Below are 230,686 nucleotides of genomic sequence, written 5' to 3'. Positions count from 1 at the left end.
GGCCATGACGTCGAACTTGGCCTCGGCGCGGCGCAGGTTGCGGGCGAAGCGGTCCGGGTCGGTGGAGTCGAGGTCGCGGAAGGGCTGGTAGAGGTCGATCGACAGGCCCAGGTCGGCGCAGCGGGCGGCCAGCTCGCCCGGTGACCACGGCGAGGCCACCAGGTCGGGCTCGAAGACCTCGATCCCGCCGAAGCCGGCGGCCGACGCCGCGTCCAGCTTGTCCTCGAGCGTCCCGGACAGGCAGACGGTGGCGACCGCCCGGCGCCCCCGTCCCGCGGCCCCCTGCAGGGGCCCGCCGCGAGCCTGCGAGGGGCGGGGGGCAGGGGGTCCTTCCTCAGCGGACACGGACGTCGGAGACCAGCGTGGTGAAGTGGGCCAGCATCCGGTCGGGGTCGGGCTCGACGCCGGTGAACAGCCGGAAGGAGTCGACGGCCTGGAACACCGCCATGCGGCCGCCGTCGAGCACCCGGCAGCCCAGGTCGCGGGCGGTGCGCACGAGCGCGGTCTCCAGCGGCCGGTAGACGATGTCGGCCACCCACAGCTGCGGGCGCAGCAGGCCCGCGTCCAGCGGCAGCCCGGGGTGGGCGGCCATGCCGGTGGGGGTGGCGTGCACCAGCCCGTCGGCGTCCGCCAGCACCGCGGGCAGCCTGCCGAGGTCCCCGCCCTCGGCGCGGTCGGCCCCGAAGCGCTCGCCCAGAGCGCGGGCCAGCTCCCCGGCCCGGGCGCCGTCGAGGTCGAGGACGGTCAGCCGCCCGGCACCGAGGGTGAGCAGCGCGTGCCCGACCGCGGCGCCGGCGCCTCCGGCCCCCAGCAGCACCACCTGCCCGAGGACGGCCTCGGGCAGGCCGCGGTCGAAGGCCCGGGCGAAGCCCGACCAGTCGGTGTTGTGCCCGACCGCCCGCCCGTCGCGGAGGACGACGGTGTTCACCGCGCCGAGCGCGGCGGCGTCGGGGGAGAGCTCGTCGAGGTGCGGGATCACCAGCTGCTTGCAGGGGTGGGTGACGTTGAGCCCGTCGTAGCCCGCCAGCCGGGCGGCGGCGAGGATCTCGCCGATGGCCGACGCCGGCCTCTCCAGCCGGTCGAGGTCCAGGCGGCGGTACAGGTAGCGCAGGCCCAGCTCGTCGGCCTCGCGCTCGTGCAGCGGTGGGGTCAGCGAGGGGCCGATGCCGCTGCCGACCAGACCGACCAGGAAACCCTGCGCGTCCGTCACGGGACCGCCCCTCTATGTACCAAGTGGTGAGTTGTGGTTCAGCACACCACGTCCGGCCGCTGGGCGCCAGCCTCCGCGAGCCGTCCGCGCCCGCTGAGGAGCGGGGCTTGTGCTCTGCGCCACGCTAATGTACCAAGTAGTTCATTGCAGTCGTGGTGCCGGTCACCACGGTCGCTCCGCACCGAGCACCGCCGTCCCCGCGCCCACCGGCGCACCCCCCGTCCCAGGAGGACCGATGCGCGACGCAGTGGCCGAGCCGGGCTCGCACGAGCCCCAGGAGTTCAAGAAGACGCCCAGGAAGGCCGCGGCCAGCGGCTGGATGGGCAGCGCGCTGGAGTACTACGACTTCTTCATCTACGCCCAGGCCGCCGCCCTGGTGTTCCCGACGATCTTCTTCCCGGAGTCCGACCCGCAGATCGGGATCATCGTCTCGCTGGCCACCTTCGGGGTGGGCTACGTCGCCCGGCCGATCGGGGCGTTCGTCCTCGGCCACTGGGGTGACACCCGCGGCCGCAAGAACGTGCTGGTGCTCTGCATGCTGCTGATGGGCGTGTCCACGTTCCTCGTCGCGCTGCTGCCCACCTACCAGCAGGTCGGCCTGCTGGCCCCGGCACTGTTGGTGGCGCTGCGACTGGTGCAGGGCTTCGCGGTGGGTGGGGAGATCTCCGGCGCCAGCGCGATGATCGTCGAGCACGCCCCCTTCGGCCGGCGCGGCTACTACGCCAGCTACACCCTGCAGGGTGTGCAGGCCGGGCAGATCCTCGCCGCTGCGGTGTTCCTGCCGCTGGCGGCGATCCTGCCCGAGGACGCGTTCGAGTCCTGGGGCTGGCGGATCCCGTTCCTGCTGTCCGCCCTCGTGGTGGTCGCCGGCGTCATCATCCGACGCCGGGTCGACGAGACGCCGGCCTTCCAGGAGGAGGCCGTGCACGGCACGGTGCCCAAGGCGCCGATCGTCCAGGCGGTGCGGGAGAGCGGCCCGGACATGCTCCGGGTGATCTGCATGGCGCTGATGAACGCCGTCCCGGTGGCGACCACCGTGTTCGGCGCCACCTACGCCACGCAGGAGGCATACGGCATCGAGTTCAGCCCCGCCACCTACCTGTGGATCTCCGTGGTGGGCAACGCGGTCGCCGTGCTGCTGATCCCCTTCGTCGGCAACCTGTCCGACCGCATCGGCCGACGGCCCTGCATCATCGTCGGCGCCCTGGGCTCGACGGCGCTGTCCTTCGCCTACCTCTACGCGATCAGCCAGGGGTCGGTGGCGTGGGCCTTCGTGTTCGCCATCCTGATGTGGGGCATCGTCTACCAGGGCTACAACGCGGTCTTCCCGGCCTTCTACCAGGAGCTCTTCCCCACCCGGACCCGCGTCACCGCCTTCGCGGTCTCGCAGAACCTGGGCACGCTGATCACCGCGTTCCTGCCCACCCTGTACGCGGTCATCGCCCCTGGTGACGCCAACGTGCCGTTGATCGTCGGCAGCATCACCCTCGGCATCGGGATCATCGCGGCGACGGCCGCCTGGTCGGCCCGGGAGACCCACCGGGTGCACATGGACGACCTGGGCCGCGACGACGCCCCGGTGGTGCCGCGCGAGGAGTACGAGCGCATCCGCGCCTCGCTCTGAGAAGGGGCCCCCTTCAGCTCCCGCCACTCAGAGGCTCGCGGCGGGAACTGGAGGGGGCCACCCCGGTGGCCGGGCCGACCTGACGTCGGCCCGGCCACCGGCCTCGTCCGCCAGGGAGGCAACGTGACCCGACGACCTGCCGTACGGATCGCCGTGGTCGGCCCCGGCACCATCGGGCGGCGGCACGCCGAGGAGATCGCCGCCAGCCCCGTCGCCCGGCTCGCCGCGGTCGCCGGCCCCGCCCCGCTCGCCGACGCGCTGGCCGACGAGCACGGTGCCGCGCGGTACCGGTCGCTGGCCGAGCTCCTCGAGCGGGACCGGCCCGACGGCGTCGTGCTGGCCACGCCGAACCGGCTGCACGTCGAGGGCGGCCTGGCGTGCGTCGCGGCCGGCGTGCCGGTGCTGGTGGAGAAGCCCCTCGCCGACACGGTCGAGGCCGCCACCCGGCTGGTCGAGGCGGCCGAGGCGGTCGGCGTCCCGCTGCTCGTGGGGCACCACCGCCGGCACAGCCCGGTCATGGCCCGCGCCCGGGAGGTCGTGCGCGGCGGTGCGCTCGGCCGGGTCGTCGCCGTCGTCGGGACGGCGCTGTTCGCCAAGCCCGACGGCTACTTCGAGGTCGGCGGGGGCTGGCGCCGGCAGGCCGGCGGCGGGCCGGTGCTGCTCAACCTGGCGCACGAGGTCGACGGCCTGCGGTGGCTGGTCGGCGACGTCGTCCGGGTGCAGGCCACGACGTCGCACGCCGTCCGCGGCTTCCCGGTGGAGGACACCGCCGCCGTGGTCCTCACCTTCGCCGACGGGGCGCTGGGCACCGTCCTGCTCTCCGACGCGGCCGCCTCCCCCCGCTCCTGGGAGCAGACCTCGGGGGAGGACGCGGCCTACCCGTCCCACCCGGACGAGGACTGCTACCACCTCGCCGGCACGGCCGGGTCGCTGTCGATCCCCACCATGCGGCTGCGGACCCAGGCCGGCCCTCCCTCGTGGTGGGAGCCGTTCGAGACCGCCACCGTCGCGGTCGGGCGCCGCGACCCGCTGGCGGCCCAGGTCGAGCACTTCGCCGCCGTCGTCCGCGGCGAGGCCGAGCCGGTCTGCGGCGGCCGGGACGGGCTGGCCACCCTGCGGGTGCTCGAGGCCGTCGTCGAGTCGGCCCGCACGGGCCGGCCGGTGGACGTGCCGGGGGACGGCCGCGCCCGTCCTAGGCTCGGGGTCAGTCCGCCGACGTGAAGGGGTCCGCACCGTGTCGACCGCCGCCCAGCCGCTGCCCGACGAGCCCGTCGGCCCGGTCGGGTCCACTCCCTCCGTGCAGTCCGTCCCCGGGCCGCCGAGGCAGCGGGACGCCGAGCGGACCCGCGCCGAGATCCTCGACGTGGCCACCAAGGAGTTCGCCGACCGGGGGTACGCCGGGGCGCGGGTCAACGAGATCGCCGCGAAGACGAGCACGACCAAGCGGATGATCTACTACTACTTCGGCGGCAAGGAGCAGCTCTACGTCGCCGTCCTCGAGCGGTCCTACGGCCGGATCCGCGGCCTCGAGCAGCGGCTCGACGTCGAGCACCTGGACCCGGTCGACGCCATCCGCGCGCTGGCCGGGCTGACCTTCGACCACCACGAGGCCCACCCGGACTTCATCCGGCTGGTCAGCATCGAGAACATCCACCGCGCCGAGCACATCGCCCGCTCCGAGCGGCTGTCCAACCTCAACACCCGCGCCCTGGACGTCCTCGGCCGCATCCTCGCCCGCGGGCGGGAGGCAGGCGTCTTCCGGGACGACGTCGAGGCGCTGGACGTGCACCAGGTGATCAGCGGCTTCTGCATCTACCGGACGGCGAACCGGTACACGTGGCGCGCCCTCTTCGGCCGGGACATGCTCGACCCGGAGCGTCGCGACCAGCAGCGCCGGATGCTCGGCGACCTCGTCGTCGCCTACCTCACCGCGCGCTGACCCGGCGGGGCGGCTGTGACCCGGGGACCCGGTCGGCTGCCCCCGGGCCGGAGGGGGAGCACACTCGGCGGGGTGACCGTGTCGCTGGGCGCCGCCGACTTCGCGGCCACGGTGCACGTGCCGGGCATCGTGCTGGTCGACTTCCGCTCGTCCCGGTCGGGGTCCAGCCGGGCGTTCGCCGCGGTGTTCGAGGCCGCGTCGGTGCGGCACCCCGACCTCGTCTTCGCCACCGTCGACACCGAGGCCGAGACCGGGCTGACCGCCGAGGTGGGCGTGCGCTCGGCGCCCACCCTCATGGTCTTCCGCGACGGCGTGCTGGTGTTCGCCGAGCCCGGCTGGCTGCCCGGCGACTCGCTCGACCTGCTGGTCGCCACGGTCCGCGAGCTGGACATGCCCGCGGTGCGCGCGGTGTTCCCCGAGCCGATCGACCGGCGCTGAGCCCGCGGCACCGCGCTCGTCCTCCCGCACCGCAGCGCGTCCTCCCCGATCGTGCACCGCCGGGGAGGACGCGCGACGATCAGGTCACCTGATCGTCGCGGCGCCTCAGCCGACGAGGACGACGACCAGCGTGCGCGGGCCGTGCACGCCCTCGACCCGCTCCAGCTCGATGTCGCTGGTGGCCGACGGCCCGCTGATCATCGTCAGCGGGCGCAGCGGGTCCAGCCGGGCCAGGCCCTCGGGCACCCCGCCGACCACCTGGTCGGCGGTCACCACGCACACCAGGCAGTCGGGCAGCAGCGACAGCGCCCGGCGTCCGCAGGCCGGCGTCCCGTCGAGGACCAGCGTGCCCGTCTCGGCGATCGCCACGGCGACGGCGGTGAGCGCGGCGGCGCGGTCGGCCAGCCGCACCGGCGGCCGGTCGTCGTCGGTGTCGAGGCCGCCGGGCCGCCACGCGTCGGGCAGCCCCGGCGCGGCCACGACCGACCCCGGCGCCCACCCGGCACCGAGGCCGGCGTCCAGCGCCGCGGACACGCTGGCGGCGACGTCGTCCGGACCGCAGCGCAGCACCGAGGCCTTGTAGTCCTCGAGCCGGTCGACGAGGACGTCGAGCAGGACGTCGGCCGGGCGGTCGTCGGTGGCGCGGTAGTCGCGCAGCACCTCCGGCACCGGCGCGCGGGTCTCCCCGAGCGCGGTGCGGATCCGGCCGAGCACCTCCTCGCGGGCGCTCACTTGCGGCCCCCGTGCTCGCGCGCCCACTGCGACGTGAAGGTCTCCGCCGGCGGGGTCGGCAGGTCGCGGCTGCGGGTCCACGCCGAGGCGGGGAACGGCAGCGCGTTCGGCATCGTCGGCTTCCCGCGGGACAGCAGCCGGCCCAGCGACGCCGCGCGCTGCGCCAGCCGCCACAGCCGCGGGTGCGACATCGCGGTGGCCAGCGCCCGGAAGGCCACCGACTCCGCCGTCGGCTTCTCCTGCGCCTCGACGTGCTCGGCGCGCAGGTGCACCAGGACCGAGGGGATGTCGATGGCCACCGGGCAGACGTCGTAGCAGGCGCCGCACAGGCTCGACGCGTACGGCAGCGACGCGTTGTCCTCGACGCCGGTCAGCTGCGGGGACAGGATCGCCCCGATCGGGCCGGGGTACACCGAGCCGTAGGAGTGCCCGCCGGTGCGCTCGTACACCGGGCAGACGTTGAGGCAGGCCGAGCAGCGGATGCAGTGCAGCGCCTGGCGGCCCACCTCGTCGGCGAGCACCGCCGTCCGGCCGTTGTCCAGCAGCACCAGGTGGAAGTCCTGGGGCCCGTCGCCGGGGGTCACGCCGGCCCACGTCGAGGTGTAGGGGTTCATCCGCTCGCCGGTGGAGGAGCGGGGCAGCAGCTGGAGGAACACCTCGAGGTCGCGCCAGGTGGGCACCAGCTTCTCGATGCCCATGACGGTGATCAGCGTCTCGGGCAGGGTCAGGCACATCCGGCCGTTGCCCTCGCTCTCGACGACGGCGAGGGTGCCGGTCTCGGCGACGGCGAAGTTGGCGCCGCTGATCGCCACCCGGGCGCGCAGGAACCGCTCGCGCAGGTGCGCGCGTGCGGCCATCGCCAGCCGGCGCGGCTCGTCGGGGAGGTCGCGGTCGGCGCCCTCGCCCTGGAACTGCGGCATGGTCCGCAGGAAGATCTCGCGGATCTCGGCGCGGTTCTTGTGGATCGCCGGCACCAGGATGTGCGACGGCTTGTCGTCGCCGAGCTGCACGATCAGCTCGGCGAGGTCGGTCTCGTGCGCGGTGATGCCCGCGGCCTCGAGCGCCTCGTTGAGGCCGATCTCCTGGGTGGCCATCGACTTGACCTTGACCACCTCGTCGCTGCCGGTGGCCTGCACCAGCTCGGTGACGATGCGGTTGGCCTCGGCGGCGTCGCGGGCCCAGTGCACGGTGCCGCCGCGGGCGGTCACCTGCCGCTCGAGCTCCTCGAGGTGCTCGTCGAGGCGGGCCATGGTGGCGGTCTTCAGCGCGCTGCCGGCGGCGCGCAGCTGCGCCCAGTCGGGCAGCTCGGCGACGACCCGGGCACGCTTGCCGCGGATCGTCGTCGTCGCGTGGCCGAGGTTGGCCCGCAGCTGCCCGTCGCGCAGCGCGTCGCGGGCGGCGTCGGGGAAGGAGCGGTCGCCGCGCAGGTGGCCGACGCCGCGGGGCGCCGTCGGCAGGCCGAGGAACGTCGTCCCCGACCGGGGCGCTCCCGGTGCCAGCGGCGTCTGGTCGGTGCGCAGGTCCTCCGGGGTCGTGGTCACGAGTCCTCCTCGCCGGCGCTCGTCGGGCTCGCGCCCAGTGGTGCCGTGCACGTGCGTGACCTCGCGAGCTCGGTCACGCGGTCACCGCCGGGCGGGTGGTCTGGTGCGGGGTCACGGCGTCCTCCGTCGAGGCGAGGATCTCGGCCAGGTGCACCGTCCGCGTGCCCGAGCGCAGCCGGGACAACCCGCCGCCGATGTGCATCAGGCAGGAGGCGTCGCCGGCGGTGCAGACCTCGGCGTGCGTGGACAGCACGTTGGCCATCTTGTCGGTGAGCATCGCGGTCGAGGTGTCGGCGTTCTTGACCGAGAAGGTGCCGCCGAAGCCGCAGCAGGACTCCGCGCCCGGCAGCTCCACCAGCTCCAGCCCGCGCACGGCACGCAGCAGCTGCAGCGGCCGGTCACCGACCTTGAGCAGCCGCAGCGAGTGGCAGGTCGGGTGGTAGGTCACCCGGTGCGGGTAGTAGGCGCCGACGTCGGTGACGCCCAGGACGTCGACCAGGAACTGCGACAGCTCGTAGGTGCGCGCGGCCAGCGCCTCGGCCTCGTCGGCCAGGGCGTGCTCGCCGGCCCGGCGCAGCACCATCGCCTGCTGGTGGTGGATCGAGGCGACGCAGGACCCGGACGGCGACACGATCGCCTCCGCGCCGGCGAAGGCGCGCAGGTGGTTGGCCACGATGGGCACCGCCTCGCGCCGGTAGCCGGTGTTGACGTGCATCTGACCGCAGCAGGCCTGCCCGGACGGCACGACCACCTCGTGGCCGAGCCGTTCCAGCAGCGCCGCCGTCGCCCGGGCGACCTGCGGCACCACCGTGTCCACCAGGCAGGTGGCGAAGAGCGCGACCCTCATGGAACTCCCTTCAGCGTCCGCCGCTGCGGCGGACCCGGCTGGACTCGCGGACGACGAGCGTCGGCTCGAAGACCTGCTGGACGTGCTCGTGCCCCTCGCCGCGGGCCTCGTCGAGCAGCAGCTGCGCCGCCCGCGACCCGAGCTCCTGGCGCGGCTTGCGCACCGAGGTGAGCGGGACGGCGGCGGCCGCGGCGAAGTCGATGTCGTCGTAGCCGACGATGGCGAACTCGTCGGGCACCCGCACACCCTGGCGCACCATCTCCTGCAGCACCCCGAGGGCCATGAGGTCGTTGGCGCAGACGGCGGCGGTCGGCCGGCGGGACGCGGGCATGCCGACGATGCGGGCGGCGGCCTCCCGGCCGGCCTCGACGGTGAGCGCCTCGGGGGAGAGGACCAGCAGCGCGTCGTCGCCCCCGGTGGCCTCCCGCACCGCGGCCTCGACGCCGGCGTGCCGCTCCTGCACCTGCGGCAGCCCCGACGCGCCGCCGATGAAGGCGATCCGCCGGTGCCCGCGCTCGAGCAGGTGCTCGGCCGCCAGTCGCCCACCGAGGACGTCGTCGACGGCGACGGAGCACTGGTCGCGCCCGGGCGCGCGCCGGTCGACCAGCACCACCGGGACGCCGCGGCGGCGCAGCGTCTGCAGGTGCGGGGTGAGCTCCGCGGTGGGGGTGATGAGGACGCCCTGCACCCGCTGCTCGGCGAGCACGTCGAGGTGGGCGGACTCCTTCTCCGGGCGGTCGTCGGAGTTGCAGAGGATCAGCGCCAGGCCAGCGCCGTTGACGACGTCCTCGACCCCGCGGGCGACGTCGGTGAAGAACGGGTTGGCGATGTCGAGCACGACCAGGCCGACGGTGCGGCTGTGCCCGGCGCGCAGGTGGCGGGCGGACTCGTTGCGGACGAACCCGAGCGCGGCGATGGCGCCGAGGACCCGGGCCCGGGTCGGCGCGCTGACCACGTCGGGCCGGTTGAGGACGTTGCTGACCGTGCCCACCGAGACGCCGGCGTGCTCGGCGACGTCGCGGATGCTCGCGGTCACGGCGCCTCCTCGCGCTGGCCGGGGGAGGCGCCCGGAGGGGCGCCGTGCGGCGATGGTCACCCTACGGCCTGAAACGTGTCAACCGCCGCGCCGCGGTCCCGGACACGGCCTGCGTGCAGGGACATCGGGGCGTTGACAGGCTCCGGCCGCGCCCCTATGGTCTGCGCCACACGTTGTCTGAATCGTTTCACAAGGAAGGGGGTCGGCGTGGACCACGCGTCACAGCCACCGGCGCCCGGCCGGCCCGGCGGTGCTGGGGACGGCGCCGTCGTCCTCGCCCTGGAGGACGTCGGCAAGAGCTTCGGCGCGGTCGCCGCCCTGCGCGGCGCGCGGCTCGAGCTGCGCGCGGGGGAGGCCCACGCGCTCGTCGGCGAGAACGGCGCGGGCAAGTCGACGCTGGTCAAGATCCTGGCCGGCGTGCACGGGCCGGACACCGGCCGCGTGCTCCTGGACGGGCAGCCGGTGACCCTGGCCGACCCCGCCGCCGCGCGGGCCGCCGGCATCGCGGTCATCTACCAGGAGCCGACGCTGTTCCCCGACCTGTCGGTCGCCGAGAACATCTTCATGGGCCGCCAGCCCCTCCTCGCCGGCCGCCGCATCGACCGCCGCGCGCTGGCCGCCCGCTGCCGCGAGCTGTTCGACCGGCTCGGCGTGGCACTGGACCCCGACCGCCCGGCGCGCGGGCTGTCGATCGCCGACCAGCAGATGGTCGAGATCGCCAAGGCGCTGTCCTTCGACGCCCGCGTGCTGGTGATGGACGAGCCGACGGCGGCGCTGTCCGGCGTCGAGGTGGAGCGGCTGTTCGCCGTCGCCCGGTCGCTGCGCGACGCCGGGGCCGCGGTGCTGTTCATCTCCCACCGCTTCGACGAGGTGTTCGACCTCTGCGACCGGATCACCGTCATGCGCGACGGGCAGTGGGTCTCCACCGACCGCGCCGCCGACCTCACCGTCGACCAGGTCGTGCGGCGGATGGTCGGCCGCGAGGTCGCCTCGCTGTTCCCGAAGATCGACGTCGAGCCCGGCGAGGTCGTGCTCGAGGTCCGCGGCCTGACCAGTCGGGGCGTGTTCTCCGACGTGTCCTTCGACGTGCGGGCCGGGGAGATCGTCGCGCTCGCCGGCCTGGTCGGGGCCGGCCGCAGCGAGATCGTCCGCGCCGTCTTCGGGGTCGACCGCTACGACGCCGGCACGGTGCGGGTGGCCGGGCAGGAGCTCAGGGGCGGCAGCCCGGCCGCGGCGATGGCCGCCGGCCTGGCGCTGGTCCCCGAGGACCGCCGCCAGCAGGGGCTGGTCATGGGGCTCTCCGTCGAGCGCAACGCCACGCTGACCCGGCGGTGGAAGCTGGCGCGGGGCGGGCTGCTCTCCTCCCGCGCCGAGCGCGCCTCGGCCGCCGAGTGGTCGAGGAAGATGCAGGTCAAGGCCGCCCGGCTCAGCGACCCCGTCGCCACCCTCTCGGGCGGCAACCAGCAGAAGGTCGTCCTGGCCAAGTGGCTGGCGACCGACCCGAAGGTGCTCGTCGTCGACGAGCCCACCCGCGGCATCGACGTCGGCACCAAGTCCGAGGTGCACCGGCTGCTGTCCCAGCTCGCCGCCGAGGGGATGGCCGTCGTCATGGTGTCCAGCGAGCTGCCGGAGGTGCTCGGCATGGCCGACCGCGTCCTCGTCGTCCACGAGGGCCGCCTCGTCGACGACATCCCCCGCGCCCGCGCCGACGAGGACAGCGTGATGCTGGCCGCGACCGGCCAGGTCGCCCGCGGCGCCGGGGTGGCCCCGTGAGCGCGCCGGTGACCCGGCCGGCCCCGCTGCCCGAGGAGCTGGCCGCCCCGGAGCGGACCGGCCGCCGTGGCGCGGCGCTGGTGCAGCGCCTCGTGGTGGTGCGCGAGCTCGGCATCCTCGCCGCGCTGGTGCTGCTCGTCGTCGTCACGGTCGTGGCCAACCCGCGCTTCCTGTCCGGGCAGAACGTGCGCGACCTGCTGCTGTCGGCGGCCATCCTCACCGTCCTGGCCGCGGGGCAGACGATGGTGATCGTCACCCGCAACGTGGACCTGTCGGTCGGCTCGGTGCTCGGCCTGTCGGCCTACGCCACCGGGACGCTGCTCGTCGTCGCGCCGGGGACGCCGGTGGTCCTGGCCGTGCTGGCCGGCATGGCGGTCGGCGCGGTGTGCGGCCTGCTCAACGGGCTGATCGTGGCCGCCGCCGGGGTGCCCTCCCTGGTGGTCACCCTCGGCACGCTCTACGCCTTCCGCGGGCTGGACTCGCTGTGGGCCTCCAGCGCCGACCGGCTGCAGATCAACGCCGCCGACCTGCCCGGCGGGTTCAAGTCCCTGGGCACCGCCCGGCTGCTCGGCGTGCCGGTGCTGTTCCTCGTCGCGGTCGTGGTCGTGCTGCTGGTCGGCTACTACCTGCGCACCTTCCGCAGCGGCCGCGAGCTCTACGGCATCGGCTCGGCGCCCGAGGCGGCGCGGCTCTCGGGCATCCCGGTCGGCCGGCGGGTGCTCACCGCCTTCGTCGTCAACGGCGCCCTCGCGGGGCTGGCCGGCGTCCTCTACGCCGCCCGCTTCCAGACCCTCGACACCACCGCCGGCACCGGGCAGGAGCTGTTCGTCGTGGCCGCCGCGGTGGTCGGCGGGGTGGCCATCTTCGGCGGCAGCGGCTCGGTCTACGGCGCCGCGCTCGGCGCGCTGCTGCTCACCACGATCGGCACCGCGCTGCCGCAGCTGGGGCTCGACCCGTTCTGGCGCGACGCCGCCGTCGGCGCGCTCATCCTCGCCGCGATCGCCCTCGACCGGGCGCTCACGCTGCGCCTGGCCGCCCGCCTCCGAGGGAGGAACGCCCGCCGTGACCGTTGAGACCGCGCCCGCCCCGGCCCCGTCCGGCGGCTCTGCCGCCGCCGGCGGGGCGCCCGCCCGCCGCGGGCGGACCCTGCCCTCGGGCAGCGTCATCACCACGTTCCTCGTGCTGTTCCTGGTCATCGCCGCGGTGTCGGTCGAGGGCTTCGCCAGCACCCGCAACGCCGGCTTCCTCCTGCTCGACGTCGTGGTCATCGCGCTCATCGCGTTGCCGCTGACGCTCGTGGTGGTCACCGGCGAGATCGACCTGTCGGTGGCCAGCACCGTCGGCCTGTCCAGCGCGGTGATGGGCAAGCTGTGGTTCGCCGGGCTGCCGCTCGAGGCGATCATCCCGCTGGTGTTGCTGCTCGGCGCCGCCCTCGGGGCAGTCAACGGCCTGCTGGTCACCCGGCTGGGGCTGCCGTCGCTGGCGGTCACCATCGGCACGCTGGCGCTCTACCGCGGGCTGGCCTTCGTCGTCCTGGGCGACCAGGCGGTGGCCGACTTCCCGCGGGCGTGGACGACCTGGGCGATCAGCTCGATCGGCTCCACCGGCATCCCGGTGGTCGTCGTCCCGCTGGTGGTGCTGGTCCTGGTCACCGGCGTCGTCCTGCACGCCACCCCGGTGGGCCGCTCGCTCTACGCGATGGGCAACAGCGAGGACGCCGCCCGCTTCAGCGGCATCGACGTCGGCCGCACCAAGCTGTGGCTGTTCGTCGTGACCGGCGTCGTCAGCGCGCTGGGCGGCGTCTACTGGACGCTCCGCTACGGCAGCGCCCGCGCCGACAACGCCACCGGCCTGGAGCTGCAGGTCATCGCGGCCATCCTGCTCGGTGGGGTGTCGATCTTCGGCGGCAGCGGCGGCCTGCTCGGTGTCGTCGCCGGCGCGCTGCTGCTGGGCTCGGTGCGCAACGCGCTGCAGCTGGTCAACGTCCCCTCCGACGTCCTCAACATCGTCACCGGCGTCCTGCTGATCACCGCCGTCGTCGCCCCGCAGGTCGCCGCCCGCGTCAAGGGCCGCCGGCGACGCCGGCCGGCGTCCTGACCGGCACCCCCCGCACTTCCCCGCACCGCCTCCCCGTGCCCAACCCCGGCACACCCCCTCAGAGAGGAACCCCGATGTCGCGATCCCTCCTCGGCCGTCACCTGCGCGGCGGCCTGACCGGCGTGGCGGTGGCCGCCCTGGTGCTCACCACCGCCGCCTGCGGCGGCACCACCCGCGGCGAGGACGAGGGCAGCAGCTCCGGCGGCTCGGCCGGTGCCTCGGCCGATCCGGACGCCGAGATCCCCGCCGACCTGGCGGTCGCCTTCCTGCCCAAGGCGCTCAACAACCCCTACTTCGACGTCGCCGCCACCGGCTCGGAGCGGGCCGTCGGCGAGATCGACGGCGAGTTCAGCCAAGTCGGGCCGACGGAGGCCAGCGCCTCCTCGCAGGTCAGCTACATCAACACGCTGACCCAGCAGGGCGCCGACGTCATCCTCACCTCGGCCAACGACCCCAACGCCATCTGCAGCGCGCTCGACCAGGCCCGCAGCGGCGGCGCCAGCGTGGTCACCTTCGACTCCGACACCGCGCCCGAGTGCCGCGACGTCTTCATCAACCAGGCCACTGCCGACGGCATCGCGCAGACCCAGGTCGACCTCATGGCCGAGCAGATCGGCGGCGCCGGTCAGGTCGCGATCCTCTCGGCGACGGCGAACGCCACGAACCAGAACGCCTGGATCGAGCTCATGCAGGAGTACGCCGCCTCGGAGCACCCCGACATGGAGATCGTGACGACGGTCTACGGCGACGACGAGGACGAGAAGTCCTTCCAGGAGACCCAGGGCCTGCTGCAGACCTACCCCGACCTCAAGGGCATCATCTCGCCGACCACCGTGGGCATCTCCGCCGCGGCGCGCTACCTGTCGGGCTCGGAGTACAAGGGCCGGGTCGCGCTCACCGGCCTGGGCACGCCCAACCAGATGCGCGAGTTCGTCCAGGACGGCACCGTCACCGCCTTCGCGCTGTGGAACCCCGAGGACCTCGGCTACCTCGCCGCCTACACCGGCGCCGCCCTGGCCGCCGGCCAGATCACCGGCGCCGAGGGCGAGACCTTCGAGGCCGGCGACCTCGGCGAGTACGAGATCGGCGCCGACGGCGTCGTCGTCCTCGGCGAGCCGACCGTGTTCAACGCCGAGAACATCGACGACTTCGACTTCTGAGTCGTCCCCGGTCCCGCCGCCGGCCGGCGGCGGGACCGGGACCCCCGAGAGGAACCGATCCCCGTGCCCCGCGCCTGCTTCACCCTCCAGGTCCGCCCCGACCGCCTGGCCGAGTACCGCGAGCGGCACGCCGCCGTCTGGCCGGAGATGCTGCGCGCCCTGCGCGACGCCGGCTGGCGCGACTACCAGCTCTTCCTGCGCGACGACGGCCTGCTGGTCGGCATCGTGGAGACCGACGACGGTGTCGGCGGCCTGGCCGCCGCGCAGGCCGCCGTGGACGCCACCGAGGTGAGCGCCCGGTGGGAGGAGTACATGGCCCCCTTCTTCGAGACCGGCGACGGCCGCGGCAAGGCCTCGCTCGACCTCGTCTTCGACCTCGACGCCCAGCTGGCACAGACCGCCACCGCACCCTCGGGAGACCCCTCGTGACCGACCTCCGCGCCCGTGCCCTCGCCGCGCTGGCCGACCAGACCATCGAGCTGCCCTCCTGGGCGTTCGGCAACTCCGGCACCCGCTTCAAGGTCTTCGGCCAGCCGGGTGTGGCCCGCGACCCGTTCGAGAAGATCGAGGACGCCGCGCAGGTGCACCGGTTCACCGGCGCCGCGCCGCGGGTGTCGCTGCACGTCCCGTGGGACCTCGTCGACGACTTCGGCAAGCTCGCCGCGCACGCCGCCGACCTCGGCGTCTCGATCGGCGCGATCAACTCCAACCTGTTCCAGGACGACGAGTACCGGCTCGGCTCGCTGACCCACCCCGACAAGGCGGTGCGGGACCGGGCGATCGCCCACCACGCGCAGTGCGTCGACGTCATGCGCGCCACCGGCTCGACCGACCTGAAGCTGTGGCTGCCCGACGGCACCAACTACGCCGGCCAGGACGACCTGCGCGCCCGCCAGGACCGCCTCGCCGACTCCCTGCAGCAGGTCTACGCGATGCTCGACCCGGGCATGCGGCTGCTGCTCGAGTACAAGTTCTACGAGCCCTACTTCTACGCGATGGACATCCCCGACTGGGGCACCTCGCTGCTGCACTGCCTGGCCCTCGGCGAGCAGGCGACCGTCGTCCTCGACACCGGCCACCACGCCCCCGGCACCAACATCGAGTTCATCGTCATGCAGCTGCTGCGGGTGGGCCGCCTCGGCGCGTTCGACTTCAACTCCCGCTACTACGGCGACGACGACCTGATCGTGGGCTCGGCCGACCCGTTCCAGCTGTTCCGGATCATGAACGAGATCGTCGCGGCCGACGCGCTCCTGGGCGCCGGCGTCAACTTCATGCTCGACCAGTGCCACAACATCGAGCCGAAGATCCCCGGCCAGATCCGCTCGGTCATGAACGTGCAGGAGGCCACGGCCAAGGCGCTGCTGGTCGACCGCGAGGCGCTGGCCGCGGCGCAGCGGTCCGGCGACGTGCTCGCCGCGCACGGCGCGCTGACCGACGCGTTCAGCACCGACGTCCGCCCGCTGCTGGCCGAGCTGCGCGAGTCCACGGGCCTCGACGCCGACCCCTACGCCGCCTACGCCCGCTCCGGTCACTCCGAGCGCATCGCTCGCGAGCGCGTCGGCGGTACCCAGGCCGGCTGGGGCGCCTGACGAAGGACCCCGTCCTCCCCGTGCACGTCCGCGGAAGTGCACCCCCTCCCCGGAAGGAACACGATCGTGACCAACCCCGTCGTCCGTGCGCTGCTCGAGCGCAGCAACCGGCTGGGCGCCGACCCGCGCAACACCAACTACGCCGGCGGCAACACCTCGGCCAAGGGCACCGGGACCGACCCGGTCACCGGCTCGCCGGTCGAGCTGCTGTGGGTCAAGGGCTCCGGCGGTGACCTCGGCACGCTGCAGGAGGCCGGCCTGGCCGTGCTGCGGCTGGACCGGCTGCGCTCGCTGGTCGACGTCTACCCGGGCGTCGAGCGCGAGGACGAGATGGTCGCCGCGTTCGACTTCTGCCTGCACGGCCGGGGTGGCGCGGCGCCCTCCATCGACACCGCCATGCACGGACTGGTCGAGGCGGCGCACGTCGACCACCTGCACCCCGACTCCGGCATCGCCCTGGCGACGGCGGCCGACGGCGAGGCGCTGACCCGCGAGTGCTTCGGCGACCGCGTCGTCTGGGTGCCGTGGCGGCGTCCGGGCTTTCAGCTGGGCCTCGACATCGCCGCGATCAAGGACAAGAACCCCCAGGCGATCGGCTGCATCCTCGGCGGCCACGGCGTCACGGCGTGGGGCGCGACCAGCGAGGAGTGCGAGGCCAACAGCCTCGACGTCATCCGCACCGCCGAGCGCTTCCTCGCCGAGCGCGGGGAGGCCGAGCCGTTCGGTGCCGTCGTGCCGGGCTTCGAGGCGCTGCCGCCGGCCGAGCGCCGGCACCGGGCCGCCGAGCTGGCGCCGGTGATCCGCGGGCTCGCCTCGACGGACCGGCCGCAGGTCGGCCACTTCACCGACAGCGACGTCGTCCTGGAGTTCCTCTCGCGGGAGAAGCTGGCGTCCCTCGCCGCGCTGGGCACGAGCTGCCCCGACCACTTCCTGCGCACCAAGGTCCGCCCGCTGGTCGTCGACCTGCCGGCCTCGGCGCCCACCGACGAGGTGGTGCAGCGGCTCAGGGAGCTGCACGAGGAGTACCGCGCCGAGTACGCGGCCTACTACGCCCGCCACGCCACCCCGGACAGCCCCGCGATGCGCGGTGCCGACCCGGCGATCGTGCTGGTGCCCGGCGTCGGCATGTTCAGCTTCGGCGCCAACAAGCAGACCGCCCGCGTGGCCGGCGAGTTCTACGTCAACGCCATCAACGTCATGCGCGGCGCCGAGTCGGTGTCCACCTACGCGCCGATCGACGAGAGCGAGAAGTTCCGCATCGAGTACTGGTCGCTCGAGGAGGCCAAGCTCCAGCGGATGCCGAAGCCCAAGCCGCTGGCCAGCCGGGTCGCGCTGGTGACCGGCGCGGCGAGCGGCATCGGCAAGGCCATCGCCGAGCGGCTGGCCCGCGAGGGCGCCTGCGTCGTCGTCGCCGACCTGGACCTGGCCAGGGCGCAGGACGCCGCGGCGGGGATCGGCACCAGCGACGTCGCGATCGGCGTGGCCGCCGACGTCAGCGACGCCGAGGCCGTGGCCGCCGCCTTCCGCGAGGCCGTGCTCGCCTTCGGCGGGGTCGACCTCGTGGTGAACAACGCCGGCCTGTCGATCTCCAAGCCGCTGCTGGAGACCACCGAGCAGGACTGGGACCTGCAGCACGACGTCATGGCCAAGGGCAGCTTCCTCGTCTCCCGCGAGGCCGCCCGGATCATGATCGCGCAGGGCATGGGCGGCGACGTCGTCTACATCTCCTCCAAGAACGCGGTCTTCGCCGGCCCGAGCAACATCGCCTACTCCTCGACCAAGGCCGACCAGGCGCACCAGGTGCGGCTGCTGGCCGCCGAGCTCGGAGAGCACCAGATCCGGGTCAACGGCATCAACCCCGACGGCGTCGTCCGCGGGTCGGGCATCTTCGCCGGCGGCTGGGGCGCCAAGCGCGCCGCGGTCTACGGGGTGCCGGAGGAGGAGCTGGGGCAGTTCTACGCCCAGCGCACCCTGCTCAAGCGCGAGGTGCTGCCCGACCACGTCGCCGACGCCGTCTTCGCGCTGACCGGCGGGGACCTCACCCGGACGACGGGGCTGCACGTGCCGGTGGACTCCGGCGTCGCGGCGGCGTTCCTGCGATGACCGAGCTGACCCTCGCCGCCGTCGACCTGGGGGCCTCCAGCGGCCGGGTGATGGCCGCGCGGGTCGGCCCCGGGCGGCTGGACCTCACCGAGGTGCACCGCTTCCCCAACCGGCCGGTGCGCACGGCGGGGACGCTGCACTGGGACGTCCTCGGCCTCCACGCCGGGATCCTCGACGGCCTGCGCGCCGCGGGCCGGGAGGCCGGGCGGGTGGACGGCGTCGGCATCGACAGCTGGGCCGTGGACGTCGGTCTGCTCGACGCCGACGGCGAGCTGCTGGGCAACCCGGTGCACTACCGCGACGCCCGGCACGCCACCGCGGTGCCGGCGGTGCACGCCGCCGTCCCGCCGGAGGAGCTCTACGCCGTCAGCGGCCTGCAGCACCTGCCGTTCAACACGGTGTTCCAGCTGGCCGCGGCGCGGGGGAGCGCGCGGTTCGCCGCTGCCCGCCGGGCGCTGCTGGTGCCGGACCTGCTGGCGTACTGGCTGACCGGTGCGGTGGGCGCGGAGGTCACCAACGCCTCCACCACCGGGCTGCTCGACGCGACGAGCCGGCAGTGGGCCGAGGACCTGATCGCCCGGCTCGGGCTGGACCGGGGGCTGTTCCCGCCGCTGCGCCAGCCCGGCGACCGGCTCGGCGAGCTCACCGCGGAGGTGCTGGAGGAGACCGGGCTGGCCGGGCCGGTGCCGGTGGTCGCGGTCGGCTCGCACGACACGGCGTCCGCCGTCGTCGGTGTCCCGGCGGCCACCGACCGGTTCGCCTACGTCTCCTGCGGCACCTGGTCGCTGTCCGGCGTGGAGCTGGACAAGCCGGTGCTCACCGAGGCCAGCCGCGCCGCCGGGTTCACCAACGAGCTCGGCGTCGACGGCACCGTGCGCTACCTGCGCAACGTCATGGGGCTGTGGCTGCTGCAGGAGTCCCAGCGGACGTGGGCCGCGCACGGGCTGCCGGCCGAGCTGCCCGACCTGCTCGCCGCCGCCGCGCAGGTGCCCGCGTTCACCGCCGTCATCGACCCCGACGACGCCCGCTTCCTGCCGCCCGGCGACGTGCCGGCGCGGATCGCCGCGTACTGCGCCGAGCGCGGGCAGACGCCGCCGCAGAGCCAGGCCGAGACGGTGCGCTGCATCCTCGACAGCCTGGCGCTGGCCTACCGGCGCACCGTCCGCGCGGCCGTGGAGCTGTCGGGCCGCGACGTCGAGATCGTGCACCTGGTCGGTGGGGGAGCACGCAACACGCTGCTGTGCCAGCTCACCGCCGACGCCTGCGGCCTGCCGGTGCTCGCCGGCCCGGTGGAGGCGGCCGCGCTGGGCAACGTGCTCGTGCAGGCCCGCGGGCTCGGCGTCCTGTCCGGAGGGCTGCCGGAGCTGCGCGCCCTGCTCACCCGCACCCAGGACGCCCAGCTGTACCTGCCGCGGGCGGGCACGGAGGCCGCCTGGGACGCCGCCGGGGCGCGGGTCGGGATCGCCGGCTGAGCCGGCACGGTCCTCCACCGTGGTGGAGGGCCGAGCGGCCGCCACGAGGGAGGCCGCGGCCAACCGTGCGCGGACGGTGACGCCCTGGTGATGCCCGTGGTGGTCGACTGCACCGGCGCGGTGCGCCGCCGCCGGGGCTGCGTCGTGTGCGTCCGGAAGGCGGCCGTCGCATGAGTGCCTCACCGGATCACGAGCAGCGCGCAGGCGCCGGCGGCGAGCGGTCGGCGTCGGCAGGCGCCGTCCCTGCGACGGTGACACCGCCCGGACCTCCCTTCCCACTGCCGGAGCTGACCAGCCGGGCCTGGCGCGAGGAGGCCCTCGCCCGCGCTGCGGAGATCCAGACCCTGTCGGACTGGATCACCGGCCTGCCGGCCGAGGACCGCCCGCGGGCCGAGCGCGGGAGGTCCGACGAGTGCCTCGCCAGGGACATCGCCCACCACGTGCAGGAGGCACACCGAGCCGCCAGGCGTGGCTGGCCGCTGCTGCGGGAAGGTGCCCGGCTGGCCAGGGCGGCCAGCAACCTGCACGCCGCGGAGGCCGACCTCCTCCGCCGCGCGCCCTGGTGGTACCTGCGAGGCGAGCTGCCGAACCTGGACGCGCACGTCCGCCGGCACCTGCCGGTGGACGACCCGCGCCGGCTGCGGGTGGAGGACCTCGCCCGCAGGGAGCGGGACGCGGAGCTCATACGGAGGGAGCGGGACGCGGAGCTCGCACGCAAGGGGGAGGTCGAGGACGAGGACGCGGGCTCGGCCGGTCCGTCGGACCGGGGCCTGCCCCGGCTCGACCGGGAGAGCCTCATCGCCGCGGTCCGGGCAGCCTGTTCGGCCGCGGAGCGCGAGCAGCAACGGGTCCGGAGTTTCCGCACCATCGTCGTGGCGGCGACGGCCATCCTCTTCGTGATCGCCCTGTTCGTCGGGTTCTGGGGAGCGCGGGAGCCCACGCTGGTTCCCATCTGCTTCGAGCCGCAGCAGGCGTCGGTCCTGGTCTGCCCCACCGCACAGAACCTCCTCACCGACAGGGACGGCGACGGGGTGACCGACTCGGGCCAGGCCCCAGCCGACTCGGGCCAGGCCGCGGCGGACGCGGCGGACGTGGGCTCGGCCACCTCCGGTCGGGCGCAGGTCGACGGGGATGTCGACGACGTCATCGAGGAGACCGCCCGTCCGTGGGACGTACCGCTGATCGAGGGCATCGGGATGGTGGCCGCCGGGGTGACGGGGGCGGTCTCCCTGCGGCGGCTGCGGGGCTCGTCGACGCCGTTCGCGGTGTCGGTGGCCCTCACCGTCCTCAAGCTGCCCACAGGGGCGCTGACCGCCTTCCTCGGTCTGCTGCTGATGCGCGGTGGCTTCATCCCCGGGCTGACCGCCCTGGACAGCACGCCGCAGATCATCGCCTGGGCCGTGGTCTTCGGCGCCAGCCAGCAGCTGGTCACCGGCCTCGTGGACCGGCAGGCGCAGACCGTCCTGGACTCGGTCGGTGGCAAGACCTACACCCCGACCGGCGGGTCGTGACCGTCCACGCTCGACGGCGGTGAGAAGGGGGGGACATGAGCAGGCAGCCGTCGGCGGGGCCACCGGCCACGACTCCGGTGCGGCCGAGGACCGTGCTCGTCTCGGCGAGTCGGACGCGCGGGACCGCGACACGGTGTTCGGCGACGCCGCGGCCCCGGACGCCTGGCCCCGGTTCCACGACGACGTCGTCCGGCAGGTGACCCCGCCCGGCCGGTGGAGGGAGCCGCGGGACTCCTGTGACGCGAGGTTCCGGAGGCTCGGCCGGGTCCACTGCCGACTGGAACGGATCGAGGAGGGGAGGTCGGTCCGGTTCACGGCCCGGACCAGCACCCTCGGGACCAGGTACGCCTTCACCCAGGTGTTCCTCGACGATCCCGCAGGGACCACGCTCCTGCTCCTGCGGCAGCGGCTCCCCCGTGGTCGCCGCGCGGTGGTCGCCGCCTGGCTCCGGGTCGTCGCGAGGAGGGCCGAGCCGTCCCCCGCGGTCGTCGTCGCGGGGGCCGTCGTCTTCGTGGTGTCCCTGCTCTGTGCGTGGCGGGGCGACCACGGGAAGCCCCTCTGGCCATCGGTCCCGTGGTCGGCACTGGCGGATCCGGTGGTGGTCAGCCTGGTCGGAGGCGCAGCGGCCGCGGTCGTCGCGCACCTGATCGACACTCCCGGGCGCCGGAGGGTCGACGGGCACGGGGTGCGGATCGTCCTCACCCTGGCCACTCTCGCCGCGGCGGCCGCGTGCACCTCCTGGGGCGTGGCGGGACTGGCGCACGAGCCCCACGCCGGACAGTGGCTCGGCCTCGTCGTGGGCCTGCTGCTGGCCGTGTCGAGCTCGGTGTCGTTCTGGTCCCTGCGGCGGGGCCGCACGTCCTGACCCGGGGCGCGGGAGCTCGGGCCGCGGGTCGGGATGCTGCGGCGCCGCTGGTGAGTCGGAGGCGGGCGCACGGGTAGGGGGCGCCCGTGCGCCTGCCCGGTCCCTCGGACCTCCTCGACCTGCCCTGGACGCTCGCGGAGTCCGTCCGCAGCCTCGGCGCGGCGCTCCCGCGCGTGGAGACGCTGCTGCCCCTCGCCGACGACGTCCTCCGCCGCACCCGCTCCCTGCTCGACGGCGCCGGTCCCGCGGTGGCCCGCGCGGCGGCGGTGGCCCCCGAGGCCGTCGAGGTCGCGGCCGACGTGGTGCAGCGTCTCGCCGCCACCATGACCCCCGAGCGGATCGCGACCGTGGGCGCGCTGGTCGACCGGCTCGGCGCCGCGCTGGCTCCGGACCGGGTCGATGCGGTGACCCGCACGGTCGACGCGCTGCGGTCGCGGGCGGACGTCGTCCCGCGGGTCCTCGACGCCGTCGACGGGCTGCTGTCCTCGGGCCGGCTGGACCGGCTCGCCGACGGGCTGGACCGCCTGCTGTCGACCGACCTGCTGACCCGGGTCGACCGGGTGCTGGACCACCTGGCCGACGAGCGCGTGGAGCGGGCCCTCGACCTGGCCGGGGACGACCGGGTCGGGCGGGCCCTCGACCTGGCCGCCGACGAGCGGGTCGGCCGGCTCCTCGACCTCGTCGGGGACGACCGGGTCGGGCGGGCCCTCGACGTCGTGATCGACGACCGGGTCGACCGGACCCTGGGCATCCTCACCGGCGGCCGGGTGCAGCAGGCTCTCGAGCTGGCGGCCGACCACCGTGTCCGCGCGCTGCTCGACCTGGCGGCTGACGAGCGGACCGGTCGGCTGCTCGGCCGGCTGGACGCCCTGCTCGCCGACGACCGCGTCCCGCGCGTCGTGGACCGCGCCGACGCGGTGCTGCACGACGACCGCGTGGCCCGGGTCGGCGGCCGGCTCGACCGGCTGCTGTCCGACGAGCACCTCGACCGCGCCGAGGACGTCCTCGGCGACGGGCAGGCGGTAGCTGCGCTGGACCTGCTCGCCCGGCTCGACCGCGAGCTCACCGACGACGCGTCGCGCGCGCTGGGCACGCTGCTGAGCCGCCTGCCCACACTCCTCACCGAGGACCGGACCGCCGCCCTGGCCGCCCTCGCCGACCAGGTGCCACGACTGCTCCGCGGCCTGGAGTCCGGCCACCTGCCCAGCACCGCCGATCTGGGACGCGTGCCGACGGACCTGCACGCGATGCTCGAGCTGATCGACGACCTGCACCGGGTGGCGTCGGGCGTCCCCGGGGCGGTGCGGGCCCGCGACCGCGGGGGCGACCCGCACCCGCAGGTCGAGGACCCGCAGCCGCAGGACGAGGACCCGCAGGCGGAGGTCGGGGAGCTGCGGTCGCAGGTCGGGGACCCGCAGGCGGAGGTCGGGGACCCGCGGCCCCAGGTCGGGGAGCCGCGGCCGGAGGTGTGATCCGCCGTCCTCCCCCACCGCAGCGCGTCCTCCCCGGCCGTGGCCGGGAGGGGAGGACGCGCCGGGATCAGGGCACCTGATCGTGGCCGGCCCGCCTCCGAGCCGGGCCAGCAGGCGTCCGCCGGGGGAGGATGCCGGGCATGCCCCTGTTCACCGGCGTCGGTGTCGCTCTGGTCACCCTCTTCTGCGAGGACGGGGCGTTGGACGCACCGGCCACCGCCGACCTGGCGGCGCAGTTGGTCGGCCTCGGCGTGCGGTGCGTGCTCGTCGCCGGGACGACGGGGGAGGCGGCCGCCCTGACCGCCGAGGAGCGGGACGCGCTCGTCGGCGCGGTGCGGGCGGCGGTGCCGGCGGAGGTGCCCGTGCTCGCCGGTACCGGCGCGCCCACCGGCCGGCAGGCGGCGGAGCTGACCGGGCGCGCCCTCGCCGTGGGCGCGGACGCCGTCCTGGTGCTCTCGCCGCCCGGGGTCCCCGACCCGCGGCCGTACTACGACGCGGTCGCGAAGGCGGCCCCCGGGCCGCTGCTGGCGTACCACTTCCCGGGTGCCTCCGCGCCCGGGATCCCCGTCGAGCTGCTGCCCGACCTGCCCGTGTCCGGGCTCAAGGACTCCTCGGGGGACGCCGCCCGGCTGCTGCACGAGCGCGACGTCTTCGCCGGCGACCTCTACACCGGGGCGACCAGCCTGGTCGGCCTGTGCGGCGCGATCGGGGCCGCCGGCGCGCTGGTGGCGGTGGCCAACCTCGCGCCCGAGGACGCGGTCGCGGCCTTCGCCGGCGACGCCGAGGCGCAGGTGCGGCTGGCCGCCCTGGACCGCACGGCGTCCACCGACTTCCCGGCGGGCTACAAGCGGGCGGCCGCGGAGCGCTTCGGCACGTCGGGAGTCACCCGGGTGGGCGGCTGACCGCGCTCAGTGCGACTCGCGGCTCACCGCCGACCCGCTCGAGCCGACGAGGAAGTCGAGGTCCGCGCCGGTGTCGGCCTGCAGCACGTGGTCGACGTAGAGCCGCTCCCAGCCGCGCCGGGGTGCGGCGAAGCCGGCCACGGTCGCCTGGCTCGGCCGGCGCCGGGCCAGTTCGTCGTCGGGGACCTCGACGTCGATCCGCCGGGCCGCGACGTCCAGCGTGATGACGTCGCCGGTGCGCACGAGGGCCAGCGGGCCGCCGGCGGCCGCCTCCGGCGCCACGTGCAGGACGACGGTGCCGTAGGCGGTGCCGCTCATCCGGCCGTCGCACACCCGCACCATGTCGCGCACCCCCTGCTCCAGCAGCTTCCTCGGCAGCGGCGTGTTCGAGACCTCGGGCATGCCGGGGTAGCCCCTCGGGCCGCAGCCGCGCAGGACCAGCACGGAGCCGGCGTCGACGTCGAGGTCGGGGTCGTCGATGCGGGCGTGGAGGTCCTCGATGGAGTCGAAGACCACCGCCCGGCCGCGGTGCCGCATGAGGTGCGGCGAGGCCGCGGCCGGTTTGATCACCGCGCCGGACGGCGCGAGGTTGCCGCGCAGGACGGCGATGCCCCCGTGCGCGACCAGCGGCTCCGCGCGCGGCCGGATCACCTGCGGGTCCCAGATCGGGGCGTCGTCGAGGGTGTCGACCAGCGGCCTGCCGGTGACGGTGAGCGCGGTCGGGTCGAGCAGGTCGCGGACCTGGGCCAGCACGGCGCGCAGGCCGCCGGCGCGGTGGAGGTCCTCCATGAGGAACCGCCCCGCCGGGAGCAGGTCGACGAGCACCGGCACGCCCGAGCCGATGCGGTCGAAGTCGTCGAGCGTCAGGTCGATCCCCAGCCGGCCGGCGATGGCCAGCAGGTGGACGACGGCGTTCGTCGACCCGCCGATGGCGGCCAGCGCCACGACGGCGTTGGCGAAGGACCCCGCGGTGAGGAACGTCGAGGGCCGGCGGTCGGCGGCCACCATCTCCACCGCCAGCCGGCCGGTCCCGTGCGCGGCCTCCAGGAGGCGGCTGTCCGCGGCGGGGGTGCCGGCGACCCCGGGCACGACGGTGCCCAGCGCCTCGGCGACGAGCGCCATGGTCGAGGCGGTGCCCATCGTGTTGCAGTGCCCGCGGCTGCGGATCATCGCCGACTCCGACCGAGTGAACTCCTCCGCTGACAGCGTGCCGGCGCGGACCTCCTCGGAGAGCCGGAACACGTCGGTGCCGCAGCCCAGCGGGACCCCGCGGAAGGTGCCGGTCAGCATGGGCCCGCCCGGGACGACGGCGGCGGGCAGGTCGACCGACGCGGCGGCCATGAGCAGCGACGGGATCGTCTTGTCGCACCCGCCGAGCAGCACCAGCCCGTCGACCGGGTTGGCGCGGAACATCTCCTCCATCTGCATCGCGGCCAGGTTGCGCCAGAGCATCGCCGTGGGCCGGACCTGCGTCTCGCCCAGACCGAGCACGGGCATCTCCAGCGGGGTGCCGCCCGCAGCGAGGATCCCGTCCCGGACGGCGGCCGCGACCTCGGTGAGGTGCCGGTTGCACGGCACGACGTCCGAGGCGGTGTTGGCGATGGCGATCTGCGGGCGGCCGAACGCGTCGTCCGGGACGCCGCGGCGCATCCACGCCCGGTGGATGTAGGCGTTCTTGACGTCGCCCGAGTACCAGGCCGCGCTGCGCAGGGTCACGCCCGCCATCCTGGCGCCGTGTCGAGGTCCATGCGTGCGGTCGTGCTCTCCGGTCCGGGCGTCTGCGCGGTCGAGGAGGTGCCCGCGCCGGTCGCCGCCCCGGGCGAGGTGGTCGTCGACGTCGAGCGGGTCGGCGTCTGCGGCACCGACGTCGAGCTCTTCACCGGCGAGCTGTCCTACCTGCAGACGGGGCACTCCTCGTACCCGCTCCGGCCGGGCCACGAGTGGTGCGGCCGGGTCACCGGGGTCGGCGACGGCGTCGACCCGGCCTGGCTCGGTCGTCGGGTCACGGGCGACACGATGCTCGGCGACCGGGTCTGCCGCCGGTGCCGGCGGGGGCGACAGCACGTGTGCGAGGAGCGTCAGGAGGTCGGCATCCGGGGCGGCCGGCACGGTGCGCTGGCCGAGCAGCTCGCCGTCCCGGTGTGGTCGCTGCACGAGCTGCCCGACTCCGTCGACGCGGCGCTCGGCGCCCTCGTCGAGCCCGGAGGCAACGCCTGGCGGGCGGCACGGGCAGCCGGGGTGGCCTCCGGCGACCGCGCGCTGGTGATCGGGCCCGGGACGATCGGTCTGCTGTCGGCGATGTTCCTCCGCGCGGTGGGCGCCGAGGTGCACCTGCTCGGCGTCACCGAGCCCTCGCTCGACTTCGCCCGCGGTCTCGGCTTCGCCGGTGCCTGGACCCGCGACACCCTCCCGGACCTGCCCTTCGACGCCGTCGTCGACGCCTCGACCGCCCCCGGGTCCCCGGCGCTGGCCCTGGACCTCGTCGAGCCCGCCGGCCGCATCGTCTGCATCGGCATCGCCGGCACGCCGAGCACGATCGACACCCGGACGCTGCTGCTCGAGGACGTCACGGCGGTCGGGATCCTCTCGGCGTCCCCGGGGCTGGCTCCCACCATCGCCGCCTACCGGACCGGTGCGGTCGACCCCCGGCCGCTGGTCGCCGCCACCGTCGGTCTCGCGCAGGTCGGTGCGGTGCTCGCCGGCGGGCGCCCGGAGGGCAGCGGCGCCGGACCCAAGGTCCACGTCGACCCGCGACTCCGCGACTGAGCGGTGTGGCACCGGCGTGCCGCTCGACGACGAGGCACTCGGTCCGATCCTCGCTCCGGTCGGCGGACGGGCCGGCCGGCCGGGGGACGGACACCGTCACCGCGTCGGCGCCGTGCTGCGAGCGCGTCCCCACGACGGTCGGGGCACAGTGACGGTCATGGCTCCCCGCACCCCGGCCGACGTCACCGCGCTGCCCCTCGAGACGAAGGCCGCGCTGCTCTCCGGCCAGGACTTCTGGTCCACCCCGCCGGTCGAGGAGGCCGGCCTGCCCTCGGTGGTGCTCACCGACGGCCCGCACGGAGTGCGCCGCCAGGAGGGGGACTTCGACCGGATCGGGCTGCTGCAGAGCCTCCCGGCCACCTGCTTCCCGCCGGCCGTCGCCGTCGGGTCGAGCTGGGACCCGGAGCTGGCCGAGCGGATCGGCGCGGCGGTCGGCGTGGAGGCTCGCGCCCTCGGCGTGCCGGTCGTCCTCGGCCCGGGCGTGAACATCAAGCGGTCCCCGCTGTGCGGGCGGAACTTCGAGTACTACTCCGAGGACCCGCTGCTGACCGGCGTGCTCGGTGCCGCGCACGTCCGCGGTCAGCAGGCGCAGGGCGTCGGCGCCTCGGTCAAGCACTTCGCGGCGAACAACCAGGAGACGCAGCGCATGCAGGTCAGCGCCGACGTCGACGAGCGGACCCTGCACGAGATCTACCTGCCCGCCTTCGAGCGGATCGTCACCGAGGCGCGGCCGGCCACGGTCATGTGCGCCTACAACCGGGTCAACGGCGTCTACGCGTCGCAGAACCACTGGCTGCTCACCGAGGTGCTCCGCGAGCAGTGGGGCTTCGCGGGCGTCGTCGTCTCCGACTGGGGCGCCGTCGACGACCGGGTCGCCGCGCTGGCGGCCGGCCTGGACCTGCAGATGCCCGGCGACTCCGGCGCCGGCAACCGGCTCGTCGTCGACGCCGTCCGCGCCGGGGAGCTCGACGAGGCCCTCGTCGACCGCAGCGTGCGGCGGGTGGCCGCGCTCGCCGACCTGGTGACCGAGCCGACCGCGGGCTTCGACGCCGACGCCCACCACGCGCTGGCCCGCGAGCTCGCGGCCGGCTGCGCGGTGCTGCTCAGGAACGACGGCGCCGTGCTGCCGCTGGCGCCGGGCACGCGGGTCGCCGTGGTCGGCGAGTTCGCCCGGGCGCCGCGCTACCAGGGCGGCGGCAGCTCGCACGTCAACGCCACCCGGGTCGACGACGCGCTGACCGCCCTGCGGGACCTGCACGACGGGGCCCTCGCCTTCGCCCCCGGCTTCACCCTCGACGGGTCCGGCGACGCCGTGGCGCTGCGCGAGGAGGCCCTCGCCGTGGCCCGCGACGCCGACGTCACCGTGGTCTTCGCCGGGCTGGCCGAGTCCGACGAGTCCGAGGGGTTCGACCGGACCACGATCGACCTGCCCGCCGCCCAGGTGGAGCTGATCCGGGCGGTGGCCGCGGCCGGCGCGCGGACGGTCGTCGTGCTGTCCTCCGGCGGCATCGTGTCCCTGGAGGGCTGGCACGACGACGTCGACGCCGTGCTCGCCGGGTTCCTGCTGGGGCAGGCCGGCGGCGGCGCGCTGGCCGACCTGCTCACCGGCGCCGTGAGCCCCTCCGGGCGCCTGGCCGAGACGATCCCGCTGCGCCTGGCGGACACCCCCAGCCACCTGAACTTCCCCGGCGAGCAGGGGCACGTCCGCTACGGCGAGGGCGTGATGGTCGGCTACCGGCACCACGTGACCGTCGACCGTCCCGTGCGCTACCCGTTCGGCCACGGGCTGGGCTACACGACCGTCGAGACCGGTGACCTGCGGGTGACGGCGACCGGCGACGACAGCGCCACCGTCTCGGTGACCGTGACCAACACCGGGAACCGGGCCGGGAAGCACGTCGTGCAGGTCTACGTCGCGACGACGGCCGGCCCTGTCCGCCGCCCGGCCCGGGAGCTGCGCGCCTTCACGAAGCTGTCGCTGGAGCCCGGGGAGTCCCGGACGGTGGACCTCGACCTGGACCGCCGCGCCTTCGCCTACTGGGACGTCCGGGAGCACGGCTGGGTCGTGCCGCCGGGCGAGTACACCGCGCAGGTCTGCGCCGACGCCGCCGAGGTCCTGGCCGAGGAGACGGTGACGCTGGCCGGCGACACGGTCGTCCCGGAGCTCACGCTCGGCTCGTCGGTGGCCGAGTGGTTCGGCCACCCGGTCGTCGGGACGCCGCTGCTGGAGGGCTTCCTGGCGTCCATGCCCGACGGCGCCGCCGAGGTGCACGAGGGCATGCTGCAGATGATCGGCTCGATGCCCATGCGCCGGTTCGCCGCCGACTTCGGCGCCGCCATCCCGCCGGCCGAGCTCGACCGGCTGGTCGCGGTGGCACGGGCCGCGCGCGCCGGCTGACGGCGCCCACCCCAGTGTGGTGCAGCGGGAGGCTGCACCCGGCGCGCACCTGCTCCGCCTGGGCCTTGCCGTCGACCGGCGGACCGGTGCCCTCGGCCGGCAGCAGGGTCTGGAAGGGGAAGACCCGGGTGGTGTCGCTGATGACCGGGACGACGGTCACCACGCCACGAGCCAGCCGACCGGCCACCGCGTTGGCGCGGTCGTTGCTGACGACCACCGCGGGTCGGCGCGTGCCGGCCTCGCTGCCGCGGACGGGCTCGAGGTCGACGAGGCGGATCTCACCGCGCAGCACCGTCGCGCCCGTCGCCCGCCGTCGTCTGCCAGTCGGCCGCCTCACCCGACGCCCGCCCACTCCTCCCACGCGGCTGCGTACTCCTCCTCCGGGTCCGGGTGGCGGAGGAGCCGGATGGCGTGGTGCAGAGCTGCCGACCGGGACCTCGGGCCGGCCGTCCCGGCGTGGTCGTCGAGGACCGCGGCGTCCTCCTCGGTCAGGCTGACGCTCAGCTCCACACCGCGGTGCCACTCCGGTAGCACCACCGGTGCCCTGGTCCCGGCGGGATGCCGACGTGTGCCGGGCGAGGTGCTGCCCGGCTGCGCCGGCGCAGCGCGGCCCTGTCGTCCGGACCGGCGGTCGTGCCAGGGTGGGGTGCGCCCACGGGGGACGGCAGCGCGGACGAGGAGGTCGGCCGATGACCGAGGACCTGACACCGCGGCACGCCGTCCGGGCGTCCGACGCCGAACGGGAGGCGGTGGTGACCCGGCTGCAGACCGCCATGGCGGAGGGGCGGATCACCGTCGACGAGTTCGGGGAGCGGGCCCAGGCCGCCTACGCGGCGACGGTCACCGACCAGCTCGCCCCGCTGCTCGCCGACCTGCCGGCCCGGGCGGCCGACGCGCAGGTCGAGATCGTGGGGAGCCGCCCGCCTGCGCGACGGTCCACCGTCGTGGGCGACGTCCGGCTCGACGCCCGCTCCCCGCTGCCGCAGCGGGTCAGGACCGGACTGGGCGACATCCGGGTCGACCTGCGGGCGCTGCGCACGGACGCCGGGGTGGTCGAGCTGGAGCTGACCACGGTGGTCGGCGACGTCGACGTGGTCGTCGCCGAGGGGGTGGACGCCGAGCTGGACGGCTGGACGGTCATCGGCGACCGGAAGGTCGACCTGGCGCCGGTGCCGCGGCTGGCGGGCACCCCGCGCATCGTCGTGCGGGCACACGCGCTGATCGGGGACCTGCGGCTGCGCAGCCTCGGTCCCGGCGAGTCGGCCAGCGGCTGGCGGGCGCTGCTCGACCGGCTCGCCCAGCGTCCGCGACCGACCGGGCCCTGACCCGGCCGCCCGCCTGCCGACCCCGGTGGAGCCCGGCGCCGGCCGGGTCGGTGGACGACGCTCGGGTCAGACGCGGACCGGGTCGTCGTCGAGGTCCTCGCGTCGGGACGTCCTCCCTCACCGCAGCGCGTCCTCCCTCACGTCCCACGGTCGGGGAGGACGCGCCACGATCAGGTCACCTGATCATCGCCGCCGACACCCCTCAGTCCCGGTCGCGCCGGCGCTCGATCGCGTCGAGCACCGTCTTGCGTCCCTTGCCGAGCTCCCGCTCCGCCTGCTCGGCGCGGTCGAGCTGGGAGTCGCCGTGCATCCGCGAGACCCGCCTGCGCGCCTCGGTGGCGTCGACGTCGACCAGCTCGGCGGCCCTGCGCGCCTCCTTGGCGGCGTCGGTGTCGGCGACGTGCTGCTCCTCGCCGTGCCGCTTGCGGGAGTCGGTGGCCCGCTTCTCCTCGTCGCTGAGCAGGTGCCAGGCGGCGTCGGGCAGGTAGCGCTTCGTCCCGTCGCTGCCGCGCGCCCGTTCGCCGCCCTCGGCGGTGTGCCAGTCCTGCTCGGTCCACTCCTGCAGGTGCCGCTGCGACGCGGTGCGCTCGCCCTCGTGCCGGTAGCCGCCGCCCTGCGCCTCGTACTCGTAGGCGAGCAGCTGGCTCTTCCGCGCGCTCCACTGGCCGGGCCGGCCGCCCCTGTCCCCGGTCTTGATCTCCTCCTTGAGCCGTGCGCGCAGCTCCGGGTCCGTGTAGTCCTCGGCGTAGTCCTCCGCCGACTTCCCGCTCATGGGTCCGCCGGTACCCGCGCGGCGGCGATCGCACCCGCGTGGTTGCCTGCACCGGTGACAGTGCCGACTGAGGGACGGTCGACGGAGGAGCGGTCCCGGGGGCCGCTGGCCGGGCTGCTGGTGGCCGACTTCTCGCGCGTCCTCGCCGGGCCCTACGCCACGATGCTGCTCGCCGACCTCGGCGCCGAGGTGGTCAAGGTCGAGGGCCCGGGGGGTGACGACACCCGCACCTGGGCGCCACCGCTGCGCGACGGCGTCTCGACGTACTACCTGGGGATCAACCGGAACAAGCGCTCGGTGGTCCTCGACCTCAGCGTCGACGACGACCTCGCCGCCGCGCGCGAGCTGGCCCGCCGCGCCGACGTGCTGGTCGAGAACCTCCGCCCCGGCGGGCTGGCGCGGTTCGGGCTGGGCTACGACGAGGTGGCGGCGACCAACCCCGGCGTCGTCTACGCCTCGATCAGCGGTTTCGGCAGCGGGCCGGAGGGCCGGTCGCTGCCCGGCTACGACCTCATCGTGCAGGCGGTGTCGGGGCTGATGAGCCTCACCGGTGACGCCGACGGCAGCCCGTACCGCGCCGGCGTCGCCGTGATCGACGTGGTCACCGGGCTGCACGCCGCCGTCGGGGTGCTCTCCGCGCTGCACGCGCGGGCCGGCACCGGCCGCGGGCAGCACGTCGAGGTGGACCTGCTGTCCTCGGCGCTGTCGGGGCTGGTCAACCAGACCTCGGCCGTCGTCGCCGGCGGCGTCGTCCCGTTCCGGATGGGCAACAGCCACCCGAGCCTCTTCCCCTACGAGCCGCTGCCGTGTGCCGACGGCGACCTGGTGGTGGCCGCGGGCAACGACGGCCAGTTCCGGAGGCTGGTCGGCGTCCTCGGGGTGCCGGAGCTCGCCGACGACCCGCGCTTCGCGCGCAACGAGGGCCGCGTGGCCAACCGCCGCGAGCTGCGCGCCCTGCTGGTCGAGCGGCTGCGCACCCGCGCCAAGGACGAGTGGTTCGCCGACATCACCGCCGCCGGGGTGCCGTGCGGGCCCATCAACACGGTGGACCAGGGCGTGGCCCTGGCGCAGCGGCTGGGCCTGGACCCGGTGGTCGCCGTCGGCGGCGTCCCGTCGGTGCGCCACCCGATCCGCCTGTCGGCCACCCCGGCGGGCTACTGGCTGCCGCCGCCCGGGCTCGACGAGCACGGCGCGGAGGTCCGCCGCTGGCTGGCTGCCCCCGAGGACTGATCAGCGGCCGGGAGGTGCGGCGCGCACGTGGATGCGCTCGCCCTGCGGGCCGTAGAGGGCGAGCAGCTCGGCGGGACGGTCGTCGGGGTTGCCGAGCCAGTGCGGGGTCCGGGTGTCGAACTCGGCCACCTCACCGGGCGTGAGCACGACGTCGGCGTCGCCGAGCAGCAGCCGCAGCCGCCCGGACAGCACGTAGACCCACTCCCAGCCCTCGTGCGACCGCTGCTCGCCCGGCTCCCCGCCCCAGTGCGGCGGGAGCACCTGCTTGTAGGCCTGCAGCCCACCGGGGCGCCGGGTGAGCGGGATGAACGTCGCGCCGTGCCGGGTGATCGGCTTCAGGCGCACGCGTGGGTCACCGGTCTCGGGGGCGTCGACCAGCTCGTCGAGCGGCACCTGGTGGGCACGGGCCAGCGGGAGCAGGAGCTCCAGCGTGGGGCGGCGCTGTCCGCTCTCCAGCCGCGACAGGGTGGACACCGAGATGCCGGTGTCCTCCGACAGCTGGGTCAGCGTCGCCCCGCGGCGGCGGCGCAGCTCGCGCAGCCGGGGGCCGACGGCGGTGAGCACGTCGTCGAGGTCGGGCACGTCGTCGGGCACGCCGCCGAGTTTGCCACTCCGGCAAGGGTTTTTGCCAAGTGGGTGCGGCCGGGTGCACCGTCTCCGGCATGGACGAGACGTACGACGTGGTGGTCATCGGCGGGGGAGCGGCGGGCCTGTCGGGGGCCCTGGCACTGGGACGGGCGCGGCGGTCGGTCGCGGTCGTCGACGACGGGACGCCGCGCAACGCGCCGGCGCACGAGATGCACAACTACCTCGGCCGCGACGGCACGCCGCCGGCCGAGCTGCGGTCGGCCGGCCGGGCCGAGGTCGCCGGCTACGGCGTCGCGCTGGTCGACGACCGGGTGACCGCGGTCGGCGGCTCGGCCGGCTCCTTCACCGTCGAGACGGCCGGCGGGCGGGTGCTCGGCGCGCGCCGGCTGCTGGTCACCACCGGCCTGGTCGACGAGCTGCCCGACGTCCCCGGCGTGCGGGAGCTGTGGGGGACCGACGTCCTGCACTGCCCGTACTGCCACGGCTGGGAGGTGCGCGACCAGCCGATCGGCGTGCTGGCCACCGGCCCCATGGCGGTGCACCAGGCGCTGCTGTGGCGCCAGCTGAGCGGCGACGTCGTCCTCTTCCGGCACGGGGCGGTCCTGTCCGGCGAGGAGGCCGAGCAGCTCGCCGCGCGGGGCGTGACCGTGCTCGAGGGCCCGGTCGCCACGCTGGAGACCGACGGCGGCCGGCTCTCCGGCGTCCGCCTGGCCGACGGCGAGGTGGTGCCCCGCGCGGCGGTGGTCGTCACGCCCCGGTTCACCGCCCGCTCGGCGGTGCTCGCCGGGCTGGGCCTGGAGGCGGTGCCCTTCGAGATGGGTCCGCACGTGGTCGGCAGCCGCATCCCGGCCGACCCGCGCGGCGCCACCGCGGTGCCCGGGGTGTGGGTCGCCGGCAACGTCGCCGACCCCGGCGCGCAGGTGATCGGCGCGGCGGCCGCGGGGCTGATGGCCGGCGCGCAGATCAACGCCGACCTGGTGGCGGAGGAGACCTGGGCCGCGGTGGAGGTCGTCCGCGCGCAGGCGGACCCGGAGTTCGGCGAGGCGTGGTGGGAGGAGCGCTACCGCTCGCACGGCTCCGGCGCGTGGAGCGGCCGGGTCAACGACGTCCTGGCCGCCGAGGCCGCCGAGCTGCCACCGGGCCGCGCGCTGGACGCCGGGGCCGGCGAGGGCGGGGACGCCGTCTGGCTGGCCCGGCGCGGCTGGGAGGTGACCGCCCTCGACCTGTCGAGGACCGCGCTCGACCGGGCCGCCGCGGCGGCGCGGTCCGCGGGGGTGCGGATCGAGACGCGGCACGCGGACGTCACCGCCTGGGAGCCCGGCGAGGAGCGCTGGGACCTGGTCACCGCGTCGTTCCTGCACCTCCTGCCCGACCGCCGCGACGACGTGCTGCGCCGGCTGGCCGCGGCGGTCGCGCCCGGCGGCACGCTGCTGGTGACCGCGCACGACGGCGGCGACTGCTCCCGCGGCGTGCAGCGGCCGGGGCTGCCCGGGTGGTACGCCACCGGCGAGCAGATGGCCGCCGTCCTCGACCCCGCCGACTGGGCGGTCGAGGCGGCCGAGACGCGCCCCCGGGACGCCCGCGGCCACGAGCACGGGTCGGTGCACGTGGCCGACACCGTCCTGCGGGCCCGGCGCCGTCAGTCCTCGTCGTCCCGGGTGTAGAGCAGCCGGAGCCGGGCCGGCGGGGTGAACGGCCGCCAGTCCTCGCGGGTCTGCGCCAGGCGGTCGGCCACCAGCCACAGCACCGCCGGGTCGTGCCCCATGCCGAGGTGGCTGGCGTGCACGCCGACGTTCTCCGCGCGCGGGCCGGGCTCCTGCCGGCAGGCGCGCCAGTCGACGACGCCGTCCCACGGGGAGTAGACGGCGGTGCTGGGCACGGGCAGGGAGCCGCCCAGGCCGCCGCGCGGCCGGCCCGAGACGGAGTGCAGGTGCCGGTAGCGGTCGTAGGCGCGGGCGCCGGGCGTCCCGTCGGCGGGCCGCCCGGCCAGGCCGAACGGGGAGCCGAGGCTGACCACCTGGCGGACCAGCCGCGGCACCCGGAGCGCCAGCCGCCGGGCGTAGATGCCGCCGAGGCTCTGCCCGACGACGCTGACCGGCCCGCCGTGCTGCTCGGCCAGCCGCGTGACCAGCTTCGGCAGCGCCTCGGTGATCTCCTTCGTCGGCCCGCGGTTGCGGCCGAGCTCCCACCCGACCACCGGGTACCCCAGCCCGCGCACCCAGCGGCGCAGGGTCACCGTCGAGGCGTCGGAGGCGAGCAGCCCCGGCAGCACGAGGACCGCGTGCGGCTCGCCGCGCGGGGCGCCGCGCAGCAGGGGGTAGGTCAGCGCGAGGGCGCCGGCGCTGGCCGCCGCCCGGACCGGCTCGGTCGCCGCGAGCAGGCCGGCTCGGCGGCGGTCGGCGGACCGGGCCCCAGCGGGTTCGGATCGGGTGGACATCGGGGCGCCTCCTGGCAGCGGTTCCCGGCGCCCATACCCGCCCGGACGCCTCCGACCCGCGGGCATGACGCGGGCCACACCCGGCCTCCCGCCCCGCCGCCCGGGGCGCGCGGGCATCGGCGCAGGTGGGCGCGACGGACGGGTCCTCGAGGGGACGGCGGCCGGCAGGGTCCCGCGTCATGCCGGGGGCCCCAGGGGGTCTTCACCCGTACAGCCCAGCGGCGACGGCGCCGCACCGGGCGACGGATGAGCAGGAGACCCCTCATGACCCGCACCCTCACGCGTTGCGCCTTCTGCCTCGCCGCGAGCGCCGCGCTCGTCACCGGCGTGGCCGGGACCGCCGGCGCCCAGCCGGTCCAGGACGGCCTGGTCAACGTGGCCGTCGGCGACGTCACGATCCTCGAGGACGTCAACGTGGCGCTGGCGGCCCAGGTCGCGGCCAACATCTGCGGCGTCAAGGTCGGGCCGGTGGCGGTCCTGGGGCGCGCCGTCGACCGCAGCGGCGAGACGTCCACGGTCTGCACCACCGACCAGGGTCCGGTCGACCTCGAGCAGAACTGACCGGACCGGGGTGCGGCCGGCCCGGCCGCACCCCTCGGACCCCTCGGCCGGGGACCGTGCCCCCCGTACCCGGCCGAGGGCCCCGCTCAGTGCCGGTGCAGCAGGCCGCGCTGGGCCATGTCGGCGGTCGCCAGCACCTCGATGAGGAACTCCGACGCCGCGCCGGCCACGGCGGGCACCTCCTCCGCCGGGGTCTCGCGCAGCACCTCGAGCAGGACCTCGTGGTGCACGCGGACCACCTCGAGGATGCTCAGCCCGTCGGTGACGGCGGCCCGTCCCAGCTCGTAGCCGCGGTGCAGCGCGGCCTCCGTGCGGCGCGGCAGGTAGGCCAGGAACGCCACCCGGTAGTCGCGGGTCAGCTGGCCGGTCGCCGTCATGCCGTCCGGCTGCCCGGCGTCGACCTGCTGCGCGACGTCGACCGGCCCGGGGCGACCAGCCGGTCGAGGACGTCGAGCCCCTCCTCCAGGTCGAGCGCGGTCCGCAGCGGTCCGGTGTCCATGCCGAGCGCCACCATGGCGAACGCGACGTCGGGCCGGATGCCGACGACGACCGTCACCGCACCGCGCAGCCGCGCCACCTCGGCGATGGTGCGCAGGGTCCGTGTGCCGAAGGAGTCGAGCACGTCGAGCGCGGCGACGTCGATGACCACCCCGCGCGACCGGTCCCGCCCGATCCGCTCGACGAGGTCGTGCTGGAAGTCGGTCATCTGGGTGTCGTCGAGGGCCGTGTGGATCGAGGCGATCAGGTAGGGCCCCTGCCGCAGGATCGAGACGAGCCTGGGTCCGGTCGTCGTCACGGTCCGCCCGTTCCGTCCTCCCGGGCGGCCGTGTAGCCGAGCAGCCGCTCGGCCTCCTCCAGACCGCCCTGCAGGTCCCCGATGGTGTCCATCTTGCTGAGGTCGACGCCGATGGTGACCAGCGTCTGGGCGATGAGCGGCGACAGCCCGGTGATGATCACGCTGGCGCCCATGAGGCGGGAGGCGTCGACCGTGCGCACCAGGTGGTCGGCGACGGACTCGTCGACCTCGGGGACGCCGGTGATGTCGATGACGACGACCCGCGCCCGGTGGGTGCGGATCCCGTTGAGCAGCTGGTCGGTGAGCTGGCGGGCCCGCTCGCTGTCGAGGACGCCGATGATCGGCAGGATCAGCAGCCGCTCGCGGACCGGCAGGACCGGCGTGGACAGCTCCCGGATCGAGTCCTGCTGCTGGCGGATGACCCGCTCCCGCTCCTCGACGAAGCTGACGGCGACCGTGTTGGCGATGCGGTTGGCCGCCGGCTCGTAGGCGTCGAGCACCCGGTTGAGCAGGGCGAAGTCGCGCTGGTACTTCTCGAACAGTGACCGGGCGAGCACGTCGCGGAGCAGCAGGACGATGCCCACCACCTCGTGCGTCTCCACGCCGCGCGGGATGATCCGCTCCGACAGGTCCCGCGCGTACCGCTGCAGCGCCTGCACGCTGCCGGTCTCGAGCACCTCGACGTAGTTGTCGTAGACCGAGGTCGTCTCCGCGGCCATCTCCTGCGGGGTCATCGCGTGCAGCAGGCCGGCCCCCTGGATGCGCTCGGCCCACTCGTGGCGCAGCCGGGTGCGGTGCTCGCGCAGGTGCGCCACCAGCTGGGGGAGCAGCTGGTCCTCCGCCGTCGCCATGAGACCCGCCTCGTCGATCCTGTCGGCCACGATCGCCCCCTGGTCCTGGGTCATCGGTCACCACACCATCTCGTCATCGTCACCGTCGTGCCGCGGCCGGGCTCGGACACGACCGCGAACTCGTCCATCAGCCGCCGGGCGCCGGGCAGTCCCATCCCCAGCCCGTGGTACGTGCTGTAGCCGTCCTGCATGGCGAGGCCGACGTCGGCGATCCCCGGGCCGGCGTCGCGGGCCACCACCTGCACGCCGCGGCGGGGCCGGTCGAGCAGCTCCACCACCACCTCGCCGGTGCCGGCGAAGCGCACGATGTTGCGCGCCATCTCCGACACCGCCGTCGCGATCAGCGTCAGGTCGGTGGGGGCGAAGCCCAGGCGGCCGGCGAGCTCACGGGCGGCCTGGCGGGCGGCGACGATGTCGGCGTCGCCGGAGATCGGGACCCGGACGGCGTCGTCCCGCTGCTGGCCGCGGTCGAGCAGGGGCCGGCTGAGCCGCGCGCAGAGGTCGCACTCGAGCAGGTGCTGCCCGGCCTCCACCTCGCGCTGGCGCCGGCGGTCCCCGCCGGAGAGGGCCAGCAGCACCGGCCGGCACCGGTCGGTCGGCGGTTCGGCGTGGTCGCGGGCGAGCAGGTACTCCACGCGCAGCCGGGCCCGCGCGCGGTTGAGCTGCGCCGCCACGGCGCCCGCGGTCGAGCCGGTCTCCGCGGCCAGCGAGCGGGTGTCGCGGCCCGACACCTCGTGCGCGAGCAGCGCCTCGCGGTCCCGGTCGGGGAGCCGGGCCAGCGCCTCGGCGACGGCCGTCCGCTCCTCGGCGGCCAGCAGTCCCTCGTCCGGCGCGTCCGGCAGCCGCAGGTCGACCACCCGGTGCTGGTTGCGGCGCTGCCGGTCCTGGTCGCGCCAGGAGGTGGCGACGACGTTGCGCGCCGTCGCGATGGCGTACGGCTCGAGCATCCCGGGCTCGACGCGGCCGGCGGCGGCCAGGACCCGCACGAGGGTCTCCTGGACCAGGTCCTCGACCGCGGTCGCGTCGGCCACCCGGGCCGCGACGACGCGGCGCACCATGGGGATGAGCGAGGCCACGTCGTCGTCGCGTCCGACGTCCGACGCCGGTCCGGCGGACTCCGCGGCCCCCATCCCGCGGACGCTACGCCCGGGCGGCCGTCCCGGCGTCCTCTCCGGGCACCGGAACGGTCGCGGTCCCGGGTCCTTGCTCAGTCGCCGGGCGGCAGGACGCGGGGGACGAAGACCTCGTCGATCGGGCGCGGGCCGACGTACTGCCGGCACGTGCACGGCACCCAGGTGTGTCCGGCCCAGCGGCCGCGCTTGTCGTAGGAGTCGCGGCGCAGCTCGGCGTAGCAGGTGTTGGTCCCGGTGTCGTGCTGGCTCAGCGTGTGCCCGCAGCCGCACAGGGGGGTCGGGTTCGGCGGCGGTCCCGCGGGACGGCGCCGCCCGACCCGGCCGGCCACGAAGCCGACGGCCAGCAGGGCCGCACCGATCACCAGGCTGACTGGTTCCACCGTCCGAGCTCCTCCCGCCGCGTTGCCTCCCGACGGTAACGCCGGGAGGGCGACGGCGGTGCCCCGCCGGTGTCTCCCGGGGCGTTCCGGACGACGGCGACCCCGGGGCCCGGCCCTCCCGGGGCGTTCTCCGGCCTCCCGGGGTGCTGCAGGACCCCGGGAGGCCGGGCGACACCCCGAGAGCGGGCCGCGGGCGCCGGGCTCAGGTGTCCTGCTTGCCCCGGCCGCTGACGGCGTCGCGGAGGTGGTCGACCAGCGCGGCGACCGGGCCGAGCGCCGTCCGGATGCCACCCTCGTTGGGCACCAGAGGGTGCGGCCGGGTCGGCGCGATCGCCTTGACCCGCTCGACCTGGCGCGCCATCTCCACCAGCTGCGCCCGGTCGAACGTCGCCTTGAGCTCGGTGAACATCCGGCTCTCCTCGTGCTCGACGTGCGTGCGGATCTCGTGGATCAGCGTCCGGATCTCCACGTCGTACTGCTCGTCGGCCGGGTCGAGGCGCTCCAGGCGCTTCATCGTCTCCTCGGCCAGGTCGTGCTCGTGCTTGGACCGCTCGGCCTCCTCGGCGTCCACCTCGTCCTGCACGCGCGGGTAGACCTGGGTCTCCTCGGCCACGGAGTGCTTGACCAGGCCGATGCTGACCTCGTCGACGAGGGCGCGCTTGCGGGCCAGCACGTCCTCGCCGGTCCGGCCCATGAGCCCCTCGAGCTCGGTGAAGACGCGGTCGAACTCGCGGTGGTCGGCGCTGAGCAGTTCCACCACGTCGCGTTCGGTCTCGGTCACGGGGTGCCTCCTGGTGGTCGGGGCCGGGGGAGTACCCCGGTCACCCGGTCGTGCACCGTTCCGCACGGTCCCGTGTCGCCCGATCGTGGGCGGTTGACCTGCTGTGACGCGGGGCACACCGGGATCGTGGAGTCCTACGCGGTCGGCTTCGCCCGGCCGGACCGGTGGTCGCGGGGGCGGCCGGCCGAAGACGGCCACCCGTGGCACGCCGTCGAGGCGCACCGTCCCGCCTCCGAGCTCGACGGGGAGGTGGAACTGGCGCTCTGCGGCGCGATCGTGCAGGTCTGGGGTTCCCAGCAGTGGGAGCGGGTGGGTGCGGGCCGCAGCGGCTGCCCCGAGTGCCGCCGCCTGTCCGGGCTGGCGCTGCGCGCGCCGCTCAGCCGGGCCGGCTGAGCAGCGCGATCCGGTGGGTCAGCGGCGCCGGCCGCTGATCGCCGACAGGCCGGTGATCTCCCGGCCGACGATGAGCGCCTGCACGTGGTCGGTGCCCTCGAAGGTGTAGATGGCCTCGATGTCGGCGTGGTGCCGCGCGACGTGGTGCTCGAGCAGGATGCCGTCGCCGCCGAGGAGGTCGCGGGCGTCGGCCACGATCCGCCGGGCGGTCGCCGCGCAGTGCCGCTTGGCCAGCGAGGCCATGGCGGGGGTCATCCGCCCGGCGTCGGCCAGGCTGGACAGCCGCCAGCACATGAGCTGCATGCCGGTGATGTCGGCGAGCATCGTGGCGAGCTTCTCCTGCACCAGCTGGTAGCCGGCGATGGGCTGGCCGAACTGCTCGCGCCGCAGCGTGTGCTGCAGGGCCAGCTCGTAGGAGCCGGTGGCCAGGCCGAGGGCGCGCCAGGCCACGGTGTAGCGGGTGCGGTCGAGGATGGTCGAGACGTCCTTGAAGCTGTGGCAGTTCTCCAGCCGGTTCTCCGCCGGCACCCGCACACCCTCCAGCGTCAGCTCGGCCTGCCACACCGCCCGCAGCGCCGTCTTGCCGGTCATCACCGTCGCGGTGAACCCCGGGGTGCCCTTCTCGACGACGTAGCCGCCGACCGCGCCGTCCTCACCGCGCGCCCACACGATGACGTGGTCGGCGATCGACCCGTTGCCGATCCACTTCTTCGCGCCGTCGAGGACGTATGAGTCGCCGTCGCGGCGGGCGCGGGTCTCCAGGGCGACGGCGTCCGAGCCGTGCCCGGGCTCGGTCAGGCCGAAGGCGCCGATCTCCTCCATGCGGGCCATCGGCGGCAGCCACCGCTCGCGCTGCTCCTCCGAGCCCAGCAGCGCGATCGACTGCATGGCCAGGAAGCTGTGCACGCCGTTGAACGTGCCGACGCTGCCGTCGGCGCGCGCCAGTTCCGCGGCGACCAGGCCGGCGGCGACGGCGCTCATGCCCGGCGAGCCGTAGCCCTGCACGGTGCCGCCGGCGATGCCCAGCTTCGCGAAGCCCGGCACCAGCTCGAAGGGGAACTCCGCGCGCTCCCAGTAGTCGTTGATCCGGGGCAGGACCTCCGTGTCGCACCACGCGCGCACCCGGTCGCGGACGTCGATCTCCTCGGGGGTGAGCAGGTCCTCGAGGGCGTAGAAGTCGGTGGTCGACGGCTCGGTCACGGTCCGACGCTACGCGCGGGTACGGCATGCTGCCGTGCGTGCGGATCGTGATCGCCCCCGACTCCTTCAAGGGCTCCCTGGCCGCCGCGGACGCCGCCGAGGCGGTCGCCCGCGGGCTGCTGCGCGAGCGTCCCGACGCCGAGGTGCTGCTGCGCCCGATGGCCGACGGCGGCGAGGGCACGGTGGCCGCCGCCCTCCGCGCCGGCTACACCCCGCGGACGGTCACGGTCACCGGCCCGGACGGCCGTCCGGTCGAGGCGGAGTTCGCCGTCGACGGGACGACGGCGGTGGTGGAGATGGCCACCGCGGCCGGCCTCGGGCTGCTCGACGAGCTCGCCCCGACCACCGCGACCACCCGCGGCGTCGGTGAGCTGCTGCTGGCCGCGCTCGACGCCGGCGCCACGCGCATCGTCATCGGCCTCGGCGGCAGCGCCACCACCGACGGCGGCGCCGGCCTGCTGCAGGCCCTGGGTGTCCGGCTGCTCGACGTCGACGGCTCCGACGTGCCGCCCGGCGGTGCGGGCCTGGCGCTCCTCGACCGCATCGACGCCGGCCTCCGCGACCCGCGGCTGGACGGCGTCCGCGTGGAGGTGGCCACCGACGTCGACAACCCGCTGACCGGGCCGACCGGCGCCGCCGCCGTCTACGGGCCGCAGAAGGGCGCCTCCCCCGAGCAGGTGGCCGAGCTCGACGCGGCGCTCGCCCGCTTCGCCGCCGTCGTCCGCCGCGACCTCGGGGTCGAGCTGGAGGGACCGCCGGCCATGGGCGCGGCCGGTGGCACGACGGCGGGCATCGCCGCCGTCCTCACCTCGTCGGTGACCTCCGGCGCGGAGCTGGTGGCCGACCTGGTCGGGCTGGACGACGCGCTGGCCGGCGCCGACCTCGCGGTGACGGGGGAGGGCAGCCTGGACTCCCAGACCCTGCGCGGCAAGGCGCCCGCGGTCGTGCTGGCGCGGGCCCGCGCGGCCGGGGTGCCGTGCGTCGGGCTGGCCGGGAGGGTGCAGCTGACCGAGGCCGAGCTGGCGGAGGCCGGGTTCATCGGCGCCGGTGCGCTCGTCGACGTCGAGCCCGACGTCGCCCGCTGCCTCGCCGAGCCCGCACCGGTGCTCGCCGACCTGGCGGCGCGGGTCCTGCCGGGCCACCTGCCTCAGGCGCCGAGCAGCCCCCGCACGTAGGCCGCCTGGCCGGCGTGCTGCAGGTCGTCGGAGAGCACGCTGACCAGCCGGACGCCGAGGGTCACCGGCGGGTCCCAGCGCTCGTCGACGACGCGGTCGAGGTCGTCGTCGGACAGGCCGCCGAGGAACTCCGTGCTGCGCGCCAGCACCGCGTCGGCGTACTCGAGCAGCAGGTCCGCCGAGGGCACCCGGACGGCGGCCACCTCGTCGCTGCTCATGCCGTAGCCGGTCGCGGCGTCGTCGACGGGGAGGGCGAACCGGCCCGCGAAGCCCTGCGCCGTCCACACCTGCTCGCTGCCGGCGACCTCGGCGAGGTGGTCGTCCTGCACGCGCAGCGCGTGCCAGGCCAGCCAGCCGATCGGGTTGGCGCCGGGGCCGGGCCGCTGCGCCAGCTGCCCGGGCGACAGGCCCTCGACGGCGGCGCGCAGGACCTCGCCGACCTGCGCGTAGGCGTGGGTGAGGAGGTCGCGGCTGCGCATGCCCGACCGCTACCCGTCCCGCTCGCGGGGGACGCCTCGGAACGGCGGGCGACGGTAGGTTGCGGTGTCCGCCCGGCCGTCGAGGGGTCCCCGCGTTGCCGTTCATCCTGCAGCGGGTGCTGCGCCTGGTCCGCCTGCGGCTGCCCGGCTGGCGGCTGCCCCTGGCCGTCGCGGTGCTGGTGTTCGTCACCAGCTGGGGCGCCATGGCCCTGGTCGAGCCGGCCGGCAGCGAGGTCGTCGCGCCCGCCAACTACTGGTGGTACTTCGTCGTCACCGCCGCCACCGTCGGCTACGGCGACTTCTTCCCGGTGTCGTTCGGCGGCCACGTGGTCGGCACCTACGTGATCGTCGGCGGCATCGTCACCCTGACCCTGCTGTTCACCGAGCTGGCCACCGCGCTGCAGACCGTGCGGGGCAAGCGGCTGAGAGGAGTGGTGGCCCTGGACCTGCGGGACCACGTCGTCGTCCTGGGCTACACGCCGGGGCGCACCGAGCGGATCGTCGCCGAGCTGACCGTCGAGCCGGGCACCCAGGTGGCGCTGTGCGCGTGGGACGAGGTGGCGGTCAACCCGATGCCCGAGCAGCCGGCGGTGTCCTTCGTCCGCGGCGACCTCACCCACGCCGACGTCATGCGGCGGGCCGGCGTCGACCGCGCGCGGACGGCGGTCGTCGACGGCCGCGACGACAACGAGACGCTGGCCATCGCGGTCGCCGTCGACCACGCCAACCCGCGGGTGCACATGGTGGCCGCCGTGCGCGACCTCGGCCGGCGCGACAGCCTGCGCTACGTCAACGCCGGCGTGCAGGTGGTGCAGTGGCACATGCCGTTCCTGCTGTCGGAGGAGGCGGCCGACCCAGGCCTGACCCAGGTCTACAACGAGCTGATGACCGCCGGCGGGCACGGCAACACCTACTCGGTGCGCGTGCCGCACGGCCTGCCGTACGCGACCTTCGGCGAGTGCCAGACCGCCTTCGGCCGCGACCACGGCGCCACGGTGCTGGCCCTGCGCACCGACGACGGCCTGCAGGTCAGCCCGCGGTGGGACACGCCCGTCCCGGAGGGCGCGACGCTGTACTACGTCGCCGACGAGCGGCTGGACCCCGCGCTGCTGACCGGCCGGCCCTGACCGGGCGGCGCCGACCTCTCAGAGCGCGCCGAACGCCGAGGCCAGCAGCGCGACCGCGCCGGCGACGGCGGCCAGCACGGCGAGCACGGCCAGCACCACCGGGACGACGACCCAGCGGCGCTTGAACCGCCACCGGCGCCGCGCCGGGCCCGCGGACCGGGGCGGCGACGTGGCCACGGGCGGCGGGGCCGGGGCCTGCCGGTGCGGACCACGCCCGAGGTGACCCTGCCGGCGCGGTGCCCGGCCGGGCGGGGCCTGCTCGACGGGGGCCTGGACGGGCGGGGCCTGTGGCGACGGGGCCTGCGGCGACGGGGCCTGTGAGGACGGTGTCCGCGGGGACGGCGCCGCTGACGCGGCCTGCCGGCGCTCCCTGCGCTCCTTGCGTTCCCGGCGCTTGTCGGCCAGGTAGCGCGCCTGCTCGCGCGCGTCCCGGGCCACCGTGCCGAGCACCGAGGCCAGCGCCCGCAGGTCGTCGGCGTCGAACCGCTCGACCCGCCCGCCCAGGGCGGCGCCGTCCCCGGCGGTGGGGGAGTCGTCGGACTCGTCGGTGTCCGGCGGCGTCCACGCGGTGTCGAGCCCGCTGCCGGAGAGGGCGCGCCGGAGCTCCCGGCGCGCCGCGGGCACGTCCATCCGCGCGGCGGGGTCCTTGGTGAGCAGCCCGCGCAGCACCGGCTCCAGCGCCCCGGCGCGCTCGGTCGGCGCGGGGTCGTCGGAGACGACGGCGAACAGGGTGGCCATCGGCTCGGCGCGCTGGAACGCGAGCCGGCCCTCGACGGCCGTGTACAGCGTGGCGCCGAGCGACCAGAGGTCGGTGGCGGGGCCGGCGTCCTCGCCGCGGGCGCGCTCGGGGGACATGAACGGCGGCGAGCCGATGACCGCCCCCGCCGTGGTGATCGACGGGTCGCCGGTGGCGACCGCGATGCCGAAGTCGGTGAGGTGGGCGGCGCAGTCGCGGCCGACCAGCACGTTGGCCGGCTTCACGTCGCGGTGCACGATGCCCACCGCGTGCGCGGCCTCCAGCGCGGCGAGCACGTCGAGCCCGATGCGGGCGACCGTGGTCCAGGGCAGGGGCCCGTGTCGCTGCACCACCTCCTGGAGGCTGCGCGAGTCGACGTGCTCCATGACCAGCCAGGGCCGGCCGTCCTCCTCCACGACGTCGTAGAGGGTGGTGACGTTCGGGTGCACCAGGCGGGCCGCGGTCCGGGCCTCGCGGAACGTCCGGCGGCGCAGGGCGTCGCGTTCCTCGTCGCTGAGGTGCGCGGGGAACGTGACCTCCTTGAGCGCGACCGGGCGGTTCAGCACCTGGTCGGTCGCCCGCCAGACGACGCCCATGCCACCGCGGCCGAGGACCCCGGTGACGGCGTAGCGCCCGGCGACCAACCGCCCGGTGCCGGTTTCGGCGGACATGGCCGCACGGTACGCCCGCGGCCGTCCCGACGCCCCCGTCCGAGTCGCCCTACGCCGGGTTGGTCGGCGCCTCGGGGTCGCTCTGTGCCTCCAGGTCGGCGGCGGTGCGCTCGTCCTCCATCTCCAGCGCGATGTCGCGCGGCTGCGGGGCAGCGGGGTCCGGCGTCTCGCGGTCGGGCGTCGTCATGACCGCGAGCCTGCCCCGGATCCGCCCGGTCCGCTGCCCGGTGCCGACCTAGACTGCGCGGCCGATGACGCTCACCCGGCTGCTGGTCGCCAACCGCGGCGACGTCGCCGTCCGCGTGCTGCGGACCGCCGCCGCCCTGGGCCTGCCCACCGTCGCGGTCGCCCCCGAGGACGACGCCGGCGCGCTGCACGTGCGCCGGGCCGACGCCTCGGTCCGGCTCCCCGGTGCCGGCCCGGCCGCCTACCTCGACGTGGCCGCGCTGGTGGGCGCCGCCGTGCGGGCCGGCGCCGACGGTCTGCACCCCGGCTGGGGCTTCCTCGCCGAGAGCCCGGAGCTCGCCCGCGCGTGCGCCGACGCCGGGGTGACCTTCGTCGGCCCGGACGCCGGCGCCCTCGCGCTGTTCGGCGACAAGACCCGCACCCGGGCGCGGGCCGCCGAGCTCGGCATCCCGGTGCTCGCGGCCACCCCGGGGGACACCGGCCTCGCGGAGGCCACCCGGTTCCTCGCCGGCCTCGGCGAGGGCGGCGCGGTCATGGTCAAGGCGCGGGCCGGCGGCGGCGGGCGGGGCGTCCGCCCGGTGCGCGACCCCGCGGAGCTGGCCGGGGCGCTGGAGCGGTGCCGGTCGGAGGCGCGGTCGGCCTTCGGCGACGCAGCGGTCTACGTCGAGCGGCTGCTGACCGGCGCCCGGCACGTCGAGGTCCAGGTGGCCGGCGACGGCACGGACGTCGTCGCCCTCGGGGACCGTGACTGCTCGCTGCAGCGGCGCCGGCAGAAGCTGGTCGAGGTCGCGCCCGCCCCGGGCCTCGACGACGGCGTCCGGACGCGGCTGGCCGGGGCAGCCGTCGCCCTCTGCGGCTCGGCCGGGTACCGCGGGCTGGCCACGGTGGAGTTCCTCGTCCGCGGCGACGAGGCCGTGCTGCTGGAGGTCAACCCGCGGCTGCAGGTCGAGCACACCGTCACCGAGGAGGTCACCGGCCTCGACCTGGTGGAGGTCGGCCTGCGGCTGGCCGAGGGCGCGACGCTGGCCGGCCTCGGCCTGACCGCACCGCCGCCCGCGCGCGGGGTCGCCGTCCAGGCGCGGGTCAACGCCGAGACGCTTCTGCCCGACGGCACCGTGCAGCCGGCGGCCGGGGTGCTCGAGCGGTTCGTGCCGCCGACCGGCCGCGGCGTGCGCGTGGACACCGCCGCGGTGCCCGGGGGCGAGGTCAGCCCGCGCTACGACTCGCTGCTCGCCAAGGTCGTCGTCGCCGACCGCGACCTGCCGCGCGCGCTGGCCGGCGCCGCCCGCGCGCTGGCCGAGCTCGACGTCGCCGGGGTCGCCACCAACCGCGACCTGCTCACCGCGCTGGTCGCCCTGCCCGAGATGGCCGCCGGCCGGGCGACGACCGACCTCGTCGACGGCCGCCTGGCCGAGTTCGTGCCCGACCGGCCGGCCGAGGCACCGGCCGCCGTCGATGGCGTCCTGCCGGTGATCGCGCCGCTGTCCGGTGCGGTGGTCGAGGTCGCCGCCGCCGAGGGGGACGCCGTGGCCGCCGGCGCGACGCTGGTGGTGCTCGAGGCGATGAAGATGGAGCACGTCGTGGCCGCGCCGGCCGGCGGCGTGCTGACCGGGCCGGCGGTGCGCGTGGGCGACGTCGTGACCGCCGGGACCGTGCTCGGCGGCGTCGTCCCGTCCGACGACGCGGCTGCAGACGCCGGCGGGCCGGACGACGCCGACCTCGACGCCGTCCGCCCCGAGCTGGCCGAGCTGCGGGCGCGGCGGGCCGCGACGCTCGACGACGCCCGGCCGGAGGTCGTGGCCCGCCGGCAGGCGGCCGGGCGGATGACCGCGCGGGAGGTGGTCGCCGCGCTGGTCGACGAGGGGACCTTCGTCGAGTACGGCCAGCTGGGGATCGCCGCGCAGCGCGCCCGCCGGTCGGTCGAGGAGCTGGTCGAGCGGACGCCGGCCGACGGCATGGTGACCGGCGTCGGCGAGGTCGACGGCGTGGCCTGCGCCGTCCTCGTCTACGACTACACGGTGCTGGCCGGCACGCAGGGCCGCACCAACCACCGCAAGACCGACCGGCTGCTCGAGGTCGCTGCGCAACGCCGGCTGCCCGTCGTATTGGTCGCCGAGGGCGGTGGCGGACGGCCCGGCGACACCGACGGCGGCGGCTTCTCCCGCCTCGACGTCCCGACGTTCACCACGATGGCGCGGCTGGCCGGGCGGGTGCCCACGGTGGCCGTCGTCTCCGGGTACTGCTTCGCCGGCAACGCCGCACTGGTCGGCTGCTGCGACGTCGTCGTCGCCACCGAGGACAGCAGCATCGGCATGGGCGGCCCGGCGATGATCGAGGCCGGGGGGCTCGGGGTGGTCGCGCCGGGCGACGTCGGGCCGACCGCGGTGCAGGCCGCCAACGGCGTCGTCGACGTGGTGGTGCCCGACGACGCGGCCGCCGTCGCCGCGGCCCGGCAGGCGCTCGGCCTGCTGGCCGGCCGGGTGCAGCCGGGGGCGGGCGCCGACCAGCGGCTGCTGCGGACGGCGCTGCCGGCCAACCGGGTGCGCAGCTACGACGTGCGGCCGGTGGTCACCACCCTGGCCGACGGCGGCAGCGTGCTGGAGCTGCGCCCGTCGTTCGGCCGCGGTGTGGTCACCGCGCTGGCCCGCCTCGACGGGCGGCCGGTGGGGTTCGTGGCCAACGACCCGCGGCACCTGGGCGGGGCCATCGACGGGGAGTCGGCGGACAAGGCGGCGGCGTTCCTGCGGCTGTGCTCGTCGGCCGGGCTGCCGGTGGTGTCGCTGGTCGACACCCCGGGGTTCATGGTCGGGCCGGAGTCCGAGCGCACCGGCACCGTGCGCCGCTTCGGCGGGCTCTACGTCGCCGGGGCGCAGCTGGACGTGCCGCTGCTGGCCGTGGTGCTGCGCAAGGCCTACGGGCTGGGCGCGATGGCGATGCTGGGCGGGGACCTGCGGGCGCCGCTGCTCACGCTGGCCTGGCCGACCGGGGAGTTCGGGCCGATGAGCCTGGAGGGGGCGATCCGGCTGGGGCACCGGCGGGAGCTGGCGGCGCTGCCTGACGACGCCGCCCGGCAGGCCCGCTTCGCCGAGCTGGTCGCCGAGTCCTACGCGCAGGGCACGGCGCTCAACGTGGCCTCGGCCTTCGAGGTCGACGACGTCGTCGACCCGGCCGACACCCGGGACGTGCTGGTCAGGGCGCTGGCCGGACTGGCCGGAGGCGCGGGCCGGGCCTGACGTCCGGTCGTGCCTCGGCACCGCGGTCCCTCCGACGTCGCCCGCCGGGGCTCGATCGCCCCCTGGGTCAGCCGCTCTCGCCCAGGTGGCGCAGCAGCACCTCGTGCTCGTGGCGCAGCACCACCTGGGTGACCAGCTCCCGCACGGCGGCCTCGGCCTGCCGGCCGACGAGCGGCGCGTCGACGCGGACGTCGCCGGTGACCGTGGCGCGGGTGCCGCCGCCGGCCGCGAGCAGCCGCCGCTCGCCGGTGACCAGCGCCGTGCGGCCCATGATCTCCGAGCGGACGTCGAGGGTGCCGCGGTGGCCGCCGTCGCCGTCGGGGGTCCAGGTGCGGACGTCGAGCACCGGCACCGTGCGGCCGACGAAGCGGGCGAAGACCGGCGGGATCCCCGTGGTGGGGGCGTCCAGCCGCACCGTCGTCGTCGTGCCCGCGCCGTCCCGGTGGCTGGAGACCTCCTCGACGCGCGCCTCCAGGGCCCGCGCCCACTCACGGAGGAACGCCTCGTCGGTGAGGACCGCGAGCACGCGGTCGGGGTCGGCGGCGTAGGTCTGCGTGACGTCGATGGGCACGCCCCATGGTGGGCGAGGGCGGCGATCCCCGCCCGGCGGCCGCACGCAGGGGGCAGGCGTGGGCACTGGGACGGGTGCGCCGGACCCGGTCCCGACCTCCCCGGTCCTGCACTCGTGCCCGCCTAGCGTCCGGACTCCGCGCCGGACACCCGCGACCGGCGCCTGCTCAGAGGAGACGACGCGTGCGCCGCTGCACCGCCCTCGCCGGGGCCCTCGCCGCCGGCCTGACCGTCCTGTTCTCCGGCTCGACCGCCCAGGCCGCCGACACCGGCGTCATCACGTGCCGGACGACTTCGTGCCCGCCCTCGGTGACACCCGGGACACCGGGGACTACGAGCTGCAGGGGACCGGCCTGCGCATCTGGACCCAGGGTGCGACGCGCACCGACAAGGTCGCCGAGTACGTGGCCACGGACACCCCGCTGGCCGAGGTGGGTGAGCCGTCGCTCCAGTTCACGAACACCACAGGTGGCGGCGTGCCGGGCTTCCAGCTCGTCGTCGACTTCGACGCCGACGGCACTGCTGACGGGATCCTCGTCGGTGAGGAGGTCTACGACGGCGACTGGTGGCTGAACGACGCGGCTGCTCAGTTCGTCAAGGACGGTGCTCCGTCACACACCGGCGGCTCGGGCAGCACCGACCACGGCACGCTCGACGAGTGGCGGGGTGCCTTCCCGGATGCCGAGGTACAGGCCTTCGGCTTCTCGCTCGGCTCCGGCGTCGAGGGCGACGGGGTCATCCAGTCGATCGACTTCGCCGGCACGACCCACAGGTTCGCCCGGCACGTCGAGCTCGCGAACAAGCAGCAGTGCAAGAACGGTGGCTGGGCAACCAGCACGAAGCCCGTGTTCCGCAACCAGGGTGAGTGCGTGAGCTCCTTCGCCAAGGCCGCCGAGCGCTGACATCAGGCACCCCCGCGAGGCCCTCCACCCCTGACGGGTGGAGGGCCTCCGTCGTCACGGGGCGGGAACGGGCTCCGCCGGCGGTGCCGGCTCCGGCGGGGGTGCAGGCGCCGCGGGCGCGCAGGGGTCGGGCGTGTCCGCGGTGACCACCGCGGCCTCCGTCGCGGGAGCCTCCGCCGGCACGGCGGGGTCGGCCGGCGGCGCGGCGGGCTCAGCCGGCGGGACGGCAGCGTCGGCAGGCGTGGCGGCGGGGTCGGGAGCCGGCACCGGCGGGCACGTCGGCTCGGCGGGCGTCGTCTCGGCCGGCGTCATCGTCTCGACGGGTGCCGTCTCGGCGGTGGGTGCCGCAGTGGGCTCCGGCGTGGGCTCGGGGGACGGCTCCGGTGTGGGCTCCGGCGTCGCCTCCGCGGGGGTGGGCTCCGCGGGGGTGGGCTCGGCGGGGGTGGGCTCGGCGGGGGTGGGCTCGGCGGGGGTGGGCTCGGCGGGGGTCGGCTTTGCGGGGGTCGGCTCTGCGGGGGCAGGCTCGGTCGAGGGCGGCGCCGGCTCCGGGACCGGCGGCACCTCGACCACCGGCGCCTCCTCCGGCGGTGCGTCGAGCGCCGGCTCGGCCGGGGACGGCTCCACCGTCGACGGCTCGACGGGGGCGGGCTCGACGGGGGCGGGCTCGGTCGGGGCGGGCTCGGTCGGGGCGGGCTCGGTCGGAGCCGGCTCGGTGGGAGAGGGCGCGGCAGGCGCGGGCTCGGTGGGCGCGGGCTCGGTGGGCGCGGGCTCCGCGGGAGAGGGCTCGGCCGGCGGCGGCTCCGCCGGCACCGTCTCGACGGGCGGCGTCTCCACCGGAGGCGCGTCGGCGGTGGGCGCCGGCGACGCCGGCGTCTCGGGTGCCTCCGGTGCCGGGAGCGGCGCCGCGGTGGGCTCGGCGGCGGTCGGCGGGCGGGGCGACGGGCGGGGCGAGGATGGCGGAGGTGGCGGGGCGGGCGCCCAACCCCCGTCGAAGCCGGGTGCGAGCACGCCGATGCTCGGGACCTCCAGCGGGCCGGCCGGCGTCGGCGCCTCGACGACCTCGGCCGTCGACGTCGTGCTGGCGGCGGGGGACGTGGCCGCCCCGTCGGCGCGGGCGGTGGGCGGGACCGACGTCGCGGCGAGTGCCGCCGTCACGCCCAGGGCGCACGCGCTCGCGCCCAGCACCGGGATGAGGCGCGCGGAGCGTCCGCGGCCGGCAGTCCTGCCCACGCGCTCTTCCCCCTGAGCTCTCGGACGACGACCGGCCCATCGTCGCCTGTCCGCCGGGTGCAGGCCAGGGGGGACGGCCACGGTCAGCCGAAGGAGTGCGCGGGCGCCAGGAACTCCTCGGTGAAGGCGCGGGTCACCACGTCGAGCGCGCGCCGGGCGTCGGCCGGGGGGAGGTGGTTGGGCGGGCCGTTGGGCGTCGGGTTGAGGTCGACGACGTAGGCGCGGCCGTCGCCCCGGTCGCGCAGCACGTCGAGCTCGGCGGTGTCGGCGCCGAGCAGCCGGCACAGGTGCAGCAGCCGTGCGGTCTCGTCGTCGCTGAGCACCGAGCCGGCGGGCACCACCTCCGCGCGGCTGTTGTCGTTGCTGAACCGGTCGGACACCGGCCGGTGCTTGCGGTACACGAGCGGGACCCGCGTCCCCACGACGACCACGCGGAGGTCCTCGACCTCGGTGCCGTCGGCGGTGACGTTGTCGACCACCCGTTGGTAGACGCGACCGGGCCGCACCCGGTCGGGCGGCACCGGCGTCCGCAGCTCCCGCCCGTCGTGCTCGGCGTTGGCGTCGGACTTCTCGACGCAGACGCCGGCCGACGCTGTCGGGTCCACCGCCAGGCCGTAGCCGAAGGCCTCCCGGTGCGCGGCCTCCACCGCCGTCTTGGAGATGTCGGTGCAGCCGGCGTTGAGGACCCGGCCGGGGTCCGCGGCCAGCTCGGCCGGCAGGGGACGGTGCGTGGCCAGGGAGAAGTGGACGGCGAGGTCGTGCGGCTGGTCCGGGCCGACCACCCGGGCCCCGGCGAGCGAGCAGACCTTGGCGGCGACGCTGAGCGGGTGCGGCCGCTCGGGCGCGAAGGCGACGGCGGGCGCCCGGCCGCCGTCGGCGAGCCGGCGCCGCAGGTACCGGAGCCGGAACGGGAGCCGGTAGGCCGCCCAGTACGCCGTCGAGACGCCGGGGGTGTTGCGTGCCCACTCGACCCACTGCACGGCACCGATCCGACCACGGCCGTCCGCGGTGCGCAGGTCAGCCGCGGTTGCGCCGGGCGATCTCCGCGCTGAGCGCGGCGGCGAAGGCGGTCCAGGCGGCGTAGGGGAGCAGCAGCCGGCCGGCGGTGGGGTCGAGCCGCGCGCTGCGCCGGGCGAGGTCGGCGGTGGACGCCGCGAGCACGACGGCCTCGGCTGCGGCGATCGGTGGCCGCCGCAGCCGGAAGAACGCCCGGGTCCAGCCGGCGTTCAGCACGAGGTTGGCGGCGTAGGCGCGGCCGTGGGACCGCCGCTCGCGCGGGCCGGCGGCGGCCAGCGCCCGGGCGCCCGCCGTCGCCAGCAGCACGTACAGCCCCGACCACGCGATCCCGAACACCGGTCCGGGCGGCTGCCACGGTGGCTTCTCCAGTCCCCGGTACCAGCGCGAGGTGACGTCGGTGCCGGCCGTGCCCACGAGCGCGGTGGCCGTGACCGCGGCCGAGGTGGCCAGCGCGGTGGGGGAGGGGCGCCTCACCCCGCGAGCGTGCGGGGTGCCACCGGATCCGACAACCGCGCAGCGGGGAGCCGGCGGCCGACCCCGTGCCGCCCCCGCACCGCCGCGGACATTGGACAGCCGGGCCCGCGAGGACCAGGCTGCTGGTCCAGAGAGCGCGACCGGGCCGGACGGGGACGGCGGACGGGACTCCGGAACACCTGCAGGAGGTCTTCCCGTGCAGCTCGTGGAGGGCACCGGGCACGCGCGGCCGCGTGCCCGGGACGCCGTCGGACTCGCGGACGATGGCGGCTGAGTCGCGGCGGCCCCGGGGGGCCGGGGGAGGCGGCGAGCCGGATCCGGCCGGTGCGCTGCGGATGGGGACGCCGCGGGGGCGCTGGGTGCTGCTCGCCACCGTGCTGGGCTCGAGCCTGGCGATGCTGGACGCCACGGTCGTCACCGTCGCCCTGGAGCGGATCGGCGCCGACCTCGGTGCCGGGTTCAGCGGGCTGCAGTGGACCGTCAACGCCTACACGCTCAGCCTGGCCTCGCTGATCCTGCTCGGCGGCTCGCTGAGCGACCGGCTGGGCCGCCGGCGCGTCTTCCTCGTCGGGGTGGTCTGGTTCGCCCTCGCGTCCCTGCTCTGCGGGCTCGCGCCCGACACCGGCACGCTCGTCGCCGCCCGGGCGCTGCAGGGGGTCGGGGGAGCGCTGCTGACCCCGGGGAGCCTGGCGATCATCTCGGCGTCCTTCTCCGGCGCCGACCGCGCCGCGGCGGTGGGTGCCTGGTCGGGCCTGGGCGGGGTGGCCGGTGCGATCGGCCCCTTCGTCGGCGGGTGGCTGGTCGAGTGGAGCTGGCGGGTGGTGTTCCTCGTGAACCTGCCGCTGGCCGCCGTCATCGTGGCCGTGGCGGTCCGGCACGTGCCCGAGACGCGCGACCCGGCAGCCGCGCCGGGCCTGGACTGGACGGGGACGGCGCTGGTCGTCCTGGGCCTGGGGTGCCTGACCTACGGGCTGACGGCGGCGGGCGGGCCCGGCCGCGGCACGCAGACCGCGCTCTGGGTGGCCGCCGGCCTGGTCGCGCTGGGAGCCCTCGTGTCCGTGCAGCGCCGCTCCCCGCACCCGCTCGTGCCGCCGGCGCTGTTCCGCAGCGCGCAGTTCACCGCCACCAACGTGGTGACGTTCCTGGTGTACGCGGCCCTCGGCGTGCTGTTCGTGCTGCTGTCCCTGCAGCTGCAGGTGGTCTCGGGCTACTCGCCGCTGGCCGCCGGGACCGCCCTGCTGCCGGTCACCGTGCTCATGCTGCTGTTCTCCGCCCGCGCCGCGGCCCTCGCCCAGCGGATCGGCCCGCGCCCGCCGCTCACCGGCGGTCCGCTGCTGGCCGCGGCCGGCCTGCTGCTCATGCTGCGGATCGGGCCGGAGGCGTCCTACGCGTTCGACGTCCTGCCCGGCGCCGTCGTGTTCGGCGCGGGGCTGACCCTGCTGGTCGCCCCGCTCACCGCGACCGTGCTCGACTCGGCCGACGACCGGTTCGCCGGGGTGGCCTCGGGGGTGAACAACGCCGTCGCCCGCGCGGCCGGGCTGCTCGCCGTGGCCGTGATCCCGGTCGCGGCCGGGATCGGCGGCGACGACTACACCGACCCCGGGGCGTTCGGCGACGGCTTCCGCACGGCCCTGTTCATCTGCACCGGGCTGCTGGTGGCCGGCGCGCTGGTCGCCGCCGTCTCCGTGCGGCGCCCGCTCGGCGGGGAGGGTGCCGGGCACCCGCCGGGGGCGGCGCGGCTGGACGTCGAGCAGTGCCTGCACTGCGGGGTCAGCGGCCCGCCGCTGCACCCGCGCCTGCCCGCCGGCGACACCGGGGACCCCGTCGGGCGGACCCGGTGACCGCGGGCGGCGCGCCGGACGTCCTCGGGCGGTCGACCGCGGGCGGCGGCAGCCTGCTCGCCCGCGTCGCGCCGCTGCGCCGCCGGCTGCGCACCGAGGCGGGGAGCGCGGGCCTGCTGCTGCTGGCCACGGTCGTCGCGCTGGTCTGGGCGAACTCCCCGCTCGGCGACAGCTACGCGGCCTTCTGGCACACCGAGCTCGCCGTGCGGGTGGGCGGCGCGGAGCTGTCGCTGGACCTGCAGCACTGGGTCAACGACGGGCTGATGGCGTTCTTCTTCTTCGTCGTCGGCCTGGAGATCAAGCGCGAGCTGGTCATGGGCGAGCTCACCGACCGGCACCGCGCCGCGGTCCCCGCGCTGGCCGCCCTGACCGGTCTGGTGGTGCCCGCCCTGGTCTACGTCGGGTTCAACCTGGGCAGCGACGCCGTCGGGGCCTGGGGCGTGGTCATCTCCACCGACACCGCGTTCCTCCTCGGGATCCTCGCGCTCGTCGGCCCCGCGTGCCCGGTGCAGCTGCGGCTCTTCCTGCTCACCCTGGCCATCGCCGACGACGTCGGGGCGCTCGGGGTGATCGCCGTCTTCTACACCGACGACCTGCGGCTGGTCCCGCTCGGCCTGGCCGTCCTGGGGCTGGCGCTGATGGTCGGGCTGCGCCGGCTCGACGTGTGGCGCGGCCCCGCCTACCTGGTGCTCGGCACCGGCGTGTGGGTCGCCACCTACCTCTCCGGCGTCCACCCGACCCTCGCCGGCGTGGTCATCGCCCTGGTCACCCCGGCCTACCCGGCCCGGCGGGAGGAGGTCGCCGACGCCGCCCGCCGCGCCCGGTCCTACCAGCAGTCACCCAACCCGGAGTTCGCCCGCGCCGCCCGGCTGTCGATCGACCGGTCGGTGTCGGCCAGCGAGCGCCTGCAGCAGCTGTGGCAGCCGTGGACGTCGTTCGTCATCGTCCCGGTGTTCGCCCTGGCCAACGCCGGCGTCGCGCTCACCGCCGAGACGCTGCGGGCCGCGGCGACCTCCCCGGTGACCCTCGGCGTCATCGCGGGCCTGGTCCTCGGCAAGGTGGCCGGCATCCTGCTGGGCACGGTGCTGGCGGTGCGGTTGCGCCTGGGCTCCCTCGCGCCGGGGCTGACCGGCGCGCAGCTGGCCGGCGGTGCCGCGCTGTCGGGCATCGGCTTCACCATCTCGCTGTTCATCGTCGACCTCGCCCTCGACGGGGACCCGGTGGCGGCGGACCAGGCGCGGGTCGGCGTCCTCGTCGCGTCGCTGCTGGCCGGGCTGCTGGGCTGGAGCCTGTTCCGGCTGGCCGACCGGCGCCGTCCGCCGGACTCCGGCGGCGGGCCGGTGTGGCTGGACCCGCCGGTCGACCCGGCCCGCGACCACGTCCGCGGACGGGCCGACGCGCCGCTCACCCTGGTCGAGTACGGCGACTTCGAGTGCCCGTTCTGCGGCCGGGCGACCGGCGTGGTCGACGAGCTGCGCGAGCGGTTCGGCACCCGGCTGCGCTACGTCTTCCGGCACGTCCCCTTGGTCGACGTGCACCCGCACGCCCGGCTGGCCGCCGAGGCGGCGGAGGCGGCCGCGGCGCAGGGCCGCTTCTGGGAGATGCACGACCGGCTGTTCGCCCACCAGGACGAGCTGACCCCGGTCGCGCTGCTGGAGCACGCCGCCGCCGTCGGCCTCGACGTGCCGCGCTTCGCCCGCGACCTGGGGGCGAGCCGCTTCGCGCGGCGCGTGGAGGAGGACGTCGAGTCGGCCGAGGCCAGCGGCGTCACGGGCACCCCGACGTTCTTCGTCGGCGGCCGCCGGCACCGCGGCCCCTACGACGCCGACACCCTCGCCGCCGCGCTGCTCGCGGGCGACGGTGGTCCCGGTGCGATCGCGGCACCGGCGCACCGTCCGGTCGACCCGCGGGTGCTCCCGGCGCTCGGCCCCCGCCGCGACGTCGACGGCACGGCCCCTGGAGCCGACGCGGGAGCCGTTCCGGAGCCCCTGCCGCCGGACCTGCCGGAGACCCCCGACCGGCTCGGCGCCTTCCCGCGCCTGACCGAGGCGCAGGTGAGCCTGCTCGACGGGTACGGGTCGCGCAGCCGGCGGCAGCCCGGCGAGACGCTGTTCGGCGAGGGTGATGCGGGCTACGACCTCCCGGTCGTGCTGTCGGGCGCGGTGGCCGTGGTCGAGGCCCTCGGCCGCGCCGGGCAGCGGGTGGTCTCCGTGCACGGGGAGCGCCGCTTCCTCGGGGAGCTCGACCTGTGGAGCGACCGCCCGGTGCTCCTGACCGCCGTCGTCCTGCGGCCGGCCGAGGTGCTCACCGTCCCGCGCGGGCGGGTGAAGGCGGCCTTCGCCGCCGACCGGGACCTCGCCGACGTCGTCCTGCGCGCGTTCCTCGCCCGCCGCTCGATGCTGCTGGAGATGGCCGCGGACCTGCGGGTGGTCGGCCGGGCGAGCTCACCGGACACCGACCGGCTGCGCCGCTTCGCCCTCGACCGCGGGCTCGTCGCCGCCGTCGTGGACGTCGACGGCGAGGACGACGCCGCCGGCCTCCTGGCCGAGCTGGGCGTCGCCGAGGAGGACCTGCCGGTGGTGGTGTGGCGCTCCGAGCGGGTGCTGCGCAACCCCGGCGACGCCGAGCTGGCCGCCCTGGACGGGGCGCCGCCGGGGACCGGCGACCGGCCGGCACGCTCCCGAGAGCTCCAGGAGGACACGTGAGCACGACCGCCGCGAGCACGGCCGGCACCGGCGGGCGGGCCCGGCCCGTGCTGCTGACCGTCGACGACGACCCCGGCGTCTCCCGGGCGGTGGCCCGCGACCTGCGCCGGCGCTACGGGGAGCGCTACCGCGTGGTGCGCGCGTCCTCCGGTGAGGAGGCACTCGCCGCGCTGCGCGAGCTCAAGCTGCGCGGGGACGCCGTCGTGGCGGTGCTGGCCGACTACCGGATGCCGCAGATGAACGGCATCGAGTTCCTCGAGCAGGCGATGGACCTCTTCCCGCGGGCCCGCCGGGCGCTGCTCACCGCCTACGCGGACACCGACGCGGCGATCCAGGCGATCAACCTCGTCGACGTCGACCACTACCTGCTCAAGCCGTGGGAGCCGCCGGAGGAGAAGCTCTACCCGGTCGTGGACGCCATGGTGGAGACCTGGCTGGCCAGCCCCGAGGCCGCCGTGCAGGACGTCCGGATCGTCGGGCACCACTGGTCGGCGCCGTCGTTCGCCGTCCGCGACTTCCTCGCCCGCAACGCCGTCCCCTACCGCTGGTACAGCGCGGAGGAGCCCGAGGGCCGCCGGCTGCTCGACGCGGCCGGCGCCGGGCCGGACGACGTCCCGGTCGTGCTGCCGCCCGGCGGGCAGCCGCTGGTCGCGCCCACCGAGGCGGAGCTGGCCGCCGCGGTCGGGCTCACCGTCGAGCCCAGCGCCGAGTTCTACGACCTGGTCGTGGTCGGCGGTGGCCCGGCCGGGCTGGGCGCGGCGGTGTACGGGGCGTCGGAGGGGCTGCGCACCGTGCTGGTCGAGCGGCAGGCCACCGGCGGGCAGGCCGGGCAGAGCAGCCGGATCGAGAACTACCTGGGCTTCCCCGACGGGGTGTCCGGAGGACAGCTGGCCGACCGGGCCCGCCGCCAGGCGGCCAAGTTCGGCGCCGAGGTGCTCACCGCCCGCAAGGTCGCTGCGCTCGACACCCAGGGACCGGCGCGGGTGGTGCGCTTCGCCGACGGCGGCTGCATCGCCGCGCACGCGGTCGTCCTCGCCACCGGGGTGTCCTACCGGAAGCTGGAGGCCGAGGGCGCCGACGGGTTCACCGGCCGCGGGGTCTACTACGGGTCGGCGATCACCGAGGCGGCGTCCTGCGCCGGCGAGGACGTCTACGTCGTGGGCGGCGCCAACTCCGCGGGGCAGTCGGCGGTGTTCTTCGCCCGGCACGCCCGGTCGGTCACCCTGGTGGTGCGCGGCCCGTCCCTGGAGGCGTCGATGTCGCACTACCTCGTGCAGCAGCTCGCCGCGATCCCGAACGTCGCCGTCCGCACCGGCACCACCGTGGTGGCCGCGCGGGGGAGCGACCACCTGGAGGAGCTCGACCTGCGCGACGCCACCGGCGCGGTGGAGACGGTGCCGTCGTCGCACCTGTTCGTCTTCATCGGCGCGGCGCCGCGGACGGAGTGGCTCGACGGCGTCGTGGCCCGGGACGGGCTCGGCTTCCTGCCGACCGGGCCGGACCTGCTCGTCGACGGCGCCCGCCCGCCGGGGTGGCGGCCGGATCGGGACCCCTACCTCCTGGAGTCCAGCGTCCCCGGGGTGTTCGTGGCCGGCGACGTCCGCGCGCAGTCGGTGAAGCGGGTCGCCTCCGCCGTCGGTGAGGGCGCGATGGCGGTCACGCTGGTGCACCGGTACCTGGGGGAGCGGTGAGCGCGGCCGGCGCGGACGCGCCCACCCGGCTCTCCCCGGACCGGCTGCGCGAGCTGTTCCTCTTCGCCGACCTCGACGACGCCCAGCTGGCCTGGGTGGCCGCGGCCGGCGACGTGGTCGCCCACCCCGCCGGCAGCGAGGTCTCCGTCGAGGGGGAGCCGGCCCGCTGCTTCCACGTGCTGCTGTCCGGGACGCTGAGCATGGTCCGCCGCGTCGGCCGCGACGACGTCGAGACCGTGCGGACGGACAGCCCGGGCGTCTACAGCGGCGCCGTCCAGTTCTACCTGGGCGACCAGATCGACCAGGTCTACCCGGCCACGGTGCGGGCGGTCACCGACTGCACCTTCCTCGCGCTGCCCGCCGGGGAGTTCGCCGCCGTCTTCCGCCGCTGGTACCCCATGGCGGTCCACCTGCTCCAGGGGTTGTTCGTGGGCGCGCGGAACTCCCAGGAGCTGGTCGGTCAGCGGGAGCGGCTGCTGGCCCTGGGGAAGCTGACCGCCGGGCTGACCCACGAGCTGAACAACCCCGCCGCCGCGGCCTCCCGGGCGACGTCGGCGCTGCGCGAGCGGGTGGCCGGGATGCGGCACAAGCTGGCCCTGCTGGCCGAGGGGCGGGTCGACGGCGCGCGGCTGCGCGAGCTGACCGACCTGCAGGAGCGCTTCGTCGCCCGCATCGGCACGACCGGGGAGCTCAGCGCGCTGGAGCGGTCGGACCGGGAGGACGAGCTCGGCGACTGGCTCGAGGACCACGACGTCGACCGGCCGTGGGAGCTCGCGGCGGTGTTCGTCCCGGCCGGGCTGGACGTCGAGTGCCTGCAGCAGGTCGCCGACGCCGTCGGGGAGGACTTCCTGGAGCCGGCGCTGCGCTGGCTGGCCTACACGGTGGAGACCGAGCTGCTGCTCGGCGAGATCGTCGAGAGCACCGCCCGGATCTCGCACCTGGTCGGTGCGGCCAAGCAGTACTCGCAGCTGGACCGCACCCCGCACCAGCCGACCGACCTGCACGCGGGTCTGGACGCCACGCTGGTCATGCTCAGCGCCAAGACCGGCCCCGGGATCCGGGTGGTGAAGGAGTACGACCGGAGCCTGCCGCCGGTGCCGGCGTACGCCGCGGAGCTCAACCAGGTGTGGACCAACCTGATCGACAACGCCCTCGACGCCATGGACGGCTCCGGCACGCTCACCCTGCGCACCGCGGTGGCCGGCGACTCCGCCGTCGTGGAGGTGGCCGATACCGGCCCGGGCATCCCCGAGGAGGTGCGCCGGCGGGTGTTCGAGCCGTTCTTCACCACCAAGGCGGTGGGTCAGGGCACCGGGCTCGGGCTCGACGTGGCCTGGCGCATCGTCACCGGCCGGCACGGCGGGGTGCTCGAGGTCCGCTCCGTCCCCGGCGACACCCGGTTCGTCGTGCGGCTGCCGCTGGCGGAGGTCGCGCCGCCCGCCTGACGCCGGTCAGGTGACCCGCGGGGGCTCCTCGGCGCGGAGCGGCCCGCAGGTCCCCGGCCGGCCCTCGGGCGTCGCGATCATGCGGTCGAGGACCTCGATCCACGCCCGCCGGACGCCGACGGGCTGGTCGTCGACCAGGGAGCTCAGGTGCGAGGGGTGCAGGCACCCGCCGTGGACGACGGAGTCGAAGGCGAGGCGCAACACGAGGCCGTGCACCTGATGGCGCGCCAGTCCGGCGTCGGTCAGTGGCTGCAGGATCCACCGTTGCTGTGTCGACAGCTCGCTCACGGAACTCCTTCGTGCGCAGGATGCGTTCCGGATGCGTCCGCGGCGGACGGTGCTCGACCCACCCGCACGGGTGTCCGTCGCCCGAGGTGTCGCCCCGGCTCCCTAGCCTCACCGCCATGACCGCCCCCGACGCGCAGGCATGGACCGGACCCCCGCTCGCAGGTGACGAGACCGCGACGCTGCTCGGCTCCCTGGAGCGGCAACGCGCCACGCTGGCGTGGAAGACCGGAGGGCTGGACGAGGCAGGCCTGCGCGCGACGGTCGGCGCGTCGTCGATCACCCTGGGTGGGCTGCTCAAGCACCTGGCCTTCGTCGAGGCGCTGACCTTCTCCACCAAGTTGCTCGGCCGCGGCCCGGGAGCCCCGTGGGAGACGGCCGACTGGGACGCCGATCCCGACTGGGTCTGGCACACGGCCGCTCAGGACCCGCCCGAGCAGCTCCGTGCCCTCTGGCAGGACGCGGTGGCGCGCTCCCGGGCCGTGGTCGCCGAGGCGCTGCACGACGGCGGCCTGGACCGGCCGGGTTCGGGGTGGCCCGACGGGGAGGTGGCCAGCCTGCGCCGCCTGCTCGTCGACCTGATCGAGGAGTACGCACGCCACGTCGGCCACGCCGACCTCATCCGCGAGTCGGTGGACGGCCTCGTCGGGGAGGACCCGCCGGTCGGACACCCCGCGCCGTGAGGGCTCCGGGCTGACCGACCGCCCCGGGATCGCCTCCGGGACCCGGTCGGGCGACGGTGACACCGGCAAGTCGGTGGCCGCGTGCCGTCCGCACCGACACGCTGCCGGGGACGGTCAGGACGCGGATGCACCCCGACGAGGTCGAGGCCGCCGCGGCTGGCGCCGCACCTGCCCCTGGCCGTCCCGCGGCCGGTGGCGTGGCGTCCGCTGGCCCGTCAGTTCCCGCACTGGGCCGACCTGCCGGTCACGCTCGTCCCCTCCTCCGGGACCGACCACGACGTCTACCGGCTCGGCGACCACCTCGTCGTCCGCCTGCCGCAGATCGGGTGGGTCGACGGGGAGGCGGCGAAGGACGACGGCTGCCCCTTTCACCTGGGCGGTGCACGAGTGGCTGCCCGGCGCCAACCCGAGCGGCCCCTCGCTCGACCGGGAGCAGGCCGCGGTCGACCTGGCCGGGTTCGTCGCGGCGCTGCCTGCCGTCGACACCGCCGGGGCGCCGCCGCGCCCACCCGGTGGCCGCGGACAACCCTGGCCGACCGCGACGACGGCGTCCGCGAGGCCGTCGCCGACCTCGGTGACCGCATCGACGGTGCGGCGGCGCTGCGCTCGTGGGAGCGTCGCCGGCCGCACCGGTCCGGGACGGCGCCGACATCCGGGTGCACGGTGACCTGCTGCCGGGCGACCTGCTGGCCGCCGGCGGGCGGCTGACGGCGGTCATCGACCTCGACGGCCTGGACGTGGGCGACCCGGCCTGCGACCTGCAGCCGGCCTGGAACCCGTTCGCCGGCAGCAGCCGCCGCACCTTCCTCGTCGAGTGCGGGCCGACGAGGCGATGCGACGCCGGGGCCGCGGCTGGGCGCTCTCCCAGGCGCTCGTCGCCCTGCCGTACTACTGGGACACCGACCCCGGCATCGTGACGCAGGCCCTGCGCGCCCTGGACCCCGTCCCCGCCGACGACCACGACTGACCGGCTCCGCCGGTGTGCGGCCGCCCCTGGAGCCGCCCGTGAGGGCGGTGGCGTGGCTGATCCGCTGGAGGTCCTCGTCGCTCGTCGGCAGTCCGACCGACCACTCGAGCAGGATGTCGTCCGCGTCCCGGAGCCGGCCCGGCGCGGAGGTCCCGCCGCTCGAGCCGTTGGCGTCGACGAACCGGTCGAGCTCCCAGCACGCGAGGACGCCGTCGACGGCGGACCGCGCGCGGGCCGACAGCGGGTGGGCGCGGACGGCGCCGCAGGAGCAGCCGTCCCGGACGGAGACGGTGACTGCTCGTGGGCGGCGTCGCGCCGTTGCGACGGTCCACCGCCGCGACGGTGACCCGTGGGCCGGTGGTTCACCCTGCGGAGCGTCCCGATGAGCTGCTGAGGCTCGAGTCGCTTCTCGAACGAGTGGTGGTCCTGCCAGGAGGAGGAACCCAGAAGGAGCGGGATGAGACGTGTATCAGGGAGCCGGTCCGGGCGCTCCTGCTGGCCGTACCGCACGGCGACCGGCGTCGCCGCAGCCCCACCAGTGGGCAGTGATGGGAAGGGGTGCCGTGTCCATCGTCCTGGTCGTGTTGATCCTGCTCCTGGCTGTCGCGGTGGGGCTCTCCCTGCTCGGCCGCTGGGGAGCTCACCGAGAGCGAGCAGACCGAGAGCGAGCACACCACGGGCCGGGGTCGCCCGGATCTCCCCGCGCTGCGCCCACTCCGATCACCGTGCCCAGCCCGACGTTCCGGGTGGTGGCGCTGGGGGGCTCGGGTGCAGGGAAGACGGTGTTCCTCTCGACCATGTTCCACGAGATGAACTTCCGGACGAGTCGTCGCTCGTACTACCTGGAGACGACGCCGGAGCAGGCGATAGCCCTGGGCAACATCTACGCACGCCTCACGGACACGACGCAACCGTGGCCGAAGGCCACCCTCGTCGCCGACAGTCACGAGTACGTCTTCGACTGCGTCGGACGTGATCCGCAGGGACATCGCCGCAAGGTCCTGACGCTCAGCTTCATCGACTACGCCGGTGGACTCCTGGAACGGCACATGGACGGCGCCAGTCAGGCATTCCATGACTTGCAGCAGAGGATCGACGGAGCCAACGCGCTCCTCGTGATGATCGACGGCATCCGCATCCGGCAACTGTTCGAGAACCACCCGGCCGCCCGCACCTACTTCCTCAGCACGATCCGCCCGATGCTCGAGTTCGCGCAGAGGGCGAATTGCCCTCTCCACTTCATCTTGACGAAGTGGGACCTCGTCTGCGAGGTCCCGACACTGCGCAGCCTCTCGGAAGGGGAGCGCCTCGGCAGGGTCGTTGCTGCGTTGATGCAGTTCGACTTCCTGAAGGCCCTCGTCTACGTGCACAGCAGCGGACAGGTCGTGCGCGTGATCCCGGTGAGCTCGGTGGGTGCGGGCTTCGCCGAGGTCGACAGCAACGGGTACGTCGTCAAACGGCCACACGGCACGGTGGCGCCGACGAACGTCGACGTCCCGCTCTCGGTGATCGTCCCGGACTACTTCAAACAGGTTCGTGCCTCACTCGACACCGCTACGAGGGACGCCGTCGAGGCCGCCGTGCGCAGCCGCCTGAACCTCAAGCCGCACGAGTGGCTCGGGGTGGCGGCCTCGATGCTCGGCAGGCCGGCGGGCCTGGTGGTCCGGACGGCGCTGAAGGGCACGCTCGGCGGCGATGTCGGCCAGGAGGTCTCCACGCTCTTCCTCCGCTGGCTCGCCGGCCCCTACAGCGCGAAGAGTGCAGCCATCGGCACCTTCCGCGATCAGGCCGAGCAGGAGATCGCGTCGGTCGAGGCCGTCCGGTCCGCCGTCCTCGACGACTTCACCAGGGTGGTCCACCGTTTCGAGGACAACTACCCGCAATCGTTGTTGAGGGCGCCATGAGCCGGGGATGGCCCTTCCTGGTGGCCCGCGGCCGGAGGACGGACTACCGGACGGTCCTCGTTCCTGACTTCCTGGCCGGCCAACGGCTGCAGTCGCTCCTGGCTGACTGCCTGCACGAGCCTGACGACGGAGCGCTGCACAACGTCGTCATAGGACACGCGGACACCGGTCCGCTGACTGTCAGCTATCGAGCGGAGGTACTCCGCCCGGCGGACATGCAAGCCGCTCGTGAGGACCACGACGCCCCGACGGGGGCCACCTACCTCTCCGACGAGCACGGGCGGCCACTCGAGTACCTCTACGGGCTCCTCCAGCGCGGCGACGGTCAGCCCCTCCCCGCAGACGTCGACATGGATCGGGCACGTGCCATCGCTCTGGGGAGCTACCGCACGTTCCTCCTGGACGAGGACGGCTTCGCCTTCGAGCGATCCGGTGCTCTCCCGCTCGAGGGCTCCGAACTCCTGGACCGCTCAGCCAGCGACGAGCGCCGGCTGCCGGTGGCTGCGCAGACCCGGACGCTCCACCCGCGGCAACCGGCGCCGAAGGCTCGCGGACCAGCGGTGGCCTGTGGTCTCCCTGCCCGCCCGAAGCCTGTTGAGAGCAGGCGTGGTCCCCACGGTGGCGTGGTCAGGTCAGCAGTGGTGGCGGGGGCGCTGGCCCTGGTCTTCCTGACCGTCGTCCTGGTGACGCTCGTCAGGCAACCGGCGCCGGTGGGGCGGGTGGTCGGAGTCGAGTTGCTGAGCGTCCGGCAGGATGCCGACTCGCCGTCGTGCAGTGCCCCCTTCCAAGCGGAGGTGACGGCTCGGGTCACGGTGGAGAACGCGCCGGTGGAGTTGGTTCTCCGCCTCCGGGAGGACGACGAGGACGGTGAGACACGGGAGGTCGCCATCGAACAGTCCGGCCCCACGGACATCCCGCTCCCGATCGATCTCGATGCCGACGAGGGGCAACTCTCACTCATCGTCGAGTCGCCAAACGAGCTGACGTCGGACCCGGTGGACTTCGACCTGGAGTGCGGGAGCCGCCCGCCGCGCAGCGAGGAGTGACAGGCGCCGCGAGTCGATGCCGTGACGTCGGCCCTCCTCGAGGGCTCCCCGGCCTTCCGGCACCGGTCCGTGTCCGCAGGTTCGGGAGCCGGGCCACCCCCACTATGCTGAACACACGCCGTGCTGATCCGCCGGGGGGAACGCGCATGGATGGCGACGCAGCGGAGCGTCCGGTCTCCGTGCTGGTTGCCGAAGCCCTCGCCGGAGACCATCGGTCGTGGAACGCCATCGTCGAGCGCTACACCCCACTCGTCCTGTCCGTGGTCCGCCGGCAGCGACTCTCGTCGGCCGATGCCGAGGACGTCGTGCAGGTCGTCTGGTTGCGCCTGGTCGAGCATCTCCGCGACGTGCGTGACCCGCGGGCCCTGCCTCGCTACATCGTGCAGACGGCGACGCACGAGTGCTACCGGCTGTTCGGCGCCCGGCGGCACGTCGTGCTCGTGGACCCGATGGGGCCGGGACTGCCCGAACGGGACGACGCTCCCGAGGTCGACTCGCGGATGCTCGCGACGGAACGCCAGGAGAAGCTGCTCGCTGCGCTGGCGGACCTGCCCGACCGGCAGCGTGCCCTGCTGCTGCTCTTCCTCGAGGACCCCCCGCCGTCGTACGAGGAGATCAGCCGGCGGCTGGACATGCCCATCGGCAGCATCGGCCCCACCCGCGCACGGGCGCTCGCCCGGTTGCGCGAGGTCGCCGACGTCCTGGCACTCCGGTGATCGCTCGTCCCTGATCAGCCCGCGCCGACGCAGACGAACGCAGCCCCGGTGGCGATGACGGCCGGGGCGTCCGGGTCGAGGCTCCGCTGAGCTGTCGCGAGCGCGGCGGCCGGTGAACGGCCCCTGCGCAGCGCCTCGTGATAGGCGCACATCAGAGTGACGGTGGCGGCGTCGGCCACCGGGACGAGGGGCGCCACGAGGGTGGCCGTGCCGCCGGCCAGCAGCGCAGTCCCGAAGCCGAGCAGCTCTTCACCGGCCACGACCTGCGGCCGGGCGGTGTCGCACGCCGCCAGCACCACGTGGTGCGGAGCCTGCTCGAGCCGCTCCAACTCGTACACGGTGAACGGGCCGTCAGCCAGTGTCACGGACGAGAACAGGGGGTTGTCCGAGCGGACGGTGCCGTGCGCCGCGAGGTGCAACATCGCGGCGCCGTCCATCGCCGAGGAGACGTCGCCGGCGGTGGCCGCCGCTCCCATCAGCAGCCGTGACCCTCGGTACAGCCGCGCCACCTCGCTCGCCTCGGCGGCCGCGCCCGGCAGACCCGGCCCGGCGACCACGACCACCGCGTCGTCCGTGGAGGGCTGCGACCGGCTGACCGCCTGGAACCACGTACGCACCGAGGGGGCCACGGTGACCGGGCGCCCGTGGCACGTCGGCAGGATCGACCAGGGCACCGACCGCAAGGTCCCGGTCGGGACGACGACCAGCGGTCGGTCGTCCACGGCCGCGCGCAGCGGCCGAAGGAGGTGGTCGTCGAGAACGCCGGCAGCACGGCGCAGCACCGCGACGGCGGCTGGACCGCCGTCCGGCGTTCCCGGATGAGGGCGGGTCAGGCGGCGCAGGGCGAAGCCGGCGTGGGCCAGCCACTGCCGGATCGGAGCCGACGGACCGAGTCGGTGGAGCCGGCAGCGGCCATCGGTGACGGTCACGACCTGGAGGTCACCGCCGACCTCCAGGTACGAGACCAGCACCGCCTCACGGAGCGGCGCCAGCATGTCGGCCAGTTCCGTGGAGCGCCCGTGCCCCGCCCCGGTGCTCCCGAGAGTGCGGCAGCGGTCACGGATGCGGCGTTCCAGCCGCACCTGTCGCTGGAGTAGCGAGTCATCGGGGCGGCCCTCGTCACGTGCCTCGTCGATCTCAGCCATCGTGGAGCGGAGATCAGCCAGGTCGCGGGCCAGCTGAGGGTCGTCGGGCGGCCGAGCCGGGCGGAACCACGGCGCGCTCGTCCGACCGCGTTCGGCCCACCAGAGCACCCGGCGGGCGGATCCGCTCTCCAGGGCCAGCCGGAGCCCCGAACGTGCCAGCTCCCCGCGGTGGACGCTCACGTGCGCCCGGAGCTCGGTGGCTCCCAAGGTCGCCTGGTGGTCCTCCACGATCCGCAGCCCGGCACGCAGCGCAGACAGGGCGGCGGCTCGGCGCCCGTTGGCCCGGCGCAGCAGCGCCTCCGCCAACCAGGCTCGAGCCCGGACGTCGGCCGGTCCGGCGTGCCGCGCGCGGCTGGCCAGCGCCAGGTGGCGCTGGGCCGTGCGGCGGTGCCCCTGCTCGAGCGCCATCCTCCCGGCGAGGATGCGCGCCTCGAGAGCGGGGACCTGCCAACCGGCCTCGGCCAGCCGGTCGGCCGCACGCGCCGCCTGCGCACAGCTCACGCGGCGTGCGTCCGCTGCCACGGAGGCCTGGATCCGGGCGTACTGCGCGAGCGACAGCGACTTGTCGCGGCCGACCCGGCGGAAGCCGTGGATCGCGGCAGCTGCGCTGGCGTCAGCAGTGACGGTGTCCCCCTGCAGCAGTGCCACCGTCGACAGCAGCAGGTGAGCTTCGGGCACGTGGACGTCTCGACGTTGTCGCTCGTAGGCGCGGACGGCGGCCTCTGCGGCCTCCCGTGCCTCCTCCAGGAGACGCACCGACAAGAGGACCTCGGCACGGTCGACGAGCAACGAGGCCTCCACCAGGCCGAACCGGTGGTAGCGCTCCTCTGCGTCGGCGAAGGACCGCAGCGCAGCCGGCACGTCACCGCGCTTGGCCTTGACACAACCCAGGTTCTGCTCGGCGTAGGCGGCGGGCAACTCGAGGTCGTGCTGCACGCACAGCTGCAGGGCGTCGCGGAGGTCGGTCTCAGCAGCACCGAACGAGCGGCGGCCGGTGTGGATGAGACTGCGGTTCGAGAGTGCGCGTACGGCCCACTCGACGTCCCCGGCTCGGCGGAGAACCGGCAGAGAACTCCGCAACTGCTCCAGGGCCGCGTCGTCGCGGCCCAGCTCCTGCAGGATCGCGGCGCGCTGCACGCCCGCCCGGGCCGCAGCCACGCCCTCGAGGTCGTGGAGAGCCGCCTCGATCTCCCGCGCTGCCTGCGTGGGGCGGCCGCTGAGCACGAGAGCCGAGGCCAGACTCATCCGCGCCTCGCCCTCGCGGCTGCGGCAGCGGCCACGCCGTCCCGCCATCACGGCCGCGCGCAGGTGGTCGAGGGCGGCATCGATGTCGTTGAGGTTCATCGCGGCGACACCGAGGGCCCGCTCGGCCGTGCTCACCACCGGCCAGTCACCCCGGGCCCGGGCCCGCTCGGACACCTCGACCGCCAGTGTGCGCGCCGCCCGTGGCTCGAGTGCCGCGCGCTGCAGCGCGCGCATGGCGGACACCTGCAGCTCGGCCGACGCTCCAGTCGGTTCCGCCACTGGAGCGTCACGGACCGAGCTCACGCACTGACGGTCCGCCCCCGCCGCTGGCGAGTCAATCGAGTTGTCGGTCGACGACCCTCTCTCGAGCCGCGGGAACCGTGATACTGCCGCGCACCACGAAGGGCCGTGCCGGAGGGGACCATGGCAGAGAACCCGCCCGCGAGGGAGTTGCAAGGTCCCCACGGCGACTACTACAACGCGGACATCGTCGTCGAGCTGCACCACCTGGGGCTGGTGAAGGCTCTGCTCGATGAGCGCGAGCACCGGGTGCCCACCCAGGTGGTGGACCGGAGCGACCTCCTGGGACTCGCGCTGCTCCGGTTGACGGACGAGGGGCACGCCGGCGAGAAATCCATCGAGGAGCACGCCGCGGACACGATCATCGGGTTGCTCGCGGACAAGGGGGAAGCCGATCGACCCGACCGGGACCTCGATCGCTTCCTCCGCGGGCTGCGAGCGTACTTCGCCGAGCACTACGCGGGCTGGACCCCGACCATCGGGAAGAACCGGTTGCTCGGTAGCGTGATCGGCGGAGGGAAGATCTCCCACGGAGGCGGGCACGAGCCCGTCCTGGCGGACGAACCGCGGGACCTGGCAGATCGCTCCGACGAGCCCGGACGCGGAGTCCGCGTCGGCGTGCTGGACACGCGTGTCGCGCACCATCCCTGGACCCAGGGAGGCTGGATCGCCCGTTCGCAGGACGTGCTCGCCGCCGACGGTGCCCTCCGAGCGGTGGCTGGCCATGCCACCTTCGTCACAGGTCTGGTGCTGCGGCAGGCGCCGGGATGCGTCGTGGAGGTGCGCAGCGTCCTCTCCGATGAGAACGGACGCGCCGACGCATGGTCGGTCGCCAAGGGCATCGTGGAGCTCGGCCGGTCGAGACCGGACGTCCTGAACCTCTCGCTGTTCTGCCGCACGGATGACGACCTCCCCTCGCTGCTCCTGGCGACGGCGGTCGAGCGACTGGACCGGGACACGATGGTCGTCGCCGCGGCCGGCAACCACGGCAGGGAGAGGGAGGCCGACGGGACCAGCAGGCCGACGTGGCCGGCAGCGCTGCCTCACGTCATCGCCGTGGGCTCCGCCAGGTCAGACAAGGAACCGGCGGATACCACGCCACAACGCGTGCCCTGGGTCGACGTCCACTCGACCGGCGAGGACGTGGTGAGCACCTTCCTCATCGGAGACGTCATGCCGTCGCTTCCCGAGGACGAGTGGCGGACCGGGAGGTACGACGAGGGCACGAGTCATTTCGACGGCTTCGCCCGGTGGAGCGGCAGTTCCTTCGCCGCAGCAAAGGTGACCGGGGCCATTGCGGCCAGGACCATCCCCGGGCGCGTGTCCGCGAGGGCCGCGTGGGCGAGTCTCCTGCCGGCGCACGTTGCGGGCCTGCCCGAGTCGAGGGACCCCTTGACGCCGTTCTTCCTCCCGCTCGAGGGGTTCGAACCGCCACGGCAGAAGGGCGGTTAGAGCTCCCCGAACGGTCGCCTGGCGAGAGTCGATGACTCGTGCTTGCCGCGGTCGAAGGTGCTCTCCGATGCGGACCGGGCTCGGCTGCGAGAGCTGCTACTCAGCTCAGACGCGGTGCGGGGAGGTCGCTCTCGAGATCGCCGGCCGCTGCCGCGGTGCCATCGAGCGGGCTCCAGCTGGTCGACGGCCCCGCGCGGTAGCGCACCTCACCACGAGGGACACGCCACCGTCCCCACGGCGCAGTCGTCCTCGCCTCGGTCCTGGTGTGCGTACGGGAATGAGGGATGCGGTCTGGTCAGCGGAGCACGCACCAGTCGGTGAGCAGTTCGTCCGCTCCGGTCCGGCAGCGCAGCCGGACCGGGCCGCTGAGCATGGGCGCGATGAAGAAGGCGCCGAGTTCGTCGATGGTGGCCGTCTCCAGCGCTGTGCCGTCCGGCCCCAGCACAGAGACCTGGCCGGGAGAGGCCGGGTGGAGCAGCCCGGCCCAGCCATCGTCACCCGCCTCGAGCTCGACGATGGCGGAGCCGGACGTGAATCGGAGGACCGCCGGATCAGAGCCGTTGGCGCGGGCGAGGACGTACTCGTCCGGGGACGAGCCACTCACGGGGTCGGGTGACGCCGCCGCGAGGTCGAGCCCGGCCAGCTCGGCATCCACCGTGCGCCAGGAGAACGCGCCCGCAGCGGCGGCGGTCATGGCGTCCGTCGGTTCCCCGGCTGCCCGCAGCGCTGCACGGAGCTCCTCCAGCAAACGGTCGTCGTCCTCACGACTGGACGTGGTCACGGGAGATCCGCTCCTTCCGCCACTGCTGGCCTGGCCCAGCATCGTCCTCTCCCGGGGGCCGGACCGCTACGGAGGCACGGGCTCCGCGGAGGAACGAGGGCCGGGTCGGGGAGGAGATGGGTGGGGAGTGCGGGATCACGCGTCGACGCGTCGGACCGTGACCGAGCGCCGACCGGTCGGCGGCCCGGAGCACGTTCTCGGCCAACGGCAGAACCTCGCCGCTGTGTGGTCCGTGCACGGGCGTGGTCGCGTCGATCAGGAGGTCCAGCCGGTGGACGTCGACCGCCGCGGTGTCCGGGACGTCACCCGTACGAGCAGGCCCACGAGCGGCTCGTCGGGCGGTGAGGACCCGGGCTCGGTGGACCAGCCCGACACACCTGACGCGACGGGGTCGGGTCCGATGCCGCACCAGGACGTGACCGCGGCGCGGGCCCCGTGCGCCGTCTCCCGCCACCGGTTCAGCCCGGCGGCCCACGGGACCACCACACGGCGTCGTGGGCCGCCACGGCCAGGACGACGCCGACCCAGCCGGCCCGCTCCACGAGGAGGTCCAGCGGTGTGGTGTCCGGATCGGATGGACGGCCGGCGGCGCGACCTCGCCACCAGGAGGGGTGAGGGTTTCGTGGCGCCCCGCGCGCAGCAGCTGCCCGGAGCCGGTCCTGGCGGCCGGTTCCGAGCTGTGTCGCCTCGATCGGGAGCGGTCTCCACCGACGTCCGCGGGCAGCCACGACTCCGCGCCCGCCGCCAGCCGCATCGGGTCGATGCCGTCTGAGTCGGCGGCTCCCCGTCGCGTGCCGGGGTCGTCCCGTCGGTCTGTCGGCGAGCTCAGGCTGTCGCCGACGACGACCGTGTCGTGTCGACGAACCGATGGAGCCCCGGACGTCGGGTCGCGCGTCGACAGCTGCCCGGAGAACTCGAGCCGCACGCTGCCGGTGGCCGTCAGCGGCATGCCGGAGGGGGCGAAGAGCGTGTACGTGGGGGTGGGGCCCGGGTGAGGGTCGACGGCGTCGTGCTGATCGGCCAGGGACTCCTTGCCATGGCCACAAGCGGGCGTCGGGTCGTACAGCCCCCTGACGGCGAGACGCATGCTGGAGGCGGGCACAGGCTCGGCCACGGGTCTGGGTCTCCTCGGTGTCGGCAGGTCGGTCGGCGACGCAGGCGGCGACGAGCCAGCGTGCGCCGTCCCGGTCGGGCCGCGACCGGAGCGTCTCCCTCCGACGTGGCCGCGGCCTCACCGAACGGCGGCTCAGCGGTCGACGCGGGCGCGGTCGGTCCATCGCCCCACAGGAGAGGCGGCAGGCTCCGGTGATACCGGCGCTGGTGCGGGCGGGCCGGAGCCGACCGGGGCAGCTGCGCACGAGACCGTGCACGGACGTGAGGACGACGACGGGTTCCCCGACCGGAACCGGTGTGGTGTGGCACCGCGGCGCCGCGGCGTTGATGATCACCGGTGTTCCTCATCTGGGGACGTCCACCGCAGTACGCTGCGGTTCCGTATACAGCTCCAACTGCACGGATGCACGTGGGCGAGCCGTGGTGCATACGTCCCGCACCTCTGAGGTCGTGCCGGCACCAGGTCGATCGGCCTCGGTGTCCCGTCAGCGGGGGAAGAGCGTGCTGAGTCCGAGCGGAGGCCGAAAGGGCTCCCAGGCGCCCTCGGCGATCCCCAGTCGGTCGGCCAGCACCCACAGGACCGCGGGGTTGACCGCGAGGCCGAGGTGGCTGCCGCGCACTTCCACGTTCTCCCGTCGAGGGCCCACCTCGTACCGGCACGAGGACCAGTGCACGATGCCGTCGGCTCGCGTGTAGACCGACGTGGCGGGCACGCGCAGGGAGCCGCGCTCGGCCCAGGGCCGGGGCAGCGCTGCTGCCTGGCGGAGGAGGCCGGTGCCGCCGTCGACGATGCCCGAGGCCGTGCGGACCCAGGGAGCCCATCGCACCACCGGCGTGCCCAGGGTGACCAGTCCGCGGACGCTGCCCGGCGCGGCTCTGGCCAGTTCGCGCGCGTACAGCCCGCCGAGACTCCAGCCGACCAGGCTGACCCGCCGTCCCGAGGTGCGGTGCAACCGCTCGAGTCGGTCGCGCAGCGTGTGGACGACGTGGCCCGTCGGTCCCCGGTTGAGGCCCAGACTCCAGCCGGACACGTCGTGGCCGAGGGCGCGCAGCGCGGTTCGCAGCACCAGGGTGGCGGGGTCGCCGGTCAGCAGGCCCGGCAGCACCAGTACCGGGTGGCCGTCTCCGCGGCGGGCGGTGGCGAGCAACGGCCAGGTGGTCGCGAGGGCGGCGAGGTCCAGTCCCGCCCGCGGCGGCTCGGTGAGGAGCGAGGCCCGTGAGGGGAGACGCGGGACGGCAGGCACCCGGACAGCATCCACGGCGCCGGACGGTCCGTCCGCAGGCCGTCCACAGCAGACCCGCCCGGGCGTGATCGCCATCTCGCAGGGGCACCTCGGGATTCCCGAAGCTGCTGTCGTGTCCCCGAGCGGCCGCCATGGGGCGCGTAACCCCAGCGCTGCGGGACGTTGGGCCAAGCCGCGAGCGACCCGTGGAGGCCACACTCCCGGCGGCGTGATGATCCGCGTGCTGCAGTGCCTGCTGGCACTGACCGCGGCAATCTGGCACAACGACCACACCGGCCAACCCGTGCGGCGATCCCTACTCGCCTACGACCACTGACCCTCGGAGTCAGTCATCTAGTTGTGGGGCGGTTGCCTGGTGGTGGGGCGGGTGGGGCTCGAACCCACGACCCAGGGATTATGAGCACAAATTCGCTGAACGCTGTGCTGACCAGGTTAAACGCAGGTCGTTGAGGACCGTCCGAGGACCAGTACCCGGCTGTTGACAGGCGGGGACCGGGCCGGGGTCAGAGCGGGCACATGTGACGGGTCGACTGACAGCTTCGGCCAAGCCGCTGTCCTGAGGACGCACGGAGGGGAGCGGCTCACCATCCACGTCCAGCGGCCTTCACAGGCCGAGAACCAGACGCAGAGCCGCGTCGACCTGCCGCAGTTCCTCGAAACTGAGATGTCCGGCCGAGTCTCCCAAGCGCTCCGGATCCACTGCGGCGGTCTGTTCGGCCAGCACCCGGGTGGGGCGCCCGTCGATGGAGACCTCCGGACGGAAGGTGGCGGCGCGGGCCGAAGTAGACGTGGGTGCAACCAACCAGGTGGACAGGGGAAGCAGGTCGGACTGGACGACGATGGCGTAGCGGACCCCCGCCTGCTCGTGGCCGCGTGTGCCGCGGGGAGAGCGCAGGCGGAAGACCTCACCACGCACGCAAGGTCTCCATGTCCCGAAGGACTTGAGCGGCCTCGGCACGGTCGGCTTCGTCGTCGACCAGCGCGGCGGCCTCCGCGCGGAGCCGGCCTTCCGCCGCAACCCTCGCGGCCTCGATCAGAGCTGCCCGCACGGCGGTGGAGACGGGGGTGCCGTCTTGCGTGAGCACGGCCAGGGCACGTCGGGCGTCCTCATCGGGACGGAAGGTGATCGTGTCAGCCACAGCTGGAGTGTCTCACGGATTGTAAGACATGGATAGGGCCAGCCTGACAGGTTCTCCGGCGCGCGCCTTGTGTACTGCCTGGTGGGGCGGGTGGGGCTCGAACCCACGACCCAGGGATTATGAGTCCCATGCTCTGACCGGCTGAGCTACCGCCCCTGACGAGCGGCGCCCAGCCTGCCAGACGTCGGGTCACCGGTGTGCAAAACGTCCAGGTGGCACACAGCCACCCCCCGCGGCTGTGCATCCGCGACGGCCGTCGCGGCACCCCCCTCGCGGAGCTCCACCGCCCGGAAGCCGGCTACTGGACGTGCGTACGCGGAGCAGGCGCCGCGGGGACCGCCGTGGCGGACTCGTAGACCGACGCCGACGTCCACGCGGCAGCGGCCCTCGTGCCGGTCGGCTGACGCCGGGTCAGCGCGGGCCGCGCCCGTCCCCCCAGCCGCGGTCGAAGCCGCCGGGCCCGCCGTCGAACAGGCCGTCCAGCACCAGCGAGCCCAGCAGGACCAGCACCAGCAGCGCGGCGACGGCAGTCAGGGCCAGTCGCACCCCCGCCGGGCCGCCGCCGCGCGCGCCGGCGACGGTGGCCCGGACCTGCTCCCAGGCCATGAGCCCCAGCGGCCGCCAGCCCGGCGCGGTGGCGTAGGCCGTGACGTGCTCCGGTGCGGGCGGCAGGTCGGCCGTCAGCGGCGGCAGGTCGCGCAGGTGCACCGCGGCGAAGGCGGCGGCCATCCGCTCGCTGCCCTCGTCGGGCGTGAGCAGCCCCCGGGCGACGGCGTCCTGCAGCCGGTGCACCGTGGCCGCCCGGTCGCTGTCGCCCGCCCGCATCGGCGGGACCTGCCTCGCGGTGACGTCGTCCATGTGGTTCCTCCCGCTGCGTGCCGTTCCGGCCGGCCAGGGTGCCCGCCGTTCCTGTGACGGACCTGTGAGCGACGGCACGCCGGACCCGGCCGCGACGGGCCAGGTGGGGCCGTTGTGGCGGAAGGTGCGGCACTCCACACGGTTCGTCATACCCGCAGCTCAGCTCGTTGAGGATGCAAACAGGCGCGCCGCGATCGTCACCTTTCCGTGACATTCGCCCGGGGTCGCGTAGTACGTTCGCCCGCGGCCCAGCCGGCTCCAGCTCCTCGCACCGAGGGCACCGGCCGGGTCCCGCCTGATCGTCCCGGCCCGCGTGCCGGGGGACCGGGGATCCCGTGGGGGTCCCCGGATCGGTCACGCCCGCGCACACCAGACGCGGGCAGCGGCGTGCCCTGCGGGGCGCCCGCGGACCCGGGAGGCGGCCGCGACGAACGGAGAAGCGCCCTCTTGGCGACCCTGCACCACCGGACCGCCCGGGGGACCCGCCCCGCCCTGCCCTCCCGCCTCGGCCGTGCCGTGCTCGCCACCGGCGTCGCCGTGGGACTCCTGCTGGCGACTCCTGCGGCCGCGCTGGCCGACCCCCAGGACGACGTCGCCGCCGCGGAGGCCGCCGAGCGCGACCTGGTCGCCGAGGTCGGCCGGATCCAGGGCGAGGTCACCGCCGCCGAGGAGCAGCTGCAGCGGATGACGGTGGAGGCCGAGGCGGCCGCGGACGCGGCCCTCGTCGCGCAGGCCGAGCTGGCCGCCGCCCAGCAGGCCGCCGCCGTCGCCGCCGCCGAGCTGCAGGCTGCCCGCGACGCCGTCGCCGCCGCCGAGGACGAGGTCGTCGAGCTCGGCCGCGAGGCCTACATGGGCAGCCAGGGGGACCTCAGCGGGGACGTCTCGGTGCTGCTGGACAGCGAGGGCCCCCGTGAGGTGCTCGAGCGGGCCGCCACCCTCGACATGCTCGGCACGCAGCGCGCGGAGACCCTCGAGGAGTTCGAGCTGCTCGAGACGCAGGAGGCCGAGGCCGAGGCCCTGGCCCGCGCGGCCGTGGACGAGCGCGACGCCGCCGCCCGTGCCGCCGCCGAGGCGCAGGCCGCCGCCGACGCCCGCCTGGCCTCCGCCCAGGCCGACTACGACGCCCTCGCCGTCCAGAAGGCCGCGCTCGACGAGCGGCTGCGCGTGGCCGAGACCGAGCTGCTGCGACTGCGCGGCATCGCCGACGCCGAGGCCGCCTGGGCCGCCCAGCAGCAGGCCGAGCAGCAGGCCGCGGTGACCGTGAGCGTGCAGTCCTCGGGCAGCGGCGCCGCCGCCCCGACCACCGGCCGCGTGACCTCCTGCTACGGCGCGCGGTGGGGGACCATGCACTACGGCGTCGACATCGCCGCCCCGATCGGCACGCCGGTCTTCGCCCCCACGGGCGGCGTCGTCCTGCAGGCGGGCCCGGCCAGCGGCTTCGGCCAGGCCGTCTACGTGCAGCACGACGACGGCCGGATCACCGTCTACGGCCACGTCAACCGGTTCTTCGTGTCGGCCGGGCAGGTGGTCGGTGCCGGCCAGCAGATCGCCGAGGTCGGCAACAAGGGCCAGTCCACCGGCCCGCACCTGCACTTCGAGGTGCACGAGGGCGGGCTCTACGCCAGCCGGGTCAACCCGGTCCCGTGGCTGAGCGCACGCGGCATCTCCCTGGGCGGCGGCTGCTAGATGACTGATTCCAAGGGGTCCGAGTTCGGCGAGCCTTGATGAGCTGATGGGCGAGGGTGCCCAGGCTCGGCGTTGCTGACCCAACGTCGAACCTCGGAGGTCCTCGTGGACGCCGATCTGGACACCCTCGCCACGGCACTCTATGTACGCACCGACGATCTGCTGAAGGCCTCGCCCGGTCGTGCCCCGGCTCGTCCGGCGGTCGGGATCGCACCGCGGATCACCGACGCCGAATTGGTCACCCTGGCGGTGATGCAGGCGCTGCTGGGGCGCACCAGCGAGGCTCGCTGGCTGCGGTTCGCCCACGCCCAGCTGCGGCACCTGTTTCCGTATCTGCCCCAGCAGCCGGGCTACAACAAGCGGCTGCGCGCCCTGGCCGACACGCTGCGCTGGCTGATCGCGGTGCTGGCCCGGGACACGCATCTGTGGTCTGACGACGTGTGGGTGGTCGACTCCACCCCGGTGGAGTGCGCCCGCTCCCGCGAGGCCGCGCACCGCTCGGCGCTGGCCGGCTGGGCCGAGTACGGCTACTGCGCCAGCCACTCCCGCTACTTCTGGGGACTACGGCTGCATCTGCTCTGCACGCTGCACGGACTACCGGTCGGCTTCGCGCTCTCCGGCGCCAAGGCCGACGAGCGCGAGGTGCTGCTGGGCATCCTCGACGCCGACCCCGCGCTGACTGCCAGCCGAGCCGGACAGACGGTGATCGCCGACCGGCACTACTACGGCCGCCAGTTCGAAGCCACGCTGCACGGCCACGGCATCGCGCTGCTGCGCCCCGCCCGCACCGGCGAGCCCAAACGGCCCGGAGCCCGCCTGTTCAAGCCGCTGCGGCAGGTGATCGAGTCGATCAACGACACCTTCAAAGGCCAGCTCGACCTCGAACACCACGGCGGGCACACCCCGCTCGGGGTCTGGGTCCGCGTCCTGCAACGCGTCCTGGCCCTCACCGTCGTCATCTGGCACAACGACCACATCGGCGCACCGACCCCACGATCACTGATCGCCTACGACCACTGACCCTTGGAATCAGTCATCTAGTCGCCGCCCGGGCGGGGAGGTCCCTCACCGGCGCCCGCGCAGCCGGCCGAGCAGGTCACCGGCCCCGCCGACGGTCCGCGCGGCCAGCGCCAGGATCGGCCCGCCGGGGATGCCCGGCGCGGACTCCACGATCGGCGCGAGCATCATCAGCTCCGGCAGGTCGCGCACCCGCAGTCGCCGGCGCACCAGCGCCGCGGCCGGGTTGACCCGCCCCGAGGCGGCCTCCAGCAGGACGTCGGCCGCCGCCTCCACGACGGCGCCCGGGGGCCGCTCGCCCGCGCCGAGCCGCCGGACCGTCCAGCCACCGCGGTCGGCCGCGAAGGCCCACCCGCCGTCCGGGGTGACCAGTCCGGCGCCGCCGCGGATGCCCGACGACGCGGCCAGCGCGCCGGTCACCTCGGCGAGCGCGGCCAGCCCGGCCTGCAGCACCTCCGGCGGCGGCGGGGGAGCACCCAGCGGCACGAGGTCCAGGCCGTGGACGGCGAGCTCGTAGGCCTGGCCGAGGACCACCGACAGCAGTGGCAGCCGGCCGACCGTGGAGACGGCGTACGCGGTGTCGAGCCCGCCCGGTTCCTCGGCGAGGTAGCGGGCGGTGGCCTCCCGGCTGCGGTGCAGCGCGGCGAGCACCTCCTCGCGCGGGGCGTCACGGTGCGCGGCGGTCACCCGGGCGTTGGTCCCGTCGACGTCGGGCGGCGTGCCCGTGCCACCGGCGCGGGCCGAGTCGACCAGGTCGGCCAGCGCGGCGTGGTCGGGCCAGCAGCCCAGGTGCACGCACACCTCGTGGGCACGCCAGCCGGGCAGGCGGGTCGGACGGTCCAGGTCGACGGCGGCAGCCTGCTGGAGGAAGACGTCCCAGGCGTGGAGGACCATGGGCCCCACCACGTCCCGGCCGGCCCCGGCCAGTCCCTGCCGCTGCGGTCGCCCGCCGCCGTCGTCGGTCGTCATGCCGGGCCCCCTACCCATCGCCGCCGGCGTCCTCGCGGGTGCGCGGGAGTGTGTCCGCCCACCCGGACGGAGGAGTGCCCGAGGTGTCGCGTCACGGGCGGGCGGCCGCTGGTCGAGGACGACGATCGGGTCGAGTACTGGGTGCGCCAGGTACGGGAGGCGCTGGCCACCACCGACCCGCTCACCGGCGTCCCCAACCGCCGGGCGTTCCTCGAGCGGCTCGAGGGGGCGGTGAGCCGGGCCGGACGGGGGCAGCGCTCGGTGGTCTGCATCGTCGACCTCGACGGCTCCGAGGCGGTCAACGACCTCGAGGGCCACGCGGCCGGCGACGCCGTCCTGCGCGCGGTGGCCGGGACCCTGACCGCGGCGGTGCGCGGGACCGACACGGTGGCCCGCCTCGGCGGTGACGAGTTCGCCGTCCTGGCCGATTCCCCGCTCCCGGCCGACGACGCGGCGCTGGCCGACCGGCTGCGGATCGCCGTCGCCGGGGTCGGTGCGGCGCACGGTGTCACCGGCAGCGTCGGCCGGGCCCTCGTCGGGCACGACGACGATGTCGCCGGGGTGATGCACCGGGCCGACGCGGCCGTGTACCGGGCCGAGGCGGCCGACGGGGACCGGGTGCACGATCTCGCACGGTGACGGCCAGGTCCGCGCGCCGGTGACCGACCGTGATGACGAGAAGGACCGGTCCTGCATGCGACACCGGGGGTGGCGACCCCCCGTGCCGGCACCCGGGGTGTACGGTCAGCGTCACTCCCGCCCGGGTTGGACGGCTGGGTCGTCATCGTGGTATGGCGCTGACCAGCAGTTCCGTGGCGCCCGGCGCTGCGTCCGTCACATCCGGCACAGCTGTCGCATCTGCACTGGCGCGCCGGGCACCTCATCGTGCACACTGTCCCCGGAGCCCCTGGTCCACCGCCACTGACCACAGCCTGTCACCGAATCGATCGTCCGTTGGGGAAGACGAGACCGATCGAGTCGATGGAGGTGCCTCGTGCAGCGACGGTCTACCCAGGGTGTCGTCTTCGTGCACTCCTGCCCGAAGGCGCTCTGCCAGCACGTCGAGTGGGCGCTCGAACGCGTCATCGGCGCGCCGGTCTCCCTGTCGTGGGCCGACCAGCCCGCGGCGCACGGTGCCTACCGTGCTGAGGTGGCCTGGACCGGTGCTCCCGGGACGGGCGCCAAGCTGGTCGCCGCGCTGCGCGCGTGGCCGATGCTGCGCTTCGAGGTGACCGAGGAAGCCAGCCACGGCAACGACGGCGAGCGCATGTCCTACGTGCCGGGGCACGGGGTGTACCGCGCGCCCACGAGTGCCAACGGCGACCTCGTCGTCACCGAGCAGCAGCTGCGCCACCTGGCCGCCACCGCCACGTCCATCGAGGCGTTCCGCCACGGTGTCGACGAGCTGCTCGGCGCGGCCTGGGACGCCGACCTCGAGGTGTACCGGCACGCCGGCGACGGCAGCCCGGTCACCTGGCTGCACCAGGTCGTCTGAGGCCGTCCGGGACGAAACACGCAGGTCACGATCCGGGCACACGAGATGAGGTCCCCCGGGAACTCGTCGTAGGCTCCTGGCCAGGTCGTCCGGACGCCGTCGGGGAAGCGGCGTCCGGACGACCTCACACCGAGAGGCCCGCCACTGCTGCAGCGGTGGCGGGCCTCTCGTCGTCGCGGTGGCCGTCCGGCCGGTGCGCGGTCCTGCGTCCCGATCGTGACGCGTCCTCCCTGACCATGACGCGTCCTCCCTGACCGTGGGACGTCGGGGAGGACGCGCGACGATCAGGTCACCTGATCGTCGCGCGCGCCGGCGCCGCTACAGCGGGATGTTGCCGTGCGCGCCGCGGCCGGCCGGCGCGCCGGCCAGGGCGGCCACCAGCCGCTGCCGCGTGCGGGCGGGCTCGACGACCTCGTCGACGACGCCGATCTCCAGCGCCCGGTTCACCCCGCCGGCGATCCGCTCGTGCTCGTTAGCCAGCCGCACGTGCAGCGCCTCCCGCTCGCCGGGGGGCACCGCGGCCAGCTGCTTGCGGTGCAGGATGCCCACGGCGGCCCTGGCGCCCATGACGGCCACCTCCGCGCCCGGCCAGGCGAAGACCGCCGTGGCGCCCAGCGAGCGGGCGTTCATGGCGATGTAGGCGCCGCCGTAGGCCTTGCGGGTCACCAGCGTCACCCGCGGGACGACGGCCTCGGCGAAGGCGTGCAGCAGCTTCGCGCCGCGCCGCACCACGCCGTCCCACTCCTGGCCGACGCCGGGCAGGTAGCCGGGGACGTCGACCAGCACGACCAGCGGCACGCCGAACGCGTCGCACATCCGCACGAAGCGCGCCGCCTTCTCCGCCGAGGCCAAGTCCAGGCAGCCGCCCAGCCGCAGCGGGTTGTTCGCGACGACGCCGACGGTCCGCCCGGCGAGCCGGCCGAGGGTGGTCACGACGTTCGGCGCCCACCGCGGGTGCAGCTCCAGGCCCGGTCCGTCGAGGAGGGCGGCGACGAGCGGCCTGACGTCGTAGGCGCGGTTGGCCCGCTGGGGCAGCAGGGCCCGCAGGTCGACGTCCGGCTCGTCCCGGGCCGGCGCGAGCCGGCCCTGCGCGGCCAGCAGGTCCACCGCCTGGCGGGCGGTCGCCAGCGCGGCGGCCTCGGAGTCGGTGACCACGTGGACGACGCCGCTGCGGCGGCCGTGCGTGTCGGGCCCGCCGAGGCTCTCCATGTCCACGTCCTCGCCGGTGACCGAGCGGACGACGTCGGGACCGGTGACGAAGACCCGTCCGGCCGGCCCCATGATCACCAGGTCGGTGAGCGCCGGTCCGTAGGCGGCGCCGCCGGCGGCCGGGCCGAGGACGACGGAGACCTGCGGGATCCGCCCGGAGGCGCGCACCATCGCGGCGAACACCTCGCCGACGGCGTGCAGCGCGGTGACGCCCTCGGCCAGCCGGGCGCCGCCGGAGTGCCAGATGCCCACGACCGGCAGCCGCTCGCGCACCGCGGTGTCGATCGCGTCGACGACGTGCCGGCACCCGTCGGCGCCCATCGCCCCACCCATCACCGTCGCGTCGGTGCAGTAGGCGATCGCCGGGGTGCCCGACACGGTGCCGCGCGCCGCCAGGACACCCGACGTGTCCCGCGGGGCCAGCAGGGACGTCGTGCCGGCGTCGAAGAAGCGCGCCAGCCGGTCGCCGGGGTCGCGCGGGTCCGGAGCGGTGGCGGCAGGAGCGGCGTGCAGCGTGGTCACGAGACCTCCACGGGCCGGGCGCGGGCGTGCGGGAACGGCCCGGGCGGGCACGCGACCGGCCCGGGCAGCGGGGTCCTTGCGTCAGACGGTGGTGAAGACCAGGGCCATGTTGTGGCCGCCGAAGCCGAAGGAGTCGTTGACCGCGGCGGTGAGCGTGGCCTTCCGCGGCTCGCGGCGGACGATGTCGAGGGCCTGCACCGCCGCGTCGTCGTCCGGGTCGTCGAGGTTCGCCGTCGCCGGCACCACCTGGTCGCGCAGCGCGAGGATGGTGAACACCGACTCCAGCGCCCCGGCCGCGCCGAGCAGGTGGCCGGTCTGGCTCTTGGTGGCGGTGACCAGCACGTGCTCGCCGATCGAGCCGCGGATGGCCGCGGCCTCGGCGGTGTCGCCGACCGGCGTCGAGGTGGCGTGGGCGTTGACGTGGCCGATGTCGGCCGGGGTCAGCCCGGCGTCGCGGATCGCGGCCGCGATCGCCCGCCCGGCCCCCTCGCCCTCCGGGTGCGGGGCGACCAGGTCGTAGCCGTCGGCGGTCCCGCCGGCGCCGGCCAGCCGGGCGTGCACCTGGGCACCGCGGGCCTTCGCCGAGTCGGCGCGCTCCAGCACGAGGGCGGCGGCGCCCTCGCCGAGGACGAAGCCGTCGCGGGCCTTGTCGAACGGGCGCGAGGCCCGCTCGGGCTCGTCGTTGCGGGTGCTCATGGCCCGCATGGAGGAGAACCCGGCCATGGGCAGCGGGTGGATGCAGGCCTCCGTGCCGCCGACGAGGACCACGTCCGCGCGGTCGAAGCGCAGCAGGTCCAGGCCCCAGCGGATCGCCTCCGCGCCGGAGGCGCAGGCGCTGACCGGGGCGTGCACCCCGCCCTTGGCGCCGACGGACAGCCCGACCGCGGCGGCCGGGCCGTTGGGCATGAGCATCGGGATGGTGAAGGGGGAGACCCGCTTGGGCCCCTTCTCCTCCAGGATGTCGTCCTGGCCGAGCAGGGTCAGCGCCCCGCCGATGCCGGTGCCGAAGACGACGGCGATGCGCAGCGGGTCGACGCCGGCGTCGCCGGCCCCCGACTGCCGCCAGGCCTCCTCGGCGGCGATGACCGCGACCTGCTGGCTGCGGTCGAGCCGCCGGGCGCGCACCCGGTCGAGCTGCTCGGCGGGCTCGGTGGCCAGCCGGGCGACGAGCTGGGCGGGGAAGTCCTTCACCCAGTCGTCGGTGATCCGGCTGACCCCCGACCGCCCGGCCAGCAGCGCGTCCCAGGTGCTGGTGACGTCGCCGCCCAGCGGCGTGGTCGCACCGAGTCCGGTGACGACGACATCGGTCATGACGGGTTCCTCCTGGGAGCGGGTGCGGCCGGGGGCCGGGGGTCCGGGACGGGCCGGGGCCCGGCTCAGCCCCGGTTCTTCTGGATGTAGCTCATGGCGTCGCCGACGGTCTTGATGTTGCCGAGCTCGTCGTCGGGGATGGCCACGCCGAACTTGTCCTCGACGGCCGTGGCGATCTCGACCATCGACAGCGAGTCGACGTCGAGGTCCTCGGTGAACGACTTCTCCGGGGTGGCGTCGGCGGGAGCGACCCCGGCGACCTCCTCCAGGATCTCTGCCAGACCTGCCTGGATGTCCTCGCTCACGCGGGGGTCCTCTCTCTCGGTGGAGGCGGGCGCTGCCCGCCGTCGGTCCCGGGTGGTCCGGGGGTCTGTGGTGGTGCTCAGGGCAGGGTGAGCACCTGGCCGGCGAAGGTCAGGCCCGCGCCGTACCCGAGGACGAGGGCGAGGTCCCCGCTCTTCGCCTCGCCGGACTCCAGCAGCGCGGTGAGCGCCAGCGGGACCGACGCCGCCGAGGTGTTCCCCGACTGCACGACGTCGCGGGCGACGACCGTGTCCGGCCTGAACCCGAGCTTCCTGGTCATCGACTCGATGATGCGCAGGTTGGCCTGGTGCGGGGCGAAGACGTCGACGTCGGCCGGGCCGATCCCGGCGGCCTCCATCGCCTCCTCGAGCGTCTCGGTGAGCCGGGTGGTGGCCCAGCGGTAGACCGCCTGGCCGGCCATGGTCATCGTCCCGGTGCCGGCGGCGATCTCGATCGCGTTGTGCTGGTCGCCGTCGCTGCCCCACACGACCGGGCCGATGCCCGGCTCCTCGGCCGCGCCCACCACCGCGGCACCGGCGCCGTCGGCGAAGATCACCGCGGTCGAGCGGTCGGCCAGGTCGGTGACGTCGGTGAGCCGCTCGACACCGACCACGAGGGCGTTGCGCGCCGAGCCGGCCCGGATGGCGTCGGAGACGACGCCCAGGGCGTAGCAGAAGCCGGCGCACCCGGCGTTGAGGTCGAAGGCCCCGGGCCGCGGGATGCCCAGGCGGTGGGCGACCTGCGGGCCGATGCCGGGGATGGGCTCCTTGAGGCTGGCGCTGGCCAGGACGACCAGGTCGACCTCGTCGGGCGCCAGACCGCTGGCGGCGAGGGCCTTGCCCCCGGCGGCGACGGCCATCTCGACGAGGGTCTCGTCCTTCTCGGCCCAGCGGCGCTCGGCGATGCCGACGCGGCTCTGGATCCACTCGTCGTTGGTGTCCATCACCTCGGCGAGCTCGTCGTTGGTCACCCGGCGGCGGGGCCGGTAGGCGCCCAGGCCGAGGATCCGGGCGCCCGCGGCGCCCTTCCTGAGGTGGATGGTCACGCGGAGACCTCCGGGTAGAGACGGGCCAGCGGGTCCCCCGCGTCGACCAGGTCGCCGTCCTGCACCAGCCACTCGGCGAGGACGCCGTCGTAGCCGGCCGTGACGTCGGCCTCGCCGCGCCGGCTGCGGACGCGCCCCAGCGGGGTGCCGGCCGGCAGGCGGGTGCCCTCGGCGACGTCGGCGGGGCTGACCGTGCCGCGGACGGGGGAGACGACGACCCGCCAGTCGGGCTGGTGGATGGCCTCGGGGCGGCCGCGGGCGGCGTCGATCAGCGCGCGGGCCCGGTCGAGGTCGGCGGGACCGGACAGCGCCAGCACCTCGACCCCGCCGTCCTTCGCCCACTCGCGCTTGGCCAGGCCGGCCAGCGCGCCGGCCGGCGGCAGCTCGAGCGCCGCGGTGACGCCCAGCTCGCGCAGGGTGGCCAGGCAGGCGTCGAAGTGGACGGGGCTGGTGACCTGGCTGACCAGGCGGGACAGCACCTCGGCGCCGGAGCCGACCGCGGCGCCGTCGGCGTTGGACAGCAGCAGGCGGCTGGGGTCGGCCGGGCGCAGGCCGCCGACGAGGCCCTCGAGCTCCTCGCGGGCGGGGGCCATGGAGGAGGTGTGGAAGGCGCCGGCCACCGACAGCGGCAGCACGCGCGCCTTGGCCGGCGGCTCGGCCTTGAGCGCGGCCAGGCCCTCGAGCGGCCCGGCGACGACGACCTGCCCGCCGCCGTTGAGGTTGGCCGCGCTCAGCCCGTGCCGCTGCAGTGCCGCGGCCAGCTCGTCGGGGTCACCGCCCAGGACGGCGGACATGCCGGTCGGGGTGAGCGCGCAGGCGCGGGCCATCGCCCGGCCGCGGACGGCGGTCAGCGCGATGGCCGCCTCGACGCTGAGCACCCCGGCCAGCGCGGCGGCGGTCAGCTCGCCGACGCTGTGCCCGGCGATGACGACGTCGCGCCCGTCCTGCGGCGTGTGCGCGACCGGGCCGGGCAGGCCGCCGAGCTCGCGGGCCACGAACAGGCTCATCGCGACGACCAGCGGCTGGGTGACCGCGGTGTCCTTGATGGCCTCGGCGTCGCCGGTGGTGCCGAGGGTCAGCAGGTCGGCGTCGGCGATGGCGCCGGCCCAGCGGAAGAAGGACTCGGCACCGGGGAGCTCCAGCCAGGGGGTGAGCATCCCGGGCTTCTGGGCACCCTGTCCGGGCGCGAGGACGGCGAGCACCTCCTCACCGTGCCAGGCGTCACGTCCCCCTGCGGTGGTGTCCGGAACGAAAGGTCACCGTTGCTCTTTGGAGGATGTCCACAATGTGGAGGCGCATCCGGGCCGTCGTCGCCCCGTTCCGTGGTGGAGACCACACGGACCGCCGTAGATCCGCCGAGCGGGGTCCCGCCGCGGGCGCGCGGGTGGCGGGGGGACCCGGGTCCTCCCTCAGTGCCAGAGGGAGCGGCCGCCGTCGAGGTCGGCGAGGGCGAGGGCGACCTGCAGGGTCCAGGCGCCGCGGGGGTCGGTGGCCACCTGCCCGGTCAGCTCGGCGGCCCGCTTGAGCCGGTACCGGACGGTGTTGGGGTGCACGAACAGCGCCCGGGCGCTCGCCTCCAGGTTGCCGCCGCCGGCGAGCACGGCGCGCACCGTCTCGAGCACGCCGCCGCCGGCGGTCCGCAGCGGTCGCACCACCCGCTCGGTCAGCGCCGCCCGGGCCAGCGGGTCGCCGTCGAGGGCGCGCTCGGGGAGGAGGGCGTCCGACCAGACCGGGCGCGGGGCGCCGGGCCAGGCCCGCGCCGCCCGCCAGCCGGCCAGCGCGGCGGCCGCCGACCCGCCGGCGGCGCTGAGCCGGTCGACCGCCGGGCCGCGCACCACCGGTCCGGGGCCGAACTCGTCGGCCACCCGGTCGGTCGCCGCGGCCACGTCGTCGGCGCCGCCGAGGACCACGACGAGCTGGTCGGCGTGCACCCCCACCAGCACCTCGCAGTGCTGCGAGCGGGCCGCCCGGCGGACCGTGGCGTGCGTGTCGCCGTCGGCCGGCGCCGCGCCGACCAGGACGACGACGGGACTGGTGTCCGCCCACCCGAGTGCGGCGGCCCGGCCGGGCAGCTCCTCGGAGTGCTCGCCGCGCACCAGCGCGTCGACGACCAGCGCCTCGAGGCGGGCGTCCCACGCCCCGCGGTTCTCGGCGAAGGTGGCGTAGACGTGCGCGGTGGCGAAGGCGACCTCGCGGCTGAACTGGAGCACCGCCATGCGCAGCACGTCGGCGTCACCGGGCTCGGCGACCGACTCGACGTGGTCGTCCATCACCTCGACGGTGACCTTGACCAGGTCGACCGTCTGCTTGAGCGGCACCGCCCGGACCAGGTCGCGCGGCGCGGCGCCGAACACCTCCCCGGTCAGCCGGGGCGGCCGGTCGGGAGAGCGGCACCACTCGACCAGCGAGGCGATGCCGGCCTGGGCGACGAGCACGACCCAGGAGCGCTGGTCGGCGGGCATGGTGCGGAACCAGGGGAAGTCCTCGTCCATGCGGGACACGGCCCGGGTGGCGATGGCGCCCGAGGCGCGCTCGAGCCGCCGCAGCGTCGCCGCCGACGGCGGGCGGTCGCTCACCCGGTGGGCCACAGCGTCAGCGTGTCACGGTCCGGGGGGTCGGGGAGAGTGGGGGAGTGGAGTCCGCCGCCCGACCCGCCACGTCGCCCGCCGCGCCGCCGTCCCCGCCCGTCCGGACCCGCCGCCGGGCCCTGGCCGCCGTCGGCACGGGCCTCACCGTCCTCGGCGTGCTGGGCGCCGGCGTCCTCACCGGCTTCGCGCCGCAGGTCCGCCTCGACGACGCGGTCAGCCGCGCGCTCTACGCCGGCGACGACCGCTCCGTGCTGGTCGGCGGCCTGCTCGAGGTGCTCACCACGCCGGGGGTGACCTGGTTCCGCGTGCTGGTGTTCCTGCCGGCCCTGGTCTGGCTGGCCCGCCGCCGCGTGTGGCGCACGCTGGCCTGGGTCGTCGTGGCCGTGCTCGGCATCGGCCCGCTGACCACCGGGCTCAAGGAACTGGTCGGCCGCGCGCGCCCGGCGTTCGAGAACGGCGGCCTGACCTACGAGTCGCTGAGCTACCCCAGCGGGCACTCCTCCGGCATCGCCACGCTGGTCACCGTCGGGCTCGTGCTGGCCTGGCCCCGGCTGTCCGCGCGCGGCCGGCGGGTCGCCGTCGTCGCCGGCGTCGCGCTGGCCGTCCTCGTCGGGCTGACCCGGATGTGGCTGGGCGTGCACTTCCTGTCCGACGTCGTCGGCGGGCTCTCCCTCGGCGTCGCCTGGTCGCTCACGGTCGCCCTGGTCGCCCGCGGGCTGCCGGGCGGGGCCGGGGCGCTGCCCTCGCGCGGTGCGGCGCGGTGACCGGGCTCGCCGGCCGCACCCTGCTCGAGCCCGGCGACGGCTCGCTGGGTCCGCTGCTGCGGGTCACCGACGACCGGCTGGCGCCCGGCACCGGCTACGGCCGGCACGAGCACCGGGCGGTCGACGTCGTCGCGGTGGTGCTGGCCGGCTCGCTCACCCACGCCTGGGGCGGCGGCGCCCCGATGGCCGCCGGGGACGTCGGCGTGCTGCGGGCCGGCACCGGGCTGGCGCACGACGAGGTCGCCGGACCCGACGGCGCGCGCGTCGTCCAGACGTACCTCCGGGCCGCCGACCCCGCCGCGCCGCCGTCGCACGCGGTGCACCGCGCCGTCCGCGGCTGGGTCGACCTCGACCGGCCCGACGCCCGGCTCTGGATCGGGCCGGCGGCCGAGGCCCCCGACGGCGTGGTGCTGGGCCTCGACGACGAACCGGCCCGCGTCGGCGGGGTGCCGAGCGGGCCGGTCGTCGTGTGGCAGGTGGACCCCAGCCGGCCCGACTGGGCCGGCTGACGGGCCCTTCCTCAGGTCGCCGGGCTCGGGTCCGACCGCTCCTCCGGCGGCGCCGCCTGCACGTCCCGCACCTGGTACTTCTCCACCGCCTGTCGGACGAGGTCCCGGTCGACCTCGCCGCGCTGGGCCAGCGAGGCGAGCACCCGGACGACGACCGACTCGGCGTCGACGTGGAAGTGCCGCCGCAGCGCCGGGCGGGTGTCGGACAGGCCGAACCCGTCGGTGCCCAGCGTCGCCATCCCGCCGGGGACGTACGGCGCGATGAGGTCGGGCACCGCGCGCATCCAGTCCGACACCGCCACGACCGGCCCGGGGGCGTCCTGCAGCTGCTGGGTGACGTACGGGACCTGCGGCTCGTCCTCCGGGTGGAGCAGGTTGTGCTCCTCGACCGCGTCGGCCTGCCGGCGCAGCTCGGTCCACGACGTCACCGACCACACGTCGGCCGCGACGCCCCAGTCGTTCGCCAGCAGCTCCTGCGCGCGCAGCGCCCACGGCACCGCGACGCCGGAGGCCAGGACCTGCGCCCGGGGGCCGTCGCCCTGGCCGGGTGCGTAGCGGTACATGCCCGCGAGCAGGCCCTGCAGGTCGAGGCCCTCGGGCTCGGCCGGCTGGTTGAACGGCTCGTTGTAGACCGTCAGGTAGTACATGACGTCGGGGGAGCGCGAGCCGCCCAGCGGGGCGCCCGGGTCCTCGCCGTACATGCGCAGCAGGGCGTCCCTGGTGATGTGCCCGACCTCGTAGGAGAACGCCGGGTCGTAGGAGACGACCGCCGGGTTGGTGTGGGCCATGAGCAGCGAGTGCCCGTCCTCGTGCTGCAGGCCCTCGCCGTTGAGCGTCGTCCGCCCGGCGGTGGCGCCGAGCAGGAAGCCGCGCGTCATCTGGTCGGCGGCCGCCCAGATCGAGTCGGCGGTCCGCTGGAACCCGAACATCGAGTAGAAGATGTAGATCGGGATCATCGGCTCGCCGTGCGTGGCGTACGAGGTCCCGACGGCGGTGAACGACGCCGTGGAGCCGGCCTCGTTGATGCCCTCGTGCAGGATCACGCCCTGCTCGGACTCCTTGTAGGTGAGCATCAGCTCGCGGTCGACCGAGGTGTACCGCTGGCCGGCCGGGTTGTAGATCTTCTGCGTCGGGAAGAGGCTGTCCATCCCGAAGGTCCGTGCCTCGTCGGGGATGATCGGCACGAACCGCGGGCCGAGCTCCTTGTCCTTCAGCAGCTCCTTGAGCAGGCGGACGAAGGCCATCGTCGTGGCCACCTCCTGCTTGCCCGAGCCGCGACGCAGGACGTCGAGCGCCTTGTCGTCGGGCGCCTTGAGCGTCTTGAACTCCGCCCGCCGCCGCGGCACCGCCCCGCCCAGCGCCCGGCGCCGGTCGAGCATGTACTGCATCTCGTCGGAGCCCGGGTCGGGCTTGTAGTAGGGCGGCAGGGTCTTGTCGAGCTGCTCGTCCGGGATGGGCAGGTAGAGCCGGTCGCGGAAGGCGGCGAGGTCCTCGGCGGTCAGCTTCTTCATCTGGTGCGTGGAGTTGCGGCCCTCGAAGTGGCTGCCCAGCGTCCAGCCCTTGATCGTCTTGGCGAGGATGACCGTCGGCTGGCCCTTGTGCTCCACGGCGGCCTTGAACGCCGCGTAGACCTTGCGGTAGTCGTGCCCGCCGCGGGAGAGGTTCCACACCTCCTGGTCGCTCATGTGCTCGACGAGCTTGCGGGTGCGCGGGTCGCGGCCGAAGAAGTGCTCGCGGACGAAGGCGCCGTCCTCGGCCTTGTAGGTCTGGTAGTCGCCGTCGGGCGTCTGGTTCATGAGGTTGACCAGCGCGCCGTCGCGGTCGGCGGCCAGCAGCGGGTCCCACTCCCGGCCCCAGATCACCTTGATGACGTTCCAGCCGGCGCCGCGGAAGAACGACTCCATCTCCTGGATGATCTTGCCGTTGCCGCGCACCGGGCCGTCGAGCCGCTGCAGGTTGCAGTTGATGACGAAGGTGAGGTTGTCCAGCTCCTCGCGGGCGGCCAGGCCGATCACGCCGAGCGACTCGGGCTCGTCCATCTCGCCGTCGCCGAGGAAGGCCCACACGTGCTGGTCGGAGGTGTCCTTGACCCCGCGCGCGTGCAGGTAGCGGTTGAACCGCGCCTGGTAGACCGCGTTCATCGGACCCAGGCCCATCGAGACGCTGGGGAACTCCCAGAAGTCCGGCATCAGCCGCGGGTGCGGGTAGGACGACAGCCCGCCGCCGGGGTGGCTGACCTCCTGGCGGAAGCCGTCGAGCTGCTGCTCGGTCAGCCGGCCCTCGAGGAAGGCGCGCGCGTAGATGCCGGGGGAGGCGTGACCCTGGAACCAGATCTGGTCCCCGCCGCCGGGGTGGTCCTTGCCGCGGAAGAAGTGGTTGAAGCCGACCTCGTAGAGGGAGGCCGAGGACGCGTAGGAGGAGATGTGGCCGCCGACGCCGATCCCCGGCCGCTGCGCCCGGTGGACCATGATCGCGGCGTTCCAGCGGATGTAGGCGCGGATGCGGCGCTCGGTGTCCTCGTCGCCGGGGAACCACGGCTCGCGCTCGGGCGGGATCGTGTTGATGTAGTCGGTGCTGCGGAGGGCGGGGACGCCGACCTGCTGCTCCCGGCTGCGCTGCAGCAGCTTGAGCATCAGGTAGCGGGCCCGGCCGCGGCCTGCGTGCTCGACGACGCTGTCGAGTGACTCCACCCACTCCTGGGTCTCGTCGGGATCGGTGTCGACCAGCTGGCTCGGGAGCCCGTCGGTGATGACCGCGCGGGGCTGGCCGGCGTCGCGGGTGGGGTCCCCACCCTGCTGCGGTGCGCTCATGCCCCCCATCGTCGCGCGTCCGGGCTGTCCGCGTCACGCCAGAGCCCGGGGTCGACGGCGTACCCCCTGGTACCGGGGTGGCGCGGCTCCCCGCGGAGCGCTTGCGCCTGACCAGGCATGCCCTACGCTCCTGCCCACGCGGACCGACGCCGTCGGCACCGTGCGTCCGGGCAGGAGAGGGGTGACATGACCAGGCAGCGGGACGACTCCCCGCCGGTCGTGTCCGCCGTCGGCCCCCGGCACCGCCACGCGCCCACGAGCCGGCGCGCCGTGCCCGCCGGCCCGGGGCCGGTGGCCATCGAGCCTCTGGAGGAACAGCAGGGATGAGCGTCGACTCGGGCAGCGCCAGCATGGCGGCCCGGCTGGGCATCAAGCCGGGCATGGTCGTGCAGGAGCTCGGCTGGGACGAGGACGCCGACGAGGACCTGCGCGACTCCATCGCCGAGGTCTCCGGGAGCGACATGGTCGACGAGGACACCGACGAGGTGGCCGACGTCGTCCTGCTGTGGTGGCGCGAGGACGACGGCGACCTGGTCGACGCCCTGGTCGACGCCATCGCCTCCCTGGCCGACGACGGCGTCGTCTGGCTGCTGGTGCCCAAGTCCGGCCGGCCCGGCCACGTCGCCCCCGGCGACGTCACCGAGGCCGCGCCCACCGCCGGCCTGGCCCAGACCAGCAGCATCTCGGCGGCCAAGGACTGGTCGGGGATCCGGCTGGTGACCCCGAAGACGGCGCGCACCCGCCGCTGACGAAGGACCCCCTCGCCCCCACGCCTCGATCCGCTCGGCGCGGGTCCCTGCGAGGGGGCCGTTCCAGTAGGTCACCGGGGGTGGGGCACGATCGGGGGCATGAGCCTCTCCGTCGGTGACGTCGCGCCCGAGTTCAGCCTCCCCGACCAGGACCGGCAGATCGTCTCCCTCGCCGACCTGCGGGGGACGCCGGTGCTGGTCGTCTTCTACCCGTTCGCCTTCTCCGGCATCTGCACCGGAGAGCTGTGCCAGCTGCGCGACGAGCTGGCCGCCTACACCGACGCCGGCGTCGAGGTCGTGGCGATCAGCACCGACCCGGTGTTCAGCCTCAAGGCGTTCAAGGCGCAGGAGGGCTTCGAGTTCCCGCTGCTGAGCGACTTCTGGCCGCACGGCGCCACCGCGCAGGCCTACGGCGTGTTCAACGACAAGGCCGGCATGGCGCTGCGCGGCACCTTCCTCGTCGACGCCGACGGCAAGGTCGCCTTCGCCGAGGTCAACCAGCCCGGCGACGCCCGCGAGCAGTCCGGCTGGAAGGACGCCGTCGGCAAGCTGGCCGCGTAGAGGAAGGACCTCCCACCCAGGAGCGGCCCCCTGCAGGGTCCCGCCGCGAGCGTGCGAGTGGCGGGGGGCAGGGGGTCCTTCTCCTACCCTGGGCGGGCGGGGCGCGTAGCTCAGCGGGAGAGCTCTCGCCTTACAAGCGAGCGGTCGCAGGTTCGATCCCTGCCGCGCCCACTCCTCGTCCGCCCTCCGGGGCGCCCCGGCGCGCCTCTGCGGCAGCGTCCGGGTCCCCGAGCGCGCGGGGCCCGCGGGTCAGAGACCGCTGCGGGGCTGCGGTACGCACCCGCGGGCAGCCGTCACGAGCGCGACCGTGAGCGCGGCCCGGGTGCTGATCCCCAGCTTGGTGTAGGCGTTCGCGAGGTGGGTCTCGACCGTGCGGACCGACAGCTGCAGCTTCTGCGCGATGTAGAGGTTGGTCATCCCCTCGGCGGCCAGCGCCGCCACCTGCCGTTCCCGTGCGGTGAGCGGGCGCACGCCCACGCGCTGCAGGGCGGGGGAGTGCGCCCCGCCTGCCGCGCGCGCGAGGGCACCGGCCCGCGCGGCGGACGTGGCCGCCCGGCGCCGCTGGCCGGAGGCCGTGTGCGCCTCGGCTGCCTGCGCGGCGGCGTCCGCGGCGAGGGCGTCGGCACCCATCGACGCGAACTCGGTGGCGACCTCGTCCAGCAGGTCCCCCTGCCCGCCGGCCAGCGCGCCGGCGTGTGCCGCGCAGGTGCGGACCAGCGGACCCTCGACGACCCCGGCCAGCTCCTGCAGCCGTCCGGCCGCCTCCGGGGTGCCGCCGAGACGGACGACGGCGTGCAGCGCACGGACCTCCACCGCCGGCTGTCCCGTGTCCGCCGCGGACGAGGCCGCCGCCAGTGCGGAGGCGAGCGCGTCCTCGGGGCGCCCGAGGGCTGCCGTCCAGGCACGGGCGAGGTGGGTGTCCGGCGCGAACACGGTGACGGCGGAGGGGCTCGGCTCCGCCAGCACCCGTCGGGCGCCGATCTCGTCCCCGGCGAGGGCGTGGGCCTGGGCCAGCCGTGCCCGGCACAGCGACAGCAGCCCGAGCGGGTCACGGTCGGCCAGCCCGGCGGCTGCCTCCGTCAGCCACCGGACCGCCGCGGCCGGCCGGCCCGCCGCCAGCGTCGCCGAGCCGATGCCGAGCGCGGACACCGCGTCGCCGGCCCCGGCGGACCGCGTCAGTGCGGTCCGGTGCAGCTCGCGGGCCCGCTGCACGGCCTGCCCGAACCGCCCGGACAGTTCCAGCGCGAGCACCTCACCGTGGGCCAGCGCGGCGCGAGCCGTGGACGACTCCACCGTCGTCGGGTGCTCGCCGAGCGCGGCCCATCCCCGGGCGGCGGTGGCGAGCGCCTCGTCCGTGCGGCCGAGGACGGCGAGGGCGCCGGTCCGGGCGGCGCACGCCCACAGCGGGGCGGCCGGGTCGCTGCCCCCGCTCCCGGTCAGGTCGAGCGCCTCCCGCGGTCGTCCGGCCGAGAACCGCAGCAGAGCCCGCACACCGGACAGCTGCTCCCCCCGCGTGTCGGGGGCGGCATCCGCCTCCTCGACCGACCCGAGACCGTAGAAGCGGTTGAGCGTCCGCGTGACGGCCAGCTGCTCCTCCTCGACGGCCGTGCGCGGCTCCGCCTCCCGCGCGGTGCGCTCGGCCTCGTCCGGGCGTCCCTGCCACCGGAGCGCCTCCGCCAGGGCGACCGCGGCCGCGGCGCCGGCGTCCCGCGTCAGTGCGACCCGTGCCAGCCGCTCGGCAGTGCGGTGGTCCCCCGATGCGCCGGCCTGCTGGGCGGCGCGGACCAGCACGTCGGCCGTGACCGCCGGGCCGTCGGTCCGGAGGTGGAGGTCCGCGGCGCGGACGGGGTCCTCCTCGGCCCACCGCCGCGCCGAGGCGCTCGCGGCCAGGCGCAGCCGGAGGTGCCGTGCGGTCGCGTGCGGCAGCTGGGCGCGCAGACCGATCGCGTGGAGGGGTTCGGTCAGCCGGGCGGTCGGCCCCTGTGGCGTCTGCTCCACGGTGACCGTCCCGCGGCGTTCCAGAGAGGCGACGACGTCGGAGGAGGTGAGCTCCACCAGGTCGGTCAGGTCCAGCGGTCCGCTGACGGCGAGCAGCTCCGCCGCTGCCCGCTCGTCGGGAGCGAGGTCTCCGGTGTCCGCCTGCAGCACGTCGAGCAGCCGCGGTGTCGGCTCGACGTCGCCCTCCCAGCGCCACACGCCACCCACCTCGCGGAGGCGGCCGGTCGTGGAGCCGGCCGCCACCAGCTCACGCAGGTGGGCCACGCTCCCGTGGCTGGTGCGCCAGAGGAACTCCGTCGTGCGGCTGTCCACCGTCCCCTGCACCACCGCGGCGAGCAGCCGGTCGACCTGGCCGCGGGACCACGGCGGGAGCTCGACCCGGGTGGCCAGCCCGTCCTTCCACAGCGCGGCCACGACGTCCGGCGGCTGGGCACCGCCGCGGACGGTGAGGACCACGCTGGCCTTCCGCGTGAGGACCAGCTGGTGCACCAGGGCGGCCGACAGGTCGTCGAGCAGGTGCGCGTCGTCGATCGCGACGACCACGCGCCCGTGCTCCTCCGTGCGGGCGTCGAGGGTGGCGGCCAGGGCCTGCCAGGCCGCCGTCGGGTCCGACGACGCGCCGCTGACCGGCACCAGGTGGGTCAGCGCCCCGAGCGGGATGGTCTCGGTGCTCCGGGTGCAGGTGACCCACTCCGTGCCGCGCCGGCGGGCGCGCAGGACCCGGATCGCCTCCTGGGCCAGCCGCGTCCGGCCGACCCCGCGCCGACCGGAGACCACCACGGCACCGGGCTCGGCGCCGTCGACGCCCTCGAGGAGCCCGCGAAGTTCGCCGCCCCGGTCGACGAAGACCCAGTCCCGCTCGGGGTGCGCCCTCGGCTCGAACGGGTGGTCGAGGAGGTCGACGTTCCCGGATCCAGCGTGGTGGTTCGGCCCGCCGTTCCGGTGAATTCGCGTCGTCTTCCCCACGGGGCCGTACCTTATGGGCCACTCGATCACCGGCAGGGATCTGTTGCAGCGGGGTCCCCGAGGCCGCACGCCGGTCCTGCGGCACGCGATGTGACATCCCGTTGCTGCTCCGGTCCGGAGCGCTGGTCGTCCGACGGCGGGCGGAACCGCAGGTCACTGCGTCGGTGCGGTGGTCCCGCCGCCGTGGGGTCACGCCCCGGACGGCGGGGAGCCGCACGCTGGTCGTGCCCGCGGACGACGGCGCGGCCGGCCGTCCGTGTCCCTCTCGTTTCCTCCGTGTTTACGAGACGGCCGCGTGGCGCGCGTGAGTACGTGACGGTAACCTCACGGTGAGTGATAGCTCCTGATGAGCACTACAGGACGCTGGCCGTGGGGCCGTCGTCGTGTAGCGTCGCCGGGCCTGTCGAGGCAGCGGAGCCGTGACCGACACGCCGCCCCCGAGCGCACTCACGGGCGGCCGCGTCATCCCCGTCCGGCCGATCGCCGACCCCGGTGTCAGTGGTGGTCCGGGTGAGTCTACGTAGTGCGAGCGGACATCTCAGTGGTGACCCATTTCGACATGGGTGCCCATTGTCGCCGACATCGGTATCGCGATTCTGACTATCTGTCATTCCCGGGTTGCGCCCCGCAGGCGCCGGGTGAAATGGTCGGCCCCGCCGAACCCGTGGTGAGCCGACGCCACGTGGGGATCGGTGACCGGTCGGGGCTGGGGGAACGTCGGGCGGGCCATTTCGTGTGCCGTTCTCCACGGTTTCTGGCCATTGTCTGACGACCGTCATCGCGGACGACCAGGAGGACCCATGTTCGAGGACCAGTACGTCGAGCTGCTGCCCGCACGCACCACCATGCAGGTCGTGGTCGACGTCGTGGGTACGGGTGGCGCCGGTGGCGCCGGTGGCGCCGGTGGCTTCGCCGCCGCGCTCTCGGCCGCGGCCAACGTCGTGTTCGCCGACCAGACCGCCGAAGCCTTCTCGCTGGACGGCGACGCCACCGCCGCGAACATCGCCGCCACCGGCAACGCCACCGCCGGTAACGCGACCGCCGACGGCGGCGACGGTGGCGCCGGTGGTGCCGGTGGCGCCGGCATCACCGCCGGCGACGACTGATCTCGAGCGGCTGGTCGGTGGAGCGCCTGGGAGTCGATGTGCCTGACGTCTCCCAGGCGCCCGCCGGCCGTCGCGGCACGACCGTGAACACCCACCACACGGACCACCCAGGAGGAACCATGTTCGAGGACCAGTACGTCGAGCTGCTGCCGGCACGCACCACCATGCAGGCCATCAGCGTCACCGGTGAAGGGGGTGCGGGCGGCGCCGGCGGCGCCGGCGGCTTCGCCGCCGCGCTCTCGGCCGCGGTGAACTTCGTGGACGCCAACCAGACGGCGGAGGCCTTCTCGGTGTTCGGCGACGCCACCGCCGCGAACGCTGCTGTGACCGGCGACGCCACCGCCGGAGACGCCGCCGCCGCCGGTGGCGCCGGTGGCGCTGGCGGCGCCGGTGGCGCCGGCATCAGCTGAGCTGATGCAACCGGCCGGGGAGCACCGGGCAGGTGACGCAGTGACGTCGTCCCGGTGTTCCCCTGGCCGTCCCGCACGACCGTGAACACCCATCACACAGATCACTCAGGAGGAACCGTGTTCGAGGACCAGTACGTCGAGCTGCTGCCGGCGCGCACCACCATGCAGACCGTCACCGTCATCGGTACGGGCGGGAACGGCGGCGCCGGCGGCGCCGGCGGCTTCGGCGCCGCCCTCTCGGCCGCGGCGAACGTCGTGTTCGCCCAGCAGTCGGCGAGCGCCGGCTCGGTGTTCGGTGACGCCACCGCCGCGAACATCGCCGCCACCGGCGACGCGACCGCTGGTGACGCCACCGCCACCGGCGGCGCGGGCGGTGCCGGCGGTGCCGGTGGCGCCGGCATCAGCGGCTGACCTCACACAGCCGGCCGGGGGAGCACCGGGCAGGTGACGCAGTGACGTCGTCCTGGTGCCCTCCGGCCGTCCCGGCACGACCGTAGGCACCACCCACACGGACCAACCAGGAGGACCCATGTTCGAGGACCAGTACGTCGAGCTGCTGCCGGCGCGCACCACCATGCAGACCGTCGACGTCGGGGGATTCGGCGGTGCGGGCGGCCAGGGCGGCGCCGGCGGCCCCGCCCTGGCGCTCTCGCTCGCGGCCAACGTGGCGGTGGTCACCCAGACCTCGACCGCCGTCTCGCTGTTCGGCGACGCCACCGCCATCAACGAGGTCGTCACGGGCAACGCCACCTCGGGTGCTGCCGAGGCCACCGGTGGCACCGGTGGCGATGGTGGCGGCGGCGGCGCCGGCATCGGCTGACCTGTACGCCTGAACGGCGGTCCCTGCCCACCGCCTGACGGGACGGGACCGCGCTGACGAGGAGGGGGGCGACCGGACACCGGTCGCCCCCCTCCTCGTCCGACACCGGCCGGTGACGCGCGAGCGCGCGGCCCGAGAGGGGACGAGAGCACCAGGTGACCCAGACAGTGCAACCGAGCAGCCTGGCCGACGAGCCGGCACCCCGGGTCGACCACCACGTCCGTCGCCTCGCCGAGGGCACCGAACTGCTCGGTGCCTACGCCGACTCCGGCTACCAGGAGCCGAGGTACCTGGTGTCCCGCGCCGACGGCCAGGTCATGCAGTTGCCCGAGCTGCTGTACCGGGTGGCGGAGTCCCTGGACGGCCACAGCGCCGGGGAGGTCGCCGCCGACCTGAGCGCACGGCTGGGCCGGGAGCTCACCGCCGAAGACGTGCTGTACCTCGTCGACGAGCGCCTCCGCCCGGTCGGGCTCGTCGCGCGGGAGGCCACCGAGGCGGGCGACGCGGACGCGGCTCCCCCTCCGGTGCGTGCCGACCCGCTGCTGGGGCTGCGCTACCGGGTGGACCTCGTCCCGGAACGGGTCGCCCGGCGCATCGCCGTGCTGTTCCGCCCGCTCTTCCTGCGTCCGGTGTGGATGGCGGCGATGGCCGCGTTCGTGGCCGTCGACGTCGCGGTCCTCGCCCAGGGCGACCTCGTCGGCCGGCTCGCGGCGAGCGTGACGCAGTTCGTCCACCACCCCGCTCTCACCCTCCTGCTGCTCGCGCTCGTCCTCCTCTCCGGGGGGTTCCACGAGTGCGGCCACACCGCTGCCTGCCGGTTCGGCGGCGCGCGCCCGGGCGCCATGGGGGTCGGGATCTACCTGGTCTGGCCGGCCTTCTACAGCACGGTCACCGACTCCTACCGCCTCAGCCGGGTCGGGCGCCTGCGCACCGACCTGGGCGGCGTCTACTTCAACGCCATCGTCATGACCGCGGTGGGCCTGGCCTACCTCGGCACCGGGCAGGCCTGGCTCCTGCTGGCGGTCTTCGCCATGCACCTGGAGACGACCCGGCAGTTCCTGCCCCTGCTCCGGTTCGACGGCTACTACATGCTCGCCGACCTGGTCGGGGTGCCGGACCTGTTCGGCTACGTCGGGCCGGTGCTCAAGAGCCTGGTGCCCGGGCGACCGGCGGACCCGCGGTTGAAGGCGCTGCGGCCCCGGGCGCGCTGGCTGATCGTCCTGTGGGTGGCGGTCGCCGTCCCGGTGCTCGCGTACTACCTGGTCGTGCTCCTCCTCGTCCTCCCCCGGGTGCTGCCGGTGGTGTGGCAGGCCGCGCTCGCGTACGGCGACGGGATGCAGGCCGCGCTGGAGCGGGGGGACCTCGCACAGCTCGTCCTGAGCGTCCTCCAGCTGGTCCTGTTCCTCGTGCCCTGGGTGGGCATGGTCCTGATCCTCGGCATGTTCTGGACACTCCTGCGCCGCATCGTCGTGTCGTGGGGGTGGACGTGGGCCGCACCCGGCCGGTGGACGGCGGCTCGCCGCTGGGCCGTGCCCGTGGGGCTCGGCCTGCTCGGGGCCGCGCTGGTCCTGCGGGTCACCGCGGTGGCCCTGTCGGCACCGCTGTCCTCCGCCGAGGCCCGGATCGGCGCGAGCGCGGCGGGCGTGCTGGACGTCGGGCGCGCGGCCGCTCCCGCCGTGGGTCCGGGGGAGGTGCTCGTGCGGGACCAGCTGGCCGCCTACGCCGGGCTGACCGGCGCCTTCGACCGGCACGCCGACGTCCTCAGCGGCGGCCGCGAGCTGGCCGTCCTGGCCGTCCTGGTCCTGGTCACCTGCCTGCTCCTGGTCTCCGTCGTGCACCGCTGGCGGCCCGTGGCCGTCGCCGTCCCGCTGGCGGCGGTGACCGCCATGGGCCCGGCCGTGTCCGCCCTGGCCACCCTGGGGCCGGCCGTGGTCGGGGCCGCCTGGGTGGCCGCTGGCGGCACCGCCCTGGCGCTGGCCGCTCGCGACCGCGGGGACGACGGCGACGGGCGGGTGCAGCTCCTGCACCGGCTCCTGGGCGGGGCGGGCGCCGTGGCGGTGGCGGTGGGCATCGCCACGGCGCCGCTGCTGGGCATCCCCCTGTCCGTGGCCGCCGTCCTGGTGGTGGTCCGCCGGGGAGCGGGTCCGGGGCCCGTGCGCTGGTGGACGCCGCTGGCCGTCGCGGCGTTCGGGGTCGCCGTCCTGACCGCACTGGTGGCCCCGGTGCTGCTGCGCACGCGCGCAGGGACCGTGCTCTCCGTCCCCGAGCAGCAGGTGCTCGTGGTCGCCGCGCTGCTCGTCGTCGCCGCGGTGGCGACCATGCGCGAGCTGCGGTGGGCGGCGGTGGTGCTGGGGTCGCTGGTCGTGGTGGCGCTGCTCCCCGCACCGGGTGCTGTCGCGGTGCTCCCGCTGGCCGTGTGCGCCGCGGCCGTGCTCGCCGCTCTGGCCGTCCACGCGCTGGTACGGCGGCGCGCGGCGGAGCGTCCGCACCCGCTGGTGCGGACGGCTCTCGTGGCGCCCGCCTTCCTGCTGGTGCTCGTCGGCGCGCTCTTCGTGCCCGCGGCGCTCCCACAGGCCGCGGAGCAGCACCTGACCAGCCGGTCGACGGCGACATCGGCTGCCGCGCCGGAGGTCCCGGTGCTGCGGGCGGAGGTGCTGGGCGAGGTGCCGCACGACCCGTCGGCGTTCACGCAGGGCCTGGAGCTGGACGGCGGCGTGCTCTACGAGGGCACGGGACTGGCCGGCCGGTCCGAGCTGCGCGAGCTCGACCCGGCGACGGGAGAGGTGCAGCGGGCCGTTCCGCTGCCCGGGCAGCTCTTCGGTGAGGGCATCGCGGTGACGGGGGACAGCGTCTGGCAGCTGACCTGGCGCGACGGGGTGGTGCTCGAGTGGGACCGCGCCACCCTGACGCTGCGGCAGCAGCTGCCGCTGGCCGGCGAGGGCTGGGGACTGTGCTCCGACGGCGCGCGGCTGGTGCGCAGCGACGGCAGCGACCGGCTGTACTTCCACGACCCGGGCACCTTCGCCGAGACGGGCAGCGTCGCCGTGACGCTGCGGGGGACCCCGGTCACCCGGCTCAACGAGCTCGAGTGCGTCGGCGGTGAGGTGTGGGCCAACGTGTGGCAGACCGACGAGCTGGTCCGCATCGACCCCGGCACCGGAGCGGTGACCGCGGTGGTCAACGCCGCCGCCCTGCTGGACCCGCAGCGACGGACGAACGCCGATGCCGTGCTCAACGGGATCACGGCTCTGGGGGACGACGAGTACCTGCTCACCGGCAAGCTGTGGCCGGTCTCCTTCCGGGTCCGGTTCACCCCGATGTGACCGTGGGACCGTCGCCCGACGCACTGGAGGTGGAGCGAGTGATCTCCGAGACCGGATCCCTGCCGTGTCGCCGGCGGCCGCGGGAACGCCGCGTCGCGCCGCCCTGTTCCGGCGCCCTCGCCGGGGTGCTGCTGCTCGTCCTGCTGACCGCCTGCTCGGGCTCCGCCGACTCCGGCAGCTCCCGGGCGTCCACCGGTGCGGCCGCCTCCGGCGGTTCCGGCGGAGCCGGCGGTTCCGGCGGTTCCGGCTCTCCCGGTTCTGCCGGCGCGTCCGGTTCCCCTGGCGCTCCGGGGTCCGCCGGCGCGTCCGGTTCCCCTGGCGCGCCGGGTTCGCCCGGCGCGAGCGCGTCGGCCACCGCGACCGTCTCCGCCGGGTCCTCCTCGGTGAGCCGCGTGTCCTGCTCCGGGAACACGTGCTCCGTGACGCTGGCGGGCGGCGGGTCGACGGCGACCGTCCTCGGGACGACGATCGCCTTCCGCGGGGTCCAGGACGGCCAGGCCGGCCTCCGGGTGGGGGAGCAGGACGTCTCCTGTGCGCCCGGGCAGCGCGTCCCGGCGGGTCCACTCGACCTGGAGTGCACCGCCGTCGGCGCCGACAGCGTGGAGTTCACCGCCTCCCTCCGGTGAGCGGAACGGCTCCGCGGCCGGTGCACGTCCGTGCGACGGCGTCAGCCGGTGAGGTCGAGGACGGTCAGCGTGCCGCTGTCGAGGTCGCTGACGTACCCCTTGCGGCCGTCGGGGAGCACGGTGACCGAGGTCGGCGACGTCCCGGTCGGGATGGTCGCGGTGACCGTGAAGTCCTCGGCGCTGAGGACCGACAGCGTGCTGTCGCGGACGTTGGTGACGTAGGCGAAGCGGCCGTCGGCCGACCAGCTGACGTCCTGCGGCCCCTCCCCGACCGGGACGGTGGCGACGACCTCGTCGCTGTCGGTGTCGATCACCGAGACCGAGGCCGCGTCGAAGTTGACGTTGACGACCAGCGGCCGGGACCGGTGCACCGCCACGCTGTGCGGGCTCGTCCCGACCGGCACCTCGTCGACCACGGTGTCGGTCGCGGTGTCCACGACCGCGACGACGTTCGAGTCGTGGTCGGCGACGTAGGCGCGCGTGCCGTCGGGGGTCAGCTCCACCCAGTGCGGGTTGGGCGGCACCTCGATCTCGGCGACCGGCGTCGCCGTGCGCGTGTCCACGACCGTGAGGACGTCGGAGTCGTGGTTGGGGACGTAGAGCCTCGTCCCGTCCGGGCTGACCGCGGACACGTAGGGACGGCTGAGCATCGGGACGGTGGCTCCGAACTCGCCGGTCGTCGTGTCCAGCACGCTGATCGCCGCGACGGTCCGGTCGTCGTCCCAGACGCTGACGTAGGCCCGCGTGCCGTCCGGTGAGAGGGTCAGGTACTGCGGCGGGCCGGACGGGACGTCGATGGTCGTGACCACCCGGTCGACCGCGGTGTCGACCACCGCGATGGTCCCGGCCGCGCGCTGGGCGACGTAGAGCCGGCGGCCGTCGGGCGAGGCGACGGCATAGCCCGGCGTCTCACCGACCGGGACGGTGCCGGTCGTCGACGGGACCGGCGCGCTCGCCGCCACCGGTGCGAATGCGGCCGGCTCCGGGAGCGTGTCCACCACCGCGCTCGAGGCGGCCGTGGGACCGGTCCCGGCCTCCGGGGTGCTCGGTGGGTCGATCCCCGCGGTCAGCACCGTCACCCCGACCAGGACGGCCAGCAGCAGGACCGCCACCGCCAGGAGGGCGGGCGGCCCCTTCGGCCCGTCGTCCGCGGGTCGCGCACCCCCCTCCGGGTCCGGCGGGGTGACCGGCCCCACCGTGGGGACGCCGGACGGCGGGGGGCCGGACGACGGGGTCCCGGGCGCCGACCCCACGGGTGCGGTCCCGACCGGCGCTGTCTCCGCCGGTGGACCCGGCTGCCCGGTCGGGGCGACGGCGGCCGGGGCGGCTCCCCGCACGTGCGGGGCGGGGACCCCGGTCCGCCGTTCCGCGCCGAGGATGGCGGCACCGAGGGCCACGGCGTGCTCCGGGTGGGCGTCGAGGACCGCGGGGCAGCCGAGCTCCCGGGACACCGTCTCGGCGATCAGCGGGATCTGCGACGACCCTCCGACCAGCAGCACCGACGAGAGCTCGCCCGGCGCCACACCCGCCGTCCGCAGCGTCCGGTCCAGCACGCGGAGCGTGGACTCCACGGGCACCCGGATCAGCTCCTGGAACTCCGGGCGGGTCAGCCGGACCTCCGTGTGCCGGCCGGGGAGGAACACCGGGATCGTCGTCTCCGTGTCGAAGGAGAGCGCCTCCTTCGCGGCGGTGCAGTCCTGGCGCAACCGGGCCAGCGCCACGACGGTCCGGGCGTCGCTGAGGTCGAGCCGGTGCAGGAACCCGCCCGCGGCGGCGTCCACGTGGGCGAGGACGGCGTCGTCGAGGTCGGTGCCGCCGAGGCGCTCGATGCCGTCCGGCACCCCCAGGACCTCGGTCCCGTCCGGAGTGCGGCGCAGGACGGTCGCGCCGAAGGTGCCGCCGCCGAGGTCGTAGACCGCGAAGACCTCGCCGGTCCCGAGGTGCCGGGTGGCTCCGTGGTAGGCCGCCGCGGCCTCGGGCTCGGTGACCGTCGAGTACCGGGTCAGGCCCGCGGCCCCGGCGACGTCGGCGAGTGCCCGGCACTGCACGGGTCCCCAGGTGGCCGGGTGGGTGAGCACGACGGTGTCGGGCTGACCGCCCGAGCTCCCGACGGCTCGGGTGAACGCGGTCTCCAGCAGGGAGCCCAGGAGCGTCGCCACCGGGTACGGCACACCGCCGAGCACCACCGGTGTGGGGTCCCCGAGACGGCGTTTGAGGTCCTGGGCCACCCGGTCCGGGTCGGTGACGGCCCGGCGGGCGGCGGCATCACCACCGGTGACCGAGCCGTCCGCACCGACGTGCACCGCGGCGTGCGCCACCGCCGACGTGTCTCCGAGGGGGACCATCTCGGCGCGGCGGTCGCGCGCGACGGCGGCGGCGACGGACGTCGTCCCGAGATCGATCCCGAGGCTGTGGCTCACCGGACTCCCTCCTGCAGGGGCACCGCACCCCCGGAAAGCGCCCAGACCCTAGCGAGTGACCTCGGCCCCTCGACGCCCGAGAACCGCTGACGGCCACGAGAACGCGCCGACAATGACGTCACGTGTCGACGTCGATGCATACCTGGGTATGAGATCGCGCCCTTCCTCCGAAGGCGTGCGGGAAATCGTCCCGCTTCATTTCGGAGCGGCAGGACATCGCACCACGACAGACCGGCCCGGGCTCCTCGACACGAGAGGTGCAGGTCCGACCCCGCACAGTGAGATGGAGGATACGGAGCCCGATCGGTCGAATAGGTGTCCTGGCGCACCGTCGGACCCCGGGGTCGCGCTGCGCACAGCGCCTGCCCACGTCTACACCCAAGCGTGACTTGCCGATCGTCGTACCGCCTGAGAATGTCAGTCCACCAAAGGCGGGGACGGGGGACGGAGAATGGCCGGAGGCCGCCCGACGTCCATTTCCGTCTCCCTTCCCGGGGCGTTTACCGCGCCCGCGACTTTCACCGGGACCGACCACCAGGAGGCACTCGTGTTCGAGGACCAGTACGCGGAACTGCTGCCCGCGCGCACCACCATGCAGGCCCTCGGCACCGGAGGGCCCGGCGGGGACGGTGGAGCGGGCGGGCAGGCGGTCGCCACCGCCATCTCGGGCACCGTGCTGGTCCTCAACAACTCCACCGTCGACACGCTGGTGATCGTCAACACCGGAACCGGCGCCGTGACGGCCGACGCATCCGGTGGGGACGGTGGCCTCGGGGGCGCCGGTGGCGCGGGCGTCGATGTCGGATCGGCCGTGGTGGACGCCGTCTCCGGTACGGAGGCGCTGCCGGTGGCTCCCGCGATGGAGCCGGTGCCGGTGGCTCCCGCGATGGAGCCGGTGCCGGTGGCTCCCGCGATGGAGCCGGTGCCGGTGGCTCCCGCGATGGAGCCGGTGCCGGTGGCTCCCGCGGCGGAGCCGGTGCCGGTGGCTCCCGCGGCGGAGCCGGTGCCGGTGGCTCCCGCGGCGGAGCCGGTGCCGGTGGCTCCCGCGGCGGAGCCGGTGCCGGTGGCTCCCGCGGCGGAGCCGGTGCCGGTGGCTCCCGCGGCGGAGGCCGTGCCGGACACCACCGGTGACACCGCTGGGTGGGGCTGGCAGGACCACGGTCACGCCGACGCCGACGCCGGCGGTCACGGGCACTGGGACGGCTCGGGGGCGCACGGCGCGGCCTGGGGCGGCTCCGGCTGGACCGTCTGCCACTGAGGGAGCCCGGTACCGGTGGGGCCGGGCACGTCCGCGGACGTGCCCGGCCCCGCGGACGTCGGCGACTCAGGCCGCGGCGGCCACGGGGAACGCGGGCTGCGGGACGTCCGGGCGGGGGAAGCACGGCCGCAGCGCCAGGGGAGCGCGGAACGGCCGCCAGGTGCCCTCGGGCTGGGCCAGCCGGTCGGCCACCGCGTAGATGACCGCCGGGTGGTGGCCCATCCCCAGGTGGCTGGCGTAGACGGCGATGTTCTCCGTCTGCGGCGAGAGCCGGTCCAGGCAGGCCTGCCAGGCGACGATGCCGTCGTGGTGGGAGTAGATCGAGGTGGCCGGGACCTGCAGCGGCGTGGACTCGCTCTGCAGCGGCAGCGTGCGCTGCTCCACGTGCAGGTGGGAGTACCGCTCGAAGGCCCGGTTGGCCCGCGTCTGGGTGTCGCGCTGCAGGGCGAAGGGGCTGCCGAGGGTGATCACCTGGCGCACCGAGTCCGGCGTCTTGCGGGCCAGGTCGCGGGCGAAGATGCCGCCCAGGCTCCAGCCGACCAGGCTGATCGGCCGGCCGTAGCGGTCGCTGAGGTCGTCGATGCGCCTGCTCATGCCCTCCACGCACTCGGCGGTCGGGCCTATGTTGCGGCCCAGGCGCCAGCCGTGCACGCGGTAGCCCAGCCGGCGCAGGGTGCGGCGCAGGACGCGGGTGGACACGTCGTCGGCCAGGAGGCCGGGGAGGACGAGCACGGGGTGGCCGTCGCCGACCGGCAGTCTCGGCATCAGCGGCCGCGCGGCGAGGTAGAGACCGTAGTCGGCACAGGCCCGGCTCACCTCGCTCAGGTAGAGCGGCAGGCTGGGCCCGTCGGTGTCCTGTCGCGCCACGTCGTCCTCCTCGCCCGGCGGTAGGTCCGCCATCGCTACCGGCGGGTACCACCGTGACGCCCCGCCCACACCTGTCCGAGTCGGCGCGCGGGTGTCCTGATACGCGATCTGTGGTCCACGCCACAGCCGTCGCACCGGCCCCACCGCGCGCGACCCGCGGGACGGCGTGGAACCGTACGCACGGCGCCGCACCGGCGCCGCCGGCACGGCAGGAGGAGCACGGAGTGGACGACGCGCAGGCGCCCGGGACGAGCAGGACGGTGGACCTCGGCGGTCCGGTGCACGTCGTCGACTACGGCGGCGCGGAGGACGGCCCACCCGTCGTCCTGGTGCACGGCCTGGGCGGCTCGCACGGCAACTGGGACCTGCTCGCGCCGCTGCTGACGCCGTCGGCCCGGGTGTGGGCGCTGGACCTGCCCGGCTTCGGCCGCAGCGAGCCCGGGCAGCGGCGCACCACGGTGCAGGCCAACGTCGGCGTGCTGCAGGACTTCCTGCGCGAGGTCGTCGGGGAGCCGGCCGTGCTGGTGGGCAACTCGATGGGCGGGATGGTCTCGCTGTTCACCGCGGCGGCCGCCCCCGACCTGGTCTCCGGGCTGGTCCTGCTCGACCCCGCGCTGCCGGGTGGGCGCCGCCGCCTCGACCGCGTGGTCGCGCTGACCTTCGCGCTCTACGCCGTCCCGGGGCTGGGGGAGCGGGTCCTGTCGCTTCGCCGGTCCCGGCAGACGCCGCTGACCCGGGTGCGCGAGATGCTCCGGCTGGTCGGCGTCGACCCCGACGAGCTGCCGGCGCCGGTGATCGACCGGGCCGTGACGCTGCTCGAGCAGCGCGAGGACGTCGCCGGCATGGACCGGGCGTTCCTGTCGGCGGCCCGCTCGCTGCTGCGCATCCTGCTCGACCCGCGCCGCTACCGGTCGGCGATGGCGCGGATCACCAGCCCGGTCCTGCTCGTGCAGGGCGACCGCGACCGGCTGGTGCCCGTGGACGCCGCCCGCGAGGTGGCCCGCCGGCACCCGGAGTGGCGCTACGAGGAGCTCGCCGGCGTCGGGCACGTCCCGCAGCTGCAGGTGCCCGACCGGCTGGCCGCGCTCGTCCTCGAGTGGGTGGGCGAGGCCGTCGTCACCGGCACCCGCGCCTGAGCCCCGGCCGCCTCCCGCCGGGACGGGAGGCGGCCGGGGAGGGGCGTCAGCGGGCGCGCAGCTCGGTCTTGAGCACCTTGCCGCTGGGGCCCTTGGGCAGCTCCTCGATGACGATCACCTCGCGCGGGTACTTGTAGGCCGCCAGCCGCTCCTTGCAGAACGCGATGACCTCGGTGGGCTCGGCCGAGGCGCCGGAGCGCAGGCTGACGTAGGCCACGACCTCCTCGCCGAGCCGCTCGTCGGGCTTGCCGATGACCGCGGCCTCGCGCACCGCCGGGTGGGCGTGCAGGACCTCCTCGATCTCGCGCGGGTAGACGTTGAACCCGCCGCGGATGACCAGGTCCTTCTTGCGGTCGACGATGTAGAAGAACTCGTCCTCGTCCATGTAGCCGATGTCACCGGTGTGGAACCAGCCGCCGCGCATGGCCTCGGCGGTGGCCTCGGGCCGGCCGAGGTAGCCCTTCATGATGTTGTGCCCGCGCAGCACGATCTCGCCGACGTTGTCCGCCCCGGGCGGCAGGGGACGGTCCTCGGCGTCGACGACGCGCACCTCGCAGCCCCACAGGCGCTTGCCGATCGACAGGACCCGGCGCTCCTCGGCGCTGCGGTTGAACGTGGCCACCGCGCAGGTCTCCGACAGCCCGTAGCCCTCGAGGATCGTCGCGTCGTAGGCGGCCTCGAAGCCCTTGATCACCTCGCCGGGGATCGACGCGCCGCCGGACACGCAGATCCGCAGCATCGACACGTCGCGGCCGGTGAGGTCGGCGTGCATGAGCGCCACGAACATCGTCGGGACGCCGCAGAAGACGGTGACGCGGTGCTGCTCCATCGCGTCGAGGACCGCGCCGACGTCGAAGCGCGGCACCAGCACCAGGGTCGCCCCCGCGCGGACGGCGCAGTTCATGACGCTGGACAGGCCGAAGACGTGGAACAGCGGCAGCACGGCCATGGCGACGTCGTCGTCGCGGTAGGCGAAGGTCTCCGCCGCGACCGAGGCCGCCATGTAGGCCTGGAAGTGGGTGAGCTCGGCGCCCTTGGGCCGGCCGGTCGTGCCGCTGGTGTAGATGACCACCGCGGTGTCCTCGGGGGACATCTGCTCGACGTCGGTGGGGTCGGCGCCCTGCCCGGCGGCCACCAGCGCGTCGAACGGCGTGGTGTCCGGCGGTGCCTCCGGGCCGCCGGGGGAGGACACCACGTACACCCGGACGTCGCCGGCGTCGGCCGCGCCCTTGACCGCCTCCTCGGCGAAGGCGTCGAAGGTGACGAGGACGCGGGCGCCGCTGTCGGACAGGTGGTAGGCCACCTCGGGCGCCTTGAGCAGCGGGTTGAGCGGCACGAGGGTCATGCCGGCCTTGAGCGCGCCGAAGTAGGCGAGCACGAACTGGGGCACGTTGGGCAGCTGCAGGGCGACGCTGTCGCCGCGCGCCAGCCCCGCCTCCCGCAGGCCGGCCGCCACCTGCCCCGACAGCTGGTCGACCTGGCCGTAGGTCAGGGTGAGCGTGCCGAGTCGCAGCATCGGCTTGTCCGGGTGCGCGGAGGCGGACTCCCGCAGGATGGTGGCGAGGTTGAAGCTCATGGCCGCTCCTGGGCTGTGACAGGGGTTACACCCCGGTCCAGTACCGCAGGAGGTGCCCGGTACACCTGCCGGTGCCGTCCCGTCGGGGACGGCACCGGCAGGTCGCGCTCAGCGCCCGAGTGCGACCACCTCGTCGAGGCCGGCCCGCAGGTCGGCCACCAGGCCCGCGGGGTCGGTCACGGCGGCCGCGTCGACGTTGACGCCGATGCAGCACTGCCCCTCGTGCGACAGCAGCGTGATCATCGCCGCGCAGCCGGGCAGCGGGCCGAACGGGTACATCCGCTCGATCCGCGAGCCGGCGATGTAGACGGGGTGGGTCACGCCCGGCACGTTGGAGATCTGGACGTCGTTGGCGCTGGTCAGCTGACCGGAGACGGCGCCGATCACCGGGGCGGGCAGCCAGCTGAGCGTCGGTGCCAGCAGGTCGTTGACCACGCTGGAGCCGCCGTCGCCGCGCACGGACAGGACGAACTCGCGGATGGTCCGGATCCGGACGGCGGGGTCGGCCTCGTCGAGGGGCGCGGGGAAGCGGGCGCCGGTGAACCGGTTGCCGCCCTCGGGGGCGTCCTGGGCCCGGAGGCTGATCGGGATCCCGACGGCGAGCGTGCCCAGCGGGGCCCCGTGCCGCTCGTGGTAGCGACGGAAGCCCCCGACCATCGCGGCGAGGAACCCGTCGTTGAGCGACCCGCCGGCCGCCTTGGCGCCTGCCTTGAGGTCGGCGAGCGGGACCTCGAGGACCTCCAGGTGCCAGCCGCCGCCGCGCGGGGTGAGCAGCGTCGAGCCCGGTCCCGGCGGGGCGAGCGTGCGGGTGGCCGACCTCGCCGAGTCCAGCGCGGACGCGACGGCGTCCCACGGGCGCGCGGCGCTCCCCAGCGCGCCGACGCCGCGGCGCAGCAGGGCCAGCGGTGCCGAGCGCGCCGTCCCGACCAGCTGCTCGGTGAGCAGGGCGGTGCGGGAGACGTCGTCGTCCGGCGTCGGCACGGGGGGCTCGGGGCGGGCGGGGTCGTGCTCGGCGGTGCGGCTGTGCAGCCGGCTCATCAGCTGGACCGCTCCGAGCCCGTCGGTGGTGCTGTGGTGGGTCTTGACCACGTAGCCGGCCCGGCCGTCGGACAGACCCTCGACCAGCATCGCCTGCCAGAGCGGGCGGCCGCGGTCGAGCGGGGCGGAGACGAACTCGCCGACGACGTCGAGCAGCTGCCGCATCGAGCCCGGCGCCTCCAGCCGGACGTGCTCGACGTGCGCGTCGAGGTCGAGCCCGGCCACGGTCGCCCACCGCGGGGTGCCGATGCCGAGCGCCGGCTCGACGACGCGCTGGCGCATCCGCGGCACCATCCGCGAGGCCCACTCGTGCGCGGCGCGCAGCCGCTCCCAGTCCGGTGCGGGGTCGAGCAGCTCCAGCAGCGCCACGTTGGCGCGCAGCCGCGGATCGGCGGCCTCGGCCCGCCACATCGCCGTCTCCAGCGGGTTCATCTCCGGCGCGCTGCCCCAGTCCAGCGGCGGGGCGGGCACCGGGGGGCCGGCGTCGGCGGTGGGCTCCTCGGACACGACGGGCTGCTCGCTGCGCCCCGACCAGTTGGCCAGCGTGCGCAGGTAGGAGTCGTGCACCTCGGCCACCCGCTCGCCGAGGTCCTCGGCGCTCCAGCCGTCGGTCGGGATCGGCGGCAGCACCCGCACCTGGACGACGCCGGGGTGGATCGTCGCCGCGCCCCGCCACATGAGCTCGCCGGTGTTGCGCAGCACGATCGGCACGATCGGGACGCCGGCCTGCATCGCGACGTGGAAGGCGCCCTTCTTGAACGCCCCCAGGGTCGGGGTGGCCGACCGGGTGCCCTCGGGGGCGATGACCAGCGAGATGCCCTCGCGCAGCCGCTCGACCGCGGGCTCCAGGGCCTTGCGCGCCTGCGCGGGGTCGCCGCGGTCGACGAAGGCGACGTCGGCCAGGCGGAACGCCAGCCCGAAGCCCGGCGTCCGCGCCAGCTCCTTCTTGGCCACGCCGGTGAAGCCGCCGCGCAGCAGCTTGGCCAGCACCAGGACGTCGAGCTGGCTCTGGTGGTTGAACAGGAAGACCGCCGGACGGGTGGCCAGGTGCTCGGCGCCCTGCACGTCGAGCCGGACGCCGGCCAGCGCGCTGCCGAGTTCACCCGCGAGGGTGATCCCGAGGTCGACCGCCTCGCGCCGCGAGCCGCTCAGCGCGCCGACGGCCAGGCCGGTGGCGAACCCGCCGAACAGGCCGCCGACCCCGGCCACGGTGCGCGCGAGGTCGACCGGGGAGGTGGTCCCCCGGCGCCGGAAGCGGGCCACCGGCCACGAGTAGTGCCGCGCCGCCGCGGTCAGGCCCCGGCCGGGGTTCAGCGCCCGCGGGCGGCCGACGGTGCGCAGGAAGGGGACGTCCTCGTCGCCGTTGGAGTAGGCGTAGCTCTGCAGCAGGTCGATGCCGTGCTCCTCGGCGAAGGAGCGCACCGCCGCGGCCTTGCCCTTGCGCCACAGCAGCGGCCCGCCGGGACGCCCGGTGCAGACGCCGTCGACGATCTCCACCGGCGAGACGAGCACGTGCTGCACGCCGAGGGCGCGGGCGGCCGGCTCGACCTGGAAGCGGGTGGCCGAGGAGGCCAGGACGACGGTGTGCCCGGCCTGCAGGTGGGCGGTGACCAGGCGCCACGCCTCGGGGAACAGCGAGCCGGCGATGCCCTGCACGAACAGCCGCTCGCCGAGCTCGACCAGCTCGTCCTCGCTGCGGCCGGCCCACGCGCGCATGCCCGCGACGGTGAAGCGCTCGAAGTCCTCCTCGGTGGTGACCCCGCGCAGGCCGTTGAGCAGCAGCTCGCCCATCGCCGCCGGCGTCACCTGCAGCGAGCGCAGGTGGTGCCGGGCGAAGGCGGCCAGCGAGTAGCCGTCGATCACCGTGCCGTCGAAGTCGAAGAAGGCACCGACCCGCGGGCCGCGCGGCGCGGCGTCGACGTCGGCGACGAGCTGCTCCTCGGTCCAGACGCCGGCCCGCGCCATCGCCGCGGCCTGCTGGCCCAGCCCGCCGCCGGTCGCCGCCTCCTGGTCGGCCGTCACGGCTCCACCCCCACGCTCTCCCGCCGCGCCGCGGCGTCCAACTCGTCGATCACTCCTACTCGGCCGACGACGTCGCGTACTTGAGCGGCCCACTCCTGCCGGCGGCGGGCCAGCTCCTCGCGGCCGGGGTCGACCAGGTCGAGGTTCGCGGCCAGCCGCAGGGCGCTGGCGAACAGCTCGCGGGACAGCGACTCGGGCCCGTGCAGCCGGCCCTGCAGCAGCATCTGCTGGCCGACGCCGCTGCACTCGGCGAGGAAGTCGCCCTCGACCACCGGCGTGCGCGGGTCGCGGGCGGCCAGCCGCTCGGCCACCACCAGCTGCGCGTCCACGAAGGAGCGCAGCACCCGGTGGGCCAGCAGCAGCGGCGCCCGGCACAGCACGTCGCGGCCGTCGGCGGTCTCCCACTGCGGGTCGAGCTGGGCGAGCTCGGTGGCCAGGCGCTCGCGGTAGGCGTCGCGCTCGGGGAAGAAGAACTCGAACTCCAGCAGCTTCCGCAGCCGGGAGGCCTCGTCCCAGCGGTCGACCGGGTCGCGCAGCAGCACCAGCTCGGCGATCGCGCGGTCGACGACGTGGTGGATGGCGCTGTTGCGGTAGAAGGCCGCGACCAGGTGCTGGCCGCGCTCGATGGCGTAGACCGGCTCCTCCCCGCCCTCGTACACGGTGACGACCCCCTGCTGGGCCAGCGCACCGAGCACCCGCCGGACGCCGAGGGCGGTGCGCAGGGCCGCGCCGGAGTGGGGGAGCCGCCGCTCGGTGAGGTAGGCCAGCAGCGGTTCGAGCACCCGCTGCACCTGGGCGAGGGTGAGGGCGCGGTCGCGGACGCCGAGGAGGGCGAGGGTGACCAGCGCCGTCGCCGTCGCCGGCGTGACCGAGTTGATGCCGACGGCGACCTGGAAGGCCACCTTCTGCAGGGTCAGCCGGCGGGCGTCGGGGTCGGCCGGGTCGGCGCCGCTGCACAGCGCGGCCGCCAGCGACAGCGGCTCGGCGAAACCGACGTGCACCGTGCCCAGGGGCGTGCGGACCTGCTCGCGGATGTAGGAGGCCATCCACGACAGCCCCTCCCCGCGCTTGGCCGCGCCACCCTGCTCGGCGGCCATGCCCGAGACCTCGCGCAGCTGGTCGTAGGTGATCGACACGGGGACGACGTAGGCGTCCTCGACCCGGCCGCCCTCGACGGCGTCGGCGACGAAGCGCAGCAGCCCGTGCCGGGGCGGGCGCAGCTTGCCGGTGCGCGAGCGGCCGCCCTCCATGTACCACTCGAGGTTGAACCGCTTGGCCAGCAGGAAGGCGAAGTACTCGCGGACGGCGAGCTTGTAGACCTGGTCGTCGCCGAAACTGCGCCGGATGAAGACCAGCCCGGCGCGCTTGGCCAGCGGCCCGACCGGCCAGAAGCGCAGGTTGTCCCCGCCGAGCACGTGGTTGCGCGGGAAGTCGTGCGCGGCGAGCACGTCGGCGAGCACCAGCGGGTCGACGTAGGAGCGGTGGCTGGGCAGGAACACCAGGGGGTGGCGCCGGTTGAGCTCGCGCAGCCCGTCGAGCCGGGCGGCGTCGACCTGCACGTTCCAGGCGCGGGAGTGCACCGGCCGCAGCAGGCCGGTGAACAGCTCGATCGCGACCGGGTCCATCGCCGCGACCAGGCCGTCGAGGTCCCGGACCGCCTCGGCGAGGACCTCCTCCTCCGGGCGCTCGAGCCGCTCGGCCAGCGCCGCGACCTCCCGGCGGAACTCGGGGCTGTACCGGATCGCCTCGGTGACGTGCCGCGGCACCTTGACCCGGTCGCCGACGACGCCCCGCTCGGCCCGGTCGAGGGCCAGCCGCGCCTGGTGGGCGACGAAGCCGGCCAGCGACCCGGTGCCGTCCCAGCGCCCGGACAGCTCGGCCACGGTGGCGGGCTCGGCGACGACCACCCGTGCGCGGCCGGGGTCCCGGCGCAGCACCGCGGCCTGCAGCGCCGCCGGGGGACGGCGCAGGAGCGACGGGGCGGCGGCCTGCAGCCGGCCGCGCCGGGTCCGGCTCCGCTGGCCGCCGCCCGCGCGGCGCGGCGCCCAGGCCACGCGCACCGCGGTCACCACCGTGTCGGGGGCGGCGGCCGACAGCGGGCCGGCCAGGGTGCCGTCCCGCAGCGGCAGGACGGTGAGCGTGCCGCCGTCGGCGGCGGGCAGGGCCTCGGCGACCAGGCGCCGCTCGACCTCGCTGTCCGCGTCGACCAGCACGATCAGCGGGACGTCGGTGTCCACCAGCGGGGTCATGCGCACCTCTCCTCGGGGCCCGTCTGCCCGGCCCGTCGTCCGCTCGCCACCACCGCGGCTCCGTGCGGGACGGCGGGCGGCCGTCCGGGCCGGTCGGGGTGGGGCCGAGCCTGCCGGGCCGGCGCCGTTCGCGGTAGTCCGGTCGGTCAGCCGGAGCGCAGCGTGGCCCGCAGCGCCTCCAGCCCGGTGTACCGCGGCTGCCAGCCGAGCTCCTCGCGGGCCTTGGTGGTGTCCATGATCGCCGGGTGGCTCGCCGCCTCCACCCACTCGGCGACCGGCGGCAGGAACGGCAGCCGGGACACCGCGCGGGCGGCGAGCTGGGCGGGCGCGGCCGGCAGCGGCACCGGGATCGCGCCGTACTCCCGGGCGACGTCGGCGGCGGTCAACACGCCGTCGCCGGCGATGTTGTAGGCACCGGGCGGGCCGGCCGCGACCACGCACTGCAGCAGCGCCGAGCCGACGTCGTCCTCGTGGACAAACTGCAGCGGCAGGGCGGGGACGAACGCGGGGACCGGCACCGGCAGCCGCCGGGTGCTCTGCTCGGCCAGCCGACGGCCCAGCGGGGCCAGCGGGCCGGGCAGCACGTCCTTGGCGCCGACGGTGTGCGGGCCGAGGACCACCGGCGGGCGCAGCATGTACAGCGACGTCTCCGGGTGCCGGGCCGCCTCGGCCTCCAGCAGCTGCTCGAGCTCGGCCTTCTCCTGCGCGTAGAACAGCTTCGCGGCCGGGCGCACCGGCCACTCCTCGGTCATGCCGACCGGGTTGTCCGGGTGGAAGCCGTAGGCGGCCACCGAGGAGGCGTAGACGAACCGGCGCGCCCCGGCCGCCGCGGCGGCGCGGAAGGCGTTGAGCGTGCCGTCGACGTTGATCGCCCGGGTGGTCTGCCGGGAGGAGTTGCCGGTGATGAGGAAGGCCAGGTGCACGACGACGTCGGCCCCGGCGAAGGCCTCGCGCAGGGCGTCGGCGTCGCGGACGTCGCCGCGCCGGTAGGTCATCTTCGTCCAGCCGCGGGCGGCCGGGTCGAAGGGGCGGCGGGCGATGCCCACGACCCGTCCGATCCGGTCGTCGGCCTGCAGCAGGGGGACGAGGCCCTCGCCGAAGGTGCCGGTGGGGCCGGTGACGGCGACGGTCAGGTCGGTCTCGGGAGCGGTCACCCGCGTTCCGCTACCCGGCGTCCTCCCGGGTGAACCAGGTCACCACGGGCGGACGCCGGGGGCGTCACCGGGCGGCGGTGGCCGACTCCCGCTGCGCCAACGCCACCAGCTCGTCGACGCCGCGGCGGATGCCCTCGGCGAGGACCTCCACGTCGGGGAAGGCGTCGAAGTCGGCGTTGATCCCGAACGTCATCGAGTTGAGGTAGCTGAAGATGCCGATCGAGATGCGGGTGCCCCCGGCGATGGGGACGTAGGGGTGCGCGGAGACCATCCGCCGGCCGAGCACGTACAGCGGCACCCGGGGGCCGGGCACGTTAGTGGTCACCGCCTGGCACCACATCTGGCCGGTCTGCATGGAGGCCCGGACGCCGAGGGCGAGCAGCGTCGGCGCGACGAAGTCGCCCATCGCGATGATCGAGCGGGCGTCGACGGCCTGCATCGTCCGCTTGTAGTCGTCCATCTGCCGGCGGATCGCGGTCAGCCGCGCGACCGGGTCGGGCTCGCCCACCGGCAGGTCCACGAAGACCGCCGTCACCCGGTTGTCCAGCGAGCCGCGCTCGCCCTCGCGGCGGACCGAGATCGGCACCATCGTGCGGACGACGGTGTCGGCGCCCAGCGCGCCGCGGCCCTTGAGCAGGTCGCGGAAGCCACGGGTGATCGCGGTCAGGACGACGTCGTTGACCGTCCCGCCGAGCGCGGTGCGCGCCGTCTTGAACTCGTCGAACTGCGCGTCGGCCCAGGCCCACCGCCGGTGCGGGCCGATCGGGCCGGTCAGCGTGCGGGCCATCGGGGTGAGCGCCTGCCGCGCCAGCGCGGGCAGGGTGGACGCCGCCGCCCGGACGCTGCCGACCAACCCCTTCGCGCCCTCGGTGACGGCGCTGGGGCCGTGGGTGAGCTGGCGCAGCGGGGCGGTGGCGGTCTCGGTGAGTGCACCGGCCACCATCTCCAGGCCCGAGGGGGTGCGCTGCGGGGACCAGTCGCGCGGCTGCGTGTGCTCGGCGTTCGGGTCGAGGTCGAACATGACCTGCATCAGGTCGGTCCCGGCGATGCCGTCGACCATGCAGTGGTGGACCTTGGAGATGATCGCCCACCGGTCGTCCTCCAGGCCCTCGACCAGCCACACCTCCCACAGCGGCTTGGCCATGTCGAGGCGCTGGCCGAGCACCCGCCCGGCCACGTTGCGCAGCTGCTCGGGTCCGCCCGGCTTCGGCACCGCGGTGTGCCGCACGTGGTAGAGGATCTGGAAGTGCGGGTCGTCGACCCACAGCGGCCGGCCCAGGTTCAGCGGCACCTCACGCACCCGCTGCCGGTACCGGGGCACCTGCGGCATCTTGCTCAGCAGCAGCCGCACGAGGTCGCCGTAGGACGGCGCCGGCCCCTCGAAGACGGCGACGGAGCCCACGTGCAGCGGCGCGTTCTCGCTCTCCGCGTAGTAGAAGCCGGCGTCGGTCGCGCTCAGGCGGTCCACGGTGGTCACTCCTCTGCTCGTCGTCCGGGGGCCGCCGTCGTCGCCCGCGGCTCCCCTCCCGCTCCTGTGGTGACGGCCACACTAGGCACGCACGGGGTCAGCCTGCCCGCCGGGCGGGACCCATGCCGGCCTCGACCCGGTCGAGCAGGTCGGTCAGCGCCCGGTCGACGACGGCGGTGCGGGTGAGGTTCACGCTGTGCCCGGCGCCCGGCACGACGACCAGCTCGGCGCTCGCGCCGATCTCCTCGGCCAGCCGGCGGCCGTGGGCGGCGGGGGTCAGCCGGTCGTACTGGGCGGCGACCACGGTGACCGGCACCCGCCCGAGCACCGGCAGGGACCGGGTCTCGTCGTGGTCGAGGAAGGTGCCGTAGAACGCCATCGTGATGGGCAGCGGCGTCTCCTCGAGCATGTCCTGCACCTGCCGGACCGCTTCCGGCGTCGCGTCGTCGCGGCCGAAGAGGTAGCGGCGCATGAAGTACCGGCCGGTCCGCGTGCCCCGCCGGCGGAAGCGCTCGAGCGTCGGCGCGAGCAGCCGCAGCCACCACAGGTACAGCGGCAGCAGGTGCAGCCGCCGCATGAGCCTCACGGCGGTACCGAGCAGGCCGTGCGCCACCAGGCCGCCGGCCGAGGTGGCTAACAGGAAGGCCCCGACGACGCGCGCGCCGAACAGCTCCGGCCGCCGACGGGCGAACGCCATGACCGTCATCCCGCCCATCGAGTGGCCGGCCAGCACGACCGGCCCGTCGGGGACGACGGCGTCGAGCACCTGGTCGAGGTCGCGGGCAGTGCGGTCGATCGTCGCGCTGCGGGGGTCGGCCCAGCCGGAGCGGCCGTGGCCGCGCTGGTCCCACAGCACCAGCCGGGCGCGGTCGCGGACCGCCTCCCGCTGCAGGTCCCACTCGCCGAGCCGGGCGGTGAACCCGTGGCAGAAGACGACGGTGAGCGGGGCGTCCGCCCGCCCGTCGACCTCGACGTGCAGGTCGACGCCGTCGTCGGTGCGCACGGTGCGCGACCCCGGCGGCGGGGGGCCCGGCTGGCGGGGAACGGGTGAGCTGGAGCCGGGCGCGGTGGGCATCTGTCCATGACAGGGCCGCGGCAGCCGCGCTGCAACCGCGGGCCGGGTGCCCGGCCGCCCGCGCCGCCGACCGGCCGGGCGCTCAGGCGCCCGGCACCGCCGTCTCCGGCCGGCGGCCCGGCGCGGCGTCGCGGACCAGCCGGCGGGCGGCGTCGACCTCGCGGGCCACCGGCGCCAGGACCCCCTCGGCGAGGATCTGCGCGTCGTCGGTGTCGGTGTCGTCGGGCGGCCGCGCCGCGCGGACGTCGTCCTCCAGGCCGCGGATGGCGCGGCGCAGCACCGACACCTGCGCCGGGTCGGGCGCCGGCTCGCCGCCGCGGACGGCGATGACTGCCTCGGTGACCGCGTCCGAGGTCCGCTCCAGCTGCACGATCACCGGCCACCACGCCGCGGCGCGGGTGCTGATCGGCGGCGGCTCGGCCAGCCGGCGCTGCAGCTGGGTGTGCAGCTCGGTCAGCGCCCGGTAGCTGCGCCGCCGGGCGCGCCGCCGCTCGGCGGGGTCGTCGGCGAAGGCGGCGCCGACGTAGCCGTCGAGGGCCCGGGCCGCCGCGCGCAGCGCCTCGTGCAGCGGCGCCCGCCAGGTCTGCGGCCACAGCAGGTAGCCGGCCACCAGGACGATCGCGCAGCCGATCAGCGTGTCGACCAGCCGGGCGCCGACCAGCCCGGGACCGCCGGGGGCGGCGAGGTCGAGCAGCAGGATGATCACCGGCGTCTGGAAGACCGAGAACAGGCCGAAGTTCGCCCCGCGCGCCCACGGCAGCAGCCCGGCGGCGACCGCCATGGCGGCCACCACCCAGGCGTCGCCGGGCAGCACCGACAGCAGCAGCGAGCCGATGAGGACGCCGAGCAGCGTGCCCGCGCCGCGCTGCACCGCCCGGGTGAACACCGACCCGAAGTCGGGCTTGAGCACGATCGCCACGGTGAGCAGCACCCAGTAGGGGCGCTCGATGGGCAGCAGCTGGCGGGCGATCTCGGCGATGGTCATGCACAGCGTCAGCCGGACGGCGAAGTCGCGGGTGTCGGGGCTGCCGAGGGTGCGGTCGGCGAGGTCGCGCAGCCGGTCGCGCCACGGCAGCCGCAGCGCCGGGACGGCGGCGCCGGCCCGCTCCTCGGGGTCACCGACGACGGCCCATGCCAGCCGCACCCCGTGCCGCACCGCGCGGCGGACCGCCGGACCCTCCTCCAGCGCGGGCGGTCGCTCGGCCGGGAGCTCGCGGGTGCCGGGAACGGCGGCGGCCAGGGCGTGCACCGCCGTCACGTCGTGCGGGTCGGCCGGCACCCCGGCGCGGACGGAGGCGACGGCGGCCTCCACCAGCGGCGCGGCCGCGTTGAGGACCCCGGCGAGCTCGGAGAGCTGCCGGTTGCGCCCGGCGGCGAGGCTGCGGGTGCGGATCACCCGGTCGTAGGCGGCGTTGAGCGCGGTGGTCAGCTCGCGGCGCGCGTCGTCGGTGCCCTCGGTGCCCACCGCGGTGAGCAGCGCGGCGATACGGGTGAAGACGGCGGCGACCGAGGCGCGGTCGGGGTCGCTGGGCTCGGTCGCGGCCTGCACCAGCGTGACGAGGGTGGCCCAGGCCGCGCCGGCGAAGAAGAAGGCCACCTCGGCCGCCGCCGGCAGGGAGGTGACCAGCCCGGAGGCCAGCGCCGTGTAGACGAGCAGCTGCAGCGCACCCAGCGACATCGCCGAGTTGACGGCGCTGATGACCGCGGCCGCCGCCGACAGCAGCGCGACGACGAGCACCGGCAGCCAGCCGCCACCGCTGGCGTACTGGCCGGCGAGCAGCCCCACGGCGCCGAAGCCGACCGCGGCGGCGGTGCGGCGCAGCCGGTCGCGCAGCGGCCCGGCCTGCGGGGCCAGGCTCGCGGCCAGGGCGCCGGTGGTGCCGAAGACCCCGGCGCCGAGCGCGGCGCCGCCGCCTACGACCAGCGCGAGCGCGAGCGGTGCGGGCACGGTGACGGCGAAGCGGACGACGTCGCGCCACGGCACCGGCGGGGGACTGGTGCGGACCAGCTCCTCCAGCCACGCCGGCGCGCGCAGCCCCCGTTCCGCCACGGGTGCGAGCTTTCCACCCCGGTCCCGGGAGGGCCCGCGACGATCAGGTGACCTGATCGTGGCGCGTCCTCCCTCACGGTGCACGGTCGGGGAGGACGCGCTGCGGTGAGGGAGGATGCCGCCCGGGCCGACGCCGCGGGTCGATGCCGCCGGGTGGACGCCGCCGGGTCGATGCCGCCGGGTCGACGCCGCGGCCCGCGCCGGGAGGCTCGGCTGCTCCGCGTGCGTCCGGCGCCCGCGGCAGCATGACGGTGTGGCCGAGGGGGTGCGGGACGCGGAGCCGACCGACCTCGTGCTGCTGCCGGAGGTCGAGGCCGCCGCGGACGCGCTCTTCGCGTCGCTCGGCGTCACCGGCCTGCCGCCGGCCGCGACGGCGGCGGAGCGGGCCGGCGCCTGGCGGGTCCTCGTGGCGGGGCGTCCGGTGGTCGGCTTCGCCGTCCTGGAGCGGGTCGACAGGGACGTGCACCTGGAGCAGCTGTCGGTGCGCCCCTCGGCCGGCCGCCGCGGTGTGGGGACGGCGCTGCTGGAGGCCGTCGTCGGCGTCGCCCGCGCGTGCGGGGCGCGGCGGGTCACGCTGACCACCTACGCCGACGTCCCGTGGAACGGGCCCTGGTACGCCGCCCGCGGCTTCACCGAGGTCCGCGACGCCGGCCCGGAGCTGGGGGCCCTGGTCGCCGCCGAGGCGGCCGCGGGGCTGCCGGAGCACGGCCGCCGCGTCGTGATGGCCCGCGCCGCCTGAGCTACGGTCCGGCTCCGTGACCGCCACCCTGGGCGAGGTCGTCGCCGCTCTCGAGGCCCGCTACGACCCGGCGCTCGCAGAGAGCTGGGACGCCGTCGGCCTGGTGTGCGGGGACCCGGCCGAGCCCGTCGAGCGGGTGCTGTTCGCCGTCGACCCGGTGGCCGCCGTCGTCGACGAGGCGGTCGAGACCGGCGCCGGCCTGCTGGTCACCCACCACCCGCTGTTCCTCACCGCGGTGCACGGCGTCCCGGCCGGCGACCCGAAGGGACGGCTGGTGCACCGGCTGGTCCGCGCCGGGTGCGGGCTGTTCGTGGCGCACACCAACGCCGACCGCGCCGCCGACGTCGGGGTGAACGACGCGCTGGCCGCCGTCCTCGGCCTGCGGGACACCCGCCCGCTGGAACCGGTCGCCCCCGGCTCGCGCCAGGGACTGGGCCGGGTCGGCCGGCTGGACGAGCCGACGACGCTGGCCGGCTTCGCCGCGCACGCCGCCGCCGTGCTGCCGGCCACGGCGGGCGGCGTCCGCGCGGCCGGGGACCCCGGGCGGCCGGTGCGGACCGTCGCGGTCTGCGGTGGCAGCGGGGGCTCCCTGCTGCCGGCCGCCACCGCCGCCGGCGCCGACGTCCTGCTCACCAGCGACCTGCGGCACCACCCGGTCTCCGAGGCGGGCGAGCAGCCCGGGCCGGCCTTGTGCGACGTGGCACACTTCGCGTCCGAGTGGCCCTGGGTGCCCGTGGCCGCCGAGGTGCTGGTCGCGGACCTGTCCGGCCGGGTCGAGGCGGCGCCGTCGCACCGCCGCACCGACCCGTGGACGGTGCGCGCCGGGGGGCGTGGGGAGCCGGCCGCGGGCGCGGCCGGCTGAGTCCCGGGAGCAGCCCGGGAGGAGGAGACGGCCGGCATGGCGAGCGCATCGAGACCACCGACGGGCGGGCCGGGAGGGACGGGCGCCGCGCCGGTGCGCAGCGACCGCAGCCCGTGGAACTGGCTGCTGCTCGTGCCGATCGTGGTGCCGCTGATCGTGCCGTTCTACAACCGCGTCGAGCCGACCCTCCTCGGCTGGCCTTTCTTCTACTGGGTGCAGCTGCTGTTCGTCGGGCTCGGTGTCCTCACCACCGTGCTCGTCTACCGGGCCACCCGGCGCAGCCCGGCCGACCGGGCCGCCGCCCGCGCCGCCGTCGCACGGGACGCCGGCGGCCGCGACGGGGGGCACTGAGCAGTGGACGGGGTCAACGTCGTCGAGCTGACGATCGTCGTCGTCCTGTTCCTCGTGGTCACGGTGATGGGGTTCGTCGCCTCGCGCTGGCGGCGTGCCGAGAGCCTGATGCACCTCGACGAGTGGGGGCTGGGCGGACGCAGCTTCGGCACCTGGGTCACCTGGTTCCTGCTCGGCGGCGACCTCTACACCGCCTACACGTTCGTCGCCGTCCCCGCGCTGATGTTCGGTGCCGGCGCGGCCGGGTTCTTCGCCGTCCCGTACACCGTCGTGATCTACCCGCTGGTGTTCCTCGTGGTGATCCGGCTGTGGTCGGTCAGCCACGTGCGCGGGTTCGTCACGCCGGCCGACTTCGTCCGGTCGCGCTTCGACTCCCCGGGCCTGGCGCTGCTCGTCGCCCTCACCGGGATCGTCGCGACGATGCCCTACATCGCCCTGCAGCTGGTGGGCATCGAGGCGATCCTCAAGGCGATGGGCGTCGAGGGCGAGCTGCCCCTGATCGTCGCGTTCGTGATCCTGGCGCTCTACACCTACAACTCCGGGCTGCGCGCGCCGGCGCTGATCGCCTTCGTCAAGGACACGCTGATCTACCTGACGATCATCGTCGCGGTCATCGTCATCCCGTCCAAGCTCGGCGGCTGGGACGCGATCTTCGGCGCGGCCGAGGAGAAGTTCTCCGCCGGGACCGGCGCCGGGGTGCTGCTCCCGGCGACCGGCCAGCTGGGCTACGCGACCCTGGCCCTGGGCTCGGCGCTCGCGCTGTTCCTCTACCCGCACTCGATCACCGGCATCCTGGCGGCCAGCAACCGCGACGTGCTCAAGCGCAACATGAGCGCGCTGCCGCTCTACAGCCTCGCCCTGGGCGCCATCGCGCTGCTCGGCTTCATGGCGATCGCCGCCGGCGTCACGCCGATCGGCGAGGACGGCAACACGATCGTCCCGGTGCTGTTCCAGGAGATGTTCCCGAGCTGGTTCGCCGGCATCGCCTTCGCCGCCATCGGCATCGGCGCGCTGGTGCCCGCGGCGATCATGTCGATCGCCGCGGCGAACCTGTTCACCCGCAACATCTACAAGGAGTTCCTCAAGAAGGACGCCACGCCCCGCCAGGAGGCCCAGGTCGCCAAGGTGACCTCGCTGGTGGTCAAGGTGGGCGCGGTCGCGGCCATCCTCTTCATCGACCCGCAGTTCTCCATCGACCTGCAGCTCATCGGCGGCGTGATCATCCTGCAGACGCTGCCGGCGGTCGCGCTCGGCCTCTACACCCGCTGGCTGCACCGCGGCGGGCTGATCGCCGGCTGGTCCGCCGGGATGGCCGCGGGCCTGCTGCTGCTCTACAACATCCCGCGGCTCGGCCCGGACGGCACGGTCGTCCGCGAGCACTTCGGCGGCTCGTCGTTCGCCCTGTCCGAGCTCGGCCTCGACGTGTCCTCCAGCGTCTACGCCGGCCTGCTCGCGCTGCTGGTCAACCTCGTCGTCGCCGTCCTGGTGACCGTGGCGCTGCGGGCGGCCGGGGTGTCCGCGGGCGTCGACGGCACGGCCGACACCGACTACACCGCCGAGCGGGAGGACCCGAGCTTCCGCGACCTGCCCGACCCGCTCGAGTCCGCCCCGCCCGGAGCCGCGGGGGAGGCTCGTGCCCGAGGGTGACGGGGGCCCGCGGGTGGTGGAAGGACCTCCGTGCCCCTGCCGCTCGCACGCTCGCGCCATGCCCCGTCCAGAGGCTCGCCGCGAGCCTGCGAGCGGTGAGGAGGACGGGGTCCTCCTGCCTGCACGGGGGCCGGGAGCCGGGGAAGGCACCGGTAGGTTGGCCGGGTGAAGGCCGACCACTTCGAGCAGCAGAAGCTGCTGGCCCTGGCCGACGAGGACGTCGCGCTGACCCGGCTGGCCCACCGGCGGCGCACGCTGCCCGAGGTCGCCGCGGTGGAGGCCGCCGCGGAGGCCGAGCGCCGCTTCGCCGAGGCCGAGGTCCGCGCGGAGACCGAGGTGCGCGACCTCGACCGCGAGCAGAAGCGGCTGGAGGCCGACGTCGACACCGTCCGGCAGCGGGCGACCCGCGACCAGTCACGGATCGACTCCGGCGCGGCGACGGCGAAGGAGATCACCTCCCTGCAGTCGGAGCTGCAGTCCCTGGCGCGGCGGCAGTCCGACCTCGAGGACCAGGTGCTCGAGTTCATGGAGCGCCGGGAGACCGCCGACGCCACGCTGGGCGCCGCCCAGGAGGGGCGGGCGAAGGCCGCCGCCGACCGGGAGCGCGCCGAGCAGCTGCGCGACGACGCCCTGGCCGACATCGCCGACTCCACCGCCCGGCACGAGGCCGCCCGCGCCGAGGTCGCGGCCGGGATCTCCGCACCCCTGCTGACGCTGTACGACCGCGTCAAGGCCCAGACCGGCGCCACCGGCGCGGCGCCGCTCAAGGCGCGCCAGTGCCAGGGCTGCCGGATCGAGCTCAACGGCCGCGAGCTGGCCGCGGTCCGCAACGCCGATCCGCACGAGGTGGTCCGCTGCGAGAACTGCGGCCGGATCCTGGTGCGCACCGCCGAGTCCGGGCTGTGAGCCGGCGGTTCGTCGTCGAGGCGGACGGGGGATCGCGGGGCAACCCGGGCCCGGCCGGTTACGGCGCGCTGGTGCGCGACGCCGACACCGGGCGGGTGCTCGCGGAGCGGGCCGCCTCGGTGGGCCGGGCGACCAACAACGTCGCCGAGTACGGCGGGCTGGTGGCCGGGCTGCAGGCGGCGCTGGACCTCGACGCCACCGCCGACGTCGAGGTCCGGATGGACTCCAAGCTCGTCGTCGAGCAGATGTCGGGGCGCTGGAAGGTCAAGCACCCCGACATGCAGAAGCTGGCGCTGCAGGCCCGTGACCTCGCCCGGCAGCTGGGCAGCGTCCGTTACACCTGGGTGCCGCGGGCGCAGAACGGCGCCGCCGACGCGCTGGCCAACAGCGCCATGGACGGCCGGCCGGTGCACCGCGACGTCGCCGCCGAGCCCACGGTCGTGGCCGACGACGTCCAGCCTTCCGCCGAGCCGGCGCCGGTCGTCACCACGGTCACCCACCTGCTGCGCCACGGCAGGACCGAGCACACGCCCGAGCGCCGCTACAGCGGCCGCAACGACCTGCCGCTGTCGGCCACCGGCCGCGCGGAGGCCGACGCCGCGGCCGTGCGCGCGCGGGACCTCGGCATCGAGGTGGTCGTCGCCTCGCCGCTGCGGCGCACCCGCGAGACCGCCGAGGTGGTGGCCGGCGCGCTCGGGCTGCCGGTCGAGCTCGACGAGGACCTGGTGGAGCTGGACTTCGGCGACCTCGAGGGGCTCACCGCCGCCGAGGCGCGGGAGCGGCACCCGCTGGCCGCCCGCCGGTTCGGCGCCGACGTCACGGTCGCCGCGCCCAACGGGGAGTCGGTCGCCGACGTCAGCCGGCGGGTCGCCCGGGCGCGCACGCGGCTGCTCGAGCGGTACGCCGGGAGGACGGTCCTGGTGGTCAGCCACGTCACGCCGATCAAGCTGCTCCTGGCCGCCGGCCTCGGGGTCGGCGACGAGGTCGTGCACCGGGTGTTCCTCGAGGCGGCGTCGCTGTGCACGGTCGCGTGGAGCTCCGACGGGCGCACGTCGGTGCGGCTGGTCAACGACACCGCCCACCTGCGCTGAGCGCCGTCAACCGATGAGTTGAGGACGCCGCGCCCGTCCCTCCTGGCGGACGGCTCCACCGGGGAGCCGGCAGCGAGGAGGTGTCCCATGGGCGCTGTGGTGGTGTTCGCGGCGGTGTCGCTGGACGGCTACGTCGCGCGGGACGACGACGTGCCCGGGCCGCTGTTCGACTGGTACGGGAACGGCGACGTCGAGATGTCGTTCAGCGACCGGAACCGGCCCTTCCACGTGACGCGGGAGACGGCCGAGTTCATGCGGCCGTTCGCCGAGCGGGCGGGCGTCATGGTCTGCGGGCGCCGGCTGTTCGACCTCACCAACGGCTGGGAGGGCGTGCCCCCGAACGGCGAGCACGTCGTCGTGGTGACCCACCGGGCGGCCGACGACTGGCCGCACCTGGGTACCGCACCGTTCAGCTTCGCGCCCGACGTGCGGTCCGGGATCGAGCGGGCCAGGGAGCTCGCCGGCGACCGGGACGTCACGGTGAGCGCCGGGGACGTCGGCGGGCAGGCGCTGCGGGAGGGCCTGGTCGACCGGGTGGTCCTCGCCCTGGTGCCGGTCGTCCTCGGCTCGGGGAAGCCCTACTTCGGCGCCGGGGGACCGCCGGAGATCACGTTCGAGGACCCGCAGGTCGTGCAGGGCAGCCGGGTGACCCACCTGGTCTACGACGTCCGGCGCTGAGCGCCGCGGCAGGCGGGCCGGCGCCCGGTCACCGCGACGCCCCGAGGGTCGAGAGCGCCCCGTCGAACTCGGTCAGGAAGCGCTCGGCGTCCCGGTGGCCGAAGACCAGCGGCGGCCGGACCTTGAGCACGTTGCCGTCCCGGCCGGACGCGCTGATCAGGACCCGTCGCCGCCGCAGCTCGTTGACCAGGAACGCGGCGGCGCCCGCGTCCGGCGTCCGGCCCGCCCGGTCCCGCACCAGCTCCACGGCGGCGAAGAGGCCGGCTCCGCGGACCTCACCGACCCGCTCGTCGTCCGCCGTGAGCCGCCGCAGCTCGTCGAGGAGGTGCCGGCCGACCTCGGCCGCGTGCGGGACCAGGGCCCGGTCCTCGATCTCGTCCAGCACGGCGGCGGCCGCCGCGGTGCAGACCGGGTTCCCGCCGAAGGTGTTGAAGTAGCGCACGTCCCGCCCGAAGCGGTCGAACAGGGCCGGCCGGCCGACCACGGCCGAGATCGGCAGGCCGTTGCCCATCGGCTTGCCGAGGACCACCAGGTCGGGGGCGACGTCGTGGCGGGGGAACCCCCACCACCCGGTGCCCAGCCGGCCGAACCCCGGCTGGACCTCGTCGGCGACGTACACGCCGCCGTGCCGGTGCACCACGTCGACGGCCGCGCGCAGCCAGCCGGCGGGGTCGAGCTGCAGACCGTCGCTGGACAGGCAGGAGTCGACCAGCAGCCCGGCCAGGGCCACGCCCCGCTGCCGCAGGGTCTCGACGCCCTCGGCGACCCGGGCGGCGAAGGCCTGCTCCACCTCCGCGGGGTCCTCCCGGAGCTGGTCGGGGGCGTCGACGAGGACGACGTCCCCGGAGATCGGGTTGTTCGGGCCGAGGCTGGGGGAGACGGCGGCCGCCGCCCGGGTCGTGCCGTGGTAGGCGTGGCGCGTCACGAGCCAGCCGGCGGCGCCGGTGCCGTACTCGGCGATCCGCATCGCCAGGTCGACCGCCTCGCTGCCGCTGCAGCAGAAGACGACCTGCTGCAGGTGCGGGGGGAACAGGGCGGTCAGGCGCTCGGCGTAGTCGACGACCTCGTGGGTCAGGTAGCGGGTGTGCGTGTTGAGCCGGCCGAGCTGGTCGGCCACCGCCCGCTGCACGCGCGGGTTGGAGTGCCCCACGGCCGGCACGTTGTTGTAGACGTCGAGGTGGTCGCGTCCCGCGGCGTCGAAGAGCAGCACGCCCTCGCCCCGCACCGCCTCCAGGGGCTCGTCGTAGAAGAGCCGGTAGGGCGCGCCGAGCACGCGCTCGCGTCGTTCCAGCAGCGCCGCGGCCGAGGGCGGGAGGGGACTCCGGGCGGCGGCGGGGTCGTAGCTGTTGGCCATGTGCATGCGCTGCGACGTCACGGTCCCTCCGGGATTGCGCCGGCCGGCGCGCCACGAGCAGGATCGGGCACCAGTGTGGGGGGCTCGACCGGCAGGGGGCCGTGGGCGTGGTCGTGGGCGAGCCCTCCCCGGAGCCGCCGGGCGGGCGGGTCCTCGACCTCGGCGTCGAGCAGGTGCGGGCCCTCGTCGCCGAGCGCTACGGGTGGCGGCCCCGGCGGATCGAGCCGGTCGAGGGGGAGCTGGCCACCATCTGCCGCCTGGAGGACGACGCCGGCCGCGGCTTCGCGGTCAAGGTCACCCGGGACGAGGCGGAGGAGCGCCCGGCGCTCGAGTGGCGCACCGCCGTGATGACCCGCCTGGCCGGCGAGGGGCAGCCCGTGCCCGGCGTCCTCCCCGACCGCAGCGGGTCGGCCGTGTCCGGAGCCGACGCCGGCGGGATCCCCGTCCTGGTGGTGGTGGAGGAGTGGCTGACCGGTCTCCCGCTGCACGCGGCCGAGGTGGACCGGGACCTGCTGCGCGCGGTCGGCGGGACCGCCGCCCGGCTCTCCGCGGCCCTCGCCACCGCGCCTCCGCCGCCACCGGGCCTGACCCACGTGTGGGAGGCCTCCCGCGGACGGCGGACCATCCTGCAGGCGCTGCCCGACGTCCGGGACCCGGTGGTCCGGGAGCTCGCCGCCGCGGCCGCCGAGGGGTTCGCCGCCGACGTGGCGCCGCACCTCGCCGGGCTGCCGCGCACCGTCGTGCACCAGGACCTGCACGACGCCAACCTCCTCGTCGGGCGGGTCGGCGGGCGCCCCCGGGTGATCGGGGTCCTCGACTTCGGCGACATGCTGCTGGGGCTGCGGGTGGCCGAGCTGGCGGTGGCAGCCGGCTACGCCGCCCGGCTCACCGCCGATCCGCTGCGGGGGCTGCTCGACGTGGTCGCCGGCTGGGGCCGGGAGGCGTCGCTGGACGACGCGGAGGCGCAGGTCCTCCTCCCGCTGGCCCGGACGCGGCTGGCGGTCAACGCCGCGGTGTGGGCCGCCCGCTCGTCGGGGACGCGGGCCGTCTACGCGGCCGCCCGGTCCGCGCGCTCGGTGCCCGCCCTCCGGGCACTGCTGGCCGCCGACCGGGACGCCGTGGCCGCCGAGGTGCGCCGGCTCACCCGCGGCTGACCCCGCCCGCCGGCCGGTCGGCGGGCAGGCGGGCGGGGCCATCAGAGCACCTTGCTGAGGAACGAGCGGGTGCGCTCGTGCTGCGGCCGGCCCAGCACGTCGGCGGGCGTGCCCTCCTCGACGACGACCCCGCCGTCCAGGAAGACGACCGTGTCCCCGACCTCGCGGGCGAAGCCGATCTCGTGCGTGACCACGACCATCGTCATCCCGCCGTCGGCCAGGCGGCGCATCACGTCGAGCACCTCGCCGACCAGCTCGGGGTCGAGGGCCGAGGTGGGCTCGTCGAAGAGCATGAGCTTGGGCTGCATGGCGAGTGCCCGGGCGATCGCGACCCGCTGCTGCTGGCCGCCGGACAGCTGGACGGGGTAGGCCTGGGCCTTGTCCGCCAGCCCGACCTGGGCCAGCAGCTCCCGCGCCCGTTCCCGGGCCTCGGCCCTCGGCTGTCCCAGCACCCGGGTGGGCGCCTCGATGACGTTCTGCACCACCGTCATGTGGGGGAAGAGGTTGAACCGCTGGAACACCATGCCGACGTTGCGGCGCTGCTGGGCCACCTCGCGCTTGGGCAGCTCGTAGACCTTGTCGCCCTTGACCCGGTAACCGACCAGCTCCCCGTCGATCCGGACGGTCCCGGCGTCGACCCGCTCGAGGTGGTTGAGGCAGCGCAGCAGGGTGGACTTGCCCGACCCGGAGGGGCCCAGCAGGCAGGTGACCTCGCCGGGGCGCACCCGCAGGTCGACGCCCCTGAGGACCTCCAGGGACCCGTAGGACTTGTGGATGCCCAGCGCCTCCACCACCAGCCGCTCACCTCCGGACACGGTGGCGGCCTCCGCGGCAGACCCGGTCGTCATCAGCGCGCGTCCCTCTCCTCGGACGGGGGCACCGGCGCGGGGACCGCGCCGGCCGCCTGGTTGCGTCCCGGCCGCAGGTCCGTCGCGATCCGCCGCAGCAGCGAGGACCGGCCGCGGGCGTGCGTGCTGCCCCGCAGGAAGCGGCGCTCGAGCAGCGCCTGGCCGGCGCTGGCGATCGTCGTGAGGACCAGGTACCAGATGCTGGCGACGATGAGCATCTCCAGGCGGGTGAAGTCGGTGGCGCCCACGGCCTGGGCCTGGGTGAGCAGGTCGCCGGCACCGATGACCGCGACCAGCGAGGTCGTCTTCAGCAGCGTCACCAGCTCGTTGCCCGTCGGCGGGATGATCACCTTCATCGCCTGCGGCAGGACGATCCGCCGCAGCACCAGGCCGCTGGTCATCCCGAGCGCCTCGGCGGCCTCCCGCTGGCCGCCGTCCACGGCGAGGATCCCGCCGCGGACGATCTCGGACATGTAGGCGGCCTCGTTGAGGGTCAGCGCCAGCAGCGCCGCCGTGAACGGGGTGATCAGGTCGTTGGTCGAGACGCTCGCGCTGCCGAACCCCAGCCGCGGGAAGAACAGCGCCAGGTTGAACCAGATGAGGATCTGCACGAGCACCGGGGTGCCGCGGAACAGCCACACGAAGGCGGCGCTGATGCTCCTCAGCAGCAGGTTGTCCGACAGCCGGAGCACCGCGACGAGCACGCCGCCGAGGACGCCCAGGACCATGCTGGCCACGGTGAGCCAGATCGTGGTCACCAGGCCGTCGAGGATGGCGTCGAAGAAGATCCGGGACCCGATGACGTCCCACTGGATCGTCTCGTTCGTCGCCACGGCGCGGACCAGCAGGACCAGCAGCCCCAGGCAGACGACGGCGGCCACCCACTGCCCGTAGTGGCGGACCGGGACGGCCTTCAGCGTGCCGGGGTCGGGAGGAGCCGCCGCGGTGCGCGACGGGGTGGACGCGGTCACTGCGTGCCGGCGTTGATCGTGGCCTCGTCGACCGCGCCGGACTCCAGCCCGTGGGACTCCAGGATCTCGGTGTAGGTCCCGTCCTCGATCAGGGACTGCAGCGCGGCCTGCCAGGCGTCGCGCAGCTCGGTGTCCTCCTTGTCGAAGACGTAGCCGAGCGGGCTCGGGAACAGGGTCTCGGAGTTGGCCACCTCGAAGGCGTTGCCGCCGGCGATCTGGGCGGCGTTGTAGCGGCCGACCGGCTCCTGGGTGAAGCTGGCCGTCGCCCGCCCGCTCTGCACCTGCAGCAGCGCGTCCTGGTCGGTCGGCAGGGACGTGATCTGGATCGGGTCGGCGGCGCACTGCTCGCCGTTGAACTGGTTGAGCAGGGACTCCTGCGCCGAGGACACCAGCACCGAGACCGGCTGGCCGCAGAGGTCCTCGACCGCCTCGATGCCCTCCGGGTTGCCCGAGGCGACCACGATCGCCTGGCCGGCCAGGAAGTAGTCGACGAAGTCGTAGTTCGCCTGCCGCTCGGTGGTGTCGGTGACCGCGGCGGCGACCACGTCGAACCGGTCGCCGTCCAGCGCCGGCAGCAGCCCGTCGAAGGCGGTGTTGGTGAGCGTGTACTCGACGCCCAGCCGGCCGGTGATCGCGTCGAGCAGGTCCGGGTCGAGCCCGATGATCGTCTGGCCGTCCTCGTCGAGGTACTCGTAGGGCGGGTACAGGGCCTCGGTGCCGACCTCGAGCGTGCCGGCGTCCCGGACGTCGGCCGGGAGCATGGCGTTGAGCTCCTGGTCGGCCTCCACCGCGGCCGCGGCCTCGCCGCCGGCCGTGGACGCGGCCGCCCCGGTCTCCTCGCCCTCCCCGTCGGACGCGCCGCCGCACGCGGCGGTGAGTGCCGCGACGGCCACGAGCAGGGCCGCACCGCGGACGGGGCGGGACGTCAGTGACTTGCGGCGCGCGGACATCGGATCTCCTGGGGTCGGGTTCGCTGGGGTGTGCTCTGGGGTGGATCCTGCGGACTCCCCGCCCGGAAGGGCAGGTCGCGCGGGGGAACGCGACAGGACCGTGACCTGGTCGCGGTCCCGGGCCGGCGGTCGGGTGGCCATCAGGGCGTCCCCGCCGCGGCGGCCAGCGCGCCGGCGTCGACCTCGACCACCGAGGGCCCGTCGGCGTCCAGGGCCCGCACCACCGCGGCGACCGCGTCCTCCACCGAGCGGGCGGACACGCCCCGCGCGCCCACGGCCCGGCCGACCGCGGCGAAGTCCGGGGTGTGCAGGTCCACGGCGAACGGGGGGATGCCGGCCCGGCGCATGCCGTCGCGGATCTCGGTGTAGCCGTGGTCGTTGACGACGACGACGGGCAGGGGCAGCCGCTGCTCGACCGCCGTGGCCAGCTCGGCGAGCGAGAACATCAGCGCGCCGTCCCCGACCAGGGCGACCACCGGCCGTCCCGGGGCACCGACCCCGGCCCCGATGGCCGCGGGCAGGCCGTAGCCGAGGGTCGCGTAGACGGTGGGGTAGAGCAGCTGCGCCGGCGCGGACACCGGCCAGAAGTGCGCCGTCCCGTAGTAGGTGACCTGGGAGCTGTCCCCGGCCACGATCGTCTCCGGCGGGAGGGCGGCGGCCAGCGCCCGGTTGAGCCCGGCCCAGGGTCCCGCCTCGGGCGCGGCGGCTCCCGCGCAGTCCTCGCGGGCCCGCTGCGCCCGCGCCGGACCGTCCCGGCGGGGCGGGGCGTCGGGAGCCAGCAGCTCGGCGAGGCGGGGGAGGACGGTCGCCGCGTCGCCGTGCAGGCCGACGGTGGGGGTCAGCCGCTTGGACAGCTGACCGGCCTCGACGTCCACCCGGATGGTCGTGCCCGGCAGGTCCGGCGCCCAGCCCCACACCTCGGCGTCGGACAGGGCCGTCCCGACGACGAGCACCACGTCGGCGTCGGTCAGCAGCCGCTGCGCGGGCGCCAGCCGCACCGAGGCCCCCACCGACAGGGGGTGCCGCTCGGGCAGTACGCCCTTGCCGTTCACGGTCGTGACCACCGGCGCGCCCAGCAGCTCCGCGAGCGCGCGGACGCCGTCCGCGGCGGCGACCGCGCCGCGGCCGACCAGCAGCGCGGGTCGCTCGGCCCCGGCCAGCCGGCCGGCGGCGAGGGCGAGGTCGCCGGCGTCGGGGCCGGGGTGCGCGGGGGCGGTCAGCGGTCCGGGGTCCTCGCCGTCCCAGGCTCCGGTGAGGACGTCGAGCGGGACCTCGAGGAAGTGCGGGCGCTGCCGGTGGGTGCGCCAGTGCGCGAAGCTCTCGTGGACGGCGGCGGCCGCCTCCTCCGGGCTGGAGGCGCGCACCGCCCGCTCGGCCACCGCGGCCATGTGTCCTCGCTGGTCGCGCATCTCGTGCAGCTCACCGACGTCGGCGCCCTCGAGACCGCGCGGGGGGCCGGGCGCGACCACCAGCAGCGGCACGGAGTCCGCGTGGGCGGTGCCCACCGGGGCGGCGACGTTGTTGACCGCCGGCCCGCTGGTGACGAGGCAGACGCCGGGCCGGCCGGTGGTGCGGGCGTAGCCGTCGGCGGCGTAGCCGGCGCCCTGCTCGGACCGCGTGGTGACGTGGCGCAGGCCGCGCGCGGCCAGCGCCCGGTACAGCTCGAGGCTGTGGGTGCCGGGGATGCCGAAGACGTCGGTGACCCCCTCGGAGACGAGGGCGTCGACGACGGCCGAGCCCCCGTTGCGCACCGCGGTCATGCCCGGACCGGCTCCGCCGGCGGCCGGCACGGTGCTGCGTCGACGGGGCCTCGCGACCGGTTCACGGGTGGACCTCCTGACGACGCGGACCGGCGCGCCGGCCGGTGTGTCGTGGGCGACACGGCTGGTGGCGGACAAGGTAGGTGCGGGGTGGGCCGGCGCCTAGTGCCGATCTGTACCGTCCGCGCCGCGCCGGTGGATTATCCGTCCACGACCGGTGGTCACGTCCCGGGCTGTGCCGGGCCGCCGGCCGTCCCGGACGCCGGCTCGTCCGGGAGGGGCGGGCGGATGACGAAGTCGTCGTGGACGTCGAGGTGCGGCGCCCCGGCCATCGCCTCGCAGGCCTCGTGCAGCTCGAGGACGGAGGCCGGGGTGAGGGGGAGGGGGTGCTCGTCGGGCTGGTGGGTCGTGCCCAGCGGGTAGAGCTCGCCCGGTGTCCTGGTCATCTCGACGTGGGCGCCGAGGACGACGGAGACCTCCTCCCGCCGGACGAGGTCCGCGAGCCGGGCGGCGCTGCGCCGGAAGGCCGGCCAGTCCCGCACGGTGAGCAGGCCTGGGTAGAGCGTGTCGCCGGTGAACAGGGCCCGGGTCCCGGAGTCGTGCACGGCGATGTGCGTCGGCTCGTGCCCCGGGATCGGCAGGACGGTCACCCGCCGCCCGCCGAGGTCGAGCGAGGCCTCCCCGTCCGGCCAGTCGGTGAGGCCGAAGAACCCGGTCACCGCCGGCAGCGTCGGCGCCACCACGGAGGTCCGCGGCCGCCCGGTGAACTGGTCGTCGCCGGACACGTGGTCGCCGTGGGCGTGGGTGTGGGCGACGACGAGGTCCGGCTCGGGGACGCCGCGCTCGGCCGACCAGCGGGTGAGGAGCTCGTCCACGGTGCGGCGCAGCGGCAGCGTCCGGTCGCGCGCGCCGGCGTCGGGCCGGGCACCGGTGTCCAGCAGGAGGGCCCGGTCACGGCCGAGCAGGAGGAAGAGGAAGTTGGCCTCGAAGCTGTAGCACTTGCTCAGCCGCAGGACGAACGTGTCGCGGTCCAGGCGGTGGACCTGGATCAGCGGGTCGCTCGTGTCCGAGCAGTCCGCCGCGCCGTGGATCCACGCGACGGACTCGAGCAGTGTGGTCACCTGACCCCCAGCGTTGCTCCGGCGTTGCCGGTGCATCCTCCCCGGCTGCCGCGGGCTCCGCGCCGCGAGTCGTGTCCGGCCTCGACGTCGGAGGTGTGCGCGGGGTCACAGCCACCGGGTCGCCGGCGGGGGCGGCGTCCGGAAGCGCCCCCGCCCGGGAGCTGTTGCACGGGACACCCGCCCCGGGCACCCCACGCTGCCGCTGCCGGACCCGGGCGGGGACCATGAGCGCCCGCGCCTGCCCACGAGGAGCCCCGTGACCGCGACCATCGCGCCCGCCACCTCTGCCGTCGTCGGCGACGAGCGCACCCTCTCGCCCGCCGAGTACGAGACGTGGGCGGCCGAGGTCCGCCGGCTGGCCGAGGAGCGCGGCGCGGTGATCCTGGCGCACAACTACCAGGTGCCCGAGATCCAGGACGTCGCCCACGTCACCGGGGACTCGCTGTACCTGTCGCGGGTCGCGGCGCAGACCGACGCCCGCGAGATCGTCTTCTGCGGCGTCCACTTCATGGCCGAGACGGCGAAGATCCTCTCGCCGGACAAGACCGTGCTGCTGCCCGACCACGCCGCCGGGTGCTCGCTGGCCGACTCGATCACCGCCGAGCAGCTGCGCGAGTGGAAGGCGCAGCACCCGGGCGCCGTCGTCGTCAGCTACGTCAACACCACCGCCGCGGTCAAGGCCGAGACCGACGTCTGCTGCACGTCGTCGAACGCCGCCGACGTCGTGCGGTCCATCCCGGCCGACCGGGAGATCCTCTTCTGCCCCGACCAGTTCCTGGGGGCGCACGTCAAGCGCGTGACCGGGCGCGAGGGCATCCACGTGTGGGCGGGGGAGTGCCACGTGCACGCCGGCATCAGCCCCGCCGACGTCCGCGCGCAGATGGCCGCGCACCCGGACGCGGAGATCCTCGTGCACCCCGAGTGCGGCTGCACCACCTCGGTGCTCGACCTGGTCAGCTACGGCGACCTGCCGGCCGACCGGACCCGCGTGCTGTCCACCGGCGGGATGGTCGAGGCCGCGGCGCGGACGTCGTCCGGTCAGGTGCTGGTGGCCACCGAGGTCGGCATCCTGCACCAGCTGCGGGCCCTCAACAGCGGGACGGCGTTCATCCCGATGAACGAGCGCGCCGCCTGCCGCTACATGAAGATGATCACCCCGGCCAAGCTGCTGCGGACGCTGCGCACCGGCGAGGGTGCCGTCGACGTCGACCCGCAGACCGCCGCCCGCGCCCGCCGGGCCGTCGAGGCGATGATCGCCATCGGCGAGCCCGGCCGCGGCGGCGAGTGAAGGACCCTCCTGCCCCCCACCACTCGCTCCGCTCGCGGCGGGCCCCTGCAGGCGGGCCGTTCCAGCACGTCACGACGCTGAGGGCGGGCCCTGGGGCCCGCCCTCAGCGCAGGACGTCGGCGGAGATGTCGGCGACGATCGCGCGGAACGTGCGGGTGTCCACCTCGTCGTCGGCGGTGACCCGGACGATGTCGGAGACCTGCTGCCGCGACGTGGGGCGCACGGCCGCGGCCCGCGCCGCGGCGATCAGGTGCAGCTGCTGGACCCGGGCGGTGTCGCTCGAGTCCCGGACCGGGGAGAGTCGCTCGCGCATGCCGCGACGCTAGGCAGCGACGCCGTCCGGCCGCGGCACGCGGGCGCGTGTCCGGGCCGGACGTGGACCCGTCCGTCACACCCGCCCCTCCAGGCGGTCAGGACACCGCCAGCGGCGCACCGGCGCGGTCGAGCCAGGTCTCCAGCCGGGCGGCCGGCAGCGGTGCGGAGTGCAGGTGGCCCTGGGTCTCGTCGCAGCCCAGCCCGGCCAGGTGGAGGAGGGTCGGCTCGTCCTCGACCCCCTCGGCGACCACCCGCAGCCCCAGCCGGTGCGCCAGCGTGATCGTGCTGGCCACGATGGCCTCCGTCCGGCCGTCGGTGCGCAGGTCGGCGGTGAAGGACCGGTCGAGCTTGAGCTCGGCGACCGGGAGGTCGCGCAGGTAGGACAGCGACGAGTAGCCGGTGCCGAAGTCGTCGATGCTCACGGTCACGCCCAGGTCGGCCAGCCGGCCGACCACGGCCAGGCTGCGCTCCGGGTCGCTGAGCAGCACGCTCTCGGTGATCTCCAGGACCAGCCGGTCGGCCGGCAGTTGCGCGTCGCGCAGCAGGTCGGCCACCCGCCAGGGCAGGTCCACGTCGAGCAGGTTGCTCGCCGACAGGTTCGCCGACATCCGCAGGTCCCGTCCGGCGCGGCGCCAGGCCGCCGCCTGGGTGACCGCCTGGCGCAGCACCTCGTCGGTGAGCGCGCGCATGAGGCCGTGCACCTCGGCCAGCGGGAGGAACTCGGCGGGGGACAGCAGTCCCCGCACGGGGTGCGCCCAGCGCACGAGCGCCTCCACCCCGACGGTCCGGCCCGTGGCGACGTCGACCTGCGGCTGGTGGTGCAGCACCAGCCGGCCGGTCCCGAGGCCGCTGCGCAGCTCCTCGACCAGCGCCAGCCTGCCGCGGTCGTCGCCGTGCTGGGCGGCGTCGTAGACCGCCGCCCCGCCGCCGGTGCGCTTGGCGGAGTACATCGCGGCGTCGGCCTGCCGCAGCAGCTCGGTGGTGGTCGTGCGCCCCGCCCCGTCCGGGCCGCCGTCGTCCGTGCCAGGCCGGAAGGCCACGCCGACGCTGGCGGCCGCGTGCACCGACATGCCGCCCACCTCGAACGGCTCGTCGAGCTGCCGGGCGAGGCGGCGGCCCAGGGCGGCGCAGTCCTCGGTGGTGGCGCCGGGGTCGAGCAGCGCGACGACGGCGAACTCGTCGCCGCCCAGCCGGCCCAGGACGTCGCCGGTGCGCAGCTGCGGGGTGAGCCGCCCGGCGACCAGCCGCAGCAGGTCGTCGCCGGCGGCGTGTCCCAGGCCGTCGTTGACCTCCTTGAACTTGTCCAGGTCCAGCAGGGCGAGGGCCACCGGCAGCTGCTCGCCGCCCAGTTCCTCGACCCGGCGCAGCACCGCACGGCGGTTGGCCAGCCCGGTGAGCTCGTCGGTGAGCGCCTCGCGCCGGCTGACCGCCAGCTGGGCGAGCTCGCGCACGTTCATCAGCAGCCGCACGCCGGCGCCGGTGACGGCCAGCGCCGCACAGCAGCCGGCGACGGTGGGGCCGCGCTCGAGGAGGAGGACCACCGTCGAGGCCGCGATCACGACGAAGGAACCGATCGTCGACGCCGCGGGGTCAGCGGGGCGCGGCGTGGCGCGGGTGGGCGAGAGCGCCGCCGCCAGGCCGACGAGGGCGGCGCCGGCGGGTTCGGCCGCCGTCGTCCAGCCGGCCGTCCCGCCGTCGGTGAGCAGCGTCCCCAGGTCCCCGGTCAGGGTCACGGTGACGGCGGCGGCGACCAGCCACGGCCGCGGGTCGTGCTGCAGGGAGGCGAGGGCCGTCACGGAGAGGACGGTGCCGAGCAGCACCACCCCGGTGGCCACCTGGGCCAGCAGCGCCTGCACCTCCCACCACGGCCCGGCGGTCAGCGGGGAGCCGGACCGGACGAGGACGACGTTCAGCACGGCCACCACGGCGAGCACCCCCGCGACGCCGTTGAGGACGTCGTTCGGGTCGGCCAGGTGACCGCTCGAGCGGTTCCACCGCACCAGCCCACTGTGGAGGAGCGGGAAGGCGAGGACCGGCGCCCAGGCGACCGGGACACCCGCGAGGGAGGCGGTCGCCCCGGACAGCCCCAGCACGGCCCCGGTCACCACCGCGACGGAGAAGACGACCGAGCCGAGGGCCAGCCGGCTCCAGACCACCCGCTCGTGCAGCTGCCGCCGGGCCCGCCACACGAGCAGCCCGCAGAAGGCGGCCTGCAGGCCCAGGCCGCCGAGCAGACCGGCCGCACCGGGGCCCGGCGCACCGGGGACGACGGAGCGCTGCACGACCACCGTGACGACGGCGGCCAGCGGCACGGGGAGGGCCACGAGGAGCACCCACCGCGGGAGGCCGGGCAGGAGCCGGGCGCGGGCAGGACCGGACATGCCAGGGGAATCGGACGCCGCCGTGCCGGTGTGGAGCCGACTCACTCCAAGGGGGCGGCTCAGATCCGGGTGAACAGGTAGACCGACACCGCGACGCCGAAGGTCACGATGAGGACCCGCAGCGGCGTCGCCGGGATGCGGGTGGCCACCCGTGCGCCGAGGAACCCGCCGACCAGGCTGGCCGGCGCGGCGACGGCGACGACCGTCCAGGCGACGGGGCCGAACAGGCCGAAGACGACGACGGTGACCGTCGCCGTGACCGCGGAGAACGCCGACTTCAGCGCGTTGGCCAGCGACAGCCGGTGCAGCGCGGTGCCGAGCACGCCGACGAGGATGACGCCCAGCGCCCCGCCGAAGTAGCCGCCGTAGACCGTGGCGAGGAAGAGCGCGAGGTAGAGCCACCAGGGGTCGCGGGCGGCGGTGTCCTCGCGGCCGCGCAGCCGGCGGGTGAGCAGCGGCTGCAGCGCCAGCAGCAGGCTGGCCAGCAGCACCAGCACGGGGACGACGACGTCGAAGGCCTCCGACGGCGTCGTCAGGAGCAGCACGCTGCCCGCGACGCCGCCGAGCACCGACACCACGCCGAGCCGGACCAGCCGCCCGCGCTGGCCGGCGTACTCGCGGCGGAAGCCGAGCATGCCGCCGAGGTAGCCCGGCCACTGCGCCACCGAGTTGGTCACGTTGGCCGGCACGGTGCCCAGCCCGAGCGCGACCAGCGTGGGGAAGAGGATCAGCGAGCCGCCGCCGGCGATGGAGTTGACCGCGCCGGCACCGAGGGCGACCGCGGCGGCGACGAGCAGGTCGGCGGCGGACACGAGCGGGCAGCCTACGGTGACCGCATGCGCCTCCCCGCCCCGGCGACCTGGCTGGCCACCGCCCTCGGCTCGTCCGGCGTGCTGCACCTGGTGCGGCCGCGGACCTTCCAGCCGCTGGTGCCCCCCGAGCTCGGCGACGCCCGCGCCTGGGTGCTCGACACCGGGGTGGCGGAGATCGTCACCGCCGCGCTGCTGGCCGCGCCGGCGACCCGGCGGGCCGGCGGCTGGTCGGCCGCCGGACTGCTCACGGGCTTCGTGCCGGCCCACCTGCAGCAGTTCCGGCTGGCGGGACGGCGGCCGGTGCCGCTGGCGATCGCCGCCGTCCGGCTGCCGCTGCAGGCGCCGCTGGTCGCCGCGGCGCTGCGGGTGGCCCGGGGACGCTGATGGCCGACGTCGTCCTGGTGCACGGCGCCTGGCACGGCTCGTGGAGCTGGCGCCGGGTCGTGCCGCTGCTGTGGGCGGCCGGGCACCGCGTCGTGACGGTGACCCTGACCGGCCTGGGCGAGCGGGCGCACCAGCTGTCCCCGGCGGTCACGCTCGGCACGCACGTCGACGACGTCGTCACCGCGGTGCGGGCCGAGGAGTGCCGGGGCGCGGTCCTGGTCGGGCACAGCTACGGCGGCGTGGTGGTCACCGGTGCCGCCGACCGGCTGGGCGAGGAGGTCGGTGCGCTGGTCTACGTCGACGGCGTCGTCCCGCTGCCGGGGGAGTCGTGGTCCACCCGCAACCCGCCGGAGGTGCAGGCGGCCCGGCGCGCGGCGATCGAGGACACCGGCGTCCTGCCGGCACCGCCGCCGGCCGCCTTCGGCCTCACCGGCGCGGACGCCGACTGGGTGGCGCGCCGGCAGACGCCGCAGCCGGGCGGGGTCTACGACGACCCGGTCTCCTTCGACCTCGAGCGGTGGCTCGCGCGCCCGCGCACCTACGTCGACTGCACCAGCCCGGCGCTGGCGACCGTCGGGCCGGCCAAGCAGCTGGTCGGCTCGCAGCCGGGGTGGGAGGTCGTGCGGCTGGAGACCGGGCACGACCCGATGGTCAGCGCGCCGGCCGAGCTGGCCGGGGTGCTGCTGCGGGTCGCCGCGCGCTGACCGGCGCGGGCAGACTCGGCGTCCATGACCGAGTCCGAGCAGCCCTACGAGCCCCTGCCCGACGACTGGCGGCGCGCCCTGGTGATCGCCGCGCACCCCGACGACATCGAGTACGGGCCCGCGGCGGCCGTCGCCGTGTGGACCGCCGCCGGCCGCGACGTCCGCTACGTGCTGGCCACCAGCGGGGAGGCCGGCATCGCCGGGCTGCCGCCGGAGGCCGCCGGGCCGGTGCGCGAGGAGGAGGAGCGGCGGTCGGCCGCCGCGGTGGGGGTGTCGGTGGTCGAGTTCCTCGGCCACCCCGACGGGCGGCTGAGCGAGGGGCTGGACCTGCGCCGCGCGCTGGCCGCGGCGATCCGGCGGCACCGGCCCGAGCTGGTCGTGACGATGTACTTCGGCGAGACGTGGACGCCGCCGGGCGCGGCGCCGGCCTACTGGAACAGCGCCGACCACCGGGCGCTGGGCCGCTCGGTCCTCGACGCCGTCGGCGACGCGGCCAACGAGTGGATCTTCCCCGAGCTGGCCGACCCGGAGCCGTGGCAGGGCGTGCGGTGGATCGCCGTCGCGACGCCGCTGGGGGTGACGCACGTCGTCGACGTGGAGGACGTCGTCGAGCAGGCGGTGGCCTCGCTGGTGGAGCACCGGCGCTACCTGGCCGCGCTGTCGGACGACTCGGTCGAGGAGCAGGCGCGCCGGCAGGTGGAGATGGCGACGGCGGCCTCGCCGCGCTCGGGCGGGCGGCGGGTGGCCGGCTTCGCGCTCTACGCCGGCTGAGCCGCGAGCCGCGGGGACGCGGCGCCGAAGGGGCTCGGCGCCGCGTCCCCGCGGCAGGGGCCGTCAGGGGTTGAAGCTGACGTGCACGTGGTCCATGTGGTTGGCCGTGGCCGACCCGCGGTCCTCCATCGCCTGCCACCCCGAGCCGCCGATCATGTAGATCCGCTGCTCCCAGATGACGTAGTCGACGTTGAACCGCGCGGCGTTGTCGATCACGTACTGGGCGACGGCGTCGCCCTTGCCGCTGTCGCTGTAGACCATGAAGTCGGCGGCGAGCTCCTGCGTGGGGGAGTGGCCGGGACGCGTGTAGACGGTGGACACCGAGTGGGTCTGCGCGACCTCGGCGACGACCGGGCGCACGTGCGGCGCCCAGGCGCTGTAGGCGGTCGAGGTGGAGGTCGGCGCGCCCGTGAGGTTGGTCGAGACGGCGGGTGCGGCGGCGGGGGCCGCCGCCGGTGCCGCCGCGGGGGCCGCCGCCGGTGCGGGGGCCGGCGCTTCAGCCGTGGCCGAGTTGCCGGACCAGCGGTCCGAGTCCCCCCGGCCCCAGCCCGGGTCGGCCTGGGCGACCGACTGGCCGGCGAAGGCGAACGCGACGGCGAAGGCGCCGACCGCCGCCGTCCGGCGGACGACCGTCCCTCGCGGACGGGAGGCGGGGACGATCTGCTGGTCGGGCGCGGTGTGGTGCTGGGTGTTCCAGAGCATGGCGAAGAGAACTCCTGACGACGGTTTTCGCCGGGTGCCGCCGTCTGCTCAGCGGGCACGCGTGGCACGGCACGGGGCCGGGGTGTGGACGGCCGGGACCACCGCCTGGCGCGGGCCCGCTGCACCGCGGGACGACGCGTTCAGGCCGGCTGGTCCCGGCTCGGCGCCTGCACGGCGCCGGAGGACAGGGGCACGCGGCGACTACGCCGACCCGAGTGCACGGGTGCCGGTCGGCGTCCCTGTCCGAGGGTGTGTGAGGGGCGCGGGGCGGGCCCGTGGGCGCACCCCGCGGCGGCTCTCCGTTCTCCCATGGCCGCCTACCGGGTCAGCTGACGGGTTCGGGCGGGGATTCGCCCTACCCGCTCCCGGGACGTGCCCGGGAGGCGGGACTCACCCCACTGGTGCGGTTGGGTCCCCGGTTCGCACCCACGCGGGGTGGGCTGCGACTCGGCGGCATCCGGTGCGGTTCCCCCGGGTGGGGGAGGTGACGGCCGTCCGGACGCAGCGACCGTAAGGGCGTTATGAACCTGTGACAACGTGGGACCGTCACACTCGGCGCGTTGGCCGGTTGCGGTGCGCGTGTCGTCACCCGGATCGGCGTGTCGCCCGGATGGGGGCCGTCTCGTGCGATCCGGAGGGCTCGGGGGTGGCAGTGCGCCGGCGCGGCCGCGGAGGTGCCTAGACTCCGGGTACGACGGACGAGTCGGCCGGGCGGTCGCGTCGGCGGGGGAGACCCCGTCGCCGAGGAACGTCCGGGCTCCACAGGGCAGGGTGGTCGCCAACAGCGACCCGGGGTGACCCGCGGGACAGTGCCACAGAGAACAGACCGCCAGCGGTCCGCCGTTGGTCAGGGTGAAACGGTGGTGTAAGAGACCACCAGCGCACCGGGTGACCGGTGCGGCTCGGTAAACCCCACCCGGAGCAAGGTCGAGAAGGGACGGCGGCCAGGCCGCCGTCCTGCGCAGGCGTTCGAGGGCTGCCCGCCCGAGCCTGCGGGTGGACCGCTCGAGCCCGCCGGCAACGGCGGGCCTAGATGGATGACCGCCCATCGGGAGGCCGCGAGGCGCCCGAGGACAGAACCCGGCGTACAGGCCGACTCGTCCGTCGTCCGCCCCTGACCTGCGCTTTCGCGCAGGCGGGGGCTCAGCTGTCCTCAATGAGTCCTCAGCAGTCCTCAGCACCGAGTCGACCGCGGCCCTCGTCCGGTCGTCCGAGTCGGGCCACAGGTGGCTGTAGGTGTCGAGCGTCTCGGCGGCGCTCGCGTGCCCCAGCCGCGCCTGCACGGTCTTCACCGACTCGCCGTGCCGGATGAGCAGGCTCGCGTAGAAGTGCCGCAGCGCGTGGAACGTGACCGTCTGCGGTAGTCCGGCGGCGTTCACCGCCGGTCGCCAGACGCGGGCGGAGAACGCGGTCCGGCGGATGGGCGCCCCGAGCTCGGTGGTGAACACCAGCGCCTCGGCGGGGTGGATGTTCAGGTGCGCGCCGAGGGCGTCGACAACGACCTGGGGGAGCGGGATCGTTCGGATCGAGGCCTGGGTTTTCGGCGCGGCCAGGTAGGGCGGCCGGCCGGGCAGGGTGATCAGCTGCCGGTCGACGGTCAGCTGTCGGCGCAGGAAGTCGATCCGGTTGATGCCGAGGCCGAAGGCCTCACCCTGCCGGAGTCCGGTGCCGGCGGCGAGGATCACCAGGGCGCGGTAGCGATCCGGCATCGCCTCGGTGAGGGTCTGGACCGCGTCGACGGACAGTGGCTCGATCCGCTCCCTCGGGTTCTTCGGCAGCTTCGTCCCGAGGCACGGAGAGGCGACGATGCGGCGATCGCGGACGGCGGCCTTGAAGACCGCGGCGAGGATCCGGTGGACGACGCCCACCGTGCTGGGCGCCAGGGCGCCGGACAGTCGCTTCACGAGGCTCTGGACATCGCTCGGGAGCACCGAGGCGAGCTGGCGGTCGCCGAGCACCGGATAGACGTGCAGCCGCAGCATCGTCTCGACGTGCGCGGCCGTGGTGGGCCGGTGGACTTGGCTCGTCCGCCACTGTTCGGCGTAGTCCCGGACCGTCTGGCGGCCGGCGTTCGGGTCCACGAACTGCCCGGTGACGAGTGCTGCGGTGACCTCGTCCAGCCAGCGCTGAGCGTCGACCTTGCGCGTGAAGGTCCGGGTCTTCTGCGCGCTGTTGGGAGCCGGCCGGTAGCGCGCCCGCCACGTCCCGTTGGGGCGCTTGTCGACGCTGGCCATCAGTGACCTCCGGTGCGCGTGCCGACACCACTGCGGTTCGGGAGTCCGCTCCCGGCGGCGGCGACCTTCGACTGCCACCAACGATCGCATTCGGCTTCGTCGTAGAGAACGCGACGGCCGACGCGGATGCCGGCGGGGCCGATGCCGAGGTGGCGCCAGTACCGGACGGTCGAGGGGCTGGTGCGGAAACGCTCGGCCACCTCCGAGGTGGTCAGCAAGCGGACGTTCATGGTTCCTCCTGTGGCAGCGGCGGTGGGGTACGGACAGCGGTCCGTCACCGTGAGAAGGCGCCAAGACGAGGCGATTGGTGACAGCCGGGGCGGGGTGACCTTGAAAGCCTCGTGGAGCCGTACGTCACCCCGGTGTCACCCCTACGGCCATCGAGGCGATGACCGCAGTCCGCCCCCGCGTCGGTGCACGGCGCGCATGGCGTCGTCCAGCGCCGCGGCGAGGGCGGCCAGGTGCCTGTCGTAGACCGTGCCCTGCTCGAGCTGGACGGTGAGCTGCCGCAGCAGGTCCACCCAGGCGACCTGGCGAGGCGTCGGATGTGCTGCTGGCGCCGCGGCCGCGACGGTCACCACGCGTTCGACGATCTCAACCGCGCTGCGTCCGGAAGCGGCGGCCCGGTGCTGCTCCCAGGCCCGGTGCCGGCAGGTGGCCGAGCACCACTTCGGGATCGGTCCCCGTGACCGCGGGGTGATGCTCCCGTGGCACCACCCGCAAGTCGTGGCCGCTGCCCGGCGCGCCGCAGGCTTTGAGTTGTCCTTGGCCGGTGCGCCGTCGAGCGCTTGTCGCTGCGGTGTGGACCGCTCCCGTGGCTGACGGCGCCGACGTTCGCGCTCACGCTGGAGCGCGCGGTAATCGCTGCTCCCCTTGCTGCCCATGGGTCTGAGGGTGCGAGGTGACGTTCGTGAACCTGTCACCACGAATTCCGTGGCGTCCGCGATGCACCAGGTGTGTGGCTCATGATCTTGGTCTGTCTCCAGTAGCGACCGGGAGCAGGATGGCCGGGTGGAGCAGAGCACCAGGATCGACGTCGAGGCCCCGGTCGAGCGGGTCTGGGAGGTGCTGCGCGAGGTCGAGCGGTGGCCGGAGTGGGCGCCGACGGTGACTTCGGTGCGACGCTTGGACGACGGGCCGCTGGCTGTCGGATCCCGAGTCCGGGTGGAGCAGCCCCGGATCCCTCCGACCGAGTACGTGGTGACAGAGCTCGAGCCGAGTCGCTCGTTCACCTGGGTGGCGACCGGCCCGGGCGTCCGTACCACCGCTCGGCACCTGCTCGAGGAACTCGCCGCGGGCAGTACGCGTGTGACGCTGGCTGTGGAGCAGGCCGGACCCGTGGGCGTGGTGATGGGACGGTTCTATCGCCGCCTGACTAATCACTACTTGACCGTCGAGGCCGAGGGGATCAAGGTCAGGAGCGAAAGACAGGTGTGAAGTCCGGCTAGGCGCGAGTTGGCCGCGAAGGCCTCGATGCCGGCCGGGATGAGCGCCGCTGGTGACACCGCCGGTGGGCGCTCCTTCAGCTGTCGCACCCGCTCGGCGAGCTCGGGGGCGCGGGCGAGCAGATCAGCGATTGGGCCGGGCAGCCCGCCAGCCACCTCGGGGCTGGCGAAGCCGGACTCGGACCACAGCAGCGGCGTGCCGTCGGCCGCTACCATCGCCCACCCGCGGGGTTCGGTGTCCCCGGGCCAGGACCCGTCGTCCTCGTCTGCGAGCGCGCCCAAGGGTACGCGGTCGATCAGCTCGGACAGTGCGATACGCCGCTATGTCCACGGCGTCGGCGGCAGCGGCGACGGCGCAAGCTCACCGCGCAACTCCTGCGCGGTCGCCGAGGTGATGAGCTCCTCCTCGCGGGCACGGTCGACGGCCTGTAGCAGCCGTTCACTCATCACCTGCCCGCGGCAGGCGCGCAGTGCCGCCAGCACCGTCATCGCCGAGATGCCCTCGATGTCGGTGACGTCCTCATCGGGCAGGTCGCGGAACAGCACCTGCACCCACGGCGCCGGAGCAGGAGGGGACGGGCGCCCGGGGACGACCACCCGCAGCCGCTGCGGTCGCGCCAGCGCGGTCAAGTCATGCAGCGCCAGCACCGCGTCTTCGGCGAGCACCGCACCGTGGCCGGCCAGCGCAACCGCCTCGGCGTACTCGGTCAACGAGGTTGGCCCGACGTCGACCAGCCGGTACACGTCACCGGCGACGTGCTCAAGCACTCCCTGCTGCACCAGGCCAGCCAGCTCGGCCGCGGACACACCGGCCGCGGCCGCGCGCGTGACGACGCCGTGGTGGTCGACGGCGTAGCGGCGCAACGCGTAGATCACCATGCCCAAGAACCTACGAGCAGCTACCGACAACACGGTGCCCGCGCCCTCGTTATCGGCGCCGTCCCCTCGGGTGGACCTGTTGGCCGGTGGCTCGCGCGTTCTCGGGTGGATGACGATCAGCCCGGGCGTCCGATCCCGTCCCGCTCGACGTCCAGGACGGCTTCGGCGCGGGCCTCGAGACCGCCGAAGAAGGCGTCGACGGCCAGCATCTCGCGGTGCACCGCGGCGACGTCGATGGCGGTCGAGGTGAAGGCCGCCCGCAGCCGGACGATGGCCCGCTCGGCGGCGCCGATGTCGGTCGCGGTGTCGGGCCACAGGTTCCACACCGTCCAGCTGAGTTCGGCCCACTTGGCGAAAACGTCGCCGGTGACGCTCTCCACGTCGGTGTCGGCCAGCGGTTGGAGGGCGGCGGCGAGCAGCGGCAGCGCGTGCCACAGGTACTCCTGCCACGCGTCGAGGAACCGGTAGACGATCGTCATCGCCCACGGGTAGCCCTCGGCCATCCGCGCGTAGGACAGGGCGGCGTTCTGCCGGGCGCCGTCGCGTTGGTCGAGCCGGCTCTGCGGTCCACTCCAGTGCAACCGCACCGGCCGGGCCTCCACCGGTGTGGGCACCACCAGCTCGGGATCGAGGGGCACGGTCGGACGGTAGGAGATGCCTCCGACAGCGGCCTAGACGAGTAAGTCCTATCGGCCGGGAAGGTCGAAGGGCGCTGTAGTCGCGGGCGGAGGGTGCTCACGCTCGGGTTGTGAGTACCGACCTTAACACCCTCCTGACCGCACTGTATTTCTGGATCGATGACCATCTGACTGGTTGTGTGCGCGCCGGACGCCGCCCGCGGTTGACCGACTCCGAGCTGCTCACCCTGGCCACCGCCCAGGTGCTGCTCGGATTGCACTCCGGGGCCCGCTGGCTGCGCCTGGTGCCCGCCGCGCTGCCCGGCGCTTTCCGCATCTGCCCGGGCAGTCGGGCTACAACAAGCGGCTGCACGCAGCGCTGCCGTTGCTGCAGCGCCTTTGAACCGCCCCGGGATTGATGGAGGCTTTCCAACCCCCCCGAAGGATGGAAGTCATGGCGGCACCGCGGAAGTACCCCGACGAGCTGCGTGAGCGGGCGATCCGCTTCGCGCTCGATCTGGTGCAGGGGCCGGAGAAGCTGAGCGTCAACGCTGCGTGCAAGCGGGTCGGTGAGCAGCTGGGGTCGTGCCGGACTCGCTGCGCAACTGGGTGCAGCAGGCGCGCATCGACGCCGGCAGCGCGCCGGGCCTGACGAGTGATGAGCGGGCGACTTCATGCGCAACGTCTTGGCCCGCGTTCCGAAGGGCAACGCCGAGATGGTCGCCGCGGCGATCCGCACGATCTTTGCCCAGCCCGACGCCGAGCACGTGCGCTCCCAGCTCGACGTCATCGCCGGCATGCTCGGCCGCCAGTTCCCGCAGGTCGAGGCCATGCTCCGGGACGCGTCTGAGGACCTGCTGGCCTTCACCGCCTTCCCCGTCGCGCACTGGAAGAAGATCTGGTCGACCAATTCGCTGGAGCGGCTGAATAAGGAGATCAATCGGCGCACCGACGTCGTCGGGGTCTTTCCCAACCCCGAAGCGCTGCTGCGGCTGGCCGGTGCCGTGCTGGTCGAGGCCCACGACGAATGGCAGGTCTCCGACCGCCGCTACCTCTCCGAAGGCTCCATGGCCCTGCTCAACCGACCTGACCCGACCAAGGAGGTGGCGCAGCCGGCACTAATCGCGTCATAGTCACCCCACCGCTGACCACACGGTGAGGACCACTTCCACCACTCAGCGGGACGTCACCCCGGTCGGCGGAGGTAGTGACGGGGCGGGTGTACTTCATCCGTCTGCAGCCCCTTCCTCGGCCAGAGTGCGGTCGGGCCGTTCGGCCTTGTCCTCGGGCAGGGCCGGTAGCGCCCGGTGGAGCGGGATGGGCGCCGAAGTCCGCGATCACCAGCGCGGCGATGCGGTTGAGCAGGACGCATGGGCGGCCGTGTCGATGAGGTGGGCGAGGGCACTCGAGGTGGCCGCCGGTGATTGCTGCACGAGGAACACGACCGGCTAGATCATGCGCGGCTAACGGCAGCGGGGCACCGAGCGACAGCGACCGGTCCACCTAGATCCCAGCTCAGGCCGGCATCAAGTGTCGGGGTTGCTGGCGCTGATCCTGGCGGCGGCCACGGCCAGCCAGGGATGGCTGGTGTCGAGCCCTTCGGCCTGAGCGGCGGCACGCAAGGTGGCGTGCGCGACGTCGGGCGGCTGCCCGGCCGCCCGGTCGCGCGCCAGGTCGTAGACCACGATCGCTTTGAGTCGCTGCTGCAGGGGGAGCTCGTCCAGCGCTAACTTCCAGTCGTCCGTCACCGGCGGGTCGTGCCCCGCGGTGTCATGGGGCATGCCACCGCGGACGGGTGGCGGACGCGGCAATCGTGTCCGAGGCTCTCGCAGCGTCGCCGAGGCGGCCGATGACGCACCAGCGGCGGCGTTGTTCCCTCGTCAGCTGAGCCGCCGCTGCAGCCAGGAGCAGCGCGCTCTCGTCGCCACCCTCAGGGCCGCGGACCTGCCACAACGATGGAGATTGCCCGACGATCGCGTTCAGGACGGCGCGGTGTCCACCGGAATGGCTGGCGCTGCTACTGGCCGTGGCCGCGCTGGTGGTCCTCGCCCGGCGCCGCTCGACAGCGCTTGGCCTCCCGGCCGAGCGGGGCGACCGGGTGCCGGACGGTGCGGATGTCACCGGGTCGAGGCGGTGAGGACCTCCTCCGGGACCGAACCGGCCGGGCGTGACCGGGGCCGGCGCTCGGCCGCCCAGCAGCACGCTGCCACGACGGCAAGCCCACTCACCACCGACCAGGGGTGGGCGATGACCGCGTCCTCCGCACCGGACAGCGGGTTGGCGAGTACGCCGAGGCGGTCCAGCGCCCATCCGGTGGCGGCGGCGAGGGCCACGGCGGCCCCTGCCAGGCGCAGCGCCGGGTAGTACCGGGTCCGGGACACCACGTACAGCGAGGGAAAGACCAGCGCCACGGTGAGCAGCTGGGCGAGCTCGACGCCGACGTTGAAGGCCAGCAGCGCCGGCACCGACGCCGAGCCGTCGAGGCCGAGGTCGGTGAGGATGCCGGCGAAGGCCAGCCCGTGCGCGAGGCCGAAGCCGCCGGCGATGAGCACCTCGCCGCGGCGCGCCAGCGGCCGCATGGCTTGGACCGCCGCCACCCCGACCGAGGCGGCGATGAGCACCTCGATGGGTGCTCCTGGCACGGCCACCCATCCCAGTGCCGAGGCGATGAGCGTGAGCGAGTGCCCGGCGGTGAACGCTGTGACGACGGCGAGCACCCGGCGCAGCGTCGACCCGAGCCCCTTGCGCCGCTGCCACCGGTCGGCGACCACGACCAGGGGCGCGACGAGCAGCAGGGTGAGCAGGAAGAGCAGGTGGTCGGCGCCTTCGAGGACGTGGTGCAGGCCGTACCCGACCATGTCGGTGAGGCCCGTGGAGACCGCGCCGGTGGTCGTCTCGCCGAGCTGCAGACTGCTGTCGGAGGCGGTGAGGACACCGGCCGTGAAGATGTCGCCGGCCGCGTCGGTGAGGACGACGACGGCCTCGTGGGCTGGGTCGGCGTCGATAATCCCGTCGTAGGTGAGCGTGAACGCCGAGGGGTCGGCGCTGCCGGGGTCGAGGGTGACCTCGACGCTGAGGGACTCGATGCCCTCGACCGACTCCCGCACGACATCGGTGTAGGTCTCGGTCCATGTCCTCCCGTCGGTGCCGGTCACGGTCAGGTGCTCGTCGAGGTAGGCGGTGACCGCGTCGGCGTAGGAGTCGACGTCCGTGGCGCTCGTGTAGTTGGTGCCCAGCGCCTCGTCGAGGGTCTCGAGCGCCACGCTCATGGTGGCGTCCACCGAGTCCTCGCCCACGCGCACCGACAGCGTGCTGCTGTCCAGGCTGTGCGCGTGGGCGACGGCGGGGGTGAGCATGACCAGGCCCGCGCTCAGGCCGCCGCTCAGGGTGGCGCTAGCGGCGAGCGTGCGGGAGCGGGGAAAGGTGGTCACGACGTCCGACCGTGACGGCCGTTGCTGGGAGGTCCCTGGGTGCGGGCTGGGAGCTTGCATCACTGTTCGCGACTGCTCAGTGTCACAGTGTGTTCACAGCCGACGTCCAGCGATGGTCGAGCGACGCCCTCCACCGTGGAGCTCGACCGACTCACCCCGATCTCCCGAGATGAGCCCACGATGAAGCTCCGCAAGACCGTCGCCGCCCTCCTCCTGACCGCCGTGGTCCCGATCGCCGCGGCATGTGGCACGACCGCCGAGGCCGCCTCCACCACCAGCAGCACCAGCAGCACGGCCGGCAGCAGCACCACCGACACCGGCTTCCCCGGCGACGGGCCGGGAGAGGGCGGTGGCCCGGGCGGCGTCGAAATCTCTTCGGTCACCACTGAGGACCAGCTGGTCGAGCTGATCCAGGAGGCCTACGGCGACGCCGGCCTCGACCTGCACCGCGGCCACCAGCCAGTGCAGGACGTCCTCGACGAGGTGCTGACCATCAGCCACGACGAGCTGCACGTCCGCATGGACGCCGGGCAGAACCTCGCCGCCGTCGCCGAGGACCTCGGCATCGACCCGCAGACGCTCATCGACGCACTCGTCGAGTCCTGGAGCCCGGTCATCGACGACCTGCTCGCCGCCGGCACCATCACCGAGGACGAGGCCGAGCAGTACCGTGCGGCGCTCGAGGAGGCCTGCACCTTCCGAGTCACCTGGGACGGCGAGGAGGCCACGCCCAGCTTCACCGGCCTCGACGCCTGATCCGGTCCCCCTCCGTCAGGACCTGTGAGTGCACGGCTGGGCCCGCGGTGAGCATCTGCGGGCCCGGCTGGAATTACCAGCGGATCCATGGAGGTTCTCCCGATCGGCGCACGACCGGTGGCCCGGACGCTGCCCGAGTTCAGGCTGGCATGCGACCAGTCCAGCCGGCCGCGCTCGCCGAGGCGGTCGAGGACGGCCTGGTGGAGGTGGTCGAAGACGCCGGCCCCGGCTCACTCGTGCATCCGGCGCCAGCAGGTCCAGCCCGACCCATAGCCCAGCTCGCGGGGCAGCTTGGTCCAGCCGATGCGGTGGTGAGCACGAAGGCGATGCCCTCGAGGACGTCCCGATCAGAGGTCCGTGGCCGGTCGGTCCGGCCATGGACCTCTGGAGCGCGAGGTGGGATCAGCGGCTCGACCGGCGCCCAGAGCTCGTCACTGATCGGCCGCGGCGGCGGGGAAGACGCCGGCAACGACATGCCCCGCACCCTGCGACAACGAGCGATGACCAGCCAGGGACCGAAGGCCTACTTCCGCAACGTCTTCTTACTCGGCCTCCCGTGTCGCATAACCCATGTAAGACACCGCCTTGCTTTTCGTCTGCCCGAAGTTGAGTTTGCGGCTCAGTTCCCCGTACGACACCTGTCCCCGTCGGGCTCGCATGAAGCCGAGGACGGCGCTCGCCGGGTTCTTGGCTCGTGGTCCCAATCCTACCGACTCGTGTAGGCCCAGACCGTGGCGAGCCATCGTGGTGCTGAGGTCCTTCGGCTTAATGAACATGTCGTACTCGTGCACTGGAGTGTCGAACGCGCGCGTCATGCGCCACTCCTGCATGACTTGATGGCCAGGAGCTTGCTGGCCCACGTGCGGTTGACCGTGTCGAACAGATGGATCCCGCCAGGCTTCAGCGCACGAGCGGTCTCGCGGATCACCTGGTTGAGGTCGGTGACGTGCTCGAGAACGTCGCAGCAATAGGCGAGGTCGAATTCACCGCCCTGCACTGGCAGGTCCTCCCCGGAGCCGACGCGGTAGTCGATCTCCAGCCCGGACTGTGCTGCATGACGGCGAGCGGTCTCAAGGGAGGGCACGGACGGATCGACGCCCACGACTCGACATTCCAGTCGCGCGAACTCCTCCGCGAGGAATCCACCTCCGCAGCCGATGTCGAGGGCGCGAAGCCCGGATGGGTCCCGCCCGAGCCTGTGCAAGACAGCGACGAAGTAGCCGAAGCGCGCCGGGGTGACGCTGCCGTGCAGCAGGTTGAGCGGTTCGTCCTCGTCCCACCACCCAGCGGCGTGCCTGTTGTAGACGTCGTTGTCGATCGGCATGGAAAACCTCCCTGTGATCCGGTGAGCGACACATGGGGTGTCATGCAGGGTCGGCGTCCCACGGGCCAGGCGTGCATGACGTCGTTCGGGGGATGGCCGATGCGGTCATCAGGGAATCCTGTCCCTGAGTTCGGCCCCCCGAGCCCAAGCGCGCAGTTCGCGCTGCAGGTACCAGGTCAACAGCGGGTGCATCATGCGTGGGAGCGCGCCGGCCAGCCGGTTCTGTGCCTGCACCTGCCAATGCCCGCTCACCCGGGTCCCTTTTGGGACGGGGTTCCAACGTCATGTGGAACTCGCCACCCAGTGGGAGGCCGAGAACGCGGTTGGCGGACCGGGTCGGGCGTTCGTGGATGAAATAGTCGGAGGTGCTTCGCTCGCGGAGCGGGCCGAGCTTGTTGACCATCCTGTAGAGGGGTGTTCCGTCCGGGCGCATCTCAAATCCTTCCACGGCTGCGACCGTCGGGGAGAACTGCACGATGTGGCTCAGTTGGTCGCCGAACAGGAAGTCCCAGGTCTCCTCAGGACTCAGCCGGAACACGGCGGACACGTCCACTGATCGCATGCTTCCCTCCTTCTCCTGCAACGCGTTCAGAAGCCGTCGGCGCGGGAACCTCGGGACGAGGGCCATTCCGATCCCCTGTCGGCGGACAACCACCCCCGGATACGCGAGGCGTCGGCGGGCGGGGGGTGGCCCGGCATGGATGCGACTGGGATCTCTGCACATGCTCGTCATGACGCTCTCCTGGCGAGACGCCAGCACGAGAGAGCAGTGTCCACCCAGGCGGCGCCGATGGGACGGACCCTTCACGTCCTCATCTGCGGGAACACATGCGGCCCATCGCTACTTCTGGTGCGGGCCCGACGTCTCATGAGCCATAACGCTTCGATCTTGACATCCTGATTACCGCTCTGAACCCTCGGCTCGTGGCTACCAGGACCGAGGTCGTACTGGTCGATGACCTGGACGGCGAGACGCCGGCCAGCACGACCGTGACGTTCGCCCTCGACAAGACCGACTACGAACTCGACCTGAGCGACGAGAACGCCGCGGCGATGCGTGAGGCGGTCTCCCGCTACGTGAAGGCCGCCCGGAAGGTCTCCTCGAGCGGAAGTCGTCGCGCCGCTGAGCCGACGAAGCCGGCCTACTCGGGTGTCGACCCGGCTGCTGTGCGCGCCTGGGCGGCGGGACAGGGCATCACGGTGTCTCCGCGTGGCAGGATGAAGGCCGACGTCGTCGAGCAGTACCGAGCCGCCGGCAACTGACGCCACCGCCTCACCGAGGTTTGTGACTCACGCGGCGCAAGACTGAGGCCGCAAGAGCTGACGCCTCTCTGGCCAGGCGTTCTTCGGTGAGCCTGCAGACGACGTCAGAGCCCCTGGCGCCTGGTGCGCCGACTTCGGTGATCGGCCTCAATCGGCACGGCGGCATCACCGCGCGGATCGCCCGCATCGGCCGGACTCCAGCGCCCGCCTGGGGCCGGCATCGCTGGGTGGCCGAACGAATCCCTGGAGTGGCTGCTGTCCTACAAGCGGCTGGCCCTGCGCTCGGACCGCAACGCCACGACCATCACCGCGCTGGCCCCGCCTGGCCGTCGTTCTCATCTGCGTCAGACGCCTACCGGCGAAGTGACACAACGTCATTTGGAGCCAGCCGATGTCGTTCTGCGGGCGCTTGGGCGCTGGTCGACGCCGTGCACCGTGCCGGGCTGTCGCCCGGCGTGCTGATGGGATGCTGCCGCGCCGTCGGTGACGTGCTGCCCTGTCCTCCTCGGCCGCCGCGTATCAGGAGGAGACGCCCGCTGCTCCTGAGTGTTGATCCCTCAGTCACATGATCGGAGCCGACTCGAGATGACATCCACTGCCAGGACAGCAGAACCGATGGTGGCCATGAGCATCGAGCCCGGTGAGGTCGTCCGCCGCGGCACGGTCATCTCGGTACGCGCCCGAGGCGGCATCGCGCCGGATGCGGTCGGTGGTGTCGTGGTGCCGGGGCAGCGGGTCACCGTGACGCCAGCCGGTGATGGCGCTGCCGCAGTGTCGACCGAAGGCCTTCCGCTGGGCGCGCACGTTCTGCGGATCGGCGAGGTGAATTCGGGCCGCGACGACGACGGCGACGGCGACGGGTACGAGGTGGTGACCGTCCCGTTCGTGCTGGTCGACACGCCCGCGCCGGTGCCGGACGACGTCGTCGTCCACCACGCCGTCCGGCTCCGGATCGGCGAGCTCGACGTCGAGCGCCTGCCGATGGCGCCCGGTGATGGCCCGTTCGTAGACGTGTTCAAGGCCGCGCGACGCGGCGGTGACGAGCCGGTGCAGCTCGCGTTCGACGATCGGGGGGAGCCGGTGGACATCGACCGCCTGCTGGCGGGGGTCGCCGCCCGCCGCGCCGAGCGGTTCGGCCGGGTGCACCCGCACCTCGACGCGCGGGTGCGGCGCCTCGGCGCCGATGATCCTGTGCCCGTCGCCGTGTGGCTGCACGCTTCAGACGCGGTGGAAGCGGGGAAGTCAGAGGACGAGCCGACGCTGCAGCCCACGCGCGCTGAGCAGGCGGCCCGAGAGGAATGGGTCCGGCTCGGGGAGCGGTTCGCCGCGGCGGCCGGGGAGGTGGACTTCGAGGCGGAACGGATCGATGACGCGGCGCCCGTGCTGTTCGGGTGGCTGCCGGCCAGTCGTGTCGCCGCGCTTGCAGACCGGCCCGAGGTCGCGGCGGTGTTCTTGCACGAGGTCGAGGGAATCGAGGATCTCGCCGACTCGATCGCCATCGCGAACGCTGACGACGCGCACGCTGCGGGGGCGACGGGCCGGGGCGTCAATGTCGCGGTCTTTGAGGACGGCCCGGACTCCACCACCGACCTCGTCATCGCCGCGCGGTTCCGCACTGACCCGGCCACGAGCGATCACAGTCGGCACACCCACGGGATCATCCGCAACAAGCGGCCAGGGGCGCCGCACGGCCACGCGCCGGACTGTTCCCTGCACTCCGCGAACAGCAAGGACCTCGCAGCGATCCGCTGGGCGGCGATCGAGCGGGGCTGCACCGTGATCAGTCAGAGCTTCCACCGCACGGCCGAACAGAGCTCATCCGAGCTGTCGTTCGACGACGTCTACAAAGACCACCTGGCACTGCACTGGCCGTACCCCACGATCTGTGAGGCGGCTGGCAACGGGCTCGACTCGGAGTTCGTCAATCACAAGGGGTTCAACCGGCTGACCGTCGGCAACCACGACGACCAGGCCTCGGCGATGTCCTCCACCTCGGTCTTCGGCAACCCGGTATCGATGCACGGCGACCGGGAGCTACCCGAGCTGGCCGCGAACGGTACAGCGGTGACCGCGGTCGGGCTCACGAAGAGCGGCACGAGCATGGCGGCCCCAGCCGTCGCGGGCGGTGCGGCCCTGATCCAGCAGACCGCGCCGCTGCTGCGCTCGTGGCCGGAAGGCTGCCGCGCGATCCTGCTGGCCAGCGCCTGGCGCAACCCATCCGGTGGCACGTGGCGTGCCGACCTCGTCGCGGGTATCGACGCCGCCGACGGTTCGGGCGCGCTCGACTCCAGTGCCGCCGTGCAGATCGCCCGACACCGGGAACGGCGCGGCGGGGACGGGTCCCGCCGCGGATGGGACGTCGGCACCATGTCCAGCGCGGACGTCGACCGCAACGGCTTCACCACGTCGACCTACCGAGTCACTGTGCCGCGGGTCGGGATCCTCCGCCCGCGCGTGAAGGTTGCGCTGGCCTGGAACTCGCACATCAGGGTCCTGCGCTTGTTGGGGCTCAGCATCCCGCTGTCCTCGCACCTCACGGTCGACCTCGACCTGCACGTGCGGGACTCCGCGGGCGCCACGGTTGCGACGAGCACCTCGTGGGACAACAGCTACGAGATTGCCGAGTTTGCTGCCCGGCCGGGGCAGACCTACGAGATCCGGATCCGCCGCTGGTCCGGTACGGAGGACGTCTGGTTCGGGATCGCGTGGACCGTCACTGGCCTGGACGTCCTCCTCGACCGCGTGCGGGCGACCGGCGTCGAGGGACTCAGCCGTCGATGAGTCCGGCCGCAGCTCCAGGTCGACCAGGAGATGGAGGAGCGGCGCTGGCCTAAGCATCAGCCAACCGGCGGCGGCCCAAGGTCAGCGGCGATCCGCGCCGACAGTGCACTGAACCGCCCCGGGTTCAGTGGAGATGGTGTGCCCCGCCTTCCGTGGAGTCGCTTTGTTGGACTTCATGCCACGGTGATTGACGGCTGGTTCTCGAACTTTATGGGTGTGAGCCAGCCGAGGGCGGAGTGCTGGCGGCGGCGGTTGTGGAAGGACCTCGAGGTAGTCGAACATCGCGTTCGCGAGCTCAAGACGGGTGCGCCAGCGTCGGCGGTCCAGGAGCTCGACTTGCATGCGGGACCAGCAGGACTCGATGACGGCTCGAAGCAGTCGCCGATGGACCCCATGGAGGGCACCAGCCCGGACCGCTGGGCCGCATGCTCACTCGCCATCCGCTCGGTGGACGCCACGCCGTGGGAGTGGCACGGGCGGCCGGGGCACGCAGGACCGGAGCGGGAGCGGCGCTGTCATGCTCGGAGGGTGAGCAGCGAGTCCGCGACGCCTGCGTCTCCGCCGACCCGTGAGGAGCCCCGGGTTCCGCCGGAGGTGCTGCGGCTGGCCCGCCGGCGCCTCGTGGCGGGGGAGCGCCTAGAGATGGGGGCGCTGGCGGCCGAGCTCGGCGTCAACCGGGTCACCCTCTACCGCTGGGTCGGCTCGCGGGAGCGGCTGCTGGTCGAGGTGCTGTGGTCGATGGCCGACGAGGCCCTGGGCTCGCTGCGGTGCGAGGTTCCACCCACCGCCGACCGGGCCGTCGCGGTCGTCGTCGGCTTCATCGAGTGCGTCCTGGCCAACCCCGGCATGCAGCACCTGCTCGCCGCCGACACTGACATGGTGATGCGGCTGCTCACCCAGCGGGCCGCCGGCTTCCAGCCGCGGCTGCTGCGGGCGGTGGAGGACCTGCTGCAGGAGGAGACGGCCGCTGGCCGCCTGGACGTCCCGATGCACCCGCACGAGCTCGCCTATGTCGTCGTGCGGGTCATCGAGTCCTACACCTACCTCGATGTGCTGCTCGGAGAGCAGTCGGAGGCGCGCCGCGCCGAGGCCGTGCTGCGCCTGTTGCTGGGCAGCCGCGCCACTTGATGCAACATTGAGGCCTCCATGTTGCATGGCGCAGGGGGCCGGGGCACGCTGCTGGTACCAGCGGGACGGTGCGCCGTTCCGGCCGTGGCGGCGGATGCGAGGACGCGCGTGACCGACGTGGGCACAGCCCTGGGAACGGACTTCGTCCGGATCGCCACCGAGTTCGGTGACGAGGAACGCGACTACCTGCAGCGGACGCGGGCGTTCGTCGACGACGAGGTCCTGCCGGTGATCAACGGATTCTGGGAGCGGGCGGAGTTCCCGGTCGACCTGGTGCGCCGGATGGGTGAGCTCGGGCTGGTCAGCGACGGCATCCACTACCCGGGGGTGCCGAGCATGACCGCGGCCAGTGCCGGGCTGGTGGCGATGGAGCTGTCTCGGGGCGACGGTAGCCTGGCGACCTTCGCCGGCGTGCAGGCCGGGCTGACGATGCGCTCGATCGACTCCTTCGGCTCCGAGGAGCAGAAGCGGCGGTGGCTGCCCGCGCTGGCCCGCTGCGAGGCCCTCGGGGCCTTCGCCCTCACCGAGCCCGACCACGGCTCGGACTCGCTGCTGCTGGAGACCAGCGCCGTCCGCGACGGGGACGCCTACGTCCTCGACGGCGCCAAGCGGTGGATCGGCAACGGCACCATCGCCGACGTCGTGGTGGTGTGGGCCCGCGGCGAGGACGGCCGCGTCGGCGGCTACCTGGTCGAGAAGGGCACGCCCGGCTACGAGGCCGCCGTGATCACCGGCAAGGGCTCGGTCCGCGCGGTCTGGCAGGCCGACATCGCGCTGCGCGACGTCCGCATCCCGGCGGAGAACAAGCTCCCCGGCGCCCGCACTTTCAAGGACACCGGCAAGGTGCTCGCCGGCACCCGCAGCCAGTGCGCGTTCAGCGCGCTCGGGCACGCCGTCGCCGCCTACGACGCGGCCCTCACTTACGCCTCGCAGCGCACCCAGTTCGGCAAGCGCCTGGTGGAGTTCCAGCTGGTCCAGGCCCGGCTGGTGCACATGCTGCAGGAGGTCGTCGGCATGCAGCTGTTCTGCATGCGCTTGGCGCAGCTGCACGCCAAGGGGGAGTTGAACGACACCGTCGCCTCGCTGGCGAAGCTGAACAACACCAGCAAGGCCCGCCAGATCTGCCTGGAGGCCCGCGACCTGCTCGGCGGCAACGGCATCCTGCTCGACAACCACGTCATGCGGCACCTGGCCGACGTCGAGGCCATCCACACCTACGAGGGCACCGAGACGATCCAGACCCTCCTGGTCGGTCGTGACATCACCGGCGTCGGCGCGTTCGCCTGAGCCCGACCCGCCGTCCCCACTCCCCGCACGAGGAGCCCCCATGCGCACCGACGAAGCCACTGCCGTCTCCCGCCTCGCAGGCCTCGTGCTGAGCGGCGGGACCACCCGGATCTCCGAGCTGCACGCCGGCATCGCCGCACGCGCGTTCGCCGGCGTCGGCCCGGCCGCCCGACCGGTCCAGGTCGTCCACGACACCGTGTCCTCGCTGACCTACCGCACCGTCGGAGCCGCCCTCGGCGCCGGCGCCTCCGCCGTGGGCATGCTCGCCTCGCGGCAGGTGAACGGCCGCCCCCTCGAGGACACCCCGGCCGCCCGCGTCGCGCTGGCCATCCTCAACGGCGCCCACGGCGACCTGCTCGACCGTGAGACCCCGGCTCTGGCCACCACGATGACCCTTAGGCAGGCCGGACGGGCCGTCCCCGTTGAGGCCGATGCGATCCGGGCCGCCTTCCTGGACCCGTCCGGCCGGCTCGCCGTGTTCCTGCACGGGCTGACCGAGACCGAGGGCGCCTGGTGCTACAAGTCCGAGCGCCACCACGGGCGGCCGGGTGTCACCTACGGGACCTTGCTCGAGCAGGATCACGGCCTCACTCCGGTGTTCTTGCGCTACAACACCGGCCTGCACGTCTCCGACAACGGCCGCCGGCTGGCCGACCTGCTCGACGCGCTGGTCGAGGCCTGGCCGGTCCCCGTGCAGGACCTCGTCCTCATCGGCCACTCGATGGGCGGCCTCGTCGCCCGCAGCGCTCTGCACCAGGCCGGCGGGGGCACCGGCGCCGCTCGCCCGTGGACCCGACTGGTGCGCGACTCGATCACCCTGGGCACCCCGCACCTCGGCGCGCCGCTGGAGCGCGGGGCCCACGCCCTCACCCACACCCTGGCCCGGCTGCCCGAGACTCGTCCCCTGGCCACGCTGCTGGCCGCCCGCAGTGTCGGCATCAAGGACCTGCGCCGCGGCACGCTGGTCGAGGACGACTGGTCCGGCCGGGACCTCGACGCCCGCACGCCCGGCCAGCACACGCACGTGCCGCTGCACGACGGCGCCCGGCACTTCGTCGTGCTGGGCACCCTGGCCGCCGACCCCGCGGCGCGGACGGCCGACCTGCTCGGCGACCTGCTCGTGCCGCCCCGCAGCGCCGCCGGCGACTCCGGCGACGACGACCGGCTCGCCTTTCCGCCCGACCACGTGCACCGGCTCGGCCGGCTGCACCACTTCGACTTGCTCAACCACCCGCAGGTCTACGACCGGATCCGCCACTGGCTGGAGACCCGACCGGAGGGCCCGCGCCCCTCGGCGCCCGCCGGCGCGTAATCGCCCGAGGAGGAGAGGACGGCCGGTGGGCTCAAGGTGGACGTCGCGCCGGACCTCGTGTACGGCGACGTGGACGAGGGCTACGGCGCGGTCGCCGACGCGTTCTGCCGCAACTTCGCCGAACGGGGCGAGATCGGCGCGGCCTGCGTCGTCCACCGGGACGGCCGGAAGGTCGTCGACCTGTGGGGCGGCTACCGGGACGGCGTCGCCCGGAAGCCCTGGGCGAGCGACACCGTCGTCACGATGTTCTCCACCTCCAAGGGCGTCGCGGCCGCGACGATGGCGGTGGCCCACGCCCGCGGCCTGCTCGACCACGACCGCGCGGTGGCCGACTACTGGCCCGAGTTCGCGCAGGCGGGCAAGGAGCACGTCACCGTCCGCCAGTTGCTGTCCCACCAGGCGGGCCTCGCCGTCATCGACCGCCCGCTCTCAGTGACGGATCTGGCCGACCGGGCCGTCATGGCCGACGCCCTCGCCGCGCAGACGCCCAACTGGGCGCCGGGGAGCCGGCACGGCTACCGCGGGATCTCCCTCGGCTGGTACGAGGGCGAACTGCTGCGCCGGATCGATTCCCGGCAGCGGACCCTCGGGCGGTTCTTCGCCGAGGAGATCGCCGGACCGCTGCAGCTGGACTTCTTCTTCGATCTCCCCGCCGACCTCGACCCCGACCGGCGCGCGGTCATCCACGGCTGGAAGCCGGCCGAGCTCGTCCTGCACCTGCGGCAGATGCCGCCGGCGTTCGTCCTCGGCTTCCTGAACCCGCGGAGCCTGACCGGGCGGGCGTTCACGAACCCCGCCGTCCTCGGGGTGATCGACAACTACAACCGGCCCGACGTGCTGACCCCGGAGATCCCGGCCGCCAACGGCACCGGGGAGGTCCGCGCGGTCTCGCGCCTCTACGGCGAGCTCGCGACCGGCGGAGCGGCGCTGGGGCTGGACCCGGCGTCCCTGGAGGCCCTGACCCGGCCCGCGGCGCCCCCCAGCGGCGGGACGAAGGACCTCGTCCTCGGGGTCGACACGCACTACTCCCTGGGTTACATCAAGCCGTTCCCGCAGTTTCGCTTCGGCTCCTCCGCCGAGCAGGCGTTCGGCACCATGGGAACCGGCGGCTCCTTCGGGTTCGCCGACCCCGACACCCGCATCGGGTTCGCCTACGCGATGAACCGGACCGGCTTCCGGCTCTGGGACGACCCCCGCGAGCTGGCCCTGCGCAACGCCCTCTACGTCGACGTCCTCGGTGAACGACCGCAACTGCCGGACTGAGGGGTGGGCCTTCCCGGCCGGGCGACCGGCGTTCGCGGCGTGGTCCTCGACGGCTCGGGCCAGCGCTTCTCGTGGCAGCGCTGCGTCGACGTCGCGGTCGGTTGCGCCTTGTGGAACCTGTTGCAGGACAACGCCGTCGAGCCTCGTGCCACACCCCGACCGAGCGTGACCGGAGAGGCGGACCTGGGCTGGTTCAGGCGGGCGTGACCCGGCTCCTGAGCCGGCGGTTCCACCAGCCGGGATGCTCCTGGGCCTGGACGAGGAGGCGGCCGAACTCCCGCCGCTGCTCACGGAGCAGCCACGGCACGGTCACCACCGGGACCAGCGCCCCCCACGCCCGGCCACGGCGGTTCTCGATCAGCCCTCTGATCGCGGCGGCGGCGGAGACGTGGAGGATCACGTTGGAGGGCGCGATGATCGCTCCGGTGAGCCCCTCGCACTCGGTCAGCCACGGCAGGCCCTTCCGCGTCGTCCTGGGCCGGCCCAGGAAGTGCGCGATCACGGCAGACAGGTAGAGGCCGGTGAGGGCGGCGAACACGTTGTCGCGTGCCTCCGGTTGTCGGGCGGCTTGGTGATAGGCGGTCATCGTGCTGCCCGCCCAGAACGTCGCCGCGGCTCGCGGACCCGCCCGGGAGGCGAGTGGCATCGCGACCCCGGACAGGAGCTCGTAGAAGACGTGTGCGGCGGCGCCCACGGTTCCCATCCGGGTCCACGGTCTGCAGCGTTCGGCACGTCGACGGATGACCGACGCCGCGCGCCGACCGGGCAGGGTGCCTGCACGGTCCTCGGTCCTCGTTGGTCTCCTGCTGGTGCCGCTGCCAGCCGCACCGATGGCGGACGGGGTACACGCCACGGCGGCCGCACCCGTCACTTCCTCCAGATGGACACCGGTGGCCTGCCCGCCGTAGAGGTCTTGAAGTCGATCGAACTGCTGGGCACCGAGGCCGCCCCACGCGTGCGCGCCGAACTGAGCCCGCAGAACCGAGCCTGCTGGTCATGGACTCGTCGTCGATCTGGGGTCACTCGAGGCCGGTGAAGGGTGCGGACCGGCCGTCGCCGTGAGGCTGCAGCGGCTCGGCTACGACGGGCGATCGCCCTCCAGGGCCGACCCGACGGAGGCTCTCGACGGATCCACAGGCGCCGTCGTTCTTCGGCCGGTGGCACCGGGCTCGAGTACCTGACCTGTAGCCGCGCTGGCCCGTGCGGCATCGAGCACCTCGAGGCTGGTGACGGCGTCCCAGGGGTCGACCGGGGGCGGTCCGTCCCCTCGGACGGCGCGGGCGAAACCGGTGTAGAAGGCGCTCCAGTCGCCTCGCTGCGAGGGCACGGGGACGGCGACGCCGCCGCGGTGGACAGCGCCCCACCGGCTCTCGGGGACCGTGCCCCACGCGGCTCCCTCCGTCTCGGGTGTCCGGCTGGCGGTCAACCGCGCGGTCTGCCCGTCGTCGTCGGGGACGATCAGGGTGGCGTGAGCGCCGTCGACCCGGAAGCGCGAGCCGACCTCGCCCTGCCGCGCCCAGTTGCCCGTCACGTGCGAGGTCACCCCGCCGTCGTGCCGCAGAGCCACGAAGAACCTCTCGTCGAACCCGTCTCCACCCGGCGCCATGCGGACCTCGGCGTAGACCGATCGGACCGGGCCGAAGAGGTGCATGGCCTGGTCCATCGCGTGGCTGCCCAGGTCCAGCAGCGCGCCGCCGCCGGTGACCGGGAGGCCCTCCGGCTGCGGCGGCTGCTCCATCCGGGACTCGAAGAGCAGCACCTCACCGAGCGCGCCGGCGGTGACGACCTGCTGGACGGTCCGGAAGTCCGCGTCCCACCGCCGGTTCTGGTAGACCGTCAGCAGGACACCGGCGTGCTCGGCGGCGAGCACGGTCTCCCGCGCCATCGTTGCGTCGGGGGCGAAGGGTTTGTCGCACACGACTGGCAGCCCGAGCTCCACCGCCTCGCGCACGAGCGGCAGGTGGGAGTCCAGCGGTGTGGTGACCACGACCGCGTCCACGCCGGTCTCGGCCAGCTCGGCAAGGGTGGCTGCGACCGGGACGTCGGGGAAGTCGGCAGCCAGGGCGGCGCGCCGTTCCGGCGACCGGACCACGATGCCGCCGAGCATGCAGCCCTGAGCGTGCCGGATGAGCGGAGCGTGGAAGAGGCGGCCACCCTTGCCGTAGCCGACCAGGCCGATCCGCACGGGTGGCGCGCTCATGCGACCTCCTCCGCCGTGCTCGCGCCGCTGCGGCCCATCACCACCACGTCAGCGGTGTCCTCCACGGCGCACTCCGTCCTGAGCGTCGTCCTGCTGAGCGCCTCCGCACTGTGCGCCGCACCTCAGCAGGTGTCAACTCTTTGTTAGGACAAACCGACCTCGACTTCGGTCTCGTGTGCCGACGCGCCGTCCTCCGTGGTCCCGTCGGGCTGCGTGACCGGGCGGGCGTTTCGCCTACCCGATGAACCCGAACGGCTTCCGGCTCCGCGACGACCCGCGGGAGCCGGCCCTGCGCCACGCCCTCTACGTCGACGTCCTCGGCGAACGGCCACAGCTGCCGGACTGACGGATCGAGGTCCGGGACCCCGGTCAGTGCAGCAGCGTCTTCAGCGCGACCAGCGCGCAACCGAAGGCCCCGCTGAGGACCGCGTACAGCGCCAGTTCGGCTCCGCGCATCCGACCGCGCCGACCGGCGACCACCGACCACAGGACCAGCACGGCGGTCGTCGCCCACAGCCCGGCCAGCACGCGGTGTTCGCCCGGAAGCCGAGCAGGTGCACGGCGCCCACGGCGATCAGGGGGCCGTATGAGGCGGCGACCAGCGACCACTCCTCGCGCAGCAACTCACGGACGTCGGCCCGGTGGGGACGGCGGCCGGTGCGGATGCGCTGGCCGACGAAGTCGGCGTAGACATGGGCCAGCCAGTACACCAGCTGGGTCACCAGGACCAGGACGAGCATCCGGGGGACGTCGACGGAGTCGCGGGCTCCCTCGGTGGCGATCAGCGACCCGGCCAGCACGGTGCCGTACACGGCGCTGGCGGGGTTGCGGCTGGGGCCCGACCCCACTCCGGCCGGTGGGCCCTCGTGCAGTGGGGACGTCGACCCGGATCCGGGGGCAGTCATCCTGGCGCTGCTCCGCTGGTCGTCTCGGTCGTCCGCCCGGGGGCTCGACCCGGACGAGACGGCCGCAGGCCGCCGCGTCGCGTGCCACCGTCCGGTCGTCCGTTCGAGGTCCCCGGGCGGGGCTCCCAGGTGGTGGACGCTGGGTGGCGGTCACACGAGGGCGCTGTGCCCGGGCAACGCACGGCCGACGAGTGGGATGGTCGATCTCCCGGGTGCCCTCGTGGGAGTGCAGGGCCTTGGCGTCGTTGAGTACCGGATGACGTCGCGGTCGAGCAGGATGCCGTTGCCGCCGAACAGGTCCCGCGCAGGCGACGGTCTCCCGGCCGCGACTGGTGACGAAGTTCTTGGCCAGGGCGGCGTGGTCGTCGTGGAGGCGGCTTCCCCCTGAGACCGGGCCACGCGCACGGCCATGCCGAGGCTGGCCGTGACGTTGCCGGCCATGCGGGCGATGAGGTCCTGGATCAACTGGAACCCGGCGATCGGCCGGCCGGTCTGCACCCGCTCCTCGGCGTAGGCCGGCGCGGCCTCCAAGGCGCCCATCTGGCAGCCGCCCGCGTTCCACGCGGCGCCGCTGCGGGTCCGGCTCGGCCACCATCCGGCCTTCTGCGGCCTCGACCGCGGTGCGGGTCTCCTCGACGGTCGGCCTCGGTCGCCATCGCCGTGCTGGCCTCCGGGATGTCCTCGCGGATGTCGAAGCCGATGATGTCGCCCTCTCCGTGGCGTCGACGGCGAACTGCCGGCCCCGCCCGCGGGCGACCCCGCTGATGACGGCGACCCGGGTTGCGACGCGGTCCGGGTGGAACGGCGGTCCGGCCATGTCCTCGGTCCGGTTCCTCGTTCGTCGGTGGACGGGTCGTCCGGGCGGGACGACCCGGCGGTCATCGGTGCGGGGGTTGGCCGCTGCCGGCCCGGAGCCCTCCGTCGACCGGGAGGACCACTCCGGTGACGAACCGGGCGTCCTGGCCGGCCAGGAAGGAGATGACGTCGGCGACCTCGGCGGGTTCGGCGGCTCGTCCCATGGGGATGCGCCGGAGGAACTCCGCGACGTCCTCGGCCGGGATGTCCGCGGTTGCGTCGGTCGAGGTCAGTGACGGGGCGACGGCGTTGACCCGCACCCCCCGCGCGGCGAGTTCGACCGCCAGTGACCGGGTCAGGTTGACCAGCGCACCCTTGGCCGCGTTGTAACCGGTCATGCCCGGGTCGCCGCCGAGGCCCGCGACCGACGCGACGTTGACGACGCTCCCGCCGCGCTCCAGGAGGAACGGCAGCGCGGCCTGGGTGACCAGCACGACCGACTCCACGTCGACGGCCATCACCTCACGCCAGGCGGTCAAGGTCACCCGGTCGAACGCCGAGGTGAGCGAGATCCCGGCGTTGTTCACCACGACGTCGATGCGCCCGAACGCGCGGTCGGTGGCGGCGACCATGGCGGTGACCGCACCGGCGTCGGTGACGTCGCAGACGGTGACCAGCGGGTCAGGGGTACCGATGAGGTCGGCGGTCTCCTCCAGCGCCGGCCGGCGGCGACCGACCAGGGTGACCCGGTACCCGTCCGCGGCCAGCCGCAGCGCGGTCGCCCGGCCGATCCCCGAACCGGCGCCGGTGACGACCGCGACGGGAGCCCCGTCGCGGTCCGCCCGCCCTGGCGTGGCCACCGGCGTCCTACACCTTGTCCGCGGCCGCCCGGAGGTTCTCGGCGGCGAGGGTGAGGCCGTCGAGGCGGTCGTAGGCGGCGTCCTCGTGCTCGATGTTCACCGCCATGTCCGGGTCGACCTCGGCGAGGGCGCGCAGGAACTCGGTCCAGTACCCGACGTCGTGGCCGACCCCCACGGCCACGAACCGCCACGCCGGGTCCTCCGGCCACGCGGCGCACCAGGAGCCGTAGCCGGTGGGGACCTTGTCCGGCGCGTCGGCCGGCACCCGGGTGAACGAGGTGTCGAGCACGCCCCGGATGTCGACCCCCGGGGTGATCGCGGCGTCCTTCGCCGCCGCGTGGAACACCAGCGGGCCGAGGTCGCGGATGCAGGCGACGACGTCCATGCCCTGCCACATCAGGTGCGAGGGGTCCATCTCGGCGCCGACGTTGGTCGCGTCGACGAGGTCGACCAGCCGGCGCATGGTCACCGGGGAGAACACCAGGTTGTGCGGGTGCATCTCGATGGCCACCCGGACGTCGTGGGCGCGGGCCAGGGCGTCGATCTCGGTCCAGAACTCCGCCGCGATGCCCCACTGGTAGTCCAGGACGTCCAGGTAGACGCCGTCCCAGGGGTTGACGACCCAGGACGGGTACCTGGCGTCGGGGTCCGAGCCGGGCGTGCCCGACATCGTCACGACGTTGCGCACCCCGAGCAGACCGGCGAGCTCGATGGTGCGCCGGAGGTCGTCGGCGTGCTTGGGGCCGACGCCGGGCAGCGGGTTGAGCGGGTTGCCGTTGCAGTTGAGCCCGGTCAGCTCCATCCCGCGGGAGGAGAACGTCTCCAGGTAGTCCCGCCGGGCCTGCTCGGAGGAGAGCAGCAGGTCGACGTGGCAGTGCGGGGAGGGGATGAAGCCGCCGGTGTTGACCTCGACGGAGGTCAGGCCGTTGGCCTGCAGCACGTCGAGGGCCTCGGTCAGCGGGCGGTCGTGCAGGCAGGCGGTGTAGGCACCCAGCTTCAGAACCATGGCGGTGGTGGCCTCTCCGGTGTGTGCTGCGCATCGGCGACAGGGACGATGGCCGCGCAGCCGTTGAGGAAGTTGGTGAAGGCCTCGACGTCCTCGAGGCCGCCTCCCACCTGCGGCGGGTAGACGTCGACGCCGCTGCGGCCCATGACCACCACGTCGCGTGCGTTCTGCACGGTGTGCCCCGTCCCTGTGCGTCGTCCTGCGCTGCCAGGGACTGTGCTCCGCGGCACAGATGCGCGTCAAGACTTTGTCAGGACATAAAGACAGCAGGGCATTGCCATGTGCGGATGCCCCGGTGAGCGACCGCTCACAGGGGCCCGCTCCGACCGTCCTCGGGAGCCTGTCTCGGCCGCCCCGACCTCCCGTCGGCCTGGGGGATCGCTTTCCCTCAACCGCGGAAACCAGCGTGTGCGGCATGGTCTGAGGTCGATCGAGCCGGCGCTCGTCTTGGCCGGCCCGCCGCTGCGTGAGGACGGCCACGGTGACTGTTCCAGACAATGGTCGCCTCGCGATGGCGTGTTGGTTCGCGGGACTCACGCCGTGACCGGCCCCGTCGAGCCGCGAAGGGTCAACGTGGGCGAGAGGACCAGTTCCCGCTCCCCGATCGATTGGGCCCCCAGTCGTGCGGCACTGCGTTCGATGGCCAGGCGGGTCATCTGGGCGGCGTCCTGACGGACAGTCGTGAGGTTGAGATGGGGAAGACGGGAGAGCGAGCTGTCGTCCCATCCGATGATGGAGACGTCGTGGGGGATGCGAACCCCAGCTCGGGAGAGCGTCTCGAGCAGGCCGGCGGCGACGTCGTCGTTGTAGGCGATCACGGCGCGCGGTAGCGACGGTTCGTCCAGCAGGAGGCGTGCGGCAGCAGAGCCGTCCTCCTGGTTGATGCCCCCGCCGACGACCCGCACGTGATCCAGGAGGCCGCGCCGGCGCATGGCGGCGCGGTATGCACGGCGACGAGAGTTCGAGACCGGCCCGACACCGCCGTCGACGTGCAGGATGCGACGGTGCCCGAGGTCGGCCAGGTGGTCGACCGCCAGCCGCATCCCCTCGGCATCGGACGTCCGGATCACGTCGACGGCCGAGTTGTCCACGTTCCAGCCGATCACGACGACGGGGAGACGACCGGCGAGGACAGGGGCGCCGACGCCGATCCCGACCAGGATGACCGCCTCGCATCGGAAGTCAAGGAGGGTCTCGACGGCTCGCCGTTCATCCCGGCTGGGGGTCAGGGCGCTCAGGATCAGCTCGTACCCGGCGCTTTCCGCGGCCGCGTACAGCCCGTCGAGCAACTCCAGGTGGAACCGGCCGGACATGCCGAAGACCACGCCCAGCAACCGGGAGTGGCCGCTCGCCAGGAGGCGCGCCCGGGCGTCGGGCCGGTAGTCGAGGTCGGCTGCGGCCTGCAGCACCCGCTGACGCGTCTCGGCGCTGGCGCCGGCCACCCCGCGCACCACGATCGAGACGAGGGCGCGGGACACGCCGGCGTGGGTGGCCACGTCCTCCAGGGTCGGCCGTCGTGCCGCTCGTTGACCTTGCACCCGGTCCACGCGACCTCCTCGCTGTCAGTATGTCAGGACAAAACCTTGACGCATGCCGTGGGGCACATCACACTCGTAACGGCGGATTCTAGAGCGCTCTAGTTCTGGTGCTTACCGCAGCGAGCACGAGCAAGCCAGGAGCAGGGGCATGGCAAGCCGCCATCCACCACGGCCGGGACCGCCCCGACAGAGGCCCGGCGCGACGAGAGGACAACGATGTTCGGTTCCTCGCCGAAGAGCAACGGCAGGCCGGCGACTGCATGAGGATCTGCGTCTCCCGAGCCTGCACACCTCATCTGGTCCTCGACCTCTGACGAAGACGGCCCCGCAGGTGGCTCCATGAGGCCTTGAGGGACACCCGCCATCGGACAGTCACCAGCGAGGCGGTGAGCACACCCGGACGACCAGTCCGGCGCTCAGCGCCTGACCAGACATGAGCACCTAGTGGAAGCCGCCGCAGACCACCTGGGCTCGCGGTGTCCGTCGTCGGTAACACGCGGGCGGACTGGTCCTTCGGGCTGGGCGGGGCCCAGTTCCTGGAGGGCGATCTCTGACCGCGCTCCTCGTCCCCGTCCCGCTCGCGTCCGTAAGGAGGCACGACGTGTCCGCTCGACACGAGGTCGTCGACAGCGACCCTGCCGTCCCGGACGGGACCCGTGCCGGGACCGGGCCGGAGTGCGCGCCGGTGGTGCCTCCGGGTGACGAGGTGACTGCCGGCCCCGCGCCGTCAGGACGGGCGGCGCCCCAGCAGCAACCGGTGGGCCGCCGGCAGGGCAGCGTGCGGGGGCTAGACCACAACGGCGACCTCCGACGGTTCCGGGCCGAGCTCGTCGAGCATGCGGTCGACGGTTGTGAGCAGTGCGGAGTTGAGCTCCCACAGCCCCGATCGGCTGCGGGGGTCACCGACGAGCAGGTCGGCCACCAGCGCCCGGCCGCTGGCCAGCGCCGCGCGGGACGCGGCCAGCCGGTCCTCCCCGGCGCGCCGGGCGTCCCCCGGCCCCGCCGTGAGGATCCGGCCGAACTCGCAGACCACGCTGCCCATGCGGTGCAGGAGGCTGGCGGTGGTGTGCTGGACGGTGGCGGCGTAGCCGGCGTCGTCCCGGACCCCGGTGCGCTCCCGGGTAGCGTCGTCCACCGCGCGGAACAGCGTGCGCAGGGAGACCGACGTGTACTCGAGGGCGTCCAACCCGGCACGCACGTCGGTGGTCGCCCAGCAGGACCGGAGTGCGCGCACGTTGAGCCGGCGGCTCTCCTCCGCGTGGGCGAGTGCCCGGTCCAGCCGGGGGACGTGCCGGTTGAGACGCCGGGCGTCCTGCAGCCAGCGCGTGGACTGCTCCGGGGTCACGGGCCCGGTGACGAGGGCCGCGGCCGCGTCATCGAGGAGCGCGGCGATCTCGTCGGCGAACCGCTCGACCGACCGGACCGCGTGCCGGGTCTGCACGGCCGGCGGGAACAGCACGTTGACGAGCATGCCCACCGCCGCGCCGATGAGCGTCTCCAGGACCCGGTCGCCACCGACGGACTCCGCGCCCACGGCGCCCACCCCGAGTACCAGCATCGCGCTGATCGGCACCTCTACCAGGTGCGGTCCCAGCCGGAGGAGCTGGCCGACGAGGATGGCGGCCGCGACGAGCGCACCGAGGCTCCACCAGGTGAGCCCCACCACGGCGACGAACACCGCCGCGAGCGCCACGCCGGCGACCACGCTCAGCACCCGCTGGACCCCGTTGACCAGGGTGCTGCTGAGCGTGGCCTGCACGACGAGCAGCGCGGTGAGCGCCGCGATGAGCGGTGGTGGCTCGTGCAACCCGGCGAGTTGGGCGACGAGGTAGGCGGCCACCGTCGCTGCGGTCATCCGCAGGGCACGGAAGAGCGCGGACCGGCCGCGCCTGCGCACCTGGCGCACGAGCCCGGTGGCGCGTCCGCGGACGGACGCCGGCCAGCTCCGACGCGCGGAATCCACGCCGTCATGCTCCGCGACGCCGACCGGAGGCGGCAGCCGGCTCGCCGCGCGGCGCGACCCGATCGCGCCTCATCCGTCCCCCTGTCCCGTCCCGCACCGGCCGGCAGCCGAGTCGTCCCGCCGCGGGCGCCCTTCCGTTGCGCTTGCTGTGGCCGGCCGCGCGGCCGGGACCCCCCTGCCGCGTCGAGCCGACCACCCGACGCGTCCCCGCGGACCAGCCGTCCGCCCGCCCGGTGTCCCCGCCCCGACGGGGGCCCGGATCGTCCCTCCGTTCCCCTGGCACCCACATCCGGGGCCATGACGGCCTCCTCCTCGAAAGAGCAGCCCATGTCGATCCACTCGTCCCGCGGGACGTCCACCGGAGTGCAGCGATCGCCCGCGCACAACAGGTTCCTGGTCAAGCTGACGGTGATCTCCACCCTCGGAGGTCTGCTGTTCGGCTACGACACCGGGGTCATCTCCGGCGCGTTGCTGTACATGCGCGACGACCTCGCCCTGACCCCCTTCACCGAGGCGGTCGTGGTCAGCTCCCTGCTGTTCCCCGGTGCCGCGTTCGGAGCGTTGCTCGGCGGGAAGCTGGCCGACGCGTTCGGCCGCAAGGGCAGCCTGCTCGTCTGTGCCGGGCTCTTCCTGACCGGAGCGCTGATCACGGCCGTGGCGCCGAACGTCGCGATCATGACCACCGGCCGGATCCTCCTCGGCTTCGGCGTGGGCGCCGCGGCGGTGACCTGCCCGCTGTACCTCGCGGAGATGGCGCCGGCCGATCGTCGCGGCCGCATGGTCACCATCAACGAGCTCATGATCGTGACCGGGCAGTTCCTGGCCTTCGCCATGAACGCGCTGCTGGACGCCGTGATCGAGGACGCCAACGTCTGGCGCTGGATGCTCGGTGTGGCCACGGTGCCGGCGGTCGCGTTGTTCGTGGGGATGTTCTTCCTGCCGGACTCGCCGCGCTGGTACGCCGTGCGGGGGCGGCTCCCCGAGACCCGGCGCGTCCTGGGCCTGAGCCGGGACCCGGCCGAGGCGGCCGAGGAGTACAACGTCATCGCCGAGCACGCCAAGCGTGACGTCAACGAGGACAAGGGCGCAGCCCTGCGGGACCTGCGCGCCTTCCCGTGGATGCGCCGGATCCTGTGGATCGGCTGCGGCCTGGCGACGGTGCAGCAGGCCACCGGCATCAACACGGTGAACTACTACGCACCGACCATCCTCGAGTCCACCGGGCTGGGCGCGAGCGCGTCGCTGATCCTGACCATCACGGTCGGCGTCGTGGGCATCATCGGCACGATCCTGGGGATCGTGCTCATCGGCCGCATCAACCGCCGGCCGCTGTTGCTCACCGGGTTCACCGGGGTTGCCGCCGGCCACGGGGTCCTGGCGCTGTCCTTCCTGCTGCCGGGGTCGGGGTTCCGGAGCTACCTGATCCTCGCCGCGATGCTGTTCGTCGTCTTCTTCGTGCAGACGTTCATCGGCACGCTGGTGTGGCTGCTGCTCTCGGAGATCTTCCCCATGACCATCCGCGGCTTCGCGATGGGCATCGCCGTCTTCGTCCTGTGGACGGTGAACGCGGCCATCTCGTTCGCCTTCCCGCCGCTGGTGGCGACCCTGGGTGCGAGCCTGACCTTCGGGTTGTTCGCGCTGGTGAACGTCGGCTCGCTCACCTTCGTCATGAAGTTCGCGCCGGAGACCCGGGGCCGCTCGCTCGAGGAGCTCGAGGACGACTTCCGGACCCACCACCCGGCCGAGGTCCGCGAGGCCCCGGTCGGCGTCCACGGCGGCTGACCGCTCCGCCACTGACGGTGCCCACCACCCCCTTCGCCGGGGTGGCGGGCACCGCCGTCGTCGGGGTCAGAGGAGCCGCGGAAGTGGGCGGACGACGAGCCGCTCCTCGACCGAGCGGCCGTCGAGGACCAGGCGCGCCCGCCAGACGCCCGACGTCCGCAGCGGAGTGATCGGGTCCCCCCGCACCAGCCGAGTGAAGGTGTCCCGGGCCTCCTCGGGCGTCGGGTAGGCCTCCCACCGCGGGGCCCGCTGCAGCGGCCCCAGTGCCTCGATGCGGTGCGGCTCCCGGGCGTCGTCGGGTGGCGGACCGGAACCCTCCTGGATGACGGCGGACAGCCGCGGCCGGCCCAGCACGTACTTGCCGTTGCGCCGGACGCCGAGCCAGTCGTAGTTGCCCGTGGCCAGCTTCGCCCACAGGATCTCCGGCTTCCGGCACTGCTCGAGCACCGCGTACAGCTGCTGGCCGAGCGCGGCCTGGGCGTGTGAGCGGTCAGGCATCACGCCGATCGTAGGGGCCTCGGCGGTCCTCGGCCCCGCCGGTCGACCGGATCACGGGCACGTCGAGACCGGCGGCAGGCCTGACCCGAGGCCGGGGGCGCCCGGTCCGCCCCTGGCGTGGACGTCGATGCCGGTGACCGCGAGGGGGCCAGGGGAGCACCCATCGATCTGGCGTGGCCTGTCGGGCGAGAGGGTCGGGTCCTAGGAGCACGGAGCGGTGGTGTCCGCAGCCACCCGGGCCGTCGATGCCAACGGCAGGCGTCCAACGGAATGCCCACTCCGGATCCACCGACTCGCCCAGGCCGAGAGGTACAGCAGCGTGAGCACCTTCGGCGCGGGTACGACGCCGACGACGGAGGCCGAGCTCGACGACGTGTGATCGTCGGTCGGACGGCGAATGTGCCAAGTGCACCTTGGGTGGCGCTCGTGTTGCGCCAGACCGCCTTCCGGCGCCAGCCAGGATCGGAGGCGCCCACCACGACACCCACCTGAGCGCCCTCCCGCGCTGCTGTCGTCGGCCACGGGGGTACTCGGGGCACGGCTGAGACAGACGCTGAGCCCGACGGCGGTGGGATCGGGATGGCGGGCGGCCCCGCCGATCCCGGGCACGTCGGCGGTCACGTCGGGTACAGCTCGTTCCGCGCGCTGTCGCGCTCAGCTCCCCGAGGTCGCCACCCGGGGCCTCGCTGTCCGGGTTCGGTAGTCCTGCACACGGGTAGAACGCAGCGGCTGTGCGGGGCGCTTGTGGCTCGAGCCCAGGGTCGACGGTTCCGATCCGCCGGTCGTCCGACGCCGGCCTGGAGAACCATGGCGAGTAGGCACATCACCTGGAAGACCTGTCCGGGCTGCGGACTCACCGCGGCCGTGGGATGGCTCGACGGGGTGCCGGTCGAGTTCGACTGCACGACTCGATGCGTTCCGACCGAGCGGGACCTGAGCCTGCTCCGCCGAACTGTCGGCGGCCCGCCCTCGCTGGGGCAACGGGCGGACGCCACCTGACGACCACGCTGACTGGTGCCGATCCTGCGCACCACTCGGGGAGCGTCCGCCGGCGCGCTTCGACTGGAGGTGTTGGAGCTGGTCATGGACGTCGCCATCCGCTTCGTCGAGGCGCTGGACGCTGACGACGGCGCGGATCCCGACCTGCTGCCCGTGCGGCTGGCCCGCGCCGCCGCGGCCGTGCTCCGTGTCGAGGGGGCCGGGCTGAGCCTGCACGGCGAGCCCGGCCTGCGGACCCCGCTGGCGGCCAGCGGGGAGGTCGCGGCCACCGCCGAGCGACTGCAGTTCACCGCCGGCAGCGGGACGTGCCTGCTGGCCGCCGGGTCCGGGTTCCCCGTGTTCGGCACCGAGGAGATCCTGGCGCGCCGATGGCCGGCCTTCCACGACCTGCTGGTCACGCAGACGCCGCTGCGGAGCGGGCTCGCGCTGTCCCTGTCCGGGCGGATGAGGGGCATGGGCGCGATGGACCTCTACCTGGCCGACCCCGACGGGGCGATCGCGGTCGACGTGTTCGCGGCCCGATGCGTCGCCGAGCTCGTCTCCGACCAGCTGGCAGCGGCCGCTGACTGGTCGGTGTGGACCCCGACCGAGCTGCCGACATGGACGGACACCCCGGACGCGCGGCGCCGCGGCCGGCTGTGGATGGCCGTGGGCATGCTGACCGTCGCCCTCCGGCGTCGGCGCCGGACGCGCTCCCGGTGCTGCGCGGCTACGCCTACGCGGCTGGCCGGACGGCCGACTACGTCCCCATCGACCTGGTCGAGCGACGCCTGCGCTCCGAGCAGTTGCAGGAGGACGCCGACAGCGACCGCTGAACCACCGTCCGTCTAGGCGAGGCGGCGAGATGCGGGCGGTCGCGGCTGCGGACCTGCAATCGGACGCGGCTGGTGCTGGGCTGGTCACGCCCGACCTCGACGAAGCGCACCCCGCTTTCGCCGCCCGCACCGACCAGAACCTGCTCCGCACCGGTCACCGGCCCGACCTCCGGGGTGGAGGATGAGCGGGACACAGCCACGACCGCGGGTAGGACCACCACGGACCCTCCGCCGCGGCCGGTGAGCGCCTACGGTGCACTGGTGCCCGACCGGGACTTGGGCGACCTGATCCGGCGCCGGCTGTTGGAGTTGAGGGTGACCGCGGCGCAGATCGCCCGGCGCTCCGGTGGACTCGTGCCGGCCGAGACGGTCCGTGGTCTGGCCCGCGGGCAGCGGATCCGCGTCGGCGATCGGTTGGCCCGCGCGCTGGCCCGAGCCCTGCAGGTCACCGAGTATCGGGTGCGGCGGGCTGCCGGCCTGCCGATGACCGAGGCGATCGGTGAGCCGACCCGCCCGCATCTGCGGATCGTCCGTGGCGGCGCGCAGACGGGGCGGTGACCCCGCCAGAGCCCGGCCCGGCGGCGCTGCTGACTCACCGGACCGGCGCGACCGGCCGGAGCCGGCGTCGATGTCGAGGGCGACCCGAGTCTGTCTGCGGACGAGCGGACGAGCGACGAGCTCCGGGGCCGCCGTCCGGTGCCGATCCTCGGCCCCACACGGTGTCCCTGGCGTACGAGGAGCCGGTCACCCCGATGCACGTGGCCACCGGCCGGCGGCGGCCGGTGGCCGCTGCAAGGCCTGACGGAGACCATCGCCGGGCCGCCCCTCGTATCCGAGGGGCGGAGGGCGCCTTCTGCTGTGTGCCGTGGAGCGGGCCGGCAACGCCCAGTGCCGTGGCGACGACCGATCCGCAGGGGTGCGGCCGTGGGTCGGCTCGGCCATGCCTGGGCGCCGTTGCGTGGCCTGGATCAGCGCCGGTGTCGATCCGCGCCTGGAGCGCGCTGACCTCCGGAGGAGACCAGCGGGGCCAGACAACTCGGCGCCAAGGCCGATGTGACAGGGGAGGGTCTCCAGCCACCTCACAGTCGTCTGTCAGAGCTCGGGGAGGCATGGGGCCGACGGTCGGGAGCAGCAACGGCCCACCGAATCCTGGAGCACTCATGCCGCAGCACCCACCGTCCAGCCCGACCTACGAGGGCCGCCGCCTGCCCCGGCCCGACGAGGGGGTCGTCGACCAGGGCCTCGGCTTCGATCTGGGGGAACACCCTGGTCAGTCGGCGCCGGCTGCTGGGCCTGTTGGGCCTCGGCGCTGCCAGCATCGGGCTGGCCGCCTGCAGCGGCGGGACGAGCGGCTCCGGCGCTGCCTCGGGGTCCTCGTCGGCGGGTGTCGCCGCGTCGGGCGAGATCCCCGATGAGACCGCGGGTCCCTATCCCGGTGACGGCTCCAACGGACCCGACGTGCTGGAGCAGAGCGGCATCGTCCGCAGCGACATCCGGTCCAGCTTCGGCGACGCCTCCGCCACTGCCGAGGGTGTGCCGATGACGCTTACTCTGACGATCAGCGACCTCGCCAACGGGGGAGTGCCGTTCGCGGGCGTCGCGGTCTACGTGTGGCACTGTGACCGCGACGGCGGCTACTCGCTGTACTCCGAGGGGATCACCGAGCAGAACTACCTGCGCGGCGTGCAGGTCGCCGACGGAGACGGCGCGGTGACGTTCACCAGCATCGTCCCGGCCTGCTACACCGGGCGCTGGCCGCACATCCACTTCGAGGTCTATCCCGACCAGGCCAGCATCACCGACTCGACCACCGCGATCGCCACCTCGCAGGTCGCCCTCCCGCAGGACGTCTGCGACACCGTCTACGCCACTCCCGGCTACGAGTCCTCGGTGCGCAACCTCGCCCAGCTCAGCCTCGACAGCGACAGCGACAGCGACAACGTCTTCGGCGACGACGCCGGCGCCGGCCAGCTGGCCACCGTCACCAGTGACGTGAGCAGCGGCTACACCGTCGCCCTCGCCGTCGGTGTCGACACCTCGACCACTTCCACCGGCGGGCAACTCTCGGGCGACGGTGCTCCCTCCGGCGCGCCCGGCGGGACCCGCCGGGCGGCGGCCCGGGCGGCACTCCGCCCAGCCAGCCGTCCTGACCCGCCCCACCCAGGAGGCAACCGTTGAACCTCGGACCTGCCGAGATCGGCCTCGTCGTGCTCGCCGTTATGCTGCTGTTCGGCTACAAGAAGCTCCCCGACGCCTCCCGCTCCCTGGGCCGCTCCTTGCGGATCCTCAAGGGGGAGATGAACGACCTCCGCGACGACCCCTGGCCTGCCCGAGCGACCGACATGGCGCAGGAGCCGGTCGGACAGGGCGAAGAGCCCGGCGCTCGACCCGACGCGGCCGCACGCGCAGGAGCAGACTCGGACGTCGTGAACCACGGGCACGGGAAGCGACCGGTCAGTCCCCGACGCGCCGGTCGTCGATGACGTGGATCGGCTCGTTTCGACCGGTGATCACCGCGTCGGAGCGTGGCCCTCTCAGGCGGGGGAGACGTCGGCCGCGGTCAGCGCGGCCGTGCGGACGGCGGCGAGGACGCACACGTCGTCGTCGCGCTCGGCTGCCGTGTGGCTGCCGTCGATGACGTCGCGGACGAGCTCCGCCGCTCCGCCGGAGGGATCGGAGGTGGTGGCGACGACGGTGATGAGGCGGTCGACGCCCTCGTCGAGGTCCGCGTCGCGGCGCTCCACCAGCCCGTCGGTGTAGAGCAGCAGCGTCCCGCCGACCTCCAGGGTCGTCCTTCCCACCGGGTAGGTCGAGTCGGCGGTGGCTCCGAGCGCGCGGCCCTGGGCGTCGTCGAGGAGGGTCACCGGGCCCTGCAGGGCGCGCAGCAGCCCGTACGGGTGGCCGGCGGCGGAGTACTCGATCGCGCCGGTGGACAGGTCGAGCAGCAGCACGGCCGCCGTCGCCATCGCCGGGGCGAGGGAGCCGATGAGGAGCTGGTTGAGGCAGCCCAGCACCGCTCCCGGGCCGCGGCCGTCGGCCACGTGGGCGCGCATGGCGCCGCTGAGACGGGCCATCAGCCCGACGGCGGTGGGGCCGTGGCCGACGACGTCGCCGATGGCCAGCACCAGGCGGCCGTCGGGGGCGTGGAAGACGTCGAACCAGTCGCCGCCGAGGCCGATCTCGCGGGAGGCGCCGAGGTAGCGGGCGGCCAGGTCGAGCCCGGGGACCGTGGGCAGTGAGGGGAGCAGGCTGCTCTGCAGGTCCTGCAGCACCTGGCGCTGACGGCCCAGCGTGGCCTGGAGCTCCTGCTCCAGGTGGCGGACCTCGGTGACGTCGCGGGCGACCGCTGCCACGCCGATGGTGGGGCCCCCGGCGGTGCGGACCGGGAAGAAGGACTCGATCCAGGTGTGGGAGGTGCCTGGGTCGGCCGGTGTGGCACCGACGATCTCCACGTCTCGTAGCGGCTCGCCGGTGTCTAGAACGCGCCGGAGCAGGGGTTCGGCGTCGGCCTGCAGGTCGGGCACGACGTCGAACACCGGCCTGCCCTCGTGCTCGGCGACCGGCAGGCCGTTCATGGCGGCCAGTTCCTGGTTGATCCGGACGAAGCGCATCTCGAGGTCGATCAGCGCGAAACCGATCGGGGCGTCGCGCAGCAGGGTGGAGACGATGGCGGCCTCGGACTGTGCGAGGTGCCGCAGCCGCTCCTGCCGGCTGAGGTCGATGACGACGGCGACCCACTCGTAGGGGTCCCAGCGCACGGCGGCCACGGCTGCGAGCACGGGGACCCGGCTGCCGTCCGGGCGCAGGAAGTCCTTCTGGAACAGGATCGAGCCGCTGCGCCGGACGGCGTCGACCGCCCCGGCGTCGCGCTCGGTCTGGTCGGGCGGTGTGATGGCCGGCCAGCGGATGCCGCCGTCGAGGTCGGCGCGGCCGCGGCCCAGGATGCGGAGCAGTTCGTCGTTGGCCTGCTCGATGACCTCCCCGGTACCGGCGGCCATGCCGACGGCATCCCCGTCGAAGAGCGCCTGCAGGCCGCGGGCCTGGCGGACGAGGTCGGCCGAGGCGCCTGCGTCCCTCACGGCGGGGAGTCTGCCAGAGCTCGGCTCGCCGCCAGATCCGCCCCGGACGCGGGATGGCGCACGGCAGGCGCGACGAGGGCGGTGACGGAGCGGGATGCGTCGCCCCGTGACCTGCTCGTCGTCGGTCGCCTCCCGTACCGGCGAGGAGGGTCACGATCCGGCGGAGCGCGTCGACGTCCGGCATGCCTCACGCGTCCTCGACGGTGGGCGGCCCGGTCAGCCGGGTGGTGCGGACAGGTTGCGCCGTGTGGTCTGCAGTGGGGGAGGAGGCACTGCCGTCAGCGTCTCCGGTGGCGCCTCGTTCCGGGTGTAGTCGATGCGGACCCAGGTGACCTTGCGGGACGTCTCGACCGTCCAGCCGTGCGCGCTGCAGATGCGCGCGACCAGGTAGAGGCCGAGTCCGCCGTCGGCGGCGTCCCGGTCGGCGGCGGGAGTCGGCGGCGCCTCGACCGCGGCGTCGCCGACGGTCAGCAGCCAGCAGTGGTCGGAGGCGGTCAGCTCGACCTGCACCGGGGCCCGTCCGTGCCGGAGGGCGTTGGAGGCGAGTTCCTGCACGCACAGCAGCAGGCGCTCCTCGGCTCCCTCCGACACCGGAGCGGTGGCCCAGCGGCGGTCCCCGCCGTGCAGCGCGGCGGCCGCCTGCCGTCGGATGACGGTCACGTCCATCGGTGTGGCCGGCTCCCAGTGCCCCACGGGTACCGCGTCCGGACCCGGTGCCGGCACCGGACGGCGACGCCAGAGCGCCTCACTCATCCGCCCCCGCCCCCGCCCCTCGACCGCACCCGCCCCGAGCTCGGAGCCGCGCCCCTTCAGGCATGGCCGGACCGACGAGGACGCGGGTGCCGGCGGCCGGCGGCCGGCGGCCGGCAGCTGGCCGCCGGACTGACCAGAGACGGTACTCGACGGGTCACGATGAGTTCCTCTCCTCGTATCCTCCGCTCCGGGCGCCCGCTGTGGGCGGCGACTCGCGCCGTGCCCGGGTTCACGGTGCTGCTCGGCATCGCCTACCCGCTGGTGATCACCGGCATCGCTCAGGTCATGCGGACGGCTCCCTGATCGAGGTCGTCGGCACCGTGGTCGGCTCGTCGCTGATCGGTCAGGCCTTCACCGACGCCGGCGACGACCCGCTGCCGCAGTACTTCCCGTTCCGCCTGTCGGCCTCGGACCACGACGGGAGGTGCGTCGGGCGGGTCCGACCTCGGCCCGAACTCCCAGGAGCTGGCCGTCCGGGTCGGGGAGCGCCGCGCCGCGGTCGCTGCACTCGAGGGCGTCGACCCCGCCGACGTCTCGCCGGACGCGGTGACCGCCTCGGCCTCGGGCCTGGACCCGGGCATCGCACCGGAGTACGCGGCCAGCCAGCTCGAGCGCATGGCACGGGAGCGCGGCGTCCCGGTCACCGACGTCAAAGGCACTGCTGACCGCGGCCACCGCGGGCCGCGACCTGGGCGTCATCGGCGCGCCCTACGTCGACGTCCTGGCGCTGAACCTGTCCCTGGATCGCGAGTTCCGCTGATCCGCACCCGTCGGTGCGCACGAAGCGGTCGAGGCGTCCATCGCGACGTGCGGGCACCACGCCCGGCACGGGGCCGGTGCCCATCGGGCCTCGCTCGGTCGACGCCGATCTCGGTCGAGGAAGTCGGAGGAGGCAGGCGTACGCCGGTGCCCAGCGGGCACGCTGCGCACACCGGAGCCGCTGGCATCCCGCAGACCGACGACGACGGAGGCTCGATGACCACACCAGGAGCGGCCGACCCCGGCTCACGGGCGCCGGGGCTGCCCACCGAGCCCACCGTCCGGGTGGGCCGCCCGCCGGTACCCGGTCGCCCGAGACCCCCGTCGACCGAGACCGCCCCGGCGGATCCCGAACCGACACCCCTCGATGAACCCACGGTGACACTGCCCGACGGGGCGCCGCAGCCCGCGCATCGGACGATCCGGTTCGGCACACCGGTCCCGGTCAAGGTCACCGTCGCTCCTCGGGTCCGGCGCCGATACCGGACCCGGCCGTGGATCACCGCGGTCGTTGTCCTCCTCCTCGTGCTCGGAGCGGTCCTGCTGGTGATGCTGTGGCGAGGCGCGACCATCGACGGGGACGTCGACCTCATCGGGCACACCGGGCTGCTCCAGTGGCGCGCCGGCACGGTCACGGGCTGGTAGGCCTGACGCGGATGCTGCCGGCCGCGCCGGACGACGACGTCGCCATGCTCGCCCTCCGCCTGCATCCGCAAGATCCGCCCCGACCCGCGGAGGCCGGACCCAACCGCGCGCCACCCGGCGTGCCCAGCACACCGGCGGACCGACATCCACCTCCGCGCGAGGCATGACCCGAGGCCGCGCAGCGCCGCTCGCTGACCCCCATTTAGACCACCATTGCGCCTCGTTCACCGACGTTCGAGGCTGTTCGCAGTCATTCCGTATCCGGCCTGACCGGCGTGTTCGCCCTCCGGTGAGCCCCCCGAACCCCCTCCGATCGGCGGGCCAAGCGGTCGGTGAGCTCAGAGCCCCGGGCCTGGCGGATGTTGGGCCTGTCCGCAGCCCGATGGTCATGCTGCGCCGAGGGATGGGCGCCGGCGGGAGATGGTTCTCCTGGCCGTGCTGCGTAGGGCAGCGATGTCGCGGATGAACGTGCCGCGGGCGCTGAGGCGGCGGACGATCTCTTGTTGTTCGACTGGGGTGAGGTCGTCGTAGGTGTGTTGTCGCCGGCGAGGGCGCGGTCCACGGCGATCTCGTCGATATCGTCGATCTCGTCGATATCGTTTCACGGGGGGTGAGCGGCATGAGCACCATGCCGATCAGGTCCGCCCGGCCGAGGAGGTCGGCTGCCTCGGGCAGCGCGAACGTCCGGCGCAGTCCCCATGGAGCAACCTCCTGGATGGCTCGGCGCTGCTCGCGCGTCATGGTGAGCACTGGGTCGGCGTCTTCGGCAGTTCGGCCGTGCAGGCACGCGACCGGAAGCCGACCGGGTCGCCGTCCCGCGTGGCCAGCGCCGTCGCCGCGTCCGGGTCCATCGGTCGCCCGGTGACCGCGTCCAGGCCCGCGGTGGTGCGAGGGACGTCGGCGAGCTCGGGGCTGTGCCGCAGTGCTTCCGCAGCCCAAGCCACGGCGAGCCGTTCGGCCAGCGGGGACCGGCACAGGATGCCCCTGCAGACGAGTAAGGGAGTGGCGTACCGCTACCGGTCGAACACCGCAACTGGGATCACAGCGCGTGCGCTGACCTGGTGACGGACGCCCTAGAATCCGGCCTCCCGCTGTGGAGACCATGCGCTGGGCAGAGAGACCATCGGGGAACACGAGGTCCTGCCGGCCGAGAGGGTCCTGACGGCCCCGGGGGCGGCCTGGCACGAGGGAGTGGCGTTATGGATGCAAACGTGGCCGAGAGGCATCGGGTTGTCGTCGTGGGGGGCGGGTTCGGTGGGCTGAACGTCACCCGGGCTCTTGACCGTGCCGATGTCGACGTGACGCTGGTGGACCGGTCCAACCACCACCTGTTCCAACCGTTGCTGTACCAGGTGGCGACGGGCATCCTGCCCCCGGGATTGATCGCTCCGGCGCTGCGCAGCGTGACCAAGAGGGAGCGGAACGCCCGCGTGCTGCTCGCGGACGTGCAGGACCTCGACCTAGACGGGCGGGTGGTCCGTGCCCGGGCACCGGACGGGCGGCTGCTCGAACTGCCCTACGACAGCCTCGTCGTCGCCGCCGGGGCAACCCACTCCTACTTCGGCAAGAACGAGTTCGCCGAGTACGCCCCGGGCATGAAGACCATCGAGGACGCCCGCTACCTGCGGGACGGGATCCTGGCCAAGTTCGAGATGGCCGAGATCGCCACCGATCCGGCTGAGCGAGCGGAGTGGCTGACATTCGTGGTGGTCGGGGCCGGACCGACCGGTGTCGAGCTCGCCGGGCAGATCGCGGAACTGGCGCACACGGTCCTCCCCCGGGACTACCGCTCCGTGGACACGCACCAGGCGCGGATCATCCTGCTGGAGGGCGCAGGGACCGTCCTGCCCCCGTTCCCGCCGAAGCTGCAGGCGTACACCCAGAAGCGTCTGGAGCAGATGGGTGTGGAGGTACGGGTGAACACCCTGGCCGTGGACATGGACCACCAGTCGATCACGGTCAAGGGACCGGACGGGCTGGAGACGATCCGAACGGGCACCCGCATCTGGGCCGCGGGGGTCCAGGCTTCTTCGCTGGCCCGGCTGCTGGCCGAGAAGGTGGGTGTGCGGGCCGACCGAGCAGGCCGAATTCCGGTGGGTCCCGACTGCACGGTGCCGGGCCATCCAGAGGTCTTCGCCATCGGCGACATGGTGTCACTCGACAAGCTGCCCGGGGTGGCCCAGCCGGCGATCCAGGAGGGCAAGTACGTCGGCCGGGTCATCAAGGACCGTCTCGCCGGCCGGCAGACACCGCCTTTCGAGTACTTCGACAAGGGCACCATGGCCACGATCGGCTACCGCTCGGCCGTCGCCGACGCCTTCGGGGTGAAGGTGACCGGCTTCCCGGCCTACGTCATGTGGATCTTCATCCACGTGCTGTACCTGGTGGGCTGGGGCAACCGCCTCGGCACTCTCTACACCTGGGCCCGCGCGCTGTGGCTGACCCACAACCGCGGGAACCTGATCATCTCGTTCCAGGCGGCGCGGGAGGACCTGACCGAGGGCCATACTCCAGCGGGGCGTGCGCCGACCATCCTGCCCCGGAACACGTCTGCTCCCATCCCCGACGCGGAGGAGACCATTCCCGGAGCCCCGCGGGAGGCGGGTAGCACCGGCTGACGCCGGGTCACGCCAGCCGGGGACTGCGCGGACGACGAGCACTCGCACCTGCCCGACGCCGACCAGCGACACCTGGTCGGCGTCGGGTTCGAGAAGCCGGTGCTCAGCCGGGCCAGCCGACAGGCCGGCGCGACCAACGAGCAAGGGGTGGACGGCACGATGCGTCACCTCTGCAGAGTCATGGACCTGTGGCCGCTGCAGGAGTCGCAGCGCCTCCGGGCCGCGCACTGGTTACCGGCCGATCCGCCCGACCTCCTCGCCGCGGCCGCCCAGGTGCCGGCGTTCACCGCCGTCGTCTCACGCCCGAGGCTGCACGTCACTGCTGCGCAGCGGGGTGGTCGGGTCGCCGTCCATCATCCGCTGAAAGGCATCCCGGGCCTCATCGAGGCTCTCCGGTAGGCCTTCTACCACGGGATGCGCTGTAGCGGGCTGAGGAAGTGGACGCGGTGGCCATCTTCCGCGTCGTCCGGCGAGATGGCCTGTCCCGCCGGCATGACGGTGAACAAGCGCGGCCGCCCAGGACGCACTTCTAGTTTCGCCAGCCTCCCAGCCAGCCGTAGTTCCTTGTCGCGAGCTCGACCCAGAGGACTGCGGGCTTCCAGCACGGCTCGAGGCTCGGGTGGGGCTGGTGGCCGAGGTGGACGTGCGCTTGCGACCGCTCAGGCGCCATGACAAATCGTAGGAGCGGTCGCCCGGGCCCGCGCCTGTCATAGCCATCCGCCGACACGGCCCGCCAGACCACACGCGGGAGGCCTACCAGCGCCCGCGCCGAGGTGCGGGCGGGGAGCGCGACCCGAAGGACCCCGTCGGAAGGTTGACTGTTTCTGAAACCGGTTGCATAGTGTCTCAAGACACATGAGGAGGAGTGATGTCCATCCGGGAAGTCGCTGCTCGCGCCGGTGTCTCCCCGGCCACGGTGTCCCGCGTCTTCACGCAGCCCCGAGCGGTCGCTGCCGAGACTCGACGCCGCGTCATGACAGCGGCCGAGGAGCTGCAGTACGCGCCGCATCCAGCAGCCAGTTCCCTCGCGCGGGGGCGGACCGGCAATCTCGGCATCGTCGTCCCCGACATCGCGAACTCCTTCTCGGCGATGATCACCAAGGCGGTCCATCGACAGGCGCGCCGCGAGGGCTATGCCCTCTTCGTCGCCGGGTCCGATGAGTTCGCCAAGGACGAGGTGTCCTCGGCGCGTGCTCTGGCCCAGCAGGTGGACGGGCTGCTGCTCCTCTCCCCACGGATGTCCGATGAGGAACTGACGGCCCTGGGTGAACTGGCTCCCGTCGTCGTGGTCAACCGCCGACTGGATCGGATTCCGGCTGTCCTCACCAACGCGGAGGAGGCCACCGGTCACGCCGTCGAGCACTTGCATGCCCTGGGCCACCGGACGGCGGTCTACCTCGCCGGGCCCGACGGCTATGCCGACCATGTCCGCTCGCGCGGGTTCCGGGACGCCTGCAGCCGGTTGGGGATCGCGACCTCCGAGCTCGGCCGCTTCGAGGCGCGATACACGGCCGGAGTGCGGGCTGCCGATCTCGTCCTCGCCTCCGGTGCCACTGCCGTCGTCGCCTACAACGACGAGATCGCCGCAGGTGCGCTCAACCGGCTCGCGGACCGGGGGGTCGACGTGCCGGGCGACATCAGTGTCATCGGCTTCGACGACACCGGGCTCGCGGAGATGGTGACGCCGAGGCTGACCACCGTGCGCATCCCGGCCGCTGCCGCGGGCACCGCCGCCATCGAGATGCTGCTGGACCTCGTGCGGGGCCGCGGCGACGAGGTGCACAGTCCGCGGGAGGTCTGCGGTGAGCTGGTCGTCCGGTCCAGCACGGGTCCGGCCGCGACCACCGCTGTCCCGGCTCGGCGGTCCGCCCCGTGACCGCCGGACTGCGGTACGAGGCGGCGACGGAGCGTCGGACGTGGATGCTTTCCACGCTGCGGTCGGTGGGCTTCCTGTCGGTCGTCGACCTCGCTCGCCAGCTCGGCGTCTCACAGATGACCATCCGCCGCGACCTCCACGCCCTGGAGAACGGCGGTCACGTCCGGTTGGTGCACGGTGGGGCCAGCCTCACGGCACGCGCCTTGCGGGGCGCCGGTTTCACCGAGGACGACGACGCCGAAGGTCGGGAGGGAGTTGCTGCCTTCGCCGTGGAGCTCGCAGGGGAGACCGACACGATCGCCATCGATGCCGGCGCAACGGGTCATGCGGTGGCCCGGGCGCTCCCGGACGACTTCGGCGGTTGCGTCGTCAGTCATTCCCTGCCCGTACTGCAGTACCTCTCCGAGGGCAGGACGGAGCGGGTGGTCGCGCTCGGTGGCGAGCTGCTCCCCGGTCGACATGCGTTCGTCGGCCCTACGACGGAGGCCGCCACCGCCCAGCTGCGGGTCCGGACGTTCTTCCTCTCCCCGTGCGGGATCGACGCCCGTGGCCTGTACGCGCACTCTTCCGCCGAGGCGAGCGTCGAGCGCCATCTCATGGACATCGCCGACGACGTCGTCGTGGTGGTCACCCGGGAGGTGTTCCGCGCCTCCGCGCCGACACGGATCGCGACGCTCGACCGGATGACGAAGCTCATCACGGACCAGCGGCCCCCGGCCGAACTGGCCTGCGCCCTGCGACGGGTGGGTGTGGTGCCACACGTCGTGGGGGGATGAGCCGTGGACGACGGTCCCGGCCGTCCGCGGGGAGGGACGTGCTCGCCCGAAGGTGCCGCCATCGGCTCCACCTCCCGACGTCGTCCCGGCCGGATCCTGCGGTGTTCGGAAGTGATCGCGAGATGTTCGCTCCCGAGCACCGACGAGCGTTGTGGCGCCCGAACTCTCGCGCTTAACGTGCTCGACGCCATGTGGGTGATGGGCTGCAGGAGCCAAGACGGCGGCCTGACCCGCGCCTGAGGAAATGGGCCGAGAATGGCCCCACTATCGGAAGAAGGCGCCATGGCGGCGAGCCACGCTCACGGAAGTGGCCATTCTCCGAGGACAGCGGGCGGAGCGCGGCGCTCGCCCGCGGTCAACCGCTTCCTGATCAAACTGACGGTGATCTCCACGCTCGGGGGTCTGCTGTTCGGCTACGACACCGGTGTCATCTCCGGTGCGCTGCTGTACATGCGCGACGACCTCGCCCTGACCCCGATCACCGAGGCCGTGGTGGTCAGTTCGCTGTTGTTCCCGGGGGCAGCGTTCGGTGCGCTGCTCGGGGGCAAGCTGGCCGACGTGCTCGGCCGCAAGGGGAGCCTCCTGGTCTGCGCGGGACTGTTCCTCTTCGGCGCACTGATCACGGCCGTTGCACCGAACGTGGCCATCATGACGGCGGGCCGCATCCTGCTCGGCTTCGGCGTGGGTGCCGCTGCGGTGACCTGCCCGCTGTACCTCGCGGAGATGGCACCGGCCGATCGACGCGGGCGCATGGTCACCATCAACGAGCTGATGATCGTGACCGGGCAGTTCCTCGCCTTCGCCATGAACGCACTGCTGGATGCCGTCATCGAGGACGCCAACGTCTGGCGCTGGATGCTGGGCGTCGCCACCATCCCCGCGGTGGCGCTGTTCGTCGGCATGTTCTTCCTGCCGGACTCGCCCCGCTGGTACGCCGTCCGCGGGCGGCTGAACGACACCAGGCAGGTCCTGGGCCTGAGCCGGGACCCGGCGGAGGCGGCCGAGGAGTACAACGTCATCGCCGAGCACGCGAAGCGGGACACCTCCGAGGACAAGGGTGCGGCCCTGCGCGACCTCCGGGCGTTCCCCTGGATGCGCCGCATCCTCTGGATCGGTTGTGGGCTGGCGACGGTGCAGCAGGCGACCGGCATCAACACGGTCAACTACTACGCACCGACCATCCTGGAGTCGACCGGCCTGGGGGCCAGCGCGTCGCTGATCCTGACCATCACCGTTGGTGTGGTCGCGATCATCGGGACCGTCCTGGGGATCTACCTGATCGGCCGCATCAACCGGAGGCCGCTGCTGCTCACCGGGTTCACCGGTGTCGCGGCCGGGCATGCCGTCCTCGCCCTGTCCTTCCTGCTCCCCGAGTCGGCGTTCCGGAGCTACCTCATCCTGGCCGCGATGCTGCTGGTCGTCTTCTTCGTCCAGACGTTCATCGGCACGCTGGTGTGGCTGTTGCTCTCGGAGATCTTCCCGATGACGATCCGGGGCTTCGCGATGGGGATCGCGGTGTTCGTGCTGTGGACGGTGAACGCGGCGATCTCCTTCGCGTTCCCGCCGCTGGTCGCCGCGCTGGGTGCGACCCCGACGTTCGGGCTCTTCGCGTTGATCAACGTCGGTTCGTGGTTCTTCGTCAAGAAGTACGCGCCCGAGACCCGTGGTCGCTCGCTCGAGGAACTCGAGGACGACTTCCGGACGCACGACCCGGAGCACTTCGTCCACGAGGCCCCGGCCGGCGTCCGCGGCGGCTGAGGTCGGGTCCCCTCATCCGTGCGGTAGCGAGAGGCGGAGAACACCATGGAGGAGGCCGTGGACGTCTTGGCCCTGGGGCGCTGTGGGGTCGACGTCTATCCCCTGCAGGTCGGCGTGGGGCTGGAGGAGGTCGAGACGTTCGGCAAGTTCCTCGGCGGCAGCGCGGCCAACGTGGCGGTCGCCGCTGCACGCCTCGGCCACTCGGTCGCTCTGGTCACCGGGGTCGGCGACGACCCGTTCGGCCGGTTCGTGCGGCGGGCCCTGCGCGAGCTGGGCGTCGACGACGGTCTCGTGGTGGTCGACCCGGCCCACCCGACGCCGGTCACCTTCTGCGAGATCTTCCCTCCCGACGACTTCCCGCTGTACTTCTACCGCCGGCCCACCGCCCCGGACCTGCAGATCCGTCCCGAGGACCTGGACACCTCGGCCATCCGGGACGCCGGCCTGTTCTGGGCGACGGTGACCGGCCTGTCCGAGGAGCCGAGCCGGTCGGCCCACCACGCCGCGTGGGAGGCCCGGGGCCGGCGCCGGCACACCGTGCTCGACCTGGACTACCGGCCGATGTTCTGGGCCTCGCGGGAGGAGGCCACGGCGCAGGTGCGCGCGGCCCTCCCCCACGTCACGGTCGCCGTCGGCAACCGGGAGGAGTGTGAGGTCGCGGTCGGGGAGACCGATCCCGACCGCGCGGCGGACGCCTTGCTGGAGGCCGGTGTCGAGCTGGCCGTGGTCAAGCAGGGGCCGAAGGGGGTCCTGGCCAGGACCCGGTCGGAGCGGGTGGTGGTGCCACCCACGCCGGTGGAGGTGGTCAACGGGCTCGGCGCCGGTGACGCGTTCGGCGGGTCGCTGTGCCACGGCCTGCTGGCCGGCCTGCCGCTGGAGCAGGTGCTGCGCAACGCCAACGCCGCCGGCGCCATCGTCGCCTCCCGGCTGGAGTGCTCCACCGCGATGCCGACCGCCGCCGAGATCGACGCCCACGTCGCCGCCTCCCTGGGAGGGACCCGTGTCTGATACTGCCTTGCCCCCGACCGAGGTCCTCGCCCCGCCGAAGTGCAGCACGTACGCCGAGGTCACCGAGCTGCGCAGCCGCGATCCGCAGGCCATCGGCCGGGCCCTGGCCGCGCGCCGCCGGCGGCCGGCGTTCCTCCCCGAGGACGGTCGGCTCATGCTCGTCGCCGCCGACCACCCGGCCCGCGGCGCCCTGTCCGCCCAGGGGCGGCCGACGGCGATGAACAGCCGCACCGACATGCTGGACCGGCTGCGGACCGCGCTGGCCCGCCCCGGCGTCGACGGCCTGCTCGCCACCGCGGACGTCGCCGAGGACCTGCTGCTGCTCGGTGCGCTCGAGGAGAAGGTCGTGGTGGCCTCGATGAACCGTGGCGGGCTGGCCGGTGCCAGCTTCGAGCTCGACGACCGGATGACCGGTTACGACGTCGCCGGGGTGATCGCAGCGCGGTTCGAGGCGGCCAAGATGCTCAACCGGATCGACCTCGACGACCCCGGCACGGTGCGGATGCTGGAGACCGCCGGCCGCACCATCAGTGAGCTGGCCCGTGCCGGGATCGTGATGATGCTCGAGCCGTTCCTGTCCCGGCGGGTCGACGGCCGGGTGGTCAACGACCTCAGCCCCGACGGGGTGATCAAGTCGGTGCACATCGCCCAGGGGCTCGGCGCGACGTCGGCCTACACCTGGCTCAAGCTGCCGGTGGTCGCCGAGATGGAGCGGGTCATGGACGCGACCACGCTGCCCACCCTGCTGCTCGGCGGGGACCCCTCCCGCCGACCGGAGGAGACCTACGTGCAGTGGCGCGACGCCCTGGCGCTGCCGGCCGTCCGCGGCCTGGTCATCGGCCGCACCCTGCTCTACCCGCCGGACGACGACGTCGCCACCGCCGTGGACACAGCGACCGCACTGGTCCACTGACCAATCTCTCAGTACCTCAGCTCAGGAGACGACATGACCACCGCAGGATGCCCGGTCCCGCGCACGAGTCCTAGCGAGCTTCCCGGCCGTGAGTGAGTTCCCGCCGCCGGCCGACCTGGAGACGGTGCGGCTGACCGTCTCCCAGGCCGTGGTGCGCTTCCTGGCGCAGCAGTACACCGAGCGCGACGGGCAGCGGCAGCGGCTGTTCGCCGGTTGCTTCGGCATCTTCGGGCACGGCAACGTCGCCGGGCTCGGCCAGGCGCTGCTGCAGGCCGAGGTCGACGAGCCCGGCACCCTCCCCTACGTGCTCGGGCGCAACGAGCAGGCCGTCGTGCACACCGCCGTGGCCTACGCCCGGGCCAAGGACCGGCTGCAGGCCTGGGCGGTGTCCACCAGCGTCGGCCCGGGCTCGACGAACACGCTCACCGGCGCGGCACTGGCGACCATCAACCGGCTGCCGGTGCTGCTGCTCCCGGCCGACACCTTCGCCACCCGCTCGGCCGGCTCCCTGCTGCAGGAGCTGGAGCGGCCCGACAGCGGCGACGTGACCGTCAACGACGCGTTCCGGCCGGTGTCGCGGTACTTCGACCGCATCTGGCGGCCCGAGCAGCTGCCCGGCGCGCTGCTGGGCGCGATGCGGGTGCTCACCGACCCGGCCGAGACCGGTGCGGTCACCCTCTGCTTCCCGCAGGACGTGCAGGCCGAGGCGTTCGACTGGCCGGTCGAGCTGTTCGCCGAGCGCACCTGGCACGTCGGCCGGCCGCTGCCCGAGCCGGCCGCCCTGCAGCGCGCCGTCGACGTCATCCGCTCGGCCCGCCGGCCGCTGGTCGTCGCCGGCGGCGGGGTCGTCTACTCGCAGGCCACCGAGGCGCTGGACGCCTTCGCGACCGCCACCGGCATCCCGGTCGGGCAGACCCAGGCCGGCAAGGGTGCCCTGCCCTACGACCACCCGCAGTCGGTGGGCGCGATCGGCTCCACCGGGACGACGGCGGCCAACGCGCTGGCCCGCGAGGCCGACGTCGTCATCGGGATCGGCACCCGCTACCAGGACTTCACCACCGCCTCGCGCACCGCCTTCAACGACCCCGGCGTGCGGTTCGTCAACGTCAACGTCGCCGCGATGGACGCCGCCAAGCACGCCGGCGTGACCGTGCAGGCCGACGCGCGGGAGACCCTCACCGCGCTCACCGACGCGCTGGCCGGCTGGTCGGTCGACGACGCCTACCGGGCCCGCACCGCGGAGCTCGCCGCCGAGTGGGAGGCCACCGTCGAGGCCGCGTACCACCCGGAGGTGCCCAGCGCCGGCGAGGGCGGCCGGCTGACCCAGAACGAGGTCATCGGGGTCGTCAACGAGGTCTCCGCCCCACGCGACGTCGTGGTCTGCGCAGCGGGGTCCATGCCCGGGGACCTGCACAAGATGTGGCGGGTCCGCGACCGCAAGGGCTACCACGTCGAGTACGGCTACTCGACCATGGGTTATGAGATCCCCGGTGGCATCGGCATCCGGATGGCCAGCCCCGACCGCGACGTGTTCGTCATGATCGGCGACGGCTCCTACCTGATGATGCCGACCGAGCTGGTCACCGCCGTCCAGGAGGGCGTCAAGATCGTCGTCGTCCTGGTCCAGAACCACGGCTTCGCCTCGATCGGCGCCCTGTCGGAGCAGCTGGGGTCCCAGCGCTTCGGCACCCGCTACCGCTACCGCGCGGCCAACGGCCGGCTGGAGGGCGATGTGCTGCCGGTGGACCTGGCCGCCAACGCCGCGAGCCTCGGCGTCGACGTCCTCATCGCCCAGGACGGGCCCAGCCTCGAGGCGGCGCTGCGCAAGGCAAAGGCGAGCGACCGGACGACGGTCGTGCACGTCGAGACCGACCCGCTCATCGACGCGCCCTCCAGCCAGTCGTGGTGGGACGTGCCGGTCAGCGAGGTCTCGACGCTGTCGAGCACGCAGGAGGCCCGCGCCGTCTACGACCGCTGGAAGGCCGTCCAGCGTCCCTTCCTCGGTCCGTCCCAGCCGTGACCCACCCGCACCCCGCCGTGAACCACCCGTCCCAGAGGAGGACCGCATGAGCGCGGACAGCCAGGTCGCGCCCGCACCGCAGCAAACGGAGGGTCGAGCGTGACCACCGCCGAGACCTCCGCGGGCGTCCTGCCGGCCATGGCCGAGGTCCCCGCCGCTGAGCTGCGCGTGGCCGTGCTCGGTGTCGGGATGATGGGTGCCGACCACGTGGCCCGCCTGTATAGCCGCATCTCGGGTGTCTCCGTGGTGTCGGTCAGCGATGCGTTCACCGAGAAGGCCGAGCAGGTGGCGGCCGCGGTGCCCGGTTGCCGGGTGGTCGGTGACCCGCTGGCCGCGATCGCCGACGACGACGTCGACGCCGTCCTCATCGCCACGCCGGGCCAGTACCACCAGGAGCAGGTGCTGGCGTGCATCGAGCGGGGCAAGCCGGTGCTGTGCGAGAAGCCGCTGACCATGGACGCCGGGAGCTCACTGGCCCTGGTGCGGGCCGAGGACGAGTACGCGGCGCGCACCGGCCGCCGGCTGGTCACGGTGGGCTTCATGCGCCGGTTCGACCCCGAGTACGCCGAGCTCAAGGCGCTGCTCGACGCCGGGGGGCTCGGCGAGCCGCTGCTGGTGCACTGCGCGCACCGCAACGCCGCCGTCCCGCCGCACTTCACCAGCGAGATGATGGTCAGCGACTCGGTGGTGCACGAGGTCGACGTCGCCCGGTTCCTGCTGGACGAGGAGATCGCCGCGGTCACGGTGCTCCGGCCGCGGGCGACCCGGCACGCCGTCGCCGGCCAGTCCGACCCGCTGCTGGTGCTGTTCGAGACCACCGGTGGCCGGATGGTCGACGTCGAGTGCTTCGTCAGCACCGGCGTCGGCTACGAGGTGCGCACCGAGGTGGTCGGCGAGGACGGCAGCGCGATGATCGGCCTCGACCAGAGCCTGGTCCGGCAGGCCGGCGGGGCGTCGGGCGCGACCCGCTCGACGAGCATCGCGCCGGACTTCCGGCAGCGCTTCGGCCGCGCCTACGACATCGAGCTGCAGCGGTGGGTCGACGCCGCCCGCCGCGGCGAGATCGACGGCCCGGGCGCGTGGGACGGCTACGCCGCCCAGGCGGTGTGCGCGGCCGGCGTCGACGCGCTGCGCACTGGCCGGCGCACCCCGGTCCGGCTGGCCGACCGGGAGGAGGTTGTGCGATGAAGGCGCCCTTGTTGCTGCACGGTGTGCTTCCCACGCGCGCGTCCGAGTCGGTCCCGCCGGTGCGTGGGCTCAGCCTGTCTCTGAAGGAGAGGTCGCGGTGAGGATCGCGCTGGACCCGCAGATGCTGCGCGACGTCCCGCTGCTCGAGCTGCCCGACGTGGTGGCCGGCATGGGCTACGAGTGGATCGAGCTCTCGCCCCGCGAGGACTTCGTCCCGTTCTTCAAGCACCCGCGGGTGGACACCGCCACGGTGCGGGCCCTCCGCTCCAGGCTGGCCGACGCCGGCGTCGGGGTCACCTCGCTGCTGCCGGTGATGCGCTGGTCGGGCCCGGGCGAGGTGGAGCGGCAGGCCGCCGTCCGCTACTGGAAGCGGGCGATCGAGATCTGCGTCGAGCTCGGCGTGGACACTCTCAACTCGGAGTTCAACGGCCGGCCCGAGGCGCCGGAGCTCGCCGAGGCGATGTTCTGGCGGTCGATGGAGGAGCTGCTGCCGACCTTCGAGCGCGAGGGCGTCAAGCTCGCACTCGAGCCGCACCCCGACGACTTCATCGAGCTCGGCCACCCGGCGGTCGACATGGTGCGCGGCATCGACTCGCCGTGCGTCAGCTTCCTGTACTGCCTGCCGCACACGTTCCACCAGGGTGACGACGCGGCCGGGATCATCGCCTCCGCCGGCGACCTGCTCACCCACGTGCACGTCGCCGACTCGATGGACCACCGTGCCTCGGACGGGCTGCGCTACATCACCAACCCCCCGGGCAACACCGTCCGCGTCCACCAGCACATGGAGCTCGGCCGCGGTGACGTGGACGCCGACGAGGCCTTCGCCGCGCTGGCGGGGATCGGCTTCGACGGCGTCCTCACGACCTGCGTCTTCGGCTGGGACGACGAGGCCCGCGAGTCCGGCACCCGGATGCTGTCGGCCATCCGCGAGCTGGTCGACAAGCACTTCGGCGGCACGGCGCTCCCCGGGGCCGGCGCGACCGGCCCTGGCGCCGGCCCGTCCCGGCCGAACCTCCCGCAGACACCGCTACCCGATGACACCGCACCCTGACCGACCGCTGCCGCACGGTGCAGATGGGAGGCTCGCAAGGTCATCACCTCTCGCTACGACGAGAGCCCCTCCGGCGCCGACGTGCTGGACGAGGCCCTCAGCGTCCGGGCGACCGGAACCACCGTCGTCCTGAAGGCGCGCAGCCGCGGGTCGCGGGGCAGGGACCGACCCGCCTCCTGACCCAGGGTGACCCCGACGGGTCGGACAACACGAGCCAGCCGGATCGATCGGGGTGGGCGAGGCGGGCGGGTCCGGGTCGCCGACGGTGGGGTACGCGCTGAGGATGTGACACCCCGTGAACCCAGCCGGACGTCCGGTTCGGCCAGCTGATCCCTCACCACCTACGCGAGGAGAAGACCATGACCGAGCAGAGCGTCCTGAGCACACCCGCCGGCGCCGCGTCCCCTCCTACCCGGCTGATGCTCATCGGTGGGAACTGGGTCGAGGCCGTCGACGGCGAGTGGCGGGAGATCACCAGCCCGGGCCGCCGCGGCCATGTCCTCGCCCGCGTGCCGCGCGGCAACGCCACGGACGTCGACCGCGCCGTCGCCGCCGCCCGGGAGGCCTTCTCCGCCTGGCGCGACCAGCACTTCAAGGAGCGCCAGCGGGTGTTGCTGCGGATCGCCGACGCCCTCGAGGGCCGTGCCGAGGAGCTGGCCCGGGTCACCGCCGCCGACACCGGGAACGCGCTGCGCACCCAGGCGCGCCCCGAGGCGGGGTTGCTGGTGGATCTGTTCCGCTACTTCGGTGGTGTCGCCGGGGAGGTGAAGGGGACGACGCTGCCGGCCGGGGCGTCGCAGCTGCAATACACCCGCCAGGAGCCGCTCGGGGTGGTCGGCGCGATCCTGCCGTGGAACTCGCCGCTGATGATTGCCGGCTTCAAGGTCCCGGCGGCGCTGGCCGCGGGGAACACCATCGTGCTTAAGGCCGCCGAGGACGCCCCGCTGTCCATCCTGCTGATGGCCGAGATCTGCGAAGAGGTCCTGCCCCCCGGTGTCCTGAACGTGGTCACCGGCACCGGACGCAATGCGGGCAACGCTCTGGTCGAGCATCTCGGTGTCGACAAGATCTCCTTCACCGGCTCCACCGAGGTAGGCCGCGGCATCGCCGCCCGGGCGGGGGAGCGGCTGGCCCACCTCTCGCTGGAGCTGGGCGGCAAGAACCCCTCGATCGTGTTCCCCGGTGCGGTGACCGACGAGCTCATCGAGGGTCTGGTGCTGTCCTCGCGGATCAGCCGGCAGGGCCAGAGCTGCACCGCCGGCTCGCGGCTGTACCTGCACCGCGACGTGCACGACGAGGTGCTCGCCCGGTTGTCGGAGCGGCTGGGGTCGATGCAGGTCGGGAACCCGCTGGACGAGAGCAGCGACATCGGCGCGGTGATCAACGAGACCCAGTTCGACTCCATCACCGACTACCTGGAGGACGGGCTGGCCGATCCCGCGCTGCACGTCGAGGTGGGCGGGTTGCCGCCGACCAGCGGGCCGCTGGCCGAGGGGTTCTTCCACGTGCCGACGCTGTTCTCCGGCGGTGACAACAGCTTCCGCCTGGCCCGCGAGGAGATCTTCGGTCCCGTGGTCGTCGCCATCGCCTGGACCGACGTCGACGACGTCGTCCGCATGGCCAACGACACTGCCTACGGGCTGGGAGCCTACGTCTGGTGCCAGGACATCGACCTGGCGATCACCACCGCGCACCGATTGGAAGCCGGGTGGGTGCAGGTCAACCAGGGCGGTGGGCAGGTCGTGGGCCAGTCCTACGGCGGCTACAAGCAGAGCGGCATCGGCCGGGAGGTGTCCCTCGAGGGCATGATCGCTGGCTTCACCCAGACCAAGCAGGTCAACGTGCGCCTGGGCCACGGAGCCACCCCGGCTCCCCGGACAGGATCCTGAGCAGGCGTCCCACAGCACCGCCACCCAGGCCAGCGGCTCTGAGATCTGCACGCCGACTGATCAGCCGCGCCAGGCTTCATGGCGTGGTTGGCATCTGCTCCCGACGGAGGCCCCCAGGAGTGGCTCACATGGGGCGGCTCAGGCCGGCAGGGGACCGGCCGGCGCCGGCGCGACGCGACTCCGCCGGCGTCGGCTGCTCGGGACCGCCTGCGTGGGGACCGCGCACTCGCTCAGACTCGGGGACGCCGGGACCACTCTCGGTCGTCCCGAGTGGTCTTGGTGCCAGGATTGTCCGAGGGCTCCGCCCGGCCACGGCCGGGCTCCTCGCGCAGGCGGCGACGGTGCCGAAGGTCCTTGGCCCGGTCCGGGGTGGAGGATGACGAGGTGACCCGTCGCAGCCGGGGAGCCGCGCTGCGCCTCCCGCGCCCGGCGGCGGAGTTCGTGCTCCGCGTGCGTACGCGGGGCCGGTCCGCGGCCTTCCGCGCCGGTCGGATGACCGGCGCCACGGTGGCCGCCTTCCTCATCGCCCAGCGCGTCGGACTGCACGACCCGCCTCCGATCATCGCCGCGCTCACGGCGCTCCTCGTGGTGCAGGCCACTCTCACCAGCACCCTGCTCAACGGGCTGCAGCGCGTGGCGAGCGTCGTGGCCGGTGTCGCCCTGGCGGTCGCCGTCGTCGGCGTGGTCGGGTTGACGTGGTGGAGCCTTGGGGCGCTCGTCGCGGCGTCCATCGTCGTGGGGCAGCTGCTGAGACTGGGGCCGCACCTGGTGGAGGTGCCCATCAGCGCGATGCTGGTCCTCGGGGTCGGCACGGCGGGGGTGGAGTCGGTCGGGGGTGGGCGGGTCGTCGAGACGCTGATCGGCGCCGCGGTCGGCATGCTCGTCAATCTGCTCTTCCCACCCGCGGTACAGACCCGGTATGCGGGGCAAGCCGTGTACAAGTTCGCCAGCGAGATCGCCGGCCTCCTCGACGATGCTGCGGCCACCCTGTCGGCCGGACCGGTGACCGCCGAGGACTCGACGCGCTGGCTGGAGGATGCCCGGCGCCTCAACCGGCACGCGCCACGGGTGGACCGGGCGCTGGCCCATGCCCAGGAGAGCCGCCGCCTCAACGTGCGGGCGCTGCAGACCGCGCCGATCGGCCCGGGGATGCGGCGGGGACTGGACGCACTCGAGCACACCTCGGTGTCGCTGCGGACCCTCTTCCGCGCCCTCGACGACGCCACCCGGGAACGGACGGGAGTGGCGGAGGACCCCGCCTACGCCGAGGCCATTCAGCGGATCACCGTCAGCCTGCTGGCGCGCATGAGCAGCGCAGTGCGCGAGTTCGGGAGCCTGCTTCTCACCGAGGTGGGCGCCGGTGCGGGATGGGAGCGGCAACGACTCGCCGGGGCGCTCGACGCCCTGCGCAGCGGGCGGTCCCTGATGCAGGACCTCCTTCACGACCCGCGCAGCCGCGCCGGTCTGTGGGGACTCAACTCCGCTCTACTGACGACGGTCGACCGGATGCTCGCCGAGCTCGACCCGGCCGACCGGGCCCGAACGCCAGAGCCCCCCGCGGACTCCTTCCGCGCTCGACGCGTCGCCTTGCAGGCGTCCGACCGGTTGCGGCTCCTCCGCCGGTCGCCGACCGGCGGGGGAGCCGTCCCGCCGCCCATGCTGGGCCGCGACCCGCGCCGATGACCTCCCACCGGAGCCCGGTCAGCGGGGCGTGGTCACGGCTGGACCGGCACTACCGGACCGACCGCAGGGCGGCAGCTTCAGCGAGGAGGCGAGGCGGAGCAGAAGCGCTCCAGGCCACGGCCGGGTCGCCCGACGCTCAGCCCTTCAGGGCGACGCCCCTGTCGTAGCCGAGCCGGTCCAGCGTCACCGCTATGGCCGGCTGTGGATCTCGCCGGAGCCGAACTCGCAGCGACGGGGGGCGCCGGCCACCTGGATCGCGCCGACCAGTGGCAGCGCCCGCTCCACCAGCTCGACCAGGTTCCCCTCGCCGATCTGGGTGTAGTGGAGATCGAGGTCAACGACCTCGTGCATCGTTGGCGGCGGGTGGTCGATCAACTCGGTCAGTGCTGATTCGATCACCCGGCGGTGTCGGCCAGTAAAGCTCCCGGTTGGCAAACAGCGACCAGCCAATTGAATATGAGGACCACCCACTACCCCGGGGAAGTGGGCACGCAGCAGGTCGGGATTTCGCCACCTCTGCCGGCCGGTAGCGAAGCGGGTGGCGGCGGTGATGGCCGGCTCTGGCACATCAACTGCCGGTCATCGGCCTTCAGCGCAGCGCCACCTCCACTGTCGGCTCGGTCGAGCACCGGCGCCCGGCGCCGAACGACTACCGGCCGGCGACGACCTCCTCGAGAGCGGCGGCGAGCTCCTGGGGGTGGGTGATCTGCAGGTTGTGGCCCGCGTCGTACTCGCTCACGTGCCAGCCGGGCTGCGTGCGCACCCGCTCGTGGAAGGGTGCGATCGTCGGCAGCACCGGGTTCGTGCAGCTGAGGTAGAACCGGGGACGTCCCGCCCAGCGCCCACCGTCGAAGTCCAGCGGGTCGTCGTAGGTCCCGCCGGGGTGCGGGGTGAGCCGCCGCTCCACCCACGCGGCGTCGGCTCCGGCCAGCCCGAAGATGCTCGGGTCCGGCGGGGGGATCACACCGGAGCGTTCGATCGCCGCCCGTCGCTGCTCCCGGACCTCCGGGGGGTTGCCCGTCGACCAGCACTCCCCGGGCGTGGGGACGACGGCGTCGAGGTAGACCAGCGGTCCCACCTCGTCGGCGAGTCGGTCGGCGGCCCCGGTGACCACCAGCCCGCCATAGCTGTGCCCCACGAGCACCGCGTGCCGGCACTCCTCGGCGCGGACGGCGGTGACGACGTCCTGGACGTGGGTGGCCAGGGTGACGTGCGGGGACAGTTGGTGCGCCCGCTCGCCCAGTCCGGTGAGCGTGACGGTGACCACCCGGTGCCCGGCGCCCCACAGCAGCGGGAGCAGCAGGCGCCAGCACCAGGAGCCGCCCCACGCGCCATGCACGAGGACGATGTCGGCCATCCTCGGATCGTGCCACCAGCCGGACCCGGGGTGGGGCTGCCCCTGCACCGCGCACCCGGCCTGCGGACGCCGCTTGCGGCCAGCGGGGAGACCGCCGCCGCGCAGCGGCTGCAGTTCACCGCCGGTAGAGGGCCCGCCTGTTCACCGCCGAGTCCGGGCCCCCCGTGTTCGACACCGAGGAGATCCTGACCCGCTGGTGGCCGGCGTCGAGGTCGAGATCGCTCCCCGTCGCGGCCGTTCCTTCGCCGAGGCGACAGTCGGTGGCGAGCATGAAGCCCACGAGGTCTGGCGCGGCGCGCCGTACGAATGCCCGCTCTACCTTCGGCTGTCCCCTGGAGGAGAAGCGCGGAACGATACGGTCTCGGTCACCAGCAGCCCCACGGAGATGAGGTTGGCGAGCAGCGCGCCCCCGGAGAGTGACACGACGCTGGCGGTGGCTCCGGCGGTGAGTCCCTCGGATGAGATCTGTGCGGCGTACACCCACATGAAGGTGGCCGCGATCAACTGGAGGTCCGCCACGAGGCTGGTTGCCAGGTGCACCGCACCCAGATGGGTCCGGTCACCGAACTTGAGCGCTGTGGCGATCAGGTTGATCACCACGGCCGTGAAGAGCTCGTACTCGTTGTGTACGGCGGGGTCGGAGATGTCACCGACGAAGAACCCGAAGTTCAACGTGGCGGCGAGCACCACGAAGAACCCGAAGATCACCTGGGCGAGGTTCATGCGATCCCCATGGGTGCCGGAGAGAGGTGTCCACCTGCCGTCGAGGGCCGCGGCCTCGTCGTCCGGTCGAGGGCCGCCTGGGCCCGACCTGGGGCACGGCTGCTGCCTTCTGCAGGTGACCGCAGGTCGCTCACCGGAGGAGCCCGGTTCCCAGCAGGACGAGCCCCGCTCCGACAACAGCAAGGGCTGTCCGGGTGATCACGTGCCGGGGGGCGTGTTCCCCGGGCAGGGCGACGTAGTAGAGGTAGCCGGCGTAGACGACCAGCGCCATGCCGCCGACGATCAGCACGATCGCGAGGGTGGCGCCCAGGGCCTCAGCCATGTCGACGATCACGCCTGCGGCCGGTGCTCATTGCACGTCAACGAAGCGCTCGACGTCGGCCGGGCGTCCGGCGATGACGATGACGCTGCCGTAGGTCAGCACGGTGTCGTAGTCGGCGTGGGTGAACGACGTCTGGGTCTCCGGCTTCACGGAGACCACGGTGACGTGGTGCTTCTTGCGCAGCCCGGACTCACCCAGGGGCACCCCGACCAGCTCCCGTGGTGGCTTGGTCTTGGCGAACACCCACTGGGGATCGAGTTCCACCCAGTCCAGCAGCCGGCCGGCCACCAGGTGGGCGATCCGCTCGCCCATGTCCTGCTCGGGAAAGACGACGTGGTGGGCGCCGATGCGCTCGAGGATGGTCGCCTGCTGGCGGCTGACCGCCTTCGCCCAGATGTCGCGGATCTCCAGCTCGGCCAGCAGCGCGGTGGTGAGGATGCTGGCCTCCAGGTCGTTACCGATGGCCACCACGACGCGCGGGAAGTCGGCGATGCCGATCTCGGTGAGCGCGTCGGGGTCGGTGGAGTCGGCGATGACGACCTGGCCGAGTCGCCCGGACAGCCGCTGGACGATGTCGGGCCGGTGGTCCACGGCCAGGACCTCGGTGCCGCCGCGGGCCAGTTCCAGGGCCAGGGCAGTGCCGAACCGGCCCAGCCCGATGACGGCGACGGGGTCCTTGTGGCTAGCCAACGATGGTCCTCTCCTCGGGGAGCCGGTGGCGGCGGGCCCGCTCGCGCAGCGCCAGCCCGGACGCGAGGGTCAGCGGCCCGATCCGGCCGACGTACATGAGCAGCACGAGCAGCACCTGCCCGGCCGGCGGCAGGTCGGCGGTGATGCCGGTGGACAGGCCGACGGTGGCGAACGCGGACACCACCTCGAACAGCACCTGGTCGAAGGTGAAGTCGGTGAGCGCCTCCATCAGGAAGGTGGCGACGGCGACCACGCCGATGCCCAGCAGCGCGATGGCCAGCGCCTGACGCTGGTTGGCCGCCGGCACCTTTCGGCGGCCGACCTCGACGTCGGGGTCGCCGCGCATCTCGGCCCACAGCACGTAGGCCAGCAGGCCGAAGGTGGTGACCTTGATGCCACCGGCGGTGCCGGCGCTGCCGCCGCCGATGAACATCAGCCCGTCGGTGAGCAGCAGCGTCTCGGGCTGGTAGGCGGCGATGTCGAGGTTGTTGAACCCGGCGGTGCGGGGCATCACCGCGGCGGTGAACGCGGCTAGGAGCTTCGCGCCCGTGCTGAGCGGGCCCAGGGTGTCGGGGTTGCCGCTCTCGGCGACCAGGAAGCCGGCCGTGCCGACGACGAGCAGGGCGCCGGTGACGATGACGGTGATCTGGGTGAGCACCGACCAGCTCTTGGGCGTGCGCCACTCGCGGGCCAGCTCGAAGATCACCGGGAAGCCCAGCCCGCCGAGGATGACCGCGGCGCAGACGGTGAGGCTGATCCACGGGTCGGCGACGTAGGGCATGAGGTTGTCGGCGTCGAGCCCGAACCCGGCGTTGTTGTAGGCCGAGACGGCGTGGAACACCCCGTAATAGGCCGCCGACAACGGCGACCGGCCATAGCCGGTGGCGAACCGCACCGCGAGCACGACCGCGACCACGGCCTCGGTCGCGAGGCTGAAGACCACGACCCGGCCGATGACCCGGCGCACGTCGGCGGCCGACAGCGCCTTCGTCTCCGCCTGGGCGATGAGCCGCGCCCGCAACCCCAGGCGGCGGGACACCAGCAAGGCGAACAGGGTCGCCAGCGTCATGATGCCCAGCCCGCCGACCTGGATGCCCAGCAGGATGACCGCCTGTCCGAACCCCGACCAGTAGGTACCGGTGTCGACCGTGACCAGGCCGGTCACGCACACCGCCGAGGTTGCGTGAAACAGCGCGGTGAGGAGGTCGGCGCGCCCGGGCCCTGCGGTGGCGACCGGCAGGGACAGCAGCCCGGTGCCGACGAGGACGGCAGCCGCAAACGCGCCGGCGATGACCCGGCCAGGGTGGTGGAAGCCCTTGGAGGAGTGCGGTCGCACGGCCCGACCGTGCAACGCCTGGGTCACCGCAGCCCGACCCGAGGGAGGCCACTGCTGACGTGCTCGGCGCGACCGTGGCACAGGAACGCCGTCGCCGAGGGGCTGGCGGTCCGGCCCGGTCCTGCCGCGGTGGGTCCCGAGGCTGCTGCACCGGTCGGCACATCGGCCGTAGATCGGTCTGCGCGCACGCGATCAGCCGGTCTTCGCGGGGGAATGGCGAGGTCGGCCGACGTCGTGTCCCGGCCCCAGCCACCACCGGGACGCTCATCAGTGCTCGGCGCAGCGCCGGGCGAGTCCACCGTCAACCATCCCTCCGCCGCTCCTCGATGGCCCACGATGCCGGGCCGACAGGAGCGCGAACGTGGGCATCCGTACGGCCGCCGGGCGACCGCGGGCCGACGCGGGGCCGGCCCCGGCCCACGATGCGCGCCCGAGGACACGGGCGGCTGAGAGCGAGCCGGACCTTGACGAATTCTTAGCGCCGGCCCGTCACGCTGCCGGCCCCGGTCGGTCTGATGCGGCGCGCCGGTCCGAGGGGCACGCGGCGCACCGCACGCCTCCTGCGGTGACGGCGACCGAGCCCTGCGGCGCGTCGGTGCGGCCGTGGCCGCGTCACGGGGTGAAGCGGTACCCCATCCCGGACTCGGTGCGCAGGTAGCGGGGGTGGGCAGGGTCCGGCTCCAACTTGCGGCGGAGCTGGGCGAGGTAGACGCGCAGATAGTGGGTCTCCTTCTCGTAGGCAGGACCCCACACCGTCTGCAGCAGCTGCCGCTGTCCGATCAACCTGCCCGGGTGGCGGATCAGCGGCTCCAGCAGCGCCCACTCGGTCGGGGTCAGCCGCACCGGGGCGCCGCCCACGGTGACCCGGCGGTTGGCCAGGTCGACGGTGAAGTGGTCGGTGGTGACGACCGGGTCCGTGGGCTCGCCAGGACCACGGCGGAGCGCGGCGCGCAGCCGGGCGAGGAACTCGCTCATGTCGAAGGGCTTGGTCACGTAGTCGTCGGCGCCGGCGTCGAGCGCGCGGACCTTGTCCTGGCTGTCCGCGCGGGCGGAGAGCACCAGCACCGGGCCGGCGTAGGAGGGGCGCAGCGCGGCGAGCACCTCGGTGCCGTCGAGGTCGGGCAGGCCGAGGTCGAGCACGATGACGTCCGGCGGCACCGCGGCCGCCCGCTGCAGCGCCGTGCGACCGTCGGGGGCGGTGTCCACGTCGTGCCCGGCCGCGCGCAGCGTGATCCGCAGCGCACGCAACAGGTGCGGATCGTCGTCGATCACCAGCACCCGGGTCATCGGGCTGTCGCCGGGACCGGCGTCGCCATCCTGTTCGCGGCGGCGTCGGCCACCGCCAGGGACACCACCATCGTGACTCCGCCGCCGGGGGTGTCCTCGACGGTGAGCACGCCTCCCATCGCCTCGGTCAGGCCCCGGGCGACGGCCAGACCGAGCCCGACCCCCTGGCCGGACGGCGAGTCGCCGAGGCGCTGGAAGGCGACGAACACCCGTTCCCGGTCGGCCGGCGGGATGCCCGGTCCCCGGTCGGCGACCCGCAGCTCCACCCGTCCGCTCACGGCTCCGGCCGACAGGGAGATCGGCCCCGTGCGCGCGTGCCGCGCCGCGTTGCCGACCAGGTTCGCCACGACGCGCTCAAGCAGGCCCGGGTCGGCGAGGACGGGGGGCAGCTCGTCGGGCCAGTCCAGGCGGACGCGGTCCTGCTCCTCGCCGTCCAGCCAGGACAGCGCCCGGGCGACGACGTCGGGCAGGTCGGAGGGGCTCAGCGCGGGCGTGACCGCGCCGGCCTGCAACCGGCTCATGTCCAGCAGGTTGTCCACCAGCGCGGCGAGCCGGTCGGCCGAGGCGTCCACCGTCTCGACCAGTTCCGCCCGATCAGCCTCAGACAGCCGCAGACCCGTCGACCTCAGCGCCGAGGACGCCGCCTTGATCCCGGCCAGCGGAGTGCGCAGGTCGTGGCTGACCGCGGCGAGCAACGCGGTCCGCATGCTGTTGGCGGCGGCGAGCCGGGCCGCCTCGGCGGCCTGCGCGGTCAACCGGCCCTGCTGCAGCGCCACCGCGGCCTGCTCGGCGAAGGCGACGAGCACCCGGCGGTCACTCGCTGACAGGAGGCGTCCGCACAGCCGCAGCAGCAGGGAATCGGTGACGGCGACCTCGTCGGTGGTCCGCGGGGCGGGATCGCCGCAGGAGCCGACCGTTCGCTCACCGCCGTCCGTGCGCTCGACCATCGACACCGATGTCAGGCCGAACGCCTCCCGGATCTGCTCCAGCAGCGTGGGCAGCGCCCGGTCACCGGCAAGGACCGACCGGGACAGCGAGGCCAGCATCGCCGTCTCGGCGCGGGACCGGGCCGCGTCGGCGGCCCGGCGGGCTGACCGGTCCACGACGGTGGCCACCGCCACCGCGGTCAGCAGGTAGGCGCCCAGGGCCAGCAGGTTGTCGACGCGGTCGACGTGCAGCCGCCCGGTGGGTGGGGTGAAGAACCAGTTCACCGACAGGCTGGACACCACTGCGGCGGCCAGCGCCGGCCACAAACCGCCGACCAGCGCGACGGCGAGCACCAGCAGTAGGAAGACGAGCATCACCCCGGCCAGCGACAAAGCGACGGAGGCGGCCAGGCACGCCGCGGTGAGCGCCGGGACACCGAGCACCGTCAGGGCCAGGCCGAGCCAGCGGCGGCGCGGATCGAGCGCTCCAGTGAGCGGCGGCAGCCGGACTCCGTGCCCGCCGGCGGCCGGGTGGGTGACGAGGTGGACGTCGATCTCACCGGAGCGCGCCACCACCTCCGCACCGATCCCCGCCCGCAGCGCCCGCGCCCATCGGGAGCGGCGGCTGGTCCCGATGACCAGCTGGGTGGCCTCCTCGGCCCGGGCAAACTCCAGCAACGCCTGCGGCACGTCATCCCCCACCACCTGGTGGAAGGTCCCTCCCAGGTGCTCCACCAGCTGCCGCTGCAGGGCGGTGGTCGACGCGCCGTCTGGTCCATCTCCGGCCAGCACGTGCACCGCCAGGAGGTCGATCTTCTTGCCGCGGGCCGAGCGGGCGGCGATCCTCGCGCCGCGCCGGATCAGGGTGTCGCCCTCCGGGCCGCCAGTCAGGGCGACCACCACCCGTTCCCGCGCCTCCCACACGTGGTCGATCGCGTGCTCGGTCCGGTACCGCCGTAGACCCTCATCGACCCGATCCGCCAGCCACAGCAGAGCGAGTTCGCGCAGCGCGGCGAGGTTGCCGATCCGGAAGTAGTCCGCCAGGGCGGCGTCGATCTCCTCGGCCGGGTAGACGTTGCCGTGCGCCAGCCGGCGGCGCAGCGCCTCCGGGGACATGTCGATGAGTTCGATCTGGTCGGCCCGGCGCACGACCGCGTCGGGCACCGTCTCCCGCGGGCGCACGCCGGTGATCTGTTCGACCACGTCGTTGAGGCTCTCCAGGTGCTGCACGTCGACCGTGGTGAGCACGCTGATGCCGGCGCCCAGCACCTGGTCGATGTCCTCCCAGCGCTTGGCGTGGCACGCACCCGGTGCGTTCGTGTGGGCGAGCTCGTCGATGACGACGACCTCCGGGCGGCGGGTGAGGACGGCCTCGACGTCGAGCTCGGTGCGGGTTACGCCGCGGTGGGTGATCTCGGCTCGGGGGAGGATCTCCAGTCCGTCCAGTTGCTCGACGGTGTGCGGGCGGTCGTGCGTCTCCACCAGCCCGACCACGACATCCGTTCCCCGGGAGCTCCGGCGGCGCGCCTCGCCGAGCACGGCGTAGGTCTTCCCGACACCGGGTGCGGCGCCGAGGTAGATGCGCAGGGTCCCACGGGGCATGGCGTCCATGATCGCCCCGGACCGGCCCAGCGCAGCGGTGCGGGATACCCGCGTCAGCGCCCGGTCGCTCCGTCCCGCTGGGCCGCTGTGCTGCCGCCGTGCGCTTTGACCCTCTCGGGTCACCGGAGAATGCACATGCGGAAGCGGTCGGGCGGGACGCTGGTGAAGTGCCGTCCGCGGCCGTAGTCGTGCTCCTGGACCCAGGTGACTGCCGCGCGCCAGCCGAAGCCGTCGTCGCACAGTCGCCAGGCGCTCTGCTCGCCGGGCCACTACTGGCCGTCGTTCGCGCCCCACACCTGACGAGTTGAATCGAAGCGACGCTCATCGAGCAGGCGGATGGAGACGGTCACCGCATGGAGGTAGCCGCCCAGCGGGTGGCGCGGCGACCCGCTCGGGTGACGGCCCATGATCACCATGTGCCGCAGCGAGAAGCTGGGGGCGAGCATGGCCTGTGGCCACCTACGAGGCGTCGACCGCGCTGCCGTGTTAGCACCTCGAGCGGGCGACGGCCGGACTGTGCGGATCTGGTGACGCACGACCTCGCCGGCACGAGCACCCCTGTCGCGCCCCGGTCCGTCGGCGGGCCTCCTCGGCGGCCACTGGCGCCCCGGGAAGCCGGCCGGGCGCGAGATGGTGGACCTCTCTGTCCCGGGAAGGGGTCACCTATGAGAACGGTCGCGATCGCCTGTCAGGGCGGCGGCAGCCACACCGCGTTCACCGGCGGAGCCCTGCAGCGTCTGCTGGCCGATCCCGACCACCGGGTCGTGGGCCTGTCCGGCACCTCGGGTGGCGCGGTCTGCGCTCTGCTGGCCTGGTACGGCCTGCTGACCGGTGGCGCGGCCGAGGCCGGCCGGCTGCTGGAGCGCTTCTGGGCAGCCAACGCAGCCACCACGCTGAGCGCAAAGGCGGCGAATGCCTGGCTGGTCGCTCTGGCCCGGCTCGAGGGGCGGGTGTCACTGCCGACGGTCAGCCCCTACGCCTATCCCGACATCGCCGGCGGCGCCTTCATCGACCTGCTGACCCGCCACGTGGACGTCGATCGGCTGGCCCGGCTCATGCGCAGGGCGAGAAATACAACGTCGCCCAAGTCTCCCAACGGGGTCTGACCCTCCGGAGGGGGTGACGTCGACGCGACCGACCACGCCGAAGCTCACCAGCTCCGCCTGGTACGGGAGGACTCCCGGCGCGTAGGGTGAGGCCCTCTGGGAGCGGCACTGCCGCTCAGGTGGCCCCGGACCCGGCGACCTCCCCGGCTCTCGGGAGATCTGCATGCGCTCGTCCGCATCCACCGGCTCAGCCGGGTCACTCAGGACCACTTCCAGGTCATGCCGTCCCTCGTCGACGTGCGATGTGCGCCTACGTCCGCGCCGATGGATGGGCCCATCACGCGGCCAGCCGACCGCGGAACTGCAGTGATCACCCGCAGCAGGTCCGTGCCGTGCTCGGCGCGGGCGGGCACGTGGTGGACGCCGCCGGTGAGCAGGTCGGGCGCATCGTCGACGTGGTGCTGAGTCCGCGGAGCCACCAACCGACCTGGCTCACCGTCTCCTGGGAGCCGGGCCGCGCCGTCGTGGTGCCGCTGGCGGCAGCACGCCGGCTCGGCGCGTGTGTGCAGCTGCCCTACACCGCCGCCGACGTCCGCGGCGCTCCCAGCGTCGACAGCGCAGCCGGCCCTCCCAAGCTGCGGCAGGCGGAGGAGCTCGGCGGCTACTTCGACGCCCTCGACGGACCCCTCATCCGCCTCAACGGCCACCGGGTCCAGCGCAACGGCCAGGTGCCGGGGCTGTCGCACCGGGACGCCCCGGTCAAGGCCCCGATCGCCGCCGCACCTGTCGCCTCCGGGCCCGGGGGATCGGTGCCGGCCGAGAACGGGCATCGACGGACGACCCGCGCCCGAGCACCCGAATCCCTCTTCACCTCCCGGGGGCTGGAGATGCGGGGCCGCGATGCCCCGAGCGCCTACCCGGGAACCGATCCTGGGCCCTGGTCGCCGCTGGACACGTCGTCGTACGGACCGCCGTGGTGGCGGCGGCGCCAGTGGCGATGGGCGTCGACGGAGAGCTCGGTGCGCGCAATGCGACTGGCACTGCGTCCTCTGCTCGACACCACCGGCCTGCCGGCCGACGATCTGGACGACCTGGTCCTGGCCGCTTCCGAGGCCGCGGAGAACGCCGTCGAGCACGCTCGCCGCTCCGACCGGCCCTACTTCGACGTGCTCACCGAGGTCGGTGAGGACTGGACCGGCATCCTGATCCAGGACCACGGCCGCTGGCTGGCCCCGTCCGGTGCAGCCGGCCAGGGCCGCGGCCTGTACCTGATGGGCGTCCTGGCCGATGCCACGCTTCGCGTCGGGGCACGGGGCACGACGGTGGTGCTGCGCAGCCGCCCGGCGTCGGGCTAGGCCGCAGACGCCGGCCGGGCGGCATGCTGCTGCGACGTCGGGGCGGCCGGGGGTGGATGTGGCGTCGAGACGAGTGGAGGAGATCCTCCGCGCGGCCTGGGCCGGGTCCCCCGACGGCAGCGACCTGCCGACCCGTCTGGCCGTCGCGTGCGCTCGTGCCCTGCCGGTGAGCGGCGTGGGCATGGCGTTGATGACCGATGAAGGGCCGGCGGGGCTCATCGCGGCGACCGACGGGGCGGCGCTGGAGTTGGAGGAGCTGCAGTTCACTCTCGGGGAGGGGCCGTGCGTGGACGCCTCGCGGGCCGGCAGACCGGTGCTGCAGCCGGACCTGGCGCGGACCGCGCCGCTGCGTTGGCCGGCCTTCGCCGGGGGCGCGCTGGACGCGGGCATCCGCGCCGTCTTCGCGTTCCCCCTGCGGGTGGGTGCGATCCGGGTCGGCGTGCTGGACCTCTATCGCGACCGCGCCGGCTCCCTGTCGGCCGACGAGCTCGCCGAAGCGTTGTCCTTCGCCGACGCGGCCACGCTGGTCCTGCTGCACGCTCAGGCCGGTTCCCCGGTGCTGGGCGCGGTTGCGGTCCTCGACGAGCGGGCCGAAGTCCACCAGGCGACGGGCGTGGTCTCCGTGCAGGCGGCGGTCGGCCTGGCCGAGGCGCTGGTCCTGCTGCGTGCTCGGGCCTTCGCCGAGGGCCGTCCCCTGGGGGACCTGGCACGGGACGTCCTCGACGGGACAGTGGACTTCGGGAGCGTCGACGACAGTGGTTGACAGCAGCACGCGACCACCAGCTGCAGGATGGAACCCCGTCGACTGGGACAGGAGGGCCTGATGGCTCGGGAACAGCGCCTCGCCGAGGTCTTCGTCGAGCTCGCCGACACCCTGGTCGAGGAGTTCGACGTCGTCGACTTCCTGCAGGTGCTCACCGAACGCTGCGTGGAACTGGTCGACACCGACGCCGCCGGCCTGATGCTGGACGACCAGCGCGGCCGGTTGCAGGTGGTCGCCTACACCGACGAGCCCGCCCGGTTGCTCGAGCTGTTCGAGCTGCAGAAGGCCGAAGGTCCCTGCTTGGACTGCTTCGCGACCGGTGAGGTGATCGCGAACGTGGACCTGACCGGATCGGCGGCGCGGTGGCCGGTGTTCACCGAGGCCGCACTGCGCAGCGGGTACACCTACAGCCACGCCCTGCCGCTCCGGCTGCGCAGTCAGGTGCTGGGTGCTCTGAACCTGTTCACCGTCGGCCGGCAGACTCTGACCGACGACCACCTCGCCGTCGCCCAGGGCATGGCCGACATCGCCACCATCGGCTTGTTGCACGAGCGAGCGCTGCACGACCAGGTCCTCCTGGCCGAGCAACTGCAGACCGCGTTGCACAGCCGGATCCTCATCGAGCAGGCCAAGGGCGTGCTGTCGGCACGTGCGGACATCAGCGTGAGCGAGGCGTTCAGCCGCATGCGTAACCACGCCAGACGGACCGGGCAACAACTCACCAGCGTCGCCGATGCCGTGGTCGCCGGCGCGCTCGACCACAGCGAGCTGCAGCCAGTGGTGGACAGGCGGTGACGCTTCGCGGCGGCGGTCGCCGAACGGGACCGGCCTCCCGCATAGTCGGCAGCGCGCCGGTCACGACGCCGGCGCGGTAGGTCAGGCGCCGGCGACCGCGAGCGCGGCAGGTCCAGCTGCCTGCGTCCTCGGGCGGACCACGGGGCGGCGGTGCAGCTTCTGTCTGACGGGGAGAGCAGGATCGAGACGCGGGGGCGTCGCCGGGACCTGAATGTCTTACAGTGTGTGTGACAATTGTTGGATGGCGGACACCATCACCTTCCGGCCCGACGAGGACGCCTCGCGCGCCCTGGCCGTGCTCACCCAGGACGGCACGCCGGTCTCGACGGCCGTGCGCAGTGCGCTCATCCGGGCCGCCCGGGCGGTGGCAGCCGAGCGGCTGCAGGCTGAGGCGGCAGAGCTGGCCGCCGACGAGGCCGATCGCGCCGAGGCGGCGCAGGTACTGCGGGACATGGAGACCTTGCGTGCGTGGTGAGGTCTTCCGGCTGCGCGCACCGCGCGACACCCGTGGTCACGAACAGTCCGGGCGGCGATTCGCGGTGGTGGTCCAGTCGGATCTGCTGCCGTTGTCGACCTGGCTCGTGGCGCCGACGTCGACGTCGGCGCGGGCGGCGACCTTCCGGCCCGAGGTCGAGGTCGACGGGCAGCTGACCCGGGTGCTGGCCGAGCAGACGGCCGCGGTCGACCCGCAGCGTCTGGGAGCCAGCGCCGGGCGTCTGAGCTTCGCGGAGATGCAGCGGGTCGATGCCGCGTTGCGGCTGGTGCTGAGCCTGTAGCGATCTGGTCGCTCTCCTGGACGCAACCAACTTACGCATCCCAGCATCCGACGCCCTCATGGGTTGGCGTTTTTGTAAGCCGAACCGACTACGGCGACGTTCGCGCCGTCCAGCAATCGGGCACCGGTGTCCCGCGGGGAGTCCTTGGGAGGGGGCACGTCGGTCGGGGACCGGCTGGCTGCACCCGATCAGGGCGACGGTCGGTTTGTGGGAGCGGAGGAGGAACTGGGGCTACGTCAGCCGAGCGGGCGTGACAGGACTCACTGCTAGCAAGGCGCTTGCAACAGTCAGCACCCGGGGTTCTGCGGGCACAGTGAAGACATGGCCAACAACAACAAGATTGTTAACCAGCTTCGCGCCCTTGTGCTCCTCACCAAGACCGAGGAGCAGGTGGCGCGCACCCGCATCTCGCAGGCCCGGACCGACGCCGTCCGCCGCGAGCTCACGCAGAACGCCGACAACGCCGCTGCCCGCACCATCGAGATCACCGAGGCGCTCCGGTCTCTCGGCGGTGTCCCCGACGTCGTCACCCCGGCCCTCGGCCGGCTCAGCGCCGGCCTGAAGGCCACCTTCGAGCAGGCGGCTCCCGTCGAGGAGGCGCTGCTGAGCGACCTGTCGCTGGAGCACCAGCTGCTCGACCGTGCCACCTACGTCAAGGTCCTCGCCGAGCAGGCCGAGGAGACCCAGGTGCGCCGGCTGGCCGAGAAGCTCATCGGCGCCCACCAGGCGACCGTCGAGTGGCTGACCGTCGTGCTCGCCGAGGAGGCCCTCGGTGGCCCCGCCGCGCTCGTCGCGACCCCGGTCCAGAAGGTCGCCGGCGGCGTGGCCCGGGCGGTCAACGCCCCGGCCCGTTTCTGGACGAACCGGGTCAACAACGCCGTCGAGACCGTCAAGCACGCCGGTGAGGAGACCTCCGACCGGGTCTCCGCCGTGACCGACCGGGCGCAGCAGCTCACCGAGGCCGTCCGCGAGACCCTGGCCGCCGGTCGCAGCGCCTCGCTGCGTCGCGCCGAGCAGATCGCCCGCCGCGAGGGCAACAAGGACGCCGCCAAGGCTGCCCGGACCGCCCGCGAGGAGCTCGGTGATGTCTCCGCCGACGAGCTGCCGATCAAGAACTTCGACCAGCTCGCCGTCGGCGACGCCGTGAAGGCCATCAAGGACCTCAAGGACGCCCACGACATCCGCGTGATCATCCGCTACGAGGAGACCCACAAGAGCCGGGCGAACGTGGTCAGCGCCGCGCAGACCCAGCTCGCCTCGCTCGCCAAGGAGGCCGTGGGCGTCGACGCCTGATCCCGCAGGACACTCGGAGGGTCCACGCCCCGCTCGTCGGGGTGTGGGCCCTCCGTGCGTCCACGGGCCCGTTCCGTAGCACCGTGCCCGGTGACGGCCTCGTTGCAGACGTCACCGGTGCGAGAGTTCGGCCCGGCGTCTCGGGCGGGGAAGGCTTCGACCATGAGCCTCACTCCGAGGCCCTGGCAACCATGCACGAGGTCGCAACTTGAGGATCTGCCATCACCTCGTTGGCAGCATCGTTTCAACGCACCGGGCCGGGCATCAAGGATGCTTCGCGCTCTGCCGAGTGGCGCTTCGCGCCATCCTTGACACCCGGCCCGGTGCGTGAAAAGCCTCCACTAACGAGGAGATGAGAAAGGACTGCCGGTGGCGCGGGGTCTCGAGCACCGGCGGTGCGATGTCCTGGGTTGCTCACTGGCGGGTCGGGGGCGGATCGCTCGGTGCCAGCAGGGCTCCGATCGAGCGGAAGATCGTGTCGGAGGCGTTGGCGTAGGTGCCCTGGGCATCGAATGCGTCGGGGAGAAAGGTCACGACCACCGCGATGGCGATTCCCTCGGACGGGAGGTAGGCCTCCGTGGCGCCGTAGCCGCTCAGCAGCGGGTTCTGCAGGAGCCACGATCCGGAGCGCACGACGCCGAGTCCGTAGTTGTACCCGTTGACCTGTTGGCCGCAGCTGGGGGCGCAGGCGGGGTCGGGGTGTCCGAAGCCCAGCAGATTCGGATCGGTCATGGCGTGATAACTGGACTCCGACAGTAGCGAGCCGGTGCCGACCGCCACTGCAGTGGTGGCCATGTCATCGATCGTCGTCGTCTGGTTGGCTCCGACGGGGGTGCCCCATTGGGTGTTCCAGAACGTTGCCTCCTCGTAGAAGGGGGTCGTCGGCGGGATCCCGAGCGCCTCGCGACGCTCGGAGCTGTAGGAGTGCAGAACCGGGCTGGGAATGTCAGAGGTCTGCGTCTGCACGGTGTGGGTCAGCCCCATCGGGCCGAGCACCTTCTCACTCAGGAGCACGTCCAGCGGCTGACCACCGATCTGAGCGAGGATCTCACCGAGGATCATGAAGTTGGTGTGCGCGTAGCTCCAGTTCGTTCCGGGAGGAAAGTGCACGGGGCGGGAGAACGCGTAGTCCAGCCGCTCCTGGACCGTCCAGATGTGGAACGGGTCTGCGTTCCACGCGGCTTCCCATGCCGGATCGGTCTCATAATCGGGGTAACCCGAGGTCTGATTGGCCAGCATGCGCAGCGTGACCTGGTCGGCCTCGGGCAGGTCTGGCATCCAGCGGTCGATGGTGTCGTCGAGCGTGATCCTGTGTTCGTCGACGAAGTGCAGGAGCAGCGTGGCCAGGTAGGAGAAGGCGACGGCGCCGTTGCGGAAGTGCATGTCGGTGGTCGCCGGCACTCCCTCCATCGACGTGCCGAACGCCTGCCTGATCACGACCTGATCGCCCTGGGTGACCTTGACGATGACCGCGCGAAGGTGCCCGTCGGCCATCGCGCTCTCCACGATGTCGGCGATGGCCGGCGCCGACGACGGAGGCGGGGTCACGGTCGGGGAAGCCGGTGCAGCGGACACCACCGCCGACGAGCCGAGCGCGACCGCGGCCAGGACCGAGCCCACCACGAGGACATGCTGACCCCAACGGACCCTGAACCTGTTCCGCATCATCACAGGACTTCTTCCCGAGCTCGTACTCCCCAGCGTGGAGCCGACCCCTGAGCGAGATGGGCGGCCAGTGTTCCACTCGAGGCCGCCGTGCAGATGACCTCTGGCGCGGAAACGGTCGTCGGATGGTCGGTGCTGCACCGGTTGGCTGTCGGTGGTTCGTGCGCACGGTCCTGGACGCCTGAGCGGACTCCTCGCTACGGTCTGGCCCCACTACGAGTGCCCGCGTGCTGCGCGTCCAGCCGGCCCCACCTGTAGCGCTCACGGCCGGGCACCCGGGACGGCGGTGCCAGTCTGGATCGTGCATCGTGTCCGACTTGTCGACTGCAGGGCTCCCCGATGCCGGTCGGCCGCCGCACCACCGCAGGCGCCACCTCGGCTCGACCAGGTCTGCCCGTCTGAGGCACCGCCGGCGCCCCCGGCCGCTGCGCTCAGCAGGCGCGGCGGCAGTCCTCGCGGCGGTGACGGCGCTGACGACGGCGTGCGCCGCGGCCGACAGTCCCGCCGACGCACCGGTGGCTTCCACGACCTTGCCCACCGCGCCTCCGGCCTTATCCACTACGCCCCCTGCTCTACCCAGCGTGCCTCCGGCCCCGGTTGCTCAGCTGACCCAGCAGCAGGTCGACCAGGCGCTGGCCTCCTTGGACGGGCTGGTGACTGACGCCATGGACCGCACCGGAGTTCCCGGCGCGGCGGTCGCCGTGGTCTACCGCGACCAGGTCGTGTACTCCAAGGGCTTCGGAGTTCGGCAGGTCGGCCAGCCCGAGGTGGTGGACTCAGACACGGTCTTCCAGCTGGCCTCGGTGTCCAAGCCGCTGGCCTCCACCGTCATCGCCGGCGTGGTCGGGCAGGACGTGATCAATTGGGACGACCCGGTCCGGGCGTCTGACCCCGCCTTCGCCCTAAACGACCCCTACGTCACCGAGCACGCCACCTTCGCCGACCTGCTGTCGCACCGCAGCGGACTGCACACTGGCGCCGGTGACCTCCTCGAGGACCTCGGCTTCGACCGGGACTACATCCTCAGCCACCTAGACCAGCAGCTCCTAGACCCGTTCCGGTCCAGCTACAACTACAGCAACTTCGGCTTTACCGCGGGCGCCGAGGCCGCGGCCGACGCCACGGGCACCCCATGGGAGGACCTGGCGGAGCAGGTGCTCTTCGACCCGCTGGGCATGACCGCGACCAGCTACCGCCACGCCGACTACCAGAACGCCGCGAACAAGGCCGTGATCCACGTGCCGACCGGTGACCGGACCTGGGCGGCCCAGTACACCCGGGACGCCGACGCCGAAGCACCCGCCGGTGGGGCGAGCTCCTCGGTCCGGGACCTCACCCAGTGGATCCGCCTGCAACTGGGCAACGGCGTGCACGCCGGCAGCCAGCTGATCGACCCCGCCGCACTCCAGATGACCCACGTTCCGCACTCGGTCTCCAACCCGCCGGCCACACCGCAGGCCCGCACCGGCTTCTACGGCCTGGGCTGGAACGTGTCCTATGACAACCAGGGCCGAGTGATGCTAGGCCACTCCGGCGCGTTCAACCTCGGCGCCGCCACGTCGGTCCAGATGCTCCCTGTCGAGCAGCTGGGCATCGTGGCGCTGACCAACGGACACCCCCAGGGGATCCCCGAGGCAATCACCACCGGATTCCTCGACGTCGCCACCCACGGGGAGCCCACCGTCGACTGGCTCACCTTCATCTCCGGGATCTTCCAGCAGATCGAACAAGCCGACGCACCGGCAACCGACTGGACGCAACCGCCCACCGACCCAACCCCGGCGCGGCCGCTGGAGGCTTACGTCGGGACCTACGCCAACCCCTACTACGGTCCGCTCACCGTGGCTGCCGACGGAGACGACCTGACCATGTCGATGGGGCCATCGGACCGGCCCACGACGTTTCCCCTGACCCACTACGCCGGGGACAACTTCACCTTCCAAACCATCGGCGAGAACGCCAACGGGCTGGCCGGGGCGATCTTCACCCCTGACGACGGTGGACCGGCCGCAAGCGTCCGGCTCGACTTCTATGACCGCACCGGACTGGGCACTTTCACCCGCGAATGACCCGTCTCCTGAGGCCGAGCCCATCCGACAGCGGGCCGTAGCGGGGGCCTGCCGTTACTGAAAGGATTGCTCGGAAGTTGACGCCGAATGGTGCCGACACCGCGGAGCGGGCCCGGGCTGCCGAAGTATGGCCAGGTCAGGCGTGAGAAGCGCCGGGATCAGAAGAGCTCAGGTCAACCTATTAACAATCTTATTGGTACAAGAACTATTAACAATCCTATTGGTACAAGAAGAGGTCGGCTGCGAATAGCACCAACCTGATGGCTGGATACATCTAGGGCGTGTCTGACGGATCTTGGCGGTCCGGATCGGCAGGCTCCGGGCGATGCGACAGCATCGAGTGGTGGTCTCCGATGAGGCGTGGGCGTGGATGCAGCCGTTGCTGCCCTCCTCGGCCGGTCGGCGGGGTGGGCGGTGGCGCGATCACCGGCAGGTGATCGAGGCGATCGCCTGGAAGTACCGCACCGGCTCCCCGTGGCGGGAGGTGTCGGAGTCCTTCGGGCCGTGGCAGACCGCCTATGAGCGGTTGACCCGGTGGAGCGCCGATGGCACCTGGGCCACGTTGCTGGCCCGCGCCCAGGCCGATGCCGATGCCGCCGGTGAGCTGGACTGGCTCATCGCCGCGGACTCCACATTGGTGCGGGTGCATCAGCACGGGGCGGGCGCCCGGCGGGTCGGCGGCAACACCGCCACCGCCCGCGGGCAGGCCGATGACGATCAGAAGGGGCGGCCGGCGCCCCGGCCGAGTCATCGACCGAGCCTGATTGCCCCGCCGAACCGGCGGTGGTCGAGCCGGCCGATCACGCCATCGGCCGCTTCCGGGGCGGGTTGACCACCAAGGTGCACGCCCTCACCGACGGCCGCGGGCGGGTGCTGGTGGTGCTGCTGACGGCCGGCAACGTCAACGACACCACCATGTTCGCCCCGCTGCTGGCCGCCCTTCGGGTGGCGCGGATCGGGCCGGGGCGACCGCGGAGTCGCCCGGACTACCTGGTCGCCGACAAGGGTTACAGCTGCCGGGCCAACCGGACGCTGCTGCGCCGCCGCGGCATCTCCCACACCATCGCGCAGCCGGCCGACCAGGCCGCCAACCGGCGCCGCAAGGGCTCCGCCGGTGGCCGACCGGTCGGTTTCGACCCGGCCCGCTACGCCCGCCGCAACGTCGTCGAACGCGGCTTCTGTCAGGTCAAACAGTGGCGCGGTCTGGCCACCCGCTATGACAAGCACGCCCGCAACTACGCCGGCGCGCTCAATCTCGCCGCCCTAGTTACCTGGCTTCCGTGATCCGTCAGACAGTCCCTAGCCCCGGACACCAGCGCGGCCAGCGCGGCAGAATTTGCCGACGCCATCGCCGACGCCTACCGCGGCGGTGACGGCAGCGACGACGGCGGCTACGTGGCTCTCTGCGAGGACCGGGTGTCATCGCAGCGACTGCTGGCCTTCCCGGTCGCCGGCGTGGGGGCGCTCGCCTTGCTGTTCCTCATGCTCACCGCTCAGCAGCCCCAGCGTCAGGCGTCGACGCAGCAAGACGAGCCCGACGCCGCCTCTGCCGCCTAACCGGCGCTACTGCGGCGCCTACAGGGTCAGGAAGTTGCCGACCGTGCCGGCGAGGATGCCGACGACCAGCAGGGCGACGGCCGAGGCGATCCTGACCCGCGCATCGAGCAGCGTCCGCACCACCTCGTTGATCAGCAGCACCTGAGCCCACGTCCCCTGCTCTTGGTTGGCCGGGTTGTCAGCCCTCTGCCACCGGCGCAGGACACCGGCTGCGGTGCGCGCCTCGCGCACGATGAGGACGACGCTGCCCAGCTCGGCCAGGCAGGCGATGACGAACAGGACGCCGGCAGCGACCCGCACGGCGACGTCCCGCCTACGAGCCGCTGATGGCGCCGGTGGCGACGCCGCTGGCTACGTCGACGGCGAAGTCCCGGCCTGCGGCAAGGAAGGCGTCGAGCGCTCGCCTGGCCTTGCCCTTGGCCTCGCCCTCGGGGGCCTGGTCGACGGCCTTCTGCAGCGCGGCCAGCAGCCGGTCGGCGACAGCCTCGGCGGTGGGCCAGGCGCCGGCCTCTCGGTACGCCTCTGCGGATACCTGCTTGATGGAGCCTCCCGGCAGCGAGCTCATGCTGGCCCGCTGCTCCACCACGTAGCCGCCGCGGGCGAGGGCACGCACGGACGCCCTGACCGTCTCGACGTCCCAGCCCATCCGCTCAGCGATGGAGCTGGCCGTCAACGCTTGGGTCGAGGTGTCGAAGTGACGGACGGCCTCGACGAGCACCGGCAGGTCACGGCTGAACCAGGCGTCGGGCAGTAGCGCGGGTTGTCTCATGGCACGGGACGTTAGAACCCGGCACTGACAGTCTGTGATGACAAAAGATCGATGCGTGACTGCTTGGCGGGTCCACCTCCCAGCCGCCCTGGCAGTGTGGGAGCAGCCGGCCGATCTCCGGGCGCCCGGGGTATGAGCGGTGGAAGCACGGCGGGGGAGCGGCGAGCTGTCCTCAATCAGTCCTCAGAACGCCCGAGTGCCGCCGTACCCCCCCAACGCGAACAAACGGCATAAGCCCTGCTCAGGGCTCATTTTCCGTGTCTGCCAACGCCAGCCAAAAGGCCCAGATCAGTCCCCGGCGTACAGGCCGACTCGTCCGTCGTCCCCCGCCTGACTTGCGCGTTCAGGTCCGGCGAGGGTCCCCGTCCCTCACAGCGGTGTGCGCGTTGATTGTCAGGTGCTGCCCCGGGCTCGCACGCTGGTGGGCGCTGGTGCCGGTCGGCTGACCACAGTGGGAGGCGTGACCTGCAGCGATGTGCGCCCACGGCGCATGTTGGTCCCCCGCAGAACGAGCACTCAGCGCACACCACCGCCGGCGCCGGAGGCTACGGCCGCCGACCAACAGGCACACCGCTGTCAGACGTCTCTCAGCCGCAGGAGCCAGCACGGCGTCCACCGCGGCCCGGGTCCGGTCGTCGGAGTCGGACCACAGGTGGCTGTAGGTGTCGAGGGTCTCGGAGGCCGAGGCGTGGCCCAGCCGGGCCTGGACGGTCTTCACCGACTCGCCGTGCCGGATGAGCAGGCTGGCGTAGCAGTGCCGTAGCCAGTGGAACGTGACGCCGCTGAGGAAGTCGATCCGGTCGACGGTCAGCCCGAGGGCCTCGCCCTGTCGCAGGCCGGTGCCGGCGGCCAGGGTGACCAGCGCCCGGTAGCGCTCGGACCGAGCTGCCCGCGGGCGCCCAGATGGGCGACCACATCGGCCAGGGTGCGCAGCCGGACCCCGCCCTCCACGGTGCAGCCGCGCTCGCCCCAGCAGCGGGCGGACCCCGCCGACGGCCCGGCTGGTCGTGGAGCGGGACACTCCGAACCAGCAGGCCGATACGTCGTGGGTGACCCATGGCGCAGGTGCAACCAGGGTGGCCAGCAACCGGTCGATGAACACCAGCCGGTGCCTTGCACCGGCGCCGACCGCCCACCGGCGCGGCCGATCGGTCAGCCGTGCGTCCTGGCGCGCCTGCCAGCGGGGCCCTGGCTCGGCGACCAGGTCAGCGAGGACCTGCGGGGACAGCCCCGTCACCCGCCGATCGGCAGCAGCAGCGGCACGCGCCAACGTCCCCGACACACCACGACCCTGCCCCGTCCGTCCCGAGCGAGGCGTCCCGCCAACCGTGCACGAGGTCGTAGAGACCGAGTTGAGAGCACGTTCCGAATACCGTCTCTGCGTGCCCTGGCGGAGCTCCCGATGAGATCCCGCCCGCTCGCCCTGCCGCGACCCGCGCACCCGGCGCAGGTCGTCGTCCTGGCGTTCGGAGTGGCGGTGGTGCTGGGCACCCTGCTGCTGCTGCTCCCTGTGTCCCGGGCCGACCGCGACGGTGCGCCGGTCGTCGACGCGCTCTTCACCGCGACCTCCGCGGTCACCATCACGGGCCTCAACACAGTGGACACGCCCACCTACTGGTCCGGCTTCGGCCACGTCGTGATCCTGCTGCTCATTCAGATCGGCGGCTTCGGCATCATGTCGCTGGCGACGCTGCTCGGCCTGCTGGTGTCGCACCGGCTGGGGCTGCGGATGCGGCTGAGCACGGCGGCGGAGACCAAGACGCTCGGCATCGGCGACGTCCGGCGTGTCCTCGTGGGCGTGGCGCGCACCAGCCTGTTCTTCGAGGCTGCCGGGGCGGTGGTGCTCAGCGTCCGGTTGGCGACTGCCTACGACGAGCCGTGGGGCCGCGCGCTGTGGCTCGGGCTCTTCCACTCGGTCTCGGCGTTCAACAACGGAGGGTTCGCGCTCTTCAGCGACGGCCTGAGTCGCTTCGTGACCGACCCAGTGGTGAGCCTCACCGCGTGCATGCTGGTGATCACGGGCGGACTGGGCTTCCCCGTGCTGTTCGAGCTGTACCGGGCGTGGCGGACACCCCGCCGGTGGACGGTGCACACCAAGATCGTCGTGCTCGCGACATCGGTCCTGCTCTCCGTCGGCACGTTCGCCTTCCTGGCGCTCGAGTGGAGCAACCCCGCCACGCTCGGCCCGCTCGGTGTCGGCGGCAAGGCGATCGCCGGGTTCTTCCTCGCCGTGATGCCGCGCAGCGGCGGCCTCAACACCGTGCCGACCGGCGAGCTGCGCGCCGAGTCGCTCCTGCTGACCGACGTGCTCATGTTCATCGGCGGTGGTAGCGCCGGCACGGCGGGCGGCATCAAGGTGACGACCTTCACCGTGCTGCTCTTCGTCATCCTCACCGAGATCCGAGCGGACCGCAGCGTCGTCGCGTTCCACCGGCACATACCGTCCGATGCCCAGCGGCAGGCGCTGACCGTCGCACTGCTCAGTGTGGCCGGCGTCATCGGCGGGACGGGCGCGCTGATGGTGCTCACGCCGTTCTCGCTCGACCAGGTGCTCTTCGAGGTGATCTCGGCGTTCGCGACGGTGGGGCTGTCGACCGGGATCACCGGTGACCTCGGATCGCCAGGCACACTGCTGCTCGTCGTGCTCATGTTCATCGGACGCCTGGGGCCGATCACGCTGGCGTCGGCGCTGGCCCTGCGGTCGCGCCCCCGCCTCTACGAGCTGCCGCAGGAGCGCCCGATCATCGGGTGAATACCACTCGCCAGGAGGGAACACATGCCGGAGCGCTTCTCCCTCGGGAGGCAGAACGCGTCACGCGGCGGCGACAGCGTCGCGATCATCGGCCTGGGTCGCTTCGGCAGCGCGGTGGCGCTCGAACTCATGGCGTCCGACGTCGAGGTGCTCGGCATCGACTCCAGCGAGCGGATCGTGCAGGAGATGAGCACCAAGGTCACGCACTGCGTGCGTGCTGACAGCACACGAGAGGACGCGCTGCGGCAGCTCGGCATCCACGAGTTCACACGGGCGGTCGTCGGCATCGGGACCCACATCGAGGCCAACATGCTGACCGCGTCGCTGCTCAAGACACTGGGCGTCGGTAATGTCTGGGCGAAGGCGATCAGCGAGGCGCACGGGCGGATCCTCAACCAGCTCGGCATCGACCACGTCGTCTACCCCGAGAACGACATGGGCCGCCGAGTGGCGCACCTGGTCATGGGCTGCATGCTCGACTTCATCCAGTTCGAGCCCGATTACGCGATGGTCAAGACAGCGCCTCCGGCCATGCTGCTCGGCAAACCCCTGTCGGAGACCGGCGTACGTCGCAGACACGGGGTGACGATCGTGGGCGTGAAACGACCGGGCAGCGCTTTCACGCACGCCACCGGAGACACCGTCCTGGAGAGCGGGGACGTCGTGATCGCGTCCGGTCTGCCGCGCGCGGTCGAGAGGTTCAGCGAGTTGCGCTGAGCTCGATCCACCGTCGATCTCGGTCGGCCGGTGACCCGCTGACCTGATCTTGGTGCATCTGACTCGGGCATGAGTGGTCCGCCGGTCCGTCCCGGCTCTTCCACTGCTGGTTCGCGGTCGGGCCCGCTGGGGCGGTGGTCGGGGTCAGGCCGCTGCGGGTGGTCCGCAGATGGCGTCGGACAGTTGGGTCCATGCCTGTGCCCAGGGTCAGTCGCGGGGCAGGTGCATCCGCAGTCGGCGGGCGGAGCAGGCGATCCGCGTCGGGACGTCGATCAGCTGGGTGCGGAAGGTTGCGGTGGTGGCCTTGGCGTGGAAGGTGGGGCGAGCGCGCCGGTGGCGCGGGTGAGAGGTGTCTCGAGCTCCCACGGGCGGCAGCGGAGCTCGCGTCGATCCCCGGCACCGCGGTGTCGATGGACGCCGGACGGCCGCGCCCCGCGGCCGAGGCTCCGACGCGCGGGCGCCGTGTCACCGGCCGAGCGACGCGCGGATGGTGCCAGACTCGACCGGTGCGGCCGCGTCGACTCCTGCTGATCCGCCATGCCAGGGCCGCCGGCGGCCCGGTCGACCGGGAGCGGCCACTGACTGCCGACGGCGTGCAGCAGGCCGCGGCGCTCGGGGCCTGGCTGGAGCACGCCGGTCTGGTGCCTGACCGGGTGCTGGTGTCCCCTGCCCGCCGCGCGGTACAGACCTGGGAGCAGGCCGGCGCCGCGTCGTCCTCGGGCGTGCAGCCGATCGGCGAGGCGCGGATCGGCGACAACACCGTCGATGCGCTGCTCGCGGCGATCCGGGAGACCCCGGAGCACGTGCTGTCGGTGGCCGTCGTCGGGCACAACCCCTCGATCGGTGCGCTGGCGGGCGTCCTCGACGACGGCCGGAGCGATCCGATGACCCGGCGTGCCGTCGAGTCCGGGTTCCCGGCCGGGGGTGTGGCGGTGTTCGACCTCGCCGTATCGTTCGCCGCCGTCGGGCCGGGCGCGGCGACGCTGCGGGACTTCAGGGTGCCCGGCGACTGACGGGTCAGGCTCGACGTCCGCCGCCGCCCAGGCGGGACGAGTGAGCGCCGGGCGGAGGCGCTGCGCCGAGTACCCGGCTACCCGCGCGGTGTGCCGCGGTCACCCTGCGCCGGGCCGTGTCGTCCGGCGGAGCCCCCAGGCTCATCCACGGCCGGCCGTGCCCAAGAGGACCGGCGGGACCGATGAGATCGTCCGCGTCGGCCGGTCCGAGCTCCCGGACCGAGTCGTGACCAGGAGGACGCATGCGGAAGATCGTCGTGCACATGATGCTGTCGCTGGACGGCTACTTCGAGGGGCCGGATCACGATCTGAGCTGGCACCTCGTCGACGAGGAGCTGCACGCGCACTTCAACGAGCAGCTCGCGACCATGAGCGCCTTCATCGAGGGCCGGGTCACCTACGAGCTCATGGAGGCTGTCTGGCCGACCGCCGACCAGAACCCCGAGTACCCGCCGACCATGCACGAGTTCGCCGGCATCTGGCGGGCGGTGCCGAAGATCGTGTTCTCCCGCACGCTGCGGGAGGTCGGCCCCAACGCCTCGCTGCGGGCAGGGGTGGACCCCGACGAGATCCGCGTCCTGAAGCAGCAGCCCGGCGGGGACATGACGCTCGGCGGGGTCGACCTGGCCGAGACCTTCCGCCGACTGGACCTGGTCGACGAGTACCGGCTCTACGTCAACCCGGTCGTCGTCGGCCGCGGTCGACGGCTGTTCGAGACCGCCGACCACCCGACCGACCTGGAGCTGGTGGAGAACCGGCGGTTCGGCAACGGTGTCGTCCTGCTGCGCTACGCCGTCCGACGGCCCTAGGCGTCGACGTCGAGCGGTCCCGCAGGCGAACGGGCCGCCCGCGTCCGGAACGACCCCTCCCCGCATCCGCCCCGACGGGACCGTCGCCACGCCGCGACAGATCCCCGGGTCAGCGGTGCCGCGGTGCACCGGGACGGGAGGGACGCCACAGGTACCGCGCACTGGGCTCGCCGAGTCCGAGGAGAGCGACCAGCCGTTCCGACTCCGGTCGAGGATCCGCCACCACCGACCACCGGTCCCCTGCGATTCGGCCCTGCTGCTGAGAGCGCGTGCGGGACCGCTCCGACCGCGTCTAGCGTGCGGGGGTGCCCGCCCACCTGCTGGCTCTGACCTCCGACGCGCACGACCCGGCTCGTCTGGCCGGCTTCTGGGGCGACGTGCTGGGACGGGTGGTCGTCGACGACCTCCGCGGTGCGCTGCTGCCCGGGTCCGACACCCAGGTCGGCCTGCGGTTCGTCCCGAGCGGAGCGGAGAAGGTCGGTACGAACCGGGTGCACCTCCACCTGACCAGCACCAGCCCCGCCGATCAGCAGGACACGGTCGCGGCGGCGCTCGAGCTCGGCGCCCGCCACCTCGACGTCGGCCAGCTCCCCGAAGAGGGACACGTCGTGCTGGCCGATCCCGAGGGCAACGAGTTCTGCGTGATCGAGCCCGGCAACTCGTTCCTGGCCGGCTGTGGGTTCCTCGGGGAGCTCGCCTGCGAGGGCACCCGGCAGGTCGGGCTGTTCTGGGCCGAGGCGCTGGGCTGGCCCCTGGTGTGGGACGAGGACCAGGAGACCGCGGTCCAGTCCCCGCACGGTGGCACCAAGGTCGCCTGGGGTGGCCCGCCCGTGGCGCCGAGGCACCGGAGGAACCGGCAGCGCTTCGACCTCGCCCTGACCGACGGCGACCCGGCGGCCGAGATCGACCGACTCGTCGCGATGGGGGCGACCCGGCTCGGCGGCACCGGGGACGGCGCCGTCGAGCTGGCCGACCCCGACGGCAACGAGTTCTGCCTCAGGTACGGCTGACCTCGTCAGCGCACGACTCGCGCCCCGCCGGTGATCGGGAAGCGGGTCGGCGGTTCCGTGTCCGCTGCGATCAACCTCACAGCCGAGCGGCCGATAGACGGTGCACAGCTTCCGTCGTCGCCTGTCCGCTTGGAGCGTCCTGTGAGCGTCAAGACCCGCCTGGTGGTCAGCATCGTCACCGTCCTCACCGTCGCCCTCGCGGGGCTGGTGGCCGTGATCGCCGTCCTGGCCACCGGCCAGGCGCAGGAGGACGGTCTGCGCAACGCGACGGCGGTGGCGGTCGACCAGGCACGCCAGATCGAAGCCGACCTCGGTCGGCGACGCGGCACCGCCGAGTCCCTGGCGCAGGCGCTGGCCGCCCAGACCGAGGGCCGGCGGGGCGACCGTGCCTACGCCGACGCCCTGCAGGCGCGACTGCTCGCCGCCGACCCCGCGTTGGTCGGGGTCTGGGCGGCGTTCGAACCGCAGGCGTTCGACGCGTCCGACCGGGCCTTCGCCGGTACGGCCGGCACCGACGCGAGCGGCCGCTACGTCCCCTACTGGTACCGCGACGGCGACGCCATCGCGGTGACCGCCCTCGTCGACTACGAGACCCCGGGCGCGGGCGACTACTACCTGCTCCCCCGGGACACCGGCCGTTCGGTGGCGATCGAGCCCTACCTCTACGAGGTGGCCGGCGAGCAGGTCCTCATCACCTCGCTGTCCACCCCCGTCACCGTCGGCGGCCGGGCGATCGGCGTCGCCGGCGTCGACGTGCCGCTGGCCACCATCCAGGAGCAGGTGGGCGCCATCCGCCCGTACGACGTCGGCCGCGCGATGCTCGTGTCGTCGCAGGGCCTCGTGGTCGGCAGCGGCCGGCCGGGTGACGAGGCCGGTTCCGCCGCAGCGGGGTCGGCGGCGGAGATCGCCGCGGCCGCCGTGGAGAGCGGCGAGACCGTGCAGCGCACCCTCGACGGCGACCAGGGCAGCACCGTCTACGTGGCCGCGCCGATCGAGGTGGGTGCCGGGCAGCACTGGGCGCTGCTCGTCGAGATCCCGGAGAGCGCGATCCTCGCTGACGCCCACGGCCTCCGGACGACGATCCTCGTCGGCGCGCTGGTCACCCTGCTGCTGGTCGCCGGCGCCACCTTCCTCGTCGCGCGCCGAGTCGTCGCGCCGCTGGACGCGCTGCGCTCGCGGATGGAGGAGATCGCCGACGGCGACGGCGACCTCACCGCCCGGGTGGACGAGGCCCGCACCGACGAGATCGGCCGGCTCGGCGCCGCGTTCAACCGCTTCGTCGCCAAGGTGGCCGAGACGGTGACCGGCATCGGCCGGGCATCGGGGTCGCTGGTCGAGCTCTCGGCCGGCATGTCCGGCGTCTCCGGCCGGCTCGCGGGGTCGGTCGAGCAGACCAGCGCGCAGGCGCAGCAGGTGTCGGCCGTCGCCGAGCAGGTCTCGCGCAACGTGCAGACCGTCGCGGCCGGGGCCGAGGAGATGGGCGTGAGCATCCGCGAGATCGCCTCGAACGCCTCCGAGGCGGCCCGGATCGCCGGCGAGGCGGTGGGCGTCGCCCAGACGACCAAGCAGACCGTGGCCAAGCTCGGCGACTCGTCCCGGGCCATCGGCGAGGTGGTGCGGGTGATCACGGGCATCGCCGAGCAGACCAACCTGCTGGCCCTCAACGCGACCATCGAGGCCGCCCGCGCCGGCGAGGCGGGCAAGGGCTTCGCCGTCGTGGCCACCGAGGTGAAGGACCTGGCCCAGGAGACGGCGAAGGCCACCGAGGACATCACCCGCCGGATCCAGGCGATCCAGGGCGACACCGACAGCGCCGTGGCCGCGATCGCCCGCATCGACGAGGTCGTCTCCCGGATCAGCGACTACCAGACGACCATCGCCAGCGCCGTCGAGGAGCAGACCGCGACGACCAGCGAGATGTCGCGCGGGGTCACGGAGGCGGCCCAGGGCACCGGGTCGATCGCCGACGCCGTCGTCACCGTGTCGACGGTGAGCACCGAGACCGAGCAGGACGCCCTGCAGGCGCGGTCGGCCGCCGACGGGGTGGCCGAGGTGACCGCCGAGCTGTCCCGGCTGGTGTCGCAGTTCCGGGTCTAGCGGAGTCGGGGGGTGCCCGGCGCACCGGCCGACTCGTCGGTCCTCCCCGGGCCGGCGGCGGCTCCCGTGACGCTCCTGTCGCCACTGCTACCTGGCGCGCCGGACGGTCCGCACGCCGAGCACGACCGCGCCGATGACCAGCAGGACCCCCAGGCCCTGGAGCCCGGGGGAGTCGTCGGCCTCCCCCAGCACCACGGCGGCGACGCCGACGGCGAGGACGGCGAGGAGGGCGGCGACGGCGAGGAACGACTTCACGTGGTCTCCTGCGAGAGGGTTCGGGCCGCCGGCTCTCCCGCCGGCATGGTGCATCGAGGATCGGTCATCAGCTATCGATTCTCAATAGGTGTGCAGCGTGGGCGCGTCGACAACCGGACGCCGACACAGCCGGTCGACGGCGCGCCACCCTCGAGAGGCTCGTTGGGGTTGCCCGGTGGTGCCGGAACTGCAGCTCCGTGGTGTCCACGTGCCCCTGGTGACGCCGTTCGACGAACGCGGCGACGTCGACCTCGACGCCCTGGAGCGCCTGGCCGACGAGGTGCTGTCCGCCGGCACCGCCGGGGTGGTCACCCTCGCGACCACCGGCGAACCCACCTCGCTGGACGACGCCGAGCGCGACGCCGTCGTGGCCGCCTGCAGCCGCGTGTGCACCGATCGCGGGGCCGGCCTCCTCGTCGGCGCGGGCACCAACGACACCCGCACCACCCTCGCCCGCCACGAGGCCCTCGCCGGCGTGCCCGGCGTGACCGCCTCGCTGGCCGTCGTCCCCTACTACGTCCGCCCCTCCGAGGCGGCGGTCGTGGCGCACTCCAGCACGTCGCCGCCCGCTCCCCGGTCGCGCTGGTCACGTACAACGTCCCCTACCGCACCGGGCGGGGACTGAGTGCCGCGTCCCTGCTGGACCTGGCCGCCACCGACAACGTCGCCGGGGTCAAGCAGGCCGTCGACGGCATCGACGCCGACATACTCACCGTCCTGACCCGGGCACCTGAGGGGTTCGCCCTGCTCGGCGGCGACGACCCCTACCTGTTCCCCCTGACCCTCATGGGCGCTCCCGGCGCCATCGCCGCCTCGGCCAACCTGTGTACGCAGCGCTTCGTGACCATGATCGAGCACGGCCTGGCCGGGGAGGTCGCGGCCGGGCGTGCGCACGCCGAGGCGCTGCTGCACGCGGAGGGCCGCATCCCCACCCTCGACGTGCGGATGCCCCTGTCGAACGCCTCCGCGGCCGCCGTGGAGCACGCGCTGGCGGTGCGGCCCGTCTGAGTCCGGGGCCCCGGTGGCCCGCGCGCTGGGGCCCCCGCCGGGCAACCCGTCGCGGTCGGTGCCGGTGCGCACGTCCCGCACGGACGTCGTCCGTCGACTGCGGGTGGCGAGGAGGAGAGGAGGGCGATCCCGCCCTTCCACCTCCACCCTATAGCGCACCCCGGGGCTTGCGGCAAGACCCCGGTCGTGCCGCAGGATCGCCGCCCGAGGCCAGGACCTGCGGGGACGGGAGCTGCGCACGCGAACGGCTCGCCCCGATCCGCGAGAGCAGGATCCGGCCCCGCTCGTGAGCGCCGGAACGGCAGTCCGGCGACACGGACATCGCACGGGAGCTGATGACGTGAGACCACTGACCACCAGCGCGTTCGACCTCCCCGACCACCTGGCCGCCAAGGCCGACCCGATCCTGATCACCGACGACGAGCAGCACTTCGCGGCCATCGCCGAGAGCCTCGAGCAGTCGATCGCCGAGCTGTCCGACCGGCTGGAGGCCGAGCGCAGGGCGCCCGGTGGCGAGGGGCAGGCCGCCCTGGACCGGGACCTGGAGATCCACCGGCTGACCGCCCGGCTGTGCACGCTGCGCCGCTTCGGCCTGGACCTGTGCCTGGGACGGGTCGTCGGCGCGGACGGGTCCGAGCCCGTGTACGTCGGACGGCTCGGGCTCACCGACGGTGCCGGTCGCCGGCTGCTCGTCGACTGGCGCTCTCCCGCGGCCGAGCCGTTCTTCGGCGCGACCCACGCCGACCCGATGGGGCTGGCGAGCCGCCGCCGGTACCGCTGGACCCGCGGCCGGATCACCGACTACTGGGACGAGGTGTTCACCCCCGACGGGTTCGAGGGGCACGCCGCGCTCGACGACCAGTCCGCCTTCATCGCCAGCCTGGGCAGCGACCGGTCGGCCCGGATGCGCGACGTGCTCGGCACCATCCAGGCCGACCAGGACGCCGTCATCCGCGCCGGGTCCAGCGGCGCCCTCGTCGTCGACGGCGGCCCGGGTACCGGGAAGACCGTCGTCGCCCTGCACCGCACCGCCTACCTCCTCTACTCCGACCCCCGGCTCGGTCACCGCCGGGGCGGGGTGCTGTTCGTCGGTCCGAGCCGGCCCTACCTGGCCTACGTCTCCGACGTCCTCCCCAGCCTCGGGGAGGAGGGCGTGCAGACCTGCACCCTGCGCGACCTCGTGCCCGAGGGGGCGACGGCGGGGATCGAGCCCGATCCGGAGGTGGCCCGCTTGAAGTCCTCCGCGCGCGTGGTGGAGGCCGTCGAGGCGGCGGTCCGGTTCTACGAGGAGCCGCCGACCGAGGGGATGGCGGTCGAGACCCCCTGGACCGACGTCTGGCTGGGCGCCGACGACTGGGCCGAGGCGTTCGAGGCGCGCGACCCCGGCACCCCGCACAACGAGGCCCGCGAGCAGGTCTGG

At 74.1% G+C, this 230,686-nt stretch carries 204 protein-coding genes, 2 tRNA genes, 1 other RNA gene, 11 pseudogenes and 1 riboswitch (2 of these 219 running past the window's edge); of the genes and pseudogenes, 122 read left to right on the top strand and 96 right to left on the bottom strand.

Annotation, left to right across the window (positions count from 1 at the left end):
• Together JOD57_RS05030 and JOD57_RS05025 are read right to left on the bottom strand one after the other, a co-directional pair.
• A protein-coding gene (locus JOD57_RS05030) for a bifunctional sugar phosphate isomerase/epimerase/4-hydroxyphenylpyruvate dioxygenase family protein (protein ID WP_307824472.1) crosses the window boundary here: on the bottom strand, positions 1–345 show its beginning. The gene continues 1,596 nt to the left of window position 1, outside the view; only the first 345 of its 1,941 coding nucleotides appear in the window; the start codon lies at positions 343–345; its stop codon lies beyond the left edge, outside the window.
• On the bottom strand, positions 335–1,210 hold the full coding sequence (locus tag JOD57_RS05025; protein ID WP_204690887.1) for a shikimate dehydrogenase: 876 nt from the start codon (positions 1,208–1,210) through the stop codon (positions 335–337). The genes JOD57_RS05030 and JOD57_RS05025 overlap by 11 nt, the downstream gene beginning before the upstream one ends.
• A gap of 235 nt (positions 1,211–1,445) precedes the next feature.
• On the opposite strand from JOD57_RS05025, the gene JOD57_RS05020 reads away from it, so the two are divergent.
• From JOD57_RS05020 to JOD57_RS05005, 4 genes are all read left to right on the top strand, one after another.
• Positions 1,446–2,834, top strand: a complete 1,389-nt coding sequence (locus JOD57_RS05020; protein WP_204690886.1) for an MFS transporter — start codon at positions 1,446–1,448, stop codon at positions 2,832–2,834.
• A 123-nt stretch (positions 2,835–2,957) separates the two neighbouring features.
• A complete protein-coding gene (locus tag JOD57_RS26700; RefSeq protein WP_204690885.1) occupies positions 2,958–4,055 on the top strand; it encodes a Gfo/Idh/MocA family protein in 1,098 nt (365 codons plus the stop codon).
• A gap of 76 nt (positions 4,056–4,131) precedes the next feature.
• Complete coding sequence (locus JOD57_RS05010; protein ID WP_307824470.1) at positions 4,132–4,773, top strand: TetR/AcrR family transcriptional regulator; 642 nt, start codon at positions 4,132–4,134, stop codon at positions 4,771–4,773.
• A gap of 72 nt (positions 4,774–4,845) precedes the next feature.
• The gene (locus tag JOD57_RS05005) at positions 4,846–5,211 is read left to right on the top strand and encodes a thioredoxin family protein (protein ID WP_204690883.1); all 366 of its coding nucleotides are present in this window, start codon (positions 4,846–4,848) and stop codon (positions 5,209–5,211) included.
• A gap of 105 nt (positions 5,212–5,316) precedes the next feature.
• Here the strand turns inward: JOD57_RS05005 and JOD57_RS26695 are convergent, their stop codons facing one another.
• The 4 genes from JOD57_RS26695 to JOD57_RS04985 all read right to left on the bottom strand — a co-directional run bounded on the left by JOD57_RS26695 (position 5,317) and on the right by JOD57_RS04985 (position 9,367).
• On the bottom strand, positions 5,317–5,943 hold the full coding sequence (locus tag JOD57_RS26695; RefSeq protein WP_204690882.1) for a LutC/YkgG family protein: 627 nt from the start codon (positions 5,941–5,943) through the stop codon (positions 5,317–5,319).
• Positions 5,940–7,484 carry a LutB/LldF family L-lactate oxidation iron-sulfur protein gene (locus tag JOD57_RS04995; RefSeq protein WP_204690881.1) on the bottom strand — a complete coding sequence of 515 codons (1,545 nt, stop codon included), beginning with the start codon at positions 7,482–7,484 and terminating at the stop codon, positions 5,940–5,942. Before JOD57_RS04995 ends, JOD57_RS26695 begins: the two co-directional genes overlap by 4 nt.
• Before the next feature lie 73 nt (positions 7,485–7,557).
• The gene (locus JOD57_RS04990; protein WP_204690880.1) at positions 7,558–8,331 is read right to left on the bottom strand and encodes a (Fe-S)-binding protein; all 774 of its coding nucleotides are present in this window, start codon (positions 8,329–8,331) and stop codon (positions 7,558–7,560) included.
• Between the two features lie 10 nt (positions 8,332–8,341).
• The gene (locus JOD57_RS04985) at positions 8,342–9,367 is read right to left on the bottom strand and encodes a LacI family DNA-binding transcriptional regulator (RefSeq protein WP_204690879.1); all 1,026 of its coding nucleotides are present in this window, start codon (positions 9,365–9,367) and stop codon (positions 8,342–8,344) included.
• Between the two features lie 207 nt (positions 9,368–9,574).
• Here JOD57_RS04985 and JOD57_RS04980 point away from each other — a divergent pair, with 207 nt between their 5' ends.
• The 12 genes from JOD57_RS04980 to JOD57_RS04925 all read left to right on the top strand — a co-directional run bounded on the left by JOD57_RS04980 (position 9,575) and on the right by JOD57_RS04925 (position 24,314).
• A complete protein-coding gene (locus JOD57_RS04980) occupies positions 9,575–11,140 on the top strand; it encodes a sugar ABC transporter ATP-binding protein (protein WP_204690878.1) in 1,566 nt (521 codons plus the stop codon).
• Positions 11,137–12,213 carry an ABC transporter permease gene (locus tag JOD57_RS04975; RefSeq protein ID WP_204690877.1) on the top strand — a complete coding sequence of 359 codons (1,077 nt, stop codon included), beginning with the start codon at positions 11,137–11,139 and terminating at the stop codon, positions 12,211–12,213. Before JOD57_RS04980 ends, JOD57_RS04975 begins: the two co-directional genes overlap by 4 nt.
• Positions 12,203–13,237: an ABC transporter permease gene (locus JOD57_RS04970; protein ID WP_204690876.1), complete on the top strand. Its 1,035-nt coding sequence runs from the start codon at positions 12,203–12,205 to the stop codon at positions 13,235–13,237. The genes JOD57_RS04975 and JOD57_RS04970 overlap by 11 nt, the downstream gene beginning before the upstream one ends.
• Before the next feature lie 74 nt (positions 13,238–13,311).
• Positions 13,312–14,397, top strand: coding sequence for a rhamnose ABC transporter substrate-binding protein (gene rhaS / locus JOD57_RS04965; protein ID WP_204690875.1), 1,086 nt, complete (start codon positions 13,312–13,314; stop codon positions 14,395–14,397).
• A 63-nt stretch (positions 14,398–14,460) separates the two neighbouring features.
• Positions 14,461–14,826, top strand: a complete 366-nt coding sequence (locus JOD57_RS04960; protein WP_204690874.1) for an L-rhamnose mutarotase — start codon at positions 14,461–14,463, stop codon at positions 14,824–14,826.
• The gene (gene rhaI / locus JOD57_RS04955) at positions 14,823–15,989 is read left to right on the top strand and encodes an L-rhamnose isomerase (RefSeq protein ID WP_204690873.1); all 1,167 of its coding nucleotides are present in this window, start codon (positions 14,823–14,825) and stop codon (positions 15,987–15,989) included. The genes JOD57_RS04960 and rhaI overlap by 4 nt, the downstream gene beginning before the upstream one ends.
• A 66-nt stretch (positions 15,990–16,055) precedes the next feature.
• Positions 16,056–18,092: a bifunctional aldolase/short-chain dehydrogenase gene (locus JOD57_RS04950; RefSeq protein ID WP_307824469.1), complete on the top strand. Its 2,037-nt coding sequence runs from the start codon at positions 16,056–16,058 to the stop codon at positions 18,090–18,092.
• Entirely contained in the window at positions 18,089–19,564 is a 1,476-nt protein-coding gene (locus JOD57_RS04945) for a rhamnulokinase (RefSeq protein WP_204690871.1), read from the top strand. Before JOD57_RS04950 ends, JOD57_RS04945 begins: the two co-directional genes overlap by 4 nt.
• Before the next feature lie 251 nt (positions 19,565–19,815).
• Positions 19,816–21,075, top strand: a complete 1,260-nt coding sequence (locus JOD57_RS04940; protein WP_204690870.1) for a hypothetical protein — start codon at positions 19,816–19,818, stop codon at positions 21,073–21,075.
• Between the two features lie 19 nt (positions 21,076–21,094).
• Positions 21,095–21,940, top strand: coding sequence for a hypothetical protein (locus tag JOD57_RS04935; RefSeq protein WP_204690869.1), 846 nt, complete (start codon positions 21,095–21,097; stop codon positions 21,938–21,940).
• Positions 21,941–22,026: 86 nt separating this feature from the next.
• Positions 22,027–23,412, top strand: coding sequence for a hypothetical protein (locus JOD57_RS04930; protein WP_204690868.1), 1,386 nt, complete (start codon positions 22,027–22,029; stop codon positions 23,410–23,412).
• Positions 23,413–23,552: 140 nt separating this feature from the next.
• Positions 23,553–24,314 carry a dihydrodipicolinate synthase family protein gene (locus JOD57_RS04925; RefSeq protein ID WP_204690867.1) on the top strand — a complete coding sequence of 254 codons (762 nt, stop codon included), beginning with the start codon at positions 23,553–23,555 and terminating at the stop codon, positions 24,312–24,314.
• Between the two features lie 6 nt (positions 24,315–24,320).
• Here the strand turns inward: JOD57_RS04925 and JOD57_RS04920 are convergent, their stop codons facing one another.
• Entirely contained in the window at positions 24,321–26,039 is a 1,719-nt protein-coding gene (locus JOD57_RS04920; protein WP_204690866.1) for an IlvD/Edd family dehydratase, read from the bottom strand.
• Positions 26,040–26,048: 9 nt separating this feature from the next.
• Between JOD57_RS04920 and JOD57_RS04915 the strand changes: the two genes are divergently transcribed.
• Both JOD57_RS04915 and JOD57_RS04910 read left to right on the top strand, forming a co-directional pair.
• Complete coding sequence (locus JOD57_RS04915) at positions 26,049–27,080, top strand: zinc-dependent alcohol dehydrogenase (RefSeq protein WP_204690865.1); 1,032 nt, start codon at positions 26,049–26,051, stop codon at positions 27,078–27,080.
• A 157-nt stretch (positions 27,081–27,237) separates the two neighbouring features.
• Positions 27,238–29,478, top strand: coding sequence for a glycoside hydrolase family 3 C-terminal domain-containing protein (locus tag JOD57_RS04910; protein WP_204690864.1), 2,241 nt, complete (start codon positions 27,238–27,240; stop codon positions 29,476–29,478).
• 52 nt (positions 29,479–29,530) lie between these two features.
• On the opposite strand, the pseudogene JOD57_RS04905 reads toward JOD57_RS04910, so the two are convergent.
• Positions 29,531–29,770 (bottom strand): annotated as a pseudogene (locus JOD57_RS04905) (type II toxin-antitoxin system PemK/MazF family toxin); the annotation flags it as partial.
• Positions 29,771–29,811: 41 nt separating this feature from the next.
• Positions 29,812–30,015 carry a ribbon-helix-helix protein, CopG family gene (locus tag JOD57_RS04900; RefSeq protein WP_307824468.1) on the bottom strand — a complete coding sequence of 68 codons (204 nt, stop codon included), beginning with the start codon at positions 30,013–30,015 and terminating at the stop codon, positions 29,812–29,814.
• A 152-nt stretch (positions 30,016–30,167) separates the two neighbouring features.
• Here JOD57_RS04900 and JOD57_RS04895 point away from each other — a divergent pair, with 152 nt between their 5' ends.
• Positions 30,168–30,803 (top strand): DUF1707 SHOCT-like domain-containing protein, encoded by a 636-nt coding sequence (locus JOD57_RS04895; RefSeq protein ID WP_204690863.1) that lies wholly within the window; start codon positions 30,168–30,170, stop codon positions 30,801–30,803.
• A 202-nt stretch (positions 30,804–31,005) separates the two neighbouring features.
• Here the strand turns inward: JOD57_RS04895 and JOD57_RS04890 are convergent, their stop codons facing one another.
• Positions 31,006–31,575, bottom strand: coding sequence for a hypothetical protein (locus tag JOD57_RS04890; protein WP_204690862.1), 570 nt, complete (start codon positions 31,573–31,575; stop codon positions 31,006–31,008).
• Positions 31,576–31,629: 54 nt separating this feature from the next.
• Here JOD57_RS04890 and JOD57_RS04885 point away from each other — a divergent pair, with 54 nt between their 5' ends.
• On the top strand, positions 31,630–32,805 hold the full coding sequence (locus tag JOD57_RS04885) for a CaiB/BaiF CoA transferase family protein (protein WP_307824467.1): 1,176 nt from the start codon (positions 31,630–31,632) through the stop codon (positions 32,803–32,805).
• Here JOD57_RS04885 and JOD57_RS04880 read toward each other — a convergent pair whose 3' ends face one another.
• A complete protein-coding gene (locus JOD57_RS04880) occupies positions 32,806–33,399 on the bottom strand; it encodes a helix-turn-helix domain-containing protein (RefSeq protein WP_307824466.1) in 594 nt (197 codons plus the stop codon).
• Between the two features lie 68 nt (positions 33,400–33,467).
• Here JOD57_RS04880 and JOD57_RS04875 point away from each other — a divergent pair, with 68 nt between their 5' ends.
• Entirely contained in the window at positions 33,468–35,057 is a 1,590-nt protein-coding gene (locus tag JOD57_RS04875) for an FAD-dependent oxidoreductase (RefSeq protein ID WP_204690861.1), read from the top strand.
• Here the strand turns inward: JOD57_RS04875 and JOD57_RS04870 are convergent.
• Positions 35,033–35,830 carry an esterase/lipase family protein gene (locus tag JOD57_RS04870; RefSeq protein ID WP_204690860.1) on the bottom strand — a complete coding sequence of 266 codons (798 nt, stop codon included), beginning with the start codon at positions 35,828–35,830 and terminating at the stop codon, positions 35,033–35,035. The genes JOD57_RS04875 and JOD57_RS04870 overlap by 25 nt on opposite strands.
• Positions 35,831–36,094: 264 nt before the next feature.
• Here JOD57_RS04870 and JOD57_RS04865 point away from each other — a divergent pair, with 264 nt between their 5' ends.
• Positions 36,095–36,391, top strand: coding sequence for a hypothetical protein (locus JOD57_RS04865; protein WP_204690859.1), 297 nt, complete (start codon positions 36,095–36,097; stop codon positions 36,389–36,391).
• Between the two features lie 86 nt (positions 36,392–36,477).
• Here JOD57_RS04865 and JOD57_RS04860 read toward each other — a convergent pair whose 3' ends face one another.
• The 6 genes from JOD57_RS04860 to JOD57_RS04835 form a co-directional block, all read right to left on the bottom strand.
• On the bottom strand, positions 36,478–36,768 hold the full coding sequence (locus JOD57_RS04860; RefSeq protein ID WP_204690858.1) for a phosphatase RsbU N-terminal domain-containing protein: 291 nt from the start codon (positions 36,766–36,768) through the stop codon (positions 36,478–36,480).
• Positions 36,765–37,187: an STAS domain-containing protein gene (locus JOD57_RS04855; protein ID WP_307824464.1), complete on the bottom strand. Its 423-nt coding sequence runs from the start codon at positions 37,185–37,187 to the stop codon at positions 36,765–36,767. The genes JOD57_RS04860 and JOD57_RS04855 overlap by 4 nt, the downstream gene beginning before the upstream one ends.
• The gene (locus JOD57_RS04850) at positions 37,184–38,092 is read right to left on the bottom strand and encodes an STAS domain-containing protein (RefSeq protein WP_239568166.1); all 909 of its coding nucleotides are present in this window, start codon (positions 38,090–38,092) and stop codon (positions 37,184–37,186) included. Before JOD57_RS04850 ends, JOD57_RS04855 begins: the two co-directional genes overlap by 4 nt.
• Positions 38,089–39,168 carry a sigma-70 family RNA polymerase sigma factor gene (locus JOD57_RS04845; protein ID WP_204690857.1) on the bottom strand — a complete coding sequence of 360 codons (1,080 nt, stop codon included), beginning with the start codon at positions 39,166–39,168 and terminating at the stop codon, positions 38,089–38,091. The genes JOD57_RS04850 and JOD57_RS04845 overlap by 4 nt, the downstream gene beginning before the upstream one ends.
• 77 nt (positions 39,169–39,245) lie before the next feature.
• Positions 39,246–39,551 carry a hypothetical protein gene (locus JOD57_RS04840; protein ID WP_204690856.1) on the bottom strand — a complete coding sequence of 102 codons (306 nt, stop codon included), beginning with the start codon at positions 39,549–39,551 and terminating at the stop codon, positions 39,246–39,248.
• A gap of 202 nt (positions 39,552–39,753) precedes the next feature.
• Entirely contained in the window at positions 39,754–40,332 is a 579-nt protein-coding gene (locus tag JOD57_RS04835; RefSeq protein ID WP_204690855.1) for a hemerythrin domain-containing protein, read from the bottom strand.
• 126 nt (positions 40,333–40,458) lie between these two features.
• On the opposite strand from JOD57_RS04835, the gene JOD57_RS04830 reads away from it, so the two are divergent.
• A complete protein-coding gene (locus JOD57_RS04830) occupies positions 40,459–40,725 on the top strand; it encodes a hypothetical protein (RefSeq protein WP_204690854.1) in 267 nt (88 codons plus the stop codon).
• A gap of 18 nt (positions 40,726–40,743) precedes the next feature.
• On the opposite strand, the gene JOD57_RS04825 is transcribed toward JOD57_RS04830, so the two are convergent.
• Positions 40,744–41,925, bottom strand: a complete 1,182-nt coding sequence (locus tag JOD57_RS04825; protein ID WP_204690853.1) for an acyl-CoA dehydrogenase family protein — start codon at positions 41,923–41,925, stop codon at positions 40,744–40,746.
• Between the two features lie 38 nt (positions 41,926–41,963).
• On the opposite strand from JOD57_RS04825, the gene JOD57_RS04820 reads away from it, so the two are divergent.
• Complete coding sequence (locus tag JOD57_RS04820) at positions 41,964–43,100, top strand: glycerate kinase (RefSeq protein WP_307824462.1); 1,137 nt, start codon at positions 41,964–41,966, stop codon at positions 43,098–43,100.
• Here JOD57_RS04820 and JOD57_RS04815 read toward each other — a convergent pair.
• The gene (locus tag JOD57_RS04815; RefSeq protein ID WP_204690851.1) at positions 43,073–43,579 is read right to left on the bottom strand and encodes a mycothiol transferase; all 507 of its coding nucleotides are present in this window, start codon (positions 43,577–43,579) and stop codon (positions 43,073–43,075) included. The two genes, JOD57_RS04820 and JOD57_RS04815, sit on opposite strands and share 28 nt — an antisense overlap.
• 95 nt (positions 43,580–43,674) lie before the next feature.
• Here JOD57_RS04815 and JOD57_RS04810 point away from each other — a divergent pair, with 95 nt between their 5' ends.
• Entirely contained in the window at positions 43,675–44,706 is a 1,032-nt protein-coding gene (locus JOD57_RS04810; RefSeq protein WP_204690850.1) for an NAD-binding protein, read from the top strand.
• An 18-nt stretch (positions 44,707–44,724) separates the two neighbouring features.
• Here JOD57_RS04810 and JOD57_RS04805 read toward each other — a convergent pair whose 3' ends face one another.
• Positions 44,725–46,113, bottom strand: coding sequence for a serine/threonine-protein kinase (locus JOD57_RS04805; protein ID WP_239568163.1), 1,389 nt, complete (start codon positions 46,111–46,113; stop codon positions 44,725–44,727).
• A gap of 49 nt (positions 46,114–46,162) precedes the next feature.
• Complete coding sequence (locus tag JOD57_RS04800) at positions 46,163–46,300, bottom strand: hypothetical protein (protein ID WP_204690849.1); 138 nt, start codon at positions 46,298–46,300, stop codon at positions 46,163–46,165.
• A 64-nt stretch (positions 46,301–46,364) separates the two neighbouring features.
• Here JOD57_RS04800 and JOD57_RS04795 point away from each other — a divergent pair, with 64 nt between their 5' ends.
• Positions 46,365–49,532, top strand: coding sequence for an acetyl-CoA carboxylase family protein (locus tag JOD57_RS04795; protein WP_204690848.1), 3,168 nt, complete (start codon positions 46,365–46,367; stop codon positions 49,530–49,532).
• Positions 49,533–49,599: 67 nt separating this feature from the next.
• Here the strand turns inward: JOD57_RS04795 and JOD57_RS04790 are convergent, their stop codons facing one another.
• On the bottom strand, positions 49,600–50,103 hold the full coding sequence (locus JOD57_RS04790; RefSeq protein ID WP_204690847.1) for a DUF2505 domain-containing protein: 504 nt from the start codon (positions 50,101–50,103) through the stop codon (positions 49,600–49,602).
• A gap of 280 nt (positions 50,104–50,383) precedes the next feature.
• On the opposite strand from JOD57_RS04790, the gene JOD57_RS04785 reads away from it, so the two are divergent.
• Both JOD57_RS04785 and JOD57_RS04780 read left to right on the top strand, forming a co-directional pair.
• Positions 50,384–51,004, top strand: coding sequence for a hypothetical protein (locus JOD57_RS04785; RefSeq protein ID WP_204690846.1), 621 nt, complete (start codon positions 50,384–50,386; stop codon positions 51,002–51,004).
• Positions 51,005–51,245: 241 nt separating this feature from the next.
• The gene (locus tag JOD57_RS04780; protein WP_204690845.1) at positions 51,246–52,250 is read left to right on the top strand and encodes a hypothetical protein; all 1,005 of its coding nucleotides are present in this window, start codon (positions 51,246–51,248) and stop codon (positions 52,248–52,250) included.
• Between the two features lie 67 nt (positions 52,251–52,317).
• Here JOD57_RS04780 and JOD57_RS04775 read toward each other — a convergent pair whose 3' ends face one another.
• Entirely contained in the window at positions 52,318–53,214 is an 897-nt protein-coding gene (locus tag JOD57_RS04775; protein ID WP_204690844.1) for an ATP-grasp domain-containing protein, read from the bottom strand.
• A gap of 37 nt (positions 53,215–53,251) precedes the next feature.
• On the bottom strand, positions 53,252–53,725 hold the full coding sequence (locus JOD57_RS04770) for a TspO/MBR family protein (RefSeq protein WP_204690843.1): 474 nt from the start codon (positions 53,723–53,725) through the stop codon (positions 53,252–53,254).
• Positions 53,726–54,060: 335 nt separating this feature from the next.
• Between JOD57_RS04770 and JOD57_RS04765 the strand changes: the two genes are divergently transcribed.
• Genes JOD57_RS04765 through JOD57_RS04750 form a run of 4 tightly spaced genes read left to right on the top strand, consistent with a single transcriptional unit; the run spans position 54,061 to position 61,407 of the window.
• Positions 54,061–55,566, top strand: coding sequence for an MFS transporter (locus JOD57_RS04765; RefSeq protein ID WP_239568161.1), 1,506 nt, complete (start codon positions 54,061–54,063; stop codon positions 55,564–55,566).
• Positions 55,563–58,271, top strand: a complete 2,709-nt coding sequence (nhaA, locus tag JOD57_RS04760; RefSeq protein WP_204690841.1) for a Na+/H+ antiporter NhaA — start codon at positions 55,563–55,565, stop codon at positions 58,269–58,271. Before JOD57_RS04765 ends, nhaA begins: the two co-directional genes overlap by 4 nt.
• On the top strand, positions 58,268–59,962 hold the full coding sequence (locus JOD57_RS04755) for an NAD(P)/FAD-dependent oxidoreductase (protein WP_204690840.1): 1,695 nt from the start codon (positions 58,268–58,270) through the stop codon (positions 59,960–59,962). Before nhaA ends, JOD57_RS04755 begins: the two co-directional genes overlap by 4 nt.
• Positions 59,959–61,407 carry an ATP-binding protein gene (locus JOD57_RS04750; protein WP_204690839.1) on the top strand — a complete coding sequence of 483 codons (1,449 nt, stop codon included), beginning with the start codon at positions 59,959–59,961 and terminating at the stop codon, positions 61,405–61,407. Before JOD57_RS04755 ends, JOD57_RS04750 begins: the two co-directional genes overlap by 4 nt.
• A gap of 6 nt (positions 61,408–61,413) precedes the next feature.
• Here JOD57_RS04750 and JOD57_RS04745 read toward each other — a convergent pair whose 3' ends face one another.
• On the bottom strand, positions 61,414–61,695 hold the full coding sequence (locus JOD57_RS04745; RefSeq protein ID WP_204690838.1) for a hypothetical protein: 282 nt from the start codon (positions 61,693–61,695) through the stop codon (positions 61,414–61,416).
• A 116-nt stretch (positions 61,696–61,811) separates the two neighbouring features.
• Between JOD57_RS04745 and JOD57_RS04740 the strand changes: the two genes are divergently transcribed.
• The 6 genes and pseudogenes from JOD57_RS04740 to JOD57_RS04720 all read left to right on the top strand — a co-directional run bounded on the left by JOD57_RS04740 (position 61,812) and on the right by JOD57_RS04720 (position 67,008).
• On the top strand, positions 61,812–62,375 hold the full coding sequence (locus JOD57_RS04740; protein ID WP_204690837.1) for a DinB family protein: 564 nt from the start codon (positions 61,812–61,814) through the stop codon (positions 62,373–62,375).
• Positions 62,376–62,983: 608 nt separating this feature from the next.
• Positions 62,984–63,148, top strand: a pseudogene (locus JOD57_RS27215) (phosphotransferase); the annotation flags it as partial.
• A 59-nt stretch (positions 63,149–63,207) separates the two neighbouring features.
• Positions 63,208–63,342 carry a hypothetical protein gene (locus JOD57_RS26105; protein ID WP_275582057.1) on the top strand — a complete coding sequence of 45 codons (135 nt, stop codon included), beginning with the start codon at positions 63,208–63,210 and terminating at the stop codon, positions 63,340–63,342.
• Positions 63,343–64,067: 725 nt separating this feature from the next.
• Positions 64,068–65,246, top strand: coding sequence for a hypothetical protein (locus JOD57_RS04730; protein WP_204690835.1), 1,179 nt, complete (start codon positions 64,068–64,070; stop codon positions 65,244–65,246).
• Positions 65,243–66,292, top strand: a complete 1,050-nt coding sequence (locus tag JOD57_RS04725; protein WP_204690834.1) for a hypothetical protein — start codon at positions 65,243–65,245, stop codon at positions 66,290–66,292. The genes JOD57_RS04730 and JOD57_RS04725 overlap by 4 nt, the downstream gene beginning before the upstream one ends.
• Positions 66,293–66,471: 179 nt before the next feature.
• Entirely contained in the window at positions 66,472–67,008 is a 537-nt protein-coding gene (locus JOD57_RS04720; RefSeq protein ID WP_307824461.1) for an RNA polymerase sigma factor, read from the top strand.
• Positions 67,009–67,022: 14 nt separating this feature from the next.
• Here the strand turns inward: JOD57_RS04720 and JOD57_RS04715 are convergent, their stop codons facing one another.
• Positions 67,023–69,632 carry a CHAT domain-containing protein gene (locus tag JOD57_RS04715; RefSeq protein WP_204690832.1) on the bottom strand — a complete coding sequence of 870 codons (2,610 nt, stop codon included), beginning with the start codon at positions 69,630–69,632 and terminating at the stop codon, positions 67,023–67,025.
• Between the two features lie 189 nt (positions 69,633–69,821).
• On the opposite strand from JOD57_RS04715, the gene JOD57_RS04710 reads away from it, so the two are divergent.
• Positions 69,822–71,150 carry a S8 family peptidase gene (locus JOD57_RS04710; protein WP_204690831.1) on the top strand — a complete coding sequence of 443 codons (1,329 nt, stop codon included), beginning with the start codon at positions 69,822–69,824 and terminating at the stop codon, positions 71,148–71,150.
• A gap of 295 nt (positions 71,151–71,445) precedes the next feature.
• On the opposite strand, the gene JOD57_RS04705 is transcribed toward JOD57_RS04710, so the two are convergent.
• Positions 71,446–71,931, bottom strand: a complete 486-nt coding sequence (locus tag JOD57_RS04705; RefSeq protein WP_204690830.1) for a hypothetical protein — start codon at positions 71,929–71,931, stop codon at positions 71,446–71,448.
• A 1,598-nt stretch (positions 71,932–73,529) separates the two neighbouring features.
• Positions 73,530–74,288: an esterase/lipase family protein gene (locus tag JOD57_RS04700; RefSeq protein ID WP_204690829.1), complete on the bottom strand. Its 759-nt coding sequence runs from the start codon at positions 74,286–74,288 to the stop codon at positions 73,530–73,532.
• A gap of 187 nt (positions 74,289–74,475) precedes the next feature.
• Between JOD57_RS04700 and JOD57_RS27400 the strand changes: the two are divergent.
• Positions 74,476–74,604: pseudogene (locus JOD57_RS27400) on the top strand (IS982 family transposase); the annotation flags it as partial.
• Between the two features lie 288 nt (positions 74,605–74,892).
• Here JOD57_RS27400 and JOD57_RS04695 read toward each other — a convergent pair.
• From JOD57_RS04695 to JOD57_RS04680, 4 genes are all read right to left on the bottom strand, one after another.
• The gene (locus tag JOD57_RS04695) at positions 74,893–75,204 is read right to left on the bottom strand and encodes a type II toxin-antitoxin system PemK/MazF family toxin (RefSeq protein ID WP_204690828.1); all 312 of its coding nucleotides are present in this window, start codon (positions 75,202–75,204) and stop codon (positions 74,893–74,895) included.
• The gene (locus JOD57_RS04690) at positions 75,194–75,427 is read right to left on the bottom strand and encodes a hypothetical protein (RefSeq protein ID WP_204690827.1); all 234 of its coding nucleotides are present in this window, start codon (positions 75,425–75,427) and stop codon (positions 75,194–75,196) included. The genes JOD57_RS04695 and JOD57_RS04690 overlap by 11 nt, the downstream gene beginning before the upstream one ends.
• Positions 75,428–75,506: 79 nt before the next feature.
• Positions 75,507–75,583 (bottom strand) — tRNA-Ile (locus JOD57_RS04685).
• A gap of 255 nt (positions 75,584–75,838) precedes the next feature.
• The gene (locus JOD57_RS04680) at positions 75,839–76,285 is read right to left on the bottom strand and encodes a DUF1707 SHOCT-like domain-containing protein (RefSeq protein WP_204690826.1); all 447 of its coding nucleotides are present in this window, start codon (positions 76,283–76,285) and stop codon (positions 75,839–75,841) included.
• A gap of 447 nt (positions 76,286–76,732) precedes the next feature.
• On the opposite strand from JOD57_RS04680, the gene JOD57_RS04675 reads away from it, so the two are divergent.
• Together JOD57_RS04675 and JOD57_RS04670 are read left to right on the top strand one after the other, a co-directional pair.
• Positions 76,733–77,971, top strand: a complete 1,239-nt coding sequence (locus JOD57_RS04675; RefSeq protein ID WP_239568156.1) for a M23 family metallopeptidase — start codon at positions 76,733–76,735, stop codon at positions 77,969–77,971.
• Positions 77,972–78,076: 105 nt separating this feature from the next.
• A complete protein-coding gene (locus JOD57_RS04670; RefSeq protein ID WP_204690567.1) occupies positions 78,077–78,991 on the top strand; it encodes an IS982 family transposase in 915 nt (304 codons plus the stop codon).
• A 45-nt stretch (positions 78,992–79,036) separates the two neighbouring features.
• Here the strand turns inward: JOD57_RS04670 and JOD57_RS04665 are convergent, their stop codons facing one another.
• Positions 79,037–79,957, bottom strand: coding sequence for a maleylpyruvate isomerase N-terminal domain-containing protein (locus JOD57_RS04665; RefSeq protein WP_204690825.1), 921 nt, complete (start codon positions 79,955–79,957; stop codon positions 79,037–79,039).
• Between the two features lie 141 nt (positions 79,958–80,098).
• On the opposite strand from JOD57_RS04665, the gene JOD57_RS04660 reads away from it, so the two are divergent.
• Positions 80,099–80,596 carry a GGDEF domain-containing protein gene (locus JOD57_RS04660; RefSeq protein ID WP_204690824.1) on the top strand — a complete coding sequence of 166 codons (498 nt, stop codon included), beginning with the start codon at positions 80,099–80,101 and terminating at the stop codon, positions 80,594–80,596.
• 355 nt (positions 80,597–80,951) lie between these two features.
• Positions 80,952–81,452 (top strand): DUF3145 domain-containing protein, encoded by a 501-nt coding sequence (locus JOD57_RS04655; RefSeq protein WP_204690823.1) that lies wholly within the window; start codon positions 80,952–80,954, stop codon positions 81,450–81,452.
• A 318-nt stretch (positions 81,453–81,770) separates the two neighbouring features.
• On the opposite strand, the gene JOD57_RS04650 is transcribed toward JOD57_RS04655, so the two are convergent.
• The 6 genes from JOD57_RS04650 to JOD57_RS04625 all read right to left on the bottom strand — a co-directional run bounded on the left by JOD57_RS04650 (position 81,771) and on the right by JOD57_RS04625 (position 88,430).
• Complete coding sequence (locus tag JOD57_RS04650; protein ID WP_204690822.1) at positions 81,771–83,183, bottom strand: acyl-CoA carboxylase subunit beta; 1,413 nt, start codon at positions 83,181–83,183, stop codon at positions 81,771–81,773.
• An 81-nt stretch (positions 83,184–83,264) separates the two neighbouring features.
• Positions 83,265–84,494, bottom strand: coding sequence for a beta-ketoacyl-[acyl-carrier-protein] synthase family protein (locus JOD57_RS04645; protein WP_204690821.1), 1,230 nt, complete (start codon positions 84,492–84,494; stop codon positions 83,265–83,267).
• A gap of 65 nt (positions 84,495–84,559) precedes the next feature.
• Positions 84,560–84,799 carry an acyl carrier protein gene (locus JOD57_RS04640; RefSeq protein WP_204690820.1) on the bottom strand — a complete coding sequence of 80 codons (240 nt, stop codon included), beginning with the start codon at positions 84,797–84,799 and terminating at the stop codon, positions 84,560–84,562.
• 77 nt (positions 84,800–84,876) lie between these two features.
• A complete protein-coding gene (locus tag JOD57_RS04635; RefSeq protein ID WP_204690819.1) occupies positions 84,877–85,842 on the bottom strand; it encodes a beta-ketoacyl-ACP synthase III in 966 nt (321 codons plus the stop codon).
• Positions 85,839–87,044 carry an acyltransferase domain-containing protein gene (locus tag JOD57_RS04630; RefSeq protein WP_204690818.1) on the bottom strand — a complete coding sequence of 402 codons (1,206 nt, stop codon included), beginning with the start codon at positions 87,042–87,044 and terminating at the stop codon, positions 85,839–85,841. The genes JOD57_RS04635 and JOD57_RS04630 overlap by 4 nt, the downstream gene beginning before the upstream one ends.
• Before the next feature lie 207 nt (positions 87,045–87,251).
• Complete coding sequence (locus tag JOD57_RS04625; RefSeq protein WP_307824459.1) at positions 87,252–88,430, bottom strand: PucR family transcriptional regulator; 1,179 nt, start codon at positions 88,428–88,430, stop codon at positions 87,252–87,254.
• Positions 88,431–88,474: 44 nt separating this feature from the next.
• On the opposite strand from JOD57_RS04625, the gene JOD57_RS04620 reads away from it, so the two are divergent.
• The gene (locus JOD57_RS04620; protein ID WP_204690817.1) at positions 88,475–89,194 is read left to right on the top strand and encodes a phosphatase PAP2 family protein; all 720 of its coding nucleotides are present in this window, start codon (positions 88,475–88,477) and stop codon (positions 89,192–89,194) included.
• Positions 89,191–89,703, top strand: coding sequence for a pirin family protein (locus tag JOD57_RS04615; protein WP_204690816.1), 513 nt, complete (start codon positions 89,191–89,193; stop codon positions 89,701–89,703). Before JOD57_RS04620 ends, JOD57_RS04615 begins: the two co-directional genes overlap by 4 nt.
• Before the next feature lie 11 nt (positions 89,704–89,714).
• Here JOD57_RS04615 and aceE read toward each other — a convergent pair whose 3' ends face one another.
• Positions 89,715–92,513 (bottom strand): pyruvate dehydrogenase (acetyl-transferring), homodimeric type, encoded by a 2,799-nt coding sequence (gene aceE, locus JOD57_RS04610; protein WP_204690815.1) that lies wholly within the window; start codon positions 92,511–92,513, stop codon positions 89,715–89,717.
• Between the two features lie 186 nt (positions 92,514–92,699).
• Between aceE and JOD57_RS04605 the strand changes: the two genes are divergently transcribed.
• The 4 genes from JOD57_RS04605 to JOD57_RS04590 all read left to right on the top strand — a co-directional run bounded on the left by JOD57_RS04605 (position 92,700) and on the right by JOD57_RS04590 (position 93,994).
• Complete coding sequence (locus JOD57_RS04605) at positions 92,700–92,840, top strand: hypothetical protein (protein WP_204690814.1); 141 nt, start codon at positions 92,700–92,702, stop codon at positions 92,838–92,840.
• On the top strand, positions 92,837–93,262 hold the full coding sequence (locus JOD57_RS04600) for a DUF3052 domain-containing protein (RefSeq protein WP_204690813.1): 426 nt from the start codon (positions 92,837–92,839) through the stop codon (positions 93,260–93,262). Before JOD57_RS04605 ends, JOD57_RS04600 begins: the two co-directional genes overlap by 4 nt.
• 99 nt (positions 93,263–93,361) lie before the next feature.
• On the top strand, positions 93,362–93,823 hold the full coding sequence (locus JOD57_RS04595) for a peroxiredoxin (RefSeq protein WP_204690812.1): 462 nt from the start codon (positions 93,362–93,364) through the stop codon (positions 93,821–93,823).
• A 99-nt stretch (positions 93,824–93,922) separates the two neighbouring features.
• A tRNA-Val gene (locus JOD57_RS04590) sits at positions 93,923–93,994 on the top strand.
• A gap of 78 nt (positions 93,995–94,072) precedes the next feature.
• Here JOD57_RS04590 and JOD57_RS26690 read toward each other — a convergent pair.
• Positions 94,073–96,787: a helix-turn-helix transcriptional regulator gene (locus tag JOD57_RS26690; RefSeq protein WP_204690811.1), complete on the bottom strand. Its 2,715-nt coding sequence runs from the start codon at positions 96,785–96,787 to the stop codon at positions 94,073–94,075.
• Between the two features lie 800 nt (positions 96,788–97,587).
• On the opposite strand from JOD57_RS26690, the gene JOD57_RS04580 reads away from it, so the two are divergent.
• From JOD57_RS04580 to JOD57_RS04555, 6 genes are all read left to right on the top strand, one after another.
• Positions 97,588–97,893 (top strand): hypothetical protein, encoded by a 306-nt coding sequence (locus tag JOD57_RS04580; RefSeq protein WP_204690810.1) that lies wholly within the window; start codon positions 97,588–97,590, stop codon positions 97,891–97,893.
• Positions 97,894–98,012: 119 nt separating this feature from the next.
• A complete protein-coding gene (locus JOD57_RS04575; protein WP_204690809.1) occupies positions 98,013–98,303 on the top strand; it encodes a hypothetical protein in 291 nt (96 codons plus the stop codon).
• Between the two features lie 117 nt (positions 98,304–98,420).
• Positions 98,421–98,714 carry a hypothetical protein gene (locus tag JOD57_RS04570; protein ID WP_204690808.1) on the top strand — a complete coding sequence of 98 codons (294 nt, stop codon included), beginning with the start codon at positions 98,421–98,423 and terminating at the stop codon, positions 98,712–98,714.
• Between the two features lie 118 nt (positions 98,715–98,832).
• Positions 98,833–99,123 carry a hypothetical protein gene (locus tag JOD57_RS04565; RefSeq protein ID WP_204690807.1) on the top strand — a complete coding sequence of 97 codons (291 nt, stop codon included), beginning with the start codon at positions 98,833–98,835 and terminating at the stop codon, positions 99,121–99,123.
• Between the two features lie 155 nt (positions 99,124–99,278).
• Positions 99,279–102,446 carry a glutaminyl-peptide cyclotransferase gene (locus tag JOD57_RS26685; RefSeq protein WP_307824457.1) on the top strand — a complete coding sequence of 1,056 codons (3,168 nt, stop codon included), beginning with the start codon at positions 99,279–99,281 and terminating at the stop codon, positions 102,444–102,446.
• 419 nt (positions 102,447–102,865) lie between these two features.
• On the top strand, positions 102,866–103,072 hold the full coding sequence (locus JOD57_RS04555) for a hypothetical protein (protein ID WP_204690806.1): 207 nt from the start codon (positions 102,866–102,868) through the stop codon (positions 103,070–103,072).
• A gap of 41 nt (positions 103,073–103,113) precedes the next feature.
• On the opposite strand, the gene JOD57_RS04550 is transcribed toward JOD57_RS04555, so the two are convergent.
• Positions 103,114–105,492: an Hsp70 family protein gene (locus tag JOD57_RS04550; RefSeq protein WP_204690805.1), complete on the bottom strand. Its 2,379-nt coding sequence runs from the start codon at positions 105,490–105,492 to the stop codon at positions 103,114–103,116.
• Between the two features lie 547 nt (positions 105,493–106,039).
• Between JOD57_RS04550 and JOD57_RS04545 the strand changes: the two genes are divergently transcribed.
• Positions 106,040–106,750: a hypothetical protein gene (locus JOD57_RS04545; protein ID WP_204690804.1), complete on the top strand. Its 711-nt coding sequence runs from the start codon at positions 106,040–106,042 to the stop codon at positions 106,748–106,750.
• Between the two features lie 66 nt (positions 106,751–106,816).
• Here JOD57_RS04545 and JOD57_RS04540 read toward each other — a convergent pair whose 3' ends face one another.
• The gene (locus JOD57_RS04540) at positions 106,817–107,617 is read right to left on the bottom strand and encodes an alpha/beta hydrolase (protein ID WP_307824456.1); all 801 of its coding nucleotides are present in this window, start codon (positions 107,615–107,617) and stop codon (positions 106,817–106,819) included.
• A 224-nt stretch (positions 107,618–107,841) separates the two neighbouring features.
• Between JOD57_RS04540 and JOD57_RS04535 the strand changes: the two genes are divergently transcribed.
• Entirely contained in the window at positions 107,842–108,753 is a 912-nt protein-coding gene (locus JOD57_RS04535; protein WP_307824455.1) for an alpha/beta fold hydrolase, read from the top strand.
• Between the two features lie 46 nt (positions 108,754–108,799).
• Here JOD57_RS04535 and JOD57_RS04530 read toward each other — a convergent pair whose 3' ends face one another.
• From JOD57_RS04530 to JOD57_RS04500, 7 genes are all read right to left on the bottom strand, one after another.
• Positions 108,800–110,329 (bottom strand): long-chain-fatty-acid--CoA ligase, encoded by a 1,530-nt coding sequence (locus tag JOD57_RS04530; protein WP_204690802.1) that lies wholly within the window; start codon positions 110,327–110,329, stop codon positions 108,800–108,802.
• 108 nt (positions 110,330–110,437) lie between these two features.
• Positions 110,438–113,389, bottom strand: a complete 2,952-nt coding sequence (locus JOD57_RS04525) for a wax ester/triacylglycerol synthase family O-acyltransferase (protein WP_204690801.1) — start codon at positions 113,387–113,389, stop codon at positions 110,438–110,440.
• On the bottom strand, positions 113,386–115,638 hold the full coding sequence (locus JOD57_RS04520) for a glycerol-3-phosphate 1-O-acyltransferase (RefSeq protein WP_204690800.1): 2,253 nt from the start codon (positions 115,636–115,638) through the stop codon (positions 113,386–113,388). The genes JOD57_RS04525 and JOD57_RS04520 overlap by 4 nt, the downstream gene beginning before the upstream one ends.
• A gap of 146 nt (positions 115,639–115,784) precedes the next feature.
• Positions 115,785–116,792: an NAD-dependent epimerase/dehydratase family protein gene (locus JOD57_RS04515; RefSeq protein ID WP_204690799.1), complete on the bottom strand. Its 1,008-nt coding sequence runs from the start codon at positions 116,790–116,792 to the stop codon at positions 115,785–115,787.
• A gap of 64 nt (positions 116,793–116,856) precedes the next feature.
• Positions 116,857–118,260: a WS/DGAT/MGAT family O-acyltransferase gene (locus JOD57_RS04510; RefSeq protein WP_204690798.1), complete on the bottom strand. Its 1,404-nt coding sequence runs from the start codon at positions 118,258–118,260 to the stop codon at positions 116,857–116,859.
• A gap of 97 nt (positions 118,261–118,357) precedes the next feature.
• Positions 118,358–119,263 (bottom strand): alpha/beta fold hydrolase, encoded by a 906-nt coding sequence (locus JOD57_RS04505; RefSeq protein WP_307824453.1) that lies wholly within the window; start codon positions 119,261–119,263, stop codon positions 118,358–118,360.
• A 154-nt stretch (positions 119,264–119,417) separates the two neighbouring features.
• Complete coding sequence (locus tag JOD57_RS04500; protein ID WP_204690796.1) at positions 119,418–121,385, bottom strand: FUSC family protein; 1,968 nt, start codon at positions 121,383–121,385, stop codon at positions 119,418–119,420.
• A 253-nt stretch (positions 121,386–121,638) separates the two neighbouring features.
• Here JOD57_RS04500 and JOD57_RS04495 point away from each other — a divergent pair, with 253 nt between their 5' ends.
• The 7 genes from JOD57_RS04495 to JOD57_RS04465 all read left to right on the top strand — a co-directional run bounded on the left by JOD57_RS04495 (position 121,639) and on the right by JOD57_RS04465 (position 127,659).
• Positions 121,639–122,124: a GNAT family N-acetyltransferase gene (locus tag JOD57_RS04495; RefSeq protein ID WP_307824451.1), complete on the top strand. Its 486-nt coding sequence runs from the start codon at positions 121,639–121,641 to the stop codon at positions 122,122–122,124.
• Between the two features lie 16 nt (positions 122,125–122,140).
• Positions 122,141–122,986 (top strand): Nif3-like dinuclear metal center hexameric protein, encoded by an 846-nt coding sequence (locus tag JOD57_RS04490; protein WP_204690794.1) that lies wholly within the window; start codon positions 122,141–122,143, stop codon positions 122,984–122,986.
• Between the two features lie 36 nt (positions 122,987–123,022).
• The gene (locus JOD57_RS04485; RefSeq protein ID WP_204690793.1) at positions 123,023–123,337 is read left to right on the top strand and encodes a DUF3311 domain-containing protein; all 315 of its coding nucleotides are present in this window, start codon (positions 123,023–123,025) and stop codon (positions 123,335–123,337) included.
• 3 nt (positions 123,338–123,340) lie between these two features.
• Entirely contained in the window at positions 123,341–124,984 is a 1,644-nt protein-coding gene (mctP, locus tag JOD57_RS04480) for a monocarboxylate uptake permease MctP (RefSeq protein ID WP_204690792.1), read from the top strand.
• A gap of 165 nt (positions 124,985–125,149) precedes the next feature.
• The gene (locus JOD57_RS04475; RefSeq protein ID WP_204690791.1) at positions 125,150–125,890 is read left to right on the top strand and encodes a zinc ribbon domain-containing protein; all 741 of its coding nucleotides are present in this window, start codon (positions 125,150–125,152) and stop codon (positions 125,888–125,890) included.
• Positions 125,887–126,981, top strand: a complete 1,095-nt coding sequence (locus tag JOD57_RS04470; RefSeq protein ID WP_204690790.1) for a bifunctional RNase H/acid phosphatase — start codon at positions 125,887–125,889, stop codon at positions 126,979–126,981. Before JOD57_RS04475 ends, JOD57_RS04470 begins: the two co-directional genes overlap by 4 nt.
• A gap of 87 nt (positions 126,982–127,068) precedes the next feature.
• Positions 127,069–127,659, top strand: a complete 591-nt coding sequence (locus JOD57_RS04465) for a dihydrofolate reductase family protein (RefSeq protein WP_204690789.1) — start codon at positions 127,069–127,071, stop codon at positions 127,657–127,659.
• 28 nt (positions 127,660–127,687) lie between these two features.
• Here JOD57_RS04465 and JOD57_RS04460 read toward each other — a convergent pair whose 3' ends face one another.
• On the bottom strand, positions 127,688–129,034 hold the full coding sequence (locus JOD57_RS04460) for an aspartate aminotransferase family protein (protein WP_204690788.1): 1,347 nt from the start codon (positions 129,032–129,034) through the stop codon (positions 127,688–127,690).
• Positions 129,035–129,114: 80 nt separating this feature from the next.
• Here JOD57_RS04460 and JOD57_RS04455 point away from each other — a divergent pair, with 80 nt between their 5' ends.
• Positions 129,115–130,167: a phosphotransferase gene (locus JOD57_RS04455; protein ID WP_204690787.1), complete on the top strand. Its 1,053-nt coding sequence runs from the start codon at positions 129,115–129,117 to the stop codon at positions 130,165–130,167.
• Positions 130,168–130,208: 41 nt separating this feature from the next.
• Here the strand turns inward: JOD57_RS04455 and JOD57_RS04450 are convergent, their stop codons facing one another.
• The 5 genes from JOD57_RS04450 to JOD57_RS04430 all read right to left on the bottom strand — a co-directional run bounded on the left by JOD57_RS04450 (position 130,209) and on the right by JOD57_RS04430 (position 135,817).
• Entirely contained in the window at positions 130,209–131,015 is an 807-nt protein-coding gene (locus tag JOD57_RS04450) for an amino acid ABC transporter ATP-binding protein (protein ID WP_239568151.1), read from the bottom strand.
• Positions 131,015–131,986 (bottom strand): amino acid ABC transporter permease, encoded by a 972-nt coding sequence (locus JOD57_RS04445; protein ID WP_204690786.1) that lies wholly within the window; start codon positions 131,984–131,986, stop codon positions 131,015–131,017. The genes JOD57_RS04450 and JOD57_RS04445 overlap by 1 nt, the downstream gene beginning before the upstream one ends.
• Positions 131,983–132,936 (bottom strand): ABC transporter substrate-binding protein, encoded by a 954-nt coding sequence (locus JOD57_RS04440; RefSeq protein ID WP_204690785.1) that lies wholly within the window; start codon positions 132,934–132,936, stop codon positions 131,983–131,985. The genes JOD57_RS04445 and JOD57_RS04440 overlap by 4 nt, the downstream gene beginning before the upstream one ends.
• 140 nt (positions 132,937–133,076) lie before the next feature.
• A complete protein-coding gene (locus tag JOD57_RS04435) occupies positions 133,077–134,696 on the bottom strand; it encodes a thiamine pyrophosphate-binding protein (protein WP_204690784.1) in 1,620 nt (539 codons plus the stop codon).
• 221 nt (positions 134,697–134,917) lie between these two features.
• A complete protein-coding gene (locus tag JOD57_RS04430; RefSeq protein ID WP_204690783.1) occupies positions 134,918–135,817 on the bottom strand; it encodes an MBL fold metallo-hydrolase in 900 nt (299 codons plus the stop codon).
• Between the two features lie 256 nt (positions 135,818–136,073).
• Between JOD57_RS04430 and nadA the strand changes: the two genes are divergently transcribed.
• Positions 136,074–137,105: a quinolinate synthase NadA gene (gene nadA, locus JOD57_RS04425; protein WP_204690782.1), complete on the top strand. Its 1,032-nt coding sequence runs from the start codon at positions 136,074–136,076 to the stop codon at positions 137,103–137,105.
• A 103-nt stretch (positions 137,106–137,208) separates the two neighbouring features.
• Here nadA and JOD57_RS04420 read toward each other — a convergent pair whose 3' ends face one another.
• The 3 genes from JOD57_RS04420 to JOD57_RS04410 form a co-directional block, all read right to left on the bottom strand.
• Positions 137,209–137,418, bottom strand: coding sequence for a hypothetical protein (locus JOD57_RS04420; RefSeq protein WP_204690781.1), 210 nt, complete (start codon positions 137,416–137,418; stop codon positions 137,209–137,211).
• 97 nt (positions 137,419–137,515) lie between these two features.
• Complete coding sequence (locus JOD57_RS04415) at positions 137,516–139,801, bottom strand: putative bifunctional diguanylate cyclase/phosphodiesterase (protein ID WP_204690780.1); 2,286 nt, start codon at positions 139,799–139,801, stop codon at positions 137,516–137,518.
• A gap of 59 nt (positions 139,802–139,860) precedes the next feature.
• The gene (locus tag JOD57_RS04410) at positions 139,861–140,613 is read right to left on the bottom strand and encodes a sulfite exporter TauE/SafE family protein (RefSeq protein ID WP_204690779.1); all 753 of its coding nucleotides are present in this window, start codon (positions 140,611–140,613) and stop codon (positions 139,861–139,863) included.
• Between the two features lie 24 nt (positions 140,614–140,637).
• Between JOD57_RS04410 and JOD57_RS04405 the strand changes: the two genes are divergently transcribed.
• Genes JOD57_RS04405 through JOD57_RS04395 form a run of 3 tightly spaced genes read left to right on the top strand, consistent with a single transcriptional unit; the run spans position 140,638 to position 142,472 of the window.
• On the top strand, positions 140,638–140,997 hold the full coding sequence (locus JOD57_RS04405; RefSeq protein ID WP_204690778.1) for a DoxX family protein: 360 nt from the start codon (positions 140,638–140,640) through the stop codon (positions 140,995–140,997).
• The gene (locus JOD57_RS04400; protein WP_204690777.1) at positions 140,997–141,701 is read left to right on the top strand and encodes an alpha/beta fold hydrolase; all 705 of its coding nucleotides are present in this window, start codon (positions 140,997–140,999) and stop codon (positions 141,699–141,701) included. Before JOD57_RS04405 ends, JOD57_RS04400 begins: the two co-directional genes overlap by 1 nt.
• Positions 141,702–141,725: 24 nt before the next feature.
• The gene (locus tag JOD57_RS04395) at positions 141,726–142,472 is read left to right on the top strand and encodes a PIG-L deacetylase family protein (protein ID WP_204690776.1); all 747 of its coding nucleotides are present in this window, start codon (positions 141,726–141,728) and stop codon (positions 142,470–142,472) included.
• A 63-nt stretch (positions 142,473–142,535) separates the two neighbouring features.
• Here the strand turns inward: JOD57_RS04395 and JOD57_RS04390 are convergent, their stop codons facing one another.
• A complete protein-coding gene (locus JOD57_RS04390; RefSeq protein ID WP_204690775.1) occupies positions 142,536–143,174 on the bottom strand; it encodes a VldE C-terminal domain-containing protein in 639 nt (212 codons plus the stop codon).
• A gap of 299 nt (positions 143,175–143,473) precedes the next feature.
• Positions 143,474–143,637: riboswitch (cyclic di-AMP (ydaO/yuaA leader) on the bottom strand.
• A 236-nt stretch (positions 143,638–143,873) separates the two neighbouring features.
• Between JOD57_RS04390 and rnpB the strand changes: the two genes are divergently transcribed.
• An RNA gene (gene rnpB / locus JOD57_RS04385) (RNase P RNA component class A) lies at positions 143,874–144,278 on the top strand.
• Positions 144,279–144,457: 179 nt separating this feature from the next.
• Here rnpB and JOD57_RS27210 read toward each other — a convergent pair.
• The 3 genes and pseudogenes from JOD57_RS27210 to JOD57_RS04370 all read right to left on the bottom strand — a co-directional run.
• Positions 144,458–145,408, bottom strand: a pseudogene (locus JOD57_RS27210) (site-specific integrase); the annotation flags it as partial.
• Positions 145,408–145,638, bottom strand: a complete 231-nt coding sequence (locus JOD57_RS04375) for a helix-turn-helix transcriptional regulator (RefSeq protein ID WP_204690774.1) — start codon at positions 145,636–145,638, stop codon at positions 145,408–145,410. The pseudogene JOD57_RS27210 and the gene JOD57_RS04375, both read right to left, overlap by 1 nt.
• Positions 145,639–145,779: 141 nt before the next feature.
• Positions 145,780–145,929 (bottom strand): hypothetical protein, encoded by a 150-nt coding sequence (locus JOD57_RS04370; RefSeq protein WP_204690773.1) that lies wholly within the window; start codon positions 145,927–145,929, stop codon positions 145,780–145,782.
• Positions 145,930–146,419: 490 nt separating this feature from the next.
• Here JOD57_RS04370 and JOD57_RS04365 point away from each other — a divergent pair, with 490 nt between their 5' ends.
• Positions 146,420–146,845 (top strand): SRPBCC family protein, encoded by a 426-nt coding sequence (locus JOD57_RS04365; protein ID WP_204690772.1) that lies wholly within the window; start codon positions 146,420–146,422, stop codon positions 146,843–146,845.
• Positions 146,846–147,174: 329 nt separating this feature from the next.
• Here JOD57_RS04365 and JOD57_RS04360 read toward each other — a convergent pair whose 3' ends face one another.
• Both JOD57_RS04360 and JOD57_RS04355 read right to left on the bottom strand, forming a co-directional pair.
• The gene (locus JOD57_RS04360) at positions 147,175–147,732 is read right to left on the bottom strand and encodes a hypothetical protein (RefSeq protein WP_204690771.1); all 558 of its coding nucleotides are present in this window, start codon (positions 147,730–147,732) and stop codon (positions 147,175–147,177) included.
• Positions 147,733–147,848: 116 nt separating this feature from the next.
• A complete protein-coding gene (locus JOD57_RS04355) occupies positions 147,849–148,370 on the bottom strand; it encodes a hypothetical protein (RefSeq protein ID WP_307824450.1) in 522 nt (173 codons plus the stop codon).
• Positions 148,371–148,480: 110 nt separating this feature from the next.
• Here JOD57_RS04355 and JOD57_RS04350 point away from each other — a divergent pair.
• Positions 148,481–148,749 (top strand): annotated as a pseudogene (locus JOD57_RS04350) (IS982 family transposase); the annotation flags it as partial.
• Between the two features lie 271 nt (positions 148,750–149,020).
• Positions 149,021–149,482 (top strand): annotated as a pseudogene (locus JOD57_RS04345) (transposase); the annotation flags it as partial.
• A 393-nt stretch (positions 149,483–149,875) separates the two neighbouring features.
• Here the strand turns inward: JOD57_RS04345 and JOD57_RS04340 are convergent.
• Positions 149,876–150,097 (bottom strand): hypothetical protein, encoded by a 222-nt coding sequence (locus JOD57_RS04340; protein ID WP_204690769.1) that lies wholly within the window; start codon positions 150,095–150,097, stop codon positions 149,876–149,878.
• A 369-nt stretch (positions 150,098–150,466) separates the two neighbouring features.
• The gene (locus JOD57_RS26680; RefSeq protein ID WP_204690768.1) at positions 150,467–151,780 is read right to left on the bottom strand and encodes a HupE/UreJ family protein; all 1,314 of its coding nucleotides are present in this window, start codon (positions 151,778–151,780) and stop codon (positions 150,467–150,469) included.
• A gap of 180 nt (positions 151,781–151,960) precedes the next feature.
• On the opposite strand from JOD57_RS26680, the gene JOD57_RS04330 reads away from it, so the two are divergent.
• On the top strand, positions 151,961–152,536 hold the full coding sequence (locus tag JOD57_RS04330) for a hypothetical protein (protein ID WP_204690767.1): 576 nt from the start codon (positions 151,961–151,963) through the stop codon (positions 152,534–152,536).
• A 119-nt stretch (positions 152,537–152,655) separates the two neighbouring features.
• On the opposite strand, the pseudogene JOD57_RS04325 reads toward JOD57_RS04330, so the two are convergent.
• Positions 152,656–153,011: pseudogene (locus tag JOD57_RS04325) on the bottom strand (transposase); the annotation flags it as partial.
• A 336-nt stretch (positions 153,012–153,347) separates the two neighbouring features.
• Complete coding sequence (ubiG, locus tag JOD57_RS04320; protein WP_204690766.1) at positions 153,348–153,860, bottom strand: bifunctional 2-polyprenyl-6-hydroxyphenol methylase/3-demethylubiquinol 3-O-methyltransferase UbiG; 513 nt, start codon at positions 153,858–153,860, stop codon at positions 153,348–153,350.
• 924 nt (positions 153,861–154,784) lie between these two features.
• Between ubiG and JOD57_RS04315 the strand changes: the two genes are divergently transcribed.
• The 7 genes and pseudogenes from JOD57_RS04315 to JOD57_RS04285 all read left to right on the top strand — a co-directional run bounded on the left by JOD57_RS04315 (position 154,785) and on the right by JOD57_RS04285 (position 162,894).
• A complete protein-coding gene (locus tag JOD57_RS04315) occupies positions 154,785–155,123 on the top strand; it encodes a histone-like nucleoid-structuring protein Lsr2 (RefSeq protein ID WP_204690765.1) in 339 nt (112 codons plus the stop codon).
• Between the two features lie 152 nt (positions 155,124–155,275).
• Positions 155,276–155,490 (top strand): annotated as a pseudogene (locus JOD57_RS04310) (IS5/IS1182 family transposase); the annotation flags it as partial.
• 257 nt (positions 155,491–155,747) lie between these two features.
• Positions 155,748–157,904, top strand: coding sequence for a S8 family serine peptidase (locus JOD57_RS04305; RefSeq protein WP_204690764.1), 2,157 nt, complete (start codon positions 155,748–155,750; stop codon positions 157,902–157,904).
• A gap of 528 nt (positions 157,905–158,432) precedes the next feature.
• On the top strand, positions 158,433–159,032 hold the full coding sequence (locus tag JOD57_RS25110) for a QsdR family transcriptional regulator (RefSeq protein ID WP_204690763.1): 600 nt from the start codon (positions 158,433–158,435) through the stop codon (positions 159,030–159,032).
• A 108-nt stretch (positions 159,033–159,140) separates the two neighbouring features.
• Positions 159,141–160,319: an acyl-CoA dehydrogenase family protein gene (locus JOD57_RS04295; protein ID WP_307824449.1), complete on the top strand. Its 1,179-nt coding sequence runs from the start codon at positions 159,141–159,143 to the stop codon at positions 160,317–160,319.
• 40 nt (positions 160,320–160,359) lie between these two features.
• Positions 160,360–161,631 (top strand): lipase family alpha/beta hydrolase, encoded by a 1,272-nt coding sequence (locus JOD57_RS04290; RefSeq protein WP_204690761.1) that lies wholly within the window; start codon positions 160,360–160,362, stop codon positions 161,629–161,631.
• A gap of 36 nt (positions 161,632–161,667) precedes the next feature.
• On the top strand, positions 161,668–162,894 hold the full coding sequence (locus tag JOD57_RS04285; protein ID WP_204690760.1) for a serine hydrolase domain-containing protein: 1,227 nt from the start codon (positions 161,668–161,670) through the stop codon (positions 162,892–162,894).
• 193 nt (positions 162,895–163,087) lie between these two features.
• On the opposite strand, the gene JOD57_RS04280 is transcribed toward JOD57_RS04285, so the two are convergent.
• The 9 genes from JOD57_RS04280 to JOD57_RS04240 all read right to left on the bottom strand — a co-directional run bounded on the left by JOD57_RS04280 (position 163,088) and on the right by JOD57_RS04240 (position 172,053).
• A complete protein-coding gene (locus tag JOD57_RS04280) occupies positions 163,088–163,597 on the bottom strand; it encodes a hypothetical protein (protein ID WP_204690759.1) in 510 nt (169 codons plus the stop codon).
• Positions 163,598–163,972: 375 nt separating this feature from the next.
• A complete protein-coding gene (locus tag JOD57_RS04275) occupies positions 163,973–165,094 on the bottom strand; it encodes a Gfo/Idh/MocA family protein (protein WP_204690758.1) in 1,122 nt (373 codons plus the stop codon).
• Between the two features lie 386 nt (positions 165,095–165,480).
• Positions 165,481–165,999, bottom strand: coding sequence for a hypothetical protein (locus tag JOD57_RS04270; protein ID WP_204690757.1), 519 nt, complete (start codon positions 165,997–165,999; stop codon positions 165,481–165,483).
• A gap of 150 nt (positions 166,000–166,149) precedes the next feature.
• On the bottom strand, positions 166,150–166,881 hold the full coding sequence (locus tag JOD57_RS26090) for an acyl-CoA dehydrogenase family protein (protein ID WP_275582056.1): 732 nt from the start codon (positions 166,879–166,881) through the stop codon (positions 166,150–166,152).
• Positions 166,878–167,654 (bottom strand): meso-2,3-butanediol dehydrogenase, encoded by a 777-nt coding sequence (gene budC / locus JOD57_RS04260; protein ID WP_204690756.1) that lies wholly within the window; start codon positions 167,652–167,654, stop codon positions 166,878–166,880. Before budC ends, JOD57_RS26090 begins: the two co-directional genes overlap by 4 nt.
• 7 nt (positions 167,655–167,661) lie before the next feature.
• Positions 167,662–168,660, bottom strand: coding sequence for a sugar phosphate isomerase/epimerase family protein (locus JOD57_RS04255; RefSeq protein WP_204690755.1), 999 nt, complete (start codon positions 168,658–168,660; stop codon positions 167,662–167,664).
• Positions 168,651–168,833 (bottom strand): hypothetical protein, encoded by a 183-nt coding sequence (locus tag JOD57_RS04250; protein ID WP_204690754.1) that lies wholly within the window; start codon positions 168,831–168,833, stop codon positions 168,651–168,653. Before JOD57_RS04250 ends, JOD57_RS04255 begins: the two co-directional genes overlap by 10 nt.
• Before the next feature lie 360 nt (positions 168,834–169,193).
• Positions 169,194–170,156, bottom strand: coding sequence for a LacI family DNA-binding transcriptional regulator (locus tag JOD57_RS04245; RefSeq protein WP_307824448.1), 963 nt, complete (start codon positions 170,154–170,156; stop codon positions 169,194–169,196).
• Between the two features lie 829 nt (positions 170,157–170,985).
• Entirely contained in the window at positions 170,986–172,053 is a 1,068-nt protein-coding gene (locus JOD57_RS04240) for an FUSC family protein (RefSeq protein WP_204690753.1), read from the bottom strand.
• Between the two features lie 435 nt (positions 172,054–172,488).
• Between JOD57_RS04240 and JOD57_RS04235 the strand changes: the two genes are divergently transcribed.
• Positions 172,489–173,943, top strand: coding sequence for a sugar porter family MFS transporter (locus JOD57_RS04235; protein WP_239568140.1), 1,455 nt, complete (start codon positions 172,489–172,491; stop codon positions 173,941–173,943).
• Between the two features lie 66 nt (positions 173,944–174,009).
• Here JOD57_RS04235 and JOD57_RS04230 read toward each other — a convergent pair whose 3' ends face one another.
• Positions 174,010–174,441, bottom strand: a complete 432-nt coding sequence (locus JOD57_RS04230; protein ID WP_204690751.1) for a hypothetical protein — start codon at positions 174,439–174,441, stop codon at positions 174,010–174,012.
• A 1,083-nt stretch (positions 174,442–175,524) separates the two neighbouring features.
• On the opposite strand from JOD57_RS04230, the gene JOD57_RS04225 reads away from it, so the two are divergent.
• The 4 genes from JOD57_RS04225 to JOD57_RS04210 all read left to right on the top strand — a co-directional run bounded on the left by JOD57_RS04225 (position 175,525) and on the right by JOD57_RS04210 (position 178,738).
• Positions 175,525–176,271, top strand: coding sequence for a hypothetical protein (locus tag JOD57_RS04225; RefSeq protein WP_239568138.1), 747 nt, complete (start codon positions 175,525–175,527; stop codon positions 176,269–176,271).
• 245 nt (positions 176,272–176,516) lie between these two features.
• Entirely contained in the window at positions 176,517–176,813 is a 297-nt protein-coding gene (locus JOD57_RS04220; RefSeq protein WP_204690750.1) for a hypothetical protein, read from the top strand.
• Positions 176,814–177,713: 900 nt separating this feature from the next.
• Positions 177,714–178,433: a dioxygenase family protein gene (locus JOD57_RS04215; RefSeq protein ID WP_204690749.1), complete on the top strand. Its 720-nt coding sequence runs from the start codon at positions 177,714–177,716 to the stop codon at positions 178,431–178,433.
• On the top strand, positions 178,430–178,738 hold the full coding sequence (locus tag JOD57_RS04210) for a twin-arginine translocase TatA/TatE family subunit (protein ID WP_204690748.1): 309 nt from the start codon (positions 178,430–178,432) through the stop codon (positions 178,736–178,738). Before JOD57_RS04215 ends, JOD57_RS04210 begins: the two co-directional genes overlap by 4 nt.
• A 51-nt stretch (positions 178,739–178,789) precedes the next feature.
• Here JOD57_RS04210 and JOD57_RS04205 read toward each other — a convergent pair whose 3' ends face one another.
• Entirely contained in the window at positions 178,790–180,334 is a 1,545-nt protein-coding gene (locus JOD57_RS04205; RefSeq protein ID WP_204690747.1) for a PP2C family protein-serine/threonine phosphatase, read from the bottom strand.
• Positions 180,335–180,550: 216 nt separating this feature from the next.
• Positions 180,551–181,000 carry an ATP-binding protein gene (locus tag JOD57_RS04200; protein WP_239568136.1) on the bottom strand — a complete coding sequence of 150 codons (450 nt, stop codon included), beginning with the start codon at positions 180,998–181,000 and terminating at the stop codon, positions 180,551–180,553.
• A 246-nt stretch (positions 181,001–181,246) separates the two neighbouring features.
• Between JOD57_RS04200 and JOD57_RS25100 the strand changes: the two genes are divergently transcribed.
• The 16 genes and pseudogenes from JOD57_RS25100 to JOD57_RS04135 all read left to right on the top strand — a co-directional run bounded on the left by JOD57_RS25100 (position 181,247) and on the right by JOD57_RS04135 (position 199,274).
• Positions 181,247–181,390 carry a hypothetical protein gene (locus JOD57_RS25100; protein WP_239568134.1) on the top strand — a complete coding sequence of 48 codons (144 nt, stop codon included), beginning with the start codon at positions 181,247–181,249 and terminating at the stop codon, positions 181,388–181,390.
• 17 nt (positions 181,391–181,407) lie between these two features.
• A pseudogene (locus JOD57_RS27205) lies at positions 181,408–181,452 on the top strand (hypothetical protein); the annotation flags it as partial.
• A gap of 100 nt (positions 181,453–181,552) precedes the next feature.
• Positions 181,553–181,690 (top strand): annotated as a pseudogene (locus JOD57_RS27200) (potassium-transporting ATPase subunit C); the annotation flags it as partial.
• Between the two features lie 55 nt (positions 181,691–181,745).
• On the top strand, positions 181,746–181,847 hold the full coding sequence (locus JOD57_RS27455) for a hypothetical protein (RefSeq protein ID WP_504739276.1): 102 nt from the start codon (positions 181,746–181,748) through the stop codon (positions 181,845–181,847).
• A gap of 1,855 nt (positions 181,848–183,702) precedes the next feature.
• Positions 183,703–185,109 (top strand): NAD(P)/FAD-dependent oxidoreductase, encoded by a 1,407-nt coding sequence (locus JOD57_RS04190; RefSeq protein WP_307824447.1) that lies wholly within the window; start codon positions 183,703–183,705, stop codon positions 185,107–185,109.
• A gap of 147 nt (positions 185,110–185,256) precedes the next feature.
• Positions 185,257–185,508, top strand: coding sequence for a hypothetical protein (locus tag JOD57_RS04185; protein ID WP_204690744.1), 252 nt, complete (start codon positions 185,257–185,259; stop codon positions 185,506–185,508).
• A gap of 469 nt (positions 185,509–185,977) precedes the next feature.
• The gene (locus JOD57_RS04180) at positions 185,978–186,985 is read left to right on the top strand and encodes a LacI family DNA-binding transcriptional regulator (protein WP_204690743.1); all 1,008 of its coding nucleotides are present in this window, start codon (positions 185,978–185,980) and stop codon (positions 186,983–186,985) included.
• Positions 186,982–187,761 (top strand): DeoR/GlpR family DNA-binding transcription regulator, encoded by a 780-nt coding sequence (locus JOD57_RS04175; protein WP_204690742.1) that lies wholly within the window; start codon positions 186,982–186,984, stop codon positions 187,759–187,761. The genes JOD57_RS04180 and JOD57_RS04175 overlap by 4 nt, the downstream gene beginning before the upstream one ends.
• 255 nt (positions 187,762–188,016) lie before the next feature.
• Positions 188,017–189,519, top strand: coding sequence for a sugar porter family MFS transporter (locus JOD57_RS04170; protein ID WP_204690741.1), 1,503 nt, complete (start codon positions 188,017–188,019; stop codon positions 189,517–189,519).
• 45 nt (positions 189,520–189,564) lie between these two features.
• Positions 189,565–190,527 carry a 5-dehydro-2-deoxygluconokinase gene (iolC, locus tag JOD57_RS04165; protein ID WP_204690740.1) on the top strand — a complete coding sequence of 321 codons (963 nt, stop codon included), beginning with the start codon at positions 189,565–189,567 and terminating at the stop codon, positions 190,525–190,527.
• Positions 190,528–190,534: 7 nt separating this feature from the next.
• Positions 190,535–191,440 (top strand): Cgl0159 family (beta/alpha)8-fold protein, encoded by a 906-nt coding sequence (locus JOD57_RS04160; protein WP_239568131.1) that lies wholly within the window; start codon positions 190,535–190,537, stop codon positions 191,438–191,440.
• An 88-nt stretch (positions 191,441–191,528) separates the two neighbouring features.
• Complete coding sequence (gene iolD / locus JOD57_RS04155) at positions 191,529–193,460, top strand: 3D-(3,5/4)-trihydroxycyclohexane-1,2-dione acylhydrolase (decyclizing) (protein WP_204690738.1); 1,932 nt, start codon at positions 191,529–191,531, stop codon at positions 193,458–193,460.
• Between the two features lie 99 nt (positions 193,461–193,559).
• Positions 193,560–194,648 carry a Gfo/Idh/MocA family protein gene (locus tag JOD57_RS04150; protein WP_204690737.1) on the top strand — a complete coding sequence of 363 codons (1,089 nt, stop codon included), beginning with the start codon at positions 193,560–193,562 and terminating at the stop codon, positions 194,646–194,648.
• Between the two features lie 97 nt (positions 194,649–194,745).
• Complete coding sequence (locus JOD57_RS04145; RefSeq protein ID WP_204690736.1) at positions 194,746–195,702, top strand: sugar phosphate isomerase/epimerase family protein; 957 nt, start codon at positions 194,746–194,748, stop codon at positions 195,700–195,702.
• A gap of 359 nt (positions 195,703–196,061) precedes the next feature.
• Positions 196,062–197,591: an aldehyde dehydrogenase family protein gene (locus JOD57_RS04140; protein WP_204690735.1), complete on the top strand. Its 1,530-nt coding sequence runs from the start codon at positions 196,062–196,064 to the stop codon at positions 197,589–197,591.
• A gap of 384 nt (positions 197,592–197,975) precedes the next feature.
• Positions 197,976–199,274 carry an FUSC family protein gene (locus JOD57_RS04135; RefSeq protein WP_204690734.1) on the top strand — a complete coding sequence of 433 codons (1,299 nt, stop codon included), beginning with the start codon at positions 197,976–197,978 and terminating at the stop codon, positions 199,272–199,274.
• Positions 199,275–199,463: 189 nt separating this feature from the next.
• Here JOD57_RS04135 and JOD57_RS04130 read toward each other — a convergent pair whose 3' ends face one another.
• From JOD57_RS04130 to JOD57_RS04090, 9 genes are all read right to left on the bottom strand, one after another.
• Complete coding sequence (locus JOD57_RS04130; RefSeq protein WP_204690733.1) at positions 199,464–199,625, bottom strand: hypothetical protein; 162 nt, start codon at positions 199,623–199,625, stop codon at positions 199,464–199,466.
• Between the two features lie 298 nt (positions 199,626–199,923).
• Positions 199,924–200,631: an alpha/beta fold hydrolase gene (locus JOD57_RS04125; RefSeq protein ID WP_204690732.1), complete on the bottom strand. Its 708-nt coding sequence runs from the start codon at positions 200,629–200,631 to the stop codon at positions 199,924–199,926.
• 315 nt (positions 200,632–200,946) lie between these two features.
• On the bottom strand, positions 200,947–201,354 hold the full coding sequence (locus JOD57_RS04120) for a DUF6394 family protein (RefSeq protein ID WP_204690731.1): 408 nt from the start codon (positions 201,352–201,354) through the stop codon (positions 200,947–200,949).
• A 130-nt stretch (positions 201,355–201,484) separates the two neighbouring features.
• Positions 201,485–201,676 carry a hypothetical protein gene (locus JOD57_RS04115; protein WP_204690730.1) on the bottom strand — a complete coding sequence of 64 codons (192 nt, stop codon included), beginning with the start codon at positions 201,674–201,676 and terminating at the stop codon, positions 201,485–201,487.
• Between the two features lie 27 nt (positions 201,677–201,703).
• A complete protein-coding gene (locus tag JOD57_RS04110) occupies positions 201,704–202,366 on the bottom strand; it encodes a potassium channel family protein (protein WP_204690729.1) in 663 nt (220 codons plus the stop codon).
• Positions 202,359–203,702, bottom strand: a complete 1,344-nt coding sequence (locus JOD57_RS04105; RefSeq protein WP_204690728.1) for a TrkH family potassium uptake protein — start codon at positions 203,700–203,702, stop codon at positions 202,359–202,361. The genes JOD57_RS04110 and JOD57_RS04105 overlap by 8 nt, the downstream gene beginning before the upstream one ends.
• 612 nt (positions 203,703–204,314) lie before the next feature.
• Positions 204,315–204,989: a response regulator gene (locus tag JOD57_RS04100; RefSeq protein ID WP_204690727.1), complete on the bottom strand. Its 675-nt coding sequence runs from the start codon at positions 204,987–204,989 to the stop codon at positions 204,315–204,317.
• Complete coding sequence (locus JOD57_RS04095) at positions 204,986–207,517, bottom strand: DUF4118 domain-containing protein (RefSeq protein WP_239568126.1); 2,532 nt, start codon at positions 207,515–207,517, stop codon at positions 204,986–204,988. Before JOD57_RS04095 ends, JOD57_RS04100 begins: the two co-directional genes overlap by 4 nt.
• 269 nt (positions 207,518–207,786) lie before the next feature.
• A complete protein-coding gene (locus JOD57_RS04090) occupies positions 207,787–207,963 on the bottom strand; it encodes a hypothetical protein (RefSeq protein ID WP_204690725.1) in 177 nt (58 codons plus the stop codon).
• Positions 207,964–208,182: 219 nt separating this feature from the next.
• On the opposite strand from JOD57_RS04090, the gene JOD57_RS04085 reads away from it, so the two are divergent.
• From JOD57_RS04085 to JOD57_RS04055, 7 genes are all read left to right on the top strand, one after another.
• Positions 208,183–208,623 (top strand): patatin-like phospholipase family protein, encoded by a 441-nt coding sequence (locus tag JOD57_RS04085; protein ID WP_239568117.1) that lies wholly within the window; start codon positions 208,183–208,185, stop codon positions 208,621–208,623.
• A 332-nt stretch (positions 208,624–208,955) separates the two neighbouring features.
• The gene (locus tag JOD57_RS26675) at positions 208,956–209,918 is read left to right on the top strand and encodes an ATP-binding protein (RefSeq protein ID WP_204690724.1); all 963 of its coding nucleotides are present in this window, start codon (positions 208,956–208,958) and stop codon (positions 209,916–209,918) included.
• 73 nt (positions 209,919–209,991) lie between these two features.
• Complete coding sequence (locus JOD57_RS04075; protein ID WP_204690723.1) at positions 209,992–210,681, top strand: GAF and ANTAR domain-containing protein; 690 nt, start codon at positions 209,992–209,994, stop codon at positions 210,679–210,681.
• A 60-nt stretch (positions 210,682–210,741) separates the two neighbouring features.
• Positions 210,742–211,476 carry a GAF and ANTAR domain-containing protein gene (locus tag JOD57_RS04070; protein WP_204690722.1) on the top strand — a complete coding sequence of 245 codons (735 nt, stop codon included), beginning with the start codon at positions 210,742–210,744 and terminating at the stop codon, positions 211,474–211,476.
• A 241-nt stretch (positions 211,477–211,717) separates the two neighbouring features.
• Positions 211,718–211,951, top strand: coding sequence for a hypothetical protein (locus JOD57_RS04065; RefSeq protein ID WP_204690721.1), 234 nt, complete (start codon positions 211,718–211,720; stop codon positions 211,949–211,951).
• Positions 211,941–212,252 carry a type II toxin-antitoxin system PemK/MazF family toxin gene (locus JOD57_RS04060; protein WP_204690720.1) on the top strand — a complete coding sequence of 104 codons (312 nt, stop codon included), beginning with the start codon at positions 211,941–211,943 and terminating at the stop codon, positions 212,250–212,252. The genes JOD57_RS04065 and JOD57_RS04060 overlap by 11 nt, the downstream gene beginning before the upstream one ends.
• 321 nt (positions 212,253–212,573) lie before the next feature.
• Positions 212,574–213,545, top strand: coding sequence for a ferritin-like domain-containing protein (locus JOD57_RS04055; RefSeq protein WP_204690719.1), 972 nt, complete (start codon positions 212,574–212,576; stop codon positions 213,543–213,545).
• 414 nt (positions 213,546–213,959) lie between these two features.
• On the opposite strand, the gene JOD57_RS04050 is transcribed toward JOD57_RS04055, so the two are convergent.
• Positions 213,960–215,168: a serine hydrolase domain-containing protein gene (locus JOD57_RS04050; RefSeq protein ID WP_204690718.1), complete on the bottom strand. Its 1,209-nt coding sequence runs from the start codon at positions 215,166–215,168 to the stop codon at positions 213,960–213,962.
• Positions 215,169–215,791: 623 nt separating this feature from the next.
• Here JOD57_RS04050 and JOD57_RS04045 point away from each other — a divergent pair.
• The 3 genes and pseudogenes from JOD57_RS04045 (at position 215,792) to JOD57_RS04035 (ending at position 218,836) form a co-directional block, all read left to right on the top strand.
• A complete protein-coding gene (locus JOD57_RS04045) occupies positions 215,792–217,279 on the top strand; it encodes a serine hydrolase (protein WP_204690717.1) in 1,488 nt (495 codons plus the stop codon).
• Positions 217,280–217,604: 325 nt separating this feature from the next.
• Positions 217,605–218,563 (top strand): annotated as a pseudogene (locus JOD57_RS04040) (IS5 family transposase).
• 132 nt (positions 218,564–218,695) lie between these two features.
• Entirely contained in the window at positions 218,696–218,836 is a 141-nt protein-coding gene (locus tag JOD57_RS04035; protein WP_204690716.1) for a hypothetical protein, read from the top strand.
• Between the two features lie 18 nt (positions 218,837–218,854).
• Here JOD57_RS04035 and JOD57_RS04030 read toward each other — a convergent pair whose 3' ends face one another.
• The 3 genes from JOD57_RS04030 to JOD57_RS04020 form a co-directional block, all read right to left on the bottom strand.
• Positions 218,855–219,136, bottom strand: coding sequence for a hypothetical protein (locus JOD57_RS04030; protein WP_204690715.1), 282 nt, complete (start codon positions 219,134–219,136; stop codon positions 218,855–218,857).
• Positions 219,137–219,149: 13 nt separating this feature from the next.
• Positions 219,150–219,605: a hypothetical protein gene (locus tag JOD57_RS04025; protein WP_204690714.1), complete on the bottom strand. Its 456-nt coding sequence runs from the start codon at positions 219,603–219,605 to the stop codon at positions 219,150–219,152.
• A gap of 343 nt (positions 219,606–219,948) precedes the next feature.
• Positions 219,949–220,626 (bottom strand): tyrosine-type recombinase/integrase, encoded by a 678-nt coding sequence (locus JOD57_RS04020; RefSeq protein WP_307824937.1) that lies wholly within the window; start codon positions 220,624–220,626, stop codon positions 219,949–219,951.
• Positions 220,627–221,007: 381 nt separating this feature from the next.
• Here JOD57_RS04020 and JOD57_RS04015 point away from each other — a divergent pair, with 381 nt between their 5' ends.
• The 6 genes from JOD57_RS04015 to JOD57_RS03990 all read left to right on the top strand — a co-directional run bounded on the left by JOD57_RS04015 (position 221,008) and on the right by JOD57_RS03990 (position 228,003).
• Complete coding sequence (locus tag JOD57_RS04015; RefSeq protein WP_204690713.1) at positions 221,008–222,357, top strand: TrkH family potassium uptake protein; 1,350 nt, start codon at positions 221,008–221,010, stop codon at positions 222,355–222,357.
• A gap of 24 nt (positions 222,358–222,381) precedes the next feature.
• Positions 222,382–223,074, top strand: a complete 693-nt coding sequence (locus JOD57_RS04010; RefSeq protein ID WP_204690712.1) for a potassium channel family protein — start codon at positions 222,382–222,384, stop codon at positions 223,072–223,074.
• A gap of 506 nt (positions 223,075–223,580) precedes the next feature.
• A complete protein-coding gene (locus JOD57_RS04005) occupies positions 223,581–224,087 on the top strand; it encodes a SixA phosphatase family protein (RefSeq protein WP_204690711.1) in 507 nt (168 codons plus the stop codon).
• 242 nt (positions 224,088–224,329) lie between these two features.
• Positions 224,330–224,896, top strand: a complete 567-nt coding sequence (locus JOD57_RS04000; RefSeq protein ID WP_204690710.1) for a dihydrofolate reductase family protein — start codon at positions 224,330–224,332, stop codon at positions 224,894–224,896.
• A gap of 305 nt (positions 224,897–225,201) precedes the next feature.
• Complete coding sequence (locus tag JOD57_RS03995; RefSeq protein WP_204690709.1) at positions 225,202–225,906, top strand: VOC family protein; 705 nt, start codon at positions 225,202–225,204, stop codon at positions 225,904–225,906.
• A 141-nt stretch (positions 225,907–226,047) separates the two neighbouring features.
• On the top strand, positions 226,048–228,003 hold the full coding sequence (locus JOD57_RS03990) for a methyl-accepting chemotaxis protein (protein WP_204690708.1): 1,956 nt from the start codon (positions 226,048–226,050) through the stop codon (positions 228,001–228,003).
• An 87-nt stretch (positions 228,004–228,090) separates the two neighbouring features.
• On the opposite strand, the gene JOD57_RS03985 is transcribed toward JOD57_RS03990, so the two are convergent.
• Positions 228,091–228,258: a hypothetical protein gene (locus JOD57_RS03985; protein ID WP_204690707.1), complete on the bottom strand. Its 168-nt coding sequence runs from the start codon at positions 228,256–228,258 to the stop codon at positions 228,091–228,093.
• An 88-nt stretch (positions 228,259–228,346) separates the two neighbouring features.
• Here JOD57_RS03985 and JOD57_RS26085 point away from each other — a divergent pair, with 88 nt between their 5' ends.
• The 3 genes from JOD57_RS26085 to helR all read left to right on the top strand — a co-directional run.
• Positions 228,347–228,883 carry a dihydrodipicolinate synthase family protein gene (locus JOD57_RS26085; RefSeq protein ID WP_307824444.1) on the top strand — a complete coding sequence of 179 codons (537 nt, stop codon included), beginning with the start codon at positions 228,347–228,349 and terminating at the stop codon, positions 228,881–228,883.
• Positions 228,841–229,266, top strand: coding sequence for a dihydrodipicolinate synthase family protein (locus JOD57_RS26080; RefSeq protein ID WP_275582208.1), 426 nt, complete (start codon positions 228,841–228,843; stop codon positions 229,264–229,266). The genes JOD57_RS26085 and JOD57_RS26080 overlap by 43 nt, the downstream gene beginning before the upstream one ends.
• A gap of 340 nt (positions 229,267–229,606) precedes the next feature.
• On the top strand, positions 229,607–230,686 hold the 5' portion of the coding sequence (helR, locus tag JOD57_RS03970) for an RNA polymerase recycling motor ATPase HelR (protein WP_204690705.1). 1,068 nt of this gene lie beyond the right edge of the window; 1,080 of the gene's 2,148 nt are visible here — the first part of the coding sequence; its start codon is at positions 229,607–229,609; its stop codon lies beyond the right edge, outside the window.

It is taken from the genome of Geodermatophilus bullaregiensis (genome assembly GCF_016907675.1).
GTDB classification, from domain to species: domain Bacteria; phylum Actinomycetota; class Actinomycetes; order Mycobacteriales; family Geodermatophilaceae; genus Geodermatophilus; species Geodermatophilus bullaregiensis.
The sequence above is the reverse complement of the archived record's forward strand: the minus strand, read 5'-3'. Positions and strand labels throughout refer to the sequence as shown.

Bases quoted from the DNA above. Each gene is read 5' to 3' on its own strand.
- iolC (WP_204690740.1), top strand. From the start codon at position 189,565: ATGGAGGAGGCCGTGGACGTCTTGGCCCTGGGGCGCTGTGGGGTCGAC.
- JOD57_RS04115 (WP_204690730.1), bottom strand. From the start codon at position 201,676: ATGGCTGAGGCCCTGGGCGCCACCCTCGCGATCGTGCTGATCGTCGGC.
- aceE (WP_204690815.1), bottom strand. From the start codon at position 92,513: ATGAGCGCACCGCAGCAGGGTGGGGACCCCACCCGCGACGCCGGCCAG.
- JOD57_RS04865 (WP_204690859.1), top strand. From the start codon at position 36,095: ATGACCCGCACCCTCACGCGTTGCGCCTTCTGCCTCGCCGCGAGCGCC.
- JOD57_RS04405 (WP_204690778.1), top strand. From the start codon at position 140,638: ATGCGCCTCCCCGCCCCGGCGACCTGGCTGGCCACCGCCCTCGGCTCG.
- JOD57_RS04330 (WP_204690767.1), top strand. From the start codon at position 151,961: ATGAAGCTCCGCAAGACCGTCGCCGCCCTCCTCCTGACCGCCGTGGTC.
- JOD57_RS04580 (WP_204690810.1), top strand. From the start codon at position 97,588: ATGTTCGAGGACCAGTACGTCGAGCTGCTGCCCGCACGCACCACCATG.
- JOD57_RS04055 (WP_204690719.1), top strand. From the start codon at position 212,574: ATGGCCAACAACAACAAGATTGTTAACCAGCTTCGCGCCCTTGTGCTC.
- JOD57_RS25100 (WP_239568134.1), top strand. From the start codon at position 181,247: ATGAGTTCCTCTCCTCGTATCCTCCGCTCCGGGCGCCCGCTGTGGGCG.
- JOD57_RS04465 (WP_204690789.1), top strand. From the start codon at position 127,069: ATGGGCGCTGTGGTGGTGTTCGCGGCGGTGTCGCTGGACGGCTACGTC.
- JOD57_RS04235 (WP_239568140.1), top strand. From the start codon at position 172,489: ATGTCGATCCACTCGTCCCGCGGGACGTCCACCGGAGTGCAGCGATCG.
- JOD57_RS04170 (WP_204690741.1), top strand. From the start codon at position 188,017: ATGGCCCCACTATCGGAAGAAGGCGCCATGGCGGCGAGCCACGCTCAC.
- JOD57_RS04270 (WP_204690757.1), bottom strand. From the start codon at position 165,999: ATGACTGCCCCCGGATCCGGGTCGACGTCCCCACTGCACGAGGGCCCA.
- ubiG (WP_204690766.1), bottom strand. From the start codon at position 153,860: ATGCCGATCGACAACGACGTCTACAACAGGCACGCCGCTGGGTGGTGG.
- JOD57_RS04910 (WP_204690864.1), top strand. From the start codon at position 27,238: ATGGCTCCCCGCACCCCGGCCGACGTCACCGCGCTGCCCCTCGAGACG.
- JOD57_RS04815 (WP_204690851.1), bottom strand. From the start codon at position 43,579: ATGCGCAGCCGCGACCTCCTCACCCACGCCTACGCGCAGGTCGGCGAG.
- JOD57_RS04275 (WP_204690758.1), bottom strand. From the start codon at position 165,094: ATGAGCGCGCCACCCGTGCGGATCGGCCTGGTCGGCTACGGCAAGGGT.
- JOD57_RS04595 (WP_204690812.1), top strand. From the start codon at position 93,362: ATGAGCCTCTCCGTCGGTGACGTCGCGCCCGAGTTCAGCCTCCCCGAC.
- JOD57_RS04565 (WP_204690807.1), top strand. From the start codon at position 98,833: ATGTTCGAGGACCAGTACGTCGAGCTGCTGCCGGCGCGCACCACCATG.
- JOD57_RS04740 (WP_204690837.1), top strand. From the start codon at position 61,812: ATGACCGCCCCCGACGCGCAGGCATGGACCGGACCCCCGCTCGCAGGT.
- JOD57_RS04945 (WP_204690871.1), top strand. From the start codon at position 18,089: ATGACCGAGCTGACCCTCGCCGCCGTCGACCTGGGGGCCTCCAGCGGC.
- JOD57_RS04600 (WP_204690813.1), top strand. From the start codon at position 92,837: ATGAGCGTCGACTCGGGCAGCGCCAGCATGGCGGCCCGGCTGGGCATC.
- JOD57_RS04290 (WP_204690761.1), top strand. From the start codon at position 160,360: ATGCGCACCGACGAAGCCACTGCCGTCTCCCGCCTCGCAGGCCTCGTG.
- JOD57_RS04890 (WP_204690862.1), bottom strand. From the start codon at position 31,575: ATGAGCGGGAAGTCGGCGGAGGACTACGCCGAGGACTACACGGACCCG.
- JOD57_RS04200 (WP_239568136.1), bottom strand. From the start codon at position 181,000: ATGGACGTGACCGTCATCCGACGGCAGGCGGCCGCCGCGCTGCACGGC.
- JOD57_RS04120 (WP_204690731.1), bottom strand. From the start codon at position 201,354: ATGAACCTCGCCCAGGTGATCTTCGGGTTCTTCGTGGTGCTCGCCGCC.
- JOD57_RS04605 (WP_204690814.1), top strand. From the start codon at position 92,700: ATGACCAGGCAGCGGGACGACTCCCCGCCGGTCGTGTCCGCCGTCGGC.
- JOD57_RS04665 (WP_204690825.1), bottom strand. From the start codon at position 79,957: ATGACGACCGACGACGGCGGCGGGCGACCGCAGCGGCAGGGACTGGCC.
- JOD57_RS04375 (WP_204690774.1), bottom strand. From the start codon at position 145,638: ATGAACGTCCGCTTGCTGACCACCTCGGAGGTGGCCGAGCGTTTCCGC.
- JOD57_RS04395 (WP_204690776.1), top strand. From the start codon at position 141,726: ATGACCGAGTCCGAGCAGCCCTACGAGCCCCTGCCCGACGACTGGCGG.
- JOD57_RS26090 (WP_275582056.1), bottom strand. From the start codon at position 166,881: ATGACCGCCGGGTCGTCCCGCCCGGACGACCCGTCCACCGACGAACGA.
- JOD57_RS04000 (WP_204690710.1), top strand. From the start codon at position 224,330: ATGCGGAAGATCGTCGTGCACATGATGCTGTCGCTGGACGGCTACTTC.
- JOD57_RS04805 (WP_239568163.1), bottom strand. From the start codon at position 46,113: ATGTCCGCCGAAACCGGCACCGGGCGGTTGGTCGCCGGGCGCTACGCC.
- JOD57_RS04415 (WP_204690780.1), bottom strand. From the start codon at position 139,801: ATGTCCGGTCCTGCCCGCGCCCGGCTCCTGCCCGGCCTCCCGCGGTGG.
- JOD57_RS04225 (WP_239568138.1), top strand. From the start codon at position 175,525: ATGGACGTCGCCATCCGCTTCGTCGAGGCGCTGGACGCTGACGACGGC.
- JOD57_RS04230 (WP_204690751.1), bottom strand. From the start codon at position 174,441: ATGCCTGACCGCTCACACGCCCAGGCCGCGCTCGGCCAGCAGCTGTAC.
- JOD57_RS04860 (WP_204690858.1), bottom strand. From the start codon at position 36,768: ATGACGGCGACCGGCCAGCTGACCCGCGACTACCGGGTGGCGTTCCTG.
- JOD57_RS04130 (WP_204690733.1), bottom strand. From the start codon at position 199,625: ATGCACGAGGTCGTTGACCTCGATCTCCACTACACCCAGATCGGCGAG.
- JOD57_RS04795 (WP_204690848.1), top strand. From the start codon at position 46,365: ATGACGCTCACCCGGCTGCTGGTCGCCAACCGCGGCGACGTCGCCGTC.
- JOD57_RS04070 (WP_204690722.1), top strand. From the start codon at position 210,742: ATGGCTCGGGAACAGCGCCTCGCCGAGGTCTTCGTCGAGCTCGCCGAC.
- JOD57_RS04100 (WP_204690727.1), bottom strand. From the start codon at position 204,989: ATGACCCGGGTGCTGGTGATCGACGACGATCCGCACCTGTTGCGTGCG.
- JOD57_RS04920 (WP_204690866.1), bottom strand. From the start codon at position 26,039: ATGGCGGGCGTGACCCTGCGCAGCGCGGCCTGGTACTCGGGCGACGTC.
- JOD57_RS04085 (WP_239568117.1), top strand. From the start codon at position 208,183: ATGAGAACGGTCGCGATCGCCTGTCAGGGCGGCGGCAGCCACACCGCG.
- JOD57_RS04255 (WP_204690755.1), bottom strand. From the start codon at position 168,660: ATGGTTCTGAAGCTGGGTGCCTACACCGCCTGCCTGCACGACCGCCCG.
- JOD57_RS04520 (WP_204690800.1), bottom strand. From the start codon at position 115,638: ATGACCCCGCTGGTGGACACCGACGTCCCGCTGATCGTGCTGGTCGAC.
- JOD57_RS04140 (WP_204690735.1), top strand. From the start codon at position 196,062: ATGACCGAGCAGAGCGTCCTGAGCACACCCGCCGGCGCCGCGTCCCCT.
- JOD57_RS04850 (WP_239568166.1), bottom strand. From the start codon at position 38,092: ATGACCCAGGACCAGGGGGCGATCGTGGCCGACAGGATCGACGAGGCG.
- JOD57_RS04845 (WP_204690857.1), bottom strand. From the start codon at position 39,168: ATGGGGGCCGCGGAGTCCGCCGGACCGGCGTCGGACGTCGGACGCGAC.
- JOD57_RS04450 (WP_239568151.1), bottom strand. From the start codon at position 131,015: ATGACGACCGGGTCTGCCGCGGAGGCCGCCACCGTGTCCGGAGGTGAG.
- JOD57_RS04765 (WP_239568161.1), top strand. From the start codon at position 54,061: ATGGGGACGCCGCGGGGGCGCTGGGTGCTGCTCGCCACCGTGCTGGGC.
- JOD57_RS04530 (WP_204690802.1), bottom strand. From the start codon at position 110,329: ATGAGCTTCAACCTCGCCACCATCCTGCGGGAGTCCGCCTCCGCGCAC.
- JOD57_RS04645 (WP_204690821.1), bottom strand. From the start codon at position 84,494: ATGACCGATGTCGTCGTCACCGGACTCGGTGCGACCACGCCGCTGGGC.
- JOD57_RS04090 (WP_204690725.1), bottom strand. From the start codon at position 207,963: ATGCTCGCCCCCAGCTTCTCGCTGCGGCACATGGTGATCATGGGCCGT.
- JOD57_RS04010 (WP_204690712.1), top strand. From the start codon at position 222,382: ATGCCGGAGCGCTTCTCCCTCGGGAGGCAGAACGCGTCACGCGGCGGC.
- JOD57_RS04065 (WP_204690721.1), top strand. From the start codon at position 211,718: ATGGCGGACACCATCACCTTCCGGCCCGACGAGGACGCCTCGCGCGCC.
- JOD57_RS04240 (WP_204690753.1), bottom strand. From the start codon at position 172,053: ATGACCGCAGCGACGGTGGCCGCCTACCTCGTCGCCCAACTCGCCGGG.
- JOD57_RS04400 (WP_204690777.1), top strand. From the start codon at position 140,997: ATGGCCGACGTCGTCCTGGTGCACGGCGCCTGGCACGGCTCGTGGAGC.
- JOD57_RS04680 (WP_204690826.1), bottom strand. From the start codon at position 76,285: ATGGACGACGTCACCGCGAGGCAGGTCCCGCCGATGCGGGCGGGCGAC.
- JOD57_RS04095 (WP_239568126.1), bottom strand. From the start codon at position 207,517: ATGCCCCGTGGGACCCTGCGCATCTACCTCGGCGCCGCACCCGGTGTC.
- JOD57_RS26105 (WP_275582057.1), top strand. From the start codon at position 63,208: ATGCGACGCCGGGGCCGCGGCTGGGCGCTCTCCCAGGCGCTCGTCGCC.
- JOD57_RS04360 (WP_204690771.1), bottom strand. From the start codon at position 147,732: ATGGTGATCTACGCGTTGCGCCGCTACGCCGTCGACCACCACGGCGTC.
- JOD57_RS04390 (WP_204690775.1), bottom strand. From the start codon at position 143,174: ATGCTCTGGAACACCCAGCACCACACCGCGCCCGACCAGCAGATCGTC.
- JOD57_RS04715 (WP_204690832.1), bottom strand. From the start codon at position 69,632: ATGCGCGCGCTGCAGCGCGCGGCACTCGAGCCACGGGCGGCGCGCACA.
- JOD57_RS04925 (WP_204690867.1), top strand. From the start codon at position 23,553: ATGCCCCTGTTCACCGGCGTCGGTGTCGCTCTGGTCACCCTCTTCTGC.
- JOD57_RS04800 (WP_204690849.1), bottom strand. From the start codon at position 46,300: ATGACGACGCCCGACCGCGAGACGCCGGACCCCGCTGCCCCGCAGCCG.
- JOD57_RS05020 (WP_204690886.1), top strand. From the start codon at position 1,446: ATGCGCGACGCAGTGGCCGAGCCGGGCTCGCACGAGCCCCAGGAGTTC.
- JOD57_RS04875 (WP_204690861.1), top strand. From the start codon at position 33,468: ATGGACGAGACGTACGACGTGGTGGTCATCGGCGGGGGAGCGGCGGGC.
- JOD57_RS04180 (WP_204690743.1), top strand. From the start codon at position 185,978: ATGTCCATCCGGGAAGTCGCTGCTCGCGCCGGTGTCTCCCCGGCCACG.
- JOD57_RS04485 (WP_204690793.1), top strand. From the start codon at position 123,023: ATGGCGAGCGCATCGAGACCACCGACGGGCGGGCCGGGAGGGACGGGC.
- JOD57_RS04280 (WP_204690759.1), bottom strand. From the start codon at position 163,597: ATGGGAACCGTGGGCGCCGCCGCACACGTCTTCTACGAGCTCCTGTCC.
- JOD57_RS04435 (WP_204690784.1), bottom strand. From the start codon at position 134,696: ATGACCGCGGTGCGCAACGGGGGCTCGGCCGTCGTCGACGCCCTCGTC.
- JOD57_RS04870 (WP_204690860.1), bottom strand. From the start codon at position 35,830: ATGTCCACCCGATCCGAACCCGCTGGGGCCCGGTCCGCCGACCGCCGC.
- JOD57_RS04305 (WP_204690764.1), top strand. From the start codon at position 155,748: ATGAGCATCGAGCCCGGTGAGGTCGTCCGCCGCGGCACGGTCATCTCG.
- JOD57_RS04575 (WP_204690809.1), top strand. From the start codon at position 98,013: ATGTTCGAGGACCAGTACGTCGAGCTGCTGCCGGCACGCACCACCATG.
- JOD57_RS04125 (WP_204690732.1), bottom strand. From the start codon at position 200,631: ATGGCCGACATCGTCCTCGTGCATGGCGCGTGGGGCGGCTCCTGGTGC.
- JOD57_RS04420 (WP_204690781.1), bottom strand. From the start codon at position 137,418: ATGCGCGAGCGACTCTCCCCGGTCCGGGACTCGAGCGACACCGCCCGG.
- rhaS (WP_204690875.1), top strand. From the start codon at position 13,312: ATGTCGCGATCCCTCCTCGGCCGTCACCTGCGCGGCGGCCTGACCGGC.
- JOD57_RS04725 (WP_204690834.1), top strand. From the start codon at position 65,243: ATGAGCCGGGGATGGCCCTTCCTGGTGGCCCGCGGCCGGAGGACGGAC.
- JOD57_RS04015 (WP_204690713.1), top strand. From the start codon at position 221,008: ATGAGATCCCGCCCGCTCGCCCTGCCGCGACCCGCGCACCCGGCGCAG.
- JOD57_RS04990 (WP_204690880.1), bottom strand. From the start codon at position 8,331: ATGAGGGTCGCGCTCTTCGCCACCTGCCTGGTGGACACGGTGGTGCCG.
- JOD57_RS04895 (WP_204690863.1), top strand. From the start codon at position 30,168: ATGACCGAGGACCTGACACCGCGGCACGCCGTCCGGGCGTCCGACGCC.
- JOD57_RS04440 (WP_204690785.1), bottom strand. From the start codon at position 132,936: ATGTCCGCGCGCCGCAAGTCACTGACGTCCCGCCCCGTCCGCGGTGCG.
- JOD57_RS04025 (WP_204690714.1), bottom strand. From the start codon at position 219,605: ATGAGACAACCCGCGCTACTGCCCGACGCCTGGTTCAGCCGTGACCTG.
- JOD57_RS04710 (WP_204690831.1), top strand. From the start codon at position 69,822: ATGGCAGAGAACCCGCCCGCGAGGGAGTTGCAAGGTCCCCACGGCGAC.